Raw genomic sequence first — 228,665 nt, forward strand, 5'->3', positions numbered from 1 at the left:
GGTGCATACCAAAGAATTCTTTACATTATAAATAACTATCCCGAGACTTATGCTTCAAAGGAAGCCCAAAAACTTGTATTAACTTATTATCAGAAAGCCCTTTTAGAAACTAAAGAATTTGCAGAGGGAACTAAAAAAGATTTTTGGGGGGATAAGGTTCCTTAATTATTCTTCGTAAGTAAATTCTATCTCTTCTTTTTTTTCTTTAGCTTCTTTCTCTGTTTCAAATGTTTCAAGGATAGATCTTTCCTTAAAATCATCTGCAGTTAAAAAGGGCTTAGAAGCTGAGGGAGGAAAATATCCTAATTTTTCAAGCACCATACCCATATCAGATCCGCATTTAGGACAAATTTTAATTTCTTCAGAAAAAATATAATTACATTTTAGACATTTCATCTCTTATCTCTCCTTGTTCTAAATTTTTACCACAACATTTTTTATATTTTTTACCACTTCCACAAGGACATGGATCATTTCTTCCTATTTTTTGAACTCTTATAGGTTGAGAAGCCGCTTCTTCACCTTCTTTAAAAGGATCTTCTCTTTTATATTGAAGCTTCTTACTATCAATTTCCTCCTTTTCTAATTCTTCTATTATTTCTTCGGAAGACTCCCTTGTTTCTTTAATTTCTATTCTAAAAAGATAGGAAAGAGTTATCTCTTTTATTCTTTTCATTAAGTCTACAAACAAATAAAAAGCTTCTTTTTTATATTCTTGTAAAGGATTCTTTTGCCCATATCCTCTTAATCCTGTACTTTCTTTCAAATGATCAAGCATTAATAAATGTTCTTTCCATAAGGTATCTATAGTAGTTAAAAGAAAATATTTTTCAAGACCTCTTAGAGTTTCAGAACCTATTATTTTTTCTTTTTCCTCATATCTTTTTAAAGCGGAATTTTTTAATTCTTTTACTAAATCTTCTTTTTTTGAAAAATTCACATCTATTTCTGGACTAAAAGCGAAGATTTCTTTAAATCTTTGTAAAAGTGTCTCTAAATTTTCCTTTTCAAAATGTTTATTTTCAATAAATGCCTCTTCTACAATTTCTTCACACTTTTCCTCTATCATAGAAATAATCCAGTCTTTTATAGAATCACTTTTTAATATCTCTTTTCTTTGAGAATATATTGTTTCTCTTTGTTTGTTCATTACATCATCATATTCTAAAAGATATTTTCTTATTTCGAAATGATAGGCTTCCACTTTTTTTTGAGCTTGTTCTATAGCTTTTGATAACCAAGGATGTTCTAAAGGCTCCCCTTCTGGTAATCCAAGTTTTTCCATAAAGGTTTTAAGTTTTTCAGATCCAAAAAGTCTCAAAAGATCATCCTCTAAAGATAAAAAGAAACGAGATGCTCCTGGATCACCCTGTCTCCCTGCTCTTCCTCTTAATTGATTATCTATCCTTCTTGATTCATGTCTCTCAGTTCCAATAATATATAAACCCCCAAGAGCCTTTACTTTTTCAGCATCTTTTTGGCATTCTAAATATTTTTCATAAAGAACCTTCGCCCAGTAATCTTTATATTTAGTAGTAGGATCAAGTCCTTGTCTTGCCATAGCAAGTACTTCATTCCAAGCTCTTTCATCAATTTCAGACAAATCATACCCCTCTGCTTCAAGCTGAGCTTTAGCAAGCCCCTCTGGATTACCTCCTAAAATAATGTCAACTCCTCTACCTGCCATATTAGTAGCTATGGTTACAGTATGAGATCTTCCAGCTTGTGCGATAATTTGGGCTTCTTTTTCGTGATGCTTTGCATTTAAAACTTGATGAGGAATTTTCCTCTTTTTTAGCATTTTTGAAAGGAGTTCATTTTTTTCAATACTTGTAGTTCCTACAAGTACAGGTCTTCCTTCTTTATAACATTTTTCTATTTCTTCAACCACCTTTTCAAATTTTTCTTTTTGGGTTCTGAAAACCACATCAGGATAGTCAATTCTTATCATGGGTTTATGAGTAGGAATAACTACTACATCAAGATTATAAATTTCTTTAAATTCAGCAGCCTCTGTTTCTGCAGTTCCTGTCATACCAGCAAGTTTTTCATACATTCTAAAATAATTCTGAATGGTTATCATAGCTAAGGTCTGATTTTCAGCCTCAATTCTTAATCTTTCTTTAGCTTCTATAGCTTGATGAAGACCGTCACTCCATCTTCTACCAGGCATTAACCTTCCAGTAAATTCATCTACAATTATTACTTTTCCATCCTTAACTACATAATCTACATCCCTTTTAAATAGATGATGTGCTCTTAAAGCTTGATTTATATGATGAATAAGTCTAACATATCTTGGATTATACAAATTTTTTATACCGAGAAGTCTTTCACATTCTGCAATTCCTTCTTCTGTTAAAAAAGCATTTTTAGTTTTTTCATCCACAGTAAAATGAATGTCTTTTTTAAGTTTTCTTACAATTTCATCTATGTAATAATAAAGATCTGTTGATTCTTCAGAAGGACCAGAAATAATCAGTGGAGTCCTTGCCTCATCTATTAAAATAGAATCTACTTCATCTATGATGGCATAATAATGCCCTCTCTGAACCATATCTTCTAAGGAATATTTCATGTTGTCACGGAGATAGTCAAAACCAAATTCGCTATTTGTTCCATAAGTTATATCGCAGGCATAAGCTTTTTTCCTTTCTGAATCACTCATTTGATTTTGAAGATATCCAACAGTTAAGCCCAAAAATCTATAAATAGGCCCCATCCATTCAGCATCTCTTTTAGCAAGGTAATCATTAACTGTGACTATGTGGACACCTTTACCTGTTAGGGCATTTAAATAAGCAGGAAGAGTTGCAACTAAAGTTTTCCCCTCTCCTGTTTTCATTTCAGCAATTTTACCTTCATGTAAGACAATTCCACCCATAATTTGAACATCAAAATGACGCATTCCAAGAACTCTTCTTGCAGCCTCTCTTACTACAGCAAAGGCTTCTGGCAAAATATCATCAAGAGTAGCTCCTCTTTCCAATCTCTCCTTAAATTCTACAGTTTTTCTTGAAAGTTCAGCATCAGAAAGTTTTTGCATTTCAGGTTCTAAAGAATTTATTTTTTCAACTATAGGTTTAAGCCTTTTTAATTCTCTTTCGTTTTTTGTTCCTACAATTTTTGCTAAAACTCGAGCAATCATAATAAAATTCTCACCTTTTTGGATTTTTAATAATTTAATACTTTTTCTTTATAAAACAACCTACCTTGTTTTTTAGATTCCTTTCTTTTAAAATAAGGCTTGATGAAAATAAAAGAAAAATTAGAAGATTTTGTTGTTTCAGAAATTGCAGACATTTATCCTGAAGGAAAGGGAGAATATTCCCTTTATATGCTTAAAAAATTAAATATTTCAACTTGGGACGCACTGGGGAAGATTGCAAAAAAATTGAGAATTTCCATGGATTCTATAAATTATGGAGGATTAAAAGATAAAAAGGCAATAGCTCATCAATTTATTACCATTAAAGGAGGACCTAAAAGAGATATAAAAGAAAAGGAATTTGAGCTTATATATTTAGGAAAAACAACTAAACCTATGTCGAAGGATCTCCTTATAGGAAATAAATTTGAGATTATTGTAAGAGATTTTCAAATAGAAGAAAAAAAGTTTGATAGAGAAGTAGAGTTGGTAAGAAAATTTGGACTTTCAAATTATTTTAACGAACAAAGATTTGGTTCCATTAAAAGTTCTAAGGAATTTGCTGCAAAAGAAATTATTTTAGGAAATTACGAAAGGGCTCTATATCTTATGATGGCTGAAGGAAGTGCTGTTGATATAGAAAAAACAAGAAAATTTAGAGATTGCTTAAAAAAACATTGGGGAAATTTTGAAAAATGTTTGGAATTTGCTAAAGTTAATTGGGAAAAAAATTTGCTAAATTTTTTAATAACTCATAAACCTTCTAAAAGGACTTTTAAACGAGCTTTAAATCTAGTAGATAAAGAATATCTCTTTTTCTTAGGAAATGCCTACCAAAGTTATTTGTGGAATGAAGTATTAAAAGAAGTCATTTTAAGGCTTGAAATACCATATTTTGAAATTTCTTATCTTTTAGGAAAACTATTTTTTTATAAAGAAGTACCAGCTGATAAATGGGAAATATTGAAAAATTTAAAATTACCTTTACCATCCCCTAAGCTAAAATTTAAAGAAAAGTTTGAAAACTTAAATTTAGAAGAAATTTATAATGAAATATGTAAAAGGGAAGGCTTAGACAATATTAAAAATTTGAGAAGCTTTATAAAAGGACTTATATTTAAAACCTATCCAAGACCAGCGGTTATTTTTCCAGAAAAATTAGAATGGGAAAAACTTGATAACACAACTATAAAAATAAAATTTACTTTAGAAAAAGGAGCTTATGCAACTTTAGTTGTAAAGAGGCTTTGTTATGGTTATCAGAATCCCTAACTGGCTTGGTGATGCCTTAATGGCAACCCCTGTATATTATAATCTTTGCCAAAAAGAAAAAATTTATTTATTTGGACCTTCTCCTATAGTAAATCTTTTCAAATTTTTTCCTAATACAGAAATTCTCTATTATGAAAAAGGTAATACCAAAAAAAATTTAGAAATTTTAAAACCTTTTAAAAAGGAGATTGGACTTCTTCTTACTAACTCTTTTTCTTCAGCTTGGCTTTTTTTTAGAGCTGGTATTCAAGAAAGATGGGGATATGCAAAAGACTTTAGAAGTTTTCTTTTAACAAGGGCTATCAAACCTCCTCGTCAAAAAATCCACCAAAGAGATTATTATTTATATCTCTTAAAAGCCTTAGGACTTCCTTATGAATATAAAGAGTTACTCTTACCTCTTGATGAAAAAATAGTAGAGATGGCTAAAGCTTTTTTAAAAGAACTTAAAGATAAACCCTTTGTTATTATAGCACCAGGTGCTGCTTATGGACCAGCTAAAATGTGGCCTAAGGAATATTACAAAGAACTTGCTTCCAATCTTGTGAAAAAAGGTTTTACCGTAATTGTTGTAGGAAGTTTAAAAGAAAAAGAGGTAGGAGCTTTTATAAAAGATGGAAAAAAGGAAATATATAATTTTTGCGGAAAAACAAATTTGAATGAGGTTGCAGGAATTTTCTCCTTAGCTAAAGCTGTTATTTCTAACGATTCGGGGCTTATGCATCTTGCAGCAGCTCTAAAGGTACCTCAAATTGCTATTTTTGGTTCCACTGACCCAGAAAAAACAGGACCTTTAAATAAAAAAGCTATAGTTTTAAAGGCTAATCTTTCTTGTAGTCCCTGTTTTAAAAGAACTTGCAAATACGAACACTATAATTGTCTAAAATCAATCTCTCCCAAGGAAGTTTTAGAAGCTTTAGAAAAATTAATTTCCTAATTTTTATAAATTCATCACTTCATCAATAGCTTTCTCAATTAACTCTTTTGGAGGTATTCCACTATATCCATTTTTAGTTTTATAAATACGACATACCATAGTTGGGAAATCATTTCTTCTTTCTCTTTCAATATCTAAGCCATTAATCTGAATTGTGGGAGAACCTAAGAATCTATACTTAATTGCGTCTTCCTCTGATTTAACTTCTATAATTTCAATCTCCTCTTCAATCCCTTTTTCTTTAAGTACTTCTTTTAATAAATTTAAAGCTGGTTTTACATTAGGACAACCTTTAAAATATAAAAATCTTATTTTCATAACCCACTCTTAATATTTTCTACCTTTAATTTTTAAATTTTTTATAATATTTCAGAATTTCTTGCCATTTTTCCCAGGCTTGACCTGATTGGATAAGCTCTCTGGCTTTTTTTATTCCTCCTTTAAAATCTATAGCTTTCTCACAGAGATAAATAGCTCCTCCAAGATTTAAAAGAAACATATCCATAATAGGACCTTCAAGTTTCCCTTTTAGTAAATTTTCTAAAATTTCCTTACTTTGAGAAGGATCTTTAATTGTTAATTCCTCTGGAATTGTACATCTTTCAAAACCAAAGTTTTCCGGATCTACATAATAGGTAGTAATTTTCCCATCTCTTAATTCTGAGATCTTTGTAGAGCCAGTAATAGTTATTTCATCATATCCTTCTTCACCAAAAACAACCAAAGCTCTTTTAACTCCTATACTATCAAGCACATAGGCTATTTTTTCTGTAAGCAAAAAATCATATACTCCTAATAATTGATAATTAGCCAAGGCTGGATTTAAAAGGGGTCCAAGAGTATTAAAAATAGTTCTACCGAGTTTTTTTCTTATTCCTGCAACCCTTTTAAAGGCTGGATGATAAAGAGGAGCAAAGAGAAAAGAAAATCCAATTTCTTCAAGAGCTAAAGCTCCTGCTTCAGGAGTTAAATCTAAAGGAATACCACAAGCTTCTAACAAATCTGCACTTCCACATTTACTTGAAACAGATCTATTTCCATGTTTAGCAACATAAATTCCCTCTAAAGCTGAAAGAGCTATAGCAACAGCTGTTGAAAAATTAAAAGTATGTTTGTTATCTCCTCCTGTTCCGCAGGTATCAACAATTATTGCAGATTCAGGTAAATTATGAGGTACTTTTATCATAATTTCTCTATAAGCCATTACTGCACCGGTTATTTCTTGCCAGGTTTCTCCCTTTTTTCTTAAAAGATCAAGAAATAACTCTACTTCTTCATCTTCGAAATTATTAGTAGCTATTTTTTTAAAAACTTCATAGGCTTCCTCCTTCTTTAAATTTTCTCTTTCTTTAAGTTTTGCGATAGCTTCTTTAATTTCCATTTAAACTAACCTCCTAAATCCATTTTTTCTACAAGCAAACTTGGAGAACCTATAGACCCATAAAAAGTGAGATCTGAACCAAGTTCTAAAACATTTTTAAATAATTCAAAAATATTCCCAGAAAGAGCCATTTCACAAAAATAATCTATAGGTTCTCCTTCTTTATAATAAATTCCTGAAACTCCAAAAGAAAAATCTCCAGAAATAGGATTAGCAGTATGACCCCCCAACAATTCTAAAACTTCAAAAACCTCTTTTTCTGCTTTAATAAGATCTTCTTTAGAAACTTCTCCATTCTTAAGGTAAAGATTAGTAGAAGAAATTTTAGGAAAAGATGAAAAATCGAGTCTTCTTGAATTTCCAGCTTTAAATTCTTTAAGTCCTCTTTTTTCTGCTTCTCTTTTCCAATAAGTATCAAATAAAAAGGTTTTTACTATGCCTTTTTCTATAAGTATTTTTTTATTTTGTGCTACCCCCTCATCATCAAAGGGTCTACTCTCAGGTAAAGAAGGATTAATTCCATCATCAAATAAAGTAATTTTTTCATTAAAAACATTTTTCTCCAGTTTATCTTTCAAAAAGGATCTCCCTTTTAATACTTCGTCTCCCAAGAAAGAAAATTCTAAGAGCTCTAAAAGATTAACTACTAAAAATGGAGGAAAAAGAATAGGAATTTTTAAATTTTTTCCTTTCTTGGTTTTAGAAAGAGCTATAGCCTTTTGGCAGGCAAGCTCAATCCTTTCTAAAAGAGTTTGGTAATTAAATTCAACCCCTTCATACCATTCATAAGCTTCGGCTTCTTTATTATTTTTAGCAACTACCGAGATAATAAAACTATAAAAGGGACTTTCCCAAAACAATTCAAGTTCATTTCTAATTAAAATATATTTAATTTTCCCAAAAGAAAGTTTAATTTTTTCAACTCTTGTTATTGAAGAATCAAAACCAAAGGCTTTTTCTTCTAATTCAGTAAGTTTTTCTTTAACTTCATTTACAGAGATATTGAGGTCTTTTGAAAAATAAATTTCTGGATATTTTTTTTCTTTTTCCGGAAAAATAGAAGGCACACCGTATTTTGAAAGAGCTTTAGCTTTTAAAACCGCTTCTTCTAAGTCTAAAAAGTTAAAGGACGTACTATAAGAGAGACCAGCTTTTCCATCTTCATTTAAATATCTTATGGAAATATTTTGATCTTTATATTTTTCTTCTAAAAAATCTTTTCTATCCCTTTTTTCTAATTCAAAACCCTCTTCAATTTCTATCCAAAATTCAACAGGTTCTTTTTGAGATATTTTTTTAATTTCTTTTAAAAATTCCATAAATATTATTTTAAAATGCTTTTTCCAGCAAAAATAGCTGCAGAACCAAGGTATTCTTCAATTCTTAAAAGTTGATTAAATTTAGCTACTCTTTCACTTCTTGCTGGTGCTCCAGTTTTTATTTGTCCTGTATTCAAAGCTACTGCAAAATCAGCAATAAAAGTATCTTCTGTTTCCCCTGAACGATGAGAAACCATGCATTTCCAATTATTTCTATAAGCTAATTCTACAGCAGAAATTGTCTCAGTTAGTGTACCTATTTGATTAAGTTTAATTAGAACTGCATTAGCAAGTTTTTCTTTAATTCCCCATTCAATTCTTTTAGGATTGGTTACAAATATATCATCTCCAACAATTTGGATTTTATTTCCTAAACTTTTAGTAATAAGTTTAAACCCTTCAGGATCATCTTCTGCGAAGGGATCCTCAATTGATATAATAGGATAATTTTTAACTAATTTTTCATAGTATTTAAGAAGTTCTTCTCTATCCATTTTTTTACCAAGACCAGAAAAATTATATATTCCGTTTCCCTCGTATAATTCTGAAGGTGCTACATCCATAGCAATAGCAATATCTTCTCCTGGTTTATAACCTGCTTTTTCAATAGCTTTAACTAAAAAATCTAAAGCCTCTTCAGGAGATTTTATTTGAGGAGCAAAACCTCCTTCATCTCCTATAGAAGTACTTAATCCTTTTTCTTTTAAAAGGCTTTTTAACGAATGGTATGTTTCTGCTCCCATTCTTAAAGCTGTAGAAAAGCTATCTCCTCCCCAGGGAACAATCATGAATTCTTGAAAATCTAAAGGATTATCTGCATGAGCACCACCGTTTATAACATTCATAAAAGGTACAGGCAAAACTCTTGCTCTTAATCCACCAATATAAGCAAAAAGAGGTACTCCTAATTCTTCAGCAGTGGCTTTAGCACAGGCAAGAGAAACTCCTAAAATAGCATTAGCTCCAAGTTTTGATTTGTTCTCGGTTCCATCAAGTTCACAAAGCATTTGGTCAATTTCTACCTGTTTAGAAGATTCAAAACCCTCTAATTGAGGAGCTATAATTTCATTTACATTAAAAACCGCCTTTTGAACCCCTTTCCCAAAATATCTTTTTGGATCTTTATCTCTTAATTCAAGAGCTTCGTGTTTACCAGTTGAAGCCCCTGAAGGAATTGATACTCTTCCATAAAAACCACTTTCTAACCAAACCTCTACTTCAATTGTAGGATTACCTCTTGAATCAAGTACTTCACGAGCCTTTATATGGGAAATTTTGCCCATTTCTTTCCCTCCTTTTCTTTGAAATTTTCTTTAATAAAATTTTTTATCTCTTCCCAATAAACAGGTTTAGTTCCTATCTTACCAACCACTATTCCTGCTGCAATATTTGCTAATTCAAGAATTTGTTTTAAAGGTAAACCTATAGCATAAAAAGCTCCTAAGGAGGCTATTACTGTATCTCCAGCTCCTGAAACATCATAAACTTCCTTTGCTTGAGAAGGAGAATAAATGGCTCCTTCCTTAGGATGATAGGAAAATATTCCATCTTTACCTAAGGTTATAACAAGAAAATCAAGATTGTATTTTTCAACCAAAATTTTTGCAGATTCTTTCAGATTATCTTGGGAAAGATTTTCTTTAAAAGCAGTTTCCTTAAATTCCTTATAATTGGGAGTAATTGAAGTTGCACCTTCATATTTTTTCCATTCTACACTTTTAGGATCAACCATAAGAAATTTATCTTTCCTTTTTGCTTCTTTAACTATCCATGCACAAAAACTTTCAGATAAAAACATACCTTTAGCATAATCAGAAAGAATTACCCCATCAACTTCCTGAAGAATTTCTTCATAAATTTCTTGAAATTTTTTTTCTAAATTTTTACTAATAGGTTTCCTCTCCTCTTTATCTATACGAAGAAGTTGTTGAGATTGAGCAATTACTCTTGTTTTAATAGTAGTAGGACGAGAATTCTCTTCTAAAATACCTTTTATTCCTATTCCCTCTTTTTTAGCAAGATCCTTTAAAATTTTACCGTGCTCATCCCTTCCCACAACTCCCATCAATTCAACTTTAACTTTAAGACCTCTTAAGTTTGCAGCAACATTGGCTGCTCCACCTAAACTAAAATAGATTTCTTTTAAATCAAACACCGGAACCGGGGCTTCTGGAGAAATTCTATTAACCTCTCCCACAAAGTATCTATCAAGAATACAATCCCCTATAACAAGAAGTTTTACATTCTTGAGTTTTTCTTCAATTTTTTCTAAAGAAAAAGACTGCATTTTTATTTTGCTTCTTTAAGAATCTTTTCTTGAAAAGGCATATTTTCTAATAATGGTAATCCTGCTAATTCTCTTATTCTTCTTTCTATTTCTTGAGCTAAATCTTTCCTCTCTTTAAGAAGTTTTCTCACACTTTCTCTTCCTTGTCCTAACCTTTCTTCTTTTCCATCAAATTTATAAGTATACCAAGCCCCACTTCTTTCAATAATCCCCATAGCTAATCCAAGATCAATTAATTCTGCTTCTTTAGAAATTCCTTCTCCAAAGTAAATATCAAATTCAACTTCTTTAAAAGGTGGAGCAAGTTTATTCTTAACAATTTTTACTTTTACTCTATGACCTAAGGTTTCTGATCCTTCTTTTATAGTAGAAATTTTCTTTATTTCTAATCTTAAGGAAGCAAAAAATTTAAGTGCCATGCCTCCAGGTGTAGTCTCAGGAGGTCCCCCAAAGGTATTTATTCCTATTTTCATACGAGTTTGATTTATAAAAACTACAGCAGTATTACTTTTAGAAATAGCAGATGTCAACTTTCTCATAGCTTTTGACATAAGACGAGCCTGAGATCCTACTTGTTGATCTTCCATTTCCCCTTCTAATTCTGCTTTTGGAACAAGAGCAGCTACAGAATCTACGACTACAATATCAACTGCTCCACTTCTTATTAAGATTTCTGCAATATCTAAAGCTTCTTCTCCTGTAGTTGGTTGAGAGATAAGTAAATCTTCAACCTTTACACCCAATTTTTTAGCATAATTCACATCGAGAGCATGTTCTGCATCGATAAAAGCTGCAACTCCTCCCAATTTTTGAGCGGAAGCTACCATATGAAGAGCTAAGGTAGTTTTTCCAGAAGCCTCTGCTCCGTAAATTTCAGTAATCCTACCTCTTGGTATTCCACCAATTCCTGTTGCAATATCAAGACTTAATGAACCTGTTGGAATGGTGCTTACTTCAATCTTTTTTTCACTCTCCCCTAAACGCATTATTGAACCTTTCCCAAATTGCTTTTCAATCTGGGAAATAGCTGCTTCTATAGCTTTTTTCTTATCAAACTCTTTTTCTACCATTTTCATAAATTTCCCCTCCTAAAAATTTAAGTTATTTTAAATCATACCATAAAAATTCTTCATTAAAAAGTCAAGTTTGGTTTTATTAAATGTAAATAGTAAAATAAAAAATTATGGAAAAAAATCCTTGGTTTGATAAATGGGCTAAAAAGGCTAAAGAAAAGGGATATCCTGCTCGCTCTGTATTTAAACTTATGGAAATACAAGAAAAATACAAAATCATTCAAAAGGGAGATATAGTTTTAGATTTAGGAGCATCTCCTGGATCATGGTCTAAATATGCTTTAAGTATTGTGGGAGAAAAAGGAAAAGTGATTGGGATTGATATCTTACCTATAAAAATAAGCCATCCTAATTTTTATTTTCTTCAAAAAGATGTTTTTGAATTAGAAGAAAATGATTTTAAAAACTTGGGAATAGAAAAGGTTGATGTCCTCTTAAGCGATATGGCACCAAAAACAACAGGAGATAAATTCGGAGATCATGTGAGATCTGTGAGACTTGCTGAAAAAGCTTTAGAAATAGCAAAAAATTATTTAAAAGAAGGTGGTTCTTTTGTAGTAAAGGTTTTTGAAGGAGAAAAAATACCTATTTTAAAAAGGCAAATTGAAAAATACTTCAAAAGTGTTAAATTTTTTAAACCTAAAAGCTCAAGAAAAGAAAGTAAAGAAATTTTTATTATAGCTCAAGGATTTAAAAAATACCTTTTAAAAAGGGGATAGATTGAAAATTCTTCATTCCTCAGATTGGCATTTAGGGAAAAGTTTATTTGGAAAAAAATTAATAGATGAACAGGCACTCTTTTTTGAAAAAACTTTTTTCCCTTTGGTAAAGGATGTAAAACCTGATATTTTGATAATTACAGGAGATATAATCGATAAACCAAATCCTGATCTGGAAACTTTAAAACTTCTTTCTGAAATTCTTTTCTGGTTATTTAAAGAAAAAATCCCCTCTCTGTTTATTCTCGGAAATCATGATTCCAAAAGAATTACTTTATTTAAGGAATTTTTAAAACAAAATTATTTATATATGATTGATAATCTTTATCATTTTAAAGCTCCCTTTATTTGGGAAGATGAAAAGGGTGAAAAAATTTATTTTTACATTTTACCCTATCTTCCTCTTTATGAATTTAAGGAAAATATTGAAATATTTTGGGGAAAGGAAAATAAAATTGTTGTAGATTTTTTTGTTAAAAAATCTCAACTTCTTTTAAAAGACTTAGTAGAGCTCCTTTTAAATTTAACTAAAGATAATTTTTATAGACCTGCTATAGCTCTTGGACATTTTGCAATAGAAAAAGGGATCTTTACTGGAGAAGAAATATCTCTTAAATTTATGGGTTTAGAAGAGGTATTTCCTTTGGAACTTTTTAAAAATTTTGATTTTCTTCTTTTAGGACATCTTCATAGACTTCAAAAGGTATCTTCAAAGGTTTTTTATTCTGGATCTATCCTTCCTTATAGTTTTGAAGAATCGGTTCACAAAAAGGGAGTTTGGTTTTTTGAAATAAAAAATAGTGTATTAGTAAAGGAAGAACCTATTTATCTTTCCCCATCCTTTGAAATGAAAATTGTAAAAGGTTATTTTAAGGATTTAATAAACTCTCCTAAGGATGAAGCTTATATAAAGATAATCCTAAAAGACGAAGAACCTGTTTTACATCCCTTTGAAAGATTAAAAACCGTTTTTCCTAATCTTTTATTATTAGAATATGAAGATAAAAAAACAGAAATTTCTTCTTTTAGTAAGGATTTTATAATGGAAGAATTTTTAGAAAGCAAAAAAATGGAACTGAATGAGGAAGAGCTTTTTAAAAAATTTTACAAATATATAGAAGAAAAGGAGATCGAAGATAAATTATTTGAAGCTTTCAAAAAGTATTTAAAAGAATTTAAAGAAAACCAAAAGGAGGTGAAATCATGGCCATAAAAGCTATAGTAGCAGGTGCTGCAGGAAGAATGGGTAAAACTATTATTAATTTAATATTTCAAAATCCGCAAATAGATCTGATTGCTGCTTTTGAACATCCTGAAAATCCTGCAGTAGGAAGGGATGTAGGAGAAGTAGTAGGACTTCCTAAAACAGGAATAATAGTTGAAGATTCCTTAGAGAAAGTTATAGAAAAAGGTGATGTAATTATTGATTTTACTTTTCACAAAGCCTCTTTAGAACATGCAAGAATAAATGCTAAATATGGAAAAGCTATGGTAATTGGAACAACCGGTTTTTCTAAAGAGGAGCTTGCTGAGGTTCACGAGCTTGCTAAAAAACATTTTCCTTTGGTTCAAGACTATAATATGAGTATGGGAGTTAATCTTTTAGTAAAATTGGTTGAATTAACTGCTAAAGTGCTTTCTGAAGGTTATGACATAGAAATAATTGAAGCTCATCATAGAATGAAAAAGGATGCTCCAAGTGGAACAGCTTTAAAACTTGCTAATGCCATAGCTACTGTTCTTGGGAGATCTGATAAAGATTTCAGATTCTGCAGAGAAGGTATCATAGGAGAAAGAAAAGAAACAGAGATCGGAATACAAACTATAAGAGGAGGAGATATAGTAGGAGAACATACAGTTCTTTTTGCAGGAATTGGAGAAAGAATAGAACTTACCCATAGAGCTAGTAGTCGTGAAACCTTTGCTCGTGGAGCACTTAAGGCTGCTTTATGGGTTGTAGGAAAACCTCCCGGAGTTTATAATATGCATGATGTTTTAGGTTTAAAAAACTTATAAATTTTGGGAATCTATGGAAGAAAAAACTTGCCCTTCAGCTGAATTATTTTTTAAAAGAGAATTTAAAAAACATACAGGAATAAAGGATATTCGTTTTGTCTTAGCTATCGGGAGTGGTAAAGGTGGTGTAGGAAAAACAACAGTTTCTGCTATTTTATCCCTTGCTCTAAAAAAAGCTGGCTATTTAGTAGGAGTTTTTGATCTTGATTTTTATGGACCAAATTTACATCTTGTATTAGGTGTCAATAAAAAACCTATGGTAGAATTTGGAAAAATTAAACCTGTAAGTTCTGATAATATAAAAATTTTAAGTTTAGCTTTAATGATTGCAGAGAAAGAGCCTATCTTTATGAGAGGTCTTATGGCTTCTAAATTGCTTCAGGAACTTCTTCAAAAGGTAGAATGGGGTCCCCTTGATTTTCTAATTCTTGATTTACCTCCTGGCACAGGGGATATATTTCTTACCATGCTTGATTTTTTTAATCCTGAAGGATTTATATTAATAACCACTCCACATAAATTAGCTCTTTCAGATGCAAAAAGAACCCTTTCTATCCTAAAAGAAAAAATGGTTCCTATTTTGGGAGTAGTTAAAAATATGGCTGATTTTTTTGAAGATGAAACCTCCTTTCAAGATTTTTTGAATGAGCAAAAATTAAATGTTTTATTTGAAATCCCTGTATTAAAAGAGCTTTCAAAAACAGAAAATTTAACAGAAGTTTTTGAATCTTCTGAAAAACAAAAATTTTTAGAAACCATTGCTGAAAAGGTGCTTGATAAAGTTTTTAGAATTAAGTAATATTGATGGCTTATACAGATATTTATAAAAATTTAGTAGAAGCTGGTCTTTCTTTAGCAAGAGCAAAAAGACTAAAAAGGGTTTGTGTGGGAATTCATTATACTATGGTTGAAATTGAAAGAGGAGGTGTAGGTTTAGCCTATACCTTCTTGCAAGAAGTAAAAAAATGTTGTGAATTGAGAAACGAAATTACTTTTTGGAAAAGCTCTGCAGATATGGTAGTAAAAGGTTATTTATCAGGCAATCCTATAGAAGAAGTGATCGGTCTTGCTACTATAAATGCTGTTTTTAACCATAAAAAAGACTTTTTAAAAGATGCTATTCCTGGAGATGTATTTTCAGAAATTAAGTTAAACAGTAAAGATGAGATTTTAATGATTGGATATTTTGAACCTCTTTTCAAAAAACTTGAAGGAAAAGTAGAAAAAATTTGGGTAATAGATAAACCCCTTGAAGAAACAAGTTTAAAGATTTCTGATATAAGTGATAAAATAAAATTAGCTATAATAACATCTTCAACCTTAGTAAATAAAACGCTCCACTCAGTTTTAGAAAATTTGGAAAGTGTTCCTGAAATCCTTTTAATAGGTCCTACAACTCCTTTAAATCCTGAAGTATTTAGATTTACACCTATAACATGGCTTTGTGGAAGTATAGTAAGAGATCCTGAACTTTTATTTAGAATGGTTTGCGAAGGAAAGGGAGCAACTTCTTTCTTTAAAAGTGGTGTTCTTGAAAAGATCAATATAAGGGTTAAAAAATGAATAAATTAAAATACCTTAGTTCTCAATATCTTTTACCTTTTTTCTTATGGATACTTTTAAGTTTTAGATTCTATCCTTCAGATATCTCAAAAACCCTTCTTCATTCAGGAAAAATTTTTATAGGTTGTGGTCTTTATGGATTAGGAATGACTATAATAATTAATGGACTTTTAACAAAATTTGCTAAAAAAACTTTGACCAGAGATAGCTTTATCAAAATTGCCCTTTGGTTAGCTGTAATTACTGCTTTGGCTGCAAGTCTTGAATTTTATTTTGGATTGAGAAAGTGATTGGTATATTTGATTCTGGTCTTGGTGGTTTAACAGTTGTAAAGGAAATATTAAATAAGTTACCTCAATATAAAATCATTTATTTTGGTGATACTGCAAGAACTCCCTATGGAACTAAAAGCGCAGAAACGGTAAAACGTTATGCCATAGAAAATACTAAATTTTTATTGGAAAGGGGTGCCAAAATTATTGTAGTTGCTTGTCACACTGTATCAAGTACAGCTATACCTGTTCTTAAAGAAAAATTCCCAAATATACCCTTTTTTGAAGTAGTAACTCCTTCATTTAAAAAGGCTTTAAAACTTACTAAAAATAAAAAAATTGGTCTTATAGGAACAAGAACTACTGTTGAAAGTGGAATCTATGATCAATTGTTTTCTCAAGCTGATTCTGAAATAAAATTATATTCAAATCCAGCCCCTCTTCTTGTTCCACTTATTGAAGAAGGTTGGCTAAAAAAACCAGAAACAAGAAAAATTGTTAAAAAATACTTAATTCCTCTTAAAATGAAAGGAATTGACACCCTTATTTTAGGGTGTACCCATTATCCATTAATAAAGAAAGTTATTCAAGAAAAAGCAGGAAAAAGGATTAAACTTGTTGATCCTTCGGAAGAGATAGCTTTAGAAGTGAAAAATTTCATTGAAAATACTCCAGAATTAGCTAAGGAACTTCAAGAAAATGGTGAACCAGAAATTTATGTTTCAGATATTACTCCCAATTTTGAAAAAATTGCTAAATTATTTTTAGGAAGACCTATAAAATTAAAAAAAGTAAATTTAGAATGAGGCAGAATATGGGATACATTGTTGAAATGGGAGAAATTTATTTAGCTGGAAATTATAAAAGAGAAAAACTTGCATTTGTAAAAGGCTCTGGAACAAGATTATTTACTGAAGACGGTGAAGAATATTTAGATTTTACTTCAGGAATAGCAGTTTGCAATCTTGGGCATGCAAATCAAGAACTAATAAAAGAATTAAATACTCAAGCAGAGCTTCTTTGGCATACTTCAAATCTTTATTATGTTTCACCTCAAGCTAAACTTGCTAAAAAACTCGTAGAACTTTCCTTTGCAGAGAAGGTATTCTTTGCTAATAGTGGTGCTGAGGCAATAGAAGCTGGGCTTAAACTTGCAAGAAGATGGGCTTATGAAAATTTTGGAAAAGAAAAAAATCAATTTATAGCTCTTGAAAATTCCTTTCACGGAAGAACTTATGGAGCCTTATCTGTAACGGGTCAACCTAAGTATTGGGAAGGCTTTGAGCCTTTACTTCCTGGAATTATCTTTATTCCACCAAATGATAAAAAGGCATTATCTGCCTCCTTCAATGAAAAAGTCTGTGCTATTATTTTAGAGCCTATTCAAGGAGAAGGAGGGGTCTACCCTTTAGATAAAGAATTTGTAGAGCTTGCAAAGGAACTCTGTCAAAAATATAATGCCCTTCTTATCTTTGATGAAGTTCAGACAGGAATAGGAAGGACTGGCAAACTTTTTGCATATGAACATTTTGGGGTTGAACCAGATATTATGTGCCTTGCTAAAGCTCTTGCTAATGGCCTTCCTCTTTCAGCTATGCTTGCTAAGGAAAAAGTAATGAGTGCTTTTAAACCAGGAACTCATGCCTCAACCTTTGGAGGAAATCCCTTAGCTTGCGCAGTTGCTTTAAAAGTGCTTGAAATAGTAAGTAATCCCTCTTTTTTAAAAGAAGTTGATTTAAAAGGAAGAATTTTAAAAGAAAAATTAGAAAAAATTAGAAAAGAAAGACCTGACCTCATAAAAGAAGTGAGGGGATTGGGACTCCTTATAGGAATAGAATTTAACATTTCTGCTGAAAAAATATATCAAAAACTTCTTGAAAAAAAGATTTTAGTTACTCAACCTAAACCAAATGTTATAAGACTTTCTCCTCCTTTAATCATTACTTACAGGGAGATAGACTTTTTTATGGAAACTTTTAAAGAAATTATTACAGTTCTTTAATGAATTTTTGTTTAACCATATTTGATCTTAAAGAAAATCGCTATAGCATAAATGCACTCCTTTCTGCCTTGGAAAAAGAAATTCTTATTGAAGAAATACCCATTTATTTTTTTAAAAATAAATCAGCTCTTTTAAAAGGAGTTGAAGAACTTTTAGAAAAATTTGAAAAAATAATAATTGCCTTTTCTTTTTTTACAACCCAACTCTGGGATATAAATGATGTTATAAAAACTCTTCAAAAAACTTTTGCATCTAAAAGAAAAAAACTAATTTTAATTGCAGGAGGACCTCATCCTACAGGAGATATAAAGGGTGTTTTAAATTGGGGATTTGATTTTGTTTTTACTGGTGAAGCAGAAAAAAGTTTCTCAGAATTTATAAGAACTTTAAAATTTAGGGAAAATTTTTCACAAGTAAAAGGCTTAGCCTATTTAAATGAAAATAAAGAATTTATTTATACAGGTAAATCGGAAAAAATAAATTTAAATTCTTATCCACCCTTTTCTCTAAAACTAAACCGGTTAAATCCTATTGAAATTACAAGAGGCTGTCCTTTTGGATGCTATTTCTGTCAAACACCAAGAATTTTTGGAAAAAAAGTAAGACATAGGAGCATAGAAAATATATTAAAATATGTAGAACTTTTATTAGAAAGAGGCATTAAAGATTTTAGATTTATTACTCCTAATGCTTTTAGTTACGGATCTATTGATGGAAAAACTTTAAATTTAGAAGCTTTAGAAACTCTTTTAAAAGAACTTCATCAACTTGTTAACCCAATGGGAGGGAGAATATTTTTTGGCTCCTTTCCTTCTGAAGTAAGACCAGAACATGTTACTGAAGAGACTGTAAATCTTGTAAAGAAGTATGCAAATAACGATAATTTAGTTATAGGAGCTCAATCAGGAAGTGATAGAATCTTAAAACTTTGTAAAAGAGGACATACTGTAGAAGATATATATAGAGCTGTAAAATTAACTATTAAAGCTGGTCTTAAAGCTAAGGTTGATTTTATTTTCGGATTGCCTGAAGAGAAAAAAGAAGATATAAAAGAAACTATAAAAGTAATGGAAGATCTTGCCAAAATGGGAGCCATTATTCATGCCCATACCTTTATGCCCCTTCCTCAAACTCCCTTTGTTAAAAAAAAGCCAGGTAAAATTGATTTAGACCTTTTAAAGACTATAAATAAACTTCTTGGAAAAGGACTTCTTTTTGGAGATTGGAAAATTCAAGAAGAACTTGCAGAAAAAATTTATAGATATTTTCAAACAGGTAAAATTGAAGAATGTATTAAGAATAGCATTTAATCCTTTTCCTTTTCTAAGTTCTTAATTTCTTCTTCCACTCTTTCTAACTCTTTTCTCAATTCATCACGATATTTTTTAAGCATTTCTAAATATTCAGATTTTGAAATAAATGGTTCAAATCTCCAACAAAAGGGCGGAAGGAAAGGAAACCCAAAAGACCAAAAAAAACCAAATCCTTGTCCAAATCTACGTCTCCAAAACATATCGATTTTATTTTAATAGGTTTTTAAAAATTTTCAAATTTAAAAATAACTCTACGGATTGCCTAAAATTGTAAAAATAAACTCTATTGAAAAATTTTGTTAGATGAAATATAAAATTATTAAAAATAAAACAAATTCCCATTATGGAGGTGATAGGAATTGAAGGAACTTAGATTATTGGAAAAGATTTTTATTGTATGGGTAATGTCTTTTCCTTTACTTGTCATGCTTGCAATTTGGTTAAAAGGTTGGATAGGAGATCTTCTTTTTGGTATTTCTGTTGCAGGTCTTATTTTACCAATCTTTGCTAGGATTATGGGCTTAGAAAGGGAAGTATAAAATTTTTGCTCCTCCGGAAACTTACTGTAAAAATAAATTTTTTTCTTGCCTTAAATAAAAAGCCGATTTAAAATTTTTATTAAACCAATTTTAAGCAAGAGGTGAATCATGGGAAAAGGACCTTTTTATAGAATTCACCCTATTGTAGTCGGAACTAAGGTTTTTGATAAGGGGATGATGACCTATCAACATGACTACGGAAAAGAGTATGTCATTCCCATTTATTGTTGGCTGATAGAAGGTTCAGATAAAGTTATTCTTATTGATACAGGTCTTTTAGAGGTTATTCAATCTGAATTTAGAGAACAGGCTATTGGAGGGAAAATATATAAATTTGAAGAAGGACTTGCTAAATGGGGACTTTCTCCCAAGGACATAGATATTGTAATTCATACCCATCTTCATAACGATCACTGTGAAAACGATTTTAAATGTGTAAACGCAGTATTTTATGCCCATGAACTTGAGTTTCAATCTGCTTACAATCCTCATCCCTTAGATTTTAGATACAATGCTGAGTTTATAGAAGAAGTAGATCAGGCAGGGCAAATGATTCATATAAAAGATGAGATTTTTGAAGTTGTTCCAGGAATTACCATGGTCCATACTCCTGCCCATACCAAAGGAGGAATGAGTGTTCTTATTAATACAGAAAAGGGACTTGCAGGGATAACTGGATTTTGTGTAATTATGGAAAACTTTAATCCTCCAAACAAAATAAAAGCTATGGGAATGGAAGTTATTCCACCAGGAACAAACATAGACCCTTACTTAGCTTATGATCAGATGGTAAAATTTAGAGAAACAGTTAATATCTTAATACCTTTGCATGAACCAAGTTTTTCCTCAGTAGAAACTATTCCTTAAAACTAAAAACGATTCCTTTCCTAATCTTAGGGATGCCTCTATAGAAAAGTATCCGTCACCGCATCCTGCATCAAGAAAAACAATGCCTTGAGGAAGATTTAATAGGTCAAATACTTTTGATACTGAAATTATAGATCTACTTGATTTTCCTGCGTGATGATGTTTATGTTTTTTTGAATTCATTTTAAAATATTATATCATGGATTTAACTAAACTTGAAGAAATACAATTAGATTGTGCTAAAAGGGTTATAAAAATAGAGGTTTTAAAAGAAATTAAAACTGTAGGTGGAATTGATGTAACCTTTGAAAGTTCAAAAGAAAATCCAACTAAAGCATGGGCTTGCATAGTAATTATTAGTTTAGATACTCTAAAGCCTATTTATCAAAAAATCATAGAAGATATAGTAGATTTTCCTTATATTCCTACTTTTCTTGCTTTTAGAGAACTTCCTCTTATGAAAAGGGTTTATACTGAAGCAAAATCTAAGCCAGATGTTATTTTTATAGATGGGCAAGGGATTTCCCATCCAAGAGGTTGTGGGATTGCCTCCCATTTTGGGGTTGAGGTAGGTGCTGTAACTGTAGGGGTTGCCAAGAAAAAACTTTTAGGAAATTATGAACCCCCTAAGGAAACTCGCGGAAGTTATTCTTATTTAATTTATAATGGTGAAGTTATTGGGGTAGTGCTTCGAACAAAAGACAAAGTGAAGCCTCTTTTTGTATCCATAGGGCATAAAATAAGCTTAGAGAAAGCTATAGAGCTTGTTTTAAGAACCTCTATCTACCGTATCCCCGAACCCTTAAGACTCGCCCACAATCTTTTACAAAGGTTAAGAAAACAGGTTTTAGGTAAATAAAAAATGAGCAAGGTAATATTTGTTGAAGATAAAAAAAGATAAAGTAAGATTTATTTTAAAATTTTTGAAAATTGTAAAGGTAGGAGATGAAGGAAAAGGACTTGATTTTTGAGGATAAGTTATGGAAAGCTGCTGATAAGTTGCGAAAAAAAGTGGAGGTTCACGAATATAAGTATATAGTTTTAGGATTAATATTTTTAAGATATCTTTCCTTTGCTTTTGAAGAAAAAAGAAAAGAGATAGAAGAAAAAGAGGCTAAGCATTTTCCCGAAGATTTAAGATTTAAAGTTTGTGAAGATAGAGATTTTTACATGGCTAACGGAACTCTTTACGTTCCGGAGAAGGCTCGTTGGGATTACATTCGAAAGAACGCTAATCAGCCAAACATAGGTGAAATAATCGACCAAGCTATAGAAATCTTGGAAAATGAATATCCTAAGCAATTAAAAGATGTGATACCTAAGATCTACTCTCGCGTCAATCTTGATAGCCACGATTTTGCCTATTTAATCAACCTCTTTTCCCAAATTCATTTTGGTAAAGATCATCAGGCAAAAGACATTTTTGGTAGGATTTATGAATATTTTCTTGGGAAATTTACTGAAGCAGAGGGTAAAAAGGGTGGAGAATTTTATACCCCAAGGTCTTTAACCAGGCTTATCGTTGAGATTTTAGATGTAAAGGAGGGGCGTATTTTTGACCCTGCTTGTGGTTCAGGTGGCTTTTTTATTTCAGCCTTAGAGAAATTACAAAGAGAGGGGATAGGAAATGAGCGGTTGTCCATCTACGCACAAGAGTCCAAGGAGTTTGTTTGGAAGGTTTGTAAAATGAATTTAGCCATAAGAGGAGTTGAAGGAGATATACGATGGGGAGATTCTTACCATGATGATAAATTCTTTGACCTAAGGGCTGACTATATCGTTTCCAATCCTCCCTTTAATGACAGCGAATGGGGAAGGGATAGAGTTAAACCAAACGACCCGAGGTTTAAGTATGGGCTTCCTCCTGAAAACAACGCAAATTATGTTTGGATCCAGCATTATATCTATCATCTTGCCCCAAACGGCAAGGCTGGCTTTGTTATGGCAAATGGAGCCTTGTCCGTAGGAGGAGTAGAAGGTGAAATCAGAAGAAAGATCATTCAGGATGATTTAATATATGGAATAATAGCTACACCACCCAAGATGTTCTATACCGTCTCTTTACCCGCTTCTTTATGGTTTATTAGAAAAACGAAGCCTGAACATATGAAGGGTAAGATCTTGTTTATCTATGCTAAAAAGATGTATAAGTCTATTTCAAGGAAGCAAAACATCTTTACCGAAGAGCACATAGCCAAAATTGTAGAAAAGTTTAGGAAGTTTGAACGGGGAGAGCCTGAGGAAATGATAAACGAGGTCGGCTTTGCAAAGGTTGCCACTTTAGAAGAGGTTGCTAAAAATGGCTATGTTTTAACTCCGGGAAGGTATGTAGGAATAAAGCTTGACGAAGAGGATATATCTTTTGAAGAGAAAATGAGCCAATATTCAAAAGAGCTTTCAGAATTGCTAAGAAAAGAGGCAGAACTAACTGAAAAAATACGAGAGGTGTTTAAAAGCTTAGGATGGGAGGTATAGGGGGGTGATGGAATGTCTTTTACAAAAGAAGAGCTTAAAGAGTTTATGGTTGAGGAATTAAAAATCGTTCAAGATATCATCAAAAGGATGGCGCTTAATTCGTTTTTAATAAAAGGCTGGACAATAACTTTGGTAGTTGCGACTTTGCTTTTAAAAGGCGAAAAATTTCAAGCATTTATAGCTTTTATTCCCATATTAGTTTTTTGGTATCTTGACACTTATTTTTTATGGCTTGAAAGGCTATATAGAAGGCTTTATGATTGGATAAGAACTAATAGACTAAATACTGATGAGTATTTATTTGATATGAACTATAGGAGATTTATAAAAGATGAACAATCAAGACTCAGAATTATGTTTTCTTTAACCCTTGGTTGGTTTTACGGTTCAATTTTTGTTTTAACTTTGATATATGTAGCTTGCTTAATAATTAAAGGAGGTTAAATATGGCAAGAAAAGTATTTTTTAGTTTTCATTATGAAAGAGATGTTTGGCGAGTTAATGTAGTAAGAAACAGTTGGGTTACAAAAGGTAATTTTACTACGGCTGGTTTTATTGATGCTGCTGAGTTTGAGAAAGTAAAAAGGCAAGGAGATCAAGCAATAAAGCGATGGATTGATGATCAATTAGCAGGAACTTCAGTTACAGTTGTTTTAATAGGTGCTGAAACATATTCAAGAAAATGGGTAAGGTATGAAATTATTAAAAGTTTTGATAGAGGTAATGGTTTATTAGGAGTTTATATTCATAATATAAAAGATAAAAATGGAATGATAGATTCAATAGGTCTTAATCCTTTTGAGTATGTAGGGGTATTCATCGATAAAGATGGCAACGGTTTTTATTGTGAAAGGAATGAGACCGGATGGGATCTCTTTTCCCCTTATTTTAAATGTTCATTAAGATTTGATAAAAAGTATTGGACCGACCAAATTTACTTTTTCTCAGCCAAGACTTATGATTGGATTAATGACAATGGATACGAAAAATTTGCGGACTGGATTGAAGAAGCAGCAAGAGAAGCAGGGAAATAATATATGAAGTTTCGCTGGGAGACAGAGTTTAAGGAAACGGAGATTGGGGAGATACCAAAGGATTGGGAAATTAGAAAATTAGGTGAGTTATTGAAAAGTTTAGAAAGTGGTAAAAGACCGAAGGGTGGGGCTTTAGCTCATAATCCGAACGGAATCTTAAGCATTGGTGGCGAAAATATCAATTGGGATGGAAGTTTAGACCTTTCTGAATGTTTACGATTTGATGAAAATTTTTATAAAAAATTAAAGAAAGGTAGAATAGAACAAGGCGATATTTTATTAGTAAAAGATGGGGCAACCATAGGGAAATTGGCTTATATTAAAGAAGCACCAGAAGGCAAGGCAATGGTTAATGAACATGTCTTTCTACTTAAATCAAATAATTCTAAGACTTACTCAAGATTTTTGTTTTACTTTTTATTTTCAGAAATAGGTCAACAACAAATTGAAAGTTCAATATCTGGAAGTGCACAAGGTGGTATCAATAAATCAATCAAAGATAATATATTAGTTTTTTATCCTCCCCTTCCTGAACAATCACGCATTGCTACTGTCCTATCTTATTTTGATGATTTGATAGAAGTTAAGAAAAGGCAGAATGAGATTTTGGAAAAGACGGCGATGGCAATTTTCAAAAGTTGGTTCATTGATTTTGAGCCGTTTAAGGATGGGGAGTTTGTGTATAATGAAGAATTGGGAAAAGAAATACCGAAGGGGTGGGCGGTTAAGAGATTGGGGGAAGTGGTAAAAATTGAAAGTGGAGGCAGTGCTCCTCAAAAGGAAGAATATTTTATTGGAGGTAAAAATCCTTTTGTGAGAGTAAAACATCTGACTAATTATCCATGTGTGGAAGAAGCCGATTTTATTAATGATGAAGCAGTAGAACAATACAATTTAAAACTTTATAATGAAGGAAGCATTATATTCCAGCGAAGCGGAGAATCTTTATCGTTTGGTCGAGTTAATATATTACCATTTAATGCTTACATTGTGAATCATTTAGCTGTAATTCCCAATTTACCCTCTAATAAGCTATTGATGGAATTTTTGTTTTTCACTCTTAAAAATATCCTTATTGAGTTGATTGAGGAAAGAAGTGGGACTGCTTTACCATATATCAGGATTTCGGATATTGAAAAAAAAGAAATCCTTCTTCCCCCTCCCCACATCCTCCAATCCTTCCACTCTCTCGTTGAGCCACTATTTCAAAAAATCATCCTCAATCAAAAGCAAATAATGACCCTTCGGAAAATCAGAGACACTCTTTTACCTTTGCTTGTATTTGGTAAATTAAGAATAGAGAAGGTGTAAGCTAACAGAATGCCTTAGTAAAATAGTAGAAGACGCATTAAAAAAGCAATAAAAAGAAAAGAAAATGAGAAGAGATAAATACTTTATTGAATCTTTAGAAAGGATTAAAACCCTTTTATCAAGATTAAATTTTAAAGGAACAGTCTATCTTTTCGGCTCATCGGTGAGAGATGACTTTAAAAAAACTTCCGATATTGACCTTGCGGTATCTACAAGCGATAAGAAATTAGTCACTCTATTAAAATATAAATTAGAAGAGTTGCCAATTCCTTATAAAATAGATTTACTTGACCTTGAAGAAGTTGGAGAAGAATTAAAAAAGGAAATTCTTAATCACGGGATATTGATTTGGAAAAACTAAAGAGAAAATTAGAAGATGCCAAGAAAGCTATCGTAACTTTAGAAGAAATTCTAATGGAAAAATACTCTAAGATTGTCCGAGATGCTACTATTCAGCGTTTTGAATATACTTTTGAAGTTGCTTGGAAGCTTTTAAAAGAATATCTCTATCATAAAGAAGGAATAGTTTGCAATTCACCTAAGTCTTGTTTTAGAGAAGCTTTTTCTGTAGGACTATTAAACGAAGAAGAAACAGTGTTATTCATTCAAATGACCGATGATAGAAATTTGACAAGCCATACTTATGATGAAGAAATAGCGGAAAATCTATATAAAAAGGTCAAAAATTACTATACATTGCTTAAAAGCTTAATTGAGCGGATTAATAATAACTTAAAGAAACTTTAAAGAAACTTTAAATGCCTTACCTTACTGAAAACTATCTTGTTGAGAAGCCAGCAATTAATTGGTTTCAAGACATCGGATACTCTTATGTTCATGGCTCGTATTTAATTCCTGATGCAGGCGAAAGAGAATCTTATAGACACTGTATTCTTAAAAGGAGATTTCTAAATGCTATCCAAAGGCTAAATCCTTGGCTTACAAATACATTGGCAGAAGAGGTTTATAAACGAGTTATAGAGCTTGACCACCCAGATTTTATTATCAAAGGAAAGCTATTTTATGACCTTTTAACAAACGGAGTAAAGCTTACCTTTAAGGAAGGAAAAGAAGAAAGAACTAAAATTGTTAAACTGATAGATTTTGAAAGCATAGAAAATAACGATTTTCTTATTGCAAATCAGTTTAAAGTGGAATATCAGTATGAAAGAGAGCAATATAAAATACCCGACCTTGTAGTGTTTATAAACGGCATACCTATAGCAGTTTTTGAGCTAAAAAGTTTAAATGCCGAAGAAACCGCAAAGGATGCCTTTTTAGACCATCAGAGAAAGATAAAAGATATCCCTCAACTTTATGTTTATTCGCAAATTATCGTTGCTTCAGATGGATACGAAACTAAATACGGTTCACCTACGAGCGATTGGGAAAGGTTCTTTGTTTGGGAAGGTATGTTAAGCGACGATGATGTAGAGGTTGAAGAGATTGCAGATGGCTATTATAAATACATCTATAATGGCAAAGAAATAACTTCTCTTGAACTATTGATTAAAGGATTGTTTAGAAAGGAGCATATCCTTGAATTCATTAATGATTTTGTCTTTTATGAAAAAGACGGAGAAACATATAAGAAAAAGATAGCAGGATATCATCAGTTCTATACTGTTAAGAAAGCTATTCAGAGAACGATTGATTGCGTTTTATACGGTAAAACTCCAGAAGAAAAAAGAATAGGTGTAGTGTGGCATACTCAAGGATCTGGTAAATCTTTAACCATGCTTTTTTATGCTAAAAAAGCTTTAAAGGTAAAAGAACTTGAAAATCCACTACTAATTTTTATTACCGATAGAAGGGAACTTGACGAACAACTTTATAAGCTTTTCTCGCAGTTTTCCAATGCTAAACAAGCAGAAAGTATAAAAGATTTACAAGAAACTATTAGAACTATTGAGGGAAGTATAATATTTACTACCATTCAAAAATTTGGTAAAAGAAAGGCTGAAGAATATCCCTTCCTTACGGAAAGGAAAAACATTATCGTTATTGCTGATGAAGCTCATAGAAGCCAATATAGGGAGCTTGCTCAAAATTTAAGAAAAGCCATTCCAAATGCTTCATTTATGGGATTTACCGCAACTCCTATAGAACTTCAAGATCGTGATACCTACCTTGTATTTGGAGAACCAATAAGTGTTTATCCGATGGATAAAGCACTCAGGCACAAAATAATAGTGCCTATCTATTATGAACCAAGGCTTGCAGAACTTCATTTAACAAATGAGTTTATAGATGAAGAGTTTGAAGAACTCTCCGAAGGTCTTGAACCGGAATTGAAAGAACATTTAAAGAAAAAATATGCAAGACTTGAAGAATTGATCTTAAATCAAGAGCGGTTAGAAAAGATAGCCAAAGACATCGTTGAGCATTTCAATAAAAGAGTTGAAACACTGGAAGGGAAAGGCATGATAGTTGTTATTTCAAGAAAGGTTGCGGTTGAGCTATATAAAGCTATTAAAAAAATTCCAAATGCTCCATCAATAGAAGTAGTCATATCAGGGAACAAACAAAGGGACCCTGAGGATTATCATCCGTTTATTAGAAAAGAGAAAGATTTAGAGGATTTGCTAAATAATTTTAAAAATCCAGAAAAAGACCCAAAGATAGTAATCGTAGTAGACATGCTTTTAACTGGCTTTGATGTCCCTTGTCTTCATACTATGTATTTTGATAAACCTATGAAAAATCATAGTCTTATTCAAGCCATAGCCAGGGTAAATAGAGTGTTTAAGGATAAACCTGCTGGTTTAATCGTTGATTATATAGGAATTGCTGATGATTTGAGAAAATCTTTGAGCCAATATACCCTTTCAGCTATAAATCAAGTTTTAACCAATATAAATGAAGTGATAGATGTTTTAAAAGAAAAATATGATATTGTTTCTTCTATGTTTTATGGTTTAAATTATCAAAACTGGAAAAGATTAAAGCCCGAAGAATTAGCTCAATTAACAGTTACAGCATACAATTTATTACACTCAGAAGATTTGAAGAAAAAATTTATTAAAAACTATCTTGCTCTTAAGAAAGCTTATGCTTTAGCAAGCCCTCATCTTGAAACAATTAAAATAAAAGATGATATAATGTTTTTTGAGATGATTAAAAAGATGATCGTAAAGTATTCAAGCACTTCAAGAAAAGAAATATCAAGAGAATTAGAATACGAAATTTCTCAACTTATCTCGAGAAGTATATCAGCAGAGGAACCGGTTGATATTTTTTCATTAATTAAAAAAGACAAACCAGATATATCTATTTTAAATGAGGAACTACTTTCTAAGATAGCAAATTTAGCTCAAAAAAATTATGCAGTTGACCTTTTAATGAAGCTTATTAAAGATGAAATTAAAACAAGAATAAGAATAAATCCATATAGATATAAAAGCTTGTATGAAAGATTGCAAAAGTTGATCGAAATGTATAATATAAAACTTATAAGCACCGTTGATGTAATAAACGAGTTAATAGAAATAGCTAAGGAAATAAAGAAGAAATTAAATGAAGGTAAAGAATTAGATTTAACAGAAGAAGAGTTAGCTTTTTATGATATGTTATTGAAAGAAGGTGTATTTAGAAACAAAGAAGAAATAATTTATGTAGTAAAAGAAATCAAAAAAACAATTGGTACATTTGTTAAAATTGTAGATTGGAATAAAAAAGAAACTTTAAGAGCAAGAATTAAAGTAGCTATAAAGGAGATATTAGCTAAGGTATTAGAAATGAGAGTAGGATACGAAAAGATAAATAAAATCACTTCTGAAATTTATGAACAAATAGAAATGTTACATGCTGCATAAACTACTCTAAACTTTGACTTAAGACTCGCCCACAATCTTTTACAAAGATTAAGAAGACAAATTTTAGGTAAATAGAAATAGCTTAAGCTTTCTTTTTTAGTTCTGCAAGAATCTCACGAAGAAGTTTAACTTCTTCTGAAGGCTCAACAGGCGTTTCTTTAGTTTCTTCTTTCTTTCTTTTTGCCAATTCATTCATAGGAACTATTACAAGAAAATAGATTGCTGTTGAAACAAAAAGAAAGTTTATTATAGCATTTAAAAACCTGCCCAAAACAATAGGTCCAATCTTTAATCCTGAAAAATCAGGAACACCTATCAAAGTTCCTATTACAGGAGTAATAACATCTGCAACTAAAGAATTTACCACTTGACCAAAAGCAGTACCAATAACAACAGCTACTGCAATATCAATTACATTGCCTCTCATTATAAATTCCTTATAACCTTTGAGCATAAAACACCTCCTACAATTTTTACATAATCAACAAGATTTTTTAGAATTTAAATGCCTTTTTATAAACTTTTCTATTTCTACGGCTATAAAGACGATGGAAGAAAAACAAAAGGTAAGGGCTAATTCTTTTAAAGAAAGGGGTTGGGTATGAAATAATTTATTAAAAATGGGACAATAAATGATAGCAAGTTGTAAAAAAAATGCTAAATACTACTGAAAAAAGTAATACTTTGTTAGAAAAAATTCCTATTTTAAAAAGGGATTCCTTTTCAGACCTTATGGCAAGAACATGTCCTAATTGGCTTAAACATAAAACAGAAAATACCATGGTCTGCCAATGCATATGGTATTTAAGAGCTAAAGCCAGAGTAAAAAGAGAGACTGCCCCCATTAGTAATCCTACCCAAATGATATGAGTCCAAAGCCCATGGGCAAAAATGCTTTCTTTTGGATGCCTCGGAGGTCTCTGCATTATATCTTTTTCTGCTATCTCTCCTGATAAAGCTATCCCTAGAAGCCCATCAGTAATAAGATTGATCCAAAGAATGTGGACCGGTAAACTTCTGTTCCACTTCCCATAGCAACACCTATGTCAGCCTTTTTCAAAGCTGGTGCATCATTTACCCCATCTCCTGTCATAGAAACAAATTGCCCTTTATCTTGTAAAGCTTTTACGATTTTTAATTTTTGCTCAGGAGAAGTCCTTGCATAAACCTTTATTTTTTCTACTCTTTTCTCAAACTCCTCTAAATCCATTTCTTCTAATTCCTTTCCTGTGATTAAAACCTCTTCTATAGGATCATTTTTTTCAACGATTTCAAGTTCCTTAGCAATAGCATAGGCAGTTACAGGATGGTCTCCTGTTATCATAACTACTTTTATTCCTGCAGATTTACAAAGGGCTATAGATTCTTTGACCTCCTCTCTTGGAGGATCAATCATTCCACAAAAACCAAGAAAGATTAAATGACTTTCAAGAGCGGAAGTCTCTGAAATATCGGTTGTTTCTTTATAGGAAAAAGCTAAAAGCCCCATCCCTCTTTTAGCGAACTTTAAAGCCCTATCAAAAATTTCTCTTTTTATGGCTTCAGTAATAGAAATTACCTTTCCTTCAATTAAGATAAAACCTGATTTTTCAAGAATGGTTTCTAAGGCTCCTTTAGTAAAAATAAGATAACCATTTTCCTTTTTATGGACTGTGGTCATAGCTTTTCTTTTTGGATCAAAGGGAATTTCAAAAACCCGTGGGAATTTCTTTTGAAGCTCTATTTTAGAAGCACTTTTTTGAAAATATTCCATTTAGATGCCCATTTTAATAAAAAATTTATAAGATTGCAATTATATATTTCTATGTTAGAATGGTTTTAAATTGGCAACGCAAGGAGGAAAGAAATGGGATTACAAAAAATTATAACTACTTATATACCACAGGGGGTTTTTATAGTAACTTCAAAAATGAATGATAAAATTAATGGAATGACAGCTGCTTGGGTTTCTCAAGTTTCTTTTAGACCAAGGCTTCTTGCAGTGGCTATTGCTCCCCAAAGATATACTTATGAGTTCATCAAAAGTTCAGGATTATTTTGTATAAATACTTTAAGTAGAGACCAAATTGATCTTGCCAAACATTTTGGATTTAAAAGCGGAAGAAGTGTTAATAAATTTGAGAATATTCCTTATACTTATTCTTTAAATGGATGTCCTGTTTTAAAAGATGCTATAGCCTATTTTGAATGTCATGTAGTAGGTGAATGTCAAGCAGGAGATCATATGATTGTCATTGGTGAAGTAACTGATCATCAAGTTTTAAAAGAAGGTGTTGAACCTTTAATTTTCAAATGGGACGATTTCTTTGGAGGAGTAGAAGGTTAGAGGTTTTTAAATGGATTTATCTGAAAAATTACTTTCTTTTCATGAAAAATTAGCTCGTTTTTTTGAAAAATATCTTAGAGCAATCTTAGCATTAATAATTATTCTTTTATTAATCACATTTTTGTGGATAGGTTTCAGCTATTATAAATCTAAAAAAGAAAAAGAAGCAAGTTTAAAACTTATGGAGGTTGTAAAAGCAGAAAATATAATTTCTGCTTTACAAGAAGTAAAAGAAAAATACAAAGGAACCCAAGCTTCCCTTCAAGCATCCCTTCTTTTATTAGACTACTATTATACCCAAAAAAATTATCAGGAAATGCAAAAACTTATAGAGGAATTACAAAAAGAATACCCCAAAAAAATGAGAGGAGTAATCTTATATGGAAAAGCTAAAACTTTAGAAATCAACGGAGATTTTAATAGGGCTTTAGAAATTTATAAAGAGGTTTCAAAGGTGCAACCAGAATTAAATTTCTTGACCTATTTAGATATAGCAAGAATTGCAGAAAATTTAGGAAAGTTTGATTTGGCAAAAGAATATTATCAAAAATATTTGAAAGAATCTAAAATCAAAAATAGTGGGTTTGTGGAATATAAACTTTATGAATTAAGTAAAAAATGACCCTCTCTATTTTTAAAAAAATTGCCGAAGAAAGAATAAGAAGAGCTATGGAAGAAGGATTATTTAATAATTTAGAATATAAAGGAAAACCCATAGAATTAAAAGAAGATCCTTTTGTTCCAGAAGATTTAAGAGTAGTTTATAGAATTCTTAAAAATGCAGGATTTTTACCTAAGGAAGTAGAATTAAGAAAGGAAATTTCTAAAATGGAAGAGCTTTTAGATGAAGAGGTAGGAGAAGCCTATTTAAAAGTAAGAAAATTAACTGCTCTCATTTTCCAATTAAGTCAAATAAGAAAGGGACCTGTTAATTTGGAAGAAAGTGAATATTATTATAAAATAGCAGAAAAAGTGAAACTTGCTAAACATCAAATACCCTCTGACAAATCTAAAGAAATTGATTGGGCTAAATTACAAAATCAACTTTATATCTCAGCTCTTAAAAGAAGAAAAAAATAGATAAAAAACTTCATACATGGATCTTAAGTCTAAGAATCTTTCTGATGAATTTTTCATGAAAATTGCTGTTAAAGAAGGTTATAAAGGGTTAGGCTGGACTTCACCTAATCCTCCTGTTGGAGCTGTTCTTATAGATCCTTTAAATAAAAAAATTATAGCTAAAGGATATCATAAAAAATTTGGTTATCCCCATGCAGAAGTAGAAGCTATAAATAGAGCTAAGGAGAAAGCAAAAGGAAGTATTCTTTATGTCACTTTAGAACCTTGCTCTCATTATGGGAAAACCCCTCCCTGTACAGAAAAAATTATAGAAGCTGGTATTTCAAAAGTTGTATGTGGAATAAGAGACCCTAATCCAATAGCTAAAGGAGGTTTAGAATATTTAAAATCAAAAGGTATAGAAGTAAAGGTTGGAGTTTTAGAAAGGGAAGTGAAAATTCTCACCAGATTTTTTTTAAGTCATATTTTAAGAAAAAGACCCTGGGTAATAATGAAAGTAGCGTCAAGCCTTGATGGGAGGATAGCAGTTTCTACAGGAGAATCAAAATGGATTACAGGAGAAAAAGCAAGAAAATATGCTCACAAATTAAGACATATTTGTGATGCCATATTAGTGGGAAAAAATACTATTTTAAAAGATAATCCAGATTTAACCTGTAGATTAGTAAAAGGGAAAAATCCTATAAGAATCGTCCTTGATACTTACTTGAGTTTAGATCCTAATTTTAAGATTTTTGAGGTTAATAAAAATAAAAAAACAATTATAGTTTGCGGAGAAAAAGCAGATCTTCAAAAGGAAAAAATTTTAAAAGCCAGAGGAATTGAGGTATGGAGACTTCCTTTAGAAAGAGAAAAAATTGATTTAAATGCCCTTTTAGAAAAATGTAATGAAAATAATATATGCTCTATTCTTGTAGAGGGTGGCGGAAAAGTTCATGGAAGTTTTCTTGAAAAAAACTTAGTAGATGAAATCTTCTATATAATAGGTCCTGTTATTATAGGAGATAGAGAAGGAATTTTAGCAATAGAAAGAGAGCCTATTAAAAGTCTTAAAGAAGCTTTATTTTTAAAAAACTTAAAAGTAAAAAAAATGGGAGATTCTTTCTTATTTCACTGTTTTACCAATGAAGGATTTAAGCTTTTAAATACTCCTTTATAATTTCTTTAAGTTCCTTTTCTAAGTCTTCTATGCTTTTTTCTGAAAAAATAATTCTATGAGCCCTTTTTTCTTTCTCAGAAAGAGGAAGCTGTAATTTAAGAATCCCTTCTCCCATTTTTTCATCTAATCCTTTTTTTAATATCCTTTCCTTTTGAACTTTTTCTGAACAACTTACAACCCATATTTCATCAAAAAAACTTTCCCATCCAGCTTCAAAAAGAAGGGGAACCTCAAAAAAAAGAATTTTTTCTTCTTTATTAGCATTAATAAATTCTATACATTTTTTCTTTACTAAAGGATGAAATAAGGCTTCCAGTTCTTTCTTAAATTCTTGATTTTCTAAAATTTTTTCTAAAATTTTCTTTTTATTTAATTTTCCATCAGGCTCAAGAATTTCTTCTCCAAAAATTCCTATAACTCTTTTTTTTATTTCCGGATCTTCATATAAATTTCTAACTACTTCATCACAAGAAAAGGTAGCAAAACCTAAATTTTGTAGAATTTTAAGAACTGTAGATTTCCCAGTAGCTAAACTTCCTGTAATAGCTATTTTTTTCATCTTGAGTCTTTTAATTTTTCTATGTAACTTTGGAACTCCTCTGGAATAGGGACTCTAAATTTCATTTCTTCATTAGTTCTTGGATGTTTAAAGACAATTTCGTAGGCATGTAGCATAAGCCTTGGAGGCTTAGGAAGATTATGTTTTAAACCTCCATAAATTGGATCTCCTAAAATGGGATGACCTATATAAGAGAATTGAACCCTTATTTGATGAGTCCTTCCTGTAACTGGTTTAGCTAAAACTAAGGAAGCTTTATTAAAAATTTCTAAAACTTCATAAAAAGTAATAGCTAATTTTCCTTCTTTTAAAACTGCCATTTTTTTGCGAGCAATTGGGTGCCTTCCTATAAAGGTTTCAATTTTTCCTTTTTTCTGAGTTAATCTGCCATAGACAAGAGCTATATAGTTTTTTTCAATTAATCTTTCTTTAAAAGCTTCTACAAGCTTTTTGTGGGCAAAATCATTTTTGGCAACAAGCATAATACCTGATGTATCCTTATCAAGTCTATGTACAATACCTGGTCTTATTTTACCACCAATTCCTGAAAGATTTTTTAGCTTTAAAATGAGTCCATGAACTAAAGTATCATCATAATGTCCAGGTGCTGGATGAACCACTATTCCTGAAGGCTTATTTATAACTGCTATGTCTTCATCTTCATAAATAATTTCAAAAGGAATATCTCTTGGTTGAATCTCAATTTCTCTATCAGGAGGAATGAAAACTTTTATTTTTTCCCCTCTTTTGATTTTATAACTTGCCTTAGAAGGTTTAAAATTTACTAATACATAATTCTCTTTAATAAGAGTCTGAATTCTACTTCTACTTAATTGGGGGAGTTTTTCTTTTATAAAAATATCAAGCCTTTTAGCCTCATCCTCAGGGGAAACTTCAAAGAGATATTCTTGATTCATTTAAAATTTTAAGAAGTAGAAGGGCTTTCTGTTTCACAAAATCCGTTTATAGAGGCTCCCTTTTCTATATAAATAGACTTAGTTTTAATATTACCTTTTACCACACTTCCAGAATAAAGTTCTACTTCTTCAGCTTTAATATTTCCAAAAATTTGTCCATATAATAAAAGTCTTTTCACTTCAACATCTCCTTTAATAATTCCATTTTCCCCAACCAATAAACCACCTTTTCCTTTCACATTACCTTGAATTTCTCCGTCAATTCTTGTTATGCCTTCTCCTATAGAAATATTTCCTTCAAAAAAGCACCCTGAACATATAAATGTCCTAATTTCTTCAAAATCCTCTTTTTCTCTTTTTTTATTAAATTTATTCAATATTTTTTCGAAATACTTTATCATTTCCAAACTATAAATTTAAGAGGATCTAAAAATTTCGAACCGAGACGTACTTCATAATGAAGATGTGGCCCAAGGCTTCTTCCAGTTGAACCTACATATCCTATTATTTCTCCTGCCCCTACCTTTTCTCCACTTCTTACCTTTATTTTAGATAAATGTCCATAGAGAGTTTCATAACCTGATGGATGTTTTATAATTACAGTTTTTCCATAGTCTGAAAGCCAACCTGCGTATTTAACAATACCCTCAGCAGTAGCATAAACAGGATCTCCATAAGGAGCTTTAATATCAACACCTGTATGGTATTCATATCCACTTCCAAAGGGATTTTCTCTCCAACCTAAGGTTGATGTTATTTCTCCACTTACTGGAAAGCCTGTTGGAGTAATCCTTAGTTGATTAAAAAGTTTTTCACTTTGAGAAATCAAAAAACTTAAATACTCCTCATCTGACAATTCCTCAGCTTTTAATCTACTTAAACCTCCAAGAGCATCTTTATCTTTTTTAATCACTCCCCTCTCTATGAGATAATTTTCCAATTTGATTAAATTGTTTCTAAGTTTAGTTAATTCTTCTTTATACTTATTATTAAGTTTGGTAACAGTTTTTATTTTCTTTTCTTTTTCTTTTAACCAAAAATATTTTTGTACAAAAAAGACATTTAATAAATAAGAAAAAAAAGATAAAAAAAAGAAAACAAGCACTAAAACTGAAAAATATTTTATATACTTTATTTTAAAGCTTATAATTTTTGGTTCTTTACCAGTGGGTGTATGTATTATTATACTTATTTTATCCTTCATTGATCACCCCTCTCTTTTTAGAGTTTGAATTTGATTTGAAGAATTTGTTCAAACAATTATATATGATTTTATTTTAAAAGTCAAATCTTAAAAGAAATTTGTTATTTTTTAATTATAATTTCAATTTAATTTATTAGCTATTGATTAAATCAGCTTTTGTAATATAATTAACTTTGCTTGGGAAATGGGTAATCCTTTCCCAGGCTTTAAAATAAATTTTAGGAGGAAAAAATGCCTTTGGATCCAGAAATTAAGAAAGAAATTATTGAAAAATTTAGACGCCATCCAAATGATACTGGTTCACCTGAAGTCCAAATTGCTCTTTTGAGTGCAAGAATTAAACAATTAGAGGAACATCTTAAAATACATCGTAAAGATTTTCATTCAAGAAGGGGTCTTATGAAACTCATAGGTCAAAGAAGAGCCCTTTTGAATTATTTAAAAAGGACTGATTTTGAAAGATACCAAAATCTTATCCAAAATTTAGGTCTTAAAAAATAAAGGGGGAAAGACCCCCTTTTAACTCTTATACCCAGCCTTTTTCTTCATAAACTATTCTTCCTGTTCCAGCAGGAATAAGTCTACCTATAATAACATTCTCTTTTAAACCTTTCAGATAATCAACCTTTCCAGCAATAGAAGCTTCTGTCAAAACTCTTGTAGTTTCTTGGAATGAAGCAGCAGAAAGCCAAGAATCAGTAAGTAGAGCTGCTCTAGTAATACCAAGTATAACTGGCTCAGCAACAGCTGGTTTACCTCCCATAGCTAAGACTTTTTCATTTTCTTCTTCAAACTTTACCTTATCTACAATTTCACCTATCATAAAATCAGTATCACCAGCTTCTTTAATTTTAACTTTTTTAAGCATTTGTCTTACAATAACTTCGAAATGTTTATCATTTATTTTAACTCCCTGTAATCTATAAACTTCCTGAATTTCTTCAACTAAGAATCTAGCGACTCCCTTAACACCTTTTACTCTTAAAATATCATGAGGATTGGGAGATCCTTCTATTAAGGGATCTCCTGCTTTTACTATATCTCCTTCTCTTACTACTATATGTTTTCCTTTAGAAATATAATATTCTTGAGATTCTCCTACTTCGGGTTGAACTACAATTTTCTTTTTACCTCTAACTTCCTTTTCAAAAACAACTTTACCATCTATCTCGGTTATAATAGCATATTCTTTTGGTTTACGAGCCTCAAAAAGATCAGTAACCTTTGGTAAACCTCCTGTAATATCCTTAGCTTTTAAAGTTTCTCTTGGGATTCTTGCTATAACATCTCCAGCATAAATGTAATCTCCTTCTTGAACACTTATTATAGCACCTACAGGAAGTTCATAACGAGCCTTCCCTCTGCCTTCGGGTAAATCTTTAGTTCTTCCCTTTTCATCTTTAATAGAAATACGGGGACGATAATCTGTCAATTTATAATCTCTTACCACTATACTTACTCTTCCTGTAGTGGGATCTATTTTTTCATCAACTGTAACTCCTGCAATAATATCTCCAAATTTAACTCTTCCATCTATCTCAGCAATAATTGGAGAGGTATAGGGATCCCATTCCACTAACAAATCTCCGGGTTTAACTTCTTGTCCTTCTTCTACTTTTATTTTTGCTCCATAAATAACAGGATATTTTTCTAAAATCCTTCCATCAGGACCCTCAATAGCTATTTCTCCTTGCCTATTAAGAGCAACTAAATTCCCATCTTTTCCTCTTACTAATCTAAGATTTATAAACTTAACTTTTCCTTGAGATTGTGCTCTATGTTCACTTTGTTCTAAAGCCTTTCCTACTGCACCTCCTATATGGAAAGTTCTCATAGTAAGTTGGGTACCAGGTTCTCCAATGGATTGAGCTGCAATTATACCCACAGCTTCCCCAATTTCTACAAGTCTTCCTGTAGCTAAATCTCTTCCATAACATTTTCTGCAAACTCCAAATTTAGCCTCACAAGTAAGAACGGAACGAATACTAACCTTTTCAATTCCTGCCTCTCTTAATTTTTTAACTGCTTCTTCATCTATCTCTTCATTTGCTCTTACTAAAACTTCTCCAGTTATTGGGTCAACAATATCTTCCAAAGCAACTCTACCAAGAACTCTATCCCATACAGGATCTATAATTTCTCCAGCTTCAATTAAATGCCCAATTTCTATACCATCAATAGTTCCACAATCTTCTTCAGTAACCATACAATCTTGAGCTACATCTATTAGTTTACGAGTTAAATATCCTGCATTTGCTGTTTTTAAAGCTGTATCAGCAAGTCCTTTACGGGCTCCATGTGTGGAAACGAAATATTCAAGAACTGAAAGTCCTTCTCTAAAATTACTTTTAATTGGTGTTTCAATAATTTCTCCAGAAGGTTTAGCCATTAAACCTCTCATTCCTGCAAGCTGTCTAATTTGGTCTTTAGAACCACGGGCACCAGAAAAAGCCATCATATAAACTGGATTAAAACTGGGACCTATTACCTTTCTTCCATCAGGACCAATATATTCTTTTGTTTCCATTTCTTTTATCATTTCTTCTGTAACTCTTTCAGTTGCGTTAGCCCAAATATCTACAGCTTTGTTATATCTTTCACTTTCAGTAATTAATCCATCTCTATATTGTTGCCAAATTTCTGCAACCTTTTTCTCAGCTTCAGCTATTATTTCTGCTTTTTTCTTAGGAATGGTTAAATAATCTACACAAATAGAAAGGGCAGCAGATGTTGCTTGAGCAAATCCCATATCTTTTAATTTATCAGCAAAAATTACAGTTTTCTTCATTCCTGCCTTATGATAGGAAAGATTTATCAATCTCTGCAATTCTTTTTTAGTTAAAGGTTTATTATATTCTTCAAATTCTATCTCTTCTGGAACAATGGTAGAAAAAATTACTCTTCCTACTGTAGTATCTACCAATTTTCCATTCATTCTAACTTTTATTTTTGCTTGTAACTCAACAGCTCCTGTTTGATAAGCTAAAATGACCTCATCTTTGTCTTTAAAAATTTTGCCCTCTCCTTTAGCAAAGGGTTTTTCTAAAGTCATATAAAACAAACCAAGAACCATATCTTGAGTAGGATATACAATAGGTATACCATTTGCTGGAAGAAGAATATTATTTGTAGAAAGAATTAATACTCTATTTTCGGTTTGAGCTTCAACAGAAAGAGGAACATGGACAGCCATTTGGTCTCCATCAAAGTCAGCATTATAGGCCACACACACTAAAGGATGAAGTTGAATAGCTTTAGTATCTATCAATACTGGTTCGAAAGCTTGTATGCCAAGTCTATGAAGTGTTGGTGCACGATTAAGCATTATAGGATATTCTTTTACAATTTCTTCTAAAGCATCCCATACAGCTGGATGTTCCTCTTCTACAAGTCTTTTGGCTGTTTTTATATTTGTAGCATATCCTTGTCTTTCAAGCCAGCCATATATGTAAGGCTTAAAAAGTTCTAATGCCATCTTTTTAGGAAGACCACATTGATGCATTCTTAATTCTGGACCAGCAACTATTACCGATCTTCCTGAAAAATCAACTCTTTTACCAAGTAGATTTTGTCTAAATCTTCCCTGTTTTCCCTTTAAAACATCAGATAAACTCTTTAAAGGTCTTCTATTAGGACCAGTTACAGGACGACCTCTTCTTCCATTATCAAAAAGTGCATCCACCGCTTCTTGAAGCATTCTTTTTTCATTTTTTAAAATTATCTCTGGAGCATCAAGGTCTATAAGTTTTTTAAGTCTAACATTACGATTAATAACTCTTCTGTAAAGATCATTTAGATCTGAGGTAGCAAATCTACCTCCTTCTAAAGGAACAAGGGGTCTTAATTCAGGAGGAATAACAGGAATAACTTGTAAAATCATCCATTCAGGTCTATTCCCAGAATTTTTAAATGCTTTTACTAATTGTAAACGTTTCCCTAATTTCTTTCTTCTTGCTTCACTTTGTGTAGTTTGCATTTCTATAGTTATTTCCTGAATTAATTTATCTAAATCAAGAGATTTTAATAATTCATATATAGCTTTCGCTCCTGTATCAATAACAATCTTGTCTCCATACATTTCGCTTAAAGCATAATATTTATCTTCAGTTAAAATAGTTCCTTTAGGATATTCATCTATTTCACTTTCAATTACTACATATTTTTCCAAATAAAGTATAGATTCTACTTCTTTTAGCGTCATATTAAGTAAAAGTCCGATTTTACTTGGGATACTTCTTAAATACCAAATATGAGCAACAGGTGCTGCAAGTTCTATATGTCCCATTCTTTCTCTTCTAACTTTACTCTGAATAACCTCGACTCCACATTTTTCACAAATTACTCCTCTATGCTTCATTCCTCTATATTTTCCACAGAGACATTCAAAATCTCTTACAGGACCGAAAATTTTTGCACAAAATAATCCATCCTTTTCAGGTTTTAAAGTTCGATAATTTATAGTTTCTGGCTTCTTTACCTCTCCATAACTCCATTCTCTTATTTTTTCTGGAGAGGCTATACCTATTTTAATAGCTCTAATCTTCATTAGATCTTTTGGTTTTTCTAAAATAGCTAAAAGTTCCTTCATTATTTAAAACACCCCCTTTTTTATTCTTCTATTAATTCAATATCAAGGCAAAGCCCTTGTAATTCCTTAGTTAAAACTCTAAAACTTTCAGGCATACCTCCCTCTAAAAAGTTTTTCCCTCTAACCAATTTTTCATACATTTTTGCTCTACCTTCTACATCATCACTTTTGACAGTAAGAAATTCATGAAGAGTATAAGCTGCTCCATAAGCTTCTATTGCCCAAACTTCCATTTCTCCTAATCTTTGACCACCAAATTGAGACTTTCCACCAAGAGGCTGTTGAGTAATCAAAGAATAAGGACCAGTGGAACGGGCATGAATTTTATCATCTACTAAGTGGTGAAGTTTGAGCATATGCATATACCCTACTGTGACAGGCTCTTTAAAAGGCTCTCCTGTCATACCATCATAAAGTATAGTCGTTCCACTTGGATCTAAACCAGCAAGCTTTAACCATTTTTTAATTTCCTCTTCTTTAGCACCTGCAAAAACAGGAGTTGCAACAGGAATACCATCTATAAATCCTTTAGCTAACTCTATTATCTCTTCATCACTTTTACCCTCAACTAATCTTTCATATTCCTCTTCACTAAAAATTTCTTTTAAAAGACTTTTTACACTTTCTACTTGATAATCTTGTGCAAGCTTTGCAAGTTTCTTCCCAAGTTCTTTACAAGCCCATCCCAAATGGGTTTCTAAAAGTTGTCCTATATTCATACGAGAAGGGACTCCTAAAGGAGAAAGTATCATATCTACAGGAGTTCCATCTGGAAGATAAGGCATATCCTCTATAGGAACAACCTTAGAAATAACACCTTTATTCCCATGTCTTCCTGCCATTTTATCTCCTGGCTGAAGCTTTCTTTTCATAGCTACATATACTTTTACAATTTTTAGAACACCAGGAGGAAGTTCATCTCCCTTTTTAATTTTGTTTATTTTAGCCTCATACTCCTCAATGATTTCTTTTCTTCTTTTTTCATACACTTCTAATAATTCAGAAACTATTTCTTTTTTAGATGGAGGAACAACATCTTTTAATTTTGAAAGTATAGGTGCTGGAATTGAATCAAGGAGTTTAAAAGAAAAGGGTTCTTTCTTTCTAATGTAAATATCTCCTTCCTTTTCTAAATCTTTTACCGCCTTCTCACCCTCTAAAATCTGAGAAAGTTTTGTAACCAGACCTCTTTTTAAAATCTCTAAAATATCTGCTTGATTTCTCAATAATTTAGCTATTGCTTCGTCTTCTTTTTGTTTAGCTCTTATATCCTTTTCTAAACCCTTTCTGGTTAAAACTTTAGTATCTATTACAATTCCCTCAATTCCAGCGGGAACTCTTAAAGAAGTATCTTTTACATCCTTTGCTTTTTCTCCAAAAATAGCTCTTAAAAGTTTTTCTTCAGGAGTAAGAGTAGTTTCCCCTTTAGGTGTTACTTTTCCTACAAGAATATCTCCCGGTTTTACAAAACTTCCAATTTTTATAATGCCACTTTCATCTAAATTAGATATAAGTTCTTCTCCTACATTGGGAAGATCTCTTGTTATTTCTTCTCTACCTAATTTGGTTTCCCTTGCTATACATTCAAATTCTTCAATATGTATAGAAGTGAATACATCATCTCTTACCAATCTTTCTGAAATAATAATAGAATCCTCAAAATTATATCCTTTCCAAGGCATAAAAGCTACAAGTACATCTTTACCTAAAGCAAGCTCTCCGTGATCCATAGATGGTCCATCTGCTAAGATATCCCCTTTTTTTATCCTTTGTCCTGGTTTTACAATAGGTCTTTGATTGAAAGTAGTATTTTGATTTGATTTTCTCCATTTAATAAGTTCGTAAATTTTTATTTCTGGTAAGAGGCCATCCTCTTTATCATATCTTACTACAATTCTTGTACTATCCACATCTTCTACAACTCCATCTTTTTCAGCCACTAAAAGGAATCCAGAATTTAAAGCAATTGATTTTTCCATTCCAGAACCAATAAGAGGCGCTTTGGGAATAAGCAATGGTACAGCCTGTCTTTGCATGTTAGAACCCATAAGTGCTCTATTTGCATCATCATGTTCTAAAAACGGAATAAGCGAAGTTGAAACACTTACTATTTGAGCAGGAAATAAATCAACTAAATCAACTTCATCTCTATGAGCAATAATAAATTCTCCGTTTTTCCTTGCTGGAACATATTCATCTAAAATATTCCCTTCTTTATCAATTCTAATAGTTGATTGAGCAATTATAAGGTTTTTTTCTTCAGCAGCATTCAAATATATAACCTGTTTTGTAACCTTTCCGTTTCTTACTAATCTATAAGGAGTTTCTAAAAAACCATAAGGATTTACCTGAGCATAAGTAGTTGGAGAAACAATTAATCCAATATTTGGACCTTCTGGAGTCTCAATAGGACAGATTCTCCCATAATGACTGGGGTGAACATCTCTAACTTCAAAACCGGCTCTTTCTCTTGTTAAACCACCTGGTCCAAGTGCAGAAAGTCTCCTTTTATGAGTAATCATAGAAAGTACATTAGTTTGATCCATAAATTGAGATAACTGCCCTTGAGCAAAAAATTCTTTTACTGCTGCCATAACAGGTTTGCTATTTATAAGTTCTGCAGGGGTTAAAGTTTCTATCTCTTGGAGTTGAAGCTTCTCTTTAATAATTCTTTCCATTCTCATTAAACCAATTAAAAACTGATTTTCCACTAATTCACCTACAGATCTAACCCTCCTATTAGCTAAACTATCTATATCATCTCCTTCTTCCTCATTCTCTTTCATGCGGATTAGCTCTTTCAAAATTGCAATCACATCTTCTAAGGTTAGGGTTCTTTGAGTAATAGGAAGATCTAAATTCAGTCTCAAGTTTATTTTATATCTTCCAATTTCAGAGAGATCATAAGTTGACGGATCAAAAAATAGAGATCTAAAATAGGCTTCTGCTATTTCTGGAGTTACAGGACTTGCGGGTTTCATTTTTCTAAAAATTTCTATTAAAGCTTCTTCTTTACTTTTTACCTTATCAGTTTTAAGAGCATCTCTTAAAGCTGAAGAATAACGGTAGGCATCTACAAAAAGAACTTCTACTTCTTTTATGTTTTTTTCTCTTAGTAATTTAAGTTTTTCTTCAGTAATTTCTTCATTTACCTCAAGTAATACTTCTCCTGTCTCTTTATCTACAATTTCTTTGGCACAAAATTTACCAATTAGCATTTCATCAGGGAGTTTCAAAACATTTATTCCTGACTGCTTCAATCTTTTAATTATTCCAGCACTTATTACTTTTCCTTTTTTTACTAAAACTTCCCCTGTTTCTGGATGAACAATATCTATAGGAGCTTTTTGCCCAGCTAAAAGTTCATAATTTAACTCCTTTTCTACCCCTTCTTCTAAAATTCTATATTTTTCTGTTGGGTAAAATAAAGAAAGGATCTCCTCTTCCGATAATCCCATAGCTTTTAAAAATACCGTTGCAGGAATATTTTTCCTTTTATCAATTCTTACCAAAAATCTCCCTCTATAATCATATATAAAATCTAACCAAGAACCTTTTACAGGAATTACTCTTCCAATATAAGTTAATCTACCAGCCTTAGCATGGGTTTTATCCTTTTCAAAAATTACTCCGGGAGACCTTTGAAGTTGATTAACTACAGCTCTTTCGGTACCATTTATAATAAATCTTCCATCTTCTGTCATAAGAGGAATTGTACCAAAATAGATTTCCTGTTCTTTTATATCCTTTATACTTTTCACTCCAGTTTCTGGATCAAGATCATAAGTTACTAAACGTACTCTTAATTTCATTGGAGCTTCATAAGTTAATCCTTTCTCCTTAGCTTCATCTGGCGTATATTCTGGAGGTAAGATTTTATAATCTAAATATTCCAAAACAGCTATGTCTGAATAATCTTTTATAGGAAAAACTGTAGAAAAACATCTATGAATTCCTACATCCTGTCTTCTATCTGGAGGGGTATTTGCTTGTAAAAATTTCTGATAAGATTCCTTAGGAATTTTTAAAAGATCTGGTAAATCCTGAATTTGTTGGACCTTTACAAAACTTTTTCTTATTTTGGGTCTCTGATTAGTATTATGGGACATCTACAGATCACCCTCCTTTAAAAATTTGAATAGGGTTCCCCCATCTTCATAAGGGAACCCTATTATTGTATTTTTTCTTAAATTTTTAAAATATTTTTTATTAAACAAGTTATTTAATTTCTACCTTTGCCCCTACTTCTTCTAATTTTTTCTTAATAGTTTCTGCTTCTTCTTTAGAAACACCTGTCTTAAGTGGTTTAGGAACAGATTCTACTAACTCCTTAGCCTCTTTTAATCCCAATCCAGTAATCTCTCTCACCACCTTAATTACATTAATTTTATTAGATCCGATATCAGTAAGAATAACATCAAATTCTGTTTTTTCCTCAGCAGGAGCTGCCTCACTAGCAGCTGCCTGGGGAGCTACTGCTGCTACTGCTGCAACTGGTGCTGCTGCAGTAACCCCAAATTTTTCTTCAAGTTCTTTAATAAATTGAGATAGTTCCAAAACACTCATGTTAGCAATAAATTCAATTACCTCTTCTTTAGTTACTGGCATTTCCAATCCCTCCTTTTTAAGTTTTATTCTCCTTTAGCTTTCTTTTCTTCAATAGCTTTAAGCACATAAAGAAAATTTCTAATAATGGCTGAAAGAACACCTATAAAATTAGCAATTGGTGCTTGAAGAGTACCAAGAAATTGAGCAAGTAAAACCTCCTTTGGAGGAAGTTTAACAAGCTCTTCAATAGCAGCTGCTTCAAATCCCTTACCCTGTATTACAAAACCTTTTAATTGTAAGGATGGATGCTCTTTTATAAATTTATTTAAAACCTTTGCTATCTCAACCGGATCTTTGTAAGCAATAACAAGTGCTGTTGGACCTTCTACATAATCATTTATTGGTTGAGCAGGTGTTTCTTGTGAAGCTAATCTGATCAAGGTATTTTTAACAACTCTAAATTCCCCTCCCTTTTCTCTTATTAATTTTCTAATTTCGTTACTTTCTGCAACTGTAAATCCTCTAAATGAAGTAACAAAAACCCCCTCAGAATTTAAAAACTTTTCCTTTAAATTTTTAACAATTTCCTGTTTCCTCATTCGAGTAAGCAAGGCTAACCTCCTTAAGTATCATCTAATTTTTTTGAAAGGGTACCCTTTCGCCTCTAAGTAGGCTGGGAAAAACTTTTCCCCATTTAAGCCTCACCTGGCACCTACTTGTCTTAGGCCCCAAGAGTAACCCTTACTTTTGAAGGATTCTCATGGGGCTTTTATTTTTAACAAATTTAATCTCCTGAATACTTATGTATTAAATTTCTAACATCATTTGGGTCTACTTTTATACCAGGTCCCATAGTAGTAGAGATAGTTACTCCTCTTATATATTGTCCTTTAGCTGCTGAGGGTTTTGCTTTTAAAAGGGCTTCAAAAAAAGCAGCTAAATTTTCTAATATTTTCTTTTCACCAAAAGACACTTTACCAACGGGTGCATGAACTACTCCTGCCCTATCCACTTTAAAATCAACTTTACCTGCCTTTATTTCTTTAACTGCTTTAGCTATATCAAAAGTCACTGTTCCTGTTTTTGTGCTTGGCATAAGCCCACGAGGTCCCAATATCTTACCAATCTTACCTAATTGAGGCATCATATCAGGAGTTGCTACCACTTTATCAAATTCTAACCATCCCTCTTGAATTTTTTTAATCAAATCCTCATCTCCTACATAATCTGCTCCTGCTTCCATAGCTTCTTTTGCCTTTTCTCCTTTTGCAAAAACTAAAACTTTAACAGGTTTACCAGTTCCATGAGGTAAAACCACAGAACCTCTTACCATCTGATCTGCATGACGAGGATCTACACCCAAATTAACTGCTACCTCTACAGTTTCATCAAAATTAGCATAAGAAGTATCTAATGCTAATTTAACAGCTTCCTCAAAAGTATATCTTTTAGTTCTGTCAACCTTTGCTAAAGCCTCTCTATATTTTTTACCTCTCCTAGCCATTTTCTCCTCTCCTAATCCACAATTTCTATTCCCATACTTTTAGCAGTCCCTTCAATAGTTTTCATAGCTGCTTCTAAGGAAGAAGCAGTAAGATCTTGCATTTTAAGTTTTGCTATCTCCTCTAATTGTTTTCTGGTAATTTTTCCTACTACCTCTTTTTTTGGATTATGAGCACCTACCTCAATTCCAGCTGCCTTTTTTAAAAGTACCGATGCCGGAGGTGTTTTTAGTTCAAAAGTGAAAGATCTATCAGCATAAATAGTAATTACTACAGGTATAATCATACCTTCTTGATTACGGGTTTTTTCATTAAATGCTTTTACAAACTCCATTATATTAACTCCATGCTGACCCAAAGCAGGACCAACTGGTGGCGCAGGAGTTGCCTGACCTGCAGGGAGTTGTAATTTTACCTGTGCTATAACTTTTTTAGCCATATTCCTTTATCCCTCCTTAAATCTTCTGTAAATAGGCAAATTCTATTTCCACAGGAGTTTCTCTACCAAAAATACTCACTAAAACTTTTACTTTACCTTTTTCAGGCTTTACCTCATCAACTATACCTATAAAATTAGCAAAGGGTCCCTCTGTAATCCTAACTCTATCTCCTTGCATAAATTGATATCTTGGTTTCGGTTTAATTTCTTCAACCACAAGCTGAGAAATAAGTCTTTCTACTTCTTCACTTCTAAAAATATATAATTTATCTCCTCCTATTATATCAATAACTCCTTTTATCTTTTTTATTTCTTCTTTAAGAGCTTCATCAAGTTCTCCATAAATCAAAAAATATCCTGAATAAAATCTTTGAGTAACCTGTTTTTCTGGAGAAAAAACTATTTCTATTTCCTTTGGAGGCGGAACAAAAATCTTTTCTACTTTTTCCTTTGCTTTTTCTTCCAATAATTTTTCCACTTTTTGTTTAATATCTTCCTCTAAACCTGACCAAACTTGAACAGAATACCAAATTTTACTCATCTTATCTTACCAAAAATGAAATTAGCGCATTATAAATTATATCTAATAAACCTAAATAGGCTCCTATAATTATGCTAAAAAACATAATCATTAAAACACTAAGTATTACTTGTTTTTTAGGAGGCCAAGTAATTTTTTTGGCTTCTATTTTAACCTCTTCTAAAAATTTTACACCCTTTGATATTAAATTTCCTTCTTTTTCTTTAATTATTTTATCTTTTACTATTTCTTTAGCTTTCATATCTTCTCAATCTTAAATAATTAAAATGGCAGGCCAGGAGGGACTTGAACCCCCAACCTTCGGATTTGGAGTCCGATGCTCTGCCAACTTGAGCTACTGGCCTACCTTATTTTTTAACCTCTCTATGAACTGTATGCCTTTTTTCCCATGGACAATATTTTCTTAACTCCAATCTATCAGGAGTATTACGTCTATTTTTTGTAGTGGTATAATTAATTCTTTTACATTCAGTACATTGAAGATGAATAATTATTCTTGCTTCACCCTTTTTAGCCATAATCTAAAACCTCTTTTTATTCTAAAATTTTTGTAACAACTCCTGCTCCAACCGTCCTTCCACCCTCTCTTATAGCAAACCTCAACCCCTCCTCTAATGCAACCGGCTTTATTAACTCAACCTCTAACTCCACATTATCTCCAGGCATCACCATCTCAACCCCATCAGGTAACTTTATAACCCCTGTAACATCTGTCGTCCTAAAATAAAACTGCGGTCTATACCCACTAAAAAATGGCGTATGCCTACCTCCCTCCTCCTTCTTCAACACATATACCTCAGCCTTAAACTTAATATGCGGCTTTATACTACCAGGCTTCGCTACCACCTGACCCCTCTCTACATCATCCTTCCCTACTCCCCTCAAAAGTATCCCTATATTATCACCAGGTAATGCCTCATCAAGTATCTTCCTAAACATCTCAATACTTGTTGCAACCGTCTTAATCGTCGGCCTAAGCCCTACCACCTCAACCTCATCTCCAGGCCTAAGCACTCCCCTCTCTACCTTACCCGTCACAACCGTTCCCCTACCACTTATACTAAATACATCCTCTATAGGCATCAAAAACGGCTTGTCTACATCCCTTATTGGCTCAGGTATATACTCATCCATCGCCTTCACCAACTGCCATATAGCCCCACACCACTGACACTCCTCCTTACCACACCCACACTCAAGCGCTCTCAAAGCACTACCCCTTATAACCGGTACCTCATCACCAGGAAATCCATACTTCGTAAGTAATTCCCTAACCTCTAACTCAACTAAATCCAATAACTCAGGATCATCTACCATGTCAATCTTGTTCATAAATACCAATATGTACGGAACATTAACCTGCCTCGCAAGCAATACATGCTCCCTCGTCTGAGGCATAGGACCATCATCTGCTGCAACAACAAGTATTGCCCCATCCATCTGCGCTGCACCAGTTATCATGTTCTTTATATAATCAGCATGACCAGGACAATCTATATGCGCATAATGCCTCTTCTCACTCTCATACTCCACATGCGCAAGCTGTATCGTTATACCCCTTGCCTTCTCCTCAGGTGCCTTGTCTATCTCATCAAATGGAACCCACCTCGCTAATCCCTTCGTCGATAACACCCTCGTTATCGCACTCGTTAATGTGGTCTTCCCATGATCAATATGCCCAATAGTCCCTACATTTAAATGAGGCTTCTTCCTCTCAAATTTAGCCTTCGCCATCTCCTCTCCTCCCTAAAAATATAATTATAATCCAATTTTTATTTTTATTTAAGCCCACGACCGGACTCGAACCGGTGACCACTTCCTTACCAAGGAAGTGCTCTACCTCCTGAGCTACGTGGGCTTAATTATCAATTTTCAAAGCGGGCGACGGGACTCGAACCCGCAACCCTCAGCTTGGAAGGCTGATGCTCTACCATTGAGCTACGCCCGCATTACCAAATAATTTAAATGGAGGGGGGAGGATTTGAACCTCCGAAGGCGAAAGCCACCGGGTTTACAGCCCGGCCCCTTTGGCCGCTCGGGTACCCCTCCAATTTTTATTAAAATTAACTTATTTTAAAATTTTGTCAAGAGAAGCTAAAGTGATATCAAGACATTTTCTGATTTATATCCTTAAAATATAAATCAAATACAACTGCTGTTGTTCTAAAAGCAAGATGTGCAAATTTAGAATAAGCTACACCTAAAAATAAAATAAATACAAATACTAAATGGGCAATATAAATTAAAGAAGTAAGTGATCTTAGAGCAGAAATATTACGAAAGATTTCGATTCCAAATCCAGTTAAACCAACCAATAAAATTAAATACACTAAAAAACTATCAGGATAACTAGTCTTTACACTTTTTTCCCTTTCAGCTTGAGATCTTCCTAAAATTATACTAATAATCCCATAAAGAAGCATAAGCCCTCCGATATTCCCCAACCATTTTACAGGATGAAGAAGAGGATTCCAAGGTGTATGAAATCCTAAAATATCTGCCATAACAAAAACAATAGCTGTAGTTAAAGCTAAGAGAATAAAAGCCCAAAGGAGAACTTTATGAGGTAAAGCTCTCCATTTATTAGCTTCACATTTTTCAAATCTATTGTGATTTAAAATTTCTCCAATGGCTGAAAGTAAATAAGTTTTTAAAATAGTCCACATACCATATCTATAAGCTTGAGGAATCTTATAAGTTTCTACATAGGCATTCCACATTCTGTTAATAGCTGAAAATAAAATAATAATTACAAAAACTGCTAAAGGTAAAAATATTACATCTATCATCAAAACTCTTGCAGGAAGATGGATAAACCAAATTTCATAAGAAGGACCTCCGTAAGGGAAAGAATCCGCATCAAAGAAATTGGGAATTCCTCCAAAGGTAGCAATTGTAGCAATTAAAATAAAAAAGAGGGCAATTAATATAAGAATAGGAAATCCCCAAGCATTATTATAAAAGGTGTGTAAAAATTTAAAGGGTGTTGCTTCTTTAATAACAGAAAGTCTTAAGGCTGCCATTACTTCACCAGGATTAGCTCCTCTCGGACAATATTTACTACAATCTCCACATTGATGACATAACCAAATAGCTGGATCATTAAGTAATTTCTCTTTAAAACCCCATTGAGCTAAAATCATCTGTTTTCTTGGGAAGGGTGCTTCATCAGGTGATAAAGGACAAACTGTAGAACAAGTAGCACATTGATAACATTTTTTTAATGTATCTCCTCCTAAGCTCTGTATTTCCTTAATTGCTTCTAAATCTACATCAACTTTTATAATTTCATTAGCCATAGCAATCCTCCTTTACCAACCTTTAAATGGATTTTCTTCAAATCCTTTTATTTCTTCATTAAATTCATTCATCTTTTTAATTACCTCTTCTACTTCATCAATAGCTACAGTGTATAAAGTTACTCTTTCTGGCTCTAAAGCGAGTTGTTGTAAAGTTTCTGCAACATTTTCCATACGTCTATTAGCTAATTCACTTCCTTTAATAAAATGGCACTGATAATTTTCACCATATTTACATCCTAATAAAAGAATTCCATCATAACCTTTACTCATGGCATCTTTAACAAAAGAAACATTAACTGCTCCTAAACATCTAACAGGGATTATTCTAAAAGTAACAGGTATGCTTTTTCTTTGAAGAGCTGCCATATCTAAAGCTGGTAGAGCATCATTTTCACAGATAAAAGCCATAAGCCTATAAAGTCCATAACCTTGTTCTGGCATTTCAGTTGCCCTTATCATATTTCCAACCATCTCAATAGAGTAATCTTTAAAATTAATAATTCTCTGAGGACAAGCACCGAAACAGGTTCCACAACGTCTACATCTTGTAATATTTGGTAAAGGATTACCTTTTTCATCTTCATTTAAAGCACCAAAAGGACACTCTTCAGTACATCTTTTACACTGAGTGCACATTTTAAGGTCAAATTCTGGATAGGCAAAATCCCAAGTTCTTGGATGAACTGCATGACCCTCTTCAATAGCAACAAGGCACTGAATAGCCTTAAGAGCTGCTCCACGTGCATCTTCTATTGCTTGTGCTATAGTCATTGGTTGATGAATTGCACCTGCAGCATAAATACCAGTTCTTCTTGTTTCATAGGGGAAACAAATATAGTTAGAATCGGCATATCCATAAAAGAGTTCAAGTTCATCAGGAGGTAACCCTGGACCTTGTCTATATTCTAAATTAAGGACAGGTCCTTCAGCTGTTACAGGAACCATTCCTATAGCGAGGACCACCAAATCAACATTTATTTCTAATTTTTCTCCCAATAGCGTTTCTTCAACTATTACTTTTACTTTTCCATCTTCCCCCTCAGAAACTTCAACCACTTTACCCTTAGTTAAAAAGACACCTGGATCGTCTTGCAAAGTTTTATAAAAGTTTTCATAAATTCCCATTGTTCTCATATGGTCATAAATTATAAATGCCTTTGCATCAGGATCTGCTTCTCTAATATATTTAGCCTGTTTAAGAGAAGCTAAACAACAATATCCTGAACAATAGGGTAAATGATTTTCGTCTCTTTGTCCAGCACATAGAATAAAAAGAACACTTTTAATAGGTGCCCCATCTGAAGGTCTTATAAATTTACCTTCTTTTGCCATTTCCTCAAATTGAACATTAGTGACTACATTTTTAATATTTCCATATCCTAAGGAGTCAAGTTTACTTGCATCATAAGGTTTAAATCCAGCTGCTAAAACAATAGCCCCTATTTTGACCTCCTCTTCTTTTCCATCTACATTAATCTTTACCTTAAATAGTCCAGGCATTCCTGAAATACTTGCAACAGTTGCCTTTTTATAAACCTTAATTTTTTCATTACTTTCTACTTGAGAAATAAGTTCATCTACTATAGGAGGAACAATATTTTTAAAAGGATGTTTAACTTCGCAATGACCCTTCATTTTAGCAACAAATCCACCCAGTTCTTTTTCCTTTTCAACTAATACTACATCATAACCGGCATTAGCAGCTTCTAAAGCTGCTGTCAATCCTGCTACTCCCCCACCAATAACAAGTATAGTTTTAGAAATTTCCTCTTCTGGTTTAAATGGTTCAGGAAGTTTATAAACTTGAAGTTTAGCAACTCCCATTTTAACATAATCCTTTGCTAAAGCCATAAGCTCATTTTTAAAAGGAACTCCCTCGATATAGTCAGCAGTGTCTTCTAAAATCTCTCCTCCTTCTCCTAAAAGAAATCTACTCCAAACTATTCCTTCCCTTAAATTAACCCTTTCTACAGCCACATTTCCAAAATCAAAGACATCATAATTAACTCTTGGAGAACAGGCACAAATAGAAACAGCATCAAGTCCGTTCTCTTTAATTTTTTCTTCAATAAAAGCTTTGCCCTCCTTTGAACAGAGAAATTCCCTACTATATACTGCAACTGCTCCCTGATCACGAGCAGCATTTTCTAATTCTGCAATATCTAAACGATTACCAATATCACAAGAAGTGCATATAAATACACCTATCTTTTCCATTTTTTACCCCCTTAATATAGTTTGAACAGCTTTCAAAGCTGCGCCAGTTGCTGTTTCATTAGAAGTCATAACATCAAGAGGCATTTTAGCACATCCACAAGCAATTATCCCGTTTTCTGAAATTACAAAACCGTTTTCATCAACTTCAAGTCCTTTAATATTTATTCCTGCTATACTTGGTTGCATACCAAGTGCAAGAACAACCAAGTTGACTTTTTCATGTATTTTTTTACCTGAAAGTATATCTTCTGCTGTGACTATTAAATCTTTAGTTTCAGGATCTTCTTCAATTTTCGCTACCTTTCCTTTAATAAAATTAATGCGAGCCTCATTTTGAGCTCTTCTTAAAAATTTTTCATATCTTCCAGGTGTTCTTATATCTATGTAAAAAATTAAGGCTTCAGCCTCAGGATCTTGTTCAGCTAAATATAAACTTTGCTTAAGAGAGGCTAAACAACATATATAGGAACAATAGGGCAAATGATTTTCATCACGTGATCCAGCACACTGAACAAAGGCAACCCTTTTAGGAAAACTTTGATCCGAAGGTCTTAAAATTTTTCCTCCAGTTGGTCCCCAGGGCGAAGCAAGTCTTTCCATTTGCATATTGGTTATCACATTAGCATATTTACCATACCCTAAATTATCAAGTTTTGTAGCATCATAAGGTTTCCAACCAGTTGCCCATATAATAGCTCCTACTTCAAACTCTAAGGTTTCTTCTTTCATATCTGGATCTATAGCATTATATTTACAAGCAGACATTATTCTTTCTAAATCTCCGGGAGCTAAGGCGGATTTATCAAGAACATATTTCATAGGAAATGCCATAGGATGAGGCAAATAAATTGCTTTTGTTTTTCTTAATCCAAAATCAAATTCACTTACTCTTTCACCCTCACAAACTTTCTCACACTCTCCACAAGCTGTACAATTGTCATTCACATATCTTGGCTTAACAACTGCCTTTACTTTATAATTTCCTTTTTCGCCAGAAATTTCTGCAATTTCTGTCATAGTATAAACTTTGATTCTGGGATTAGTTTTAATTCTTCTATAATTAATCTCTAAACCACAACTAGGAGGACAAAGTTTTGGAAAATAATATCTCAGTTGAGCAACCCTTCCACCTAAGCTTGGTTCTTTTTCAATTAATATTACTTCAGCTCCAACCTCAGCAGCTTCTACTGCTGCTGTTATTCCACTAATTCCTCCTCCTACAACTAATATAGGTTTTTTCATAATTACCTCCTAAGAATTATTTTCAGGATAAATCCCCTCTCTCAAAGGGGATTTATCCTGAAAATAAAATAAAAAAAGAGGGGGCTTAAAGCCCCCTCTTTTTTTTATTCTAAATTTTACGGTCCAAGTGGATCAGGAATAATCTGGACATAAGGATAAGTTTCTAAAGTCCACTCCTTAGTTTCAGGATTATAAGAGGAAAGAGTGAAGCATCTCCAATTTGCATCATCAAGATTGGGAAAGTCAGTTCTGTAATAGTATCCAGGATAACGGGTTTCTTCACGGAAGAGAATATGTAAAAGATGAGCTTCTGCAGTCCATACACGATGTCTATTTTCATAAGCTCTCATAAGTTCATGAAGGTCTCTTGCAGCTGCAAGCTCCATATCTTCCTTAAGCATCTTAATAAGCTCAAGACCTCTTTCAAGCATAACTTTATTAGTTTTATAGAAGGTGGAGCATCCAGCAACGTATTCATCCATAAGTTTCATAAGTCTATCCTGAATATGACGAGGTATCAAGTAGTTTGGATTAACTTCATAAGCAGTAGTTGCAGTCTTAAATTGTTCAAATCTATACCAGGGACCATAAATTTCTTTCTTTAATTCTTCAGGATTTTCTTTTGGAGTAGGTTTGTAATCTTTATGATCTAAGCAGAATTTTACCATAGCTTTAGCTGCAATTCTACCTTCTACATGAGAACCAGAGGAGAATTTATGTCCAGATGCTCCTACAGTATCTCCTGCACAGAAAAGTCCCTTTACTGTGGTCATTCTGTTATAAAGCCCGATTTCTCTCCAAGGAGCTTTATATTCTTCAGGAACCCAATCTTCATCAGGACCGCATACCCAAGCACCGGCACATCCAGCATGAGATCCTAAAAGATAGGGTTCTGTAGGCATAATTTCAGAGGGGAGTTTTTCAGGTTCAATATTTAAACAAGCCCAAAGTCCAGCCTGAGTTACACACATGTCAAGGAAGTCTTCCCAAGCTTCAGCAACAAGATGTTTAAATTCTTTCTTATCCATTTTCTCAGCAGCTTCCTGAAGCGCCCATTCAGTATGCATATAGATAGGTCCACGTCCAGCTTCCATTTCAATAAGCATAGCATGGTTTCTCAAGCAGGTTCCAATATGAGATGCCTCACCATAAGGAGCAAATTTCTTTAACTCATCTTTATGCTTTGCTACATAATCTTCTCCAAATGCATTAGTTGCTCTTGCTTTAAAGAGTAAGAACCATGCTCCAACTGGACCATAACCATCTTTAAAACGTGCAGGTATAAATCTATTTTCCATAAGTACAAGCTTAGCACCAATTTGGGCACACATTGCATATCCTGTTCCAGGATTCCATACAGGATACCAAGCACGCCCTTTTCCTTCACCAATTGATCTTGGACGGAATACATTAACAGCTCCACCAGTAGCAAGTAATGTAGCATTTGCTTTAATAATATAAATTTTGTTTTCTCTTACAGAGAATCCCACTGCTCCAGCACAACGATTAGGCTCATTAGCATCAAGAAGAGGTCTTACAATAAAACATCTTTCAATAATTTCTGCCTTATCATAACCAGTAAGAGCATTTTTGGCTGCTTCAGCAACAATTACTTTATAAGATTCACCATTAATCATTATCTGCCAGCGACCAGAACGAACAGGTTGAGCACCAGCTTTAAGAGTTAGCCCTTTAGCCTTTGCTTCAGCACCATCTAAGGTTTTTCCAGTCTGGGGATCTTTTTTCCAAATAGGGAGACCCCATTCTTCAAAACAATGAACTGTATCGTCAACATGACGACCTACATCAAAAACAAGGTCTTCACGAACAATACCCATTAAGTCACAACGGACCATTCTAACATAGTCATCAGGTGTATTCTCCCCAATATAGGTATTTATAGCAGAAAGACCCATAGCTACTGCACCAGATCTTTCCATAGCAGCCTTATCACAAAGAATAATTCTTAATCCATGAGGTTTAGCCCACTGAACAGCTTCTACCGCAGCACCACAAGCTGCCATTCCACCACCAACTATCAAAATATCTGTTTCCTTTTCTACAATTTCAGGTTCTGCACATTCTAAACCAGGATTATAATGCCAAATCTTAGGCATAGTGCCACCTCCTTTCAAATTTTTTAAATTTTCTAAGCTGTTTTAATTTTCATAGTTTTACCAAGTGCACCAACTTCAAATTTTTTGTTTAATACTGCAGCAGGTTTAGCAGGCTCTTTTCCATCAGCAGCTTCAGTAAAAAGCTGATTGGTATTAATTAATGCAGGATCGGGTGTTGGTTTCCCTACTGTAGGATCAGCAGAACCTTCAGGAGTAGTTCTTGTAGGATACTTAAATCTTAAAACCACACCATTTCTAAATTTAATTGTCCACATAATATCAGTAGTTCCACGCATAGGTTGACAGGTTCCATGAAGAGGAGCGAAATCTGCATAATGTCTTACAGAAATTGCTCCTTGAGGACAGCTTTTTACACAGCTATAACATTCCCAGCACTGATCAGGTTCCTGATTGTAAGCTTTCATTGCTTCAGGATCAAGAATCATAAGGTCATTAGGACAAATGTACATGCATACTGTTTTGTCTCCACCTTTGCATCCGTCACATTTTTCAGGATTTACATAACTTGGCATATTAACACCCCCTTTATAGTTTTTTTATTGAACTGGTTTTTGTACTGGATTTTTTTGTAATTCTAAAATATCACTTATATCAATATCTGGAACAGGAAGCTCTCTATCTTCTTTTTCAATCTCTTCCTTAATAGAAGGAAGTTCTTCAAGGGCTTTCTCGATAACCTCTGGACCTAAGGATTTTAATTCTACAACCTTCTTAAATACGAGTCTTTTAAATGCAGCTGGAGTTTCTTCAATAAAACCTCTTGCGTCAAATCTTGCTCTTGAGAATTGATCAATAGTTTTTTGAGCAAGATCATCAGGAACCTCAATTACCAATCTTTTCAAAGCTCCTCCAAAAATAGGTTCAATTTTCTCTTCAAGAGGTGTTCCTTTTATAGCTGCAAGTCTTTTTTCATCTAATATGATTGCAAAATATTTAGCCATATTCACCTCCTTTACTTTTTAAGAAATTTTTTTCTTTAAATGTTCTGGTATATCCATATGAGGAAGATCTACTTCTAATCTTTCTTCTCTTTCTTTTAAATATTTCTCATTGTTGAAAGGATAACCAAATTCTTTCCACCATTTCACAACCACTTTATAAACCTCAGGTCTATAAATTTCTGGTGGTGGTGTTAGACCTTCATTTATAAGTCCTCTAATAAAGCTACCAGAGTATCTTGAATAAATTCCTTTATGATTACAATTTTCAGAATAGGCAAATTCTTTACATTTTGGACAATACCAAAATTCAGCAATATTTTGAGGTCTTATATAAAATCCACCAGGAACAGCAAAAGGAGGTGCATCAAATCCAAAACTTGGAATTCCTTTAGACCATAAAATCTGTGTTGCATAAATGTCATAATATTCACCTAATGCAGCATGGTCTCTTCCAAACATATGGAAAGAAATTCCCATGTTCTGTCTAATTACAGCGTGAAGTAAAGATTCTATTGGATTCCCATATCTCATATCCCAAAGGGTTATAGTAACCATGTGTCTTTCTGGCTTAATATAACCAGCAAGATGCAACATTTCATGAGCTTCTACAATTGCTTCATCTGGGAAGTCACCTATTCTTTTTGCTCCAATAATAGCATTAACTACTATTCCATCACAAGGTTTAATATCACCAATATAAGCTGCCATCTTCATTAATGCTTCATGTCCAGTATGGGGAACATTTCTTGTTTGATGAGCAATAACTGTTGTCCATCCTCTTCTCTTAAATTCTTCTCTTGCTTTCTTAGGTGGATACCAAAATCTATCAAAAGGAGGTCTAAGTTTTGGTTCATTAATAATAGTATATTTTCCTGCAAGAATAATCTTATTCAAAGAACGGTATATGTTATAGCCAGTATGTTTCTCATCAAAGGGAACTTTCACAACTTCAGGATTTTTCTCAGGTGTTCCAAAAGTTCTTACTGCTACATCACCTGGATTTATTTCATAGACTTCTTCAATCTCAAGAATAGCAAAAGGTTCACCCTTTAATCTTAAAAGTAACCAATCCCCTGGTCCAATTTCACCAAATTTTTCACGAAGTTGTTTAAAATCATCTTCAGAAATATCAAAAAGGATTGGATAAGGGAATACCCATCCGCTCAAAAGTCTTCTTCTTTCAAGAACACTTTCAAGTTCAGCTTTTGTCATCGAACCTTCAACAGGGCTAAAAAATCCATAACAAACTGACATAATTTCTCTATAAACATTTCTAACAGGATTACCTTTAAAAAGGGTTGGTTTAATGTCATAAACTGCTGAACATTTTTCCATAAGTTTCCAAGCTGCACGAGGATCTCTTACTACTCTTTCAACAAGCTTTCCACCATGAGGTGGGGGTAGATCTTTAATCCTTATATCCTGCATATTCACCTCCTATAAATTTAGAATTTGTTTGTTAAACCTAAAATTAAAAAAATAATTTCAAAAGTCAAACCTAATTTTAAGCTGTTATAAATAATTTTTTAAAATTATTTAAAATCTCAACTGAATTGAAAAATTGATTTTTATTTTTTTGAAAATTTTTTTGTTTTTTCATTTTCTTTTTAATCTTTTAAAAAAATTTTTTTGTACTATAATTACTAAAAAATTTAAGGACTTTACAGTGTCGGAAGTAGAAATTTTAGAAAAAATAAAATCTGAATTAAATATTATAGAAGAAACCCTCAAAACCTATTTAGACTCTCAACATCCCTTTATAAATCAAGTAAGTGAATACATCATTTTTTCTGGTGGAAAAAGAATTAGACCTTTATTAACAGTTCTTTGTGCCAAACTTTTTTTAAACGAAAATTTAAATAACAGATATTTAGAAACTATTTATAGAACTTCAATACTTTTTGAATATTTACACGCAGCAACCCTTCTTCATGACGATGTAGTTGATTCTGCAGAGTTTAGAAGAGGGAGAAAAGCTGCCAGAAATCTTTGGGGAAATCAAGCAACTATTCTTGTAGGAGATTATTTATATGCTAAGGCTTTAAGACTTGCAAGCCTATTAGAAAATCCAAGGGTAATGGATGTAATTACACAGACCACACTTCTTATGAGTGAAGGAGAAATTTTGCAACTTCTTAATCTTGATAATACCACTCTTACAGAAGCTGAGTATGAAGAGGTTATTTACAGAAAAACTGCTGTTTTAATATCTGCTTGTTGCGAGGTAGGGGCTATTTTGGGAGAAGCTAAACCAAATGAATGTTTGTTACTTAAAAATTTTGGTAAATATTTAGGACTTGCTTTTCAAATAATTGATGATCTTCTTGATTATTTAAGTGAAGAAACAGGGAAAGATTTAGGAAAAGACTTTAAAGAAGGAAAAATAACCTTGCCTGTCATTTATGCCTTACAGTTAGCAGATACTGAAGAAAAAAATACACTTCTTTATTTACTTAAAACTCCTGAAGTTGAAAAAAAGGATTTTGAAACTGCTAAAAAAATTATTGAAAAAAATCAAGGATTTATAAAAAGTAAAGAAAAGGCTGAGCAATATATAAATTTAGCTAAGGATTGTTTAAAAGAATTGCCCAATAATTTTTATAAAGATTTACTTCTTTTTATAAGTGATTATCTTTTAAAAAGAAAAAAATGAATTACCTTAAGCTTCTTGTTTTTGATTGTGATGGTGTTCTTTTTGATTCAAAATTAGCAAATATCAATTTTTATAATTATATTTTAAAAAAATTAGGTAGATCTCCTCTAACTCCTGAAGAAATAGAATTTATTCATATGCATTCAGTAGATGAGTGCCTTCAGTATCTTTTAAGAAATCATCCTGAAAAATTAGAATTAGCAAAAAAAATCCAAAAGGAAACTCCCTATCAACTCTTTTTAAAATATATGACTTTAGAAGATGGACTTATAGATTTTTTAAATTGGGCAAGAAAATATTTTTATTTAGCAATATGTACTAATAGAACTACCTCAACTTTTCCTCTTTTAAAACATTTTAATTTGAAAAACTACTTTGATTTTGTTATGACTGCTTCCATTGTTCCTAAAAATAATCCCTTAGCCCTTCTTACTATTTTAAAACATTTTAAAGTGGAAAAGGAAGCCACCCTTTATATAGGTGATTCAAAAGTAGATAAAGATTTATGCGAAAAATGTAAAGTTAAAATGGTTTCCTTTAAAAATCCCAATTTATTAGCTGATTTTTATATCAAAGATTATAAAGAACTAAAAAAACTTATAGAAGAAAATTTTCAGTTTTATCCCTTAAAAAAGAATAAACTTTATTAAAAACTCTTGTGACTTCAAATTTTGAAAAATCTCTCGTTTCTTCTATTTCGGGAATTAAAATATAAAGAGTTTTGATAGCTCTTGTAAATCCTACATATAGCAAATTAAACAATTCCATTTTGATTTTAGCCTTTTCTAAATACCACCCTATTTTTCCTTCACCAGGAAGCTCATTTTTTCTTCCTTTATAGATGTTTCCGTTATAAAATACTAACCCAAGATCTGAACTATATGGTTTTTCTTCCCAGAAAAGAGGTAATATTACATGATTAAATTCAAGCCCCTTTGCTAAATGAAAGGTAAGAACTTTGATAGCTGATTTATCTTTAGGCATCTCCAATTCATCTTCTGAATATTTCTCCCAATATTCCAAAAATTCTTCTAAATCCCCACCTTTAAAAGAAAAATCTAATATTATACTTAAAAATTTATAGAGATAAGCTAACTCTTTGTTCTTTTTTTCTTCTAATTTAAATTTTTTTACTATATATTGACAAAGCTCATAAAGAGAAAGATATTTTCTAACTGAAAGAATTTCTTCTATATAATTTTCCCAAAGGGAAGGGTATTCTTTTTTAAAAAATTCAACTAAACTTATATTACTACCTGTAAGTTTGAACTCACAATACTTTGATAAAATATCCAATGAGTTTTCAAAAAAATCACCACTTAAAAACCCAGCTAAGGCTATTTCATCTTCTAAATAATTTAAAAATTTAAGAAGAGAAAAAAAGGCATTTATAAGGGGAGACTCTTTTATTTTTAAAAATGAACTTCCTATTACTTTAAATCCCTCAGAAATAAGAAAAGAAGATAGCTCAGTGATATCTTCATTTTTCCTTACTAAAATAGCAACATCATCTAAATCTTTTTTTTGTTCAAGATCCCTTAAAATATTTAAAATTTCTTTTTTTATTAATTCTTTTACCTTTTCCTTAGGGGATTTTCCTTCTATATTTTCTTCCATTTTCAAAAACTTACATTCTACCTCACCTTTAAAATCATTTACAGCTTCTTGAATTACATTCTCAAAACTCCAGTCAAAATCTTTTAAAACATAAGTTAATATTTCTTCTTTTTCTTCTATTTTTTCTTTACCAAAAATAAGCTCCTCTAACAGTTCCTTTTTTAACTCTAAATTTTTATTTATGTAAGAAAAAAAGAGATTATTAAATTTAACGATCTCAACTGCACTTCTATAGTTTTTTCCTAAAACTTCAACTTTTATGGGATAGGAAGAAAATTTTTGCATAAACTCTGCCAAAATAAAAGGATCTCCTCCCTTCCATTGAAAAATTGACTGTTTTGGATCACAGGCACAAATGAAAAATTTATTTCTACTAAGTACATCTTCAACTATAGGTAAAATCGCTTCCCATTGAACACGATCGGTATCTTGAAATTCATCTATTATAATTCCTTCTAATTTGCCCAGTTTTACATAAATCCAGGGAATAAATTCCGGAAAAAAAGTAAGATGCTGGGATAATATTTCTTTCCAAATCCCGATAAATAATGTCTTTTCTCTACTAAAAACCTCCTCTAATTTTTTCTTCAAAAGTGTATATAAAACTAAGTAATAATCTTTTGGATCTTTAAAAGTTTCTATTTCATTAAAATCTAAAAAAATTTTTTCTATTTTATTCTCTTGATAAGTACCTAAGGTGTCCAGAAGTTCCTTTTTATAGGTAATTTTCTGAAAAATTTTTTCTGAATCCTTTATTAATTTGTTTTTTATGTCAATTTTTAATTTCTCTTCGTTAGTAAGAAGATAATCTACAAAATTTTCTAAAAATTTTAATAATCCTTCAGTTTTTTTTGCAGCTTCAAAAATTTCATTAAGTGCCTTCTCTATAAGATTTTTTTCTATATAAGTTTTTATCTGAAAATCTGCAGGCATATCTAATTCATAAGAAAGGGCTCTATAAAGATTTAAAAGAAAACTATCAATAGTTTTTATCTGAAAAGAATCATAATTTAAAAATATCTCTTCTAAAAAAAACTCAGCTCTTTCTGGAGAAATTCCTGTTTCGTAAGTCTTAATTTTCCCTTTTTCAGTTTGTTTATAAATCTCTTTTAAAAAAGATATAATTCTTTCTTTCATCTCAAAGGAAGCTTTATTTGTAAAAGTAATTGCAAGTAGACTTTTAAGATTAAATTCTCCCTCTTCATAAATTTTATTTAGGATTTTTAAATAATTGAGAGCTAATTGATAGGTTTTACCACTTCCGGCACTGGCGTTATAGATTATTATATTGTCAGTCATTTGAATAAATTGTATTATAATCCTATGGATATTCAAGGTGGCAATAGATTTTTCTTTACCTTTGAGAAGGAAGGCTTTCTTTCTGAAGAGGAATCTCATCATTTAATAAGGGTCTTAAGAAAAAAAGTAGGAGAAAGAATAAAGCTCATTGATGGAAAAGGAAATGAATATGAAGGAGAAATTGTAAAAATAATAAAAAAAGGAAAAAAAATAAAAGCAAAAGTAAGATTACTTGAACTTTTAAGAAAAGAAAAACCTTCATCAGTAAAAATTATAGCTCTCGTTCCTCTTTTAAAAGGGGACAAAACTGAATTTTTAATAGAAAAAGGAGTAGAGCTTGGAATAAATGAATTTATTCCCTTTCAAAGTGATCATTCTGTAGCTAAGATTTCTTCTAAATTAGATGAACGTTTAAAGATAAAAGCTATAAATGCTTTAAAACAATCAGGAAGACTTTATCTTCCAGAAATTAAGCCACCAATAATTTTGAGAAATTTTTTATCTGAAAACCCCTTCCCCTCATCTCTTAAAATAGTTGCTTTACCAGAAAAAGGTATTTTTTTAGAAAAACTTATAGAAAAACTGATTAATTCTAAGGAGATTGTTTTGATTTCAGGTCCTGAGGGAGGATTTAGCAAGGAAGAAGAAAAATTATTAAAAGAAAAAAACTTTATCCCCCTTTTTCTTTCCCCTTATATTTTAAGAGCTGAGACTGCTTCTTTATCTTTAATGAGTTTTGTCTCCATTTTTGTAAATTTCTATTTTGGATAAAAAGATTGAAAAAAGTTAAATATGTGGTTTTATTAAATTTATAGAAAAAAATAAAAGAGGTGTTTTTAAGATGGGAGGACGTTCTCGTAAATCTATTTTAAAACAAAAAATGGCAAAGTATTATAGAGAAAGAGAAAATCCTCTTGCTTTACTTGCTTTACAAGATGAAATTATACGTTTAAACAAAGACAAGCTGGATCTATTTCAAGAAAATTTAGAATATTTAAGAACTCTTGACTTATCTACTGATCACGAAAGACCTGCTTCTAAACTAAGTATAAGGCGTTTCCCTAATGAACCAGATAAAAAATTTACTACCAGAGCTTTTTATGAAACTTTATATCCTATTACTTTAGAATATAGATTTATGCCTCTTCAGGCGATCTTTGTGTGGTATCTAAGAGCTTTAGAAATGATTTATGGAGAAAAAATTCCTAAGATTCATTTAAATAGACTTCAAAAATGGATAAAATATTGGCTTTCAAGTCTTACTCCTGAACAGGAATTAAAACTTAAAAGTGCAGTAATATCTTGGATTTTAAATAGATTTACATAAAATGATTTTTATTCTTGTTTTCATCTTTATAAACCTTTTTGTCTCTCCTTCTTTAGCTTACAAACTCTTTATAATTTCTTTTCCTGATAATTATGGAAAAATGAAAAAAGAGAAAATATTTTATGTTGGAGCAGCAGAACCTGCTTTTGGTGCTATATATGATCTAAAACCACCTAAAAGGTTCTTCCTCCTTACTCCAGATAAAAAAACCATAAAAGTTACTCTTTTCAGAACAAAATACGAAGACAAGGCATTAAATTTAGAAAGAATTGGATATAAAATACAATTATCCTTAGAAACTAAAGGAGATCACTATATATGTATAGAAAGTGATTATTATCTTACAAGAGATTTAAAATTAACAAAATCCTTTGCTAAGGTTCCTCTTCATGTAGAAATAGAAAAGGGTTGGGATAATTTTTGTGGATTTGATTTAGAAATAAAACCTTATACCAGACCCTATGGATTTAGTGATAGAGGTATTTTCTGGGGACAGGTTTTATATAATAATAAACCTCTTTCAAATGTTATTGTAGAGTTTGAAAGATTTAGCCCAGTTTTTTTAAATTTAGAAGATTTACCAAAGGATTCTTATGGAGAAATAAATTATCCCTATTTAAAGAAAACTGTAAAAACTAATAAAGATGGGTTTTTTGTAGTATCTCTTGAAAAACCAGGATGGTGGGTTCTTACAGTTAAAAGGGGAGCAGGTATTAAAACCTTTGGGAATACTTCCTACCCAGTTGAAATAGCAAGCCATTTTTGGATATATGTTTTCCCTTCTAAAGAGGAAAATTTAAAATATAACTTTTTAGAAAAAACACCTTGACTTTAATTTAGATTTTTTTTATAAAGAATTTTTGATAAATTTAAAAATGTAAAGCGGAGGTTTCTTATGTATAGAAAAATTTTAGTTGGACTTGATGGTTCAGAAAGAAGTAGGTATGCCTTAGAAGAAGCTTTAAACTTTGCCAAAAATACTAAAGCTGAAGTTATAGCTATAAGTGTTATTCCTCCCCAAAGAGAATTAGTAAGCTCTTTTTCTTTATTTACTCATATAAAAGATTTTATCAGAAAAAATTATGAAAAAGCTCTTGAAGAAGCAAAAGATTTAGCTGAAGAAAAAGGTTTAACTATCAAAACTGTCCTTGAAGAGGGGAATCCTTATGAAAAAATTATTGAAGTTTCTCAAAAAGAGGGATGTGATCTTATCGTTACAGGAAGAAGGGGGCTTACCGCTTTTGAAAAAATTTTATTAGGAAGTACTGCACATAGAGTTATAAATAATAGTCCAGTTGATGTACTTATTGTCCCTATAAACACCAAAATAAGTTTTAAAAAGATTTTAGCAGCAACAGATACATCTGAATATGGAAATAAAGCAGTTAAAAAAGCAGGAATGTTAGCTAAAAGTTATAACGGAGACTTAGGTATTTTATCTGTAATTAAAATTCCTATAGAGCCTATAATTGATCTTCAAGAAATTTTAGAAACCCTTAAAAAAGAGTTAGAGTCTCATTTAGTTTTTCTTTCAGAAGATATAAGTAACGAAGGGGTTAGGGTGGAGATTTTTGTAAAATATGGAGAACCTCATAAAGTAGTAATTGAAACAGCAAAAGAAATAGATGCAACAGCTATCGTTATAGGTGCTTATAGTTCTGCAAGTAAGAAATCTTTAGGAAGTGTAGGAGAAAAAATAATTGCTCATTCTTTCTGCCCTGTATTGATAGTAAAAAGTTAGATAGGCAAAGAAGTATCTAAGTTTCCAAAAGAAGTATATTGAGGGAAATAATGTAGTTTAACTATTCCTATAGGACCATTTCTTTGCTTTCCAATTATTATTTCTGCAATACCTTTTTCTGGAGTTTCTTTATTATAAAATTCGTCTCTATAAATAAATAAAATTACATCTGCATCTTGTTCTAAAGCTCCTGATTCTCTGAGATCTGAAAGTTGAGGTCTTTTATCAGGTCTTTCTTCGACTTTTCTATTTAACTGGGATAAAGCTATAATGGGGATATTAAGCTCCTTAGCTAAGGATTTTAAACCTGCAGAGATTTCTGAAATTTCTTGCTCTCTTCTTTCTTTTCTTTCAAGTCCTTTCATAAGTTGAAGATAATCAATCACTAAAAGTCCTAAAGGTATTTCTTTTAAAAGTTTTCTTGCTTTAGCTTTTAGTTCTAAAATATTAATTCCTGGGGTTTCATCAATATAAATATGGAGTTGACTTAAGGTTGATGCTGCTTGAGTTATTTTTTGCCATTCTTGAGAATCAAGCTGTCCTGTTCTAAATTTTTGAAAACTCACTTTAGCTTCAGCACAAAGCATTCTTGCACAAAGTTGTTGCTTACCCATTTCTAAGGAAAAAATTGCTGCCCCAATATTAGTTTGTTTACAAGCATTTCTTACAATATCAAGTGCAAAGGCAGTTTTCCCCATTCCAGGACGTCCAGCAAGAATAATCAAATCTCCCTTTTGAAGTCCTGCTGTTAATCTATCAAGATCATAAAATCCAGTAGGAATTCCTGTTATAGATGTTCCTTTTTTGTAAATATTTTCCAAATGTTTTATAGTATCTTTTACTACTTCTTTTAAAGGAGAAAAACTTTCTCTTCTTCCATAATAGGAAAGATCAAAAAATGCCTTTTCTGCATAATTAAGTAATTCTTGGGAGTCCTCTACTGAGTAATAAGCTCTATATATTAAATCTTGACTTATCTTTATAATTTCTCTTAAAATACTTTTTTCTTTAACAATTTTAGCGTAATGAAGAATGTGAGCTGAAGTTGGAAGAAGACCAACAATTTCTGAAAGATAAACTGCTCCACCAGCTCTCTCTAATTCTCCCATTTTATCTAGCTCATTATGAACTGTAACAATATCAATAGGTTCATCTTTTTCAAAAAGAGAAAGACAAGCTGAGTAAATCACTCTATGAGCTGGAGAATAAAAGTCTTCTGGTTTTAAATAATCAATAATTTTAACCAATGAAGAGGGATCTACAAAAATGCTTGCTAAAAGATACTTTTCTGCTTGTAAATCTTGAGGAGGTAAAAATTCTGGGGAAAAGGCAACTTCAGATTGTATTTTTATTTCTTTTTTTGAACGTTTATTAGAAGGCATTTATTTTTCTTCTAATACTTCAACTTTTATATTAACTATTTTATCACTACTTAATTTTATAGGAACCTCAAAAGTACCTAACTTTTTAATAGGTTCCTCTAAAAGAACCTGGCTTTTTTCTATTTCTATTCCCTTTTCTTTTAGCATATTTACAATATCAATCAAAGAAACAGACCCAAAAATTCTATCATCTTCTACAGTTTTTCTATAAACTGTTAAACTTATTCCTTCAAGTTTTTCTGCAAGACTTTCAAGTTTTTTTCTTTCTCTCTCAGCTTTAGCTAATATAATTTTTCTTTGATTTTCTAAAGCTTTAATAGTTTTCTGATTAGCTAAAATAGCTAATCCCTTAGGAATAAGATAATTTCTTGCATATCCATCTTTAACTTTTACTACATCTCCTGCTTTACCAAGTTTAGGGACATCCTTAATTAGAATTACTTCCATATATTCCTCCACCAATGTTTATTTATTCCATTTCTATATCAGCAACAAAAGGTAAAAGAGCCATTATTCTTGCTCTTTTTATTGCAGTAGTTAATCTTCTTTGATGATAAGCACAAGTACCGGTCTGTTTTCTATGTATAATCATACCTTTTTCATTTAAAAAGGGTTTTAAAATTTCTGGATTCTTATAATCAATCTTTAAATTAGGATCTACACAAAATTTACAGACCTTTTTTCTAGTTAAAAATCTTCTCTTTATACTTAAAGTATCATTCATTTTTAACCTCCCTTTTAATTTTCTTTAACCTCGGTACTTTCTTCAGCAGGATCAAATCTTTCTTTTAATTTTACAATAATAAACCTTATTACCCTTTCGTCAATTCTAAAAAATTCCTCCAAATCTTTTGGCAAATCTGCAAGTCCATAAAATTCTATTAAAACATAATATCCTTGTTTTTTCTTTTGAATAGGGTAGGCAAGTTTTCTTAAACCCCACTCATCAATTTTTAAAATTTTACCTTCTTTTGATTCTACGATTTGTTTGATTTTTTCTAAAACCTGATCTTTCTCATCCAATCTTTCTGGATGAATAATAAAAAGGGATTCCCATTTACGGAATCTTTTGACAGGTTTTAACAGTTCAAACATAAGTCCCTCCTTCTGGCCCTTTGGCCCCCTTTAAAAATATAAAGGGGGCAAGGAGTTAATGGGCGGTGCTGGATTCGAACCAGCGACATCCACCGTGTGAGGATGGCGCTCTACCCCTGAGCTAACCGCCCTTTTGAATTATTATTAAATTAATCTATATTTTATTTTTTACAAGTCTCTCTTTATATTTTCTAAAAGTTTTTTATCCGCAGGACAAAGCTCAAGTTCTTTAACTTCTTCAAAGTTAACCCATCTCAATTCTAAAGCCTCTTTAAGAAAAGGTTCTTCTTCAGACTCTATCTCAAATAAAAAAAGTTCTATCTCACCTTCTGGATACTTATAATTTGTCTTACCAAGAAGTTTTTTAACTTTTGGTTTAATACCTAATTCCTCTTCTAATTCCCTTTTAATTGCAGACTCTAAGGTTTCTCCATTTTCTACCTTACCTCCTGGAAATTCCCAAAGTCCTCCTCTTTTTTTATTTACAGGTCTTTTAACAAGTAAAAACCGGTCTCCCTTTTTCAAAAACCCTGCAACTACTTTTAAAGCCATTTTACTCCCCAAAAACCCTTTCAAATATTTTATCCACATATCTTAAATAATAGGAAATATCAAAGACCTTTTCAATTTCCTCTTTACTTAAGAATTTTAAAATCCTCTCATCTTTTAATACTAGATCTTTAAAATTGAGTTCTTTATCCTGCCATACCTTCATAGCTAATTCTTGTACAATTCTATATGCTTCTTCTCTTGTCATTCCTTTTTCAGTTAAACAAAGCATAACCTGTTGAGAAAAAATAAGCCCTCTTAATAAATTAAAATTCTTTTTCATGTTTTCAGGATAAACCACTAAATTTTTTAGAAGCCCTTCTAATCTTGCAAGCATGAAATCAGCTACAGTTGTAGCATCTGGTACAATAACCCTTTCAACTGAAGAATGACTGATATCTCTTTCATGCCAAAGAGCTACATTTTCTAAAGCAGGAATTAAATAACCCCTTAAAAGTCTTGCGAGTCCACAAAGATTTTCTGAAAGGATGGGATTTCTCTTGTGAGGCATAGCTGAAGAACCCTTTTGCCCAGGAGAGAAATATTCTTCTGCCTCTAACACTTCAGTTCTTTGTAAATGTCTTATTTCTGTAGCAATTTTTTCTACCGTTGTCCCAAGAATTGCAAGAGAAGCCATATATTCTGCATATCTATCTCTTTGGACAATTTGATTAGAGATAGGATCTGGTTTAAGACCAAGTTTTTCACAAACATAGGCTTCTACCTCTGGTGGAACATGAGCAAAGGTTCCTACAGCTCCTGATATTTTTCCATAGGAAATATTTTCTAAAGCTCGATTGAGCCTTGCTTCATTTCTTTTCATTTCTTCATACCAAAGTGCAAGTTTTAATCCAAAAGTAATTGGTTCAGCATGAATTCCATGAGTTCTCCCTATCATTAACGTATCTTTAAATTCATAAGCTCTGTCTTTTAAAACATCTTTTATTTTTTTTAAATCCTCTATAATAATTTCCATAGCCTTTTTCATTAGCCATGCCATAGCAGTATCAAGCATGTCAGAAGAAGTCATACCAAGATGTAGATAACGTGCAGAAGGTCCTATAATTTCAGAAAGATGCGTTAAAAAAGCTATTACATCATGTTTAGTTTCTTTTTCAATTTCTTCTACTCTTCTTATATTTTCCTCAGTAAAACCTTTTTCTATATAGGGGATTAATTTTTCCTTTATAATTTGATAATCCCTCTCTGGAACTTTACCAAGCTTATGCCAAGCTTCACAGGCATAAAATTCTACTAAACACCAAACCCTTAATTTTTCTTCAGGACTCCAAAGTTTTGCCATTATAGGTCTTGTATATCTGGGTATCATTTTTCAAGTAACCTCCTTCTTAAAATTATCATATTCTTTTGTAAACAATTATTTGACTTTTTGCTTAATTTTATGTATATAAATATTTTTAAAATTTATCAAATCTGGAAAATTTTTATAGATGGGGAAAAAATTTTTTTACATATTCAGCTTTATTTTAATCATATCTTTTTTTCCTTTAAAAGCTTTTTGTAAATCTCAATCTTTTTATGAACATAATTTAAATTTAAAATTTATTCCTTATTTAGTAAAAAAGGGAGATACTTTATATAGCATTGCTAAAAGATATGAAGTTTCTATAGAAGAACTTAAAAAAATAAACAATCTTCAAGATGAAAGTATTTCTATAGGGCAAATTTTAAAAATTCCTACCAATAAAGAACTTTATTATTCCCAATTTTTAAAAACTTCAAAAAACTTTTCTTCCCAAGAAAACAAACCAATCTCCTATCATAAGGTAGCAAAAGGTGAGACCTTATATAGTATTTCAAAAAAATATGGAATACCTATTCAAGAACTAAAGAAAATTAACAATTTAAAATCTACAAAACTTAAAGTTGGACAAACAATAAAAATATATCAAAATTTGGAAAAAGTAGCAAAAAAACCTGAGGAAAAGGAATTTATATTTTACGAAGTTAAAGAAGGAGATACCCTCTATACTATTTCTCTAAGACACAATGTATCTATAGATTTAATCAAAGATCTGAATGGTATCAAAGATAATGTAATTTTTGTAGGGCAAAAATTAAAAATACCTTACAATCCTTTAGAAGAACCTTTTACTTTAGAAAATCCTGCTATTCGATTTAAAGAAAAACCAAAAGAATTAATATCTCAAAAATTTAGTGTAAACTTTTTATCTAAATCCTTTATTGATGAGAAAGATGAAAACTTACTTAAGAAAAAATTCTTAGAAATTTCCAAACAATTTAGTGATTATTTATATAAACTTGGTGGGAGTGGAAATGGATATTTAGATTGTTCTATGTTTGTAAAACTTGTATATGAAGAATTAGGAATTGACCTTCCTAGAACCTCACGGGAACAATTTTTGGTAGGTATAAATGTAAAAAAAGATGAGTTAATACCAGGAGATCTTGTTTTCTTCTCCAGATACAGAGACAAAGATAATATTTCCCACGTAGGAATTTATATAGGAGACAATAAATTTGTTCATTTTTCTTCAAGAAGAAGGGGGTTATCTATAGATTCTTTAGACGAACCCTATTTTAATGAGAGGTTTGTAGGTGCTAAAAGAATTATAAATGGGGAGATTTTGGAACAATTTTACAAGTTTAGTCGTAAATTAGAGGAAGGAAAATCTTAAATTTTTAAGAATAATGTATTAATTTGAGGGTTTCTCTATCTACTTCATAGGAATTTTCCCTTTCTTTTTTAGCTAACTCTAAAGCTTCTTTGGCTCGGTTTATAAGAAAGGAAACTGATCTTTCCAAGGATATTTCTGGCAAAATTTGGGAAATTCCAATAGAAAGGCTAATCTCTTTATTAACCTCTTCCCACTTTTTAATAATCCTTTCAGCTATTGCAAGGGATTTTCTCCAATTAATGTAGGGAATAATAATTACAAATTTGTCTTCATCATATCTACATACTTTATCAATTTTTTCTCTTGTTGATTTTTGAAGAACCTTAGCAAGTTCCCTTAAAATTTTTTCTCCGCTTTGATGTCCATAATGACGATTATACCATTTAAAATTATCTATGCTTATCATAAAAATTACAAGAGGATATTTTTGTCTTAAAGCTCTATAAGCCTCCTCCATTATAACTTCTTCAAAATATTTTCTATTAAAAACCCCTGTAACCAAATCTTCTCTTTCTATTTTTCTTATTTCCTTAAACATGAGATATTCTTTAAGAAGCTTAAAGATTTTTGCTTTGAATTCTTCTAAGGAAAAGGGTTTTATTATAAAATCATCTACTCCCCAGGAGAAAAAATCTAAAAAATCTACTTTTAAAAGATAAAGATATTCTAAAATCATAAAATCAAGAATTATTAAAATCTTACTTTCTGGAGCTAACGTTTTTATATTAAAAACAAAGCTGGAAAATCCCTCTTTAAGCTCCTTAGAAAGTATTATTAATATTTGAAATTTTTCTTGTTCAAGGTTCGTAAACATTTCCTCTTTTGAAAATGCTTCTACCACATCTATATTAAATTGGGTTAAAAATTTATTTAACAAGGCTCTAAAAGCTGGATCATTCTCTACATACATTAGCGCTTGAACTTTTTCCTTAAATCTTTCTTCTATTTGCTTACATAAATCTAGAAGTTTCAATTTTAAAACTCCCTTGTAAAATAGTTTTTAAATTAAATTAAAAACTATTTATTTCAATCTTTCGGTAAATTTTAGCTATACTTAACTTAAAAAACAAAAATATCTTGATTTTTTAATTTCTTGATTTACACTAAAACCATTATGGAACCTCCAAACAAAGTAGTTGACTTAAAAGATTGGATAAATGCTTTTTGGAATTTCCAAGAAGAGGATTTACAATATTTACAAAATTTAATCATAAAAAAAACACCTCTTGATCCTGAAGAAATAATAAATAATTTAAAAGAAAGGATTAAAACCAGAAAGGCTTTTTATCAAATCTATAAACACCTTCCTAAAAAAGATTTATCTCCCAAAGATTTAGAATGGGCAGAAAAAAAACTTGCAGAAATTATATATAGAGAAGATTTAATAACTGAACTTACTAACAAAATTTTAGATCTTCTTACTTTCTTTGTTGAATCTGAAAAAGCTGTTTTTCCAGAACTTCCGTCAAATCCCTTTTTAGTACACTAATTTTCTATGAAAGAAAAAGAAGTCCTTCTTGAAAGAGCTAAAGAAATTCTTCAAATAGAAAAATTAGGTCTTGAAGAGGTTTCTAAAAATTTAAATGATTCTTTTGTTCAAGCTTTAGAACTTATTTTAAACATTAAGGGAAGAGTAGTAGTTACAGGAGTAGGGAAAAGCGGAATTATAGGAAGAAAAATTTCAGCTACTCTTTCTTCTACAGGAACACCTTCTTTTTTCCTTCATCCAGTTGAAGCTCTTCATGGAGACTTAGGAATGGTCACCTCTGAGGATATTTTACTTGCTATCTCCTATTCTGGAAATACTCTCGAGGTTTGTGAACTTGCTTCTATTCTTAAAAAAAGAAATATCAAAATAATAAGTTTAACTGGAAATCCAGAAAGTAGATTAGCAAAACTTTCTGATATAATTATCAATACCAAAATTCCTAAAGAGGCTTGTCCTTTTAATCTTGCTCCTACTACAAGTACAACCGCCACTTTAGCTTTGGGGGACGCTTTAGCTATATGTCTTTTTGAATTAAAAGGCTTAGGTTCTGAAGATTTTAGAAAAAATCATCCAGGAGGCTCCTTAGGGGAAAGATTAAAAGTAAAAGTAAAAGAGATTATGCTTACAGATGAAAAAATACCTGTAGTTTCTGAAGGTACTCTCTTAGAAGACGCTATAGTAGAAATTGATAAAAAACGATTAGGTTGTGTGCTTATTACCAATTCTTTAGGAATTCTTACAGGAATTATTACAGATGGTGATCTAAGGAGGATTTTTTTGAAGTATAAAACTTACAGTAACTTGAAAGTTGAGGAAGTAATGACAAGAAACCCTAAGGTAATCGAAGAAAATCGTTTAGCTTCAGAAGCTCTTGAAATGATGGAAAAATATCTTATTACGGTTTTACCTGTTATAAATTATGATCAAAAATTAGTAGGAATCTTACATCTTCATGATATTTTAGGAAAGGGGACATTTAAATTTACTATCTAAAAATTTTAAAAGATACTCCAAATTTTCTTCTATAGGCTTTGTAGCATCAATTATTAGATAATTAAACAACTTTAGACATTTTTTATAAGTCTCCATTACTCTCTCTAAAAATTCCCTTTTTTCAAAAATAGTTAATTTTTTTTCACGATTTCCTATTCTTTTAAAAGCAATTTCAAGAGGAAGATCTAAATAAATAACTAAATCAGGAATAGGGGCTATGGTTTCATTTTCTATTAAAAGTTCTTTTAAAGATAAACCTTGAGAACTTTGATAGGCAAGAGTAGAAGGATAGTATCTATCAAGAATGATCCATTTTTGAGCTTCTAAGGCAGGGATAATTATATTTTCTACATGCCATTTTCTATCCTTTAAAAAGAGAAGTTTTAAATCTTGAGGATTACTTTCTTTTTTAATTTTTTTAATCAAAGCAGATTTAATTTTTTCTCCAAAGGGGCCAGAAGTAGGCTCACAAGAAAAAATACAATTTATTCCTCTTTTTTTTAAGGTTTCAAATAAAGCTTTAGCAAAAGTGGTCTTTCCAGCTCCATCTATACCTTCAATTGCAATAAGCTTTCCTTTTCTCAAAAATTCAAATTTAAGTCTATTTTTCAAAAAATCCCTATTTTCCTTCGTAACTTCGCATAAAAAGGCTGGTTCATAATCTCTTACCTTTTTTAAAAAGGGATCTTCTCCTTTTCCAACCGTAGCTAAAAGATATCTTGAAGAAAATAAAAGTTTTTCTATAAAATTACGAAATTTTAAAGATAAAATTTCCATTTTCCCTATTTCATCAATTAAAAAAAAGACATTTTCTTTTCCAAATTCTTTTTCTAAATCTTCTACTACCTTTTCTAAATTTTCTATATTTACTATATATTTTCCCACAAAGGGTTTATCTTTTATTTCTTTGGGATCTATTAAATCCTTTCTTATAGCAAGAATGGATTCTGTATCTGAATTTAAAACCTTTATTTTAAATCCCTTTCTTTCAAAACCTTCTCTTATTTCTGTAGTAATAAAACCTGAAAAATTAAATGAAGATAAATTATTTTTTAAAAATTCAAATAAATATTTTACTAAGGTAGTTTTACCAACCCCTGGAGCACCAAAAATAAAAAATTTTTTTCTGGGAGAATTAAGAAACATTATTTTTTGATAGGTTTAGACGATAAAAGAACGTAAGTTGCTCCCCAACCACCATCGCAAGGTCTTGCTGAACAGTAGGCTAATACATATTTTCTAAATGGTCCTTTTTCTAACCACTCTTTTACTTTATTTTTAAGAACCGGCTCTCTTTTAGAAGAAAGTCCTCTTCCATGAATAATCAAAACGCATCTATCTCCATTTAATATTGCAGATTTCATAAACTCTTCAAAAGCTTCTTTTGCTTTTTCTATGACCATGCCTCTCAAATTGAGAGTTCTTTTAATCGAAAATCTTCCTTCTCTTAAAGCTTTAACTATTCTTTTGCTTACTATTGATTTTTTACCTTCTATATATTCAGAGGTTAACCAGATTTTAATTTCTATTTTTTCTGGAGGCCATTCTTTTTTGAGATCCCAGAAGGCTTTTTTAGGTGAAAATTTCCAATAAAAATTTTTTTCCTTAAGAGGTTTGGAAGTATAAACTATTTCAGACCAATCTTTTTCTTCAACTTTAAAAGGTTTTTCTGAAGGATAATTTTTTTCTGATTTTGAAATATTTAGGGGAGTACCAAGGTACTCCCCTAATTTCAAAAAGGGTTTTTGCATCTTTATTTTTTCAATCCCTTTTCAAAAATTCTTTCACATTTCTGAGCTGCAGTTTCTGCCTTTTGAGCAGCTTCTTCTGCTTTATTAGCTGCTTCAATTGCTTTTTGAGAGGCAGCTATAGCCTTTTGAGAGGCTTCATTTGCGTTAGCTACATCAACTTTAAGTTGATTTATTTGAGTTTTTAAAGCTTCAACCTCTGCTTTTAAACCAGCAAGTTCATTTTTTACTTCTGTTACGCATTCAGGACATTCTGAAGCTTGAGCTACCTTTGGAGCTTCAGTTGCTTCTGGAGCTTTAACAGGGCAAGTACATCCAAAAGCTAATAGCCCAATCAAACCTAATCCAGCTAATTTTAACTTGATATCTCCCATGGCTACCTCCTTTTATTATTTTAATTAAAATTATTTTTAGTAATTTTTAACTTTTTGTCAATTTGAAATTTTTTATCCTTTTATACATCCCATAGGAATAAGTTTAGCAACTTTTTTAGTTAAACCAGCTTTACAAGTAGCATTAATAACTTCATTAACATCTTTATAAGCTTCTGGAGCTTCCTCTGCAAGTCCCTTTTTTGATTTTCCGATAACAATAATTCCTTTTTTTCTAAGTTTTTCTATTATATCATCTGCTCTAAAAGATTTTATAGCCTGATGTCTACTCATAGTTCTTCCTGCTCCATGGCAAGCAGAACCAAAAGCCTTTTCCTCTCCTTCAGAGGTTCCAACTAAAATATAAGATGCTGTTCCCATAGAACCGCCTATTATAATCGGTTGTCCTACTTCTCTATAAGCTTTAGGTAACTCCTCTCTTCCAGGTCCCCAAGCTCTTGTTGCTCCTTTTCTATGAACATAGAGTTTAAGTCTTTTACCATTTACTTCATGATACTCTACTTTACAGGTATTATGGCTTACATCATAAAGTACTTTTAAATGAATCCCGGGAAAAAATTTTCTAACAACCTCTCTAACTAAATGAGTTATTACTTGACGATTAGCAAGAGCACAATTTACTCCACATACCATAGCTTTAAAATATTGTTCTCCTTCTGGTGAATTTATAGGTGCACAGACTAATTCTTTTTCTTTTATAGGTATTCCATATTTTCTTGCTGCTTTTGCTAAAATTGGTAAATAATCGGTTGCTATTTGATGCCCAAGAGCTCTTGATCCACAATGGAAAGTAATAACTACCTGGTCTTTGAATAATCCAAAAGCAGAAGCAGTTTTTTCATCATAAATTTCTGCTACATATTGGATCTCAAGATAATGATTCCCTGAACCGAGGGTACCTATTTGTCTATGTTGTCTTTTTTTAGCTTCCATAGAAACGTAAGAAGGATCAGCACCAGGCATACATCCTTTTTCTTCAATATATTCAAGGTCTTCAAGCTCTCCATATCCTTTCTCAACAGCCCATTTAGCTCCCCCTACTAAAACCTCATCTAATTGAGAAGGAGATAGTTTTATTTCTCCTTCAGAACCAACACCAGAAGGAACTGTTTCAAAAAGTTCTCTAACAAGTTTTTCTAAATAAGGTTCTACTTCTTTTTTAGTTAATGGACTTAGAAGAGTTCTTACTCCACAAGAAATATCGTATCCTACACCACCAACTGAGATAATTCCTCCTGCATCTGGATCAAAGGCAGCTACCCCTCCTATAGGAAATCCATAACCCCAATGAGCATCAGGCATAGCAATAGAGGCTTTTACAATACCAGGTAAACTTGCCACATTGCAAACTTGTTCATAAACCTTTTCATCCATCTCTTCAATGAGTTTTTCATCAGCAAAAATCTTTCCGGGAACTTTCATATCCCCATAAGGAGGAATTTCCCATTCATAATCAGAAATCTTTTTTAGCTTTTTTAGCTCCATATCTTTTCCCTCACCCTAAAAAATTTTTAAACTCTTAATTATTATAAAATATTATTTAATTTTTCAAAAATCAAGGACTTTTTAATTTTTTGAATTATGGTATAACTTATAACATGTTTAAAGGAACTACGGTAATTGCTGTAAAAAGAGATGGAAAAGTTGCAATGGCAGGAGATGGACAAGTTACCTTGGGAAATACTATAATAAAACATAAAGCTAAGAAAATAAGAAAACTCTATAAGGGAAAGGTATTAGCTGGTTTTGCTGGTGCAACAGCTGATGCCCTTACTCTTTTTGAAAGATTAGAAAAAAAGCTTGAAGCCTATAGTGGACAACTTTTGAGAGCTGCTGTAGAACTTGCCAAAGATTGGAGAACTGATAAGGCTTTGAGAAGATTGGAAGCTTTCCTTATTGCATGTGATAGTGAACATATGCTTATTATTTCAGGTGCAGGAGATGTGGTGGAACCTGATGAAGATGTAGTTGCTATAGGATCTGGTGGACCAATGGCTCTTGCAGCTGCTAAAGCTTTATTAAGACATACAAATTTTTCTGCTAAAGAAATTGCTGAAATTTCAATAAAAATCGCAGGTGAAATCTGTATATATACTAATTCTGAGATCATAGTTGAGGAGTTATGAACTATAAAGAACTTACACCAAGAGAAATAGTAGAAGAGTTAAATCGTTATATAATAGGGCAAGAAAAAGCTAAAAAGGCTGTTGCTATCGCAATGAGAAATCGTTGGAGAAGGCAGCAAATTAAAGGTCCTTTAAAAGAGGAAATTTATCCTAAAAATATTCTTATGATTGGTCCAACAGGAGTTGGAAAAACTGAGATTGCAAGAAGGCTTGCCAAGCTTTCAAATTCACCCTTTTTAAAAGTTGAAGCAACTAAATTCACTGAAGTAGGATATGTGGGAAGAGATGTAGAATCTATGATAAGAGATTTAACTCATATTGCAGTACAAATGGTAAAAGCTGAGGAAGAAAAAAAAGTTTTTGAAAAGGCAAGAAAAAATGCTGAAGAACGTTTAGTAGAACTTCTTATTCCTACTTCTTCCTCTAAAGTGGAGTATGATCCCTTAACTAAAGAAAAATTTTTAAAAATGCTAAGAGATGGTGTCTTAGATGAAAGATATGTAGAAATTGAAATTGAACCTATCCAAAAAACACCTGCTATAGAAATTTTTGCAGCATCAGGTTTAGAAGAAATTGAAATGCAGTTAAGGGATATGCTTTCTACTTTTCTTCCTTTTAGAACCAAAAAAAGAAAAGTCAAAGTAAAAGAAGCTTTAGAAATTTTAACTAAAGAAGAGGCTAATAAATTAATAGATATGGATAAAGTAATAAGAGAAGCTATCTATAGAACCGAAACAAGTGGTATCATTTTTATTGATGAAATAGACAAAATTGCAAGTAGAGGAGAAACTCACGGTCCTGATGTATCAAGAGAAGGAGTTCAAAGGGATCTTTTACCTATTGTTGAGGGAACAACTGTAAATACACGCTACGGAATGGTTAGAACCGATTATATTTTATTTATAGGAAGTGGGGCATTCCATATGTCCAAACCATCTGATCTTATTCCTGAACTTCAAGGAAGGTTTCCTATAAGGGTTGAGCTTGACCCCTTAACCAAGGATGATTTTGTAAGAATATTAACTGAACCGGAAAATGCTATTATAAAACAATATCAAGCGCTTTTAGAAACAGAAGGAGTAGAATTAGAATTTACTAAGGAAGCTATAGAAGAAATGGCAAGAATTGCTTATGAAATAAATGAAAAAATGGAAAATATTGGTGCAAGAAGACTTTATACGGTAGTAGAAAAAGTATTAGAAGATATATCTTTTTCTGCACCAGATATTGCCCCAACAAAAGTAGTTATTACTCCTGAATATGTAAGAGAAAAATTAGAGAATATTGTTTCAGATGTAGAATTGATTAAATTTATTCTTTAAATAATTTCTCCCCAAAGATCGTAAAAATTAGCTTTTTTTATTCTAACTTTTACTAAATCGCCTGGGTAAATCAATTTTTTATTTAAATAAAGATAGGTTATTCCGTCTATTTCTGGAGCTTGAATTTTAGCTATCCCAAAAAACTTTCCTTTTAAATCTTCTCCCAAAACCAAAACTTCTTCCTCTTTACCAATTCTTGTTTCTAATCTTTTTTTAGAAATTTCTCTTTGAATTTTCATTATTTCTTTTTTTCTTTTTATTTTTTCTCTATAAGGAACTTTGGGCAAAAGTGTTTCAGCTACAGTTCCTTCTTCTTGATAAAAAATAAAAACTCCAAGGTGATCAAATTCTACTTCTTTTATGAAGTCACAAAGGGTTAGAAATTCCTTTTCTCCTTCTCCTGGAAAACCTACTATTATAGAAGTTCTTATAGCTGAAAAAGGATTAATTCCTCTTATATAAGTTATTATTTCCTTAATTTTTTCTATATTTACAGGTCTTCTCATCTTTCTTAAAATTTCAGGATGAACATGTTGAATAGGGATATCAAAATAGGGAACTACCTTAGGATTAAGAAGCATTTCTTTAACAAATTTTTTATTAATATTAGCTGGATGAAGATAAAGGAGTCTTATTCTAAAATTATAGGGAAGTTCTGATAAAATAGAGACAAGTTTCAATAAACCTTCTTTTTCTCCTCTATCTTTTCCATAAGAAGTAATATCTTGAGCAACTAAAATTATTTCTTTTACCCCTTTTTTTAAAAGGTTTTCAGCTTCTTTTAAAATTTCTTCTAAGGGTCTACTTCTTAAAGGACCTCTTATTTTGGGAATAGTACAATAGGAGCATTTATAATTACATCCCTCTGAAATTTTTAAATATGCATAAAAGGGACTTTCAGTAAGAATTCTTTCAAGAGGTTCTTTTTTGATAAATTTTTTAAAAGGCTCTATTCCAAGAAAATCATCTACTTCTGGCAAAAGTTTTTTTAATACCTCTTTTCCATACCTTGCAGTTAAGCATCCAGAAACAATTAATTTTTGGGTATCTCTTTTTTTCTCTCCTAATTCTAAAATATTTTCTATTGCCTCTTCAACTGCTGGTCTTATAAATGCACAGGTATTTATCCAAATAATATCTGCTTCTTCAGGAGAAAGGACTATTTGATACTTCTTTTTAGATAATACATATAAAAGTTTTTCAAAATCAGCTTTATTTTTAGGACAACCAAGACTTACAGGATAGACTTTTAACATTAAAAATTATGAGAACTTAATTTTATTTTTTTTATTTCATTTTTTTCTGTTAGATAAACTAAATAGGTTTTAAAATTTCTAATTTCTTCTTCTGTTACCCAAGCATAGGAAACAATAATTATTTTATCTCCTATCTCCCCAAGTCTTGCAGCTGCTCCATTTAAGACTACTTCACCTTTATTTCCTTCTAATAAATAGGTCTCAAATCTCTTTCCATTATTAAGATTATATATCCAAACAGCTTCAAAGGGCTTTAGATTAGCTTTTTCCATTATTTCTTTATCAAGAGTGAGGCTTCCTTCATAAAAAAGATTTTTCCCTGTAACAGTTGCTAAATGAATTTTACTTTTCAAAAGTTTTATAAACATTTTTATTCTGGATTTATAAGCATATTGTCTATTAATCTTGCCTTTCCCACAAAAACAGCTAAAGCGCAAACAACAGGTTTTTCTATTTTTTCAACAGGCTCAAGAGTTAAAGGATCAACAAATTCAATATACTGAACTTTAGTAAAAGGGAAGGAGTGAATAAAGTCTTCTAATTTCTTTTTAAGATTTTGAGAATTTCTTTCTCCATCTTTTATAAGTTCTTGAGCAAGAAGAAGAGCTTTATAAAGAGTGCTTGCAGATTCCCTTTCTTCTGAAGATAAATATATATTTCTTGAACTCATAGCAAGACCATCCTTTTCTCTTACAGTAGGATGGGCTATAATCTCTATATCCAAATTTAAATCCTTTACCATTTGTCTTACTACTTGAAGCTGTTGATAATCTTTTTCTCCAAAAATAGCTATATCAGGATTAATAATGTTAAAAAGTTTTAAAACTACTGTAGTTACTCCTTTAAAATGTCCTGGTCTAAAAGCACCACATAGTCCAGTAGTTAGTTTAGTAACCTCAACATAGGTTTGAAAATCGGAAGGATACATTTCTTCAGTTTTTGGAACAAAAACTACATCAACTTCTTCTTTTTCAAGAAGAGCTAAATCTCTTTCTAAATCCCTTGGATATTCTTTAAAATCTTCCTTAGGACCGAATTGTAAAGGATTGACAAATATACTTACTACAGTTTTATCCCCCAACTCTTTTGCTTTTCTTATCAAAGAAAGATGCGCTTCATGTAAAAAGCCCATAGTAGGGACAAAAGAAATTTTATACCCTTCTTTTTTCCAAATCTTACTAATTTTTTTCATTTTGGTAATTTCTTTTACAACTTCCATTTTTTATATTTCAAGTTGTTTATAAGGCTTTAAAAGATTTTCCAAATTTTCTATAAAAAGCTTTTTAAAATCTTCTTCTTCTGGGATATTACCGCTTTCATCACTTTCTATTTTTTCTTTCAGAGCACCTCTAACCCATTTTTTAATAACCAATTTTTTAGATCCCTGATAATTTTCTAAAAGATAAAAATTAATATAGGTATCTTCATTCAATTTTAAATATAACTCACCCTCAAAAATTTCAAAAGGTTTTATTTTTGTAGGATAGACAAATTTTTTAAGGATATCAAAAAACTTTTTTTGAGAATTTAAAATAAAAACTTTTTGCCCATTTTTAACATATTTCAAAAGTTCTAATAAATCTTTGTCATTTAAAGCTATACAACCTTTAGTCCAATGGTAATTCTTATAAAGTTTACCATCTCTTTTTTCCCACTTAAAGGCTCCTCCTCCATGAATACCAATTTTTCCTCCAAGTAAACTATCTTCCACAATTTCTTTATTTTCAAGCATATTTATCCATTTTATAAATTTTTCTTTTTCTATTATTCCCTTATAGTAAGCTAAAGCCAAATCATTAAGGTTGGGATAGTTAAGTTCAAGAAAATATTTGTATTCTGAAGGTTTTATGTTAATTATTTTGAAAACCCCTTCCGGAGTCAAAAAATCTCCCCTTTTTTCTTTAGGAAGCACGCTTTCTAAACCAAAGCCTATTTCATATTTTGCTATTATTTTTTCTTTTTCTCTAATTTCCAAAAATTTTTTGCTTTTATCAATAAAGATAATAGTTTCTGCTTTTAAATAGGAAAATGAAAAAATTATTAAGTAAAAAGAAAAAATGGCTAAAAATTTTTTCATTTTTAATCTTGACTTTAAGGATTTTTATAAATATTATTAAAATTTAATGGAGATAATTACAATTACAATAAAATCGAGTAAAAAGGAAGAATTGATAGATATTACTCAAGAAATTGAAAAGGTATTACCTTCTAAGGATGGAATTTGTATTGTATATGTTCCTCATACTACAGCAGGAATAATTGTAAATGAAGGAGCTGATCCTTCGGTAAAGGAGGATATTTTAAATATTTTTGATAAAATGGCTCCTCAAAATTTTAGCTATAAACATCTTGAAGGAAATTCTCCTGGGCATGTAAAATCAAGTCTTACAGGACCTTCTTTAATTTTAATTGTAGAAAAGGGAAAACTTATTCTTGGTACCTGGCAGAGGGTATTTTTTGCAGAATATGACGGTCCGAGAACAAGAAAAGTATATATAAAATTCATAGAGGGATGAGACCTATGAAACTAAAATTTTTAATCCCTTTTGTAATTTTAGTTTTAATTTTATTTTCTTGTAGAGCTCAAAAAGAATATTATTCAGAAAAAGCTGCTTCTCACAAGGAAATTGCCAAAGTTTACATTAAGGAAAATCGCTATACTGAAGCCCTAAATGAGCTTGAATTAGCTAAGAGTGCTGACAAATGTGATCCAGAGATATATAATCTTCTTGGACTTGTTTATATGGGAAAAAATGAATATTTAAAGGCTGAAGAGAATTTAAAGGAGGCTATTAGATTAGATCCTAATTTTTCTGAAGCTTATAATAATTTAGGTTCTCTTCAAATGTTACAAGGGAAATATAAAGAAGCAATAGAGTATTTTAATAAAGCTTTAGAAAACCCATATTATGTAAATTCTTTTATTGCTCGTACTAATCTTGGTTGGGCTTATTATCAACTTAAAGACAAGGATAAAGCTATATCTACTCTTCTTTCCGCTTTTAGAGAAAATCCTCGTTATCCTAAAACTTTGATTTATTTAGGATTAATATATTTAAATGAGGGAGATCTTAATTCAGCAGAATTTTATTTTCAACAAGCTTTAAAATTGGACAAAACCTCTGGGGAAGCAAGATATTATCTTGGAGAAATTTATTTTAAGAAAGGAGATAAAACCAAAGCAGAAGAATTATGGCAATCTATAATTTATTTAAGCCCTGACAGTGAATGGGCAAATAAAGCAACACAGAGGCTCTTTTTATTAAAAAGGACCTCTTAATTCTTAAAAGAAAGCACCTTCTTTTTTAATTCCTCCCCCTTTTCTTTTAAAACTTCTAAACGGTTTAAAGCTTTAAGAAAGGCTTTCAGACTTGCAATTACTATATCTCCGTCTTTTCCAAGACCTGCAGTTCTTAATCCTTTTTCATCTTCAATAATTAAACCACAAACACCCTCTGCTGATGTTCCTCCACTAAGCGCGCTTATATGGAAATCTATTAGATTTAAAAATTCTTTTCCTTCTTTTTTATCAAAAGAATAACCTAAGGCTTCTGCCACTGCTTTATAAGCTGCATCAATAGGACCGACTCCAAGTCCAATAGAGACTTTTTTTCCTTCTCTTTTGTCCTCTATCTCTACTTGAGCAATAGGTTTTAGAGAGCTACTATAAACACTTATAACTTGTGAAGAAACAAGATGGTATCTATATTCTTTTTCCCAGAATAGATCTATTAGAATGCCTTCTAAATATTCATCATCTATTTTTTTAAGTATATCCTTTAATTCTGTACGGAATTTCTCAAAAATTTGACTTAACACTTCGTCATCAAATTGCCAGCCCTTACTTCTCAATTTAAATCCTATAGCATGTCTTCCAGAGTGTTTCCCAAGAACTATTGCTGAACCTGTCCATCCTACATCTTCTGGATTAATAATCTCATACGTTGATCTTTCGCAAATTATTCCATGTTGATGAATACCAGATTCATGAGCAAAGGCATTTGTTCCAACAATAGCTTTATTAGGTTGAACAAACATCCCGGTATATTTAGAAACAAGCTGACTTGTAGGAACAATTTTTTTTGTATTTATATTAATTTGAAGAGGATATCCCAATTCTTTTTCAAAAAAATCCTTTCTTGTTTTAAGAGTCATAATAATTTCTTCTAAAGCTGCATTCCCTGCTCTTTCCCCAATTCCATTTATGGTTCCTTCCACTTGAGTCGCTCCAGCTAAAATAGCTGAAAGTGAATTAGCCACTGCTAAACCAAGATCATTATGACAATGAACTGAAATTCTTAAGCTACCATTTTTAAGTTCCTCTTCATAACCTGCCAAAATAAGTTTTTCTATTAAAAATTTGATAAGATTATAGTATTCGTGAGGAACTGTATATCCAACTGTATCAGGAATATTGATAGTTTTTGCTCCTACTTTAACTACTTCTAAAACCACCTTAGCTAAATATTCCCAATCACTGCGAGTAGCATCTTCTGCTGAAAATTCTACATCTGGACAAAAAGAAAGTGCATATTTAACTGCCTCTTTTGCTATTTCTAAAACTTCTTCCCTGCTTTTTTTGAGTTTATATTTTAGATGAATATCTGAAGTAGCAATAAAAGTATGTATTCTTGGAAATTCAGCTTCTTTTAAAGCCTCCCAAGCAACTTCTATATCTTTTTTATTTGCTCTTGCAAGTGCAGCAATAGTTACCCCTTTAATTTCTTTGGCAAGAGTTTTTACTGCCTCAAAATCTCCGGGTGAGGTGATAGGAAACCCTCCTTCAATAACATCTATGCCAAGTTCTGCAAGAGCTCTTCCTATTTCTATTTTTTGCTTTAAGTTTAAAGAAACACCAGGAGATTGCTCTCCATCTCTTAAAGTAGTATCAAAAAAGATTATTCTTGGATTCAAAAAGTTCCTCCTTTATTTATTATTTTTTTTAATTTTAACCTATTTTAAAACTTTTCCAATTAGAAGTAAAGACTTGCAAAAATTGAAATTTGATATTTATTGAATTTAATAATCAAAATAAAAAAGGGGGGTTAAGTAATGATTATTATTATGGAAGCTCATATTACCAAAGAAAGTCCCGAATTTCAATCTTTAATGACTTATTTGGAACGATTTCCCCATTTACAGGTAAAAGTTATGGAACATAAAGGGGTTACCCGAAATCTTCTCGAAATTCATCTTATAGGGGAAGACTATATGATTTCCCAAGAAGAAATAGAAAGTTTACCTGGTGTTGAAAAAGCTATAAGAGTCACAGCTAAATATAGGTTAATTGGAAGACATGGTTTACTAAGTGATTTGGGATTTGAGTATAAGGGAATCCAATTTAATCAAGATTCTTTTCATATCTTTGCTGGTCTTTGTGCAGTTGATACTTATGAGAATGCAGAAAAAGTTTTTAAAGCCTTAAAAGAAAATAATGTGTGCTGTGCTCGTATGGGAGCTTATAAACCAAGAACTTCTCCTTATGATTTCCAAGGACATGGTAAGGATTGCCTTCCTTGGCTTTTTGATTTAGCAGGAAAATATGGAATTAAAATAATTGTAATGGAGGTTCTTTCTCCTCATCATATAGATGAAATAAGAGAAGCTCTTGAATTAACCGGAAATCCTTGCGGAATAATTTTGCAAATAGGAACAAGAAACGCCCAGAATTTTGAATTATTAAAAGCAGTAGGTAAACAGAAAGAATTTCCTATTTTATATAAAAGGGGATATGGACTTGCTTTAGAAGAAAGCCTTATGGCAGCTGAATATATTGCCTCAGAAGGTAATACTAAAATTATTTTTTGTCTAAGAGGTGTAAGAACTCATTTAGGAGATCCTCACAGAAATTTAACTGATTTTGCTCATGTTCCGGTAGTTAAAAGACTTACAAGACTCCCTGTATGTATTGATCCATCTCATCCTATTGGTACGAGAATAAAATCTTCAGATGGGATAAGAGATATTTATCATGTTACTGCTCAAGGTGTAATAGCTGGTGCTAATGCAATATTAGTTGAATTTCATCCAGAACCTGATAAGGCACTCTGTGATGGACCACAAGCTATTCCACTTTCTGAACTTCCTATTTATTTAGATTATGTTTATAAAGTAAGAGAAACCTATTTAGAATTAAAAAAAATAGTAAATCGAAATTAAATTTCATTTTTTAGCTTTTAAAAGTTTTATTATAATTTTAGCAAATTCCTCTGCGGCTTGCGGACCAGAAGCTGTAACTATATTTCCGTCAACTTCAACTGGTTTTCCTGTATAATGTGCTCCTTTTCTTTCCAAATTCTTTCCCTCTTCTGCCCAACAAGTTGCTTTCTTCCCTTTCAAAACTCCAGCTTCAGCTAATATTCTTGGAGCAATGCAAATAGCTGCAAGGATTTTATTCTTGGAAACCGCTTCTTTTGCTATTTTATGGGCTATAGAATTATTAAAATATTCTTTAGCACCTACTCCTCCTACAAAAACTATAGCATCATATTCATCTACTTTAACCTGATCAATTAAAATTTGGGGTGTAACTACAGCACCAAGCATACCTTTAGCTGGTTTTAAAGAAGTTCCCGCTATAACCACACTATAACCCTCTTTTTCAAAAAGCTTCTTAGGAATTAACAATTCTTCATCCCTAAAATTTTGTGAAGCAATAATCATTAAAATTTTTTTATCACTTTTAGATAAACCTATAGAAAAACTAATTAAAATTATAAAAATTAAACCCAAAAAAATTTTTGAAATTCTCTCCATTTTAATTCCCCCTTTTTATTTATTATCTTTCTCTTTTTTCATCAAAGGTTTTAACCACTTAAAAAGAGGTTCTGAGACCTCGGAATATCCTTTTATTTTAATTAAATAATATTTCTCTGGCTCCCTCTGAATGGCATAAATTTCTTTTTTTGACACAAAATGAGAATCTTCAATTAAATTATAAAAATAGCTATCAATTCCCATAAAACCATCTAAAAGATGAGTAAAGGTATGTAATAAAAGTTTTATAACCCTCTTCTTCTAAATCATTTATAAAAAAAGAAAATAGGGTATCAAAAAATTTAATATCATCTCCTCTAAGAATTTCTGAGAATTCTATTTTGTCATAATAAAGTAATTCATATTTATCTAAAAAAGACTTTATATGAGTTTTAGCTTTTTCTTTTGAATCAGCTTTAACTAAAATCCAATGTTCAAAGACTTTCACAATTTTATTTTATATCCCTTTAACCCTTTTTCAACTTTTCGCACTTCGTAAGTGAGATAAATTAGAATTATTTTAATTTGTATGGGTTTTTATTTAGCAGGTTTAGTTTATAATTAAATAAATTTTAAGTAGGAGAGGATTACTATGAAAATAAGCCCTTATATTTTTAGGGAATATGATATTAGAGGAAAAGTTGGAGAAGATTTTACTGAGGAAGTAGTTAAAGAAATTGGAAAAGCCTACGGAACAATTATCAGAAGAAAGGGAGGAAGAAAAATTTGTTGCGGAAGAGATGGAAGACTCTCCTCTTCCTCTTTACAAGAAGCACTTATTGAGGGGATTTTATCAACTGGAATTGAAGTAATAAATATAGGAATTTGTCCTACACCTGTAATGTATTTCTCTCTTTTTGCTTTTGAAGATTCTGATGGGGGAATCCAAGTTACAGGTTCACATAATCCCCCAGAATTTAATGGTTTAAAAATCTGTGTAGGAAAGGATACCATCTTTGGACCCCAAATTCAAGAAATAAGAAAAATTATTGAAAAAAAGGATTATGAAAAAGGAAATGGAAAAATTGAAGAAAGAGAGATTTTAAACAAATATATAGATTATGTTTGCAATAATATAGAATTAAAAAGACCATTAAAAGTGGTTTTAGACCCAGGAAATGGAGTTTGTAGTTTAACAGCTCCTGAAATTTTTAAAAGGCTCGGTTGTGAGGTAGAATGCCTTTTTTGTGAAATAGACGGAACCTTCCCTAATCACTTTCCTGATCCTGTTGTTCCTGAAAATCTAAAATGGCTTAAAGATAAGGTTTTAAAAGGTGGATATGAAGTAGGTTTTGGATACGATGGAGATGGAGATAGGTTAGGAGTTATTGATGAAAAAGGAAATATTATTTGGGGAGACCAGCTTTTAATCATTCTTGCTAAGGATTTATTAAAAAAATATCCAGGAGCAAAAATAATAGGAGAAGTTAAATGCTCCAGAACCTTGTACGAAACAATAGCTAAACTTGGAGGAATACCAATAATGTGGAAAACAGGTCATTCTCTTATTAAAAATAAAATGAAAGAAGAAAAGGCACTTCTTGCAGGAGAAATGAGTGGACACATCTTTTTTGCAGATAAATGGTTCGGATTTGATGACGGAGTATATGCTTCTTTAAGACTTATTGAAATCTTATCTCAAAATAATATCCCTCTTTCTGAATATTTAAAAGATATTCCCAAGATGTATTCTACACCTGAAATAAGAAAGGAATGCCCAGATGAAGTAAAATTTAAAGTAGTTGAAAGATTAATAAAAAAATTTAAAAATGAAGGCTTAAATGTGATTGATGTTGATGGAGCAAGAATTGAATTTAAGGAAGGATGGGCTTTAGTAAGAGCCTCAAATACACAACCAGTTCTTGTTTTAAGATTTGAAGCAGAAACAGAAGAATTTTTAAAAAGATTGCAGGATATAGTTTATAAATCCTTAGAGGAAATTCTTAAAGAGGTATAGAATGTTTTCCTTTAAAGAAATTCTTAAAGAATTAAACCTTCCTCCAGAAGTTAAAAAAAGTATAATTGCTCTTGAATTAGCTCAAAAAAACTGGGAAAAAGTTATTCATCCAGACTTTTTCAAAAAAACAAAACCTTACTCCTTTAACCATGGAACTTTGGTTATTGAAGTACCAAATCATTACTATCTTCAAATTCTTTCTTCTCAAGCTTTAGAAATTCTTGAAAGACTTGAAAGTTTTGCTCCTTCAGATTTAAAACCTCTTTTTAAAAATTTGAAATTTATTATTAATCCATCCTTGGAAAAGGAAACTTAAAAATTAGATGGATCCTCTTGAAATTATTGAAAAATATTATTCTGATAAAGCAAGACTTAAGGAAGTTTTAATAAAGCACTCTTCTGCTGTAGCTAAAAAGGCATTAGAAATTGCCAAAAAATTTAAAGATGTAGATAAAGATTTTATTTATTCTGCAGCTATGCTTCATGATATAGGAATAATTTTTACCTATATCCCAAAACTTAATCCAGAAGGAAAATATCCTTATATTGCTCATGGATATTTAGGGAGAATGCTTCTTGAAAAAGAAGGTCTTCCAAAGCATGCTCTTGTATGTGAAAGACATATAGGAGTGGGAATAACTAAAGAAGAAATCGTAAAGAAAAAATTACCCCTTCCTGAAAGAGATATGGTGCCTATTACTTTAGAAGAAAAAATTATTGCCTTTGCAGATAAATTTTTTTCTAAACATCCTGATGGAAGTGTAAGAGAGAAATCTGTAGATGAAATTATTAATGATCTAAGAAATTATGGAGAAGAAAAAGTAGAAATTTTTAAAGCTTGGCTCAAATTATTTGAAGGGGGAGAAAATGGCTAAATTATCTATTATTGGTGCAGGAGCAGTAGGAACAAGCTGTGCAAATTGGGCTATGGTTAAAAACCTGGCAGAGGAAATAGTGTTAGTGGATATTGTGCCTGATCTTGCAAAAGGTAAAGCCTTAGATTTAGCTCAGAGTAATCCTCTTTTTGGAAGGTCTTGTAAAATCTGGGGAACTGAAGATTTTTCAAGTATTAAAGATTCTCAAGTGGTAGTTATTGCTGCTGGAAAACCAAGACAACCAGGCATGTCAAGAGAAGACCTTTTAAATATAAATAAAGAAATTGTTAAATCTTGTGCAGAAAAAATAAAAGAATTTGCCAAAGATAGCATTGTTATAGTTGTTTCTAATCCCCTTGATGCTATGGTTTATGTAGCTTATAAGATAACTAATTTCCCAAAAAATAGAGTTATAGGTATGGCTGGAGTACTTGATTCAGCAAGGTATCGCTATTTTATAGCTGAAGCATGTGGTGTTTCTCCAAAAGATGTTCAAGCCTTAGTAATGGGTGTTCATGGAGATTTAATGCTTCCCTTAGTAAGACTTGCCAATGTTTCTGGAATACCTATTACAGAACTTTTACCTCAAGAAAAAATAGAAGAAATAGTTAAAAGAACTAAAATTGGTGGAGCAGAAATAGTATCTTATTTAAAAACAGGAAGTGCTTTTATCACACCTGGGCTTTCTATTGTTGAAATGATAGAAAGTATTTTGAAAGATGAAAAAAGGGTTTTAACTTGCTCAGTTTATTTAGAAGGAGAATACGGAATAAAAGGAGTATTTTTAGGAGTCCCTGTTATTCTTGGAAAAAACGGAGTAGAAAAAATTATAGAAATAAAGCTTCTTCCAGAAGAAAAGGCTGTTTTAAAAGAATGTGAAAACTTTTGTAAAAAACTTATCAGCCTTTTAAATATTTAATTTTATGCCTAAAATTCAAATTCTTCCTGAAGAAATTAGATCAAAAATAGCTGCAGGAGAAATTGTAGAAAGACCTGCATCAGTGGTAAAGGAATTAATAGAAAATGCCTTTGATGCAAAAGCAAGTTTTATTAAGATAAATTTAAGAGAAGGCGGAATTAAGGAAGTTTCTGTTTATGATGACGGAGAAGGTATAGAGCCAGAGGATTTAAAAATTTGTTATAAACACTTTGCTACAAGTAAAATAAAAACCCTCTCAGATATATTTAAAATTGTCACCTTTGGCTTTAGAGGGGAGGCTTTAGCAAGTATTTCTCAAGTTTCTAAAATGACTATTTTAAGTAAACATGCAGATTATGATTCTGCCTATGAAATTAGAGTAGAATTTGGTAAAGAAATTTATTTTAAGCCAGCTCATTTAAGTAAAGGAACTTTAGTAAAAGTAGAGGATCTCTTTTTAAATTTGCCTGCAAGAAAAGCCTTTTTAAAAACTCCAAGGACTGAAACTTTTAAAATAATGGAAATTATAAGAGGATTAAGCCTTTGCTCTCCTGAAACTAAATACCAAGTAAAAAGTATAGAAGAAAATAAAGAAAATACTCTTTTTTTCTGGGAAGGAGGAAATGAAAGGGAGCTTCTTAGCTATATAATTGGATTAGAAAAATCTTTTTTTAAAGAATTACTTTTAGAACACCCTCCTTATTCAATTTTTTTACTTCTTACAGATACTTCCAAAACTTTTTCTCATACAAAATATCTCTATTTTCTGATTAATAAAAGATGGATAAAAGATGAGAAATTAACTAAAATGATTATAAATGCTCTAAAACCTTTTTATGGAAATCTGGGGTTTCCTGCAGGAATTATCTCTATAAAAGCTCCTTATCATCTTGTTGATGTTAATGTGCATCCTGCTAAATGGGAAATAAGATTTAAAGATGAAAAAACACTATTCCTTGCCTTAAATAAAGCTTTAGAAGAGTTTTTTAACAAAAAAACTTTTTACTATGAAAGAGAAAAACATTCCTTCTCTCAACAAATAAAAGAGGATATACCCTTAGATTATCCTCAAGAAGTTTCTCCCTTTCATTTAGAAAGAAAATCTTTATTTATTTCTTCAGATTTTAAAAAACCTTCCCATAAATATTTGGGAACTTTTTTAAATACTTATCTTTTAGTAGAAAAGGAAGAAAACCTTTACATAATTGATCAACACGCTCTTTCAGAAAGAATAATATATGAAGATTTAAAAAGAAATTTTTCTAAATGTCTTTCTCAAGAATTGTTAATTCCGATATTACTGAATATTTCATGCGATCCTTCAGAATTTGAGGAAAAAAGAAAAATTTTACATTCTATGGGATTTGAACTTGGATTTTTAGAAAATAACAAAATTATTTTAAAAAAAATCCCCTCTATTTTTAAGATAGATATAAAAGATATCTTGGAAAAAGTTTTAGAAGAACCTTTTTCCGATTTAGAAGAATTAAAACTTGAGGTTTTAAGAAGATATGCTTGTTTACTTGCAAGAAAGAAGGGAGATCTTCTTTCTGAAAGGGAAATAGATTTTTTGATTGAAAAGTTTTTTTCTGAAAATCTTCAAACCTGTCCTCACGGAAGACCTATCTACATAAAATTATCTTTAAAGGATATAGAAAAAGATTTAAGAAGGAGATAAAAAGTTAGAAGTGAAAAAGGTTATTGCTATAGTCGGACCAACAGGAGTTGGAAAATCAGAACTTGCTGTATTTTTAGGAGAAAAACTAAATGGAGAAATAGTAAATTTTGATTCCTTACAATTTTATAAAGAATTAAATATAGGAACTGCAAAACCCGGAGAAGAAGAAAGAAAAAGAGTTCCTCATCATTTATATGATTTACTTGAGCTTGATGAAGAATTTAATGCAGCTAAATTTGTAGAAATAGCTGATAATTTAATAAAGGAAATTTGGGAAAGAGGGAAAATTCCCATTCTTGTTGGAGGTACAGGTCTTTATTTAAGAGCCTTTGAATATGGACTATTTTCTATAGAGGTGCCAAAAGAAATAAGAGGAACTTTAAGAAAAAGGGCAGATCAAGATTTATCCTCTCTTTATGAAGAGTTAAAAAGGCTTGATCCAGAATATGCTCAAAAAATTTCACCCAAAGATAAAGTAAGAATTACAAGGGCTTTAGAAGTTATATATACCTCAGGTAAGCCCATATCTTACTTTCATAAAGAAAATCCCTTCTTTGGAAAAAAAAGATATAACCTTATAAAAATTGGCTTAATCCTTCCAAGAAAAGAACTTTATGAAAAAATTAATCTCCGTGTAATTAAAATGATTGAAAAAGGATGGATTGAAGAAGTTAAAAAACTTTTAGAAAAAGGATATTCTCCTAAACTAAAACCCTTTAAAGCCATAGGATATAAATACATTATTCAATATTTACAAGGAAAAATATCCTTAGAAAAGGCCATAGAACTTATTCAGAGAGATACGAGACGTTATGCTAAAAGACAGCTTACTTGGTTTAAAAAAGAGCCTGATATATATTGGTTTAATCCTGATGAAAAAGAAAGGATTCTAAATTTTTTAAAAGAAAAATTAGCTACAAATTGAGGGATTTTTATGGAAAGCATGACTGGATTTGGGAAAGGTGTTTTTCAATCTGATAATTATACTATAACTGTTTATGCAAAAAGCCTAAATTCAAAATACTTAGATATTTCCCTTAAACTTCCAAAAAGATATACTTTTTTGGAAGAGAGAATTAGAAAATTTGTTTCTCAAGAATTTAAAAGAGGAAAAATTGAAATCCAAGTCAAATGTGTAGGAACTGATCTTAGCCAAAAAGAAGTATTAATTGATATAGAACTTGCAAGAAACCTAAAAACATCTCTTACTCGTTTAAAATCTGAACTTGGTTTTGAAGATCCTTTAACTTTTTCTGATTTTTTAAAATTTAGAGAATATCTTCTTTTAGAAGAAAAAGAAGAAGAACTTGATAAACTTTGGGAAGAAATATATCCTCCTCTAAATGAAGCTTTGAAAGCTCTTAAAGCTTCTCGCTTAAAAGAGGGAGAAAATCTAAAAAATGTTTTAAAAATCTATTTAGAAAAATTAAAAGATGAGACATTACAAATTGAAAAATTGAAAGAAAAAGCTATAAAAGATAGCAAAGAAAAGTTAAAAGGTAGGATTGATAAACTTTTTAAAGAATTTAATCTTCGTGAAATAGATGAAAATAGATTTTATCAAGAATTGGTTTATCTTTTAGATAAAATTGATTTTACCGAAGAACTTGATAGACTTAAAGTACACATTTTCCATTTTGAAAACACTATGGAAGAAGAGGATTGCGGTAAAAAGCTTGATTTTATTTGCCAAGAGATGTTTAGAGAAATAAACACCCTATCTAATAAAGCACAATCTTCTGAAATTTCTATTATAGCAGTTAAAATTAAAGAACTTATAGAAAAATTAAGGGAACAAATACAGAACATTGCTTGAAATCTTATGGAAAAAATTATAAAAAAACTTAAACTTTACTCAGAACTTTTGAAATTTGAACATACTATTTTTGCTTTACCCTTTGGTTTAGCAAGTTTATTAATTCTTTATAAAGTCTTTCCTTCTTGGGGGAAAATTATATATATTTTAGGTGCTCTCGTTTCTGCAAGAACACTTGGAATGGCTTTTAATAGACTTATTGATAAACCTTTTGATGAAAAAAATCCAAGAACCTCTATCTGGCCCCATGCTAAAGGATTAGTAAAAGATTGGGAAATAAAACTGATTATCCTTTTTAGCTCACTTCTTTTTATATTTTTCTGCTATAAAATAAATTTTTTAGCCCTTTTGCTAAGCCCTATAGTTATATTTTTTCTTTTTATTTATCCCTTTGCCAAAAGATTTACCTATTTTCCTCATCTTTTTTTAGGATTAGTCTATTTTTTAATACCCATAGCTATTGATATAGCTCTAAATGAAAATGTTTCCTTAATAGCTATTTTCCTTGCAGGGGCTATGGCTTGTTGGGTGGCAAGTTTTGATATTCTCTATAGTTTGCAAGATATTGAATTTGATAAAAAAATGGGACTAAAATCTATCCCTGTAAAATTTGGAATAAAAAATGCTTTAAGAATAGCCAAATTTTTACACTTAATAACCTTTTTTCTCCTTCTTTTAACTGGATATTTTTATCCTAAAACAACTTGGATATATTTTGTAGGGCTTATTTTAATTGCTATTTTTTTAACTTATGAACATAGTCTTATTAAAGAAAATGACCTTTCCAAAATCAATAAAGCCTTTTTTACAGTCAATGGTTTTATTAGTATTATCTTCTTTTTAGTGATTTTAATAAACAATCTTTATTATCATTTTTTAAAATAATGATCTATGAAAATTTTTGCTTTTATTAATCAAAAAGGTGGGGTTGGAAAAACAACAGTTGCTATAAATCTTGCAAGGGCATTAAGTCTTAAGAATTATAAAATTCTTTTAATAGATTTTGATCCACAAGCAAATGCTGGAAGTGGATTAGGAATAAGGGTAAACAAAGAAGAAAGTATTTATCAGGCTTTAATAGAGGGAAATTGTGAGAGATTTTTTAAAAATCCCTATCCTAATTTTTATGTCTTACCTTCCTCTATTGATCTTGTTGGATTAGAGGTTGAATTGGTAGACTTACCAGAAAGAGAGTATCTACTTAAAAAATTAATTGAAAAAAGCACTTTTAATGGTTTTCCTTTAAAGAATTTTTTTGACTTTATATTTATAGATTCGCCACCTTCATTAAGTTTAATAACAGTAAATATACTTACTGCCTGTGAAGGGGTAATTATCCCTTTACAATGTGAATATTACGCTCTTGAAGGATTGTCCCTTCTTGTAAGAACAATAAGGGGAATTAAAAAAAGTTTTAATCCAGATTTAGTTCTCTTTGGTCTTGTTTTAACCATGTATGATAAGAGAAACAGACTTTCCTATGAAGTAGCTGAGGAAGCTAAAAATCATTTTAAATGGATTGTTTTTAATACTCTTATCCCGAGAAGTGTAAGGGTTAGTGAAGCTCCAAGCTTTGGAAAGCCTGTAATTGACTATGAACCTCAAAATAAGGCAAGTCTTTCTTTTATAGAATTAGCTGAAGAATTTTTAGAAAGGGTTAAAAATTACTCTAAATAAAAGACGAAAAATTTTCTTTTCCAAGAGAAAAAAGTTCAGTTTGTCTATAAAAAAGTGTTTTTTCCTTTTTTGAATCAACTAAGGGTTTACCATTAATAGTAATAAAATATTTTGCCTTTTTTAGGGGAATTCTAAGCTTTTTTAAAACCTCTTCAGAAATAACTCCATATTTGCGAGCTTGTATAATCTTTTTTGCAGAACTTGGGCCTATTCCAGGAACTCTTATTAATTCCCAATAATCTGCTTTAGTTATCTCAACTGGAAAGAAATGAAGATTTCTTATAGCCCAAGATAATTTAGGATCAACTTTTAAATCCAGATTTTTTTCTTCTTGAAATAGTTCATCTACTTGAAATCCATAAAAACGAATAAGCCAATCTGCCTGATATAATCTGTGTTCTCTTAAAAAGGGAGGCTCTTCTATAGCTGGGAGATCAGAATCTTTATTAACAGGAATATAAGCTGAATAATAAACTCTTCTTACCATTTTTTGAGCATATAATTGTTGAGCTAAGGATAAAATAACTTTATCAGAATCAGGAGTTGCTCCAATTATAAGCTGAGTTGAAGCTGGAGCTTTTATTTCTTTATTTTCATAAAGTTCTCTTATTAATTTTAATGGATTTAAAAGTATAGGTAAACTTTTTTCTGGGGCGAGTTTTTTAAGACTTTCTTCAGTGGGAAGTTCAAGATTTGAACTTACACGATCAGCAAGTTTTAGAGCTTTAGCTATCAATTCAGGAGAAGCTCCTGGGATTAATTTTAAATGGATATATCCTTTAAACGAGTATTTTTTCCTTAAGAGACTTGCAGTCCTAATCATAAGTTCCATAGTATCATCTGGTGTACGATAAATTCCTGAACTTAAAAAGAGACCTTCAATATAATTTTTACGATATAACTCCACTGTGAGATAGGCAATTTCTTCAGGAGAAAAAATTGCTCGGGGAACATCATTTATACGACGATTTATACAATATTTACAATTGTTTATACAATAATTGGTTAAAAGGATTTTTAAAAGAGGAACACATCTTCCATCAGAACCCCAGGTATAATAAATTCCACTTAAATAACTGTTTTTCAAACCATAGGCTGGGGTTTCTCTTTTTCTTCCGGAACTGCTACAGGAATTATCATAACTTGCAGCAACAGAAAGGATATTTAGTTTATAAAGCAGATCTTTTTTCTTCTGTAAAATCTGAAAAGAGAGCCCCATAAAATTATTTTTCTCTATTTTTATTTTTAAAAAATTATGGACTAAAATTCCCCAACTGTCAATGAGATATGAGGCTGTTTCAAAAAAACATTTACTTTTGGTTCCCCTACAAATGATCTTTAGATAAACATTCTCACTACCCTAAAGCTTGAATCAAGCTTTAACTTTATAGACCCAAATAATGGCTCTATCCGGTACCTATATCTACCGTACCTTTTCCAGTTTTCCATCGATAACTTTCTAACTGGATGTCTTATTTTCATCCTAAAGGTTTCTTTCACTCTTATAGCAGGCTCACATCCAAGCTCTTAAACCCTCTGAATTATGTCTATCGCATCGTAGCATCTACCAATATAACAACTGTAAGCCTCACATGGGCTTGGACCATCCTTATCTTCGTTCCTCTTTGCCAGTTAAGACAATATTTATCTCCAAAGCCAAACCCTGTGGCACAAGCCAATATAATGCTTTACTCGAGCTTCTCCTCGAAAAAAGACCTTAGAAATCTCCTCTATGAAAACTTTTAAAAGCTTCTCCTCCAAATTTTTAACTCTGAAGTCGCCAATCCCGTAGAGAGGAGGTAGGAAAGTTTTGTTGAGAAGCCAAGGCAAGCGTTTCTCTGTGAGGGGCGTCCCATTAAAGTCTGATACAACCAAAGAGGCGATTATAACCTTGTCTGCATATTTTTGAGGTCTTCCACGCTTTTTTGTTTTAGGTTCTGATTTAACGTTTGAGAGAAAATAAGTCACAAAGGTATATAATTTTTCTAAAGAAAATGAACTTCTCCTCATACCTCCCATCTAAAATTAGTATCATTACAGAAAATATCATATAAACTAAAATTTTGAAACAGCCTCTTAAAGGGGTTGACAAAGAAACAAAAATTTTTAAAGTAAGTACTAACTTACTAAATAAAAAAACATTTTTTTTTTTTTTTTTTTTTTTTTTTTTTTTTTCATAAAAATGACAAAGCTAAAGGCTAAAAAAGAGAAGACGCGGGAAAAGATTTTAGGGACCGCTTTGAAGCTTTTTTCGGAAAAGGGATACCTTGGCACGACTACAAAGGAGATAGCCTCCTTAGCCGGCATAACCGAGACTACCCTCTTTAGGCACTTCCCGAGTAAAGAGGTCATCTTTGAAGAGGTCTTAAAACGCTATTCCTTTCTGCAAAAGCTTAAGGAGCTTATGCCTCAGGTTGAAGATCTGTCTGCTGACAAGGCATTTACACTTCTTGGTAAAGCCTTTTTGGAACGTTTAAGGGAAAGAAAGCCCCTCATCACCATCCTCCACAGTGAACTAAACCTCTACCCAGAACAGGTTAGGAATGCCTTTCAAGCCATCATAAGCTCAATAAAATCCGAATTTTCAAAGTATCTTTTCAAGCTCAAAAGGAGAGGGGAGCTAAGGGAGGATGTTCATCCTGAGATAGCGGGGCAAGCCCTCTTAGGGATGATTTTTTCCTATTTTTTACTCAAGGATATTAAAGGGGTACCGGTTTGCGAAAACTTTAGCGAAGAAGATATTCTCAAGGAATATATCCAAATCTTCTTAAAAGGAGTGAAGAAATGAGCTTGAAAAGGACTTTTTTTATTCTTATGCTTTTGGTCCTACTTGTCTCCTGTGAAAGGGGAGCAAAAGAGGGGGAAAAGCCTTCATCAGCTCAGCCCTCCAACATGACCGTGCCTGTATCCATCCATAAGCTTGAGGAGAAAGATTACGACTTTAGGGTTGAGCTTCCGGGGAAGACAAGAAGCAGAGAGAGCATTGTCGTTGTAGCAAGGGTAACAGGCATTTTACAGAGGATGCTTGTTAAGGAGGGAACCTTTGTTAAAAAAGGACAAACCCTCTTTATCATCGAGCGCGACCCATACGAAGCGGAGTATCAGGCAGCAAAGGCAGAAGTTGAGAACGCAAAAGCTGAGCTTGAGAAAGCTTCAGCGGATTGGAAGCGCGTTTCCTCTTCCTATAAGGCTAAGCTTGTAAGCGAGGCAGAAAGGGACCAAGCCTATGCCAACTACCAAAAGGCTTTGGCAAACCTCTCCTTAGCTCAGGCAAGGCTTCGTCAGGCTGAGATCAACCTAAACTACACCGTGGTCAAAGCTGAGATAAGCGGGTATGTAGGAAAAAGACTCGTTGACCCAGGCAACCTGGTTCAGCCTGGGAAGGAGCTCATCTCCCTCTATTCTGTCTCGCCTCTTGAGGTTGAATTTTCTATACCGGAGAGGGATTTGGAAAGGCTTGGTCTTCTTGGGAACTACGGGAAGCTCAAAGGCAGGACGGTTGAGGTAAAAAGAGATGAGATGAAGCATCAAGAAATGGGTAAGATTTTCTTCGTTGATGCAAGGCTTGATGAGACGGCAAGCCTTAAAGCCAAGGCTCTGATCTCCAACTCACAGAAGAAGTTTTTGCCTAACCAGTTTGTCAAGGTGGTTATCTCTGAAAAAAGAAGGGGGCTTCTCCTTCCACAGAAGGCAGTCCTCTTTACCCCGAGGGGACCGATTGTTTATGTAATTGAGAACGGAACTGCAAACCCCAGAGGAATTACCATCGAAGAGGTTGATAAGGATTACTTCCTTGTTAAAAGTGGGCTAAGAGAAGGCGAGGTTGTGGCTCTTGACAATCTAATGAGGCTAAAGCCCGGAGCCAAGGTTAAGGTTATTCAAGGAGAAGGAAGATGATATCCCAGTTTTTTATTCGCAGACCAAGGGTAGCTTTAGTTTCAGCCATTGCAGTCGTGCTTTTAGGGTTGATTTCACTTTCTGTCTTACCAGTTAAGGAGTATCCAGCCCTTACTCCACCCCAGATAGTGGTTACTGCAAGGTATCCGGGAGCTGATTCTGAAACGATTGCCAAAACGGTTGCTGCCCCTCTTGAAGAAGCGATAAACGGCGTTGATGGTATGCTCTACATGGTTTCTTCTTCAACCTCAGCGGGAGTTTACACCTTGAATGTTTACTTTGAGGTTGGCTGGGACCCTAATGTAGCGAAAATGGATGTAAACAACCGCGTTCAGATTGCGCTGCCGAGGCTTCCTGAGGAGGTAAGAAGGCTTGGCGTTGAAGTTCGGGAAAGAAGCCCGGATATACTTAAAGTTGTAGCCTTCTACTCTGAGGGAGGGCAGAGGGATGTAGTCGAACTTGCTAACTTCCTTCTCATCAACGTAATAGACGAGTTAAAAAGAGTTCCCGGTGTAGCCGATGCCATTCTCGTTGACCCTAAGGTATATTCTATCAGGGTGTGGCTTTTGCCTGATAAACTTTCTATGTATGGGTTAACGCCCCTTGAAATCTATCAGGCAATTTCTCAACAGAACCAGCAGTTTACCGCTGGTGCCTTGGCGGATGAGCCAACCACAGAGAGACCTTTCTTTACCTATGTTCTTAGAGGTAGCGATAGGTTCTCCTCGGCTAAACAGTTTGAAGAGATACTGGTTAAAGTTTTGCCTGATGGTTCGACCTTAAAGCTTAAAGATGTGGCAAGGGTTGAGCTAACCTCTGAGCAGTTTAACCGCAATTCCTTCTTTAAGAAGCAAAAGGTTTTACCTGTTCCCATCTTTCTTACAAGCAGAGCAAACGCCCTTGAGGTTTCAAAGCTTATTGACGAAAAGCTAAAGGAGTTAAGCAAAACCTGGCCCCCAGACATAAAGTACTATTTTCCCTACAACCCTACGGTTTTTGTTAAAGAATCGATCAAGGAAGTGTGGATAACCTTTGGACTTGCCATCCTTTTTGTAGTCATTGTGACCTACTTTTTCCTTGGGGGGCTTGCTCCAACAATCGTTCCAACCTTAGCCATTCCAGTCTCCATCTTTGGTGCCTTTATCGTTATGTATGTTCTTGGCTTCTCAGTAAACCTTCTTACCCTGTTTGGGTTGATCTTAGCCATTGGGCTTGTGGTTGACGATGCCATCATCGTCGTTGAAAACGTGGAAAGACATATGGAAGAGGGGCTACCGGTAAAAGAAGCAACTCTAAAAGCCATGGAAGAGCTTACCTCACCGCTTATCGCCATCGTTCTTGTGCTTTCTGCCGTCTTTATACCGGCAAGCCTTGTTGGCGGTTTTATCGGAAGGTTCTATCAACAGTTTGCCGTAGCTATAGCAAGCTCGGTGCTTATTTCAGGTATGACTGCCTTGGTTTTTAGCCCAGTCCTCTGTACCCTTCTCCTTAGGGAAAGGGAGCTACACAAACGCCCCATCTATCCGGTTTATCTTTTTCAGCTTATCTTTAACCGAGCAAGGGAAAGCTATGTAGAGCGGATAAAGTTTCTCTTAAAGAGACCCGCAATCTTTGTCTTGCTATTCCTTTTAATTCTACCTCTAACCTATGTTTTAATAAAAAGGCTACCTACTGCTCTTGTCCCTACTGAGGATAAAGGGGCTCTTTTTTTGATCGGGAACCTTCCACCAGGTAGTTCCCTTAAGCGGACGGAGGAGGTTCTATCCAAGATTGAGGACATCTTTATGAAGAACCCTTACATTGACCGCTACGTTGCCATCTCGGGCTTTGACCTTCAGGGCTTTACCTATTCTACAGATTCTTTAGGTGGCTTTATAGGATTGATAGATTGGAGCAAAAGGACTAAGAAGGAAGAGACCTCTTTTGCCCTTACCCAAAGGATAAACAAAGAGCTTTCTCAGATTAGGGAAGCCGTGCTTTTTGTGGTAAGTCCTCCGGCTATTATGGGGTTTGGAAGAGTAGGAGGGTTTGACCTTTATCTTGAGGATAGAACCGGTGGTGATATAAGGCAGATGTTTGAGGTTGCTCAAGGTTTTATCAACAAGCTTAGAGAAAGAAAGGAGCTAACCTTAGTTAGAACAACCTTCAACCCCTCAAACCCTTACTTTGAGGTAATAGTCGACCGAACGAAGGCTGAAGCCTACGGGGTCTCGGTTAACGATGTATATAAGACTTTGAGCATGACCTTAGGGGCAAGCTATGTGAACGATTTTAACCTCTTTGACAGGGTTTACCGAGTATACCTTCAAGCAGAATTCGATTATCGTAAAGCATTTGATGACCTTAGCAAGGTCTATGTTAAAAATAAAAATGGCGTTCCCATCCCCGTTGCTAACCTTGTAGAGATTAAGCCCCTTAGCAGACCGCAGCTCCTTGAGAGGCATAATCAGTTTAAAGCGGTGCGCATCCTTGGTGAGCCTGCTTCTGGCTACACAACCGGCGATGCCATAAGGGTGGTTGAGAAAGTAGCTAAGGCTACCCTTCCCCCTGGGTATACCATCGGTTGGGTGGGGCAAAGCTTGCAGGAGGTTTTATCCCAGCAGAAGGGTTACGTCGTCCTTGCCATGGCTGTCCTCTTTGTCTATCTTATCCTTGTAGCTCTTTATGAAAGCTGGCTTGCTCCGATTGCGGTTATCCTCTCCATTCCCTTCGCCCTTCTCGGGGCAAGCTTAACCTTAAACCTTTTGAAGCTTCCCAATGATGTGTATTTTCAGGTTGGGCTTGTGACCTTGGTAGGTCTTTCCGCAAAGAACGCTATCCTTGTTGTGGAGTTTGCCGAAGAGCGTATCAGACGAGGTATGGACATCATCTCAGCCATTCTTGAAGCTTCCTATCTTAGGTTTAGACCAATAGTTATGACCTCTTTTGCCTTTATCGCTGGAGCCATACCCTTAGCGCTAAGCACAGGAGCTGGCGCCATGAGTAGACATGTTATCGGTTGGACTGTTGTCGGAGGTATGCTCTTTGCAACCCTTTTGGGAACCCTCTTTATCCCGCTTCTCTACTATGTGATAAAGGCTTTGAGCTTAAAGAGCTTAAAAATCCTTAAAAGAGGCAAAGAAAATGCGTAAGTTGCTTATACTATTTGCAAGCTCTTTTATCCTTTTTGGATGCAGTCAAGGGGTAAAGCTTGATGCACCAGAGCTTGACCTGCCAAAGGAGATTGCTTCTAAAAGTCTAAAGGGGGAGGCAGAAAAAAAGAAGGAGCTATTGCCGGACAAGTTCTGGGAGGCTTACAATGACCCTATCTTAAACGAGCTTGTGGAAAAAGCTCTACGGCAGAATGAAGATATCCTTATCGCTGAGGCAAGGATAGAGCAAACTTTAGCCATGGTCCGCTATGTGGGAGCAGATAGGTTCCCCTATCTTGGTTATGGGGCAAGTGTAACCCGGCAGAGAACCTCTGAGGAAACTATAGGTCCAAAACCTGGCTCTACCTACACCACCTATCAGCTCAACCTAAATGTTCAGTATGAGCTTGACCTTTTTGGCAGAATCAGCTCTCAGGAAAAGGCAAGCCTTTATCGTTATCTTTCTACCCTTCATGGTCGGGACGCCGTTAAGCTTTCGGTGATAAGCCTTGTCATGAACGCATACTTTGACCTTTTGGCAAAGGAAAGGATGGTGGAAGTAGCTGAGAGACAGCTTCAAACTCTGAAAGAAATATACAACCTTAGGGAAAAGGAATTTGAGCTTGGTTTGGCAAACATTCAAGTTGTTCTTCAGGCAAGGTCTGAGGTAGAAGCCATAGAACAAACGCTAAAATCCTTAAAGCAGGAAAGGGAGCTTCTAAGAAACCTCTTAGCTCTCCTTGTTGGTGAGAGCCCAGCTAAGATGTTTGAAAGGAGCGCCAAAACTTCCCTTGATTACCCTCAGGCTTTAAGGCTCCCTCCTCTTTTGCTTTCTGAGGTCTTAGAAAGAAGACCGGACATTCAATCGGCTTTAGAAGAACTAAAGGCTTCTGCCTATGATGTAGCTTCAGCCAAAGCCGAATACTTCCCAAGGATCACCCTTACTTCAGCCCTTGGTTATCAGAGCATAGAGCTTGCTAATCTTTTCAAAGGAGGTGCAACCTTCTGGAATATAGCGGGTTTAATTACCGGTCCCATCCTTGATTTTGGGAAGAGAGAAAGCAAGGTTAAGCTTGCTCAAGCAAAGCAGAGGGAAGCTCTCTTAAACTATGTTAAAACTGTTAGAACTGCCTTTAAAGAGGTGCAGGATTCTCTAATTCAGCTTGAGATGCTTGAAGGAAGGATAAAGGACTTAGAACAAAGGGTAAAGACGCTTGAGGAGCTATACAAAGTTTCTGAGCTTCGTTACAAAGAGGGCTTATCGAGATATTTAGAAGTTTTAGACAGTGAAAGGGCTTTGCTTTCCGCAAAGCTTGATTTAGAAAGACTAAAGGCAGACTACTACAAATCCCAGGTCTACTTTATAAAAGCTATAGGGGGCGGTTTTTAAAAATGAAGACTTCCTTTAAATCCGACTCAAAACCTTCTAAAACTAAAGATTTTAAGACCTTGTCAACCTTGTATTCCTGATAGAGCTTAAAACCTTCGTCTATCAAAGTATAGACCTCTAAGGTTTTTTTTGTCTTGGTTAACAATCCAGTATTCTTTAACTCCGTAAATAAGATAAATATTTGTTTCTCTCTAATTGCCCTCATGTATGAAGGGTATCTATCTTTAAATCAAATAAAGCTTTTCCTTCATCAAAATTATTACTCGAAACATCTTCCCCACTTCGTAAGTGAGATAAATTAGAATTATTTTAATTTCCTGCAATTTTATTGCAAAAGCCAAGCACCTAAGAAAGTGCAGTTAGAATTTTTATAATAGGAAATTTTTGAAACAGCCCCATCCACATATTGACATTTAAAAAAAATTTTTTATTATAGAAAATGTTAAGAAAGGATTTTTTGTCTTTTAGATCGGGACGTAGCGCAGCTTGGAAGCGCACCCGCTTGGGGTGTGGGGGGTCGGCGGTTCAAATCCGCCCGTCCCGATTTTTTTATTGGTAAAATTTTTTATTTTCTAAAATCCAATAAAGCCAGGCACCTTGCCTGGGGGAGGTGAGCTATGAGAGCACTTGAACCCATTCGTCAAGTGGAAAGATTTGAAATTACTCCTACCCAGCAAGGTGCACTTAAACGAAATATATGGAGCTATCACCTAATTGTAGAGTTTTGGGATTCTCCCTTTGAGCTTTTAGCAAAAGCTAAAATTGTAGAAAGGGCTCTTAAATCTGCACTTACTAACTCTAATCTTAATAACAATATAAGAACCATAAGCTACCAATTCCAACCCTTTGGAGTTTCAGCACAAGCAAGTTCTGGGAGAGCTAATGTCTATATTCATACCTGGCCCGAAAATGGATACTCTGCAGTTGATATAATAGCTGATACAAAAGAAGAAGCTTATAAAATCCTTGAAAATTTACAAAAAGCCCTTAAACCTAAAAATGTGTATGTAGCTGAAATATCCAGAGGGATTTCTGAAGACTGGGGTGAAACTTGACTGGAAACTTTTGGTGGAAAGAAAAGATTCACCGAGATTTTGGGCACGCTTATAAAGTTGAATTAGTATTTGAAGAAAAAAATTTACAAAAAATACAGATTTTTAAAAACCCCTTTTGGGGTTATTTTCTTGTTTTAGATGGTATTGTCCAATTTACAGAAAAAGACGAATTTATTTATCACGAAACTATAACTTATCTTCCTGCTAGTTTGCTTGAAAATCCTCCAGAAAAGGTTCTTATTATAGGTGGAGGAGACGGAGGAGCTTTAAGGGAATTACAAAAAATTCCCTCTATAAAAAAAATCATTCAATTTGAAATAGATACCCTTGTTTTTGAAGTCTGCCAAAAATATTTTTTTAAACTTTCAGGTAATTATCATGATCCCCGCGTTTCCTTTATTATAAAGGATGGTTTAGAGGGGCTCAAAGAATCTCCAGAAAAAGAGTTTGATCTCCTTATTGTAGATTGTACTGATCCTGTAGGACCAGCTAAATCTTTATATACCTATGAATTTTATAAAGAAGCTTATAGGGTTTTAAATGAAAAAGGAGTTTTTATCCAGCAAGCAAGTCTTCCTGTTTATTTTCCTCAAATTTTAAAATCTTCTTATCCTTTAATAACCTCTGTCTTTCCTATAGTAAAGATTGTAAGAACTTTTGTCCCTTCCTATGGAGAAGAGATAGCTTTTTTACTTGCTACTAAAGAACCAAAGGATTGGTTTAATCCCAAACAAGTTTTTAAAGGTAAATACTATCATCCCAGTCTTAACCCCTATTATTTTTCTATACCTAATACTTGGATTGATATCCTTTCTAAATAAAGGAAGATAAACTTGCAAATCACTGGAGGTTTTTTAAAAGGTAGAAAGCTTGTTTGTCCATCTAAGGATTTAGATTTTATTCGTCCTCTTAGAACAAGAATAAGAAAAGCTCTTTTTGATATACTTGGTCAAAACTTATCTGATTTAAAGGTACTTGATCTTTTTGCAGGAACAGGAGCACTTGGAATAGAGGCTATTTCAAGAGGGGCAAGTTTTGCAGTTTTTGTAGATAATAGCCCTATAAGTATATCCATTATCAAAAAAAACCTTGAAAGATTTAATCTTCTTGATAAGGCTCAAGTTTTTAAATTAGACCTTCCTAAGGGACTTAAAATTCTTTCCAAAAAGTTTCAAAATTTTTTTGATTTAGTTTTTATAACCCCTCCCTATGAAAAAGGATTAGCTTTGAAAACAATCAAAAATTTCCCAGAAAATTTATTAAAAAAGCAAGCCTTAATTATTGTAGAAGAAAGAACAGGGGTTTTTCTTCCTGAAAAAATAAACAATTTTAATCTTCTTCAAAAAAGAAGTTATGGAGAAACTACTCTACACATTTATCAGGGGTCTTAGGTCCTGGAATTAAAGTTCCTCTAAAATTTAAAATTGCCCTTATATTATAACAAACTCTCTCTCCGGGCTTGATTTTATCAAAATATTCTTCTTTATTCCTAATTTCTATAAGTTCTGTCTTTCCTTTAGAAATTTTCTCTATTTGGTAAAAAATTTCTCCTTCTAAATAAAGTCCATAAATATCTTCTTTTGGTCTTTCCCAAGTTATTAACACTGCATCTTCTCCTAAGGCTTTAATCTGAAATTTCTGAGGAAAAGAAGGGGGATTATGCCAGAAAATAGTAACAGGTTCTGAAAAAGGAGTTTCCACAAGAAAATCCTTAACTACTTTTATTCTGTAAGAATATTCATGACGATGTTTAAGTTCATAATCATAATAAATGAATAAATTTCCTGCTGAATGAAGCTTAGGGGAAAGTTTAATAATTTTTTCTTTTTTCTTAGCTTTAGGAATATCAAGAGGAAGCTCAGTTTTTTCAATAATTAGGCTTTTAATTTTACTTAGAGGATAGCCTCCTTCTGTTTTTGTAGGAAGTGAAATTAAAAGCTCTACTCCTTGGGGAGTTAAATTAACTTCAAAGGAAAGTCCCTTAGGAATACTTTCCTTTATAGGAAGAGGCTCTGTTTTTTTCCCACAAGAAAAAATAAAAAAGACTAAAAGAAAAATAATTAAAAATCTTTTCATTTTTAAAATCTTCTACAAGATTTTAATTCTTTCTATTCTTGCTGAATGACATTGAATATTTACAGCAACTGGCAAGCTTGCAATATGACAAGGATAAGTCTCAATATGAACCCCTAAACAAGTTGTCTCACCACCAAATCCAAGAGGACCAATTCCTAAATTATTTATCTCTTCCAAAATTTCTTTTTCAAGTCTTGCTATTTCTTTATCAGGATGAGGTTCTCCTAAGGGTCTAAAAAGTGCTTTTTTAGAAAGAAGAGCTACCTTTTCAAAATTACCTCCTATACCAATTCCTACAATAATTGGTGGACAAGGATTTGGTCCTGCCCTTTTAACAGTTTCAATTACAAATTTTTTAATTCCTTCTATTCCAGCTGAGGGAGAAAGCATACAAAGGGCACTCATATTTTCACTTCCGCATCCCTTTGGCATAAGATAAATCTCTAAAACATCTTCAGAAACAATTTCATAATGCACGATAGCTGGGGTATTTGTATTAGTATTTTTTCTACTGAGGGGTTCACAAACCGATGCTCTTAAAAAACCCTCTTTATAAGCAAGGTATAATCCCTCATTAATAGCAGATTCTAAATCTTTAGTGACAATTCTTTCACCTTTTTTTATCCAGACAACAGCAATACCTGTATCCTGACAAAGAGGTAATCTTTCTCTTTTAGCTATCTGAGCATTCTCAAGAAGAATTTCTAAAACTATTTTGGCTAAAGGATTTTTTTCTTTCTCTAAAGCTTTTTCTAAAGCATAAATTTGTTCCTTGGGGAGCTCAATACAAGCTTTAATGTACCCTTCTTTAACTAAAGAAATTATATTTTCGCAAGAAACCTCTTTTTTCATTTTAGTTCCATCTAATATTTTCAAAAATAAAAAAACTTTCTTTAATTTTTTCTTTTAATACTAAACTCTTTTCCAATTCACTTTTTATATCTTCTAAAGCATAGACTAAATTATCAAAATTGCCACAATAAATTAAAAGATTATGTCCACTTGCTAAACTTAAAATAATCCTTTCTTGAAGCTCCCAATTTTTTAATGCCCCCATATTTAAGTCATCAGTAAGAATTGCACCTCTATAATTTAAATTATTTCTTAAGATTTTTATTATATTGGAAGAAAAGGTTGCTGGCTTAGTATCAATTTCCTTTATAATTAGATGGGCAGTCATAATAAAATTTATTTTTTCTTTTTCAAGAAGCTTTTCATAGGGAGAAAGACTTTCTCTATCTATTCTTTCTTTAAAAGGAAGATCTTTATGAGGATCTATTTTAACATCTTTTAAGCCTGGAAAATGTTTTAAACAAGTAAATATTTTCTCTTTTTTATGTTCTTTTATAAAAATATAGGCGAGCTTTTTTACTAAAACTGGATCTTTACCAAAGGTTCTCTCTTTTAAAAATTCTTCAGCATCTTCATCAGCAAGATCAACACAAGGAGAGAGATTAAGGTTAAGTCCGTATTTTTTTACAGAATTAGCTATTTTTTTAGCCCAATTTTCAACTACCTTCTCTCCTTCTTTTTTATACTTTTTAGCTATTTCAAGGGGTGAATCATGATCTCCCTCAATTCTACAAACTCTTCCCCCTTCCTGATCCACAGCTAAAAATTTTAGCTCAAGTTTTTCTCTTAAATTAGAGAGAAAATAATCAAAATCTTCTTCAAAATGTTCTTTAAAAAAGAGAAAATTTACAAAACTAAGCTCTTTGTAAAGGGTAATATTTTCCTTAATGTTTTCTGGCTTAATTAAAAAGAGTTTCCCAATTTTTTTAAACATTATTTTTGAAATATTTGGAAAAGATCTGCAAAGTCTTTTCTATATCCTCTAAAGAAGTATATCTTCCTAAGGAAAATCTTACAGTTCCTTCAGCTAATTCTTGTGGCACTTTTAAAGCTAAAAGTGTGTGAGAACCTTTTCTGTCATGACATGCAGATCCAGTTGAGGCACATATTTCTTTAAGCTCAGAAAGTATTTTTGCACCATTTTTTCCAACAAAAGAAACTGTTAAAGTATTAGGTAAAGTTTTTTCAGGGATTCCGTAGCGATAAAGTTTAGGATAAATTTCTTTAAGCCCTTGGAAAAGTTTTTCTCTTAAAAAAATTAGTCTTTCCCCTTCTGCATTTAAATCCCTTAGAGCTATTTCAGAAGCTTTGGCTAAAGCTGAAATTAAAGCAACTGCTTCTGTTCCTGCCCTTAAACCTCTTTCTTGCCCACCTCCTAAAAATAAAGGTTCTATTTTTACTCCATTTTTAATATATAGAGCCCCTATCCCTTTAGGTGCATACATTTTATGTCCTGCTATACTTAATAGACTACATCCTATTTCTTTAACATCTACAGCTATTTTCCCTACTGCTTGACATGCATCTGTATGAAAATAAATTTCCCTTTCCTTACAAATTTCTGCTATTTCTTTAACAGGTTGAATAGTTCCTATTTCATTGTTAGCCATCATTACAGAAACAAGTATAGTATTAGATTTTAAACGCCTTTTGACCTCATCTGGTTCTACATATCCATAAGAATTAACAGGGATAAAATCTACTTGAAAACCCATTTCTAAAAGTTTTACTGCTGGATTTAAAACTGAGGGATGTTCAAAGGCACTAACTAAAATGTGCCCTTTTCCTTTAGAAAAGGCAACTCCATATAAGGCAAGGTGGTTAGATTCTGTTCCTCCAGAGGTAAAAATTATTTCTTCTGGCTCTGCATTAATTAAATCTGCTACTTTTTTACGAAATTCTTCTAATTTTTCTCTTACAAATTTTCCAAAAATATGAGCAGAACTTGGATTAGCAAAATATTCAACTGAATATAGTTTAAATTCCTCTATAACTTCTGGTAAGACAGGTGTTGTAGCATTGTAGTCTAAATAAATTATATTTTTCATTTTGTTTCTATTTTAAAACTTTTTATAAAATTCTAAAGTATGATTTCTCGCCCTATACAACTAAAATTGATTAAAGGCTCTTGTTTTATTCTTTAAAACCTTTTAACATAATTTAAATTATAATTTTATAAGGTCTTGCTTTTTTATTTTTTTCTTTTATGGTTTAATTTTCAATTAATCTTAAACTTTAATAAAGGGGATTTTAGTTATATGCTTTTTTATGTAGCTAAGGGCTGTCCCAATTGTAAAGGTATAATTTCTGATGAAAGATTAACTAAGGAATTGCCCTGCGAAAAATGTTTACCAGAGAAAGAAAAACCCTCTCTTTCTAATTTTTCAGATATTTGTAAAATACTTTATTCGCAAAATTCTTTAAAGGATTTAAAACCCTTTTGTGAAGTAGAAAAGAAAATTGAACTATTTAAAAAAGTTTTTAAAAATCTTTTAAATACTTTTCCTTCATCTCTACAAATAGGTTGGGCTAAAAGATTCTTTCTAGGGGAATCCTTTGCCATTGTTGCACCCACTGGAACAGGAAAAACAACTTTTGGTCTTATAAGCTCTCTTTTTACTCCTAAAAAGGCTTTAATTATTGTACCCACAAAGGTTTTAGTAAAACAAACAGAAGAAAAACTTAACCAGTATTTAGCAAAAATTAAAGAACCCCTTTTAAAAAATAAAATAATTTTAGCTTATACAGGATCAAATAAAGAAAAGGAACTATTAGAAAAAGGGAAATTTGATATTTTCATATGTACTTCAGCTTTTTTGCATAGAAATTTCGAGCTTCTTAAAAATATAGATTTTTCTTTAATATTTGTAGATGACGTAGACTCCTTTCTAAAAAATAGCAAAAATGTAGACAATCTTTTTTTACTTCTTGGTTTTTCAAAAAAAGAAATAGAGCTTGCTTTAAAAAGAGATAAGGAGGAAAAGGATTATGAAGATCTTTTAAAAATTAAGGAAAAACATAAAAAATCAATTAAACAGCTTATTATTTCTTCTGCAACCTTAAAACCTAAAACAAATAGAGTACTTTTATTCCAAAATTTACTTGGTTTTGAAATAACTCGCTTTGTCTCAACCTTAAGAAAAGTTATAGATACTTATATTCCTGTAGATTTAAATGATAAAAAAAATAAAGATGAAGTCTTTTATCAGCTTCTTAAAGTAGCAGAAAACCTAATTGCTAATTTAAAAGAGGGAGGACTTATTTTTGTTGAAGAATCTTTCGGAAAATCTTATGTAGAAGTTACTACAGATTATTTAAGAAATAAGGGATTTAAGGTTATCTCTTATTTAGAGGCTGATGAAGAGGAACTTCTTAATGCTTTAAAAAATAAAAAAGTAGATGTAGCTATAGGACTTTGCCATATCGGTAATCCTTTGGTGAGAGGGATTGATATTCCTGAAGTTTTAAGATATGCTTTATTTTTAGGGGTCCCGAAACATATTTTCCCCCTCTCAAAAAGTAAAGAAGGCTTTTCTCTTTCTATTTCTCCTCAATTTTTACAAAGTATACTTATTTCTCTTATGCCTCTATTTGATGAAGAAGAAAAAATAATAGCTTTATCTCACATCAATTACCTTCGTAGATATCTTACCTTAAAAGAAGAACAAGTAATGCAATATGAAGGACTCTACAAGAAAATTCTTAACATAAAAGAGTTTATAGAAAAAAAACTTAATGATCCAGATTTTTTAGAAAATCTCAAAAAAAGTGAGGAGGTTTTTTTAGAAGTTGATGATGAAGGTAATTATTATGTTATAGTAGGGAATGCTTCTTCCTATTTACAAGCAAGTGGAAGAGTTTCAAGACTTACAACTCGTGGACTTCTTCCTGGGCTTTCTATTATTTTAGTTGATAATTTTAAGGCCTTAAATAGTTTAAAAAAGAGATTGCGTTTTTATTTAGGAGAGGAAGTTGAATTAAAAGAAGTGGATTTAGAAAAAGTATTAATTCTTGATAAAGAAATAAGAGAGGAGCGCCAAAAACTAACAAAAGAAAAAATAGATTTTAAAAATTATTTATTAATAGTAGAATCTCCTCATAAAGCAAAAACTATTGCTAACTTTTTTGGTAAACCCTCTGTAAGAAGAATTAAAAGTGTTTTTATTTATGAAATTCCTATGGAAAATAATCTTCTTTCTGTGTGTGCTTCCTTAGGGCATGTTTTTGATCTTTCAAGAAAAATAGGTATTTTTGGGATTATTAAGGATAATAATCATTTTTATCCAGTATTTAATACTATCAAAATTGATAAAATAAATAAAGAGCAATTTGTAGATGAAGAAGAGATTAGAAATAGAGATGAAATTTTTGATAAAGCTGAAATTATTGAAGTTTTAAGAACTTTATCTTTTTGTGCAGATCAAGTTTTCATAGCTTCAGATCCTGATGCAGAAGGAGAAAAAATAGCTTATGATCTTTATATCAACTTAAAACCTTTCCAACCTAATATAAAAAGACTTGAATTTCATGAAGTTACAGCAAAAGCTTTAAGATCTGCTTTAGAAAATCCACAAGAAATAAATATAGCAAGAGTAAAGGCACAACTTGCAAGAAGAGTAGCAGATAGATGGGTTGGTTTTTCTTTATCTCAACAATTATGGAAAGTTTTTAAAAAATCAAGACTATCTGCAGGAAGGGTTCAAACCCCTGTTTTAGGTTGGATTATAGAAAGGGCAGAACTTGCTAAACAATATAAATATAGGATCTCTTTTAGCTTAAATGGATATAAATTAAGCCTTGAAATAGAAGATGAAGCTCTTGCTAAGAAAATTCTTGAAGAACTCCCTAAAAATTTAGAAATAAAAGTTTTAAGATATTTTGAGGATGAACTTTCTCCACCTCCTCCTTATACTACTGATACAGTTTTAGAGGATGCTTTTCATTTCTTTAGATTTTCTTCCTCCTATACTATGCAACTCTTACAGGAACTATTTGAGTTAGGACTTATTACTTATCATAGAACCGACTCTACAAGAATCTCAGAGACAGGACGCTATCAAGTAGCAAAGCCTTATATTATCCAAACCTTAGGAGAAGAATATTTTTATCCCAGAGAATGGTTTAGTGAAGGAGCTCATGAAGGTATAAGACCAACAAGACCTTGGGATCTTGCTGAAATTAAATTAAGAGTTGCTCATGGACTTTTAACTTTCAAAAATCCTAAGGATAGTTTTAAACTTTATGATATTATTTTTAGAAGATTTATGGCAAGTCAAACAAGAAAAACCAAAGTCTTAAAAGGAACTTTTGAATTTAAACTTCCCTCTTATTCTTGGGAAGAAGACTTAATTCTTGATATTAAAGAGCCTGGATATGAATATTTCTGGACAAAACCCCAAATTTTTAAATTAAAAGAATCTCTTTATCCAGAAAATATTCAGTATAGTAAAGTTCCTAAGGTTTTTCTTTACAATCAAGGAACCCTTATTCAAGAAATGAAAAAAAGAGGTCTTGGTAGACCATCAACTTATGCAGAGATAGTATCAACTCTTCTTCAGAGATATTATGTATATGAACTTAAAAACGGAAGTTTAGTACCTACTCCCTTAGGAAAAGAAGTTTATAATTATTTAAAAAGTAATTATAGTGAGTATGTTTCTGAAGAATTTACAAGAGAATTAGAAAAATTTATGGATGAAGTAGAAGAAGGAAAAAGGGATTGGGAAGAAATTTGCTTTAAACTTCTACCTTTACTAAATTTCTTAAATATTAGTTTTTCCAACTAAAAGTTGCCTTTTTAATCTTTTCATATTATATTTATTTCAAATTTTTTCAGGGGGAAAGAAATGAAATATAAAAATCTTCTTTATGGTTTTTCTTTAACTCTCCTAATTTATCTTTTGGCTTCTTTAAAGGAAAAAACTCTCTTTCCAGAAAATAGTTTACTTTTTGGCTTAACTACTTTTATTTATTTGGGAGCAGGACTTTTATATTTAATTTATTGGATATTTAAATGGGAAAAAGGAACTTTTTTAGGATCAATTGTAGGTTGGGCAGGATTTTTCTTAAATCTTTTAGCCTTTTTTGTAAGATGGGTACAAACTCATCAAGCTGGATTTGGATATGTTCCTTTATCAAATCTATATGAATCTTTAGTATTTTTTAGTCTCTGTACTGCTGGAATATACCTATTTTTAGAACCTAAATTACCTACTAAAATTTTTGGAAGTTTAGTCTTTTTATTAGCCAGTTTTATATTAGCTTATGCATCTTTAAAAACAAGCTCCTCTATTAAACCTCTTATTCCTGCTTTGAAAAGTAACTGGCTTGTTGCTCATGTAATAACTTGTTTTTTAGGATACGGTGCTTTTGCTGTAGCTTTTGTTTTTGGGATTTTTTATTTAATAAGTGATAAAGGTAATCTTAAAAATTATCTTCCTTCAAAAACAATTCTTGACACTCTTATTTTTAAAATCATACTTTTTGGCTTTTTTTGGCTTACCTTAGGGATAATTACTGGTGCTGTTTGGGCTGACCAAGCTTGGGGAAGTTATTGGAGCTGGGATCCAAAGGAAACTTGGTCACTTATAACTTGGCTAATTTATGGGGGAACTATTCATGCTCGTTTAACTCGCGGATGGAGTGGTAAAAAACTTGCTTGGTTAAGTATAATTGGTTTTTCTTCTGTTATGTTTACCTATTTTGGAGTTAATTTTTTACTTTCTGGATTACACAGTTATGCTACACCTTAATTTAGAATGTTTCGTTAGAAGTAGGTTCTTCTTGCTTTTCAATAGGCATGTAAGTGGGAAATTCCTGATATACGTGAGCTGTACCTTGCATAACACTTAACCAGACAGGACAGGCAATTCTTCCACCTGTTTCTCCTTTGGCTAAGGTTTTACCTTTATCATATCCCACCCAAACTCCACAGGTATAGCGAGGAGTATATCCTATAAACCAAGCATCTTTATAATCCTGAGTAGTCCCAGTTTTGCCAGCAACAGGAACTCCTAATGCCTTTGCACAGGTACCTGTTCCATATTGTACTACTGCCTGCATAAATTCATTCATTACATAAGCAGTATAAGCTGAAATTACAGCTTTATTTTCTAAGGAATGCTGATATATAATTTTAGAGGCGTCATAAATTTTATCATATATTTTTTCAATAAAATATGGTTTTACAAGAACTCCCATGTTAGGGAAAATAGAATAAATCCTTGTTAATTCTAAAGGAGATACCTCATAAGTTCCTAAAGCTATACTATAATTTAAAGGTTGATTATATTTAACTTCCAATTTTTCTAACATTTTCTGGATTCTTCCTAATCCAGTTAATAAAGCTATTCTTACAGAAACAGTATTTCTTGAATAAGCTAATCCATCTTTTAGACTAACAGGCCCCATATATTTATTGTCATAATTTCCTGGACTCCAATCTTCACCTTTATTAGCTCCGGGAAGAGTTATAGGTTGATCTGGAATAATTGCAGTCGGAAGAAGGACTCCATCTTCTATCGCAGTTGCCCAAATAAATGGTTTAAAAGCTGATCCAGGTTGTCTTTTAGCTAAGAGTGCTCTATTATAAGATGATTGAGAGTAATTTCTACCTCCAATTAAAACCCTTACTCCCCCATCTTCATTGTTTAAACAAACTATAGCTATTTCTGGAGGCTCTCTATTAGCAAATATATGGTTTACAGTTCTTATGGCATTTTCATAAGCTCTTTTAGCCCACTCTAAATCTAAAGTAGTTTGAATTTTTAATCCTCCTTGTTCTATAATTTTTGAAGGAAGAATCTGATAAAGTTCATCTTTTACTGCATCTATAAAATAAGCTGCATAGACAGGAATATTTACATTTTTAGGATTTAATATAATGGGTTGAGAAGAAACTTGTTGAGCAATCTCCCAAGAAATATAACCAACTTCCGCCATTCTTTTTAAAACATAATTTCTACGAGCTACAGCAAGTTGCGGATTACTTAAAGGACTATATTTTGATGGTGCAGCAGGAAGACCGGCAAGAGTAGCTGCTTCATTTAAATTAAGTTCCCAAACATGTTTATTAAAATAGGTTAAAGCTGCTGCTTCAACTCCGTAGGCTCCTTCACCTAAGTATATATGATTTAAATAAATAGTAAGAATTTCGTCTTTGGTGAGATGTTTTTCTATTTGCCAGGCAAGAATAATCTCTTTTATTTTTCTCTGAATGGTTCTTTCTGGAGAAAGTAAAAGTGCTCTTACTACTTGTTGAGTAATGGTGCTTCCACCTTGGACAATTTTTCCGTGGATAATGTTTTTATAAATAGCTCTTAATACTCCCCAAAAATCTATTCCCTTATGCTTATAAAAATTAGCATCTTCAGCAGCAACAAAAGCTTTTACTACATGAGAGGGTATCTTTTCTAAAGGAACAAAAATTCTTCTTTCTTCTCCAATATAACCTATAACATCTCCTCTTATATCTACTACTACATTAGTTTGTTTAGGTCTGTAATTTTTAAGTTGTGAAATACTTGGAAGAGTTATTTTTAAGTAAAGAAAAAAGATGAGAAAAAGAATTCCTAAAAAGAGGGTAAAAGTTAAGAATAAAAGACCTATAATCTTTACAAAGGATTTCATAATTGATTACTTAAGATAATCGATTTTAGGAATTTTACAATGGATTTTTAGAAGATTTAAAAATAAAAAAATCCCGGGCACCGACCTACTCTCCCAGGGCGGTAACGCCCCAGTACCATCGGCCCTGGAGGGCTTAACGACCGTGTTCGGAATGGGAACGGGTGTGGCCCCTCCGGTATAGGCACCCGGGAACTTAATATTTTTAACAAGTGAATAGGGTATCCTTTGGAACTTTTAAGCTGGTACTGCAGCCAAGCCGCACGGGTGATTAGTACCGGTCGGCTCCACCCATTGCTGGGCTTCCACCTCCGGCCTATCAACCGGGTGTTCTCCCCGGACCCTTCAGGGGGTGGGTTGCCCCACCCTCGGGAGGCCTAATCTTGGGGTGGGCTTCCCGCTTAGATGCTTTCAGCGGTTATCCCTTCCGCACATGGCTACCCGGCTGTGCTCCTGGTGGAACAACCGGGCCACCAGAGGTGCGTCCACCCCGGTCCTCTCGTACTAGGGGCAGCTCCCCTCAAGCCTCCTGCGCCCGCGGTGGATAGGGACCGAACTGTCTCACGACGTTCTGAACCCAGCTCACGTACCCCTTTAACGGGCGAACAGCCCGACCCTTGGGACCTTCTCCAGCCCCAGGATGGGATGAGCCGACATCGAGGTGCCAAACCGCTCCGTCGATGTGAACTCTTGGGAGCGATCAGCCTGTTATCCCCGGGGTAACTTTTATCCGTTGATCGACGGCCCTTCCACTCAGGACCGCCGGGTCACTAGGCCCGGGTTTCCCCCCTGCTCGGCCTGTCGGCCTCGCAGTCAAGCCCCCTTATGCCCTTACACTCAACGGTGGATTTCCATACCACCTGAGGGGACCTTTGGGCGCCTCCGTTACTCTTTAGGAGGCGACCGCCCCAGTCAAACTGCCCGCCAGGCACTGTCCCTCGGGAGGCTAACTCCCGCAGGTTAGAACCTTGAGGCAGGAAGGGTGGTATCTCACCGGTGGCTCCACGGGAGCTGGCGCCCCCGCTTCACAGCCTCCCACCTATCCTGCACATCCTGCCCCAAGATTCAATGCCAAGCTGCAGTAAAGCTCCACGGGGTCTTTCCGTCCCACCGCGGGTACCCGGCATCTTCGCCGAGACTACAGTTTCGCTGGGCCCCTGGCTGAGACAGCGCGGCAGTCGTTACGCCATTCATGCAGGTCGGAACTTACCCGACAAGGAATTTCGCTACCTTAGGACCGTTATAGTTACGGCCGCCGTTTACTGGGGCTTAAGGGCGGAGCTTCGCGGAAAGAATAATCCTTCCGCTAACCCCACCCCTTCACCTTCCAGCACCGGGCAGGCGTCAGGCCCTATACGTCCTCTTACGAGTTAGCAGAGCCCTGTGTTTTTGGTAAACAGTCGCCACCGCCGCTTCCCTGCAACCCGCTTCGGCTTCGGTCGCGAGGACCTACACCTAATGCGGGCACCCCTTCTCCCGAAGTTACGGGGCCAATTTGCCGAGTTCCTTAGCCAGGGTTGCCCCACGCGCCTGAGCATATTCTGCCCGCCCACCTGTGTCGGTTTGCGGTACGGTCACCAGGGCTTCAACGACCACGAGGTTATTTCTTGGCAGTGTGGTCCGAGCTCCTTCCCGAGAGCCGTAGCTCTCGGTTACTTACTCCCCCTCACCCTCCGGGCAGGGATTTGCCTCTGCCCATCATCGGGCTAGAGGTTTGGAGGGCCAACCATATAGCCCCGGAGCCCTTCCCTCCTGCGTCACCCCTTGGTCTCCACCCTGGTGGCGGGGGAATATTAACCCCACTTCCCATCCCCTACGCCTTTCGGCCTCGGGTTAGGGGCCGGCTAACCCTGGGCGGACGACCCTTCCCCAGGAAACCTTGGGCTTACGGCGGGAGGGATTCTCACCCTCCTTATCGCTACTCGTGCCCGGATTCTCTCCTCCGGTACCTCCAGTAGACCTTGTCGGTCTACCTTCATCGGCAGCCGGAGTGCTCCCCTACCGTCTGCACGCTCAATGCGTGCAGACCCGCAGCTTCGGTGCCTGGCTTAAGCCCCGTGTAATTTTCGGCGCACCCCCGCTCGCCCAGTGAGCTGTTACGCACTCTTTAAATGATGGCTGCTTCTAAGCCAACATCCTGGGTGTCTTAGCAGGGGCACCTCCTTTACCACTTAGCCAGGACTTGGGGACCTTAGCTGGCGGTCTGGGTTCTTGCCCTCTCGTCCTAGGACGTTATCGCCCTAAGACTCACTCCCGGGCTGCGCTTGCCGGTATTCGGAGTTTGCCTGGGTTTGGTAGGCCGTTAAGCCCCCTAGCCCAAACAGTGCTCTACCCCCGGCAGCGACCGCCCGAGGCTGCACCTCAATGCATTTCGGGGAGAACCAGCTATCACGGGACTCGATTAGCTTTTCACTCCTACCCACAGCTCATCCGAGGAGTTTTCACCCTCCACCGGTTCGGGCCTCCAGTGGGGTTTAACCCACCTTCACCCTGGCCATGGGTAGATCGTCCCGCTTCGGGTCTACCGCCGGCGACTAAACGCCCTTTTCGGACTCGCTTTCGCTACGGCTCCGCCTCAACGGCTTAGCCTCGCCACCGACGGTAACTCCCGGGCTCATTATGCAAAAGGCACGCCGTCAGGAAGGGTTACCCCTTCCCTCCGACTGCTTGTAGGCTGGCGGTTTCAGGTTCTATTTCACTCCCCTCCCGGGGTTCTTTTCACCTTTCCCTCACGGTACTAGTGCACTATCGGTGTGCGGGTAGTATTTAGCCTTGGAGGGTGGTCCCCCCTGATTCACACGGGATTCCACGTGTCCCGTGCTACTCGGGATCTGTGCCCAGGGAGACCATCTCCCTTTCGCCTACGGGGCTTTCACCCTCTCTGGCGGGCCATTCCAGGCGCCTTCGGCTAGAGAGATGGTTTTGTAACTCCCCGAGAGGTCCGTGGCCCTCTCCGGCACAGTCCCACGACCCCAAGCAGGCAACGCCCACGGGCTTTTACACCTGCTTGGTTTAGGCTCCTCCCCTTTCGCTCGCCGCTACTCGGGGAATCTCGGTTGATTTCTTTTCCTCGGGGTACTGAGATGTTTCACTTCCCCCGGTGTCGCCTCCATGGGCTCTTAACCCATGGATGACTGGGTATTACCCCAGCCGGGTTTCCCCATTCGGGCATCCCCGGATCAACGCCTGTGTGCGGCTCCCCGGGGCTTATCGCAGCTTACCACGCCCTTCATCGCCTCCCGCACCCGAGGCATCCACCGCCAGCCCTTAGTAGCTTGGCTACAGGAACCAGCTTAAAGATGCCAAAGGATACCCTTATTCACTTGTCAAAGATCAATCCTTTTTCCACCACTTATCAAAAAGTGGTGGAGGTGAACGGATTCGAACCGTCGACCTCCGGCTTGCAAAGCCGGCGCTCTCCCAGCTGAGCTACACCCCCACACAAAAATGGGCCTAGGAGGATTCGAACCTCCGACCTCACGCTTATCAGGCGTGCGCTCTAACCTAAGCTGAGCTATAGGCCCACAATCCGTTCACCTAAAAATTTTATATGAATAGCGTCCGTTGGGACTCCTTAAATTTCTCCTTAGAAAGGAGGTGATCCACCCCCACCTTCCGGTAGGGGTACCTTGTTACGACTTCACCCCAGTCACCGGCCCCACCGTAGGCACCCCCCTCCCAGCTGAAGCCAGGTTAGGGTAGTGACTTCGGGTGGGACCAGCTTCCGTGGTGTGACGGGCGGTGTGTACAAGGCCCGGGAACGTATTCACGGCGGCATGCTGATCCGCCATTACTAGCGATTCCGGCTTCACGGGGTCGAGTTGCAGACCCCGATCCGAACTGAGGAGGGCTTTCTGGGATTAGCTCCCCCTTGCGGGTTCGCATCCCTCTGTACCCCCCATTGTAGCACGTGTGTAGCCCTGGGCATAAGGGCCATGAGGACTTGACGTCATCCCCTCCTTCCTCCGGGTTATCCCCGGCAGTCCCCCTAGAGTGCCCGGCATTACCCGCTGGCAACTAGGGGCAGGGGTTGCGCTCGTTGCGGGACTTAACCCAACATCTCACGACACGAGCTGACGACAGCCATGCAGCACCTGTGCCAGAGCGCGTAGAGTAAACCCCTACGCTCCCCCAGTGTTTCCACCGGGGTACAACCCTGGCATGTCAAGCCCAGGTAAGGTTCTTCGCTTTGCATCGAATTAAACCACGTGCTCCACCGCTTGTGCGGGCCCCCGTCAATTCCTTTGAGTTTCAGCCTTGCGGCCGTACTCCCCAGGCGGGGTGCTTAACGCGTTAGCTTCGGCCCAGAGAGTTTACCTCCCCAGACCTAGCACCCATCGTTTACGGCGTGGACTACCCGGGTATCTAATCCGGTTTGCTCCCCACGCTTTCGTGCCTCAGCGTCAGGGACCGTCCAGCTGGCCGGCTTCCCCACCGGTGTTCCTCCCGATATCTACGGATTTCACCCCTACACCGGGAATTCCGCCAGCCTCTCCGGCCCTCAAGCCAGGCAGTATCGCAGGCCTTTCCGAGGTTAAGCCCCGGGCTTTAACCTGCGACTTACCCAGCCGCCTACGCACCCTTTACGCCCAGTGATTCCGGGCAACGCTCGCCACCTGCGTATTACCGCGGCTGCTGGCACGCAGTTAGCCGTGGCTTTCTCCTGGGGTACCGTCAGCCTGACTAGGCTCTTAACCCAGTCAGGGTTCTTCCCCCAGAACAGGGGTTTACGACCCGAAGGCCTTCTTCCCCCACGCGGCGTCGCTGGGTCAGGCTTGCGCCCATTGCCCAAGATTCCCCCCTGCTGCCTCCCGTAGGAGTCGGGCCCGTGTCTCAGTGCCCGTGTGGCCGACCACCCTCTCAGGCCGGCTACCCGTCTTAGCCTTGGTGGGCCGTTACCCCACCAACTAGCTGATGGGCCGCGAGCCCCTCCTCAGGCGGGAGCTTGCTATGCAGAGGCCCCCTTTCATCACTGAGCTTGCGCCCAGTGACTTTATCCGGTATTAGCCACCCTTTCGGGTGGTTATCCCAGACCCGAGGACAGGTTACTCACGTGTTACTCACCCGTTTGCCGCGGTACTTGGGGAAAAACCCCCCTTTCCCGCACGACTTGCATGGGTTAGGCGCGCCGCTAGCGTTCGCCCTGAGCCAGGATCAAACCCTCAGGAAAAATTTGTCCCGGCTCAATTTACCTACCCTTAAGGTAGGTAAAGAGGCCGCAAGCTTAATTTGCGGAGCCCCAAACGGACGCTATTCAATTTTCAAAGATCAAAAACACACTATTAAAAATATAAATTAGCTTTTAAACTTTGTCAAGAGGTTAAAAAATTCAAAGATCTAAATGACGCAATAAAAAATTATAATATTTTAAAATTTTTTGTCAAGAGCTTTTTTAAAAATAAAATGTGGAGCCGGTGGGACTTGAACCCACGACCTCGTGAATGCCATTCACGCGCTCTCCCTCTGAGCTACGGCCCCTTAATTTTTACTAAATATAGTCTTTTTAATCTTTTTTGTCAAGAGATAAGTTTTTTAAAATCTTCTATCGATATAGGTTTGCAAAAATAAAAACTTTGAAATAAATCTACATTTAAATTTTTTAATGCCTCAGCAATTTCCCTATTTTCTACAAACTCCGCTACAGTTTTTATACCTAAATCCTTAGCTATAGAAACAATCCCCTTAACAATATTATAACATTTTTTAGATTTATTGATTTGACGAATTAAATTTCCATCAATTTTTAAAAACTTTGGATCTACTTTCAATAAAGAAGTAAAAGAAGCATATCCAGACCCAAAATCATCTATAGCAATACCTATTTTTTCGCTTTTAGTTTCAGAGGATATAACTTGAAAAACATCAAGAAAATTGATTATAGAAGATTCAGTAATTTCCAATACAACAAAAATTTCATGTGTTTTTGCTATATCTTTCCATAATTTTAATTCCTCTGACAAAAAGAGGGCTTTATTATAAGAGTTTACACTTTTATTAATAAAAATATACCTATTTTTAAAAAGTTCTAAAACTTCATCCTTAATAATTTCTTCAGTAAGAACCGCTTCCAAATCCTCTATATATCCAAGTTCATAGGCATATTTTATAAAAGTACCAGCACTGATTACGTTTTTCTTTTCATCTAAAATTCTTATTAAAACTTCACCTCCCATAATTTTTAGAGTATAAGCATCAAATATGGGTTGAATATAGGGAATTACAAGGCGTTCTCTAATAGCTCTTTCTAACAAACTTCTAATTTTATTTAACTTCTCCAATTCTTTTAAAAATTTAGAATCAAAAAATACCCACTTATTTCTTCCTTCCCTCTTAGCTATTTGAAGAGCAATCTCAGCAGAATTTAACAATTTAAAAGCTTCATCTCCATCATGAGGATAAAGAGCTACACCTATAGAAACGCTTAAATGTATAGTCTGATTATTGGCTTTAAATCTAAAATTTTTAACTTTATCTACTAACTCTTCTAAAAATCCTATGAGCTCTAAAAAGGTATAATTTAGTAAACCTATTAAAATTTGATTTTCTTTATATTTTCCGAAAATAACATTTGGTGTATGAAAATGCTCCTTTAAAAATAAAGAAAAATCTTTTAAAAGGAAATCAGTAATTTCTGCTCCTAAGGTTAAGGAAAGAAAAGAATAATCTTCTATTTCTAAAACAATAAGAGCAATATCTTCTATAAATTTTTCTTTTGCCCTGTTTATAAAATCCTGTAATGTATCAAAAAAGGCTTCCTTAGACAAAAATTCAGTAAGTGAATCAATTCTAAGGTTTAAATATAAATTAAAGGTTTTGTCAAAAGTATTTAGATGATCTATTAGTAAATTTTCTAATAGTCCTACGAGTTCATAACTTAAATCTAATTTCTGGATATCACTTTTAAAGAATAAATATTCTATCTTTTTCCTAATTAATTGATGCTCTCTTTTGTGGAATTCTAAATCTGGATACTTATATTCTTTCATTAAATTTTCTTCTTTATTAAAATAATCTTCTAAAAAGAAAACAAACTGATTTAAAAAATCAGAAACTTTTTCAGCCCTATTCTCTTTTAGAGCACCTTTTATACTTTCTAAAGCTTGAAATAAATTTTCATACTCCCTTTTAAGTTTTGAATTTTTCAAAAAAATGAAATTATCCATGCTTTTTATTGATTTTCTATTATACCATATCGGTTGATTCCAAAAAAACTGTTAAAGATTTTTTTCTAAATAAAAGTAGATTTTAGAGAATAAGAAATGGGATCCTCAAGAAATATTAAAGCTTTGTTTAATTGTTCTTCAGATCCTATAAGTATTAAAATATCTTTTTCTTTAAAGGAGAGATTAGCAGGAGGATTAACTATAAATTCTTCTCCTCTTTTTATAGCTATAATTGTAGCTCCTGTTTTGGATCTAAGATCAAGAGCTCTAATTGTTAATCCAATTAAAGGGCTTTCTTTTTTAATTAAATAAGTTTCAGTAGCTACATCTTTTAAAAATTCTAAATTCTCAATACTTTCTAAAAGCGGTTTTTCTAATGTCCTAAAAGCTTTATAATAATTTTTCCTTAAAGCTTCTAAAAGTTCAAAAATTACATTTCTTGGAACTTTGTAATAGTGAAGAACCTTAGCAAATATTTCTATAGAGGCTTCAAATTCTTCGGGTATTACTTCATTAGCACCAAGTTTTATTAAATCTTCAATCTCTGCTACAAATCTTGTTCTTACTATAATATAAAGATTTGGATTTTCTTTACGAGCAAGAAAGGTAATTTTCCTAGCAGAAATATTGTCCCCAATAACGATAACCAAAGTTTTTGCTGTTTTAATCCCTAATTTTCTTAAAACTTCAATATTGGTAGCATCTCCAAAAAAGATAGGTTCTCCCCTACTTTTGTAAGTTTTTACTGTATTAGGATTAAGATCAACAATTACATAGGGAATTTTTAAAGTTTTTAAACCATAAACAATATTTTGCCCTCCCACTCCATATCCTACAACAATGGTATGATCTTTTAAATAGGCTTTTTCTTCTTCCCTTTTTTCTTCTCTTATTTTTTTCAGTCTTAAATAGCTTTTATAGGATATTTTTTCAAGAAGAAGATCAGTTAATTTATGAGACCTATCAATTGAGAATGGAGTTAAAAATAAGGTAATCATAGAGGATCCTATAAAAAGTTGGTACCAATTCTCTTCAAGTAATCCGTATTTTTTACCTTCTAAAGCAAGAACTAAAGAAAATTCTCCTATTTGAGAAAGTATAAAACCTGTTAATAAGGAAATTCTTAAGCTTTTACTTATAAAGAGTGTAGAGAAAAAGATTCCTACAAATTTAATTAAAAAAATTAGAAGAACAATTAAAATAGTCAATTTTAGATTAGCAAAAAGAAAATACGGTTTTAAAAGAAGTCCTATAGAAATAAAAAATATAGCCATTAACAAATCTTTAAAAGGTTTAATTTCAGCTACAGTTTGAAGTGCATACTCTGATTCGGAAATCACAATTCCTGCTAAAAAAGCTCCTAAGGCTAAAGAAAGTCCTAATTTATAAGAGAAAAGGGCAGTTCCCAAAGATAAAACCAAAATAGTCATAAGAAATAACTCTCTACTACGAGTTTTTACGATCTGATGTAAAATTAAAGGGAAAAAATAAAGAGAAACTATAAAGGTGCAACCAAGTATAGCTAAAGATTTACTAAAAACAAATAAAATATCTTTTATGGAACCCTCTTCTTTACTTAAAATTGGAATAAGAAGCATTATAAGTATTACACATAAATCTTGAAAAATTAAAATACCAAAACAGACTCTACCATAAGAGGTAGTAAGCTCCCCTTTATCCATCAAAATTTTTAATACTAAAGCAGTGCTACTCATAGCTATAAGAGATCCAAAGAAAATGCCAATTTTTAGGGATTTATTAAGAAAAAGTAAAGTGATAGTAGAAACGATAAAAATAGTTAATCCTACTTGAATAAAGCCTGCAAATAAGATTTCTCTTCTGTAGGCTATTAACTTTTTTATTGAAAATTCAACTCCAATAAGAAACATTAAAAAAATAATCCCAAACTCTGCAAAGGTTTCAATTAGATGGGCATCGTGAATTAAGCCTAATACAGAAGGTCCTACTATGATTCCTGTGAGTAAAAAACCAATAATAGGAGATATTTTAAATCTTATAAAGATTGTACTTATTATAATGGCAAATAAAGATATAATGAGAAAACTTCTAAGTAATTCAAAAAGCATATATTAAATGAATAATAATTCAGAAATTTACAAAAATAAATAGAGGGGGGAGAACCCCCAAAAGAAAATTCTTAAAGAATTAAATCTTCTTCATCCAGATTATAAATCTTCAAAAGTTTAATATGGAAGTAAAGGTCTTCACCTGCTAAAGGTGGGTTAAGGTCAAGAACAAGTTCGGTATCAGTTACTTTTACGATGGTAGCTGGGAAATTCATTTCTCCTCGAGGCGTATCCACTATAAGATTTAACATTAATCCTTCCTCTGGTTCTACATCAATATTTAGAGCATCTCTGGGTATAGTTCTAACTAAATTTTCATCTCTTGGACCAAAGGCCTTATCATAAGGAATTAAAACTTCCTTTTCCTCTCCCTCTTCCATTCCAATAAGAGCTTCAGAAAGTCCAGGGATTATTTCAGGGGAGCCAACTTGAAAAATAAAGGGTTCTCCATTATAAGTATTCTCAAAAATCTCCCCATTCTTTAATTTTCCAATACAATGAATACTTACTACATCACCAATTTGAACCTTACGCATCTTAAACTCCTTTAAATTTTAATTTGATAGAAGTTGAGATTTTAGAGAATAGGACTCTAAAAACTCAACCTTCTATCTTAAGAAGAAGAGTAACATATAATAAAAAAAATACAAGCTTAAGAATTTTAGCTTTAATTTTTTATTTAGTTAAAACAACCAAACAAAAGCAAGCTATAGCTTCAATTTGGAGAGATTCCATTAGTCCTTCTGTAGTTTTTGCTTTTATTCCTATATTTGAAGGATCTATTTTTAGTTTTTCAGAAAGTAAATTTTTCATTTTTTCATAAAAAGGAGAAAGTTTTGGTTTATCACATATAAAGGTTAGATCTATTTGAGAAATCTTAAATCCTTTTTTTTCTACAAGTTCTAAAGTTTTTTCCAAAAGTTTTATACTATCTATGTCTTTATATTGAGGATCTTTATCAGAAAAGATAGTTCCTATATCAGGAAGACCAGAAGCTGATAGCATAGCATCTATAAGAGCATGTAATCCTACATCCCCATCTGAATGCCCTAAAAGACCCTTTTCAAAAGGAATTTCTATTCCACAAAGCTTTAATTTTCTGCCTGGAACTAATTTGTGAAGATCAAATCCTATGGAAACTTTAAAATTCATTCTATTATTTTTAAAACTTTTGCTCCTTTAATTTTTTTATTTTTAATATCTATTAAAGCCTGATTAGCTTTCTCAAAAGGGTAAATTTCTATTTCTGGTTTAATATTGAAAACTTCTACAAGTTGCAAAAATTCTTTAATATCCTTTCTGGTTACATTAGCTACACTTTTAATTTCCTTTTCTAACCAAAGATCACGAGCATAATCTAAATTTAAAAGAGCTTCCTTATCCTTATCTTCCTTTCTTATGGCATTTATTACAAGTCTTCCTCCGGGAACAAGATATTTTAGAATAGTAAGAGGAGGTTTCCAAACAGGAGTTGTATCTATAGCACAATGAAGTTTTTGGGGAGGCTCTTCTTCTATATCTCCTACCCAGAAAGCTCCAAGACTTAAAGCTAATTCTCTTTGTTTGGGATTTCTTGCAAATACAAAAACTTTAGAAAATGGGAAAAGAGCTTTAATAGTTTTTAAAACAAGGTGTCCAGAAGCACCAAAACCCACAAGTCCTATATTTTGTTCATCTCTTGGATTAGCTAATTTTATAGACCTATAACCTATAGCTCCAGCACAAAAAAGGGGAGCGCATTCTTCATAGGAAAAAGTTTTAGGTAGAGGAAAAGCAAAATTTTCTTTTATTTTAAAATATTCTGCATAACCCCCTTGAGCATCTTTACCTGTAGCTTTAAATTGGGAACAAAGATTTTCTAATCCCCTTTTACAATATTCGCATTTTTCACAAGAAAAATAAATCCACCCAGCTCCTACTCTATCACCTATTTTAAATTTGGTTACTTCTTCACCTATTTTAACTACCTCTCCTACTATTTGATGCCCAGGAATGATAGGAAAAAAAGATGGTTGGGCTCTGCCTTCAATTTCGTCTATTTCAGTATGGCAAATCCCACAAGCATAAACTTTTATAACAATCTCATCTTTTTTTGGTTCAGGATCATCTATTTCTACCAATTTTAAAGGATTAGTATTTTCAGATATATGAGTAATCTCCTCTATTACCCAAGCTTTCATAATTTTTAAATTTTAATACAAGAAATTAAATTTTGAATTGCAAAAAATCTAATTGAAAAAATTGAAAAGTAGAATATCATTAAAATTAAAATGAGCATAAACAAAGTTATTCTAATTGGTAGACTTGGAGCAGATCCAGAAATTAGATATACTCTTGATGGAAAACCGGTAGCTACATTCAGAATAGCGACCAATGAAGTAATAATAAAAAACGGAGAAAAGGAGATTCTTACTGAATGGCATAGAATTGTTGCTTTTGGAAGACTTGCTGAAATTTGTGGAGAATATTTATCTAAAGGAACTCAGGTTTACATAGAAGGGAAATTAAGAACAAGGAAATTTGAAGATAGACAGGGGAATCAAAGATATATCACTGAAATAGTAGCTAATACCCTTCAAATTCTTGAAAGAAAATCTGCATCCAATTCCGAACCTAAGGAAATTCCTTCAATTCAAGGATTCAAAAATACTTTAGAAGAAGAACCTTTAGAAGATTTAGAAGAAAACCTATTAGACGAAGAAGATATCCCCTTTTAAGGTTTATTGAACTAAAATCTTTTTAGTATTTGTGTCTTTGGTAATATTTTCTTCAGATTGGGATTTTTCTTCAACTTTAGGATATAAGTTTTCTATTTCGGCATCAGAGATTTCTTTAAATGGTTCATCAAGCTCAAAGATCTGCCTTATTAAACTTATAGCATACCTCCCTTCTTCATGATAACTTTTTTTAATGAAGTTAATAGGATAGTAGATAAGTTTTTGAACTAAAGATTTAGTCAATATTTCTATAGCTTCTTTTTCTTCTTCTGAGAGATTTTTAAGTTTTTTTAAAGTTTTAGCAAGTTCATTTTGTCTAAGGATTTCTACTTTTTCACTTAAAGCTCTAAAAGTAGGATAAAAATCAAGTTCTTTAAGCCATTTTTGAAATTTAAAAACCTCAGTTTCTATTATTACTTGTGCTCTAAGTGCTTCTTTTTTTCTTTCTTTTAAATTTTCTTCTACTACAGATTTTAGATCATCTATATCATAGAGATAAACATTTTCGAGCTTATTTACTTCAGGCTCTACATCTCTTGGAACAGCTATATCAATTATAAAGAGAGGTTTATATTTTCTTGGTTTCAAAATAGAACTTACCATATTTTTAGTAATAATATAGTTTGGTGCTCCGGTAGAAGAAATTACTATATCAGCTTTTATTAAAGCCTGAGGAAGTTCATCTAAAGAATAGGCTTCTCCTTTAAATTTTTCTGCTAACTCAATAGCTTTAGAGAGTGTTCTATTAGCAATGATTACTTTTTTAACTCCCTCTGAAACAAAATGCATACAAGCAAGTTCTGCCATCTCACCAGCACCAACTAAAAGAATAGTTTTATCCCTTAAAGACCCGAGGATCTTTTTTGCAAGACTAAAAGCTGCATAACTTATAGAAACAGCTCCTCCACCTATTCCAGTTTCAGTTCTTACCTTTTTAGCTACAAAAAAACATTTATGAAGTAATCTATTTAAAACTATTCCTGATGTGCGATAATTTAATGCATCTTTATATGCAGATTTAACCTGTCCAAGAATTTGAGGTTCTCCAATTACCATAGAATCAAGCCCACAGGCTACTTCAAAAAGATGTTTCACTGCTTTTTCATTCTCAAAAAAATAAAGATAGGGTTCTAAATCTTTCCATTTGAAAGTGGATTCTTTTTCTATAAAAGATGAAAAATCTTTCAAAAATTGATTTTTTTTATCAGGATCCAAAACAAAATAAAATTCAACTCTATTGCAGGTAGATAAAAATAAGCCCTCTTTAAAAGAATAAATCTCTTTTTTAATTTTTTCCAAAGGATGTAAGGAAGAATTTTTAAATGTAAGCTTTTCTCTTATTTCAATAGGAGCTGTTTTATGATTCAATCCAATTAATAATATAACAACATCAAGATCCATAGGTATGAAATCCCTTGGAAAATAAATTTATCACAAAAAAACTAATAAGCCATATACTAAATCCTAATAAAAACATGTAAGAAGCCTTTTTCCCTCTCCAGCCGATTAAAACCCTCTGGTGTATCAAAACCGCATAAATTAACCATAGTATTAGAGTTATAACTTCCTTAGGTGACCATCTCCAGTAATTTCCGAAAGCAATCTCACTCCAAATAGCTCCACTTATCATAGCTAAGGATAAAAAAATAAACCCCAAGTAAAGACATTTTTCAGTAACTTTGTCTAAATATTCAAGAGGCGGAAGCTTTCTAAAAAATAATCCTAAATGTTTTTTCTTAATTTCTCTTTCCTGTAAGATATACATCAAAGAGGTAACTGTTCCAAAAAGTAAAAACCCATGAGAAAAAAGTCCTGTAAAGGCATGTAAAGGAAACCATAAACTTTTAAAATGGGGACTAAAGGGAGAAAAAATTTCTTGAGGGAAAAAGTAAGAAAGAAGTAATAATATTAAAACAATAGGTAAAAGAAAAAAACCTGTAGCATAAATCTTTATAGGAAGGATAGTAAAAAGAAAATAGATTAAAACCAATTCCCAAGAAAGAAAGTTAAAAAGATATTTAAAAGAAAGAAGAGAGGTAGTAAAAATTTGAAAAATTTTAAATACCCAAAAAAGAGTATGAAAAATAAAACCTACTAATAAAACCAATTGAGCATATTTTAGAGCTTCTTTTTTAAGACTTTTAAAATAAAAACCAAACCCTATAAAAGAAATCAAATATACAAAAAAACTTAAAAAGAAAAATAAATCAGTCATTTAGTAAATAATTTTTATTTCTTTTTAGCAATATATACAGAACAAGGAGCAAAACTTACTACTTTTGCAGTAGTACTACCAAGGGTATATCTTATAATATCGGGTCTCACACCTCTTGCCCCCATAATTAACATGTCCGCTTCTTCACTTTCAACAAAATTAAGAATTGCTTCAGCTATAGAATAATCAGCTATTATTGCTTCTCTAATAACAAATTCGTCTTTAATCTCAGCTTTAGCTTCTTCTAATAACTTTTTAGCTTTTTCAATTTCTTTTTCTTCCTCTTCTTTACTCATACCTTCTCTTTTACGAACTACATAAAGTAGTATCAATTCATCAATCACCTCTTTTAAAAATTTCTTAGCTACATTAAGACCCTCTTTTGCATCTTGAGAACCATCATAAGCTATCACTACCTTCATTCCTGCCTCCTCTAATTTTTGAAATTTTTTTGTAATAAAAATATTATATCAAAGATTAAATTTTTGATAAGGTTCTCAGAAATTCTTTTCTTTCTTTTCTTGCCTTTTTGGTTAATTTTGTTCCTAAGAAATGAATAGTTGCATGTATCCAGTCCAGTTTTAACAAATATTTTATAGCACCCTTGTAAGAATAAAAACCTTCAAAAAGCTTAAAAGCTAATTCTTGAAGTTCAAAGGGACTCATATTTTTTGGATAAAAGACTACATGATGTCCATCATAATAATCCCAATTAGTAGTAAAAATCCTACCTTCTTTTAAAAATTCCTCAAAAATTTTACTTCCTGGAGCAGGGGTTAAAATTAAAAACTGAACAGAGTCAATTTTCATTTTTTTAGAAAAATCTAAGGTAGCTAAAATACTTTCTCTTGTATCAGTATCAGCACCAATTACAAACATTCCATGAACTTTAATATTATATTTATGAAGAATTTTAATTCCTTCCTCTATTTGAGCTGGTGTAATACCTTTTTTGTAAAGTTTTAAGGTTTCAGGGTTTATAGATTCAAAACCTATATAAAGGGTACTACAATTACTTTTTTGCATAAGTTTTAATAATTCTTCATCTTTGTAAATATCAATTCTTACCTGAGTAGACCAAGTTCCCTTAAAATTTATTTTTATCATCTTTTCAAGAAGAATTTTGGCTCTTTCTTTATCTGCTGCAAAATTATCATCATAAAAAAATATATGCTCTACCTTTTTAAGGTTTTTTATTTCCTCTATAACAAGATCTTCATTTCTAAATCTGTATTTTCTACCAAACATAGGAACTACAGCACAAAAGGTACAGTTATAAGGACAACCTCTTGAAGTAGAAATAGGATAAATTTTAAGTTTATTAAGGTTATAACCCTCAACTAAAGTGAAATCAGGTATAGGTAAAGAGTTAAGATCCACAAAATTTTCATCTAAGGGATTATGATAAAATTCGCCATCTTTTTTATATGAAAGATTTGGTATAGAAGAAAAGTCATTACTTCCCCTTTCTATATTTTCTATTAGCTTTAATAAGGCTTTTTCTCCTTCTCCCCTTATAATGAAATCTGCATGCAAAAGGGCTTCATCTGCTAAAAAACTTACATGAGGTCCTCCCATAATAATAATTTTTTTATACTTCTTTTTATAATAATCAGCTAATTCATAAGCCCTGTTTGCTGTGGGAGTAATGGTAGAAATCATAATTACATCAGCTTCTTTGATAATATTTTCATTTATAGGTGCCCATTCTTCCAAAAAAATTTTAACTTTGTATCCTTTATTTTTTAAAATTGTGCCAAGAAGAGGCATAGCTAAGCGAGGAAGTTTAAAAGCAGAAAAGACGTGAGTTTTAAAATTTTTGGGTTCAATTCCTACAATCTTCATTAAACTAATTATAACTCTAAAATTTTTTTTAAAAATTATAATTGTATTCAAAAAATTTTTTGACAAAATTTTAAAATGGTTTATCTTAAAAATAGTAATTATAAAACAAGGAAAAAACTATGAAAAAAATATTAGTTTTTATTTTTGTTTTTGTTTTTTTGTTTTGTTTTAAAGTATTTGGACAAGAAAATACTTCTGAAACTAAAAAAGTTTTAATACTTCCTTTTGATATCTATTCACCTCCTGAATATTCTTATTTAAAAGAAGCTATCCCAGAAATGCTTATAAGCCGTCTTTTTTCTCCTTCTAAAATAGAAATAGTAGAAATGGAGAAAGTTAAGGAAGAAATTAAAAATTTTGAAAAAATAAATAGAAAAATAGCTGAAGATTTGGGTAATAAATTTAAGGCAAATTACGTTATATGGGGAAGTATTACTGTTTTAGGAGAAGGAGTAAGTATTGATGCACAAATAATAGATTTATCTGGTGAAAAAAAGCCTGCTCAATTTTTCCAAGAAATAAAAAATATTTCTGATATAATTCCCCAAATTTCAAAATTTGCACAAAAAGCAAGGATGTATATAGAAGGAAAGGAGGAAGATTTTTATAGGGAACCTTATTATGCTTTAGCACCGTATGGATTAGGGAAAGAACATCCGGAGAGAGGATACTATTATTATGCACCTTATCTTTTTCCTTCTACACCTATTGAAAGAAAACCAAAAGTAACCAGAGCCAAAAGTCCTTATGGAGATTATGAGCCAGAGGGACTGAGTAGTAAATTAGTAATAGATCTTTCTACAGGAACAATTGGATGGGCAGAAGAAGAAAAAGAAAAAAATAATAATGCTACTGCAGTTACTCCTAATTATCCACCCATGTATCCTCCTCAGCCTTACTATCCCTATTCTCCACCACCTTATACTTATTATTACTATTCAGAAGATGAGGGTATCCTTTCTAAGCTATGGTCTCGTATATGGCCTTTTGGAGAAAAAGAAAAAACTCCCAAATATTATTCTCCTCAAGTAATTCCTGCTCCTTCTCCTCAACCACCAGCTGAAACTTATCAACCAAGTCAGCCCCAACCTCAAACTTCTCAATCTCAAACTTATATAGAAGAATCCTCAAAAAAACAAATACCATCTCAAAAAACTTCTTCAGTAAAAAAAGAAAATCCTTGGAGTTGGGAATAGATAAATTAACAGGTTAAATGAAAAGCACCAGCTAAGGAAACTCCTGAAGAATAGAGTTCATTAAACCTTTTAACAGCTAAATCAGTTTTATAAATTTCAATTTTAATGCCTAAACTTTTTGCCTTCTTTTCTACTTCAGAATCAACTTTCATTACCCCATGAGCTCCAGTTCCTACTATTAAATATTCTAAAGAATATTTCCATACCTCTTCTAAATCTTCAACTTGTAATCTATGACCTTCCTTTCTCCACCAATCAGGAAAAATTTTTTCTTCTTTTGGGGTTTTTATAATAATAAGGTCTTTGTGATATGTTTTATCTTTAAAACTAAGACTACCAAAACTATAGTAAGTTATCATTAGTTAAAAAGTTGAATTTAAGCAGCTAAGCTAAGTTTTTCTTCCTCTTCTTTTAAGGCCTTAACCCTATAATGAGCAATTAGTGCATCTATGAATTCATCAAGTTCTCCATCTAAAACCTCGGGAAGATTGTAAACGGTTAATCCAATACGATGATCAGTCACACGATTTTGTGGGAAATTATAGGTTCTTATTTTTTCACATCTTTCTCCTGTTCCAACTTGGGATTTTCTTTCTGTTTGAATTTTTTCATTTTGTTCTCTTAAAGCCAATTCATAAAGTTTAGCTCTTAAAATTTTTAAAGCAGTTGCTTTATTTTGATGTTGGCTTCTTTCATTTTGGCAAGTTACAGTAATTCCTGTAGGAATATGAGTAATTCTTACTGCACTTTCGGTTTTATTAACATGTTGTCCACCATGCCCACTTGCTCTCATAGTTTCAATTTTTAAATCTTCAGGTCTTATTTCCACTGTAACTTCATCTACTTCAGGTAGAACTGCTACTGTAGCGGTTGAAGTATGTATTCTTCCAGAAGATTCAGTAATAGGAACTCTTTGAACTCTGTGAACTCCGCTTTCGTATTTTAGTCTACTATAAGCACCCTTACCTTCAATTTTAGCTATAACTTCTTTAAAACCTCCGAGACCAGTTTCATTAGCATCAAGAATATCAAATTTCCATCCCTTTTTTTCAGCATATCTTTGATACATTCTTAAAAGATCAGCAGCAAATAAAGCAGCCTCTTCTCCACCAGCTCCTGCTCTTATTTCTAAAATTACATTTTTTTCATCATTAGGATCCTTAGGTAAAAGAAGGATAGGTAATTTTTTTTCTAATTCTTCCAAACGATTCTCTAATTCCTTTAATTCTTCTTTAGCCAATTCTATTAATTCTTCATCTGATTCCACTTCTATAAGCTGTTTGTTTTCTTTTATTTGGTTTAATATTTTTTTATATTCTCTATAGGTTTCCACAATCTCTAAAAGTTCAGCATGTTCCTTAGCTAATTTGGCATAGAGTTCTGGGTTAGAAATTATAGAAGGATCAGATAATTTTGAAGAAATCTCTTCAAAATTTTTTTCTAAAACATCTAATTTTTTTAAATAAAAACTTGCTAAACTCATATTTTTTCAATTTTTAAATTTTAATTTTTTTCTTTTTCTTCATAAAAACTTGCATATTTTTTCATAAACTTCTCAATTCTTCCTTCTGTATCAACAAATTTCATTTCTCCTGTGAAAAAGGGATGGCATTTAGAACAAATTTCTACCCTTATTTCCTTCTTTGTAGAACCAACTTTAAATTCATTACCACAAGCACATTTCACTATCGCATCTTCAAAATACTGAGGATGGATTCCTTTTTTCATTTTTTATCACCTCTTTTAAATTGAAAATAATATAACTTAGAACTAAAAATTTTCAAAAAAAGCGCCCCTGGAGGGACTCGAACCCCCAACCTACGGCTTAGAAGGCCGCTGCTCTGTCCTATTGAGCTACAGGGGCAATTTTTTATAGAATTTTAATCAATTTTTTCTTTTTGACAAGTGCCTTTTAAAGGTTTATAATGTTGCCAATATGAATATATCATTAGATTTATTTTTTGAAAACTTAGAAAATGAGAAAATAGCAGAATTATTTAAAAATGCTCTTCCCTGGGAGCCTTTAAAATTTTTAAAAACCTATCTTTTAGATATAGTCCCTGAATTACCTAAGGAAATACCTATAGGAATCCCTATACCTGAAAGTTTATTTTTAACTTCAGAAGGAGAAGTTATACCTTTAAAAGATTTAGAGATTTATAATGATGAGTATTATTTAAAAGGGGAAAAAATAAAAGGGGCTATTTTAAAAGCAGGAGCTTTTTTAACTGGAAAAAAGATATTTTTTGAAGAGGAAGTTATAGTAGAGCCCTTTTCTCTAATTTTCCCACCTGCTTATTTTTCTAAAGGAACACAAATAAGGCATGGTTCTTATATTAGAGGGAGTGTTTATACAGGAGAAAAAGTAGTAATAGGGCATACTACTGAAGTTAAAAATAGTATATTTTTTAGTTCAGCCAAGGCTTCTCACTTTGCTTATATAGGGGATAGTATACTTGGAAATAGTGTAAACTTAGGGGCAGGAACAAAACTTGCAAATTTAAAATTTAGTAAAACAATTATAACCTTAGTAATTAATAACGAAATTGTAAATACAGGGCTCAAAAAAATGGGAGCTATTTTGGGAGATTTATGTCAAACTGGTTGTAATTCTGTTTTGCAACCGGGAACACTTTTAGGAAAAAAATCCTATGTCTATCCCGGCAAGGTTTGCGGTCCTGGTTATTTTTTGCCAGGAACAAAAATAAAATAAAGGGGGTTTTATGAAAAAATTTACTTTTATCTTTGCAATTTTTGCACTAATTTTTTGCCTTTATTTAAAGGCTTACTCAGAAGAGGGGAAACTTTTAGCTGAAGTTGGACCTTATAAACTTTATGAAGAAGATGTAAATAAAATGATGAAAGAAGATACCCAAATTCAACAAATTTTAAAATCAAAACCTGAATTAAAAGATGAAATAGTTTCAGCCATAGTAAATAGATGGGTTAATTTATCTTTACTTTCTCTTGCAGGTAAAAAAGAAGGAATTGATAAAGAAGAATCTGTTAAAAGAGAATTAGCAGAAATTGAAAAAAATTTTATTGCCCAAAAATATTTTGAGAAAAAGACAGCTAATCTGAAAATATCTGAAAAGGAAGTAAAAGAATATTATGAGAAAAATAAAGAAAAATATAAAGAACCAGAAGCAAGACATATTAAACATATTTTGATTTATTTTTCTAAGGATGCAGATAATGCTACCCAAGAAAGTGCCTTTAAAAAAGCAAATGAAATAAGGAAAAAACTCTTAAAAGGTGCTAATTTTGAAGAGCTTGCTAAAATGTACTCTGATGATACAGGTTCTAAAGAAAAGGGAGGAGATTTAGGTATAATCAGAAAAGGACAAACTATACCTGAATTTGAAAAGGAAATTTTTAAGCTTAAAGTAGGTGAAATAAGTACTCCTATTAAATCTCCTTATGGATATCATATTGTAAAAGTAGAAAAAATAATTCCAGAAAGGGTTCTTTCTTTTGATGAAGTTAAAAATGTAGTGGAAGAAGATTATAGACAAGAAAAAGAAGAAGAATTGATAGCACAAATTTTACAAAATCTTTATAAAACCTATCAACCCAAGATTTATTTAAAGATGAAAGATGTACAAAATAGAAGTAAGTAATTTATTAGAAGAGTTTGAAGAAAAATTTAAGCGCCTTAAACTTTCTGAAAAAGAAAAATGGGTGTTATATCTTTATTTTCCCTCGCATTTATTGTTTTTAGATATAGAAACTGAAGGTCTTTCTAAAGAAAAAAACGATATTACTTTAATAGGTATATATAAAGATAATAAGTATTATCCTTTTATAAAGAATTTTAATTTAGAAAAAGCTATAAAATTTCTTGCTTCTACACCTATTTGGATAACCTTTGGAGGAGAAAATTTTGATATTCCCTTTATAAAAAAGGCTTTCCCTTACTTAAAAACCCCTTTAGTTCATATTGATTTATTCTATTTAACTAAGGAAGTAGGATTAAAAGGGGGTCTAAAAAAAATAGAAAAGATGTTAGGAATTATTCGAAAAACTGAAGGTTTAAATGGTTATGATGCAGTAAAGTTATGGAGAAAATGGGTAGAAGAAAGAGATAAAAATTCCTTGAAAAAACTTATTCTTTATAATAAAGAAGATGTAGTTAATATAAAAAAAATAATGGATTATGTAATAACTAATTTGCTAAATAAGGAGGGAAGAAGGTATGAGGAAGTTTTCTTGGAGTTCTTATAAATTAACTATTTTACTTATTATTTTGGCTTTTGTTTTTGGGCTTTTAGCAAAAACTTTTATAGATAAAACGGGATTTTTTAAGTCAAAGGAATTAATTGCAGAAGATGGAACAACTATTTCAAAAAGTTTGGAAGTAGCTAATGAACTTTCAAAAGCTTTTTCTTATGTAGCAGAGAAGGCTGCTCCAGCTGTTGTCTACATTGAAACAGAAAAGGTAGTTTCAATTCCTAAGGAGATGTTTCCTTTTGACTTTTTTGGTGATGAATTCTTTAAAAGATTTTTTTCTACCCCTCGGTATAGACAAAGGGGAGCAGGTTCGGGGTTTATAATTTCTTCAGACGGATATGTAGTTACTAATAATCATGTAATTCAGGGAGCTCAAAAAATTACTGTAAAATTAGTAGATGGAAGAATTTTTGAAGGTAAAATTATAGGTACTGACCCATTTTCAGATATAGCCTTACTTAAAATCGAAGCAAGTAATCTTCCCACTCTGATTCTCGGTGATTCTGATTCAATAAAAGTAGGAGAATGGGTTATTGCAATTGGTAATCCCTTTGGACTTTCCCATACTGTAACCGTAGGTGTAATAAGTGCTAAAGGAAGAAGTGGAATAGGAATATCGGATGTAGAAGATTTTATTCAGACAGATGCAGCTATTAATCCGGGAAATTCAGGAGGTCCTCTTTTAAATTTAAAGGGAGAAGTTATAGGAATGAATACAGCTATATTTACAAGATCTGGTGGTTATATGGGAATAGGATTTGCCATTCCAAGTAATATTGTAAAAACAGTGGTGGAACAACTAAAAACTAAAGGAAAAATTGAAAGGGGATATTTGGGGGTAGGTATCCAAGATTTAACACCAGCCTTAGCTAAAGAATTAGGTTTAAACACTACCGATGGAGCACTTATTACAGAGGTAAAACCTGGTTCTCCTGCTGAAAAAGCAGGATTAAAAGAAAAAGATGTAGTTATAAGTTATAATGGTAAATCTGTCAAAAATGCTTCAGAATTAAAAAATTATGTTCTTTTAACTAAACCGGGAACAGAAGTAGAATTGAGGATTATAAGAAATGGAAAAGAAATGCCTATAAAAGTTAAAATTGGAGCTCAAAAAGAAGGACTAATTCTTTCTAAGACTGAAATGGAAAATATAGAAGAATTGTTAGAAAATTTAGGACTAATAGTTGAAGATATTACTCCTGAAATAGCAAAAAAATTAAGATTGCCTTCTCTTCAAGGTGTTATTATTACTGAGGTTATTCCTGAAACACCGGCTGATTATGCTGGACTTTCTCCTGGCTTAATAATTGATGAAGTTAATCGTAAAAAAATTAAAAATTTAAATGAATTCTTCCAAGCTCTTAAACCTTCCTTAGAAACAAAAAAGGTGTTATTAGGAATTAGAACACCAAAAGGAAGATATTATGTTACTCTAAAATTAGAAAGTGAATAAAAATGGAAATTAAAAAATTTATTCTTTCTTTATTCTTTTTTTTAATTTTTACTACCCATTCTTTTGCTTCTCAAATTATTAATAAAATCGTAGCAGTGGTAGGAGATGAGTTTTTAACCCTTTATGATTTAGATGAAATGTGTAAGCCCTATTTTGAAAGATTTATAAAACCAGATTTACCTTTAGAGGAAAAAGAAAAAATAAAAAATCAAATAAGAAGAAATATTTTAAAAGGATGGATAGAGGAAAGTGTTTTAAAAATAGAAGCTCAGAGGTATGGCTTAACTGTAAGTGATGAAGAACTTAAAAGACTCTTAAATGAAGAAATTAATTCAATAGGTGGAGAGGAGGTATTTAAAGAATATTTAAAAAAACAAGGAATAAGTTATGAAGAATATAAAGAAAAAGTTAGAGATAAAATATTAAAATATAAATTTGTTCAAATTCAGTTAAAAGGAAAAGTAGTTATTACTGAAGAAGAACTTAAAAAAGCCTATGAAGAAACAATAAAAAATTATGACCCTTCTCCAAAATATTGGTTGTCAATTTTAATTATAAATGGAGATGAAAAATTAGCCTCCTCTATATACGAAGAAATCCTTAAGGGAAAAAGTTTTGAAGAAGTTTATAAGACCTATCCTACTAATGTACAACTTATAAAAGATGAACCTTTTAAAAAGGATGAATTAGTTTCAGAAATATTAGAAAAGCTTAAAAATATTTCTCCTGGTGAAGTGACCCCCGTAATAAAAAAAGATGAAAAATATTATATTATAAGGCTTCTTAAAATTGAAGAAGGTACGCCTCCTTCCTTTGAAGAAATGAAAGAAAAATTATATCAAAAATTATTTGAATTGAAAGCCCAAACAGTCTTAGAGAAATGGATTAATGAACTTGAAGAAAAAAGATATATTAAAATTTATTTATAAATGATTTTCTCTTTAGAAGCTTTAATTCTTTCTAAGGAAAAATTAGGCGAAATAGATCTTTTAATAGAGCTTTTTACTCCTAAAGGAAAAATTTGGAGTGTTGCTAAAGGGGCTCAAAAGAGTCGTAAAAGGTTTGTCAATCTTTTAGAGGAATTCAATTTAATAAAAGCCCATTTAAGAAAAACTGCAAAGGGGAAATTACCTATTTTAGAAAAAGCGGATCTTCTTTTTTTACCAGAAAGCATCAGAAAGGACTATAAAAAGTATTTAATGATTTCTTATATGGGAGAAATCCTTTCAAAAATAAGTTTTTCCGGGCTTTATATAGAATATTTTTCTTTTATAAAAAAATTATTTATGGAAATAGAAAAGGGAAATTTATTTTTTTTATTAAAACCTTTTTTTGAATTAAAAATTTTAAAATTTTCAGGATGGTCCCCAGAATTTTTTCAATGTGTGAAGTGTGGCTATAAACCTAAAAAAATTTTTTTCCTTTCTATTCCTGAAGGAGGAATACTTTGTTTTAGGTGCAAGGATGGAAATAGTGAGAAACTTGATTTAGAAATAGTTGATATTTTAAGATCTTTAATTAAAATGCCTGTTGAACTTGAAAGTTTAAAAAAATTAGAAAAAGATTTAGAAAAAGCAATTTATATTAAAGAAAAAATTTTGAAAATTAGCGAAAAGTTCTTAAAATATTTTTTGCCTTTTGAATTGAATTCTTTAAAATTTTTAAAAGATTTTAACTGGGGGGTAAATGAAGCAAAGGACTCTTGAAGGAAGATTTTTTGAAGAAAAACAATATGTACTTGAAGGACTTGCAGCTAAGGAATCATGGAGATTATTTAAAATTTTAGCTGAATTTGTAGAGGGTTTTGAACTTCTTCCCAGAGTTTATCCAGCAGTTACTATTTTTGGTTCCTCAAGAACATCTCCTGATCATCCAGATTATAAAAAAGCAGAAGAATTAGGAAAACTATTGGTAAAAGCTGGTTTTTCTGTTATTACAGGTGGAGGACCAGGGATTATGGAAGCAGCTAATAAAGGCGCTGCCGAAGCTGGAGGATATTCGGTAGGATTAAACATTAGATTGCCTTTAGAGCAGGAACCTAATCCTTATGCTAATATTAAATTAGAATTTAAATACTTTTTTGTAAGAAAGGTAATGATGGCAAAATACTCAGTTGCTTTTGTATTTTTTCCAGGAGGATTTGGCACCTTAGATGAGATGTTTGAAGTTTTAACTTTAGTACAAACAAAAAAAATAAAGCCTATTCCTATAGTACTTATAGATAGAAATTTTTGGGACCCTCTCTATAAATGGATGGTTGATTTTCTTATTCCTAATAACAAAATTTCTCCTAAGGATATTGATCTTTTTAAAATAGTTGATACCCCTGAAGAGACAGTAGATTATATTAAGGAATATTTATGGATTTAAAAATTAAGCATCTTCTTGATATTGCTTCTCTTTCTAAGGAGGAAATAGAAGATTTTTTAAATTTAGCAGAAAATTTAAAAGAAATTCTCTATAGACCAATTCCCAAAGTTCCTACTTTAAGAGGAAAATTGATAATTAATTTATTTTATGAACCATCAACTCGGACTCGCTTTTCTTTTGAAAAGGCTGCTAAAACCTTATCTGCAGATAGTTTAACTTTTACAGGTAAAGGTACAAGTATAGAAAAGGGAGAAACTCTTTTAGATACTATTAAAAATTTAGAAGCTATAGGAGCAGATCTTTTTATTATTAGACATCCTGTTGCTGGGGCACCTCATTTTGTAGCTAAATATAGTAAAGTTCCCATTATTAATGCTGGGGATGGAACTCATGAGCATCCCACTCAAGCACTTTTAGACCTTTTAACTGTTAAAGAAAAACTTGGAACTCTTTCAGATTTAAAGGTTGCAATTATAGGAGATATAAAGCATAGTAGAGTTGCTCATTCAGATATATTAGCCTTTCAGAAAATGGGATCCACTGTTTGGGTTTCTGGCCCAGTTCATCTTTTACCAGATATTAAAGAGGAAAATTATTTTAAGCTTTCTGAGAGGAGTTTTAAAATTTGTTATAAAATAGAAGACGCTATTAAAGATGCAGATATAATAATAGCTCTAAGAATACAGAGAGAAAGACATGGAGAAGCTCTTATCCCAAGTTTTTTAGAATATCATGAGTTCTTTGGTTTAAAACCAGAACATTTGGAATTAATGAAAGAAAAAACAATCCTTATGCATCCTGGACCTATAAATTGGGGAGTAGAACTTGCTTATGAAATGGAAAAATATCCCTTTCAAGTAATTTTAGACCAAGTAGAAAATGGAGTAGCTATAAGAATGGCAATTCTGTTAAGGTTTTTAACAGGTGAAAGAGGTTATGAAGATTTTAATTAAAAAAGGAAGAATAATAGATCCTTCACAAAATTTAGATTTTTTAGGAGATTTATTAATAGAAAATGGAAAGATTTTAGAGGTTGAAAAAAATATAGAAATTCATGAAAGGGTAGAAATAATAGAAGCTAACAATTTATGGGTTTTACCAGGACTTGTAGATATCCATGTTCATTTAAGAGAACCAGGGGAGGAATGGAAAGAAGATATAGAAACAGGAACAAAATCAGCTTTATATGGAGGGGTTTTGAGATTAGCTTGTATGCCGAATACAAAACCTCCTAATGATTCCCCAGAGGTTACTAAATATATTCTTGAAAGGGCATCTCAAAAAGCTTATGTTACTGTTTATCCTATTGCCTGTATTACTAAAAAACAGGAAGGAAAGGAAATTACTGAATTTGGAAGATTAAAAAAAGCAGGAGCTATTGCAGTTTCCGATGATGGAAAGTGGGTTCAAGATTCAGGAGTTATGAAAAGAGCAATGTTATATGCTAAAAACTTTGATCTACCTATAATTTCACATTGTGAAGACATAAGTCTATCAAGGGGTGGACAAATTAATGAGGGATATTTCTCAGCAAAATTAGGATTAAAAGGAATTCCTACTTCTGCAGAAACTATAGCAGTATTAAGAGATCTTATTTTGGCTAAAGAAACTCAAAAATCTGTTCATTTAGCTCATCTTTCAACTAAGGAAGTTATACCTTTTTTAAAATGGGCTAAAGAAGAGAATATCCCCTTTACAGCAGAAACATGTCCTCATTATTTTACCTTAACAGAAAGGGAAGTAGAAAATTACAATACCTTAGCAAAAGTAAATCCACCTTTAAGAACTGAAGAAGATGTTTTAGCTATAAAACTTGCTTTAAAAGAGGGGTTAATAGAAGTAATAGCAAGCGATCATGCACCTCATAGCCCTCTTGAAAAAGAAATAGAATTTGAGCATGCCTCATTTGGTATGATAGGGCTTCAAACTTTACTTCCTTTAAGTCTTAATTTAATAAGAGAAGGCTATTTAACACCTTTAGCCCTCTTTGAAAAACTTATTGTAAATCCCTCTAAAGTATTAGGTATTGACCCTCCTTCTTTTAAAAAGGGAAACTCAGCTGAAGTTATAATTGTTGATCCTGAAGAAGAATACGTTTTAACTGAAGAAATAATTCAATCCAAAAGCAAGAATACTCCATTTTTAAATAAAAAACTCAAAGGAAGAGTTAAAAAAGTTATTTTAAAAGAAAAGATTTTTGATTTATCTCTTATATAATTGTGTATTTTATAACACACCTGTTTACAAATTTACACATTTAAAATTCCAAATTTTTTAAAAAAATTTAGAAAAATTTAATAGTTCAAATTAGGCACAAAAATTGCTAATTTTTAATTAAAATTAAAAAAGGAGATAAGCTCAAAATGGAATATCAAAGAACCTTAGCTGGAAAAGTAGTTTTAGAAGGTGAAGGCATTTTTTCTGGTAAAAATATAAGGGTAGAAATTGAACCAGCTGAGGAAAATGGAGGTATTAATTTTATAAGAGCAGATTTACCGGGAAAGCCTGTTATTCCATTAAAAATAGAAAATATAATTGGGCTTGAGGGTGCAACTGCAATAACTGATGGAGAACATTTTATTTATTTAGTGGAACATCTCCTTTCTGCTCTTCATGGACTTCAAATAGATAATGCGAATATTTATGTTTATGGAGAAGAAATACCCTTATTTGATGGTTCAGCATATCCTTGGGTAAGAAAAATTCAAGAAGTGGGATATCGATTTTTATTAATCCCTAAAAGGAAATTTTATCTTCGTAAAAGTTTTCAGTATCAAAATGGAGTTTCTAAAATAAATTTCAAACCCTCTAATACTTTAAAAATTAAAGCCTTCATATCTTTTGAACATCCCCTTATAAGAGAACAAAGCTTAGAAATTGAGATAAATCCAAGGTCTTATATTAATGAAATTGCTTTTGCAAGAACCTTTGGTTTTAAAGATATACTTTTTGAAAGGAAAAATAAGGGCATAATAAAAGGAGGTAGTCTTTCTAATGCTATAATTTTAGATAAAGATAAAGTTCTTAATCCTGAAGGTTTGAGAACTGAAGATGAATTTGTAAGACACAAAATCCTTGATATCGTAGGAGATTTATTTGCTTTAGGATATCCTTTAGTAGCAGAAATTGAGGCAATCTATTCCAATCATAGATCTCATATAGAGGCTTTAAAAAGCCTTTATAAAGCTGGATTATTAGAAGAAATTGAAAGTAGAGCCCTTACTTTTTTGCTAATTTATAAAAAATTAAAAAAATACGAACAAACTTAATCTTTAATTTCCCCTATTTTATGAATTAAACCGTCAGGATTTTTAAGAACCCTTTCTAAAATTTTTAAATTAATTTTATAACTTAAATTTTTTCTTTCTGTAAGTTTATCTAATTTTTGTATAATATAAGGTAGAGGATTTTTTATAAAATTTTCTATATCAGGATAAGCTTGCAAATATATACTTTTTCCTTCTATAGCAATTTTGTAAGGTTCATAAATGATTTTTACTAAAGTTCCTACAGGAACATTTTCAAACAAAAATTTTATATCCTCTGGATAGAGACGAATACATCCATGGGTAGTTCTTCTACCAATGCTATATACTTTATTTGTGCCATGTATAGCATAAAGACCTTTTGATAAGTAAAGTGCATAATCACCCATAGGATTTTCTGGTCCTGGAGGAACTACGTCAGGTAAAGTAGGGTCTTCAGCTTTTATAGAAGGAGGAGGATACCAAGTGGGTTTTTCTTTTTTATTAATTATAGTATATAATCCTAAAGGAGGTAAACTACCTTTAACACCAATTCCTATAGGAGCTACTAAAAACTCATTATTTTTGAAATAATATAGTCTCATTTCTGGAAGATTAATAAGAATAAAATTATTAGATAGATTTAAAAATTCCTCAGGAATTAAAACCTTTTTGGGTATAATAATTTTTTTTCCTTTGGGTGGTATCCAAGGATCTACCTTAGGATTAGCAAGGGTTATATGATAATATCCCACTTTAAATTGGACAGCTAAATCTACAAGTGTATCATTTTCTTGAAGGGTATAAAATATATCTTCAAAATAGATAAATTTATTGGGGATTAATTTATTTACTTGGCAACTCCCTAAAGTAATATAAAATAAGACGAATAAAAAGCTTATAAAAACCTTATGAGATTTCATAATATCTTACAAAAAATTGGTAACACTCCCATAATTAAACTAAGAAATATAAAAGTCAAGCCATCTATAGAAATTTGGGGGAAGTTAGAAAGTCAAAATCCTGGAGGCTCTATAAAGGATAGACCAGCACTTTTTATGATAGAAGAAGCAGAAAAAAAGGGGCTTCTAACTAAAGATAAGATTGTAATTGAAGCTTCAAGCGGGAATACAGGAATAGGGCTTTCTTTAGTATGTGCAGTAAAAGGATATAAATGCATAATTGCTATGCCAGAATCAGCTTCTATAGAAAGAAGGAAAATAATGCAAGCTTACGGGGCAGAAATTCTTTTAACTCCAGCAGAAAAAGGAACTGATGGAGCTATAGAGACTGTTTATGAAATTTGGAGAAATAATCCTGATAAATATTATTGTACTGATCAGTTTAATAATGATGCAAACTGGCTTAGTCATTATAAAACTACTGCTCCAGAAATTTTAAGAGACACAGAGGGTAAAGTTACTCATGTAGTTTGTGGTCTTGGGACAACAGGAACTGCTATGGGAATTGCAAGGTTTGTAAAAGACAATAATCTACCTGTTAAAGTAATAGGGGTAGAGCCTAATCCCGGACATAAAATCCAAGGTTTAAAAAATATGAAAGAATCTTATCCACCAAGTATTTATAAAAAGAGCCTTCTTGAAAAGGTAATAAATATAGATGATGAAGAAGCATTTTATTGGGCAAGAAAATTAGCTAAGGAGGAAGGTATTTTTGTAGGTATGAGTTCAGGTGCAGCCCTAGCAGGTGCATTAAAATTAGCAGAAACCTTGGATGAGGGGTTAATTGTAGTTATTTTCCCTGATGGAGGAGAAAGATATCTTTCAACACCACTTTGGAGCTTTGAAACAATAAGAAAAGAACTACCTAAGGAAGTAGATTTATTTCTTACCAATACCTTTTCAGGCAAAAGAGAAGCCTTCTACCCTTTAATTGATAAAGAAGTAAAAATCTATACTTGTGGTCCTACGCTAAATACAAGACCACATATAGGTCTTTATAGAAGACTTATTACTGTAGATATATTAAAAAGTTTCCTAAAACTGATGGGTTACAAAGTTATCCATGTAGTCAATTTAACAGACTTTGATGACAAAACCATTAATACTGCCTTAGAAAAAGATGTAGATTTAAGAGAACTTACCTCAAAGGTGGAACAAGAATTTTACGAAGATTTAGATTGGTTAAAAATTGAAAAAGCTGATTTTTATCCTAAGGTTAGCGAGCATTTAGAAGATATGAAAAAACTTGCTATAAGTATTTTGGAAAAAGATAAAGCCTATGTGAAATATTCAAGTCTTTATTTTGATATTTCAAGATTTTCTGAATATGGTAAACTTTCTAAAATTGATTTAAGTTTTCTTAAACCCGGTGCTACAATTGATCTTGAGGAATATGATAAAGAAGAACCCTTTGATTTTGCCCTTTTAAAAAGAGTCCAAATTTTAGAATTAAAAAGAGGATATTTTGTTGAAACCCCTTTTGGAAAAGTAAGACCCACTTGGCATATTCATTGTGCAAGCCTTGTTTTAAAATATCTTGGAGAAGAAATTGATATTTTTACTAGTGGAAACGATCTTATTTTCCCTCATCATGAAAATACAAGAGCTATTGCTAAGGCATTAACTGGAAAAGAACTTGCAAAATATTGGGTTCATTCTGGTTTAGTTTTTTATAACGGAAAAAAAATTTCTTCTGAAAATAGAATTACTATAGAGGATATTAAAAATAAAGGATTTTCAGGGAGAGTTTTAAGATTTTACTTCTTAAGAACTCATTATAGGAATCGATTTAATTTTAGTTGGAAAGGATTAGAAGAAAGCTCTAAAATTTTAGAAAAAATTGATAGGTATATAGCCTATTTAGGGGCAACCCCTGAAAATGAAAAGATAGAAGATAAAGATAAGCTTTGGCAAATTTTAAAAGATTTTGAAAATAATTGGAAAGAGGCATTAAAAGAAGATTTAAATACCCCTATAGTTATTTCTGAAATAATTTCCTTTTTTAAAAAAATTTATCCCTATTTAAAGCAAGGTCTACCTTTAGATTATAAAAAGGAAGTTCTAAAATCCCTTAAAAATCTCAATAAAATTTTAAAAATATTTAAGTTCCCCCAAGTAGTAGAAAAAAGGGATATATTGGAAAAAATTGAAATAAGAGAGAAGGCAAAAAAAGAAAAAAATTATGAATTAGCAGACAGAATTAGAGAAGAACTTGAAAAAGAAGGCTTTTTTATTTTTGATTTTTCTTTTGGTACAAGAGTTGTTTCTCTAAAAGAAGAATTATGAAAAATATTTCTCAGATTTTGTACGAAATTTACGAAAGCCTTTTTGCCCATTTTGGACCTCAAAATTGGTGGCCTGCAGATACACCTTTTGAAATATGTGTAGGAGCAATTCTTACCCAAAATGCAAGCTGGAAAAATGTGAAAATAGCTATAGATAATCTTAAAAAGAAAGATCTTTTAGACCCTTTTAAACTTTATAATATCCCCTTAGAATCCCTTTCTCAAATTATAAAACCTTCTGGATTTTATAATACTAAGGCAAAAAGGCTTAAAAATTTCGTTAAATTTTTAATAGAAAATTATCAAGGAGATCTAAATATTTTATTTTCAAAGGGGCTCAAAAAAGCAAGAGAAGAACTTTTAAATATAAAAGGATTAGGTAAAGAGACCGTAGATAGTATTCTTTTATATGCAGGAAATTTACCAATTTTTGTAGTTGATGCCTATACCTATAGAATTTTACATCGTCATTCTCTTGTTCCTGAAGAAGCAACTTATGAAGAAATGCAGGCTTTATTTATGGAAAATCTTCCTCAAGATCCTCAGCTTTTTAATGAATTTCATGCCCTTTTAGTTGCTTGTGGTAAAAATTTTTGTAAGAAAAAAGAACCTCTTTGCGAAACTTGCCCTTTAAAAACCATTAAAATTCCTTAAAGTAAATTTTACTGAGAGAAAAAAACATTGATTTGGTGTATCTTTGCAATTTTAGCAGGTTTTTTTGTTTCTTTAAGTGATGCCTTAAATAAAAAATATCTTTCTTCTCTTGATTATCCCTATATGGTTATTGCAAGAACCTTAGGAAGTTTCCCCTTCCTCTTCCCTGTTTTTTTATTTTTAACCTATAAATACAACGGATTAAATTACTTCTCATTCCCATTTATTACCGACGTTTCTTTGCTTTTACTCTTAGAAATATTAGCTACTATCCTCTATATGAAAGGAATTAAGCTTTCTCCTCTTTCTTTAACTATTCCTTTTTTATCTTTCACTCCTGTTTTTATAATACTTACAGGCTATCTTATTTTAGGAGAAAAGGTTTCTACGGAAGGAACTTTGGGAATAATTTTGGTTGTAATAGGAAGTTATTGTATTAACCTTCCTTCTATAAAAGAAGGTTTTTTAGCTCCTATTAAAGCTATCAAGAGAGAAAAAGGAAGTTTTTTACTTCTTCAAGTTGCTTTTATTTATTCTATAACTTCAGTTCTTGGGAAAAAAGGAATAATATTAAGTAATCCCATATGGTTTGCTTCTTTTTATTTTTCTATCTTAGGGATTACCTCAACTTTAATAATTAAAATTTTTTATCCTGTAAAACTTTGGGAATTTATAAAAAAACATTATAGTTCAATTTTGTTAGTAGGATTAACTCAAGGACTTATGTGTTATTCTCATATGATAGCTTTGAGTCAAATCGAAACAGCTTATATGATAACCCTTAAAAGAACAAGTATCCTTTTTGCAGTTATATTGGGATATTTTATGTTTAAAGAAAAATATATTTTAATAAGGCTTTTTGCAGTAATTCTTATGCTTACTGGGATTTTCATAATTACCTTTTTGAGATAAAATTTTAAAATGAGACAATTTAAAGGGTATATTCAAGTTTATACTGGAGAAGGAAAAGGAAAAACTACAGCAGCTATTGGATTAACTATTAGAGCTCTTGGAGCAAACTTAAAAGTTGCCTTTTTTCAGTTTTTTAAACCTGGAACCTCAAGCGAGGTAAAAATATTAAAAAAATTTTCTCCTCAGCTTTATTATAAAAATTTTGGTAAAAGGGGTTTTGTAGAAAATAAAGTTGATTTAAAAACACAAAAACTCACCCTTAAGGGCTGGAAAGAAACAAAAGAATTAGTAAAATCAAAAAGCTATAATATATTGATTTTAGATGAAATTTCTTATGCTTTAAATTGGGAAATAATTGATTTAAAGGAATTTTTAGAATTTCTTAAAAATAAACCTAAAAATCTTGAAATCGTCATAACTGGAAGAAATGTTCCTGAAGAAATTTTAGAAATAGCAGATCTTGTAACCGAGATGAAAAAAATTAAGCACTATTACGATAAAGGGGTAAAATCAAGAAAAGGTATAGAGAAATGAAAGAAAAAATCATTAAGAAAATTTTAGAAGGGGAAAGAATTAACGAAAAGGAGGCTTTGAAACTTTTTGATTTTAATTTATCTGAACTTGGATATTTAGCAAGATTGGTTAGATTTAGAATAAATCCTGAAAGAATAGTAACTTATGTTGTAGATAGAAATATTAATTATACCAACATTTGTATTTCTGGTTGTAAATTTTGCGCCTACTATAAACCTCCGGGATCTTTAGAAGGTTATGTTTTAAGTTTTGAAGAGCTTGGTAAAAAAATAGAGGAAACTATAAATCTTGGAGGTTATCAAATTTTACTTCAAGGTGGTCTTCATCCAGAACTTCCTTTTTCTTTCTATGAAGAGATGTTAAGGTTTATTAAAAGTAATTTTCCTCAGATTCATTTGCATGCCTTTTCACCTCCAGAAATAATCCATTTTAGTAAAATTTCAGGTTTAACAGTAAAGGAGGTTTTAGAAAGATTAATAAAGGCGGGGCTTGATTCCATCCCAGGAGGAGGAGCTGAAATTCTTTCAGATAGAGTAAGAAAATTAATTTCTCCTAATAAGTGTTCTTCAGAAGAATGGTTAATGGTTATGGAAACTGCTCACAAACTTGGACTTAAAACTACAGCAACCATGATGTTTGGGCATATAGAAACCAAAGAAGAAATAATAGAACATCTATCTAAAATCAGAAATTTACAAGATAAAACTAAAGGTTTTACAGCTTTTATACCTTGGACTTTTCAACCAAAAAATACCCGTTTAAGTTATCTCATGAAAGTAGGATCTGCAGAATATTTGAGGGTGCTTGCTATTTCAAGGATCTTTCTTGATAATATAAGAAATATTCAAGTTTCATGGGTAACCCAAGGACCTCACATAGCTCAATTAGCTTTAGAGTTTGGCGGAAATGATTTTGGAAGTACTATGATAGAAGAAAATGTAGTTGCAGCAGCTGGAGTGTCTCACAGACTAAGCGAAGAACAAATCAGAAATTATATAGAAAGCGCAGGTTATATTCCTAAGAGAAGGAAAATGGACTATACCCTTTTAGAATAAATTTTTATGGGAGAACTAAAACTTCAATCTTATCATCATTATCTTATTAGAGCAAAATGGGTTTTCCCAATACTTTCTCAACCAATCTTAGATGGAGCAGTAGAGATCAAAAATAAAAAGATAGTAAATGTAGGAAAATTTAAAGAAATCTCTAAGGAAGCAGTATTAGCAAAAATTATTGACTTTGGAGAAATGATTATTCTTCCTGCTTTAGTTAATGCTCATACCCATTTAGAATTATCAGCTCTAAGATCTAAAATTCCACCTCCCTCAGGAGACTTTATTGCTTGGGTAAGAAATGTAGTTAAATTAAGAGAAAATCTAAATTTAGTTGAGATTAAAGAATCTGCTAAAGCAGTTCTTTATCATTTTTGGAAAGAAGGGATTAGTATAATTGGTGATGTTGGAAATACAGCTCTAACACTTGATCTTCTTTGTAATTCAGCTTTTTATGGATATTTTTTTCATGAAGTCATTAGTTTTAAAGGGGGTTATAATCTTAGAGAAATTCAAGTAAAAGCACCTTCTTCAAATTTTAAAATTACCTATTCAGCCCATGCCCCTTACAGTGTATCTCCCCTTTTACTTCAGGCTATTAAGTCTTATAACAAAAAAAGAAAAAAACTTTTTTGCATTCACTGTGCAGAATCAATTGAGGAGATTAAATTTTTAAAAAACGGAGAAGGACCTCTTTTAGAATTTTTAAAAGAAAGAGGACAATGGGACGAAAGTTTTGTTCCTCCAGGAATTAGCCCTATAAAATACCTCAATAATTTAAAACTTTTAGATGAAGATACATTACTTGTCCATGTAATTCATATAGATGATGAGGACTTAAAAATACTTAAAAATACAAAGCCTAAAATCTGCATTTGTCTTAGAAGTAATTTATTTATTGGAGTGGGTATCCCAAAATTGAAGGAACTTCTTTCAGCTGGACTCGATGTTTGTATAGGAACAGATAGTTTAGCAAGTAATGATCAGATTTCTATTTGGGAAGAAATAAAAACCATCTACACTTATTATCCAAATATTTCTCCAGAAGAAATTTTGAAAATGGCTACTTTTACAGGAGCAAAAGTTTTGGGATATGATAAAATGGGAGCCATACTTGCTGGATATGATCCTAATATACTTGTTTTAGAAATAAAAGATCCTTTGAAGGAAAAATCAGAAGAAGTAATTAGAAGTTTAATAAATGCTGAAAGGGAGATAAAATTTAGGTTCTATGTATAAACTAAAATTGGGAAGTCCTCTTTATATAAATACACTCCCCTTATTATTTTATTTTCCTCAAAATAATCCTTATTTTGAGATAATACTTGAAGTTCCTAAAAAACTTAATCAAAGTTTAGCTAAAGGTGAGATTCATGGAAGTTTAAGTTCAAGTGTATTTTATGCCAAAAACTTTCGCAAATATTTAATACTTCCTGATATATCTATTAGTGCAGTAGGAAAAGTAAAAAGTGTAATACTTTATCATAAAGTTCCTTTAGAAAAACTTGATAATAAAAAAATAGGTATTACTCCCGAAACAGAAAGTTCTTTTAATTTACTAAGGATACTATTAGAGGAATTTATCGGTATAAAACCTAAATATATAGAACTTTATAAAAATTGGAGAACTTTGACAGAAGAAGAAAAAAAGGAACTTTCAGGATATTTGGCTATAGGAGATGAAGCTTTAATTCTTCAATTTAACAATAGAAATAAATCTGCACTAATTACTGATCTTGCTGAACTTTGGCTAAAATATACTCATCTACCTTTTGTATTTGCTCTTTTCATTGTAAGAAAAGATATAGCTAAAAAATATAAAAATGAATTAAAAGAATTTTGTAATAATCTTTATTATGCAAGGGCACAAGCCTTTTCTAATTTAAGGGAAATTGTAAAAAAAAGCCATTTAAATCTTCCAAAGGGATTTTTATTTAATTATCTAACTCACTTAGAATATGATTTTTCAGGGTTAAAACAAAGAGCCTTTATAACCTTTTGTGAGTATTTATTAAAAATGGGATTGATAAAAGAATTACCAAAACTTAGATTTTTGGAAATCTTATAAAGAATTTAATGGAAAGGGACAAAAAATTTATTAAAAAGCATTTTGAAAAAATTGTCAAAAAATATGATTTAGTAAATTTAATAGGAAGTTTAGGACAAGATAAATTATGGAGAAAAAAGGTTGCTGAAATTTTTAAAGATTTAAAATCACCTATACTTGATCTTTGTTGTGGTCCCTATACTTTAAGTTTGGAAATCTCTAAAAAAAATTCTCACCCTCTTTTTGCTCTTGATTTTAGTTTTTCTATGCTTTATTACGGAAAAAAAAGAATTTTAAATTATCTAATTTATCCAGTTTGCGGAGACGCAGAAATTTTACCTTTTAAAAAGGATACTTTTGGAGGAATAAGTATTGCCTTCGGTTTAAGAAATTTACCTAATAAAGTACAAGCTTTAAAAGAATTTTACAGAGTTTTAAAACCTGACGGACTACTCGTTATTTTAGAGTTTTCTTGGCCTAAAAACAAATTTTTTCAAAAAATTTATCAAATTTATTTAGATAAATATATACCTCTATTAGGAAGTATTTTAACAAAAGACAGATCTGCTTATCTTTATTTAGCAGATTCAATAAAAAAATTCCCAACCCCGGAGGAAATAAAAAAAATGCTTTTAGAAACCGGCTTTAAAAAAGTAAAATATGAATCTTTAACTATGGGTATTGTAACTCTTTACACTGCTTATAAGTTTTAATCCAAAAATACTAAAAATTAAAAGATGGACGAAAAAATAAAAGTTTTTTTCTTAGTTTTGGGTTTTTTTATACTTTCGATAGTTATCCTTTTAGTTATTTTTCATAAATTATATACATTAGAAAAAGAAACTTATTTGCAAACTATGACCCAAAGTTTGGAAGCTTTATATAAAAACAATGCCTATTTATTAAAAGAAAGAGCAAATATTGTCTTTGATATTTTTATAAATAAAGAGGATGTTCTTAAAATTATGGCTGAAGCATCAAAAATCAAAGATAAAAATAGTAAAGAATTTAAGAAATTACATGAAAAATTATATAAAAATTTGTATAAAGTAAACAATTATATGAAAAAATATAAATTACAGGATTTAAACTTTAATCTTCCAGATTATACAAATCTTATAAGATTTTATAGACCCGAGAAATATGGAGACTCACTTAAGGGAGTTAGAAAGTCTTTAGAAATTGTTCAAGAATTAAAATCTCCGGTTAGTTGTTTCGAAATAGGTAGAGCTGTTCATGCTTTTAGAAATGTTTTTCCTTTATATTATAAAGGAATTTTTGTTGGAACAGTTGATATAGCTTATCATGCCAACTCTATAATCTCAGGTATTGAAATGGCTTTACCTGTTTATATAGAATTTTTAATTGATTGCAACTCCATACAAAAAAATCTTTATAAAGAGGAACAAAAAAATTATATTAGAAGCTCAATTTTTGATGGCTATTTTATAGATAAAGAAGTTGAAATTTTTAATGAAAGTGCTGAAAAGATTAAAAGGGAAGTTCAAAATATAAATAAAAGGGATCTGGAAAATATAAAAATTAATCTTAAAAAAGGAAAAAGTTTTTCAACCAATCTAAAAATAAAGGATAAAAGTTATCTAATAACCTTTATTAATGTAAGAAATTGTGAAGGAGAAAATATTGCTTATTTTGTCATATATAAACCGGATAAATTTTTTGAATACCTTTATAAATCATTTCTCATTACTACGACAGTATCAACATTTTTACTTATGTTAATCTTTCTTTCTTTATATTTTTACCTTTCTAAACAAGTTGAACACAAGAAAAAACTTATAATAATTTCAGAAACTGACCCTTTAACAGGTATTGCAAATAGAAGAGCTTTTATGGAAAAAATGGAAGAAACAATAAAAATTAGCCAAAAATTTAATTATCCCTTAAGTGTTATACTTTTTGATATAGATAATTTTAAAAAAGTAAATGATACTTACGGACATGATGTAGGAGATTATGTCTTAAAAGAAATAACAAAAATTGTTTCTAACCAGCTTAGAAAAACAGATTTTTTTGCAAGATGGGGAGGAGAAGAATTTATGATAATTTTAGAAAATACTGAGTTAGAGGATGCTATTCAATTAGCTGAAAGATTAAGAAAAAGTATCGAAAATTATCAATTTGAAAAAGCGGGTCATATTACCATAAGTCTTAGTGTTGCAAAATTAAAAAGTGATGAAGATATAGATTCTCTTCTAAAAAGATTAGATGAACTTTTGTATAAAGCTAAAAGGAAAGGGAAAAACAGAGTTGAATTTGAAGAAAATTAAGGAATTAAAAAACTTCCGTCGCATTTTTCTGGATTTTTAAAATCTTTTAATCCCTCTCTACAAGTAGCAAAGGAAAGATTATATCTCCTTGCCTTTTGATAAACTGGATAAATTAATTTATATCTTATCTCATCTCTAAGGTAAATTGCATTTCCAAATCTTTTTCCCTCTTTCAAATAAAGTTTCTCAAAAAAGGATTTTTTTTCAGGAAAGGCATCTATCAATCTTTTTAAAGAATCAGGTTTTGCTTTATAGGTGCTTACAGTTATATGCTTTACATAAGGTGCTATTTCATCAAGGATTTCTAAAATTTCTCCTTCATTTAACACAGGAATAATTGGATCAAGTCTAACAGAAACAGGTATTTTAGCTTCAGAAAGGGCTTTAATAGTCTGCAAACGCTTTTCATAGCTTGGTGCAAAAGGTTCAAGCTTTGGATATAAAGTTTTGGAAGTAATTGTTAAACTGACTGCACACCTAAGTTTAGCTAAAAGCTCCAAATCTCTTAAAACAAGGTCCGATTTAGTAATAATTAAGATTCTATAATTTCTCTCTAAAAGAAGTTCTAAAAATTTTCTTGTCAATTTGTAAGTTTCTTCAAGGGGTTGATAAGGGTCTGAAGAATTGGAAAGAGAAATAAGACTTCCTTCTGGAATATTTTTAATTTCCCTTTCTATAATTCTTAAAAATTCTTTTTTAGGTCTTGGATGATAAAAATCTTTTATAAAGCTTGTAGCATAACAATATAGACAACGATGACCACATCCTGTATAGGGATTTAAACTATATTTAGTTGGGCAAGTACAAAGAGGAGATTTCCAAGGATCAAAAGGTTGAAGATAGGGCATTTACATTTTAAGTTGAAAAATTAAATAGTTATGATTTCACCAGTAGTTCCAAATCTAAATTTATTCCCAAAAATTTCTTTAAATTTTGAAGCTACTTTAAGTCCTGTACAGTGATTAGCAACAAGAATAGAAAAATCTAATTTTGCAAAATAAATAAGTGTTTCTTCAATTTGATCCCCCGAAGCAGAAGAAAGATGGGTTCCACCAATAATTCCATAAATTCTTTCTTCTTTAGTAACCTCTTTAGCATATTCTATAATATTTACTACACCAGAATGGGCGCATCCAAGAATTATAACCAGTCCTTTATCTGTTTTAATAAATAAGCTCATATCATCAAGTATAGGATCTGGGAGTTTTTGCCCATTCCTTTTTACATAAAGTCTCGGATCCATTTTTTCAAAGGTTGTTTTTCTTGGGATCTCCCCACTTACCCATATATTAGGAAATATCTCAAAGGGCTCTTTAATCCATTCAAAATTAGCTCCAAGCCCCTCTAAAGTTTCTCTTCTAAAGGGTATTCCTACATAATAATCCTCTAAAGCATAATGAAGACTATAAATATCTCTATGAGCATAAATATTGATAGGTTTTCTAATGAATTCTAAAACTTTTTTCAATCCACCAGTATGATCATAATGTCCATGGCTTAAAACTATAGCATCAGTTTTTTTTAAATCTATTCCTAAACGAAGCGCATTTTCTACAACTTTCCCAGTTTGCCCAGTATCAAATAAAAGGTTATATTCTTCGTGTTCAATCCATAAACTTAATCCATGCTCCCCTGTAAGCCCTGTAGGAATTAAAACACCTACTGAATTTTCTATTAAAACAACAATTTTCATTTTTATTTAATTAATTTTATTTTAAAATTGAGAAACATTTTCATTATTATCATAATATTATCCTTAATTTTGTCAACCGAAGATTTTAAATATTAATTGCAAAATCTATCTCTTCTCTTTTTTAAGGAAAGTTTATATAATTAAAAATTGACCATGCTTAAGTTTCTTTTTTTAAAAAAAGAAACGATAACCTTACCAGAAATTTTAGAAGATCTTAAGAAAGAAAAAAGGCTAAATTTAATCCCTATAGAAGAAGTACACAAGCTTTCCTTAGAAGAATTAAAAGAGGTACAAGCTATTTTAGTTCTTGGAGGAGATGGCACCTTTTTAAAAGCTGTGCCTTATGCTTATAAATATGATTTGCCCATTCTTGGGGTAAATATGGGAAAATTTGGATTTTTAACTGAAACTTACATAGAGGAGCTTCCCTATACAATTCTTGCTTTAGAAAAAGGTTTAAATTTTTTTGAAGAAAGAACGCTTTTAAAAGTAATTTATCAAAATAAAGAATATGTAGGTTTAAATGAAGGAGCTATAATGAAAGGCCCAACCGGAAAAATCATCTATTTAAATTTAAAAATAAACAACATAGAAGTAACTACTATTTATGGAGATGGCTTAATTATTTCAACCCCAACAGGTTCTACTGCTTATAACCTTTCTGCAGGGGGTCCGATTGTACATCCGAAAGCTAAGGTTTTTATCTGTACCCCTATTTGCTCATTCAAAATAAATATTAGACCTTTAATAATTCCTGATGATTGTATAATTGAAGTCTCTGTAAATAAAACTGATGAAGATATTCATCTATTAATTGATGGACAAATAAATTTATTCATTAAAAAGGAAGAAGAAATATTAATTAAAAAGGCAGAAAAAACCCTAAAACTAATTCCTTCTTTAAAAAGGAATTATTTTCAAATTTTAAAAGAGAAATTCCAGTGGTAAATTATATCTCTTCCTCTTCTTTTTTAAGAAGTTTAGAAGCGAGTTCTTCCTTTTTTTCTTTAATTGCTTCCTTCCCTTTTTCAATAGCTTCCTTTATTTCTTCTTTTTTAGTTTTAAGGATTTCTTTAGCTTTAGCTGAAAGTTCTTCAGCTTTTTCCTTTAAAGCCTCTGCCTCAGCTTTTAATTTTTCAGTAGTTTTTTCAACCTCATCTTTTATTTTTCTTCTTACCTCTTCTCCACTTGCAGGAGCGAGTAAAAGAGCTGTTATTCCTCCAGCCACAAAACCTACTAAAAAAGCTAAAAATATTGTTTTTTTCTCACCCATAGTAACACCTCCTTTATAAATTTTAACTTATCTTTTTTCTTTTAACGATAAAGAAAGAATCCTTCTTAAACTACTACTTAATTCCTTTGCACCTGTAATTAAAGAACTTAATTCAATATATAAATTTTTAATCTGATTATTAAGAGAATCAAGCAACATTTTAGTAGTGTTTCCAAAATCTATGATAGAATTTATAAGTGGATCTAAAGAATTCACTGTTACTTTTACTTTTTCTGTTACAAATCTAACATTTTTTATATTTTCCTTTGCATTTTCAGTTATATCTTTTATTTCATCTGTAACTATTTCTACTTTTCCTTTCACAAAAGCCTCAAAATCTTTTACAGTTTCACCTATTTCTCTTATTATATTAGGAACAATCTTTAAATTAGTAATTAATTCATTTAAATTATCAACAGCAGTTTTAATAGAGTCTATAGTACTATTAAGATTTTCTAAAAGGGGATTCAAATTTCCCAGATCCTGATTTAAACGAGTAACTATTTTATTAATTTTTAAGAATATAAAAATAGATATACTTATTAAAATAATAGATAAAATAACTAACAGGTATATTAAAATTTCCATAGATAACTCCTTTAAAAGATTTATTTTAAAAATATAAAACAGAATTTTAATTTTTCCACTTTATTAAATCTGGAGAAGTTCTTTTAATAAAAACATTTTTAGGAACAATTCTTATACTATACTGTTTTAAACCATGAGCATATAAAGGATAAACACCATAAAATATAGCTTTATTATCTTTATATTCCTTAAAAGGAATAGGATAAACTTCAAGTCGTCTTTCTATCTCTTCTTCTACCCCTGGAGCTACAACGCAATAAATTTCACTTATAAAAACTACTTGAACCTCTATCAAATCCGGAGAAAGACCAGCAAGATCAATTTCTACAGTTAATTCAAGTTTATCCTCTTCAAAAAGATTTCTTCCTACAAGATTATCATAAACATTAAGAATTTTTATATCTTTCCATTTTTCTAAAATAGTATTTTTCTTATTTATTAATTCACGTAAAAAGGCATAATTATTTTCTGTAAGGATTTTAAAATTTTCTAAGGCAGGAATATAAAATTTTTGGGTATATTCAAGAAGAACTCGATTTATAGAAAAATGTTTACAAGCTGTATAGATTGCCTGTTTCATCATTTTAATCCAATTTTTAGGAATACCCTCTTCATCTCTCTCAAAAAATAAAGGTATTATTTCATTTTCTAAAAGGTTATAAATTTGATTAGCTTCAAAGGCATTATAAGGTGGTAGTCCTTCCTTTGGATGAATAGCCCATCCGTTATTTCCTGTATAACCCTCTGGCCACCATCCATCAAGTACACTTAAATGCAAAACCCCGTTCATTGATGCCTTTATACCGGAAGTTCCTGAAGCTTCCATTGGTCTATAAGGAGTATTTAACCACACATCTGATCCCCAAACTAAATATCTTGCAAGATGTATGTCGTAATTTTCAAGAAAAATTACTTTATCATAAAAATTATATTGTTCTCTAAATTCTAAAATCTCTTTTATCATTTTTTTACCTTCTTCATCCTTAGGATGAGCCTTTCCAGCAAAAAGCAAAATTGTATCAGTATTTCTCAAAATTTCTGCTAATTTTTCTTTATTATATAAAATTAAAGTATTTCTTTTGTATCCAGTAACCCTTCTTGCACAGGTAATAATTAAATGATGTGCTGTAGGGAATTTAAAAACCCTTGTTTCTTTACCTAAATGTCTTATTTTAAAATATTCTTCTTCTAATACTTTTTTAAGATAAGCTATTAACCTATATTTGTTTCTTTTGTGAGCCTCCCAGATTTCTTCACCAGGTATTTTTAAAATTTCTTCCCATCCGGTATCTTCCTCAGACATGTAGATAAAGTGTGTACCTAAGTATTTTTTAAGTAAATTGTAGAAAGGTTCACTTAACCATCTCCAATGTACACCATTGGTGATATAATAAATGGGAACCTCTTCAGAAATAAATTTTTCAAAAAGAGGATTCCACATTTGTTTTGTAGTATTTTGATGAATTCTTGAAACAGCATTTACATAAGAAGAATTTCTAATAGCTAAAGCTGGAAGCCAAAAGATAGTTTTATCTTTTCCTATAAAACCTTCTTCAAAAAGTTTTTCCCTTGTTTCTAAATCAAGTACATCTTCAAGAAGATCAAAAAGGTATTTTTTAACCAGTTCATGAGGAAAATGCTCATTTCCAGAAATTACAGGAGTATGGGTAGTAAAGATGGTAGTTTCTTTGATAAGCATTTTAGCTTCTTCTAAAGACAATCCCTCTTCCTTTATTAAATCCTTTAACCTTGCAAATATTACAAAAGCAGAATGTCCTTCATTAAGATGATAAAGTTTTGGCTTTATCCCCATAGCTTTAAGAGCATAATATCCACCTAATCCTAATATAATTTCTTGTTGAATCCTTTTTTCCGGTTCCCCTGGATAAAGATATCTTAAAATATCTCTCATTTCTGGAGAATTTTCATAAATATCTGTATCTAAAAAATAACAAATATTTCTTCCCACTTCTAATTTCCAAACTTTTACTTTTACAGGTTTATCAAGAATTTCTAAATTTATAATAAGAGGTTCATCTTTTTCAGTTTTTACTTCTTGTAAAAAATTTAAAAATACTTCTACCTCATCAGCTTCTTCTATTTGAGTTTTGGCTAAGGGATCGATCTTTTGCCGGAAATAGCCATTTTTATAAAGAAGTCCAATTCCAATAAGAGGCAACCCAAGGTCTGAAGCTCCTATTATCATATCACCTGCTAATATACCTAACCCTCCAGCATAAACAGGAAGAACAGGATGAAAACCAAATTCAGTGCTAAAATAAGCTATTATTTCTTCAGATGTAAAATTTGCACTTTCTATAAGAGGGTGTTTATATTCTTTATATTCCTCAAAGGTTTCCCAAATATCTTCTAAATCCATTAAAAATCTTTCATCTTTCTCAAGTCTTTGAAATATTGGTTTAGGAAGATAATAAAGAAATTTTTTTGCATTGTATTTTAATCTTCTAAAAGTTTCTGCATCAATTTTATAGAAAATTGAGAGTGCATCATAATTCCAGGTAAACCAAAGATTGTTAGAAAGGTCTAAAAGCTTTTTCAATTTTTCAGGAATTCTTGGATAAACAAAAAATTTCTTAAATTCCATATCTTTACTCCTCTAATCTATTTTCTATATCACTTAATATACTCATATAATACCTATAAACTTCTTCAGGGGAAGAATAGGGAGAAAAATATTTATGCACATCCCCATCCTGAAAATATTTAATACACATATAATAGAAATGATCAGATGTAGTAAGTTTTTTAAGAATAGATATTAAATCTTTTTTCCTTTTTTCTTTAGCTATTTTTAACAATTCATAACAGGTTTTCATAGCATTCCATTGTAAAGAATTAGATAACCAAGCAGATAAATCCCTTTCTATATCTGCCCAAGAGGTTGGTTCAGGGACAGATATAGTTTTAGGTTTATAATTTAAAGTATGACTCACTTCTGATGGTAAAAGAAAAGCTATACCCCTTTCTTTTAACAACAATTCTACCACGCTTTTTATAAATTCAAAAATCCCACTTTCTTTCCACTGATGTTCTCCAAAGGTTTCATAATCCATAAATAGATTTAGATATAGATTTTTACCTCCTTTTTCAATAAGAGTTAAATCTTTTATCCAAGAGACATATTTTTCAGCTGTTAGAGGGTATTCTTCCCAAGATTTATCACTAAATCTAAAGGCAATATCATCTGAAAGCCTATAATGTTTTAAAAGAAGAAGATGAGCATGATTATAAGAAATTCTTGGATATAAAGGAGAATCTCCTTTTAATATTTTATCAGCTCCCTCAATCAAAATAGTTTTAATGTGAGGAAGACTTAAAAGAATATCGGAAAGTTTATCAAAATAAATTAGCTCGGTATTTCTAAAAACTGTAGGAATAAAACCAAATTCTTTTTTTATAAGCTCTTCATGTTCAGCTACTTGCTCCAAAAATTCATTTAAATCAAAAACAGAGGAAAGAGAATGATAATAGGTTTCATTTAATAATTCAACTCCTCCAGTTTTAACAAGATCTAAAAAGGATTCAAAAACATCGGGACGATATCTTTTAGCCTGTTCTACAAAAGTTCCTGTAATACTAAAGGAGATCTTAAACCGTCCATCTGAGCTTTCAATTAGGTTTTTAAAAAGTTTATTAGCAGGAAGATAACATCTTTCAGAAACCTTATTAAATATATATTTGTTTAAATCTTCATCAAAATAATCAACTTTTTCTTTTATATCAAAAACTTTGTATTTATTTATTCTAAAAGGTTGATGAACTTGAAAATAAAAAATTACATAAAGCATATATTATATACGAGCTCTCTATATATATTAATTACCTCTTCAGCACGATCTTCCCACTTAAATTTTTGAACTTCTATTTGGGCTTTTTCTTGAATTTCAGCCAGTTTTTCAGGATTTTCAAGCAAATCTATTACTATCTCTACCATTTTATTTATATCCCAAAAATCAACTTTATAAGCATTTTCTATAATTTCAGAAACTCCAGATTGTTTAGAAACAATTAAAGCACATCCATGAGACATAGCCTCAAGTGCAACAAGACCAAATGGTTCAGAAGGAGAAGGCATAACTACAACATCACTCATACTTAAAGCTGTTTCAACCTCCTGTCGAGTAAGAAAACCTGTAAACATAATTTGAGTTCCTATTCCAAGACTTGCAGCCTCTAACATTAAATGCCTTTCCATTTCCCCTGCACCAGCTATCAAAAATCTTACTTTTTTGCCATAAGTATTTATTATTTTTTTGGCAAATTCTAAGAAAATCCCAGGTCCCTTTTGAATGGTGAGTCTCCCCAAAAATAAAATAACCGGTTCTTTAAATTTTTTGATCTTTTCAGGTGGTTTGGAAGGAGGTGAAAAGGCATTATAGATAACCCTTATTTTTTCTTCAGGAACTTTATAATGCTCTTTTATAAGATTTGAGGTATATTTTGATACTGCTACCACCCTATCTGAAAAATTAAGACCTAAATATTCTATTTCATGAATAATGGGATGTCCAAATCCAAGTGCTCTATCAAATTCAGTGGCATGAATATGAGTTACTAAAGGGACATTATATAGTTTTTTTAAAAATAAGCCTGCAGGATAAGTAAGCCAATCATGGGCGTGTATTAAATTAAAATCAAGGGCTTTACTAATTTCTAATACATTTTCTGTATAAGTACCTACCTTTGAAATTAGAGAATTATCTTGAGATAAAAGAGTTTCTAATCTTTCCAACACTTCATTTGGAATTTCATAAAATATTTGGGTCTTTAATTGAGGAGGTTCCCATCTTTTAGTAATCGAAATTAAATGAGGAGATAAATAGGCTCCTTTTGGTTCTAAATAATGAAATTCATAAAAACTTAAAGGAATTGGTTCAAATTGTTTTTTATCCCATTTTTTTGCAGTTGGATAATCAGCTTCCCAGGAGGAAGAAATTTCAAAAAAAACTTTTTCTTGAGTTGGTAAGATCATATAAATTTTTATTCCCTTTTCAGCAAGGGCTTTAAAAAGTCCATAACATGCTATACCAAGTCCCCCTACTATAAAAGGAGGATATTCCCAAGTAAGCATTAATACCTTCATATTATAACTCCTTTTAAAGTTTGTAAGCCTTTTTCTATAAGATAAATAGAAGCCACTGACCAAAATTGAGCATGAGCTCCCTTTGGATAATAGGGATTTTCTCCATCATATAATTCAGGGATACTTGCTATTTTACCAGATATAATCATATCTCTAAAAGGTTTTACCAGCTTATTGAGTTCTTCTTTAAGAATTTTTTTATTTTTGTAAACTTTTTTCAAAACTTCAGCATAGGGATAAAGAAGCCATACCCAAACCGTTCCATTATGATAAGCAAGATCTCTTAAATATTGACTTCCAAAGTAGTTCTTTCTAAAATTAGGATGCCTTGGGGAAAGACTTCTTAATCCATAGGAAGTAAGAAGTTCTTTTTTAGCAAGCTCTAACCCTTTTGTCATAGAAGTTTTATCAGCTATATCATACGGCAAACTTAAAGCTATGATATAATTAGGACGGATCTCGAAAATAGGTTCCTTTTTGTAAATTCTATCAGCCCAAAGTTCTCCATTAAAATACTTAGCAAAGCTTTTCTTCTGTTTTCTTATTAAAGAGTTTATATTATATTTTTTTATAAAAGGTTCTTCCAAATATTTAGAAGAAAACTTAAGCAAATTATACCATAAAGCTGAAATCTCAATTGGTTTACCATATCTTGGAGTAATAGGAATCCCATCAATAACTACATCCATCCAAGTTAAAGCTAAATTGATATTATCTGGTATTTCAATAAATCCATCTTCAGGATCAATTCTAAAGGGTAAAAAAGAATTAGTTAAAAACTGAGTTATAATTTCTTTGATAGCTTGAAGTAATTCATTTTTCTGTTTTTCAGAAATTTTATCTTTAAAAAATTCTATAAATTGAAAAATACGTAGCCCAAACCATAAAGTTCCATCAATGGAATTATAGTTTATTTCTGAGAAATCAGTTACCACATTAGGGATAAGCCCATTTTTCATTAGATTTTTATATTTAATAAATATAGTATAGGCTTTTTCAAATCCCTTTTCTAAGTAAAAAATCGCAGGAAGTCCTATAAAGGTATCTCTTCCCCAACAATAAAACCAAGGAAATCCTGCAACAATATCATCCTCCAATAAAAAACTCTCAACCATAAGGTCTAAAATTTTAAAATATTCTTCCTGGGAAAAAGATTTTTTATTCAGATCAAGTTCAGGATAATTTCTATAATAGCTCTCTATAAGCTCAATTTCTTTATTTATATCTTTTACAGGGATATCACTAAAAATTAAATAAAATTTTTCTGCAGGATTAAGATCAACTTCTATTTTAAAAGGAGAAAAAAGATCTTCTGTTGCTTCATAACCTCTTATCTCCTCTATAGGATAATAAACATGATAATAAAAAATGGGATCTTTAAAAATTTTTCCTTTAGAAAGATAAATAAAAAGCGCGAATTCATTTTTTGAGACAAAAGCTTCCTTTTCAAAAATATTTATTTCCACATCAGCTTCTTTCCAGTCCTTTTCAAATTGGACAGTATGATGATTTCTAAAAGAAAATTTTGGTCTTATTTCAAGCTTAAAGGGATAGGTGCTTATATTTTGATAAGTTATAAGGACTAAATTTTTTTCTTTATGCATTTTTATAGATTTTTTAAGAAAAAAATCTTTACTTTGGGGACAAGCAAAATAAAAAGAGGGATAGGGAAGATAGAAAAATTCTTTTATTAGCTTATATCCCTCTGGATAAGTAATATCTCTATAAAAGTTTGTATCAAGAAAATAAGTTAATCCTGAAAGAAAGGTAACCTTTTCTTCTACAGAACTTACTAAATGAATTCTCTCACCTTTTTTTCTCCCAGCAATAAGTAATCCATGATACTTTCTTGAATTAGCTAAAAAAGCATTTCCTAAAGCATAACCTCCAAGCCTATTGGTAATGATCCATTCATAAGGAGTAAACAAATGAAAAAGTTCTTTTAACATGTAAAATTATCCAATAAGCTTTTTAAAGAATTATACAGTTTAAATAATAGAAATTCAAGACAATTTTTTTAATTTTTTAACATTTTTTTTAATTTTTATACGTTAAATCTAAAATAAACTATATCTCCATCCTTTATTTCGTAATCCTTTCCTTCTATTTTTATTAATCCCAATTCTTTTGCTTTGTGAAGAGAACCTATTTTAATATAATCTTCATAATTAATGACTTCGGCTGCAATAAAACCTCTTTCCATATCAGAATGTATTTTCCCTGCAGCTTTTAAAGCTTTTGTTCCCTTTTTTATTGTCCAAGCCCTTGTTTCTTTAGGATTTGTAGTAAAAAAAGTTATCAGATTTAGTATTTTGTAACCAACCTTAATTATTTTATCAAGACCAGACTCTCTTAAATTAAGCGCCTCCATAAAATCCTTTCTTTCTTCCTTAGGAAGTTCTATCAATTCCTGCTCGATTTTTCCGCAAAGAATTATAATAGGAATTTCCTTTTTTAAAGCGAATTCTTTAAGTTTAATTATTGAAGGATTATTTTCCCCTTCTGGAAGATCTTTCTCGGAAATATTAGCAATATACATCATGGGCTTTATAGTAAGTAAAAACAGTTCCTTTTCTAAAAAATTTATTTCAGAATTATCAAAGAGTTTTAGGTTTTCTCTTAAAGGTTTAAGTTCCTCAAGTATATTTTTTGCTTTTATTAAAGTTTCAAGCTCAGCTTTAGCAGTTTTTGTATCAGTTTTTATAAGTTTTTTGGTTTTTTCTAACCTTTTTTCTAAAGTTTTAAGATCTGCCATTATAAGTTCTATTTCCACTATTTCTACATCTCTTATAGGATTTATATAACCTTCCACATGAGAAATTTTTTCATCTTCAAAACATCTTATTACATGAGCAATAGCAGAAACTTGTCTTATATAAGAAAGAAATTGATTCCCCAACCCTTCACCTTTACTTGCACCTTTAACCAGTCCAGCTATATCAATAAATTTTATAGTTGCTGGAGTTACCATTTTACTTTTTTCAAGCTCATAAATCTTATATAATCTTTCATCAGGAACATTAACTATTCCCACATTTGGCTCAATGGTACAAAAAGGATAATTAGCAACCTCTGCTTTATTAGCTTGAATTAATGCATTAAAAATAGTTGACTTACCAACATTGGGGAGTCCAACAATTCCTATTTCCATAAAGTTCCTTTAAGGAATTACTTTTCTAAAAGAGAATATAATATTTGATAAATATCCTTAGGAAATTTTACGATTTTGCCTTCTTTGTTAATAGGCACATGAACAGTATATCCCTCAGTAATAAGATTTTCATTTTTAAAGATTTTGTATTCAAATACCACTTTATAGGTTTTCAATTCTTTTATAGCAGTTCTTATAATTAAAAGATCATCATATTTAGCTGGAGCCTTATATCTAATGAAACTTTCAACTACAGGTAAAATAATACCTTTTTTTTCTTCTATTTCCTTATAACTTATACCTGCTGAACGGATTAATTCAGCTCTTCCTATTTCAAAAAGACGAAGATAATTTCCATAATACATAACCTCTCCACAATCAGTGTCTCCATAAAGAACTCTATAAGTTACTTCCTTTATCATATTTTTACTCTTGCAATTTTTTTAAACTGTGGTTATATGCAAACATTATGGATAATCAAATTTTAACTCAAAAAATTAAAAAGGTAATAGCAGGTCCTAAAAGAATTAAAAAACTTATTGAAAAGGTTGCTGAACAAATATTAAAAAAACATCCTATTTTAGATAAGGTATCTTTAATTGGTATTCAAACAGGGGGTGCCCCTTTTGCTAATAGATTAAGAGAAATACTTTTTCAAAAAACAGGGGTTGAAATACCTATAGGATATCTTGATATAACTTTATATAGAGATGATTGGACGAGAATTACCAATTATCCTAAGGTTAAGAAAACTGAAATACCCTTTTCTATAGAGGATCTTAATATTATTTTAGTCGATGATGTTATATATACTGGAAGAACTGTTAGAGCAGCTATGGATGCTCTTATAGATATAGGTCGTCCTAAAAAAATAGAACTTGCAGTTTTAGTGGATAGAGGGGGTAGAGAATTTCCTATAGAACCAAATTATGTAGGACTTAGAATTAAAAATATTAATTTTAACGAATATGTTTCAGTTTATTTCAAGGAACTTCATCAAAAGGATCAAATCTGTTTAGAAGTTTATCAATAATTTTCCAAATAGTGAATTTTTTCTTTTTTATGGGGAAAATTTTTAATTTTAGGGTATAATTTTTAATTTAAATGATTAGTTTTTGTGAAAAATTTTGCAAAGGAGGTCAATTTTAAATTATGTGCACTCTAAAGAGACTTGCGGAAAAGGGTATAATTACAGAAGAAATGAAAGCTTGTGCAGAAGCTGAAGGAGTAGAGGCAGAATATATAAGAGAAGGAATAGCTAAGGGACATATAGTAATTTGTAAAAATAAAAAAAATAAAGTTACAAAACCTTGTGCTATTGGGAAAGGGCTAAGAACTAAAGTAAATGTTAATATAGGAACTTCTAAGGATAGGCTATCAGTAGAAGAAGAATTAAAAAAGCTTGAAATAGCAATAAAATATGGAACAGATACTGTAATGGATCTTTCTACAGGTGGAGAGCTTGACGAAATAAGAAAACTTATCAGAGAAAATTGTCCTGTTCCTCTTGGAACTGTTCCCATTTATCAGGCAGCTATTGAGGCAGTTGAAAAACATCATAAATCTATTGTGGAAATGACAGTTTCTGAAATTTTTAAAGTAATAGAAAAACAAGCTGAAGATGGCATAGATTTTATGACAGTCCATTGTGGAGTTACTAAACAAAGCTTAGAAAGACTTAAAAATAAAGAACGAATACTTGGGATAGTTTCAAGAGGAGGCTCTTTTATTGCAGAATGGATGATTTATAATAATAAAGAAAATCCCCTCTATGAATATTTTGATGAACTTCTTGAAATTGCATATAATTATGATATTACTCTTTCCTTAGGTGATGGTATAAGACCTGGTTGTATTGCTGATGCAACCGATGGAGGACAAATTCAGGAATTAATAATACTTGGAGAGTTAACTTTAAGAGCTTGGGATAAAGGTGTTCAAGTAATGATTGAAGGTCCAGGACATGTCCCTTTAGATCAAATCGAAGCTAATGTCAAATTAGAGAAAAAACTTTGTCACGGAGCTCCTTTTTATGTTTTGGGTCCGCTTCCAACAGATATTGCTCCAGGATATGATCATTTAGTAGGTGCTATAGGAGGAGCTATAGCAGGTGCTGCAGGAGCTGATTTTTTATGCTATCTTACCCCAGCAGAACACTTGAGACTTCCTACAATTGAAGATGTAAAAGAAGGCCTTATTGCTTCTAAAATAGCTGCTCATATAGCTGATCTTGTAAAAGGTATCAAGGGAGCTTGGGAATGGGATTTAGAAATGGCAAAAGCAAGAGCAAGGCTTGACTGGGAGGCTCAGATTGAACTTTCTATTGATCCAGAAAAGGCAAGAAGGTATAGAATTGAAGGCGGAATCTCTCAAAGTAAAGCCTGTACCATGTGCGGACCTTATTGCGCTATAAAAATTTTTGAATCAGCTTATAAATTTTTAAAAGGAAAAGATTTTTCATTAAATGACTCCAAAAGCTAAAGAATCAAAAAAGACAAAAATTCTGTTCTTTCTTTTTAGCATAACAGGAGTAATTTTAATAATTTCAGAAATTTACCTAAACCTTCAACAAAAAACTTTATGTCAAAGTGAAGGTTGTTTTTTAGTTCACATTTTTGATACCTACAATCTTTTAAATTATATAGGGGCTTTGCTCTTTTTTTGTTTAGTTATAATTTCTTTTCTTGATATTTTAGAAATAAAATTAACACAACTTTTAAATCTAAGAACTTATATACTTGCTTTAGCGGTAATAGTTGAAGGATATTTTATAGGTTTTCAAAAATGGATTTTAAATGAATATTGTTCCTATTGTTTGACTGTAGCTAGCCTTATTTTTTTATGTTTTCTTTTAGATTATAAACTTCCTTTAAAGGAAAAATCTTTATTTTTAAGTAATGAAATTTCTAAAAATACCTCTATTTATAAAATAGCTTTTTTAGGTTCTCTTTCTCTCTTTTTAGCTACTTTTTTGGTGAAAATTCCTTTAAAGCCTTTAGAATTTAATTCTCCAGTTCTTATTTATAAAAAGGATTGCCCTCATTGTGAAGAAGTAAAAAAATTTGCTAAGGAGCATAATATTTCTTTGAAACTTTATGATGTTAAGGGAGCTTTACCTTTAATAAGATTACTAAAGTATAATAATGTACCTATTCTCATTTATAAAGAAAAGGATAAAACTTTGATAATTGAGGGCGAAGAGAATATTAAAAATTGGCTTAAAGAAAAATATAGAATAGAGGAAAAAGAAAGCTTTGAAAAGGAGTATAAAAAGTCTGAAAGTACCGAAATAAAAAAAATAAAAAAAGAGGAATCTCCAATTAAAATTGAAAGCGAAAATCTTCCTATAGGAAACAACTCTTCTCAAGGAGCTTGTATTATAGATCAGCAGGAATCTTGTAAATAAAATTTTTGAAATAAGGTTTTAGATTAATTATTAAAAGGATAGTTAAAAAGATTCCTCCTATAATAACCCAAAATCCAACACTTCTAAAGGTTTCTTGGAAACTCCAACTTAAAGCTTGAAGGTATTGGACATGATATAAAAGGGCTTTTGACTTTTTAAGAGAAACTTCAAAAGGAAAAAATTTTTCTAAAATGAAAATTTTAGAGTAAACAAATTGCTTTACATAACCCCAATTTTGTAATTCATTTATTCTTAAAAAATATTCATTCGTGTGTCTTTCCAAATGATTAGTTGCAATAGCAGTTCCAAAGGAGCCTCCTAAAAATCTTATATAATGCATAAGTGCTACCCCAAGACCTGTTAATTCACCTAAATTTCTCATAGCAAAAGTTGTTAAAGGAGAAAAGAAAATCCCCACACTTATTCCTAAGGGTAAAGTTAAAATAACTGCTTTATAAGCCGGGGTATAATAATTGAGCTTAGGAAATATGAAAAAGGTACTTATTAAAAGGAAAAACCAGTCTATGACCAAAATAATTAAAGGTGAAATCTTATCAGAAAGTATACCAGCAGTGATGCTAAAAATACCTATTAACATTGCAGGAGGTAACATGTGAAGTCCTGTTTGAAAAGTGGTCAATCCTTTTAGGTTTTCATAATAAATAGGAAGGAGATAAAAAATTTGATATAACACAAACCCAAGAATAAAAAAGTAAAGCCCCATACTAAAACTATATTCGGGAATTTTAAATATCTTCCAGTTTATTAAAGTATTTTTAGAATGAATTTCCGCATAAAGTTCACTTGCAAAAAATAGAGAAAAAGAAATAAGAGTTATAAAAAGACACTTTATGATAAAAAGGGATTGAAACCACCCTTGTTGTTGCCCTTTAGATAACATTATAAGTAAAGAAATAGTAGCTATAGCAACAAAAAGATAACTAATAAAATTAAAGTGAAATACTTTTATTTTCCCAAGAAATTTTGGCAATACTATAAAAGATGAAAGGATGTTTAAAATACCAATAGGAACGTTTATATAAAAAATCCATCTCCAGTTAAGATGTTCTGTAATAAAGCCTCCTACTGTAGGACCTAAAGCTGGAGCAAAGCTTACTCCAAGTCCGTAAATTCCAAGAGCTGTACCTCTTTTTTCAGGAGGATAAACAAGCATAAGAATTGTTTGAGCACAAGCCATAATAAATGCTTCTCCTATTCCTTGAATACTTCTAAAAACAATCATTTGAGCTAAAGAGGTAGCACTTGCACAAAAAAAACTGGCAATAACAAAGATGGTCATTCCAGTTATAAAGGTATAGGAATAGCCAATATATTTAGAAAAATTCTCTACAAACAAAAGGGCAGTTGCTGCAGCTATCATATAACTTGTAATAACCCATTGGATTCCATAAAGATCTGTAGCAAGAGGTGCCATCATTTTAGGCAAAACTACATCTACAATAGTTGTATCAAGAATTGCCATAAAAGTACCTATCATTACAGAAATAGTAATAAAAATTCTATCCTTAGGAGAAACTATTTTGTAAGCGTAAGCTGTAAGCTGTTGCTCTATAGGAAGGGACATATTTTAAAAAGATCTTTATTTAAAGAGATCTCTTAATTTCTACTTCTCCACCAAGTCCTACTCTTAAAAGACTTCTATCTCCCTTAGTTATTTTTATTTTTACATAAATTCTTTGAGCAAGCTTGGTAAATTCTCCAGCAGAGATATCTCTGGGAACAAGAGCAAAGGTAGCAGCAGAGGCTGGCAATACCTCATCTACTATTCCTTCAAAATCTTTGTCTGGATAGGCATCAAGCTTTATTTTAGCTGGGCATCCCTTTTTAACTCCTTTAAGTTTTGTTTCCTCTAATAAAACAAGGACATAAAAAGAATTAGGATCAACTATAGCATAGACAGGTTCTCCAGGATTTAAAACATCTCCTTCTGAATGAAATTTTTTAGCAATTACTCCATCAACAGGACTATAAAGTTTTGTATAGGTATGATAAACTTCAGCTTCTTCTTTTTGTTTTTCCAAATTTTTCTTTTTAGCTTCTAAAGAAAGTAAAAAGGACTTATAGGCAAGAACAGTATTTTTCTCATTTAAAGTAAGTGCTATATTTTTATCAATCTCTTCCTGTTGTTTTTTAATAGCCAAAAGTTGGGCAGAAACTGATGAAATTTGATTTTCCAATTCCTTTTCTTGGGTTTGAATTTCCTCTAATTCATGAGCTGAGATTAATCCATCTTTATAAAGTTTTTCATATCTTACTTTATCTCTTCTTACTTGATTTAAACGAGCCTTTAATTTTTCTATATCATAAAACTTAGCTCTTTCCTCTTCTTTTAATCTATCCTTTTGTTTTGTAAGTTGATCTACTTTTAAAGGTATTTCTTTTTCAAGTTTAGCAATATTAAATCCAAGGGCGCTTTGTTGGTTTTCCACTTCTTTTAAAGCTTTTTCTAATTGAGCAACTTTAAGGGCATAATCTGTGCTTTCTATTTCTGCAAGAATTTCTCCTTTCTTTACTAAATCTCCTTCATTTTTGTAAAGTTTAATAAGTTTCCCATTAACCTTAGGAAAACTTACATATATAAGATTGTCAGCTTGAACAAATACTGCATCAGTTACCGCATAGTGATACCTATGCCAAAGAAAATAAATAAGCCAACTTAAGAAAAAAAGAGCTAAAGCAACAAGAATAAAAAAGCCTATTCTTTTCTTGTCTTTTATCATAAATCAATAATGTAAGTACTTACTTACTAAATTAATTCAAATATTAGCATAAAACTTTTTTGTGTCAATAAATTTTACATATCTTTTAAATTTAGACTACCTTTTCCTAAAATTTGTTTTAAAATTAAAAAGCCAAAAATATTAAGATTAAGAATATGCAAATTAATTTACAGCCTTTAGTAATCTGTGCTAAAACTATTTCTGATGCTTGGTTTCAGATAATTTATCATATCTTTGAAAGAGGTTATCTTCAACCTATTCAAAGGGGATCTTTTGAGAAAGAACAGATAAGATATCAGCTTCCTTCTCTTGTAGTATTTATAGAGAGACCCTGGGAAGATATGGTTCCTGAAATTCCTCCTCATCTTGGAATTCCCTCTCCTACAAATTTGGAATATATTCAAGATTATTTTGCTGAATATCTTATGAATCCAGAACTTGCTCCTAATGAGACCTATCGCTATTCTTCGAGAATTCATTATCCTATGCCCAAAGGAGGGACTCAACTTGAAAGAGTTATTCAAATGCTTAAAGAGACTCCTCTTACCAATCAAGCAGTTATTGAAGTAGGAACCCCTGAAGATCATGATATTTGTTATGGCAAGGATGGGAAACTTGATCCTCCTTGTTTAAGAATAATAGACTTTAAAGTTATACCTATTGAAGATAAGCTCATTTTAACAGTTTCAGTTTATTTTAGAAGCTGGGATTTATGGGCAGGATTCCCTACAAATCTTGGTGGAATAGAATTACTTAAACAATATGTAGCCATGGAAGCAGGATTAGAAAATGGACCTATGTATGCCTATTCAGCAGGAGCCCATATCTATGGCTATCAACTTGATCTGGTAAAAACAAGAATATTTAAAAAATAACTCAAATTAAACATAACTATTGACTTTTATTTTTTAGTAATTAGACTTAAATTATGATAGATAGAAGAAGATATTCAAGATATAAAATTAGACTAAAAGGTAGAGTAGCAACTTCAAGTGGATATTCTTTCCCTGTAGAAATTTTAGATATAAGTATAGATGGAGCAAAATTTAAAACTGATCGAGATTTTCCTATAAGAAAAAAAGAAAATATTTATTTAGTAATAAAATGGAATTATCCTATAAAAGCTGAAAGTGAAATAAAATGGGTAAAAAAAGAAAATTTTAATACCTATTTTGGAGTTCAATTTGTAAAAATGACAAATGAAGATAGAGAAGTTTTCGTATCTAATATCGCTGATTATGCATCCTCTAATATTTCAGATATCTATTTTCGTTAAAATTTGTTAATCTTTAAATTTATTTAAATGCGGGAGGAGGGATTTGAACCCTCACGGGGAAAATCCCCACCGGATCCTAAGTCCGGAGCGTCTACCATTCCGCCACTCCCGCTAAATTCAATTTAAAATTTAATATGGAGAAAGATTTTTTCAACTTTTAAATAAACATGTTTATATCTGCTTCTAAAGCAAGTTTCATATATCCTTCTGCATCAATTATTTCTACTCCCTCAATGAAATCTTCTTTTTTAAGCTTCATCATCTGTATAGTCATAAGGCAGGCATAAAATTTTACTCCCTCTATCTGACACATTTCCATAAGCAAATCAGGAGAAGGGATTCCTGCTCTTTCTTCAGCAAGTTTAATCATTAATTTAGTAAAAAGAGTAGGTATCCCTGGAATAGCTCCTAAAAATCCCTTGGGATAGTATTTTACTTTTTTAATTCCATTTTTTAAAACTACTTTAATTCCATCAAAAGTAAAAAATACCATAGATTCTGCACCTGCTCTTGCTGCCTGTAAGGATAAAATAAGAGCAGGATAAACAGTATCCAAAGTATTATCAGGACAAATCAAAAGAACCTTTTTCTTCCTTTCCTCCATCCCTTACACCCCCTTTTTATTTTAAAATTTCCAATTTAATCCTATAGAAATAGCATTTTGCTCATTTTGTCCTTCAACCATAAATCCCCTTCCCATATTATCTGTAGCTTTTACTTTTTTATTAAAAGCGTATTTATAAGCTATATCAATGCCAAAGTTTTTAGTAAACTGATATCCTAATCCTAAAGTAACATGATGTTCAGTAATAGCAGGAAAGCCAAGTAAATTAAACCAGGCTATATTAAAATCACTAAAGGGTGTTTCAAAATCAGGAATATTGTTAGAATTCACAATATTTTTTGCACCACCTCTAATAGGTGTTTTAGCATAATTATAACCTGCTCTTAAAGCTAATTTAGGTATTGGCTTATATTCTCCACCTATAGCAATAACCCACTGATCCTTCCATTGAAAATCCTCATATCCTTCTGCATCTTCCCAATTAATCCATCTTAGATCTAAACCAAGTTTTAATTTTTCATTAGGCTTAATCCCTATTCCCAAAGCAATTTCCTGGGGTTGGGTAAGTTTTAAATCTTCATAATTTCTATCTCCGTTAGTATCAAATACATCCTTATAAATCATTTTAACCGGAGTTTGATAGGTTAACCCTATAAAAAGGAGATCTTTAAAATTGTAGGCTAAACCTATTTGGGCACCAATTCCAAAATCTTGAGAAGCTCCTCCTCCAGCATTCCAGCAATTTGTGGGGGAACTACACATAGTTGCACCCATATCAAGACTACCATAAGCTATATGAATTGCACCTGAAATTGAGAAATTATCATTAATTTTATAAGTTATAGCTGGAATAAATCTCATAAAAGATAAATTAGTGTGCATATTAGCTAATCTTGGATCTTTATTTCTATAATCAACTCCCATACCAGAAACTCCGTAGGCTCCAAGACCAAAAAATAACTTAGAATTTATAGGATTTACCAACCCAATTTCTGGTACAATAAAGATATTAGCATCACTTGTTTCAGAAGCAGGTGGATTTAAGGGACCTGTTGGAGTAACATTTGTTTTTCCTTTAACATGGGGCATAAAAAGAATTCCACCAAAACTCAAATGAAAATTTGGATAATAACTTAGCCAAGCTGGATTTCTAAATACACTATCAACTGGTCCTACCGGCATCCCTACTCCTATTCCTCCCATACCTCTTGAAATTGGAGTAACACCTATCAGATTATCCCCATTAGTTGCCAAAGAAATTTTTACCATAAATAACATAAAAATGAATAACATGAAAATGAAGCCCTTCCTCATTTTGCACCTCCTTTTTAGTTTTTAAATTTTAAATTTTATAGTAAATTTTGAAAAATTTCAATTAGATTTTTAGAATAAATTAAAAATAAAATTAATCTTAAAAATAAATAATATCAGTTTAAGAATTAGCAAAACTTGACAAAAGCTTTCAATCCTTTAAAATGTCTTTTATTAATTAAATTAAATTTTTAAAAGGAGTTTTTAATGCAAGAAAAGCCTTTTATTATTAAGAAAACTTATAAAGACCTTGGAAGAATTAAAAGACCTAAAAATCTTTCTGAAGAAACTAAAAAAGAAATCTTAGAGAAACTTTTTAAGAAAAATCCAGAAATCTTTTCTTCTAATAAAGAAATTCAAAAACAAATAAGGGAAAGACTTGATTGGATAGAAGGACCTAACTACATTTTACCCAAAATAGATGAGCTTAAAGATTTTGCAGAAAGAATAAAGGAGGAGTTTTTAAATGTAGTTTGGTGCGGTATGGGAGGTTCTGCCCTTTTCCCCTTTGTTCTTTCACAAGTCTTTGGACCAAAAGAAGGGTATCCCAATTTTTATGTTCTTGACACCAATGATCCAGAAAATATTGCTCAAATAGAAAACCTTCCTCTTGAAAAAACTTTATTTATAATAGTTTCCAAATCTGGAACCACCATTGAAACTCTTTCTCAATTTAAATATTTCTGGGGAAAATTAGAAAATTTAAAATCAAATCCTGGAGAAAATTTTGTAGCTTTAACTGATCCAGGGTCTCCTTTAGAAAACCTTGCTAAGGAACTTAATTTTAGAAAAATTTTTCACCATCCTCCTTTTATAGGGGGTAGATATGCAGCACTTACTGAAATTGGTTTCTTACCAGCTTGTCTTCTTGGTTTAGATATTAATAAAGCTCTATATTATGCTAAAAATATGTACGAAGCCTGTTTGCCTGATATTCCTTGGGAATATAATCTCTCTGCAAGTTTGGCAGAATTTTTAATGGAAAGATACATTCAAGGGCAAGACAAACTTACTTTCATAAGTGATCCTATTCTTAGACCTTTTACCCTTTGGTTAGAACAGCTTGTTGCAGAAAGTTTAGGAAAGGAATATACAGGGATTGTTCCTATAGTAGGAGAGTCTCCTGGTTCTCCTACAGTTTACGGAACTGACAGAACTTTTATTTATTTAACCCTTAAAGGAAGAGAAAGAATCTATCAGAGACTTATAATGGAATTAAGAGAAGAAGGTTTTCCTGTAAAAACTATTTCCTTAGAAGATAGATACGAAATTTTTGCAGAAGTTTATAGATGGATGCTTGCTGTAGCTCTTTGTGGATATTTTATGAGTCTTAATCCTTTTGATGAACCTGATGTAGTCCTTACGAAACAGAAAACTAAAGAATTTTTAGAAAAATTTAAAAAAGAACGAGATTTTGGAATAGAATTTTATTTAGATGAAGAAACAAATTGGGGATTTTTTTACGAAAAGACTGTAACAATTGAATACCCCAAATTTACTGCTTTACTTAAAAAACTTTTTAAAGACCTTTCTCCATGGACTTACATAGGATTTTTAGCATATTTACCTATTGATTCAGAAATAGAAGAGATTTTTAGAGATTTTAGAACTTTGGTAAGGGAAAAGAAAAATTGTAGCACTGTTTTTGGTTTTGGTCCAAGATATTTACATTCTTCTGGTCAACTTTATAAAGGTGGTCCTATACTTGCAAGATTTATAATCTTTACAAGAAGAGGAAGAAAGGCTGAACAAATTATTCCTGGAGAGGGTTATACTTTTTGGGATCAACAATTTGCTCAAGCCTGCGGAGATTTTAAAGCTTTAGAAGAGAAGAGAAAACCAGTTATTATGATACATCTTACAGAAAATTATAGAGAAGATCTTAAAAAATTTTATAATTATTTAGAGAAAGCGTTAAGTTTTGAATAAAAGGAGGTAAAAAGATGCTTTTCCCTGAATATCGCCCCAGAAGACTTAGAAGAACAGAGAATATAAGATCTTTAGTTAGAGAAACTCATCTTACTATAGATGATTTAATTTATCCTCTTTTTATTTGTGAAGGAAAAAATATTAAGCAAGAAATAAGATCAATGCCAGAGGTTTATAGATTTTCTATTGATAAAGCTTTAGAAGAAATAAAAGAAGCTACTCAATTAGGAATAAAAGCAGTTTTACTTTTTGGAATACCTAATAAAAAGGATGAAGTAGGAACTTCTGCTTATATAGAAAACGGAATAATTCAAAAGGCAGTAAGAGCAATTAAAGATAAATTCCCAGAACTAATTGTAATTACTGATGTTTGTCTTTGTGAATATACTTCTCATGGACACTGTGGAATTATAAAAAATGGAGAAGTAGATAATGATTTAACCTTGGAAGTTCTTGCTAAAATCGCAGTTTCTCATGCTAAAGCTGGAGCAGATATAGTTGCTCCCTCTGATATGATGGATGGAAGAGTAGGAAGAATAAGAGAAGCTCTTGATGAAGCAGGCTTTTCTCATGTGGCTATTATGAGCTATGCAGTTAAGTATTGTTCAGCATTCTATGGTCCTTTTAGAGAAGCTGCAGAATCAGCCCCTAAATTTGGAGACAGACGCTCCTATCAGATGGATCCAGCAAATAGCAGGGAAGCTTTAAGAGAAGCATCTTTAGATATAGAAGAAGGTGCCGATATAATAATGGTAAAACCAGCTATGCCTTATTTAGACATCATAAAAATGTTAAGAAATGAATTTAATTATCCATTAGCAGCTTATCAAGTAAGTGGAGAATATGCTATGATAAAGGCAGCAGCTAAATTAGGATGGCTTGATGAAGAAAAAATTCTTTGGGAAAGTTTAATCTCTATCAAAAGGGCAGGAGCAGATTTGATTATTACTTATTTTGCAAAAAAAATAGCAAAAAAACTAAATGAAAAATAAAATGAAAAAATTTTTATATATTATTGGAGTTTTAATTGCTTTAACTTCTTGCGCAAGACCTCCAAAATTAGCTCCAGAATATAGCTATGAAGGCTATTCAAAAATAGTTCCTGCTTGGCTTAAACCCTATACTATAGATGGGAAGACCTATTTTCCTTTACCTTCAGCAGAGGGTTATGAAGAAGTATGTATAGCTTCTTGGTATGGGCCCGGTTTTCATCAAAATCAAAGTTCCAGTGGAGAAATTTATGATATGCATGATTTTACTGCAGCTCACAAAATTTTACCCTTGGGAACTTATGTGTTGGTTAAAAATTTAGAAAATAATAAAGAAGTAGTTGTAAGAATAAATGATAGAGGTCCCTTTGTAGAAGATAGATGTATAGATTTAAGTTATGCAGCAGCAAAAGAATTAGGAATAATAGGAAAAGGCCTTGCTAAAGTAAAGGTAATAGCTTTAAGTGAAGGAATACTTACAGATGGAGGAATAGCCTATAAAAATATTCCTAATATAAAATTTAGAGAATTTTATCTTCAAGTAGGAGCTTTTAAATGTTATCAAAACGCCTTAAAATTAAAATTAGAACTTGAAAAAGAATTTGAAAAAGTAAATATAGAAACTTTCCAGAAAGATAATACTATCTTTTATAGAGTCCAAGTTTATCTTTCCAATGATCTCAATTCCGCATTAAAATTAGCTGAAGAGCTTAAGAGAGGAAAATTTAAGTCAGCCTTTCTTGTTGCTAAATAATGGAAAAAAATCTGGAAGATTTAGAAAGGGCTCTCAATTTTAAATTTAAAAACAAAGATCTTTTAAAAAGTGCATTAACTCATAAATCCTACAAAATAAGCCATAAAGATATTAATTGGGAAGATAATGAAAGACTTGAATTTTTAGGGGATTCGGTTTTAAATTTATGCATTTCCCTTTTGCTTTTTCAAAAATTTAAAGAAGATAGAGAAGGGGCTCTTACTCAAAAAAGAGCCTATCTTGTCTGCAAAAATACTTTAATAAAGATTTCTAAAAAATTAAATCTTTGTGATTATATTTATCTTGGTAAAAGAGAAGAAAAACTTGATAAAAAAAGTAAAGAAAATATTTGTGCAAGAGCTATGGAAGCCCTTATAGGAGCCATATTTTTAGAAGGGGGTTTTTCTACTACCTTTGAAAAGATTAAAATTTGGTTTTCACCTTATTTTGTTAAATTTCGCCAAAAGAAAATAAAAGATTATAAAACTCAACTTCAGGAATTAGCTCAAAAATTTTATCATAAAACCCCAGAGTATGAAATTTTATCTGTCTCAGGGCCTTCTCATAATCCAAAATTTGAAATAGGAATTAAACTAAATGGAGAAATAATCACTAAAGCTAAAGGAGCTTCTAAAAAAGAAGCAGAACTTTTAGCAGCTAAAAAGGCTTTAAAATTACTGACAAAAAAGGTAGGGTATGATGGAAAAAAATAATTTAAAAACTACTAAATCTGGTTTTGTAGGAATTATTGGTCTTCCTAATGTTGGTAAATCAACTCTTTTAAATCAACTTTTAGGAACTAAGGTTTCCATAGTAAGCCCAAAACCTCAAACTACAAGATTTAATATAAAAGGTATTTTAACCAGAGACAATTTTCAGATTATTTTTGTTGATACCCCTGGTATTCATGAGGCAAAAGATCTTTTCAATCAAATGATGGTAAAAGAAGCTCTAAGTGTTTTGCAAGACATAGATATTATTCTCTGGGTGATGGATGTTACTCATCGCATTCCTGAAGAAGAAAAAATTTTAGATTTAATTAGAGAAGCTAATAAACCCACTATTTTAGCTTTAAATAAAATAGATCTTATCAAAAAGCAAGAACTTCTCCCTATTATAGACTATTTTTCAAAACTTTATGATTTTAAAGCTATTGTTCCTATTTCAGCTTTAAAAAATGATGGGCTTGATAGATTGCTTGATGAACTTGTAAAGCTTTTACCAGAAGGTCCCTTTTATTATGAACCAGAAAGAGTTACAGATTTACCATTAGATTTACTTATTGCAGAAATAATCCGTGAAAAAATTTTTTTACTTACCTATCAAGAAGTACCTTATTCATCTGCTGTTAAAGTGGAAGAAATAAGAGAAGAACCTGAAAAAAATCTTTTATATATCCAGGCAACTATATTTATTGAAAGAGATTCTCAAAAAGGGATTATCATTGGTAAGGGTGGAAAAATGCTTAAAAAAATAGGAACCTTAGCAAGAGAGGAGCTTGAATTTTTACTTGGAAAAAAGATTTATTTAGATCTTTGGGTTAAGGCACTTAAAGATTGGAGAGAAAGAGAAACCCATATTAGAAGACTTGCCATACCTCCTATTACCTCAAGATTTTAAGAAAAAAAACTAACTTGACAAAAATTTTAAAAAATATTAAAGTAAAATTAATTATTGTCGATATATAATATAAATTGAGGTGAACTTTATGAAAATTACTGGGTATCCTCCTAAAAATTTGGAAGATCTTAAAAATATAAAAGAAGCAATTAAAAAGGAAGAAAAATTAAAAGTAGGATCTACAAAAACTAAAGAAATATCTTCCTCTCATACTGAAGTAGTAGAGGTTTCTTCTCAAAAATTGATAGAAAGTGCAGTTCAGAAAATTCTTACCATGCCAGAAATTAGAGAAGAAAAGGTTGCTCAAATAAAAGCTCAAATTCAATCAGGTACTTATAATGTTTCCAATAAAGAAATTGCTCGTGCAATGATTTCTAATTTACTTGATGAGATTGCTTAATTTTTATAAATTTTTAAAATTTTTTCTATAATTTTAGTAGTTGAGATATCAAATTTAAAAGGTATTCTTTCCACTTTACCACCATAGCTTTTAACAAAAGTTGCTCCTACAATTTTTTCTTCCTCCCAATCAGCACCTTTAACAAGAATATCAGGTTTGAGTTCCTTTATTAATCTTTCTGGTGTTTCTTCATCAAAGAAAACAATATAATCTACACATTCTAAAGCTGAAAGCGCATAAGCTCTTTCTTTTTCAGAATTTATTGGTCTTAAGAAACCTTTTATTTTTTTAACAGATTTATCGCTATTTAACCCCACAACTAAAAAATCCCCCAAACTTCTTGCAGAACTTAAATAATGAATATGTCCTGCATGTAAAATATCAAAACATCCATTAGTAAAAACCATGATCTGACCTTTCTCTCTTCTTTTTTTAATAAGTTCCTTTAACTCTTCTATAGATTTTACTTTCTCAAAAAATTCTAAATAGGGAGTTCTAAGTGGATAGGGGATTTTATCTTTTTCTTTGGGTATAATGAATTCTATAATTTTTTCTTCTTCAGATACTTCTAAAAGAGGATTGCCTAAGGGAGAAAAGGCTAAAGATTTACCAAGTATTCTAATATTATCTATCTCTGAAATAGCATTCACACCTACCACAAATATCTGATTTTCAATAGCTCTTGCTTTAAGAAGACTTCCCCAGTGATTTGCTCTTACCTCTGGCCATTGAGCAGTAACAACCAATATATCCATTCCTTCTTTTATTAAATTTCTTATTATTTCAGGACTTCTTAACTCAAAGCATATAATAACACCAATCTTAAAGCCATTAATTTCAATAAGCTTTCTTTTTTTACCAGGGGTAAAATTTTTATCTATCTCTGGAAAAAGTAAAAATTTTTCAGCTACCACTTCTATTTTTTGGGAGGAGATAAAATAAGTAGCATTATAAATTTGGTTATTTTCATAAAAGGGAGCACCAATTAAAACGGATTTTTTATAAATATGAGTTAGTTTTTGAATTTCCTGTAAGGCTGAATTAATAATTTCTTGAGAAAAAGAAGAAAATCTAAATTTATAGCCTGTTAAAGCAAGTTCTGGGAAAATGACAAGATCTCCTTTAGAGATTTGTATAAAATCTTTAATTTTTTTTAGATTAATTTTTAAATCATCTTTCACTTCAATTTGGGAAAGACTTAATTTTAGCATAATTTCCTCTTTAAAGAGTGCTTCTTGCAAGTACCATTACATAAACTTTATTTGCACCTTTATTTTTTAAAGCTTTACTCGCTTCATTTAAAGTTGCTCCGGTTGTCATTACATCATCTATTATTAATACAGATTTTTCTTTAACCTCATCAGTTGCTAAAAAAGCATTTTTAACATTTTCCCATCTTTCCTTCTGAGAAAGTTCTGTTTGAACTTTAGTGTGTATGATGCGTTTTAAAAATTTATGAGAGGGTTTTTTTTCTAAAAACCCCCATGTTAGAAGAAAACTCTGATTAAATCCTCTTTCTCTAAGTCTTTTTAAAGATAAAGGTAAAGGTATTATTAAATCTACTTTAGGAATTTGATCTTTTAAAGTCTTTCTTAAAAAGATACCCAATTTATACCCCAAAGAAAAATCTTTTCCAAATTTTACCTCTTTTATCCATTCTGAGATAGGAGGTTTATAAGCAAAGGCAACAAAGGCTTCATCAAAATAGAGCTTTTTAGTTTCACAATAACTACAATAAGTAATAGGTCTATTAGGTAAATAATTGATTAAGGATTCTTCAAGAGGGTTTCCACATCTTTTGCAGTAAATTTTCATAAAAGGCAGTTTTTGAAAACATTCAGCACATACAAGGATATCATTATTTTCTAAAGGTTTTTGGCAGATTTTACAACTTTCAGGAAAGAAAAAATTAAGAAACTTTTTAACCCATTTCACCTTTTGTTTTTATAATTTCAAGAACAAAATTTGCTGCAATAATAAGATCTTTTAATCTAATAAATTCTTCTGTAGTGTGTACCTTTTGCATACCTGTTCCTAATATAAGACATTTTAATCCATATTCATTAAAAACATTGGCATCAGAACCACCTTCTCTTCTCTTAAAAGTAATATCTAAGCCAAGTTTTTCTCCAGCTTTTTGAACAAGTTTACATAAAGGATCATCTAAAGGAATATTAAAGGCTTTAAAAACCCTTTCAAATTTTACTTTTCCAGAGGGAATCCCTTCTTCTATTTTAGGATATAAAGCTATTACCTTATCAAGTTGATCTTGAATTGTCTTTTGCAGATTTGTAAGTTTTTCTTCTTTATGGCTTCTCATTTCCCCTTTTGCAAAAGCATAATCAGGAACAATATTTACATAATTTCCACCATTTATAATTCCTATATTCATAGTAGTTTCTTCATCAATTCTCCCTACAGGGAGATCAGCTATAACTTTAGAAATAATTTGTATAGCATTTATTCCTTTTTCTGGTTCCAATCCTGCATGAGCCGATTTACCTTTTATTTCAATTTGAAACTGATAAGAAGAAGGAGCTGCATTTATAATTTCTGTAGGATTTTCGCTATCAAGGACAAATCCCTCTTTAGCATCAACTAAACTAAGATCTAAATATTTTGCCCCAAAAAGCCCTATTTCCTCACAAGTGGTAAAAATAAATTCTATGGGAGGATGATTAAATACGTTTTCCTTTAAAACTTTTGCAATTTCAATAAGTATAGCAATTCCTGATTTATCATCTGCACCTAAAATAGTTTTACCATCACTTCTATAGACGCCTTTATCAAAGATTATTTTAGGATTTTCACAGGGTCCTACTGTATCAAGATGGGCACAGAAAAAAATTGGATTGGAAGGCAAAGTTCCTGGAATCTTTACTATGAGATTTCCTACCTCAGAACCTGTATTTTCAGAAGACTTATCAAAAAAACATCTATATCCAAGGGCTTCAAAAATATCAGCTATGTAATAAGCTAATTTTCCTTCCTTTTTAGAAGGACTTTCTATTTGGAGAAGGGTTTGAAACTCTAAGGCTAATCTATCAGGATTTATCATTTTAAAATTTAGTAACGTATTCTAAAATCAGTAAATTCACCTTTGTATGGTTCTTCTATAACTTCTACATCTGTTACTTTTGAATAGGGAGATCCTTTATAACACCAGGCAACCATTTTATCTACTGCTTCATCTTCTCCTTCAAAGACAGCCTCTACCCTTCCATCTGGAAGATTTCTTACCCAACCTTTTACTCCTAATTTTTTAGCCTCTGCTTCTGTATAAGACCTAAACCAAACTCCCTGAACTTTCCCAGAAATAAACACATGAACCCTTTTCATAGATATTTTATATAATTTAAATTTTTTCTAAAGTCAAGTATAAATTTTTGTAAATTGTCTAACCTTTAATCCTTCATCAATATGCTTTATAAAATCTTTAGGTAATTGCTCAATATATTCCACCATGCTATGATAAAGCATGGGGTATGAAGATGAATTTAGTAGACCTCCTCAAAGTTACCTCTTCCGAAGAGGAAGCAGAAAAGTTTTTAAGAGCAAAGGGCATTTTAAAAACCTTTGACCGCTGTCCCTTTTGTGGATACCAAAAAAGATAGAAAGTAAAAAAAAGAAGTTTCTTTAAATGCTACGGATGTAGGAAGGAATGGAGCATAAGAAAAGATAGTATACTTGAAGACTTAAAAGTCCCCTTCACTAAATTTATTCTGGCTGTTAAACTCTTTATCTTGGAAGTACCTGTTAATAAGGCTTATAAAGAACTTAATTTAGCTTACAATACTACTCACAAGATTTACAACAGGATTAGGCAGTGCATATTTAAGTTTGTTTCAGAGGATGACGAATTTTTAAGTGGAGAAGTAGAGATGGACAAGAGCTATTTTGGAGGTAGAAGGAAGGGTAATAGGGGGAGAGGAGCAAAGGGTAAGATACCAGTGTTTGGGATACTTGAGAGGGAAGGTAAGGTAAAGGTAGAGATAGTGAAGGATGTGACGGCGGAGACATTGCTGAGGGAAGCGATAAAGAAGGTTAAGAGGGGGAGCATTATATACACGGATAAGTTTAAGGCTTATGATGGTTTGGTAATATATGGATTTAAGCATGAGAGGATAGACAAGAGTATTAAGTTTTCGAACGGGAAGGTCTATATTAATGGGATAGAAGGGTTTTGGAGTTATGCCAAGGAAAGGCTTCTTAAATTTCACGGGGTAAGCAGAGAGTATTTTGTGTATTATTTGAAGGAGCTTGAATTCAGGTATAATTTTAGGGCTAACTTAGATGAAATGTTGTATAATGTGCTTGGTGGAATAAAATGAGCAATTACCAAATTTTTTTTAGCACACAAATAAAATTTTTCAAGGTGTAAAAATTAAAGATGAGAAAATATACTCTTAAACTGGGGGTGTGTCCCATTAATTGTGTAAAGACTTAAAAAATAAAATGGGTATGATAGCTTTCCCAATGCTTGATAACTTTAAACTACCATGTCCTTTCTAAAGTAATTTTTTACAAATTAAAAAACCTACTTTTTTATTTCCTAATTGGGAAATTTTTCCTCAAATGGAGAAGTTTTTAAAGGAATTTATGCATAATAAAAGTCACTATGAACTTTAAACTTATAGTTTCATATTGTGCAAAAATGCAAATTTTTTTTGCAAAATCTTTTTTTATTCTTACTTAAAAATTTATTGAAAAATTAAGCTTTTCGATGAGATTAATACTTCAAAAATTGGGCATATTTTTTGAAAAAAAATTAATAAATAAAAAACCAAACAGGGGGGGTGTAGATATGAAAAGATTGGTAGCTCTTTTAGCAGGTATTTCTTTATTAGGATTTTCTGCAGTTTATGCAAAGGGTCCTCAAGGAGGGCCTGCTGGTCCTAAACCTTATCAAGGTGCTGGGATAGGTAAAGAAGTTAGCGAAGAAGCAAAAAGTGAAGCTAAAAATGAAAAACAGAAATTTGGACAGGTTGTTAAAGAAGAAGCTCAAAATAAGACGAGAATTATAAAACATAAAGAACTAAAACAACAGCAAAAAGAACAAAAAAAGGAGCAAAAACAAATTCGTAAAAAGGCTGGATCAGAAAACGCAACCTCTCAGTAAGTCTGTTAAATTGTTTTAGCAAAAGTGGGGACAGAGGGAAAGGCACTTTCTTTCCTTCTGTCCCTTTTTGTTTTTTTTATTTATATTTTAAATTTTATCAAATGATGATAGGTTTGCCCAAAATTTTAGTGTGGCTGTTTCAAACACTACCTAAAGGTTTTTTTCGACTTTTAACTTTATTGAGCCAAATAAACCCTCTATTCTAAATCTATTCCCTCCCTACCTCTCCCCGGTTCTCCTTTGCTACCTTCCTTAAAGAATGCTTTATTTTCATTCTAAATGTCTCTTTAACTCTTATAACAGCTCACATCCAAGCTCTAAAACCCTCTGAATTATGTCTATCGCATCCATGAGAACTTTTAAAAGCTTCTCATCCAAATTTTTAACTCTGAAGTCGCTAATCCCGTAGAGAGGTGTAGGGAAGTTTTGAGTGTCACCTTGACAAAAATGAATGTGATGATTTAATGAACTTATTAGAAAAGTTAGTAAAAATGCAAAATTGTAGCTGTGTTTACAAAAACTCTACCTCAACAAATATGGTTTTGTCTAATCTACTTATGTCGTCACTTTCGTCAGTTATTTTTCTTTTTTTCTTCACTTTTACTTTGTTTTTGTTGGCCTGTTCTGCTTCGTAATCAGCAGGCCATAGGTTCGAATCCCATCTCCGGCTACTATTTAAAAGGAGGTGGAAAATAAAATGAAATATAAATGGATGGAACATTTAGCCCAAGCTTGGGATGCTTTTATAGAAGAAATGTTTTCCTTTGTTCCTGAGGAAACAAAAACTCACGTTAGAAATGCAAGAAAAGAGATGTTACTTGCTTTAAAAAGTATTATAGAAAAAAGGATTGAAGAATTAGAAAAACCGAAAAAGGAAATTAAAAAAGTAAAAGTTGAAAAAGCTGAGGCTTAAGAATTGAATGAGGATTATTCTTTTTACAGGAAAAGGAGGGGTAGGCAAAACTACTCTCTCAGCATCAACAGGGGCTTATCTTTCAGAACTTGGTAAAAAGGTTCTTGTAGTTTCAGTTGATCCAGCTCATTCACTTTCAGATGTTTTAGAAATAGATGTAGGTCCTGAGCCTAAAGAAATATTTAAAAATTTTTATGCTCAAGAAATAGATGTCTATTACTCCATTGAAAAGTTCTGGGGCGTTTTAAAGGAGTATTTAAAAAGTCTTCTTAAATGGCAAGGAATTGAAGAGGTTTTAGCAGAAGAAATGTCAGTTTTACCTGGAATGGAGGAAGTTTCCTCCTTTTTATGGATAAATAAACATGTAGAAGAAGGGAAATATGAAGTAATAATTGTTGATTCAGCACCTACTGGAGAAACTTTAAGATTTTTAAGTCTTCCTGATGCAGCAAGCTGGTGGGTAACTAAAATTTTACCTTTACAAAGGAAACTTATGAGATTTATAAGACCAGCAGCTAAAATAGTAACTGATATGCCTCTTCCTGAGGAAAAAACTTACGATGCATTGGAAGAACTTTTTAGGCAAGTTTATAATCTTTACTACCTTTTACAAAATCAGGAAATTTCCTCAGTAAGATTGGTAGTTAATCCTGAGAAAATGGTAATAAAAGAAACAGAAAAAGCCTTTACTTATCTTCATCTTTTTGGTTTTCCAGTTGATGCAATTTTCATTAATCGAGTGGTTGAGAAAGAAAGTCCCTTTTATGAGATTCAAAAAAAGTATATTGAGAGGATAGTAAAAAGCTTTGAGCCGACTCCAATTTTTATGATTCCTCAAGTTTATGAAGAAGTTTTAGGATATGAAAAATTAAAAGAATTTGGAAAGAAAATTTATCAAGATAAAAATCCAGCAGAGGTCTTTTTTAAAGACAAACCCTTTGAAATTTTTGAGAAAAACGGAAATTATATTTTAAAATTAATATTAAAAGAGCCTTCAGAAGAGAAATTAGAAGTTTATCAAAAAGAAGAAGATTTAATTATTAAAATTGGGAATTTTAAAAAACATTTTTTCCTTCCCAGAGTTTTATTAAATAAAGAAATAAAAAGTGCCTGCATAAAAAATAATTACTTAGAAATAAAATTTAGTTAGGAAACTTTTCTCAATCTTACAGCGAAAAAGCCATCCATATTGTGTTTATGGGGATAGGTTTTTAAATAGAGATTATTTTCTATAAGATCTCTTACTGAAGGTCCACAAGTTTTTTCAAGTACATTTAAAGGATTTTCTATTTCAAATTCTGGATGCTTCTTTAAAAATTTTTCTATAACTTTTTCATTTTCTTCTGGTTCAAGGCTACAAGTTGCATAAACCATAATACCTTTAGGTTTGAGAAAGGGAGAAAGACCTTCAAGAAGTCTTAACTGTTTTTCTGGAATATTTATAAAATCTTCTTCTTTTCTTGCCCATTTTATATCAGGGTGTTTTCTGATAACACCTGTTCCTGTACAAGGAGCATCAATAAGAATACGATCAAAAAGAGGAGCATTTAATTTAGGAAGTTCTTCAACTACATCTCCTTGAAAAACTTTAGGTTCTTTAAGTCCAAGTCTTTGAAAATTTTCTTTAAGTTTTTCAAGTCTCCAAGGATAAAGGTCAAAAGCCCATATAATTCCTCTATTTTGCATGAGTTCAGCTATATGGGTTGTTTTTCCTCCAACTCCTGCACAGGCATCAAGAATTTTTTCTCCAGGTTTAGGGTTTAAGAGAAAAGTAACTAATTGACTTGCTGAATCTTGAACGCTTATCCAACCAAAATGATAGGCTTTTAATTCTGTGACTTTACCTCTGAAACCGTCTAAGATAATTCCTGCCGGACTATAAGGGCAAGCTTTAGCGGAAGGTACTTCCTCTTTTTGAAGAAAAGTTAAAAAATTATCTCTACTTACTTTTAAAATATTAACTCTTATAACTAAAGGGGGACGTTCATTGCTTGCTAAAAGTAGTTTTTCTGTTTCTTCAAAACCAAATCTATCAAGCCATCTTTTTACCATCCATTCAGGAAAGGAATATTTTATAGATAAATAAAAAACAGGGTTAAAATCTGGGGGTTGAGGTAGATTATCTTTATTTTCCGCAATTTTATGTAAAATTGCATTAACAAGTCCTTTTATCCAATCTCCCCTCTTTCTATGAGAAAGAATCTTTAAAGCCTCCGCAATAGCAACCCTTTCTGGTATTCTGGTATAAATTATTTGATAAGTAGAAAGACGTAAAATGTTTCTTACTTCTACATCCATTTTTTCTAAGGGATGTAAAGATACACGAGAAATAACAAAATCTATATAATAAAGATGCCTTACTACTCCATTAACAAGTTCACCCACAAGCGCTCTATCTCTTTCATCAGGAAGTACACTTTTAGTTAAAACTTGAGAAAGTATTTCATCTAAAAGAGGTTTCCCTTTTTCCCAGCGAATAAGAATTTTTAGAGCTACAGCTCTTGGATTGGTTTTAGGAAGTTTTGGCATAGATTAAAAATTAACTCCATTGTAAAGCAAGTTGTTTTAAGGAAAAGAGTCTGTCTCTTAAAATAGCAGCTTTTTCAAATTCATAATTTTTAGCTGCTTCTTTCATTTCTTTTTCAACCCTTTCAATCTCAGCTCTCAAAGTTTCTAAACTTTCGAAAGTTTCAATAGGTTCTACAATTTTTTCCAGATCTACAAAATCAGCTTCAACCATTCTCATGAGAGGATCATCTAAAGATTTTACTACACTTTTAGGAATTATTCCATGTTTTTTATTATATTCCTCTTGAATTCTTCTTCTCCTTTGTGTTTCTTCGATAGCCTTTTTAATGGCTGGGGTAATAGTTTGAGCATATAGAATAGCCTTTCCATTAACATTTCTTGAGGCTCTTCCTATCATTTGTATAAGACTTCTTTCAGATCTTAAAAAACCTTCTTTATCAGCATCAAGTATAGCAATCAATGAAACTTCAGGAAGATCAAGTCCTTCTCTCAAAAGATTTATTCCTATAAGGACGTCATAAACTCCCTTTCTTAAATCCCTTATAATTCTTGCTCTCTCTAAGGTTTTTAAATCTGAGTGCATATAGCATGCCTTTATCCCGAGTTCTTTATAATAATCTGTCAATTCTTCTGCAAGTCTTTTAGTAAGAGTACAAACTAAAACTCTTTCTTTGGCTGATATTCTTTTTTTAATTTCAAAAAATAGATCTTCAACTTGATTTTCAGAGGGTCTTACTTCTACTTCAGGATCAAGAAGACCTGTTGGTCTTATAATCTGTTCTATAACTCTTCCTTCTGCTTTTTCTATTTCATATTCTCCTGGAGTTGCTGAAACATAAATTACTTGGTTTACCCTTTCTTCAAATTCTTCGAAAGTAAGTGGTCTATTATCTAAAGCAGATGGAAGTCTAAAACCATATTCTACCAAAGTTTCTTTCCTACTTCTATCACCTCTATACATTCCTCTTAATTGAGGAATAGTTATATGACTTTCATCTATAAAAAGGAGAAAATCATCCGGAAAGTAATCCAAAAGTGTATAAGGGGGCTCTCCGGGTTTTCTTCCATCTAAATATCTACTATAGTTTTCAATTCCCTTACAATAACCTATTTCACTTAAAAGTTCTAAATCATAAAGAGTTCTTTTTTCAAGTCTTTCAGCAAAAAGATAAAGCCCTTTGCTTTTAAAATATTCTACTCTTTCTTTCAGTTCTTTTTTAATTTCTTCTATTGCCCATCTGAGTCTATCTTCTGAGGTAACATAATGACTTGCAGGAAAAATTATTACACTATCAACTTTTCCTAAAACCTTTCCTCTAAAAGGATCAATGATTTTAATCTCTTCTATTTCATTTCCCCAAAGACTTACTCTTACAGCTCTTTTTTCTTCGTTGGATGGAAAGATTTCAATTACATCTCCTCTTACTCTAAAAGTGGCACGTGTAAAATCCATCTCAGTTCTTTCATAATGCATAGTTACAAGAGCTCTTAAAAGTTCATCTCTTCTTATTTTTGCTCCTACTCTCAAATAAAGATGTTTTTGGAAATACTCATCAGGGGAACCAAGACCATAGATACAAGAAACACTTGCTACGACAATTACATCCCTTCTCGAAAGAACTGCTGCAGTTGCGGAATGTCTAAGTCTATCTATAAAGTCATTAATAGATGCATCCTTTTCTATATAAGTATCAGTTATAGGAACATAAGCTTCTGGTTGATAATAATCATAATAGGAGACAAAATATTCTACTGCATTTTCTGGAAAAAGTTTTTTAAATTCATTATAGAGCTGTGCAGCTAAAGTTTTATTGGGAGCAATAACCAGAGTAGGCTTCCCAACCTTAGCAATTACATTTGCCATAGTAAAGGTTTTTCCAGATCCAGTGACTCCAAGTAAGACTTGATGTTTTATTCCTGCTTTAACACCCTTTACTAATTCTTCTATAGCCTTTGGCTGATCTCCCTTTGGTTCAATATCTGCTTTTAATTTAAAATTTGCTTCAGTCTTTATGTAATGCATATTTTAAAATTTAGTTTTTGATTTTTATAATTCAATATACTTTAAATTTTCTAAAATCTGGGGAAAGAAATTTAACAGGATAAATTTTTAGATTTTGTGAAAAAAATCTCTTAAACCACACATAGATAATTTTTTGATCTTTAAATTTAATTACATTGCAATACAAAAATTTTTAAAAATCTTTGAAAGGAAAATAAAATTAATTGTGAAAAAATTCCTTAATTATTTGGAGAGCTTCAATTTGATGTAAAGCTAAAATGCATAATTTTAAAAACCTTTAAAAGGAGGTGATAGGATGAAGGGAAAATTAATTTCAAAGGTTTTATTGTCAAGTTTAATAATGGGTGGTGTTTTTGTAAAAACCTCTTTAGCTGGAGAAACTCCTGAGGAGCTTAAAGCTCAGATAGAAGCCTTAAAGCAACAAATAGCGGTTATGCAACAACAAATGGCTTCTATGCAGGCTTTAATAGAAAATTTGCAAGGAAAAGTTAATCAAGTGGAAACAAAAACTGAAAAGCTAACTCCCCAATTTGTGGCTAAGGATTCAAAACCTATTTTTGGGAAACCTGGTCTTGAATGGCAACTTTATGGAAGAGTAAAAATGGATTATCATTACGATACTGCTCAAATTGTATATTATAACGACTTTGTAGGAACAGTAAAAAATAGATGGAGTTATGATTCAAAAAACGACCAATATAAATATGATCCTACCTATCAAAATGATTCTACTAATTTTAATCCAAGAGATACAAGACTTGGAACACTTGTTTATCAAAAAAGAGGTGACTGGATTGTAAAAGGACAAACTGAAATAGATTTTTATGGATACAATTCTGGGAACAATATTATTCCCAGAATGAGGCTTGCTTATGTAGATATTTACAATAGCAAAACAAAAACAAGCTTACTTTTTGGACAGGACTGGATTCCTGTATCTCAGTTAAATCCATCAACCATAGAATTCGGAATTTTAACAGCTGCAGGTAACCTCTGGTGGAGAGTTCCTCAATTAACTATTAGACAAAAGGTATTTGAAAATTGGGAACTCCTTGGTTCACTTATGATGCATAGAAGAATTTCTACTTCATCTGAAGAGCGTATGCCTTGGGCTCTTGCAAGAATTCAATATAAAGATGGGGTTTTAAATAAAATTTTTGATAAGGGAAGTATGATTGCTATAGGTGGGGGTTTTAAACATGATGCAGTTAAACGTGAAGATGTTTCTTTCCCAAAAAAATATTTTTCTACTGAAAGTGATGTTGATCGTTGGCTAATTTGTGGAGAATGGCTATTTAATTTTAAGCTCTTTGATCAAAAATTTCAATTTAAAGGAGAAGCTTGGACTGGAAGAGGAATTGATAAAGAATGGTTAAGATATGATCTTGGAGTAAATGCTTATGGTGAGCCTATTGAAGCTTATGGAATGTGGGCAGATCTTGTATGGAATATAAATCCTCGCTTAAGCTTTACTATTGGAGCAGGTTTTGATGACCCCAATGATAAAGAAATACTTAAAGGACAAATCGGACCACAAGCTTTAAATGATCGTCAGTTTACCAAAAATACCCAATATTTTGCCAATTTTTGGTATAAATTAAGTGATAATATGAGCATAGGTGTAGAAGTTATGCGTATTGAAACAGAACGCGATAAATGGGTAGATACTGCTAATAGATTTACTTTATCAGCTTTTTATAACTTCTAAAATCTAATTCTTTAGCCCCCTCTAAGTTTCATTTTTAGAGGGGGCTAAAATTTACTTGTTTTTTCAAAAAATTCGTCAATAATATCAAAATTAATGGAAAAAGAAATTTTAGCACTTATTGAAAATTTTCAAAAAAATGAAATTACAGAGGAATATGTATATAGAAAACTTGCCAAATTTGTGAAAGATAAAAATAGAGAAACCCTTTTAAGGATTGCTGAAGAAGAAGGGAAACATGCAAGCATCTGGGGTAAATATACTGGGAAAAAATTCAAGCCTAATTTTATAAAAGCTTTCTTTTATCTTTTTATTGCCTGGATTTTTAGTTTCACCTTTGCAATAAAGCTTATGGAAAGAAATGAAAAGCGTGCAGAAAAAGCTTATGCAAACTTAATTAAGAAAATTCCAGAAGCTCAAAGTATTTTATATGAAGAAGAAAATCATGAAAAAGAATTAGCTTTAATGCTTGATGAAGAAAGATTAAATTATATAGGCTCTATGGTTCTTGGACTTAATGATGCTTTAGTTGAGCTTACAGGAGCTCTTGCAGGTCTTACCTTTGCTTTACAAAATACTACACTTATAGGGATTACAGCTTTTATTATTGGGATATCTGCAGCTCTCTCTATGTCTGCCTCTGAGTATCTTTCTACCAGATCAGAAGAGGGAGAAAGATCACCTTTAAAGGCTTCAATTTATACAGGGATAGCTTATATTTTAACAGTAATTGTTCTTGTTTTTCCTTATTTTATATTTTCTCATTTTCTTCTTGCTTTAGGGATTGCCTTTTTTGGTGCCTTAATGATTATTCTTATTTTTACCTTTTTTGTAAGTGTTGTTCAAGAAAGATCTTTTATTAAATTTTTCTTAGAGATGTTTTTGGTAAGCTCTGGAGTTGCAATTCTTTCCTTTTTTATAGGGATTCTTGCACGCACCATATTTAAAGTAGAGGTTTAACTAAAATTTGAAAGTTTTAGGTTTTGAAAGATGATAAAAGGATTTCGTGGAACAAGCTTAATAGATTATCCGGGGAAAATAGCTTCAGTAATTTATACTTATCTTTGCAATTTTCGTTGCCCTTATTGTTATAATATAGAACTTGTTGTTCCTGAAGAATATAATAAATTAAAAGATCTTTCTGAAGATTTTATTTTACAAGAACTTTCAAGAAGAAAGGGATTTATAAAAGGAGTTGTTATTACAGGAGGAGAACCCACTCTTTGGGGAGAAAGGCTAATCTATCTTATAGAAAGAATTTATTATGAAATTGGACTTCCAATAAAACTTGATACTAATGGGTCTAATCCTGAACTTATAAAAACACTTTTTAACAGAGGAATTCTTGATTTTTTAGCTATTGATTTTAAAACCTCGCCTAAAAGGTATCATGAAATAGGAGGAGATTTTAAAAAAGTAGAAAAAACATTAAATATAGCAAAAGCTAAGCCTGAAAAAGTAGAAATAAGAATTACCTTTTACCCTCCCTTAGTTTCGGAAAAAGATCTAAAGGAGATGATACCTTATTTAAAGAATTTTAAATACATTGCCTTTCAAAAATATGTGCCTGGTAAGACCTTAGAGAAAAATGAAATTCCTCCTTATTCCCAAGATTTTTATGAAAAAGCAAAAAACCTATTTAGAGAGTTTTTGCCAGAAGTAGAAATTATTGAAAGATTCTAAAATGAAACTTTCAGGTCTTTATGTAATAACTGATGAAAAGCTTACACCCTACGAAAATGATGAAATTTTAGAAAAAGTTGAAAAGGCTTTAAAAGGAGGAGCTAAAATTGTTCAATTAAGAGATAAAAGCCATTCTGATGAATTTTTGCTTCCCTATGCTAAGGCTTTAAAAAAGCTTTGTGAGAAATATGGAGCAATTTTTATAGTTAATGATAGAGTTTCTCTTACTTTATCCGCTAACGCAGACGGAGTCCATCTTGGGAAAGAAGATCCTTTTATTGGAGAAGTTAGAAAAATTTTAAAAGATAAAATAATAGGAGTTTCCTGCTATGGAGACATTAGAAGGGCAAAAGAGATGGAATTTCTTGGAGCAAGTTATGTAGCCTTTGGGAGTTTTTTCCCATCTCCTACTAAACCAGAATCTGAAATAATTGATAAAGAAATTCTTTTATCAGCAAAAAAAGTTTTAAAAATTCCTATTTGTGCTATTGGTGGTATAACCTTAGATAAAGCTGAAGAATTAATTAAGCTTTCTGCAGATATGGTTGCAATTGTAAGTGATATATGGAAAGCCGAGGATATTGAAAAGAGGGCAAAAAAATATAGAGAAATCTTTAAAAAATATGGGAAAGATTAAGGAGCTGGGCTTGTATTAAGGTTTAGTTTTTCAGGAGATTCTATTATTTCTTTCTCTGAAAGAGTAGAAAGTTTAAAGCCTACATTTTTAGCAAGTTCTAAATAATCTTTATGATTTAAAATCTCTCCCTTTTTATCTATTCCTCTAAAAAACAGACCACCAAGGTAGATTCCATAAATAGTATCAAGAACATATTTGAAACTTCTTACCACTCCTTCAAAAAGTTTTTTTCCTTTTGTCCCTCCAAGGCTAAGAAGTATACCCTTTGGTTTTTTGTTAAAAGGGTGAGGGAGTTTTAAGAGATATTTTCTTGCCCAAAAGGCTTGAAATCTTTCAAAAAAAGCTTGTACATAAGATGTATGACTATAGAAAAATATAGGAGTTGAAACCACTAAAAAATCAGCATTCCAGATTTTTTTATAAAGTTCTTTAAAATCATCATCTAAAATGCATTCTCCAGTAGTTTCACATTCACCACATTCTATACAGGGTTGATAATTTAATTCAAAAAGTCTTATTTTTTCAAAAGAAATAAATTTTTGGTTAATACCTTTTAAAAAATAATCTAAGAGAATTTCAGAATTTCCGTTTTTTCTGGGACTACCATGGATAGCAAGAAGATACATTAATCTTCATCTATAGTTTTTTTAACTACAGAGAAGACTTGAGTAAAAACTTCTTCAAAAGTAGCAGGAGAACATCTACCCATTTCTATAAATTTAATAACAATTTCTTTGGTGGTTTTAAGGGCAAGTTCATTAATAGGAGATATGGAAGTTTTAGGAGTAGCTTTAATTTTTTGATCTAAATTTACTATTTTTTCTTGAGACATACCTTTAACCAAATTTTTTTAATTTAAAATACTCAACTTTTTTAAAATGTCAATAAAAAACAAAGACCATTACAATTTTTCTCTTGTCTTTTATTTAAAATTTATTTAAAATTTAGTAAAAATTTAAAAATAAGGAGAATCAAAAATTTTAAATTGGGAGGAGATAATGAAAAAAAACATTTTAATAGGGTTACTTTTTATAGTAATAGGTATTTTTTTAGCAGGATGTGCAGGGGAAAGTACAAAACTTTATATGAAAGATGTATCTAATACTACAAAAACTATTGATTTTCCTTCTGGAACTATAACAGGTGCAGCATCCAAAGATCAAGCAAAGGTGCTTGCTCAAATCTTTGTAGACTCACATAATATGGCTATGAGTGAATTTTCTGAACTTAAACAAAAAACTTCAAATATTGAATCTGCTACTAAAAATTTGGAAGAACTTAATAAAAAATTAGAAGAAGAAATACAAAAACTTGATGCTAATACTCAAAACATACTAAGGGCAAGTCAGTCTAATTTAGAGTTAGCTAAAAAAACTTTAGAATTAATTGAAGAATTGTCAAAAAAACAAGGAACTGGTGAAATTACCATATTTTTCCCTGTAGGTTCAAGTAAAATTAAAGAAAATTCTTTTGAATATCAAAGATTAGTTAATTTTCTTGATTATCTTGCCAGAGAAAGTAAGGGTAGAAAAATTTTATTTATTTCTATAGGTAGTGCTTCAGCCTTAGGAAATAAAAAGATTAATGAAAAACTTGCTAAGGAAAGAGCATCTGCACCTATTGAAATTATTAAAAAATACTTAATTAACGTTCCTCATGAAATTTTTAGTGTTTATGGAGTTGGTGATTTTTATAGTCCAAAGAATGTATCTATGAAAGAGCATGAAAGATATCAACATACAAGACTTATAGCAGTATATGAAACTGAGCAAATACCTAATCTACCTGCAGAACCAATGAAATAAAAATAAGGGGGGATAAAAAATGGTTAAAGATTTGATTAAAAAAATTCAGTGGTTAGGGCATGATTGTTTTCTTATTAAAAGTGATTTAATTATTTATTTTGATCCCTTTCAAATAAAAACAGGCCCTAAAGCAGATATTATCTTTGTTACTCATCCTCATTATGATCATTGTTCTCCAGAAGATATAAAAAAAATTGCTAAAGAAGATACAATTATTGTGACAGAAAAAGATTCAGCCAAAATGCTTACTGGTAAAATAGAAATAATGAAAGTAGGAGAAGAAAAGACAGTTAAAGGAATAAAAGTAAAGGCTGTCCCAGCTTATAATATAGGAAAAACATTTCATACTAAGGATAAAGGATGGCTTGGTTTTGTAGTAGAAATAGAGGGAGTAAAAATTTATCATGCAGGAGACACAGATTTTATTCCAGAAATGAAAGATATAAAAACAGATATAGCACTTTTGCCTGTTTCAGGAACATATGTTATGACTGCTGATGAAGCAGTATCCGCTACCCTTACTATTAAACCTCAAATAGCTATTCCTATGCACTATGGAAGTATTGTTGGTTCAGAAAAGGATGCAGAAAAATTTGCTAAGGCTTTAGAAGGAAAAATTGAGGTAATCATTCTACCTAAGAGCTAATATTTCCTAAATATTCTCCTACAATCGGAATTTCCTTTTTACAGTTTGGGCATCTTTTATCTTTAGAAATATTATATTCTAAAACACTAAGTGCATATCTTTTAATTAAAATAGTTCCACAATCAGGGCAATAGTATTTTCAAATTTATGCCCAGGAACATTTCCACAATAAACATATTTAAGTCTTATATCTTTACCAATTTCTATGCCTGCTTCAAGAGTTTTTATACCTTTTTCTTTTGCTATTTTTGCATTTCTCCAAATTTTTTCCGCATCAGCATTACAATAAAGCTTTACTACTTTTTTATCACCTTTTATATCAATATTTATTCCGTCAAGTCCAGCGGAAATAAGAAGTTGTAAGGCCTTTTCACTCATATATCCATTTGTTACATAAGTATTGTAATATCCGTAAGATTTGGCTAATTTAAAAACATCTACAGCGTATTCTAAAAGAAAAGTAGGCTCATTAAAAGAGAGGCTTGTTTCTTGGCAATTTAGTTTTTTGTTCCTAAAATTAGACTTGCTATGATTAAAAAAATCCCAAATATTTTCCCAAAAACAGAAAAATAAAGATAAAAATTCCAAAATTATCAAGCTTTTTACATAAAAAGGGAATAAGAATAAAAAGAAAAATTAGGTAAATAAACCAAATTATGAGAGCTAAAATTTTAAAATGAGTCACAACAGGTTAAAAACATCTTGATAAATTTAAAAAGTTATACTATTTTTTCCTTTTTCTTTTGATTTATAAAGTTTACGGTCTGCCAAAATTATCATTTCTTTTAAGGAGTTAGTGAGTTCTAACTCAACCCCCATAGAGATAGTATATCTTATTTCCAACTCTTTTGAATTTTCCTTAAGTTTCAGAATATTTTCTTCTATATGTTTTCTAAATTTTTCCAAATATTCCAAAAGTTTTTCTTTTTCTTCATAACCTACAAGTAAAGTAAATTCTTCTCCTCCTGTACGGGCAATTAAATCACTTTTTCTTCTAAAAAAATTCTTTAGATGTTTGGCAAAATCCTTTAAAACTTCATCTCCTACGCTGTGTCCATAAATATCATTAATCTTTTTAAAATCGTCTATATCTATAACTATGCAAGCTAATTTAGAATTCTGCCTTTTTGCAAGAGTCCACAATTTTGGAGCCTCCTCAAAGAAATATCTTCTATTATGAAGTCCTGTGAGTGGATCTCTATAGGCATAAAATTCTAACTCCTTTATCATATCTAACATTTCAATGGTATTGTTTATTCTTACCATAAATTCTTCTTTACTAAAGGGTTTACTGAGAAAATCATTTGCTCCAGCTTTTAAAAGAATAGGTATCATATTACTTTTGATAATTCCTGAAACTACAATAATTCCCACTTCATTTTTCTTAAATTTTTCTCTAATAGAATATATTAATTCTACAGTATCTTCTTCTGGCAAATAGTAGTCCAAAACTATTAGCTTTATATCTGGATTAGCTGATAATATTTCTAAAGTTTCTAAACCACTTTTAGCTTCAAATACTTGAAAAAGCATATTTTTTAAAATTTTTTTCATTAAAGCCCTGTCGGTCTGGGAATCATCAACAATAAGAATTTTAGTATTTCTATTTTTTAAGGCTCTTGTAATAGCATAAATAACATGTTCAAGTATATTAGGGGTTCCTTTAACTAAATAATCTACCACACCTTTTTCAAGAATTTCTTCCCTTATCTTTTCATCATAGGATGCAGTTAAGACAATAGTAGGAATTTTATTTTTTATAAGAAAATCAATAGCTTCTCCATGCTCAGCATCTGGAAGATGATAATCACAAACACAAAGTAAATAAGAATTTTCTGATACCACCCTTTCTAATTCTTTAAAATTCATTACTTGATCAGTAGGCAATTTAATTTTTTCTCCGATTATCTTAGAAAGAACTCTTAAAACTATTTTATCATCATCAACTAAAAGTATTTTAGACATTTCTAATTACTTCTTTATTTAAATTAAGTTCTACTTTTTATCGCCTCTTTAATAAGTGCTACAAAAATTCCAAGAAAAAATGCCTGTTATAAAGCCAATTGCTGTATAAAGTAAAGGTTTTGGTCTTACAGGTTCTGAAGAAACAATTATATCTAAAGGGCTTATAATTTGAGGATTTTGGAGCCATTTCTGAATCCGTCTTCAACGCTTTTTAAAATTCTTATCTCGAATTAGTCGCACAAATTTTTATTACCACAAATTTTTATTACTTTGCTTAAATTTTGAAACATGTCCTTTATACTTATTATTATTAAGTTACATAAAATTATAACATAAAATTTTTTATGGGCTAATTTTACAAACTCATTTATGGATGTTGATTAAATTAGGGTATTAAAAATTTCTTGAAAAATAAATTTTATAGTTAAACTGTGAAGAACTTAAAGGAAGTTTTGGGATGGCTTGATCAAGCTTTGGCTGACATAAAAACAGCTAAAGATTGTCAGGTTATACTCCTGACGTACTCTCTTCTTCTCTTGACAAATCTAACTCTTCTCTTGACAAATCTAACAGGTATTTTATTCTTTCCTTATGCAGGAATTTTCTGAGGAACAATTAAAGCAGATTATACTTTCTCTTCTTCCTGAGGTTTTATCTCAATATCTTCAAGAGAAGGAAAAAGAATTAAAGGCTATTTCTTTGCTTGAGAGGCTTATTAGGGTGGAAGAGGAGCTTAAGGCTCTGAGAGAAGAGATGAAAGTAAGATTTGAGGCAAATGACAAGAGGTTCGAATCTTTGCTTAGGGAGATGAATGCAAGGTTTGAGGCTGTATTAGCTGAGCAGAGGGCTTTAAGAGAGGAGATGAATGCAAGGTTTGAAGCTATTGATAATAGATTTGAAGCTTTGCAAAGGGAGATGAATGCAAGGTTTGAGGCAATGGATAAAAGATTTGAGGCTATGGATAAGAGATTTGAGGCTTTAGAAAGGCGTTTTAATTTTATGCAGTGGTTAATAGTAGTAGGGTTTTCTTTTCTTGCTATTCTTATAACTTTATTTGGGTTTTTAAAAGGGTAGATGAAAGTTTTAATTCTTGCTGGTGGTTCAGGAACAAGGCTTTGGCCTGCATCAAGAGAAACTTACCCTAAGCAATTTTTGAAACTTAATGGCAAAAAATCCCTCCTTCAGCAAACAATTGAAAGGATTTTAAAAATTTCATCTCCTGAAGACATTATCTTACTTACTAATGAGCAGTATAAATTTCATGTGCTTGCAGAGTTAAACGAGATTTCTGAAAACCTTACCGATAAAATTCTTCTTGAGCCAGCAAGAAGAAACACCGCCCCTGCTATAGCCCTTGGAATAAAATATTGTTTAGAAAGGCTTAGTGTTGAGCCTTCTGAAGTTTTATTCGTTTGCCCCTCGGACCACATTATAAAGCCGGTAGAAAAATTTATTGAATATGTGAGGTTAGCTGAAAAGGTAGCAAAACAAGGTTATCTTATAACTTTTGGGATTAAGCCCCTATATCCAGAAACAGGTTATGGCTACATTAAAATCACTGGTGAAGATCGGGGAGGCTATTATCCAGTTGAGAGATTTACCGAAAAACCAAACCTTGAAACCGTAAAAAGATTCTTAAGCGAAGGAAACTACTTTTGGAATTCAGGAATGTTTGCCTTTACTATCGAAACCATGATAGAAGAGCTAAAGCTTTATGCTCCAGAAATTTATCAACTTTTTAATCATCCTTTAGAGGCTATGATAGCAAACTTTCATAAGATGCCGGATATTTCAATTGATTATGCTGTTATGGAAAAATCAAAAAAGGTTGTTGCCATTCCGATGGACATTTATTGGAGTGACATAGGCTCTTGGGATAGTCTTTATGACGTGTTAGAAAAGGATGAGAAAGGAAATGTCATCTTGGGTAATGTTTTAACTAAGGAGACAGAGGGTTCATTGATAATAGGGAATAAAAGGCTTATAGCAACGATTGATTTAAAAGATCTTATCATAGTAGAAACCGATGATGCTATTCTTATTGCTAAAAAGGGGTCGGCTCAAAAAGTTAAGCATATAGTAGAGGAGCTTAAAGCCTGGAATCGTGTTGAGGCTTTAGAGCATAAGACGGTTTATCGTCCTTGGGGTGAGTATACTGTTCTTGAGGAAGGTCCAAGGTATAAAATAAAAAGGATAGTTGTTAAACCAGGGGCAAAGTTAAGTCTTCAGATGCATTACCATCGGAGTGAGCATTGGGTGGTGGTGAAAGGAACTGCCAAGGTAACGATTGGGGATAAAGTAATGTATGTTCATGAGAACGAATCAGCCTATGTGCCAAAGTCAACCCCACATAGACTTGAAAACCCAGGAAAAGTCCCACTTGAAATCATAGAGGTTCAAAACGGAGAATATTTAGGAGAGGACGACATCGTGAGATTTGATGATGAATATGGGAGAGGATCATAAGAAAGTATTGTAAACATTGTGGATTAAAATGAGTTTATCAAAAGTAAGACTATCTACTGAAGAAATAGAAGCTATAAAAAGAATTATAAGGCAATACGACGAAGATGCTCAAGTTTTTTTGTTTGGTAGTCGTACCGACCCTGAAAAAAAGGGCGGTGATATTGACCTAATTGTAATTTCCCAAAAGATAGATGATGTTTTAAGAAGAAAGATTAAAGTAGATTTATTTTTGGCTTTAGGTGATCGGAAGATAGATCTTATTGTGACAGATAATCCATATAAAGATTTATTTACTAAAATAATGATAGAATCTGGAATTAAGCTATAATGAAGTCTTTGCGAAGAGAAGAATTAATAACTTTATTTTGTGAAGATTTAAAAAGGCTGATAAAAAATAAAGAATGGTTAGAAAAATCTTATTATAAAGCATTGAATATAGATTTAAATAATCTAAAAGAGGAAGACTATGAGAAATTGGAAACTTTATGCAATAGATTTGGTAGAACGATTGATATGCTAATAAATAAAATTCTAAGAGGCTTAGATTTAATTGAACTCGAAGATATTTCAAGAAAACTTGATATTGTAATTAGAGCGGAAAAAAAGAGGACCTTCTCTGCTTAATTTATTCTTTTTTTAAGCTATTTAGTATTATATTTTGCTCAAAAAAATAGTCAGTTCTTTTAATTTCTCAAAATAATAAATAAAAAAATTCTCGGGTATATTTAAAACTTGACTTTCAAAATTCTCGGGCTAAAATAAAAATATGCTCATCATTAAAAGGGACCTATTTGAAGAAATTAAAAACCATCTTTCTGCAAAGGAGATTTCTTTGATTATTGGTCCGAGGCAGGTTGGTAAAACAACCTAAACTTGCCTTACAAATTTATTGTTTCTGGCTCAGGCAGTTTAGATTTAAAAGAGAAAATCCATGAGTCTTTAGTTGGCAGAAAAAGAGTGTTTGAATTATACCCGGTCTCTTTCAAGGAATTTGTTAATTTTAAAACTAATTATCGCTACGAAGAGAGCCTTGAAGAATTTTTTGAGGTTGAAAAAGTAAAAACTGAGAGTTTGCTTAATGAATATTTAAATTTTGGAGGCTATCCAAGGGTCGTTCTTGAAGAAAAGCTTAGTGAAAAAGTAAGAATAATTGATGAAATTTATCGTAGCTATTTGGATAAGGATGTATCTTATTTGATTAAATCAGAAAAGGTTGATGTTTATAGTTCATTAATAAAACTTTTAGCTGGTCAAATTGGTAGACTAATTAATTATTCAGAATTGTCTTCAACCTTAGGAATATCCCTTCAGACTCTTAAAAACTATTTATGGTATGCAGAAAAAACTTTTATTATTCATAGATTGACTCCTTATTTTAGAAATGTTAGAAAAGAAATTACTAAATCACCTGTCATATATTTCTATGATTTAGGTTTAAGGAATTATGCTTTAGGTTTTTTTGGTAAAGTAGAGTTTTCACCTGATATAGGGTTTCTTTTCAAAAATTTTGTTTTTAATATAATAAAAGAAAAATTTAGATTTACAGGAGCAAGTGTTCATTTCTGGAGAACAAAAGATAAAGCAGAGGTTGATTTTGTAATTAATTTTGGCAAAGAGGTTATACCAATAGAAGCAAAATATAAAAAACTAAAGGAGCCAACGGTCGAAAGGTCGTTAAGGAGCTTTATTGAGAAATATCACCCTAAGGAAGCATGGGTAATTAACTTAGCTTTAGAATATGAAGTGAAAATAGATAAAACTATCGTAAAATTTTTACCCTTTTATAGACTTTTGATGTGAGCAAGAACTAAATATGTCACCCGTCCCTGTCACTTTGACCAATTTTAGTTGTGATGCTAAAATCGTTATTAGATAAAGAAAAGAAAATATAAATTTTAGGGTATATAGAGATGCAAGAGAGAAAAAGGCTTGAGGATATTATAAAAGAATTGCCTGAAGACTTGAGAAAAGAGCTTGAGGACTTTGCCCAATTTTTATGGGAGAAGAAATTTAAGCAAGGTCCCAAACAAAAAAGTTACATTTAACATGGGCAGGTGGGCTTAAGGAGTATCGTGATAGATTTACATCTTTAGAGTTACAAAAGCAAGCATTTCCAAGCTTTAGTTTTTGTGTTAAAATTAGTTCAAATCCAAGACATACTTAATAAATAGGAGATAAAGCTATGAATAGATTCGAAACAAAGTTAGAGAAAGAGTTGCAAGAAATAAAAACTTTACTTTTAGAATTATTGGAACGTGATGAACGGTCTAAATCTGAAAACGAAATAAGAGGTATAATGAAATTATTTGAAATTTCAATGAAAGATTTCTTTGAAGATGAAGTTTTATATTCAATTTCTGATATGAAAAAGCTTTACAAATGAAAGGCAAAATAATACTTGTACCATTTCCATTCACAGATTTAACCTTAACTAAATTGAGACAGCTTTAGTGATTCATGAAAGTGAGAATGATGTAATTCTGGCATTTATCACGTCAAAAATACCAACAAAGATTTCTGACACAGATGTTTTATTAACAAAAGAACACCCTTCTTTTGAGAAGACAGGATTAAAAACGGATTCTTTGATTAAGCTTGATAAAGTTGTTACAGTATTAAAAGATTTAATAGTTGGAGAAATAGGCGAAATCGATGATACTCTTAAAGATGAAATAAATGCAAAACTTCAGAAAATTTTCAAATTGTAAAACCATTAGAAATCTCTAAATGAACAAAATTGATACAAACATTTTGGCACCTCTGAAAAATCTGTTAAACCTTAGTAGCAAGCCTGAAGCTATAAGGCATGCCCTTATAAGGTCTTCTTTTCTCAATCTTCTTGCAAGAGGAGCTGGATATCTAAAACATTTAGCTATTGCTATTCTTCTTGGCTTTAGCTATAAGACTGATGCAGTATTTATGGCTTTATCTTTGCTTGGAATTTTTCTTCTTTTTGCCGATGTATTTGATTCAATAGGAGTTCCAAACTTAGTTTCTGCAAGATTAAACGGAGAAGAAGATTTTAAAAGTTTATCTGCACTTTTACTTACTTTTACTCTAATTTTGTCTTTTTCAATTTTAGTTTTTTCAATTATACTTTATCCAATTTTAAAACACATCCCTATAGGTTTTAGCAAAGAAGCAAAGGATTACTTAAGTATATCCTATTTTCTTCTTCTTCCATATTTATTTTTAAACTTTATCTTTCATCATTTTGGAGCAGTTTTAAGAAGCCTTCGCAGATTTACAGAGTATTTTGTGGGGGAATTAATTTTTTCTGTTTCAAGTTTTATCTTTACAGCTTTAGGTCTTTATTTTTTTCGCGATTTTAGGGTAATTCCTATTTCTTTTTCTATTTCTCAAGTTTTGGCAACTTTATTTTTACTTTTGAGAGCAAAGGAATTTATTCATTTAAAATTTTATCTTGATGAAAGAGCTCATTTAATTTTGAAGCATTTTTTCTATCTTTCAGCTTTGTATGGAGTTTTTCATTTATACATTTTTGTTGATAGAGCTTTTGCATCTTTGACAGGTGAGAAAGGAATTTCAGCCTTAACCTATGGTTTAATGGTTGTAACAGTGCCTAAAAATATAGTTAAGCTTGAGCACATGGCTATAACTGCTTTATCTGAAGTAAAGGCGTCTATGGGGAAAATTAATCTTTATATAAAATATTCATTTTTGATAAGTCTTCCTTTCATGATAGGTTTTTTTATTTTAGCAAACTTTTTAATTTCTTTCTTTTTTGGTTATGGGAAATTTAGTTTAGTAGATGTTGAATTAACAGCAGAAGCAACAAAATATTATGCTCTAAGCCTTGCCTTTATGTTTATCTGGCCTATTCTTTACCGAGCTTCTCAAGTGCTAAACTTACTAAAACCTGTTTTTTTCATTGCCATCCTTGGCATCCTTGCCAATGCACTTTTTAATTATCTTTTCGTAGTAGTCTATAATCTTGGGATTAAAGGGATCTGTCTTGCAACCTTTTTCGCTTATTTTATACTTTGTTTTTTAGGCTATTTAGTATTATATTTTGCTCAAAAAAATAGTTAATTCCCTTAAATTTTCAAATAATAAATAAAAATTTCTCGGATAGATTTTAAACTTGACTTTTAAAATTCTCGGTCTAAAATGAAAGCATGCATATCATTAAAAGGGAGCTATTTGAAGAAATTAAAAATCATCTTTCTGCAAAGGAGATTTCTTTGATTATTGGTCCGAGGCAGGTTGGTAAAACAACCTAAACTTGCCTTACAAATTCATTGTTTCTGGCTCGGGTAGTTTAGATTTGAAAGAAAAAATTCATGAGTCTTTAGTTGGCAGAAAAAGAGTGTTTGAACTATACCCAATTTCTTTTAAGGAATTTGTTAATTTTAAAACTAATTATCGCTACGAAGAGAGTCTTGAAGAATTTTTTGAGGTTGAAAAGGTAAAAACTGAGAGTTTGCTCAATGAATATTTAAATTTTGGAGGCTATCCAAGGGTCGTTCTTGAAGAAAAGCTTAGTGAAAAAGTAAGAATAATTGATGAAATTTATCGTAGCTATTTGGATAAGGATGTATCTTATTTGATTAAATCAGAAAAGGTTGATGTTTATAGTTCATTAATAAAACTTTTAGCTGGTCAAATTGGTAGACTAATTAATTATTCAGAATTGTCTTCAACCTTAGGAATATCCCTTCAGACTCTTAAAAACTATTTATGGTATGCAGAAAAAACTTTTATTATTCATAGATTGACTCCTTATTTTAGAAATGTTAGAAAAGAAATTACTAAATCACCTGTCATATATTTCTATGATTTAGGTTTAAGGAATTATGCTTTAGGTTTTTTTGGTAAAGTAGAGTTTTCACCTGATATAGGGTTTCTTTTCAAAAATTTTGTTTTTAATATAATAAAAGAAAAATTTAGATTTACAGGAGCAAGTGTTCATTTCTGGAGAACAAAAGATAAAGCAGAGGTTGATTTTGTAATTAATTTTGGCAAAGAGGTTATACCAATAGAAGCAAAATATAAAAAACTAAAGGAGCCAACGGTCGAAAGGTCGTTAAGGAGCTTTATTGAGAAATATCACCCTAAGGAAGCATGGGTAATTAACTTAGCTTTAGAATATGAAGTGAAAATAGATAAAACTATCGTAAAATTTTTACCCTTTTATAGACTTTTGATGTGAGCAAGAACTAAATATGTCACCCGTCCCTGTCACTTTGACCAATTTTAGTTGTGATGCTAAAATCGTTATTAGATAAAGAAAAGAAAATATAAATTTTAGGGTATATAGAGATGCAAGAGAGAAAAAGGCTTGAGGATATTATAAAAGAATTGCCTGAAGACTTAAGAAAAGAGCTTGAGGACTTTGCCCGTTTTTTATGTGTTTTTTCTAATTTTACTGATAAGTTTACCTCTGTTGAATTACAGCATAAAATATTTCAATAGGATTTTTTTCTAAACAATGAAAATTAAGTTTGTCGAACATGCTAAGGAAAGAATGAAGGAAAGGGGACTTCTGAGGAAGAAGTGAAAACAGTTTTATTATTGGGGATTGAGATTTCTGCAAAGAAAGGTAGAAAAGCAAAAGAGATGGTTTTTGAATATGAGAAGAAATGGCTTGGGAGAATATATCCTTAAAAGAAAGTAGTGGTAATATATATTGAAGAAGATGATGAAATCGTTGTTATTACAGTAAAAGTTTTTTATGGAAAGTGGAGGTAAATAATGAGAATTACTTATGACCCAAAATATGATCTCCTTTATATTAAATTGGGAAAAGCTAAAAAGTTTTTTGTAAAGAGGTAGATGAGGATATAACCTTTGATGTTGATGAGTCTGGGAAATTGATAGGGATAGAAATCCTTTCCGCATCTGAACATATAGATTTTAAATTTTTATTTCCTGTTGAAATTACTAAAGAAACTTTAAAAAAGAGAAGACAAATTGATAAAAAGAAATAATCTTACCTTAGATTTTAAAAAGTTAAGTTGTAGAGGAGGCAATAAAGATGCAGGAGAGAAAAAGGCTTGAGGATATTATAAAAGAATTACCAGAAGACTTGAGAAAAGAGCTGAGGACTTTGCTGATAAGTTCAACAATTATTTAAAGAAGGAGGAAGACAATGTCAATATTAATTATTAAGAAAGAGATGAAGATAGATGATAAAATTTTAACCATTGAACTCCCTGAAGAATTCAAAGGTCAAGAAGTTGAAATAACAATTAGATTAAAAGAAAGTATAGAAAAGGAAATTTTAGCAGATCAAATTAAAGTTGATACAACTAAATGGAAGTTTAATAGAGAAGAAATGTATGCCAGATAAAGTATTTATAGATACAAATATTTTAATTTATGCATATTCAACAATGAGCTTAACAAAAGAAATATAACTTTTACTATTTTAGAATCTTACAGTATTGTAATTAGTGTTCAAGTTATAAATGAATTTATTTGGATAATGAATAGAAAATTTAATATTAACTACGATAAATTAGAAGTTTTAGTAGATAGATTTTGGGAAAAGTTTGAAGTTTCTTTGATAAACAAATTTTCCATTGAGAAAGCTTTAAAAATAGCTCAGGATTATAAGTATTCCTACTGGGATAGTCTTATAATTGCTTCTGCATTAGAAAATGAATGCTCGATACTTTTTACCGAGGATATGCAAGATGGTCAAGTAATAGAAGGCAGATTAAGAATAAAGAATCCTTATGTATCTCCTTTGCCCAGGCCTTAGCAACTATTCTAAGCTTTGGTTTTTGTGGTAAAATTAGTTCAAATCCAAGACATACTTGATAAAAAGGAGATAAAGTTATGAAGAGATTTGAAACAAAGTTTGAGAAGGAGTTAAAAGAAAAAAACTTTGCTTTTAGAATTGTTGGAACGTGATGAACGATCTAAAGCTGAAAATGAAATAAGAGGTATAATGAAGTTATTTGAAATTTCAATGAAAGATTTTTTTTGAGGATGAAGTTTTATATTAAATTTCCTTGCCCATTTCCATTTACAGATTTAACTTTAACTAAATTAAGACTAGCCTTAGTTATTTAAATAATCTTGCCTTAGATTTTAAAAAGTTAAGTTCTAAAGGAGGATATAGAGATGCAAGAGAGAAAAAGGCTTGAAGATATTATAAAAGAATTGCCAGAAGACTTAAGAAAAGAGCTTGAAGACTTCGCCCGTTTTTTATGGGAGAAGAGAAGAAAAAAAATTAAAGAAAAACCTAAATTTGATTGGGCTGGTGCTCTTTCTGATTTTGCTGATAAGTTTACCTCTGTTGAATTACAGCATAAAATATCAGACTGGCGGATTGATGAAAAATGAAAGTTTTAATAGATACAAACATTATTCTGGAAATTCTTTTGAATCAAGAAAGAGCTAATGAAGCAAGAAAGTTACTAGAAAATTCAGATAATTTTGCTTTTTTTCTATCTGATTTTTCGCTCCATTCAATAGGAATTTTATTATTTCGAACAAAGAGGCATTATAGTTTTTATCAGTTTTTAAAAGATATGATTTTTAGTGAAATATTGTCTATACTTTCGCTATCCTGTGAAGATATGAACAGAGTTATTGAAGTATCTACACGTTTTGACCTTAATTTTGATGATGCCTATCAATATGTAGTAGCAGAGAAATATGGTTTAACTATTATTAGTTTTGATTCAGATTTCAATAAAACAGAGCTTGGCAGAAAAACCCCAAATGAGGTTTTAGAGGAATTGAACTTATTAAGACAAAAATGAACAAAATTGATACAAACATTTTGGCACCTTTGAAAAATCTTTTAGCTACTGAAACAAGAAGAAGGCTTTTTGAGAATTTCCTATCCTTATCCTTTTTACAGGTTGCAAACTATATTTTCCCGCTTATAACCCTTCCTTATCTTGTAAGGGTTTTAGGACCCGAGAAATTTGGGCTTATCTCCTTTGCCCAGGCTTTTATCGGATATTTTGTGATTTTAACCGATTATGGCTTTAACCTTTCCGCAACAAGGGAAATAGCTATTTATAGGGAAGATAAAGAGAAGGTTTCAGAAATTTTTAGCTCCGTGATGGTTATAAAATTCTTCCTTTTCTTTCTTTCCTTAGGTATAATGTCTGCCATAATATTTACATTTGAAAAATTTCGGCAAGATTGGGAGATATATTACTTGACTTTTGGCATGGTTTTAGGACAAGTCCTTTTTCCTGTTTGGTTCTTTCAGGGAATGGAAAGGATGAAGTATATTACTTTTTTAAACATCTTAGCCAAGCTTATTTTTACAATTGCTATTTTTGCATTCGTAAGAAAAGTGGAAGATTATTTATACGTTCCGCTTTTAAATTCCTTAGGATTTATAGTTGCGGGTGTTTTAGGTTTATGGATTGTGTTTAAGGATTTTGGGATAGGGTTTAGAATGCCAAGTTGGGAGGGAATAAAACATCAACTAAAAGAAGGATGGTATATATTTATCTCAACTGTGGCTATAAGTTTGTATACAATATCTAACACATTCATTTTAGGATTATTTACAAATAATACTATCGTTGGATATTATTCTGCTGCTGAAAAAATTATAAAAGCTATTCAAGGATTATTAGGTCCTATTTCGCAAACTATTTATCCACATGTAAGTAAGCTAATGTATGAATCAAAAGAATGTGGTATAAAATTCTTAAGAAAGGTTACGCTTTTAATAGGTAGTTTTAGCTTTGTTTTATCTTTAATTATATTCATATTTGCTGATTTAATTGTGAGAATAGTTTTAGGATCTCAATATACAGAATCTGTAATTGTTTTAAGAATTTTAGCGTTTTTACCCTTTATTATTGGATTGAGCAATATTTTTGCAGTACAAGGGCTAATAGCATATGGAAAATTAGAAATTATCCCTAAAATAACATTAGCTGGAGCCATTTCAAACATATTTATTGCTTTATTATTAGTAAATTTACTGCAAGCTGTTGGAGTAGCTATATCAGTTTTAATTGCAGAAGCAGTAGTTACTTTTATATCCTTTTATTATTTTAAAAGAGTTATAATAGACCGGAGGGTTATATCATGAAATATTTCAAAAATTTTATAAAGAACAAAATTTATCAATTATTTAATCACATTCTAGATTCAGATGCTAAAAATGTAGACCGAGAACTTCAAAGAAGGGCTTTAAAATCAACTGTTGATTTTATTTTAACTGAAAAAAGATTGTTAAAAACTAAGATCTTTACAAATAGATTTGAACTTTTAAAATATGCAATTGCTGAAATTACTATAGATGGCTTTATAATTGAATTCGGTGTATATAAAGGAGAAACAATAAATTATATAGCTAGTTTATTACCAAATAAACAAATTTATGGATTTGATAGTTTTGAAGGCTTACCAGAAACATGGAGATATAATTTTTATAAAGGTACATTTAAAATTGATACTTTACCAAAAACAAGGAATAATGTAATTTTAATCAAGGGGTGGTTTGAAGATACCTTACCGATTTTTATTGAAAAGATTGGTAATTCTCCTATTAGTTTTATACATGTTGACTGCGATTTGTATTCGTCTACAAAAACAATTTTTCATTATTTAAAAAATAATATAGTACCAGGTACTGTAATTGTTTTTGATGAGTTTTTTAATTATCCTGGGTGGGAAGAGGGGGAATTCAAAGCTTTTTACGAATTTGTTGAGGAATGTGATGTTGCTTTTGAATGGCTTGGATTTGTAATTAACAATGAGCAGGTTGCTTTAAAAATTACTAGAATTGGAGGGAATAAAATTGTTTAACCATATCGTTGTTGGTTCAGGTTTTGCAGGAAGCGTGATTGCCGAACGGATAGCAAATGTATTAAATCAAAAAGTTTTAATTATTGAAAAAAGAAACCATATCGGTGGAAACTGCTATGATTATAGAGATGAAAACAATATAATAGTGCATAAATATGGACCTCATCTTTTTCATACAGATTATAAAGAGGTATTTGATTATCTATCAAACTTTACAGATTGGCATATATATCATCATAAAGTCTTAGCGTTTGTGGATGGAAAAAAGGTACCGCTACCATTTAACCTTAACAGCATTTATGAGGTTTTCCCACAAGAATTGGCTAAAAGGTTAGAAGTAAGACTCATTGAAAAATATGGCTATGGAACTAAAATTCCTATTCTTGAACTTCTAAAAGAAGAAGATCAAGATTTAAAGTTTTTGGCAAACTATGTATATGAAAAAATTTATAAAAATTACACCATGAAACAATGGGGGCTAAAGCCCGAAGAAATTAGCCCTCAGGTAACAGCAAGAGTTCCCATTTACGTTAGCAGGGATAATAGATATTTCACTGATAGATATCAGGTGATCCCTAAGGACGGATATACTAAAATTTTTGAGCGAATGCTAAATCATCCAAACATAAAAATAATGCTAAATACGGATTTCAAAGAGGTAATTTCTATAGATTTTGAAAGAAAGAAAATTTATTTCTTAGGACAAGAGTTTAAGGGTAAATTGATCTTTACAGGTATGATAGATGAGCTATTTAATTTTAAATATGGGATCCTTCCTTATAGAAGTTTAGATTTCAAGTTTGAAGCGATAGAGCAAGAATATTATCAGGAGGCACCAGTAATTAACTATCCAAACGATTATGAATTTACAAGGATAACCGAGTTCAAGCATATTCATCCTGTAAAGTCAGAAAAAACTACTATTTTAAAAGAGTACCCAAAAGCCTATAGTTCTAATACAGATATTCCATGCTATCCTTTATTGACAAAAGAATCAGAAGAGCTTTACTATCGATATAAAGAGGAAGCAGAGAAGTTTAAAAATTTAATTCTTGTAGGTAGACTTGCGGAATATAGATATTATGACATGGACGATGTTGTAAAAAGAGCATTAGAGGTGTTTGAGGAAAGGATAAGATGAGTGATAAAGTTTGTGCAGTAGTAGTAACCTATAACAGAAAAAATTTATTACTTGAATGTTTAAAAGCGCTTAGAAAACAGACAAGACCTATACAGGGGCTTTATTTGATAGATAATGCTTCAACCGATGGGACTCCAGAGTTATTATTGGAGAAAGGTTATATTACTGAGTTGCCCCCTCAAAATATAGAAGAACCATGGGAAAAAGAGTTTATTATACAAAATTTAACAGATGGGGAAGAAATAAAATTATATTATGTTAGAATGCATGAAAATACAGGTGGTGCAGGCGGATTTTATGAAGGAGTTAAGAGAGGGTATGAGAAAGGATACGATTGGTTGTGGTTGATGGATGATGATGCAGAACCAAAAGAGGATGCATTGGAGAGTTTGAGCATCTACTTTAAGAATAGTAATATTGTAGGCTTAGCTGGTTCAGTTTTGTTACCAAATAGGACTATAGCAATCTATCATAGAGGGAAGATAAATTTTAAAAAAGTTTTTCCTTTAATTCAAATTCCATTACAATTACAAGAATACCAAAAACAAACGGTCGAAATCGACATGGCATCATTTGTAGGTTTATTAGTAAGAAGAAATGCAATTGAAAAAATAGGTTTTCCTAAAAAAGATTTTTACATTCATCATGATGACATAGAGTACTGTATACGTCTAAGAAGTATAGGAAAAATCTTGCTTGTTCCTAAGAGTATAATATTTCATAAAAAAGCTTCCAAAACAGAAGTAGAAAAATTTTTTTTAGGAAGAAGAAAACTAAGAAAAAACTTTAGCGAATATTGGCTTACCTATTATGGTATTAGAAATCTTGTGTGGTTAGGTAAAAGATATTCTAAAAGTAAAACTTTATTTTATTATCAAATGTTTAAATTTTTGTTAAGACAAATATTAGGAATAATTTTACTTGATGATAATAAATTAAAAAGAATTAAATTTATCATAAATGCTTATATAGATGGATTACAAGGAAAATTTGACAACAAAAAACCAAAAAGATTGCTATACGAAAAATGAACCTCAAAAATTTATAGAAGATTTAAAGAAAATTTTTATAAAAGTTGAAAAATGACTTATCCAAAAGTTTATATAATACTTTTAAATTACAATAACTGGACAGATACGATAGAGTGCTTAAATTTTTATTTTATTTGCTATAAAAATCAACAGGCTTGTTAGATTTGTCAATTTGATAAACCTATATAAGGTTAAATTAAATGAGTAAAGTATTTGGTATTATTGTAACTTATAAGCCTAATATGGAAATTTTAGAAAAATGTATCGAAAGTTTAGCAAATCAGTTAAACAAATTAATTATTGTAGATAATACTCCTGGTAGATGTGAAATGCTTGAGAGTTTCAAAAAAATCTCAAATATTGAAATTATATATTTGAATGATAACTATGGAATAGCTTATGCGCAAAATGTAGGGATAAAAAGGGCATTAGAAGAAGGGGCAGATTATGTATTGCTTTCTGACCAGGATACGATTTATCCTTTAGATTATGTTGAAAAAATGCTTGAATGTTTTAAAGAAGATAAAGTGGCGGCAGCAGGACCTCTTTTTTATTCAATAAATGAAAGAAAAATTCATCCATTTATCAAGAAAGGTTTTTTAGGTTTTAAAAAGATATACCCCAAAAATGGGAAACATGAGGTATTCCAAATAATATCTTCGGGTATGATAATAAAAACAGAGTTTTTGCCTAATGTTGGTTCAATGTGTGAACAATTATTTATAGATTGGATTGATTTAGAATGGTGTTGGAGAGCTATAAAAAAGGGTTATAAAATAATAGGAAATGCTGATGTTATAATTAATCATAGATTAGGAAATACTTCTAAGTCTATATTGTATAGATCAATAACTTTAAGAAATCCATTGCGCCATTATTATATTACAAGAAATGCTTTTTATCTTGCACTTAAATCCAATAGTTTAGATTTTTTGCATAAACTTACTTTATTTTTTAAATCTTTTAAATATATTATAGGTTTTACTTTGTTTTCCAAACCTCATTTTTTAAATTTCATATATACCCTCAAAGGCTTCTATCACGGAATTATTGGTAAATTAGGAAAACTTGATGAAAAACATTAATGTATCAATCGTTCTTTTTAAAAATGATAAGAATTTAGTTGAAAAAGCAATTTATTCTTGTATAAATTCAACTTTAATTAACAAGCTTTATCTAATTGATAATTCGTCAACAGACGCATTGAGTTGTTTAGCAAATCTTGATAGCAGAATAATATACATTTTTAATAATGCTAACCTTGGTTATGGGAAGGCTCACAATATAGCACTTAGAAAATCAATTGAAGAAAATATTCCATACCATCTTGTCTTAAATCCTGATGTCTACTTTGAAAGCGGGGTTTTAGAAGAGCTTTACAATTTTATGGAGGCAAATAAAGATGTTGGAATAGTTATGCCGAAGGTTTTGTATCCTGATGGAAATATTCAGTACTTATGCAAACTTTTACCTACGCCCTTAGATTTATTTGGAAGAAGATTTTTAAATTTTGGTCCTTTCAAAAAAATTATAGATAAAAGAAATGAAATATATGAGCTTAGATTTACTGGGTATGATAAAATTATGGAAGTTCCTTATTTATCTGGATGTTTTATGTTCATAAGGACTGAAGTCCTTAAAAAAGTAGGACTTTTTGATGAAAGATTTTTTATGTATCTTGAAGATACTGATTTATCTCGTAGAATACATAGGGTTGCTAAAACAGTTTATTATCCCTATGTTCATGTTTATCATGAATATGGTAAAGGATCTTACAAAAACTTAAAACTTCTCTATTATCATATCAAAAGTGCCATTAAATATTTTAATAAATACGGCTGGTTTTTCGATAAGGAAAGGAAAGAGATAAATAAGAGAATTTTAAAAAAGTTAGGTTGGTACAACCCTTAGATATTTGGAGAAATCATAATAGTTTGATATAATAAAGAAAATTTTTATAAAGGAAATTTTAAGGAGTGAGGACATGAACTCTCAAATTAAAGCGGTTATACTTGCTGGTGGCTCTGGAACAAGGCTTTATCCGGTTACTCAGGTGGTAAATAAGCATCTTCTTCCTATCTACAATAAACCTATGATCTATTATCCCCTCTCTTTAGCTATGCTTTTAAAAATTAGAGACATAGCCTTAGTTGTTAATCCTCAGGATAGGGAGAGCTTTGAAAAGCTCTTGAAGGATGGTTCGCATTTGATATGAATAATATCTTATATTTTTCAGTAGGAGCCAAGGAGGTCGTCGGCTGAAGGTTAATCCTAAAGGTTTAAGCCACGGGTTGGGCTTTTTTCTTTGCCTATGCAGTGCCATACTCAGAGTGCTCCAGAGAGGAAGCTTGGAAAATTTTTAGGCAACTGCTTAATAGGTTTCTCCCGGTGTTATAAAACAAAAAAACATGTAGGGGCGAGTGGCTGCTCGCCCTTTAAAAACAAAACATTGGGCGCCCAACCGGGCGCCCCTACGATTGGTTTTTAAGGCAAACGCCGTTTGCCCTGCTTTCCACCCTGCGCCCCGAGCCGTCAGGTGAGGGGTCTCGCCTTTTCCGTGTTGCAAACTTTATTTTTCCCGTTTATAATTCTTAAACTGAATGTTGCCTTTTAAGGGGAAAACCTATGCCACCCATGCTCACTTGCCCAATTTGCGGAACTGGGGTAGAAGCAGGCTCTTTCAAAGAGGTTTATGTCTCCCCTTACAACAAAAAGGAATACAAACGCTATGAGTGTCCAAACTGCGATGTCCATTGGTGGGAGCTACTAAAGATAATCTCGGAATTTTATGAAAGTGAGGTTTTTGAATCCTATATTGCATTCCATGAAGGCGTAGGAACAAGGCTTAATGAAAACCACAAAGCTTTTTTTAAATACTTTTCTTCCAATGTAAGAAGTAAGCTTTTAGATGTAGGCTGTGGAGACGGAAGATTTTAAAGACATGTTAAAGAACAAGGCTTTAAAGTATGGGGAATAGATTTTGATAAAAAATCTGTAGAGAATGTAAAAAGAAACCTTGGTATTGACACCGTTTTTGCTATGGGCTTGGAAGAGTTTTATGAATATGCTAAGGAGAAAAACTTAAAGTTTGATGTAATCATCTTTTTTGAGGTTTTAGAATATCAGGACAAACCAAGGGAATTTCTGGAAATGGTAAAAGGGCTTTTGAGGGAAGGAGGATACATAGCGGGAAGCGTGCTAAATAGGGAGCGTTTATTCGTAGAGATAGATTGGAAATATTATATAGATAATCCCCCTCATCACTTTTTAAGATTTTCAAAGTCCTCCCTTGAAAAAGCTTTGAATTTTGCTGGGTTTAAAGATATTGAAGTTTATAAATTAGACATTCCTTTCATAGAACTTTTTCCCTATCTTGAAAAAAAGCTTTTTGGAAACTTGGACAAGCTTAAAATAAAGCTAAAAGGTATGGTGCTTGGGGATGAAAGAAAGGCAAGAGTTTATGTGGTAGAGGATCTTATGGAAGTTAGACCGAGTAAAGGTAAAGTCTACATACTTATGATGCTTAAGTTAATCAGGAATGCTATACTTTTGCCCTTTGCTTTGAGGTATGTTGGAAGGTTGAAAGAGAATGAACTTTATTTATATTTTCAAGCTAAATATAACTTAGGGAAAGTTAGTTATATTTCCTTCTTATAATAGCTTTAAATAAAAAATGACTTATCGAAAAGTTTATATAATACTTTTAAACTACAACAAGTGAACTGATACAATAGAGTGTTTGGAAAATAAATATGCAAAGTAGGGTATTTGTTGTAACGGTAACATACGGGAATAGGTTTCACTTACTAAAACAAGTTATAGACGCAGCTTTAAAGGAAGGTGTATATAAAATAATAGTTGTTGACAACAATTCAGCCCCAGAAAGTAGAGAAAAGCTAAGGGAATACGAAAAAGAACTTGGTAGTCAAAAAATTAAAGTTCTTTATCTTGATGATAATTATGGTTCTGCTGGTGGATTTAAAAGAGGATTGGAAGAAGCATATAACGATCCGGAGTGTGAATTTATATGGCTTTTAGATGATGATAATAAACCTCTGGAAGGGGCATTGAAAATACTATTGGATTTTTGGAATTCTTTTAAAATAGAGAATAAAGAAGAGAAAATTGCACTTTTATCGTATCGTTTTAAAAAAGAACAGGTTGCCAAAAAATCAATAATTTATAATAAGCCAGAGATGGTAATTGGATTAAAAAATAGCTTCTTAGGATTTCATATAAAAGAATTTCCAAAAAAAATTCTTAGATATTTAAAAAGAAGATTTTTAGAAAAAAATAATACCTCAAAAGAAGAAGATTATGGATTTGGAAGTGTACCTGTTGCACCCTATGGAGGTTTATTTATACACAAAAATATCATAAATAAAATCGGTTATCCAAATGAAAATTTTTATTTATATGCTGATGACCATGAATGGACATATAGGATAACTAAAAATGGAGGGAAAATTTACTTAATACTGAATAGCAAAGTTGATGATATAGAATTATCATGGCATGTTCCAAAGGAAATCAAAGAAACATCATTTTCAATAATTTCAAAAGGCAATCCTTTTAGAGTGTATTATAGTATTAGAAATAGAGTTTATTTTGAAATAAATAATTTAGTAAACAGCAAAATAATATATGAGATTAATGTTTTTACGTATTTGCTTTTAATTAGTCTTTCAAGCACTAAAAATTTAAAAATAATTATAAAAGCAATAAAAGACGGATTTAAAGGAAACCTTGGAAAGAGAGAGATTTAAAATGAGAATACTATTTATAAATGTTTTATATGAACCTTACATAGGTGGTGGAGCAGAAATTACTTTAAAGCAGCTTGTCAAAGGAAATCAAATTTTAGGTCATGAAGTAAAAGTTTTAACTTTTTGGGATAAAGATGATAAGGAAGAAGTTATAGACGGGATTCCCGTTTATAGAGCTAAGATACCTAATCTCTATTTACCATATGGGAAGATGAGGCAACCTTTTTTTAAAAGAGTGTTGTGGCATATTTTTGATATTTATAACCCTTTAGCAAAAAAAATTGTTTTAAAGCAAATTAAAGAATTTAAACCAGACTTAGTTAGTATACACAATACCCAAGGGTGGTCTTGTTCTATATGGGATGCTGTAATAGAAACAAGCATACCAACTATACAAGTTCTTCATGACTTATATCTTTTATGTCCAAGAAATATGTTTAAAGATAATGTTGTTTGTAAAAAGCGATGTTTAGTATGTAAATTAATGAGATTCCCATACAAACAAAAATCAAATAAATTAAAAGCTGTTGCCGGGATAAGTAATTTTATCTTAAATCATTATTTAAGTTATGGATATTTTCAAGAGGTCCCTATAAAAAAAGTAATACATAATTCACGAAATTTAGACACTAAAATAAATAAGAAAATAGATCGAAATTACATAAACTTTGGGTTTATTGGAACTTTAGCACCAAATAAAGGAATAGAAGTTTTACTAAAAGCTTACCATAAAATTAAAAAACCAAATTATAGGTTGTTTGTAGCTGGATCAGGTAAGGAAGATTATGAAAAATATTTAAAATCTAAATATAAAGATAATTCAATTATTTTTATGGGAAAGGTTAATCCTAAGGATTTTTTTGAAAGAGTTGATGTTACTATTGTTCCAAGTATTTGGTATGAAAATTTTCCTGGAGTGATAGTAGAATCTTTTGCGTTTGGTGTTCCAGTTATAGGAAGTAATATTGGTGGTATTCCAGAGATGATTTTAGAAGGGGTAAATGGTATGCTTTTTAATCCGTACAATGAAAATGAATTAATCGATAAAATGTTAAGATTTGAAACTGAAATTGAGCATTGGAGAAGTAAATCTGATACTATTAAACAAAGTGCTTTGAAATTTTTAGATTACAATGGATGGGTAAGAAAATGGGAAGAGTTGTATTTAAATGTTTTAAAAGATTAGGATTTAAAAATAAAGATAACGGTTTTTGGTATATATTCATACCCATTTTATTCATGCTTTTTATTTTTCACCCTCCAAAAAACGGTTAAAGAAAACAGACTTTGAAGAAATGTATCAAGTTATTGTAGTAGATAATAACTCACCAAATAATTTTATAGGATACTTAAAAGCTTGGGCAAAGGGGAAGCTTGATGTTTGGGTTAATTCCAATAATCCTTTAAGAAATTTGTCCTTTCCTCCAGTTCCAAAACCAATACCTTATATTTACTACACAAGAGAAGAGGCTAAAAAAGGTGGGAGTCCTGAGCTAGAGGAAGAATTAAAAAATAAAATGCCTAAAGATATAACTTCAAAGTATCCTATGGTGTTTATACAAAGTGGTGGTAACTTAGGCTTTGCAGGTGGTAATAATGTTGGAATTAGGTATGCCTTGGCAAAAAATGACTTTGATGGTGTTATTCTTTTAAATAATGATACAGTGATAAAGAGGGATACTATTTCAAATTTGGTTAATGCACGATTGGAATTTGGAGAGCAGGCAATATATGGTGGAAGAATTTATTATTATTCTGATCCAGACAGAATATGGTATGATGGAGGGAGATTTAATGAGTGGATAGGAAGGACAACGCATTTAAATATGAGAAAACTAAAAACTGAGGTGAAAAATAATCAGGCTATAAAAGAAGTAAATTTTATTACTTTTTGCTATGTTTTAATTCCAAAATTCATTTTAGACAAAATTGGTTTACTCGATAAGTCTTATTTTATGTATGCAGAAGATTTAGATTATTCTTATAAGGTATGGAAGTCTGGATACAAATTATATCATGTAGTTAATTCAGAAATTTGGCATAAAGTTGGTGCAAGCTCAGGAGAGGAGGAAATAAGCGAGTTTTCAGCGTATCGGATGATGCGTAGTAGGGTCAGATTTATAATATCAAGACTTCCGTATGCCCAAAAAATAGCTTCAATATATTTTTTAATAATAACCAGACCTATCCGCTTTTTATTTTTTTATATAAGGAGAGCTAAATATATAATAAATGCTCAAATAAAAGGACTTATGGATGGTTTTAAAAAATTAAAATGAAAAATCAACCTTTATACTCATTCATATTTTTTTTGTTATGTATCGCAATGATATTCACTGACTTACCTATTTATGAAAAAACAGTAACTCATAGTTTAATGATATTTTTTGCTCCTTTAATTTTTGTGTCCATTTTAGTTGCAAAAAATTTTAAAGCGCTGCTAACAAAAAATTTAAAGCTTTTTATCCTATATATAATCATTTCGTTTGTGATTTCATTATTTTTGCTTTATTTTTCAATCTTAATAAAAGGGGAATTTTACGCATATAACAAAAATCTACTTATAAAACATTTTGAAGCTTTTATTTCTCTTTCTCTGCTCCATTTTATGGTGTACTTCTTATTAATATTAGTTTTCAATAATTTAACTCCTAAATTACTAAAAAATTTTGTTTTTCTATTTTTCCTATTTTTAACGCTTGTTGGACTTATCGAATATTTAGATTCAGGGAAATTAAATATGTTTCATTCCAAACCGAAAGATTATGAAAGATTGAGATTATTTACAGCTGAACCATCGCATTGCGTTTTATTATATCTAACATTTAGTTTGCTAAGTTTGTTTTTTGCTGAAAATATTTCTTTGAAAATTTTTATATCAATTTTATCGGGAATAATTTTTATTCTAATAAACTCTAAAGGAGGTTTCATTACTCTTTTTTTAGTATCCATTATTTTATTTTTAAAGAAGATTAAGAATATAAAATATGCTATTCTTCTTTTATTGATATTACTAATAGCATCTTATCTTTTAGTGAAGTTTTCTCTTCCTTCTCTTTACATAGATATAAATAATTTCTCGTCTTTCTCAACAAGATTTTCTTCTTTAATTTCCGTAATCATAATTTTATTCAAGTATCCTTTAGGCTTAGGCTATGGAAGTTACCTTTTATATTATCCTAAAATTCTTGATCAAAGCTATGAAATTGCAAATACTCTATTTACAAATTTATTTGGTATTCCTCTTTCGTATGCTGAAATTTCAGATATGATATCCACAGGGGAAAACATAGGAGCAAAAGCTGGAATACCACAAGCTGTAATGCTTAGTGGATGGGTTGGAGTAATATTTTGGTTAATAATTTTTAGGAATAGTTTGAAGTATATAAAAAAACTTGACATAAATACTTCAAAGAAAATTATACTTGAAATTTTAATTTTATACATATTTATTCAACTTTTAATAGGTTCAGATTACACATTACTTTATGTTATTTGGCTTCCCATCGCTTTTATTGAGGTAATGTATTACAAACAACAGAAGGCTATACGTAATGAAACCTAAACTTTTATTTTTAGCTCCTCAAAATCCATATCCACCAATAGATGGTGGTAAGATAAGTATTTATTATCCAGTAAAATATTTAAGTAAATTTTTTGAAATTTTCTTTATAACACCCGTTAAACAAATAGACAAGAAAGTAAACAGAGCGATAAAACATTTTGAGAATATGGGGGTTAAATATTTTCCTGTTGTAAAAAATACAGATGATAAAATTATAGATTTATTAAAGAATGTATTTAATAAAATTCCATTCAAATGGTATAAGTATTATTCTGATGAGATCTATAAATTATGCGTAAAGCTTATGATCAAGGAAAATATAAACTACAATTTTACGAGTGCTCCCCATATGGCTTTGTATGCTGTAAAATTAAAAAAATTTAATCCTAATTTAAAAATATACCTGCGCGAACATAATATTGAATTTTCTTTGGTAGAGCAATTTGTTAATTTAACAAAAAATCCAGTATATAAATTAATAGGTATATGGCAATTAAAGAAGTCAAGATTTTTAGAACAGAAATATTGGGAGTTGTTTGATAAAATTTTTTTTATTTCTGACCATGATTACGAAACAGCAAAAAGATTAAGACCAGACTTAGTAAGTAAATTTTATGTGCTATATGATGGATTTGAGATTAATAAGACTTGTGAAGGTAATGAGTATAGTAAAGCATTTATTATACCTACTAATATTACAACTATACAAAATCAAATAAGTGTAAAATGGTTTATAGAAAAAATTTGGATACCATCTTTTGATTATATTAAACAAAATAATCTTGTTCTTTCAATAACTAGCGGTTCAGAACGTAAATGGAAGAAAATTTTAGGTATTCATAATTTAGAACAATTTAATATAAGATTTTTGGGATTTATAGAAAATATTGATGAAGAATTATGTAAGCATAAATATGTAATATCTCCTACCATTATGGGAAGCGGATTAAGGTTGAAAATACTTCACGGTATGGCTTTAGGGAAAGTTGTTTTTGCTACAGGATATGATGTTAAAACTGTAAAAGTATTTAAAGATATGGATAATATCGTAGAATTTAATAATTCAATTGAATTTATAAAAAAAATAAAAATAATTGAAGAAAATCCCACTTTATTTAATACTTTGAGCAAAAATGCTGTTAAAACAATTCAAAAGTATTTTAATTGGAATTATTACGCAAAAATTATATTTAAAATTTCGTTGGAAGAAAACTATGAAAGTGCTCCATCTTGGCAAACTTTGTCCACCTAATGAAGGGGGTATAGAGGTTTTTTCTTTTGACCTACTTGAAGCTTTAAATAAAAAAGGCATAAAAGTGGATTTACTTTGTTTTGGTGAGGACACAAGAGAGGATAACTATAATAACTTTAAATATTTTGCTTGCAAGATGAATCTTAAGTTGAATTCTGCCCCTTTATCTTATGATTATATCAAAACTTATAGAAAAATAATTGAGCACTACGATATTATTCATGTGCATAGCCCGAATCCATTGGCTGAAATATTGACATTAATAACGGATAAAAAAATTATAATTCATTGGCACTCAGATATAGTAAGACAGAAAATTTCTTATTTTTTTTATAAACCTATTCAGCAAAAGGTTTTAAAAAAGGCAGATAAAATAATAGCAACTTCTCTTCAATATCTCGAAACATCCAAACAAATAAAAAGCTACAAAAATAAAGCAATAGTGATTCCTTTAGGGCTAAACCCAAAAAGGCTTAAGATTAACGAACAGGACTTAAGGGAATTTGATGGAATAAAAGAAAAGATAAACAATAAGAAGGTCGTTTTAGCTGTTGGGAGGCTTATAGAATACAAAGGTTTTGAATACCTCGTCGAGGCGAGCCAATTTTTAAAAGATGATACAGTTGTTCTTATAGCTGGTGGAGGTCCTTTGTATGGAACTTTAAAAGACAAAATTGAAAAATTAAACCTGAAGGATAAGGTCTTATTGCTTGGCAGAGTCAATAATGTATCGGTGTATATGAAAAATTGTGATCTATTTTGTCTACCCTCTATTAGTAGAAATGAAGCTTTCGGTTTGGTTTTAGTAGAAGCTTTATATTTTGGGAAACCTCTCGTTACAACAAATGTAGAAGGATCTGGAATGAATTATATAAATAAACATAACGAAACTGGATTGATTGTTCCTCCTAAAAATCCAAAAGCATTGGCAGAGGCTATAAATACAATTTTATCTGATGAAAAACTTTACGAAAAATTTTCAAAAAACGCTTTTGAAAGATTTAAAGAATTTGAAATTGATTCGGTAGCTGATAGAATAATAGAAGTTTATGAAATAGTTTTGAAAAAATAAAAACTTTAAATGGACTCATGAACTCTCAAATTAAAGCGGTGATTCTTGCAGGTGGCTCAGGAACAAGGCTTTATCCGGTTACTCAGGTGGTAAATAAGCATCTTCTTCCTATCTACAATAAACCTATGATCTAT

The 228,665-nt window shown here is 31.5% G+C and carries 230 protein-coding genes, 11 tRNA genes, 3 rRNA genes and 3 pseudogenes (2 of these 247 cut by a window edge); 134 read left to right on the forward strand and 113 right to left on the reverse strand.

The window, feature by feature from the left end; translation table 11 throughout:
• Nucleotides 1-165, forward strand: partial view of an outer membrane protein assembly factor BamD gene (locus TOPB45_RS00610; RefSeq protein ID WP_013908936.1) — the 3' portion only. It extends 618 nt beyond the left edge of the window; the window shows 165 of its 783 coding nt (coding positions 619-783); its start codon lies beyond the left edge, outside the window; it ends in the stop codon at nucleotides 163-165.
• Here TOPB45_RS00610 and TOPB45_RS00615 read toward each other — a convergent pair whose 3' ends face one another.
• Nucleotides 166-396 (reverse strand): hypothetical protein, encoded by a 231-nt coding sequence (locus tag TOPB45_RS00615; RefSeq protein WP_013908937.1) that lies wholly within the window; start codon nucleotides 394-396, stop codon nucleotides 166-168. It abuts the gene before it with no gap.
• A complete protein-coding gene (gene secA / locus TOPB45_RS00620; protein ID WP_013908938.1) occupies nucleotides 377-3,148 on the reverse strand; it encodes a preprotein translocase subunit SecA in 2,772 nt (923 codons plus the stop codon). The genes TOPB45_RS00615 and secA overlap by 20 nt, the downstream gene beginning before the upstream one ends.
• A gap of 102 nt (nucleotides 3,149-3,250) precedes the next feature.
• Here secA and truD point away from each other — a divergent pair, with 102 nt between their 5' ends.
• A complete protein-coding gene (gene truD, locus TOPB45_RS00625; RefSeq protein WP_013908939.1) occupies nucleotides 3,251-4,420 on the forward strand; it encodes a tRNA pseudouridine(13) synthase TruD in 1,170 nt (389 codons plus the stop codon).
• Complete coding sequence (waaF, locus tag TOPB45_RS00630) at nucleotides 4,401-5,357, forward strand: lipopolysaccharide heptosyltransferase II (protein WP_013908940.1); 957 nt, start codon at nucleotides 4,401-4,403, stop codon at nucleotides 5,355-5,357. The genes truD and waaF overlap by 20 nt, the downstream gene beginning before the upstream one ends.
• 3 nt (nucleotides 5,358-5,360) lie before the next feature.
• On the opposite strand, the gene TOPB45_RS00635 is transcribed toward waaF, so the two are convergent.
• The 6 genes from TOPB45_RS00635 to recA are packed head-to-tail and all read right to left on the reverse strand — an operon-like array spanning nucleotide 5,361 to nucleotide 11,420.
• Nucleotides 5,361-5,675: a DF family (seleno)protein gene (locus tag TOPB45_RS00635; protein ID WP_013908941.1), complete on the reverse strand. Its 315-nt coding sequence runs from the start codon at nucleotides 5,673-5,675 to the stop codon at nucleotides 5,361-5,363.
• Nucleotides 5,676-5,700: 25 nt separating this feature from the next.
• Nucleotides 5,701-6,738 (reverse strand): anthranilate phosphoribosyltransferase, encoded by a 1,038-nt coding sequence (gene trpD, locus TOPB45_RS00640; protein WP_013908942.1) that lies wholly within the window; start codon nucleotides 6,736-6,738, stop codon nucleotides 5,701-5,703.
• Between the two features lie 5 nt (nucleotides 6,739-6,743).
• A complete protein-coding gene (locus tag TOPB45_RS00645; RefSeq protein WP_013908943.1) occupies nucleotides 6,744-8,057 on the reverse strand; it encodes a TldD/PmbA family protein in 1,314 nt (437 codons plus the stop codon).
• Between the two features lie 5 nt (nucleotides 8,058-8,062).
• A complete protein-coding gene (gene eno / locus TOPB45_RS00650) occupies nucleotides 8,063-9,340 on the reverse strand; it encodes a phosphopyruvate hydratase (RefSeq protein WP_013908944.1) in 1,278 nt (425 codons plus the stop codon).
• Complete coding sequence (gene rfaE1, locus TOPB45_RS00655) at nucleotides 9,319-10,344, reverse strand: D-glycero-beta-D-manno-heptose-7-phosphate kinase (protein ID WP_013908945.1); 1,026 nt, start codon at nucleotides 10,342-10,344, stop codon at nucleotides 9,319-9,321. Before rfaE1 ends, eno begins: the two co-directional genes overlap by 22 nt.
• A 2-nt stretch (nucleotides 10,345-10,346) precedes the next feature.
• Nucleotides 10,347-11,420 (reverse strand): recombinase RecA, encoded by a 1,074-nt coding sequence (gene recA, locus TOPB45_RS00660; RefSeq protein ID WP_013908946.1) that lies wholly within the window; start codon nucleotides 11,418-11,420, stop codon nucleotides 10,347-10,349.
• Nucleotides 11,421-11,527: 107 nt separating this feature from the next.
• On the opposite strand from recA, the gene TOPB45_RS00665 reads away from it, so the two are divergent.
• From TOPB45_RS00665 to TOPB45_RS00705, 9 genes are read left to right on the forward strand one after another with little or no spacing between them, the layout of a single operon-like run.
• Nucleotides 11,528-12,136, forward strand: a complete 609-nt coding sequence (locus tag TOPB45_RS00665; RefSeq protein WP_013908947.1) for an RlmE family RNA methyltransferase — start codon at nucleotides 11,528-11,530, stop codon at nucleotides 12,134-12,136.
• Nucleotide 12,137: 1 nt separating this feature from the next.
• Complete coding sequence (locus TOPB45_RS00670; RefSeq protein WP_013908948.1) at nucleotides 12,138-13,349, forward strand: exonuclease SbcCD subunit D; 1,212 nt, start codon at nucleotides 12,138-12,140, stop codon at nucleotides 13,347-13,349.
• A complete protein-coding gene (gene dapB, locus TOPB45_RS00675) occupies nucleotides 13,340-14,152 on the forward strand; it encodes a 4-hydroxy-tetrahydrodipicolinate reductase (RefSeq protein ID WP_013908949.1) in 813 nt (270 codons plus the stop codon). The genes TOPB45_RS00670 and dapB overlap by 10 nt, the downstream gene beginning before the upstream one ends.
• A gap of 13 nt (nucleotides 14,153-14,165) precedes the next feature.
• On the forward strand, nucleotides 14,166-14,951 hold the full coding sequence (locus TOPB45_RS00680) for a P-loop NTPase (RefSeq protein WP_013908950.1): 786 nt from the start codon (nucleotides 14,166-14,168) through the stop codon (nucleotides 14,949-14,951).
• 5 nt (nucleotides 14,952-14,956) lie between these two features.
• Nucleotides 14,957-15,715, forward strand: coding sequence for a Rossmann-like domain-containing protein (locus TOPB45_RS00685; protein ID WP_013908951.1), 759 nt, complete (start codon nucleotides 14,957-14,959; stop codon nucleotides 15,713-15,715).
• Nucleotides 15,712-16,005 carry a hypothetical protein gene (locus tag TOPB45_RS00690; RefSeq protein WP_013908952.1) on the forward strand — a complete coding sequence of 98 codons (294 nt, stop codon included), beginning with the start codon at nucleotides 15,712-15,714 and terminating at the stop codon, nucleotides 16,003-16,005. Before TOPB45_RS00685 ends, TOPB45_RS00690 begins: the two co-directional genes overlap by 4 nt.
• Nucleotides 16,002-16,793 (forward strand): glutamate racemase, encoded by a 792-nt coding sequence (gene murI / locus TOPB45_RS00695; RefSeq protein WP_013908953.1) that lies wholly within the window; start codon nucleotides 16,002-16,004, stop codon nucleotides 16,791-16,793. The genes TOPB45_RS00690 and murI overlap by 4 nt, the downstream gene beginning before the upstream one ends.
• Nucleotides 16,794-16,801: 8 nt before the next feature.
• Nucleotides 16,802-17,989, forward strand: coding sequence for an aspartate aminotransferase family protein (locus TOPB45_RS00700; protein ID WP_013908954.1), 1,188 nt, complete (start codon nucleotides 16,802-16,804; stop codon nucleotides 17,987-17,989).
• Nucleotides 17,989-19,299, forward strand: a complete 1,311-nt coding sequence (locus TOPB45_RS00705) for a TIGR04013 family B12-binding domain/radical SAM domain-containing protein (RefSeq protein WP_013908955.1) — start codon at nucleotides 17,989-17,991, stop codon at nucleotides 19,297-19,299. Before TOPB45_RS00700 ends, TOPB45_RS00705 begins: the two co-directional genes overlap by 1 nt.
• Here the strand turns inward: TOPB45_RS00705 and TOPB45_RS00710 are convergent.
• On the reverse strand, nucleotides 19,296-19,502 hold the full coding sequence (locus TOPB45_RS00710) for a DUF5320 domain-containing protein (protein WP_013908956.1): 207 nt from the start codon (nucleotides 19,500-19,502) through the stop codon (nucleotides 19,296-19,298). The two genes, TOPB45_RS00705 and TOPB45_RS00710, sit on opposite strands and share 4 nt — an antisense overlap.
• A gap of 159 nt (nucleotides 19,503-19,661) precedes the next feature.
• Here TOPB45_RS00710 and TOPB45_RS00715 point away from each other — a divergent pair, with 159 nt between their 5' ends.
• Together TOPB45_RS00715 and TOPB45_RS00720 are read left to right on the forward strand one after the other, a co-directional pair.
• On the forward strand, nucleotides 19,662-19,841 hold the full coding sequence (locus TOPB45_RS00715; protein ID WP_013908957.1) for a hypothetical protein: 180 nt from the start codon (nucleotides 19,662-19,664) through the stop codon (nucleotides 19,839-19,841).
• Nucleotides 19,842-19,949: 108 nt separating this feature from the next.
• A complete protein-coding gene (locus tag TOPB45_RS00720; RefSeq protein WP_013908958.1) occupies nucleotides 19,950-20,708 on the forward strand; it encodes an N-acyl homoserine lactonase family protein in 759 nt (252 codons plus the stop codon).
• Here the strand turns inward: TOPB45_RS00720 and TOPB45_RS08845 are convergent.
• Nucleotides 20,688-20,891, reverse strand: coding sequence for a class I SAM-dependent methyltransferase (locus TOPB45_RS08845; protein ID WP_013908959.1), 204 nt, complete (start codon nucleotides 20,889-20,891; stop codon nucleotides 20,688-20,690). The genes TOPB45_RS00720 and TOPB45_RS08845 overlap by 21 nt on opposite strands.
• 16 nt (nucleotides 20,892-20,907) lie before the next feature.
• Between TOPB45_RS08845 and TOPB45_RS00725 the strand changes: the two genes are divergently transcribed.
• From TOPB45_RS00725 to TOPB45_RS00760, 8 genes are all read left to right on the forward strand, one after another.
• Nucleotides 20,908-21,567, forward strand: a complete 660-nt coding sequence (locus tag TOPB45_RS00725) for an endonuclease V (protein ID WP_013908960.1) — start codon at nucleotides 20,908-20,910, stop codon at nucleotides 21,565-21,567.
• 86 nt (nucleotides 21,568-21,653) lie between these two features.
• Nucleotides 21,654-23,183, forward strand: a complete 1,530-nt coding sequence (locus TOPB45_RS00730; RefSeq protein ID WP_013908961.1) for a class I SAM-dependent DNA methyltransferase — start codon at nucleotides 21,654-21,656, stop codon at nucleotides 23,181-23,183.
• 12 nt (nucleotides 23,184-23,195) lie between these two features.
• On the forward strand, nucleotides 23,196-23,627 hold the full coding sequence (locus TOPB45_RS00735; protein ID WP_013908962.1) for a hypothetical protein: 432 nt from the start codon (nucleotides 23,196-23,198) through the stop codon (nucleotides 23,625-23,627).
• Between the two features lie 2 nt (nucleotides 23,628-23,629).
• Nucleotides 23,630-24,217, forward strand: coding sequence for a TIR domain-containing protein (locus TOPB45_RS00740; RefSeq protein ID WP_013908963.1), 588 nt, complete (start codon nucleotides 23,630-23,632; stop codon nucleotides 24,215-24,217).
• Nucleotides 24,218-24,220: 3 nt separating this feature from the next.
• Nucleotides 24,221-25,528 carry a restriction endonuclease subunit S gene (locus TOPB45_RS00745; protein WP_013908964.1) on the forward strand — a complete coding sequence of 436 codons (1,308 nt, stop codon included), beginning with the start codon at nucleotides 24,221-24,223 and terminating at the stop codon, nucleotides 25,526-25,528.
• 64 nt (nucleotides 25,529-25,592) lie between these two features.
• Complete coding sequence (locus TOPB45_RS00750) at nucleotides 25,593-25,889, forward strand: nucleotidyltransferase domain-containing protein (RefSeq protein ID WP_013908965.1); 297 nt, start codon at nucleotides 25,593-25,595, stop codon at nucleotides 25,887-25,889.
• Nucleotides 25,877-26,275: an HI0074 family nucleotidyltransferase substrate-binding subunit gene (locus TOPB45_RS00755; protein ID WP_013908966.1), complete on the forward strand. Its 399-nt coding sequence runs from the start codon at nucleotides 25,877-25,879 to the stop codon at nucleotides 26,273-26,275. Before TOPB45_RS00750 ends, TOPB45_RS00755 begins: the two co-directional genes overlap by 13 nt.
• Nucleotides 26,276-26,286: 11 nt before the next feature.
• A complete protein-coding gene (locus TOPB45_RS00760; protein ID WP_013908967.1) occupies nucleotides 26,287-29,343 on the forward strand; it encodes a type I restriction endonuclease subunit R in 3,057 nt (1,018 codons plus the stop codon).
• 82 nt (nucleotides 29,344-29,425) lie between these two features.
• Here the strand turns inward: TOPB45_RS00760 and mscL are convergent, their stop codons facing one another.
• The 4 genes from mscL to TOPB45_RS08455 are packed head-to-tail and all read right to left on the reverse strand — an operon-like array spanning nucleotide 29,426 to nucleotide 31,096.
• On the reverse strand, nucleotides 29,426-29,797 hold the full coding sequence (gene mscL, locus TOPB45_RS00765; protein WP_013908968.1) for a large conductance mechanosensitive channel protein MscL: 372 nt from the start codon (nucleotides 29,795-29,797) through the stop codon (nucleotides 29,426-29,428).
• Nucleotides 29,798-29,824: 27 nt separating this feature from the next.
• Entirely contained in the window at nucleotides 29,825-29,980 is a 156-nt protein-coding gene (locus TOPB45_RS09215; RefSeq protein WP_081460692.1) for a cation transporting ATPase C-terminal domain-containing protein, read from the reverse strand.
• The gene (locus TOPB45_RS09220) at nucleotides 29,958-30,344 is read right to left on the reverse strand and encodes a cation transporting ATPase C-terminal domain-containing protein (protein WP_081460655.1); all 387 of its coding nucleotides are present in this window, start codon (nucleotides 30,342-30,344) and stop codon (nucleotides 29,958-29,960) included. The genes TOPB45_RS09215 and TOPB45_RS09220 overlap by 23 nt, the downstream gene beginning before the upstream one ends.
• Nucleotides 30,308-31,096, reverse strand: coding sequence for an HAD-IC family P-type ATPase (locus TOPB45_RS08455; protein WP_049774803.1), 789 nt, complete (start codon nucleotides 31,094-31,096; stop codon nucleotides 30,308-30,310). The genes TOPB45_RS09220 and TOPB45_RS08455 overlap by 37 nt, the downstream gene beginning before the upstream one ends.
• 93 nt (nucleotides 31,097-31,189) lie before the next feature.
• Here TOPB45_RS08455 and TOPB45_RS00775 point away from each other — a divergent pair, with 93 nt between their 5' ends.
• From TOPB45_RS00775 to ribD, 4 genes are read left to right on the forward strand one after another with little or no spacing between them, the layout of a single operon-like run.
• Nucleotides 31,190-31,669: a flavin reductase family protein gene (locus tag TOPB45_RS00775; protein WP_013908969.1), complete on the forward strand. Its 480-nt coding sequence runs from the start codon at nucleotides 31,190-31,192 to the stop codon at nucleotides 31,667-31,669.
• 10 nt (nucleotides 31,670-31,679) lie between these two features.
• Nucleotides 31,680-32,291 carry a tetratricopeptide repeat protein gene (locus TOPB45_RS00780; protein WP_013908970.1) on the forward strand — a complete coding sequence of 204 codons (612 nt, stop codon included), beginning with the start codon at nucleotides 31,680-31,682 and terminating at the stop codon, nucleotides 32,289-32,291.
• A complete protein-coding gene (locus TOPB45_RS00785; protein ID WP_013908971.1) occupies nucleotides 32,288-32,749 on the forward strand; it encodes a DnaJ family domain-containing protein in 462 nt (153 codons plus the stop codon). The genes TOPB45_RS00780 and TOPB45_RS00785 overlap by 4 nt, the downstream gene beginning before the upstream one ends.
• Before the next feature lie 16 nt (nucleotides 32,750-32,765).
• Nucleotides 32,766-33,908 carry a bifunctional diaminohydroxyphosphoribosylaminopyrimidine deaminase/5-amino-6-(5-phosphoribosylamino)uracil reductase RibD gene (ribD, locus tag TOPB45_RS00790; RefSeq protein WP_013908972.1) on the forward strand — a complete coding sequence of 381 codons (1,143 nt, stop codon included), beginning with the start codon at nucleotides 32,766-32,768 and terminating at the stop codon, nucleotides 33,906-33,908.
• On the opposite strand, the gene coaE is transcribed toward ribD, so the two are convergent.
• The 4 genes from coaE to TOPB45_RS00810 are packed head-to-tail and all read right to left on the reverse strand — an operon-like array spanning nucleotide 33,883 to nucleotide 36,588.
• Nucleotides 33,883-34,467: a dephospho-CoA kinase gene (gene coaE / locus TOPB45_RS00795; RefSeq protein ID WP_013908973.1), complete on the reverse strand. Its 585-nt coding sequence runs from the start codon at nucleotides 34,465-34,467 to the stop codon at nucleotides 33,883-33,885. The genes ribD and coaE overlap by 26 nt on opposite strands.
• Nucleotides 34,464-35,384 carry an RluA family pseudouridine synthase gene (locus tag TOPB45_RS00800; RefSeq protein ID WP_013908974.1) on the reverse strand — a complete coding sequence of 307 codons (921 nt, stop codon included), beginning with the start codon at nucleotides 35,382-35,384 and terminating at the stop codon, nucleotides 34,464-34,466. The genes coaE and TOPB45_RS00800 overlap by 4 nt, the downstream gene beginning before the upstream one ends.
• Before the next feature lie 8 nt (nucleotides 35,385-35,392).
• Nucleotides 35,393-35,785: a bactofilin family protein gene (locus TOPB45_RS00805; protein ID WP_013908975.1), complete on the reverse strand. Its 393-nt coding sequence runs from the start codon at nucleotides 35,783-35,785 to the stop codon at nucleotides 35,393-35,395.
• The gene (locus tag TOPB45_RS00810; protein ID WP_013908976.1) at nucleotides 35,782-36,588 is read right to left on the reverse strand and encodes a M23 family metallopeptidase; all 807 of its coding nucleotides are present in this window, start codon (nucleotides 36,586-36,588) and stop codon (nucleotides 35,782-35,784) included. Before TOPB45_RS00810 ends, TOPB45_RS00805 begins: the two co-directional genes overlap by 4 nt.
• Nucleotides 36,589-36,819: 231 nt before the next feature.
• Here TOPB45_RS00810 and rpsO point away from each other — a divergent pair, with 231 nt between their 5' ends.
• Nucleotides 36,820-37,089 (forward strand): 30S ribosomal protein S15, encoded by a 270-nt coding sequence (rpsO, locus tag TOPB45_RS00815; RefSeq protein WP_013908977.1) that lies wholly within the window; start codon nucleotides 36,820-36,822, stop codon nucleotides 37,087-37,089.
• A 25-nt stretch (nucleotides 37,090-37,114) separates the two neighbouring features.
• Here rpsO and rpoC read toward each other — a convergent pair whose 3' ends face one another.
• The 21 genes from rpoC to sat form a co-directional block, all read right to left on the reverse strand.
• Nucleotides 37,115-41,176 carry a DNA-directed RNA polymerase subunit beta' gene (gene rpoC, locus TOPB45_RS00820; protein ID WP_013908978.1) on the reverse strand — a complete coding sequence of 1,354 codons (4,062 nt, stop codon included), beginning with the start codon at nucleotides 41,174-41,176 and terminating at the stop codon, nucleotides 37,115-37,117.
• 20 nt (nucleotides 41,177-41,196) lie between these two features.
• Complete coding sequence (gene rpoB, locus TOPB45_RS00825; protein WP_013908979.1) at nucleotides 41,197-45,285, reverse strand: DNA-directed RNA polymerase subunit beta; 4,089 nt, start codon at nucleotides 45,283-45,285, stop codon at nucleotides 41,197-41,199.
• Nucleotides 45,286-45,394: 109 nt separating this feature from the next.
• Nucleotides 45,395-45,784 (reverse strand): 50S ribosomal protein L7/L12, encoded by a 390-nt coding sequence (gene rplL / locus TOPB45_RS00830; protein ID WP_013908980.1) that lies wholly within the window; start codon nucleotides 45,782-45,784, stop codon nucleotides 45,395-45,397.
• Nucleotides 45,785-45,807: 23 nt separating this feature from the next.
• Entirely contained in the window at nucleotides 45,808-46,335 is a 528-nt protein-coding gene (gene rplJ, locus TOPB45_RS00835) for a 50S ribosomal protein L10 (RefSeq protein ID WP_144011474.1), read from the reverse strand.
• 173 nt (nucleotides 46,336-46,508) lie between these two features.
• Nucleotides 46,509-47,228: a 50S ribosomal protein L1 gene (gene rplA, locus TOPB45_RS00840; protein WP_013908982.1), complete on the reverse strand. Its 720-nt coding sequence runs from the start codon at nucleotides 47,226-47,228 to the stop codon at nucleotides 46,509-46,511.
• 11 nt (nucleotides 47,229-47,239) lie between these two features.
• Nucleotides 47,240-47,665: a 50S ribosomal protein L11 gene (gene rplK / locus TOPB45_RS00845; RefSeq protein ID WP_013908983.1), complete on the reverse strand. Its 426-nt coding sequence runs from the start codon at nucleotides 47,663-47,665 to the stop codon at nucleotides 47,240-47,242.
• Between the two features lie 16 nt (nucleotides 47,666-47,681).
• A complete protein-coding gene (gene nusG / locus TOPB45_RS00850) occupies nucleotides 47,682-48,206 on the reverse strand; it encodes a transcription termination/antitermination protein NusG (RefSeq protein WP_013908984.1) in 525 nt (174 codons plus the stop codon).
• A gap of 1 nt (nucleotide 48,207) precedes the next feature.
• A complete protein-coding gene (gene secE / locus TOPB45_RS00855) occupies nucleotides 48,208-48,447 on the reverse strand; it encodes a preprotein translocase subunit SecE (protein ID WP_013908985.1) in 240 nt (79 codons plus the stop codon).
• A gap of 26 nt (nucleotides 48,448-48,473) precedes the next feature.
• Nucleotides 48,474-48,550, reverse strand: a tRNA-Trp gene (locus tag TOPB45_RS00860).
• 3 nt (nucleotides 48,551-48,553) lie between these two features.
• On the reverse strand, nucleotides 48,554-48,724 hold the full coding sequence (gene rpmG / locus TOPB45_RS00865; RefSeq protein ID WP_013908986.1) for a 50S ribosomal protein L33: 171 nt from the start codon (nucleotides 48,722-48,724) through the stop codon (nucleotides 48,554-48,556).
• Between the two features lie 16 nt (nucleotides 48,725-48,740).
• Nucleotides 48,741-49,940, reverse strand: a complete 1,200-nt coding sequence (gene tuf, locus TOPB45_RS00870; protein WP_013908987.1) for an elongation factor Tu — start codon at nucleotides 49,938-49,940, stop codon at nucleotides 48,741-48,743.
• Nucleotides 49,941-49,991: 51 nt separating this feature from the next.
• A tRNA-Thr gene (locus tag TOPB45_RS00875) sits at nucleotides 49,992-50,064 on the reverse strand.
• 18 nt (nucleotides 50,065-50,082) lie between these two features.
• Nucleotides 50,083-50,154, reverse strand: a tRNA-Gly gene (locus TOPB45_RS00880).
• 18 nt (nucleotides 50,155-50,172) lie between these two features.
• Nucleotides 50,173-50,255, reverse strand: a tRNA-Tyr gene (locus TOPB45_RS00885).
• Between the two features lie 56 nt (nucleotides 50,256-50,311).
• Complete coding sequence (gene qmoC / locus TOPB45_RS00890) at nucleotides 50,312-51,505, reverse strand: quinone-interacting membrane-bound oxidoreductase complex subunit QmoC (RefSeq protein ID WP_013908988.1); 1,194 nt, start codon at nucleotides 51,503-51,505, stop codon at nucleotides 50,312-50,314.
• 12 nt (nucleotides 51,506-51,517) lie between these two features.
• The gene (locus tag TOPB45_RS00895) at nucleotides 51,518-53,725 is read right to left on the reverse strand and encodes an FAD-dependent oxidoreductase (protein ID WP_013908989.1); all 2,208 of its coding nucleotides are present in this window, start codon (nucleotides 53,723-53,725) and stop codon (nucleotides 51,518-51,520) included.
• A 3-nt stretch (nucleotides 53,726-53,728) separates the two neighbouring features.
• A complete protein-coding gene (locus tag TOPB45_RS00900) occupies nucleotides 53,729-54,967 on the reverse strand; it encodes a CoB--CoM heterodisulfide reductase iron-sulfur subunit A family protein (protein WP_013908990.1) in 1,239 nt (412 codons plus the stop codon).
• 116 nt (nucleotides 54,968-55,083) lie between these two features.
• Nucleotides 55,084-57,084 carry an adenylyl-sulfate reductase subunit alpha gene (gene aprA / locus TOPB45_RS00905; RefSeq protein ID WP_013908991.1) on the reverse strand — a complete coding sequence of 667 codons (2,001 nt, stop codon included), beginning with the start codon at nucleotides 57,082-57,084 and terminating at the stop codon, nucleotides 55,084-55,086.
• 32 nt (nucleotides 57,085-57,116) lie between these two features.
• Nucleotides 57,117-57,617, reverse strand: a complete 501-nt coding sequence (gene aprB / locus TOPB45_RS00910) for an adenylyl-sulfate reductase subunit beta (RefSeq protein ID WP_013908992.1) — start codon at nucleotides 57,615-57,617, stop codon at nucleotides 57,117-57,119.
• A 24-nt stretch (nucleotides 57,618-57,641) separates the two neighbouring features.
• Nucleotides 57,642-58,046, reverse strand: coding sequence for a DUF6955 family protein (locus TOPB45_RS00915; protein ID WP_013908993.1), 405 nt, complete (start codon nucleotides 58,044-58,046; stop codon nucleotides 57,642-57,644).
• Nucleotides 58,047-58,064: 18 nt separating this feature from the next.
• The gene (sat, locus tag TOPB45_RS00920) at nucleotides 58,065-59,474 is read right to left on the reverse strand and encodes a sulfate adenylyltransferase (RefSeq protein ID WP_013908994.1); all 1,410 of its coding nucleotides are present in this window, start codon (nucleotides 59,472-59,474) and stop codon (nucleotides 58,065-58,067) included.
• Between the two features lie 238 nt (nucleotides 59,475-59,712).
• On the opposite strand from sat, the gene TOPB45_RS00925 reads away from it, so the two are divergent.
• Nucleotides 59,713-60,699 (forward strand): polyprenyl synthetase family protein, encoded by a 987-nt coding sequence (locus TOPB45_RS00925; protein ID WP_013908995.1) that lies wholly within the window; start codon nucleotides 59,713-59,715, stop codon nucleotides 60,697-60,699.
• Nucleotides 60,696-61,349: an HAD family hydrolase gene (locus tag TOPB45_RS00930; protein WP_013908996.1), complete on the forward strand. Its 654-nt coding sequence runs from the start codon at nucleotides 60,696-60,698 to the stop codon at nucleotides 61,347-61,349. Before TOPB45_RS00925 ends, TOPB45_RS00930 begins: the two co-directional genes overlap by 4 nt.
• Here the strand turns inward: TOPB45_RS00930 and TOPB45_RS00935 are convergent.
• Nucleotides 61,297-63,615: a UvrD-helicase domain-containing protein gene (locus TOPB45_RS00935; RefSeq protein WP_013908997.1), complete on the reverse strand. Its 2,319-nt coding sequence runs from the start codon at nucleotides 63,613-63,615 to the stop codon at nucleotides 61,297-61,299. The two genes, TOPB45_RS00930 and TOPB45_RS00935, sit on opposite strands and share 53 nt — an antisense overlap.
• Before the next feature lie 24 nt (nucleotides 63,616-63,639).
• Here TOPB45_RS00935 and TOPB45_RS00940 point away from each other — a divergent pair, with 24 nt between their 5' ends.
• From TOPB45_RS00940 to TOPB45_RS00955, 4 genes are all read left to right on the forward strand, one after another.
• Entirely contained in the window at nucleotides 63,640-64,386 is a 747-nt protein-coding gene (locus TOPB45_RS00940; RefSeq protein ID WP_013908998.1) for an RsmE family RNA methyltransferase, read from the forward strand.
• 70 nt (nucleotides 64,387-64,456) lie between these two features.
• Nucleotides 64,457-64,942 carry a hypothetical protein gene (locus TOPB45_RS00945; protein ID WP_013908999.1) on the forward strand — a complete coding sequence of 162 codons (486 nt, stop codon included), beginning with the start codon at nucleotides 64,457-64,459 and terminating at the stop codon, nucleotides 64,940-64,942.
• A 1-nt stretch (nucleotide 64,943) separates the two neighbouring features.
• A complete protein-coding gene (locus TOPB45_RS00950; protein WP_013909000.1) occupies nucleotides 64,944-65,771 on the forward strand; it encodes a DUF4198 domain-containing protein in 828 nt (275 codons plus the stop codon).
• Nucleotides 65,772-65,837: 66 nt separating this feature from the next.
• Nucleotides 65,838-66,683 (forward strand): universal stress protein, encoded by an 846-nt coding sequence (locus TOPB45_RS00955; RefSeq protein ID WP_013909001.1) that lies wholly within the window; start codon nucleotides 65,838-65,840, stop codon nucleotides 66,681-66,683.
• Here TOPB45_RS00955 and dnaB read toward each other — a convergent pair.
• The 7 genes from dnaB to purB all read right to left on the reverse strand — a co-directional run bounded on the left by dnaB (nucleotide 66,680) and on the right by purB (nucleotide 71,039).
• Nucleotides 66,680-68,065, reverse strand: coding sequence for a replicative DNA helicase (gene dnaB / locus TOPB45_RS00960; RefSeq protein ID WP_013909002.1), 1,386 nt, complete (start codon nucleotides 68,063-68,065; stop codon nucleotides 66,680-66,682). The genes TOPB45_RS00955 and dnaB overlap by 4 nt on opposite strands.
• Entirely contained in the window at nucleotides 68,066-68,512 is a 447-nt protein-coding gene (gene rplI, locus TOPB45_RS00965) for a 50S ribosomal protein L9 (protein ID WP_013909003.1), read from the reverse strand. It abuts the gene before it with no gap.
• Between the two features lie 22 nt (nucleotides 68,513-68,534).
• Nucleotides 68,535-68,789: a 30S ribosomal protein S18 gene (gene rpsR, locus TOPB45_RS00970; protein WP_013909004.1), complete on the reverse strand. Its 255-nt coding sequence runs from the start codon at nucleotides 68,787-68,789 to the stop codon at nucleotides 68,535-68,537.
• 14 nt (nucleotides 68,790-68,803) lie between these two features.
• Entirely contained in the window at nucleotides 68,804-69,160 is a 357-nt protein-coding gene (gene rpsF, locus TOPB45_RS00975) for a 30S ribosomal protein S6 (protein WP_013909005.1), read from the reverse strand.
• Nucleotides 69,161-69,219: 59 nt separating this feature from the next.
• Nucleotides 69,220-69,291: transfer RNA gene (locus TOPB45_RS00980), tRNA-Val, on the reverse strand.
• A 37-nt stretch (nucleotides 69,292-69,328) separates the two neighbouring features.
• Nucleotides 69,329-69,712 (reverse strand): (deoxy)nucleoside triphosphate pyrophosphohydrolase, encoded by a 384-nt coding sequence (locus TOPB45_RS00985; protein ID WP_013909006.1) that lies wholly within the window; start codon nucleotides 69,710-69,712, stop codon nucleotides 69,329-69,331.
• A gap of 1 nt (nucleotide 69,713) precedes the next feature.
• On the reverse strand, nucleotides 69,714-71,039 hold the full coding sequence (gene purB / locus TOPB45_RS00990) for an adenylosuccinate lyase (protein ID WP_013909007.1): 1,326 nt from the start codon (nucleotides 71,037-71,039) through the stop codon (nucleotides 69,714-69,716).
• Nucleotides 71,040-71,160: 121 nt separating this feature from the next.
• On the opposite strand from purB, the gene TOPB45_RS00995 reads away from it, so the two are divergent.
• On the forward strand, nucleotides 71,161-72,369 hold the full coding sequence (locus TOPB45_RS00995) for a C40 family peptidase (RefSeq protein WP_013909008.1): 1,209 nt from the start codon (nucleotides 71,161-71,163) through the stop codon (nucleotides 72,367-72,369).
• Between the two features lie 4 nt (nucleotides 72,370-72,373).
• Here the strand turns inward: TOPB45_RS00995 and TOPB45_RS01000 are convergent, their stop codons facing one another.
• Entirely contained in the window at nucleotides 72,374-73,342 is a 969-nt protein-coding gene (locus TOPB45_RS01000) for a GGDEF domain-containing protein (protein ID WP_013909009.1), read from the reverse strand.
• A gap of 141 nt (nucleotides 73,343-73,483) precedes the next feature.
• Here TOPB45_RS01000 and TOPB45_RS01005 point away from each other — a divergent pair, with 141 nt between their 5' ends.
• Both TOPB45_RS01005 and TOPB45_RS01010 read left to right on the forward strand, forming a co-directional pair.
• The gene (locus TOPB45_RS01005) at nucleotides 73,484-73,858 is read left to right on the forward strand and encodes a hypothetical protein (RefSeq protein ID WP_013909010.1); all 375 of its coding nucleotides are present in this window, start codon (nucleotides 73,484-73,486) and stop codon (nucleotides 73,856-73,858) included.
• Nucleotides 73,859-73,864: 6 nt separating this feature from the next.
• Nucleotides 73,865-74,851 carry a KpsF/GutQ family sugar-phosphate isomerase gene (locus TOPB45_RS01010; RefSeq protein WP_013909011.1) on the forward strand — a complete coding sequence of 329 codons (987 nt, stop codon included), beginning with the start codon at nucleotides 73,865-73,867 and terminating at the stop codon, nucleotides 74,849-74,851.
• On the opposite strand, the gene tmk is transcribed toward TOPB45_RS01010, so the two are convergent.
• The 4 genes from tmk to TOPB45_RS01030 form a co-directional block, all read right to left on the reverse strand.
• Complete coding sequence (tmk, locus tag TOPB45_RS08460) at nucleotides 74,819-75,997, reverse strand: dTMP kinase (protein ID WP_013909012.1); 1,179 nt, start codon at nucleotides 75,995-75,997, stop codon at nucleotides 74,819-74,821. The two genes, TOPB45_RS01010 and tmk, sit on opposite strands and share 33 nt — an antisense overlap.
• The gene (locus TOPB45_RS08465; protein ID WP_013909013.1) at nucleotides 75,997-76,602 is read right to left on the reverse strand and encodes a Smr/MutS family protein; all 606 of its coding nucleotides are present in this window, start codon (nucleotides 76,600-76,602) and stop codon (nucleotides 75,997-75,999) included. Before TOPB45_RS08465 ends, tmk begins: the two co-directional genes overlap by 1 nt.
• A gap of 2 nt (nucleotides 76,603-76,604) precedes the next feature.
• Nucleotides 76,605-76,973 (reverse strand): alanine-zipper protein, encoded by a 369-nt coding sequence (locus TOPB45_RS08470; protein WP_013909014.1) that lies wholly within the window; start codon nucleotides 76,971-76,973, stop codon nucleotides 76,605-76,607.
• A gap of 72 nt (nucleotides 76,974-77,045) precedes the next feature.
• The gene (locus TOPB45_RS01030; protein WP_013909015.1) at nucleotides 77,046-78,476 is read right to left on the reverse strand and encodes an RtcB family protein; all 1,431 of its coding nucleotides are present in this window, start codon (nucleotides 78,474-78,476) and stop codon (nucleotides 77,046-77,048) included.
• Between the two features lie 113 nt (nucleotides 78,477-78,589).
• Between TOPB45_RS01030 and hslV the strand changes: the two genes are divergently transcribed.
• On the forward strand, nucleotides 78,590-79,117 hold the full coding sequence (gene hslV / locus TOPB45_RS01035; RefSeq protein WP_041430274.1) for an ATP-dependent protease subunit HslV: 528 nt from the start codon (nucleotides 78,590-78,592) through the stop codon (nucleotides 79,115-79,117).
• Nucleotides 79,114-80,439, forward strand: coding sequence for an ATP-dependent protease ATPase subunit HslU (hslU, locus tag TOPB45_RS01040; RefSeq protein ID WP_013909017.1), 1,326 nt, complete (start codon nucleotides 79,114-79,116; stop codon nucleotides 80,437-80,439). The genes hslV and hslU overlap by 4 nt, the downstream gene beginning before the upstream one ends.
• Here hslU and rimO read toward each other — a convergent pair.
• From rimO to TOPB45_RS01060, 4 genes are read right to left on the reverse strand one after another with little or no spacing between them, the layout of a single operon-like run.
• Nucleotides 80,436-81,695 carry a 30S ribosomal protein S12 methylthiotransferase RimO gene (gene rimO / locus TOPB45_RS01045; protein WP_013909018.1) on the reverse strand — a complete coding sequence of 420 codons (1,260 nt, stop codon included), beginning with the start codon at nucleotides 81,693-81,695 and terminating at the stop codon, nucleotides 80,436-80,438. The genes hslU and rimO overlap by 4 nt on opposite strands.
• On the reverse strand, nucleotides 81,695-82,063 hold the full coding sequence (gene panD / locus TOPB45_RS01050; protein WP_013909019.1) for an aspartate 1-decarboxylase: 369 nt from the start codon (nucleotides 82,061-82,063) through the stop codon (nucleotides 81,695-81,697). The genes rimO and panD overlap by 1 nt, the downstream gene beginning before the upstream one ends.
• A gap of 2 nt (nucleotides 82,064-82,065) precedes the next feature.
• On the reverse strand, nucleotides 82,066-82,914 hold the full coding sequence (gene panC / locus TOPB45_RS01055) for a pantoate--beta-alanine ligase (protein ID WP_013909020.1): 849 nt from the start codon (nucleotides 82,912-82,914) through the stop codon (nucleotides 82,066-82,068).
• 3 nt (nucleotides 82,915-82,917) lie between these two features.
• A complete protein-coding gene (locus TOPB45_RS01060) occupies nucleotides 82,918-83,772 on the reverse strand; it encodes a L,D-transpeptidase family protein (protein ID WP_013909021.1) in 855 nt (284 codons plus the stop codon).
• Between the two features lie 46 nt (nucleotides 83,773-83,818).
• On the opposite strand from TOPB45_RS01060, the gene TOPB45_RS01065 reads away from it, so the two are divergent.
• Nucleotides 83,819-84,211, forward strand: a complete 393-nt coding sequence (locus tag TOPB45_RS01065; RefSeq protein WP_013909022.1) for a secondary thiamine-phosphate synthase enzyme YjbQ — start codon at nucleotides 83,819-83,821, stop codon at nucleotides 84,209-84,211.
• 5 nt (nucleotides 84,212-84,216) lie between these two features.
• Entirely contained in the window at nucleotides 84,217-84,975 is a 759-nt protein-coding gene (locus TOPB45_RS08475) for a tetratricopeptide repeat protein (protein WP_013909023.1), read from the forward strand.
• Here TOPB45_RS08475 and TOPB45_RS01075 read toward each other — a convergent pair.
• Nucleotides 84,972-86,609, reverse strand: a complete 1,638-nt coding sequence (locus TOPB45_RS01075; protein WP_013909024.1) for a 2-isopropylmalate synthase — start codon at nucleotides 86,607-86,609, stop codon at nucleotides 84,972-84,974. The two genes, TOPB45_RS08475 and TOPB45_RS01075, sit on opposite strands and share 4 nt — an antisense overlap.
• A 138-nt stretch (nucleotides 86,610-86,747) precedes the next feature.
• Here TOPB45_RS01075 and TOPB45_RS01080 point away from each other — a divergent pair, with 138 nt between their 5' ends.
• On the forward strand, nucleotides 86,748-87,854 hold the full coding sequence (locus TOPB45_RS01080) for a 3-deoxy-7-phosphoheptulonate synthase (protein ID WP_013909025.1): 1,107 nt from the start codon (nucleotides 86,748-86,750) through the stop codon (nucleotides 87,852-87,854).
• 3 nt (nucleotides 87,855-87,857) lie between these two features.
• Here the strand turns inward: TOPB45_RS01080 and TOPB45_RS01085 are convergent, their stop codons facing one another.
• Genes TOPB45_RS01085 through TOPB45_RS01095 form a run of 3 tightly spaced genes read right to left on the reverse strand, consistent with a single transcriptional unit; the run spans nucleotide 87,858 to nucleotide 88,899 of the window.
• Nucleotides 87,858-88,451, reverse strand: a complete 594-nt coding sequence (locus tag TOPB45_RS01085) for a DJ-1/PfpI family protein (protein WP_013909026.1) — start codon at nucleotides 88,449-88,451, stop codon at nucleotides 87,858-87,860.
• Between the two features lie 15 nt (nucleotides 88,452-88,466).
• Nucleotides 88,467-88,655: a hypothetical protein gene (locus TOPB45_RS01090; RefSeq protein ID WP_013909027.1), complete on the reverse strand. Its 189-nt coding sequence runs from the start codon at nucleotides 88,653-88,655 to the stop codon at nucleotides 88,467-88,469.
• Nucleotides 88,645-88,899 (reverse strand): hypothetical protein, encoded by a 255-nt coding sequence (locus tag TOPB45_RS01095; RefSeq protein ID WP_013909028.1) that lies wholly within the window; start codon nucleotides 88,897-88,899, stop codon nucleotides 88,645-88,647. The genes TOPB45_RS01090 and TOPB45_RS01095 overlap by 11 nt, the downstream gene beginning before the upstream one ends.
• A 144-nt stretch (nucleotides 88,900-89,043) precedes the next feature.
• Here TOPB45_RS01095 and TOPB45_RS01100 point away from each other — a divergent pair, with 144 nt between their 5' ends.
• From TOPB45_RS01100 to TOPB45_RS01140, 9 genes are read left to right on the forward strand one after another with little or no spacing between them, the layout of a single operon-like run.
• Nucleotides 89,044-90,408 (forward strand): phosphomannomutase/phosphoglucomutase, encoded by a 1,365-nt coding sequence (locus TOPB45_RS01100; RefSeq protein WP_013909029.1) that lies wholly within the window; start codon nucleotides 89,044-89,046, stop codon nucleotides 90,406-90,408.
• A 1-nt stretch (nucleotide 90,409) separates the two neighbouring features.
• Entirely contained in the window at nucleotides 90,410-90,724 is a 315-nt protein-coding gene (locus TOPB45_RS01105) for a DUF721 domain-containing protein (RefSeq protein WP_013909030.1), read from the forward strand.
• Between the two features lie 7 nt (nucleotides 90,725-90,731).
• Complete coding sequence (locus TOPB45_RS01110; protein WP_013909031.1) at nucleotides 90,732-91,283, forward strand: HD domain-containing protein; 552 nt, start codon at nucleotides 90,732-90,734, stop codon at nucleotides 91,281-91,283.
• The gene (gene mdh, locus TOPB45_RS01115) at nucleotides 91,276-92,202 is read left to right on the forward strand and encodes a malate dehydrogenase (RefSeq protein ID WP_013909032.1); all 927 of its coding nucleotides are present in this window, start codon (nucleotides 91,276-91,278) and stop codon (nucleotides 92,200-92,202) included. Before TOPB45_RS01110 ends, mdh begins: the two co-directional genes overlap by 8 nt.
• A gap of 4 nt (nucleotides 92,203-92,206) precedes the next feature.
• Nucleotides 92,207-93,880, forward strand: coding sequence for a DNA mismatch repair endonuclease MutL (gene mutL / locus TOPB45_RS01120; RefSeq protein WP_013909033.1), 1,674 nt, complete (start codon nucleotides 92,207-92,209; stop codon nucleotides 93,878-93,880).
• Nucleotides 93,881-93,890: 10 nt separating this feature from the next.
• Nucleotides 93,891-94,805 (forward strand): tRNA (adenosine(37)-N6)-dimethylallyltransferase MiaA, encoded by a 915-nt coding sequence (gene miaA, locus TOPB45_RS01125; protein ID WP_013909034.1) that lies wholly within the window; start codon nucleotides 93,891-93,893, stop codon nucleotides 94,803-94,805.
• A gap of 9 nt (nucleotides 94,806-94,814) precedes the next feature.
• Nucleotides 94,815-95,696, forward strand: coding sequence for a YicC/YloC family endoribonuclease (locus TOPB45_RS01130; RefSeq protein ID WP_013909035.1), 882 nt, complete (start codon nucleotides 94,815-94,817; stop codon nucleotides 95,694-95,696).
• A 6-nt stretch (nucleotides 95,697-95,702) separates the two neighbouring features.
• Nucleotides 95,703-96,581: a UbiA-like polyprenyltransferase gene (locus TOPB45_RS01135; protein ID WP_013909036.1), complete on the forward strand. Its 879-nt coding sequence runs from the start codon at nucleotides 95,703-95,705 to the stop codon at nucleotides 96,579-96,581.
• Nucleotides 96,582-96,587: 6 nt separating this feature from the next.
• On the forward strand, nucleotides 96,588-97,373 hold the full coding sequence (locus TOPB45_RS01140) for a ParA family protein (RefSeq protein ID WP_013909037.1): 786 nt from the start codon (nucleotides 96,588-96,590) through the stop codon (nucleotides 97,371-97,373).
• Here the strand turns inward: TOPB45_RS01140 and TOPB45_RS01145 are convergent.
• Both TOPB45_RS01145 and TOPB45_RS01150 read right to left on the reverse strand, forming a co-directional pair.
• Nucleotides 97,366-98,592, reverse strand: a complete 1,227-nt coding sequence (locus TOPB45_RS01145; protein ID WP_013909038.1) for a putative DNA modification/repair radical SAM protein — start codon at nucleotides 98,590-98,592, stop codon at nucleotides 97,366-97,368. The two genes, TOPB45_RS01140 and TOPB45_RS01145, sit on opposite strands and share 8 nt — an antisense overlap.
• A 425-nt stretch (nucleotides 98,593-99,017) precedes the next feature.
• A complete protein-coding gene (locus TOPB45_RS01150; protein ID WP_041430280.1) occupies nucleotides 99,018-99,383 on the reverse strand; it encodes a hypothetical protein in 366 nt (121 codons plus the stop codon).
• A gap of 172 nt (nucleotides 99,384-99,555) precedes the next feature.
• Here TOPB45_RS01150 and TOPB45_RS01155 point away from each other — a divergent pair, with 172 nt between their 5' ends.
• The 8 genes from TOPB45_RS01155 to rsmD all read left to right on the forward strand — a co-directional run bounded on the left by TOPB45_RS01155 (nucleotide 99,556) and on the right by rsmD (nucleotide 108,237).
• On the forward strand, nucleotides 99,556-100,161 hold the full coding sequence (locus TOPB45_RS01155) for a TetR/AcrR family transcriptional regulator (RefSeq protein ID WP_013909040.1): 606 nt from the start codon (nucleotides 99,556-99,558) through the stop codon (nucleotides 100,159-100,161).
• Nucleotides 100,158-101,270, forward strand: a complete 1,113-nt coding sequence (locus TOPB45_RS01160) for an efflux RND transporter periplasmic adaptor subunit (protein WP_013909041.1) — start codon at nucleotides 100,158-100,160, stop codon at nucleotides 101,268-101,270. Before TOPB45_RS01155 ends, TOPB45_RS01160 begins: the two co-directional genes overlap by 4 nt.
• A complete protein-coding gene (locus TOPB45_RS01165; protein ID WP_013909042.1) occupies nucleotides 101,267-104,401 on the forward strand; it encodes an efflux RND transporter permease subunit in 3,135 nt (1,044 codons plus the stop codon). The genes TOPB45_RS01160 and TOPB45_RS01165 overlap by 4 nt, the downstream gene beginning before the upstream one ends.
• Complete coding sequence (locus TOPB45_RS01170; protein WP_013909043.1) at nucleotides 104,394-105,791, forward strand: efflux transporter outer membrane subunit; 1,398 nt, start codon at nucleotides 104,394-104,396, stop codon at nucleotides 105,789-105,791. Before TOPB45_RS01165 ends, TOPB45_RS01170 begins: the two co-directional genes overlap by 8 nt.
• Nucleotides 105,792-106,261: 470 nt before the next feature.
• Nucleotides 106,262-106,335 (forward strand) — tRNA-Pro (locus tag TOPB45_RS01175).
• A gap of 73 nt (nucleotides 106,336-106,408) precedes the next feature.
• Nucleotides 106,409-106,846 (forward strand): S-adenosylmethionine decarboxylase, encoded by a 438-nt coding sequence (gene speD, locus TOPB45_RS01180; RefSeq protein WP_013909044.1) that lies wholly within the window; start codon nucleotides 106,409-106,411, stop codon nucleotides 106,844-106,846.
• Nucleotides 106,843-107,667: a spermine/spermidine synthase domain-containing protein gene (locus TOPB45_RS01185; RefSeq protein WP_013909045.1), complete on the forward strand. Its 825-nt coding sequence runs from the start codon at nucleotides 106,843-106,845 to the stop codon at nucleotides 107,665-107,667. Before speD ends, TOPB45_RS01185 begins: the two co-directional genes overlap by 4 nt.
• A 12-nt stretch (nucleotides 107,668-107,679) precedes the next feature.
• Nucleotides 107,680-108,237, forward strand: a complete 558-nt coding sequence (gene rsmD / locus TOPB45_RS01190; RefSeq protein ID WP_013909046.1) for a 16S rRNA (guanine(966)-N(2))-methyltransferase RsmD — start codon at nucleotides 107,680-107,682, stop codon at nucleotides 108,235-108,237.
• On the opposite strand, the gene TOPB45_RS01195 is transcribed toward rsmD, so the two are convergent.
• Genes TOPB45_RS01195 through TOPB45_RS01210 form a run of 4 tightly spaced genes read right to left on the reverse strand, consistent with a single transcriptional unit; the run spans nucleotide 108,209 to nucleotide 111,822 of the window.
• Nucleotides 108,209-108,922 (reverse strand): fibronectin type III domain-containing protein, encoded by a 714-nt coding sequence (locus tag TOPB45_RS01195; RefSeq protein WP_013909047.1) that lies wholly within the window; start codon nucleotides 108,920-108,922, stop codon nucleotides 108,209-108,211. The genes rsmD and TOPB45_RS01195 overlap by 29 nt on opposite strands.
• A gap of 12 nt (nucleotides 108,923-108,934) precedes the next feature.
• A complete protein-coding gene (locus TOPB45_RS01200; RefSeq protein ID WP_013909048.1) occupies nucleotides 108,935-109,774 on the reverse strand; it encodes a fumarate hydratase in 840 nt (279 codons plus the stop codon).
• A gap of 1 nt (nucleotide 109,775) precedes the next feature.
• On the reverse strand, nucleotides 109,776-110,708 hold the full coding sequence (locus TOPB45_RS01205) for a glycoside hydrolase family 3 N-terminal domain-containing protein (RefSeq protein ID WP_013909049.1): 933 nt from the start codon (nucleotides 110,706-110,708) through the stop codon (nucleotides 109,776-109,778).
• Entirely contained in the window at nucleotides 110,701-111,822 is a 1,122-nt protein-coding gene (locus TOPB45_RS01210) for a cysteine desulfurase family protein (RefSeq protein ID WP_013909050.1), read from the reverse strand. The genes TOPB45_RS01205 and TOPB45_RS01210 overlap by 8 nt, the downstream gene beginning before the upstream one ends.
• A 210-nt stretch (nucleotides 111,823-112,032) precedes the next feature.
• On the opposite strand from TOPB45_RS01210, the gene rgy reads away from it, so the two are divergent.
• Entirely contained in the window at nucleotides 112,033-115,560 is a 3,528-nt protein-coding gene (gene rgy, locus TOPB45_RS01215; RefSeq protein ID WP_013909051.1) for a reverse gyrase, read from the forward strand.
• Between the two features lie 60 nt (nucleotides 115,561-115,620).
• A complete protein-coding gene (gene ccsB / locus TOPB45_RS01220; RefSeq protein WP_013909052.1) occupies nucleotides 115,621-116,526 on the forward strand; it encodes a c-type cytochrome biogenesis protein CcsB in 906 nt (301 codons plus the stop codon).
• A gap of 1 nt (nucleotide 116,527) precedes the next feature.
• Here ccsB and TOPB45_RS01225 read toward each other — a convergent pair whose 3' ends face one another.
• From TOPB45_RS01225 to TOPB45_RS01280, 12 genes are all read right to left on the reverse strand, one after another.
• Entirely contained in the window at nucleotides 116,528-118,402 is a 1,875-nt protein-coding gene (locus TOPB45_RS01225; protein ID WP_013909053.1) for a penicillin-binding protein 1A, read from the reverse strand.
• A 72-nt stretch (nucleotides 118,403-118,474) separates the two neighbouring features.
• A 5S ribosomal RNA gene (rrf, locus tag TOPB45_RS01230) occupies nucleotides 118,475-118,591 on the reverse strand.
• A 58-nt stretch (nucleotides 118,592-118,649) separates the two neighbouring features.
• Nucleotides 118,650-121,680, reverse strand: a 23S ribosomal RNA gene (locus TOPB45_RS01235).
• Nucleotides 121,681-121,762: 82 nt separating this feature from the next.
• Nucleotides 121,763-121,838 (reverse strand) — tRNA-Ala (locus TOPB45_RS01240).
• 9 nt (nucleotides 121,839-121,847) lie between these two features.
• Nucleotides 121,848-121,923 (reverse strand) — tRNA-Ile (locus TOPB45_RS01245).
• 66 nt (nucleotides 121,924-121,989) lie between these two features.
• Nucleotides 121,990-123,569 (reverse strand): 16S ribosomal RNA (locus TOPB45_RS01250).
• Together the 16S, 23S and 5S rRNA genes with 3 tRNA genes alongside form the textbook arrangement of a ribosomal RNA operon.
• A gap of 236 nt (nucleotides 123,570-123,805) precedes the next feature.
• Nucleotides 123,806-123,877 (reverse strand) — tRNA-Ala (locus TOPB45_RS01255).
• A 38-nt stretch (nucleotides 123,878-123,915) separates the two neighbouring features.
• Entirely contained in the window at nucleotides 123,916-125,562 is a 1,647-nt protein-coding gene (locus TOPB45_RS01260; RefSeq protein WP_013909054.1) for an EAL domain-containing protein, read from the reverse strand.
• 65 nt (nucleotides 125,563-125,627) lie between these two features.
• Entirely contained in the window at nucleotides 125,628-127,649 is a 2,022-nt protein-coding gene (locus tag TOPB45_RS01265) for a cation:proton antiporter domain-containing protein (RefSeq protein WP_013909055.1), read from the reverse strand.
• 71 nt (nucleotides 127,650-127,720) lie between these two features.
• Nucleotides 127,721-128,185, reverse strand: a complete 465-nt coding sequence (locus TOPB45_RS01270; RefSeq protein WP_013909056.1) for an FKBP-type peptidyl-prolyl cis-trans isomerase — start codon at nucleotides 128,183-128,185, stop codon at nucleotides 127,721-127,723.
• A 139-nt stretch (nucleotides 128,186-128,324) separates the two neighbouring features.
• Nucleotides 128,325-128,801, reverse strand: a complete 477-nt coding sequence (ispF, locus tag TOPB45_RS01275) for a 2-C-methyl-D-erythritol 2,4-cyclodiphosphate synthase (RefSeq protein WP_013909057.1) — start codon at nucleotides 128,799-128,801, stop codon at nucleotides 128,325-128,327.
• Complete coding sequence (locus tag TOPB45_RS01280) at nucleotides 128,798-129,829, reverse strand: zinc-dependent alcohol dehydrogenase family protein (protein ID WP_013909058.1); 1,032 nt, start codon at nucleotides 129,827-129,829, stop codon at nucleotides 128,798-128,800. Before TOPB45_RS01280 ends, ispF begins: the two co-directional genes overlap by 4 nt.
• A gap of 90 nt (nucleotides 129,830-129,919) precedes the next feature.
• On the opposite strand from TOPB45_RS01280, the gene TOPB45_RS01285 reads away from it, so the two are divergent.
• On the forward strand, nucleotides 129,920-130,366 hold the full coding sequence (locus TOPB45_RS01285; RefSeq protein ID WP_013909059.1) for a single-stranded DNA-binding protein: 447 nt from the start codon (nucleotides 129,920-129,922) through the stop codon (nucleotides 130,364-130,366).
• A gap of 3 nt (nucleotides 130,367-130,369) precedes the next feature.
• Here the strand turns inward: TOPB45_RS01285 and hemA are convergent, their stop codons facing one another.
• Genes hemA through TOPB45_RS01305 form a run of 4 tightly spaced genes read right to left on the reverse strand, consistent with a single transcriptional unit; the run spans nucleotide 130,370 to nucleotide 134,426 of the window.
• On the reverse strand, nucleotides 130,370-131,767 hold the full coding sequence (gene hemA, locus TOPB45_RS01290; protein ID WP_013909060.1) for a glutamyl-tRNA reductase: 1,398 nt from the start codon (nucleotides 131,765-131,767) through the stop codon (nucleotides 130,370-130,372).
• Nucleotides 131,757-132,581: a cytochrome C assembly family protein gene (locus TOPB45_RS01295; RefSeq protein ID WP_013909061.1), complete on the reverse strand. Its 825-nt coding sequence runs from the start codon at nucleotides 132,579-132,581 to the stop codon at nucleotides 131,757-131,759. Before TOPB45_RS01295 ends, hemA begins: the two co-directional genes overlap by 11 nt.
• Nucleotides 132,582-132,595: 14 nt before the next feature.
• On the reverse strand, nucleotides 132,596-133,003 hold the full coding sequence (locus tag TOPB45_RS01300; protein ID WP_013909062.1) for a universal stress protein: 408 nt from the start codon (nucleotides 133,001-133,003) through the stop codon (nucleotides 132,596-132,598).
• Nucleotides 133,004-133,058: 55 nt separating this feature from the next.
• Entirely contained in the window at nucleotides 133,059-134,426 is a 1,368-nt protein-coding gene (locus TOPB45_RS01305; RefSeq protein WP_013909063.1) for a B12-binding domain-containing radical SAM protein, read from the reverse strand.
• A gap of 119 nt (nucleotides 134,427-134,545) precedes the next feature.
• Here TOPB45_RS01305 and TOPB45_RS01315 point away from each other — a divergent pair, with 119 nt between their 5' ends.
• Complete coding sequence (locus tag TOPB45_RS01315) at nucleotides 134,546-135,622, forward strand: hypothetical protein (RefSeq protein ID WP_013909064.1); 1,077 nt, start codon at nucleotides 134,546-134,548, stop codon at nucleotides 135,620-135,622.
• Between the two features lie 5 nt (nucleotides 135,623-135,627).
• Here TOPB45_RS01315 and TOPB45_RS01320 read toward each other — a convergent pair whose 3' ends face one another.
• The 4 genes from TOPB45_RS01320 to TOPB45_RS01335 all read right to left on the reverse strand — a co-directional run bounded on the left by TOPB45_RS01320 (nucleotide 135,628) and on the right by TOPB45_RS01335 (nucleotide 137,486).
• On the reverse strand, nucleotides 135,628-135,981 hold the full coding sequence (locus tag TOPB45_RS01320; protein WP_013909065.1) for an Mth938-like domain-containing protein: 354 nt from the start codon (nucleotides 135,979-135,981) through the stop codon (nucleotides 135,628-135,630).
• Nucleotides 135,982-135,998: 17 nt separating this feature from the next.
• Complete coding sequence (gene prfA / locus TOPB45_RS01325) at nucleotides 135,999-137,105, reverse strand: peptide chain release factor 1 (protein WP_013909066.1); 1,107 nt, start codon at nucleotides 137,103-137,105, stop codon at nucleotides 135,999-136,001.
• A 20-nt stretch (nucleotides 137,106-137,125) separates the two neighbouring features.
• Complete coding sequence (gene rpmE / locus TOPB45_RS01330) at nucleotides 137,126-137,350, reverse strand: 50S ribosomal protein L31 (RefSeq protein WP_013909067.1); 225 nt, start codon at nucleotides 137,348-137,350, stop codon at nucleotides 137,126-137,128.
• A 62-nt stretch (nucleotides 137,351-137,412) separates the two neighbouring features.
• A tRNA-Arg gene (locus TOPB45_RS01335) sits at nucleotides 137,413-137,486 on the reverse strand.
• Between the two features lie 72 nt (nucleotides 137,487-137,558).
• Between TOPB45_RS01335 and TOPB45_RS01340 the strand changes: the two genes are divergently transcribed.
• The 10 genes from TOPB45_RS01340 (at nucleotide 137,559) to lpxC (ending at nucleotide 146,944) form a co-directional block, all read left to right on the forward strand.
• Nucleotides 137,559-138,335, forward strand: coding sequence for an LbetaH domain-containing protein (locus TOPB45_RS01340; RefSeq protein WP_013909068.1), 777 nt, complete (start codon nucleotides 137,559-137,561; stop codon nucleotides 138,333-138,335).
• A gap of 10 nt (nucleotides 138,336-138,345) precedes the next feature.
• Nucleotides 138,346-139,242: a peptidylprolyl isomerase gene (locus tag TOPB45_RS01345; protein ID WP_013909069.1), complete on the forward strand. Its 897-nt coding sequence runs from the start codon at nucleotides 138,346-138,348 to the stop codon at nucleotides 139,240-139,242.
• Nucleotides 139,220-139,846 carry a ribonuclease H-like domain-containing protein gene (locus TOPB45_RS01350; protein WP_013909070.1) on the forward strand — a complete coding sequence of 209 codons (627 nt, stop codon included), beginning with the start codon at nucleotides 139,220-139,222 and terminating at the stop codon, nucleotides 139,844-139,846. Before TOPB45_RS01345 ends, TOPB45_RS01350 begins: the two co-directional genes overlap by 23 nt.
• The gene (locus tag TOPB45_RS01355) at nucleotides 139,818-141,305 is read left to right on the forward strand and encodes a DegQ family serine endoprotease (RefSeq protein WP_013909071.1); all 1,488 of its coding nucleotides are present in this window, start codon (nucleotides 139,818-139,820) and stop codon (nucleotides 141,303-141,305) included. Before TOPB45_RS01350 ends, TOPB45_RS01355 begins: the two co-directional genes overlap by 29 nt.
• Before the next feature lie 2 nt (nucleotides 141,306-141,307).
• Complete coding sequence (locus TOPB45_RS01360) at nucleotides 141,308-142,234, forward strand: peptidyl-prolyl cis-trans isomerase (protein WP_013909072.1); 927 nt, start codon at nucleotides 141,308-141,310, stop codon at nucleotides 142,232-142,234.
• Entirely contained in the window at nucleotides 142,235-143,011 is a 777-nt protein-coding gene (recO, locus tag TOPB45_RS01365; protein ID WP_013909073.1) for a DNA repair protein RecO, read from the forward strand.
• Nucleotides 142,992-143,675 carry an LOG family protein gene (locus TOPB45_RS01370; protein WP_013909074.1) on the forward strand — a complete coding sequence of 228 codons (684 nt, stop codon included), beginning with the start codon at nucleotides 142,992-142,994 and terminating at the stop codon, nucleotides 143,673-143,675. The genes recO and TOPB45_RS01370 overlap by 20 nt, the downstream gene beginning before the upstream one ends.
• Nucleotides 143,666-144,628, forward strand: coding sequence for an aspartate carbamoyltransferase catalytic subunit (locus TOPB45_RS01375; protein WP_013909075.1), 963 nt, complete (start codon nucleotides 143,666-143,668; stop codon nucleotides 144,626-144,628). Before TOPB45_RS01370 ends, TOPB45_RS01375 begins: the two co-directional genes overlap by 10 nt.
• Nucleotides 144,612-145,892 (forward strand): dihydroorotase, encoded by a 1,281-nt coding sequence (locus TOPB45_RS01380; RefSeq protein WP_013909076.1) that lies wholly within the window; start codon nucleotides 144,612-144,614, stop codon nucleotides 145,890-145,892. Before TOPB45_RS01375 ends, TOPB45_RS01380 begins: the two co-directional genes overlap by 17 nt.
• Nucleotides 145,893-146,038: 146 nt before the next feature.
• On the forward strand, nucleotides 146,039-146,944 hold the full coding sequence (lpxC, locus tag TOPB45_RS01385; RefSeq protein ID WP_013909077.1) for a UDP-3-O-acyl-N-acetylglucosamine deacetylase: 906 nt from the start codon (nucleotides 146,039-146,041) through the stop codon (nucleotides 146,942-146,944).
• On the opposite strand, the gene TOPB45_RS01390 is transcribed toward lpxC, so the two are convergent.
• On the reverse strand, nucleotides 146,941-147,843 hold the full coding sequence (locus TOPB45_RS01390; protein ID WP_049774807.1) for a L,D-transpeptidase: 903 nt from the start codon (nucleotides 147,841-147,843) through the stop codon (nucleotides 146,941-146,943). The two genes, lpxC and TOPB45_RS01390, sit on opposite strands and share 4 nt — an antisense overlap.
• On the opposite strand from TOPB45_RS01390, the gene cysS reads away from it, so the two are divergent.
• From cysS to TOPB45_RS08485, 9 genes are read left to right on the forward strand one after another with little or no spacing between them, the layout of a single operon-like run.
• On the forward strand, nucleotides 147,832-150,168 hold the full coding sequence (gene cysS / locus TOPB45_RS01395) for a cysteine--tRNA ligase (RefSeq protein ID WP_013909079.1): 2,337 nt from the start codon (nucleotides 147,832-147,834) through the stop codon (nucleotides 150,166-150,168). The genes TOPB45_RS01390 and cysS overlap by 12 nt on opposite strands.
• Nucleotides 150,165-150,821: an endonuclease III domain-containing protein gene (locus TOPB45_RS01400; protein WP_013909080.1), complete on the forward strand. Its 657-nt coding sequence runs from the start codon at nucleotides 150,165-150,167 to the stop codon at nucleotides 150,819-150,821. Before cysS ends, TOPB45_RS01400 begins: the two co-directional genes overlap by 4 nt.
• A 27-nt stretch (nucleotides 150,822-150,848) precedes the next feature.
• Nucleotides 150,849-151,733 carry a DMT family transporter gene (locus tag TOPB45_RS01405; RefSeq protein ID WP_013909081.1) on the forward strand — a complete coding sequence of 295 codons (885 nt, stop codon included), beginning with the start codon at nucleotides 150,849-150,851 and terminating at the stop codon, nucleotides 151,731-151,733.
• Nucleotides 151,734-151,742: 9 nt separating this feature from the next.
• Nucleotides 151,743-152,267, forward strand: a complete 525-nt coding sequence (gene cobO / locus TOPB45_RS01410; RefSeq protein ID WP_013909082.1) for a cob(I)yrinic acid a,c-diamide adenosyltransferase — start codon at nucleotides 151,743-151,745, stop codon at nucleotides 152,265-152,267.
• Entirely contained in the window at nucleotides 152,264-153,322 is a 1,059-nt protein-coding gene (gene mqnC, locus TOPB45_RS01415) for a cyclic dehypoxanthinyl futalosine synthase (RefSeq protein ID WP_013909083.1), read from the forward strand. Before cobO ends, mqnC begins: the two co-directional genes overlap by 4 nt.
• A gap of 6 nt (nucleotides 153,323-153,328) precedes the next feature.
• Nucleotides 153,329-154,558 (forward strand): amidohydrolase family protein, encoded by a 1,230-nt coding sequence (locus TOPB45_RS01420; protein ID WP_013909084.1) that lies wholly within the window; start codon nucleotides 153,329-153,331, stop codon nucleotides 154,556-154,558.
• Nucleotides 154,551-155,387, forward strand: coding sequence for a menaquinone biosynthetic enzyme MqnA/MqnD family protein (locus TOPB45_RS08480; protein WP_013909085.1), 837 nt, complete (start codon nucleotides 154,551-154,553; stop codon nucleotides 155,385-155,387). Before TOPB45_RS01420 ends, TOPB45_RS08480 begins: the two co-directional genes overlap by 8 nt.
• Nucleotides 155,388-155,395: 8 nt before the next feature.
• Entirely contained in the window at nucleotides 155,396-156,079 is a 684-nt protein-coding gene (locus TOPB45_RS01430; RefSeq protein ID WP_013909086.1) for a ubiquinone/menaquinone biosynthesis methyltransferase, read from the forward strand.
• Nucleotides 156,080-156,103: 24 nt separating this feature from the next.
• Complete coding sequence (locus TOPB45_RS08485) at nucleotides 156,104-157,657, forward strand: GGDEF domain-containing protein (protein WP_013909087.1); 1,554 nt, start codon at nucleotides 156,104-156,106, stop codon at nucleotides 157,655-157,657.
• On the opposite strand, the gene TOPB45_RS01440 is transcribed toward TOPB45_RS08485, so the two are convergent.
• Nucleotides 157,654-158,505 (reverse strand): SPL family radical SAM protein, encoded by an 852-nt coding sequence (locus TOPB45_RS01440; protein ID WP_013909088.1) that lies wholly within the window; start codon nucleotides 158,503-158,505, stop codon nucleotides 157,654-157,656. The two genes, TOPB45_RS08485 and TOPB45_RS01440, sit on opposite strands and share 4 nt — an antisense overlap.
• Nucleotides 158,506-158,525: 20 nt before the next feature.
• Nucleotides 158,526-159,350 (reverse strand): MBL fold metallo-hydrolase, encoded by an 825-nt coding sequence (locus tag TOPB45_RS01445; protein WP_013909089.1) that lies wholly within the window; start codon nucleotides 159,348-159,350, stop codon nucleotides 158,526-158,528.
• A 153-nt stretch (nucleotides 159,351-159,503) separates the two neighbouring features.
• On the opposite strand from TOPB45_RS01445, the gene TOPB45_RS01450 reads away from it, so the two are divergent.
• Nucleotides 159,504-160,298, forward strand: coding sequence for an NAD(+)/NADH kinase (locus TOPB45_RS01450; protein WP_013909090.1), 795 nt, complete (start codon nucleotides 159,504-159,506; stop codon nucleotides 160,296-160,298).
• A 1-nt stretch (nucleotide 160,299) separates the two neighbouring features.
• Here TOPB45_RS01450 and TOPB45_RS01455 read toward each other — a convergent pair whose 3' ends face one another.
• From TOPB45_RS01455 to TOPB45_RS01490, 8 genes are all read right to left on the reverse strand, one after another.
• A complete protein-coding gene (locus TOPB45_RS01455; RefSeq protein WP_013909091.1) occupies nucleotides 160,300-160,623 on the reverse strand; it encodes a YtxH domain-containing protein in 324 nt (107 codons plus the stop codon).
• A 27-nt stretch (nucleotides 160,624-160,650) separates the two neighbouring features.
• The gene (locus TOPB45_RS01460; protein ID WP_013909092.1) at nucleotides 160,651-161,211 is read right to left on the reverse strand and encodes a hypothetical protein; all 561 of its coding nucleotides are present in this window, start codon (nucleotides 161,209-161,211) and stop codon (nucleotides 160,651-160,653) included.
• A gap of 46 nt (nucleotides 161,212-161,257) precedes the next feature.
• Nucleotides 161,258-163,816, reverse strand: a complete 2,559-nt coding sequence (gene glgP, locus TOPB45_RS01465) for an alpha-glucan family phosphorylase (RefSeq protein ID WP_013909093.1) — start codon at nucleotides 163,814-163,816, stop codon at nucleotides 161,258-161,260.
• Between the two features lie 4 nt (nucleotides 163,817-163,820).
• Complete coding sequence (locus TOPB45_RS01470) at nucleotides 163,821-165,020, reverse strand: glycoside hydrolase family 57 protein (protein ID WP_013909094.1); 1,200 nt, start codon at nucleotides 165,018-165,020, stop codon at nucleotides 163,821-163,823.
• Nucleotides 165,008-166,315 carry a glycosyltransferase family 4 protein gene (locus TOPB45_RS01475; RefSeq protein ID WP_013909095.1) on the reverse strand — a complete coding sequence of 436 codons (1,308 nt, stop codon included), beginning with the start codon at nucleotides 166,313-166,315 and terminating at the stop codon, nucleotides 165,008-165,010. The genes TOPB45_RS01470 and TOPB45_RS01475 overlap by 13 nt, the downstream gene beginning before the upstream one ends.
• Entirely contained in the window at nucleotides 166,312-168,264 is a 1,953-nt protein-coding gene (locus TOPB45_RS01480; protein ID WP_013909096.1) for an amylo-alpha-1,6-glucosidase, read from the reverse strand. The genes TOPB45_RS01475 and TOPB45_RS01480 overlap by 4 nt, the downstream gene beginning before the upstream one ends.
• Before the next feature lie 95 nt (nucleotides 168,265-168,359).
• Entirely contained in the window at nucleotides 168,360-169,466 is a 1,107-nt protein-coding gene (gene ychF / locus TOPB45_RS01485) for a redox-regulated ATPase YchF (RefSeq protein ID WP_013909097.1), read from the reverse strand.
• 17 nt (nucleotides 169,467-169,483) lie between these two features.
• On the reverse strand, nucleotides 169,484-169,888 hold the full coding sequence (locus tag TOPB45_RS01490; RefSeq protein WP_013909098.1) for an acyl-CoA thioesterase: 405 nt from the start codon (nucleotides 169,886-169,888) through the stop codon (nucleotides 169,484-169,486).
• Between the two features lie 47 nt (nucleotides 169,889-169,935).
• Between TOPB45_RS01490 and pyrR the strand changes: the two genes are divergently transcribed.
• The 3 genes from pyrR (at nucleotide 169,936) to TOPB45_RS01505 (ending at nucleotide 172,872) form a co-directional block, all read left to right on the forward strand.
• Nucleotides 169,936-170,499: a bifunctional pyr operon transcriptional regulator/uracil phosphoribosyltransferase PyrR gene (gene pyrR / locus TOPB45_RS01495; RefSeq protein WP_013909099.1), complete on the forward strand. Its 564-nt coding sequence runs from the start codon at nucleotides 169,936-169,938 to the stop codon at nucleotides 170,497-170,499.
• Between the two features lie 116 nt (nucleotides 170,500-170,615).
• Nucleotides 170,616-171,947 (forward strand): phosphomethylpyrimidine synthase ThiC, encoded by a 1,332-nt coding sequence (gene thiC / locus TOPB45_RS01500; protein ID WP_408033203.1) that lies wholly within the window; start codon nucleotides 170,616-170,618, stop codon nucleotides 171,945-171,947.
• A complete protein-coding gene (locus TOPB45_RS01505; protein ID WP_013909101.1) occupies nucleotides 171,931-172,872 on the forward strand; it encodes a vitamin K epoxide reductase family protein in 942 nt (313 codons plus the stop codon). Before thiC ends, TOPB45_RS01505 begins: the two co-directional genes overlap by 17 nt.
• Here the strand turns inward: TOPB45_RS01505 and TOPB45_RS01510 are convergent.
• Nucleotides 172,844-174,457 (reverse strand): DHA2 family efflux MFS transporter permease subunit, encoded by a 1,614-nt coding sequence (locus TOPB45_RS01510; protein WP_013909102.1) that lies wholly within the window; start codon nucleotides 174,455-174,457, stop codon nucleotides 172,844-172,846. The two genes, TOPB45_RS01505 and TOPB45_RS01510, sit on opposite strands and share 29 nt — an antisense overlap.
• Nucleotides 174,458-174,476: 19 nt before the next feature.
• Nucleotides 174,477-175,613 carry an HlyD family secretion protein gene (locus TOPB45_RS01515; protein WP_013909103.1) on the reverse strand — a complete coding sequence of 379 codons (1,137 nt, stop codon included), beginning with the start codon at nucleotides 175,611-175,613 and terminating at the stop codon, nucleotides 174,477-174,479.
• 155 nt (nucleotides 175,614-175,768) lie between these two features.
• Here TOPB45_RS01515 and TOPB45_RS01520 point away from each other — a divergent pair, with 155 nt between their 5' ends.
• Complete coding sequence (locus TOPB45_RS01520) at nucleotides 175,769-176,488, forward strand: thymidylate synthase (protein ID WP_013909104.1); 720 nt, start codon at nucleotides 175,769-175,771, stop codon at nucleotides 176,486-176,488.
• 53 nt (nucleotides 176,489-176,541) lie between these two features.
• Nucleotides 176,542-176,889 carry a PilZ domain-containing protein gene (locus TOPB45_RS01525; protein WP_013909105.1) on the forward strand — a complete coding sequence of 116 codons (348 nt, stop codon included), beginning with the start codon at nucleotides 176,542-176,544 and terminating at the stop codon, nucleotides 176,887-176,889.
• 28 nt (nucleotides 176,890-176,917) lie between these two features.
• On the opposite strand, the gene TOPB45_RS01530 is transcribed toward TOPB45_RS01525, so the two are convergent.
• From TOPB45_RS01530 to TOPB45_RS01540, 3 genes are all read right to left on the reverse strand, one after another.
• Nucleotides 176,918-177,001: transfer RNA gene (locus TOPB45_RS01530), tRNA-Leu, on the reverse strand.
• A gap of 45 nt (nucleotides 177,002-177,046) precedes the next feature.
• Nucleotides 177,047-177,493, reverse strand: coding sequence for a DsrE/DsrF/DrsH-like family protein (locus TOPB45_RS01535; RefSeq protein ID WP_013909106.1), 447 nt, complete (start codon nucleotides 177,491-177,493; stop codon nucleotides 177,047-177,049).
• 21 nt (nucleotides 177,494-177,514) lie between these two features.
• Complete coding sequence (locus TOPB45_RS01540) at nucleotides 177,515-178,768, reverse strand: OmpP1/FadL family transporter (RefSeq protein ID WP_013909107.1); 1,254 nt, start codon at nucleotides 178,766-178,768, stop codon at nucleotides 177,515-177,517.
• A gap of 204 nt (nucleotides 178,769-178,972) precedes the next feature.
• Here TOPB45_RS01540 and TOPB45_RS01545 point away from each other — a divergent pair, with 204 nt between their 5' ends.
• The 6 genes from TOPB45_RS01545 (at nucleotide 178,973) to flgM (ending at nucleotide 184,457) form a co-directional block, all read left to right on the forward strand.
• The gene (locus TOPB45_RS01545; RefSeq protein ID WP_013909108.1) at nucleotides 178,973-180,694 is read left to right on the forward strand and encodes a phosphoglucose isomerase; all 1,722 of its coding nucleotides are present in this window, start codon (nucleotides 178,973-178,975) and stop codon (nucleotides 180,692-180,694) included.
• Between the two features lie 14 nt (nucleotides 180,695-180,708).
• On the forward strand, nucleotides 180,709-181,686 hold the full coding sequence (gene hemB / locus TOPB45_RS01550) for a porphobilinogen synthase (protein WP_013909109.1): 978 nt from the start codon (nucleotides 180,709-180,711) through the stop codon (nucleotides 181,684-181,686).
• 1 nt (nucleotide 181,687) lies between these two features.
• Nucleotides 181,688-182,437 (forward strand): septal ring lytic transglycosylase RlpA family protein, encoded by a 750-nt coding sequence (locus TOPB45_RS08945; protein WP_041430442.1) that lies wholly within the window; start codon nucleotides 181,688-181,690, stop codon nucleotides 182,435-182,437.
• Complete coding sequence (gene rnc, locus TOPB45_RS01560; protein WP_013909111.1) at nucleotides 182,437-183,150, forward strand: ribonuclease III; 714 nt, start codon at nucleotides 182,437-182,439, stop codon at nucleotides 183,148-183,150. The genes TOPB45_RS08945 and rnc overlap by 1 nt, the downstream gene beginning before the upstream one ends.
• Nucleotides 183,137-184,057 carry a GTPase Era gene (era, locus tag TOPB45_RS01565; protein WP_013909112.1) on the forward strand — a complete coding sequence of 307 codons (921 nt, stop codon included), beginning with the start codon at nucleotides 183,137-183,139 and terminating at the stop codon, nucleotides 184,055-184,057. Before rnc ends, era begins: the two co-directional genes overlap by 14 nt.
• A gap of 88 nt (nucleotides 184,058-184,145) precedes the next feature.
• Nucleotides 184,146-184,457 (forward strand): flagellar biosynthesis anti-sigma factor FlgM, encoded by a 312-nt coding sequence (flgM, locus tag TOPB45_RS01570; RefSeq protein WP_013909113.1) that lies wholly within the window; start codon nucleotides 184,146-184,148, stop codon nucleotides 184,455-184,457.
• Here flgM and rfaE2 read toward each other — a convergent pair.
• From rfaE2 to TOPB45_RS01590, 4 genes are read right to left on the reverse strand one after another with little or no spacing between them, the layout of a single operon-like run.
• Entirely contained in the window at nucleotides 184,454-185,668 is a 1,215-nt protein-coding gene (rfaE2, locus tag TOPB45_RS08720) for a D-glycero-beta-D-manno-heptose 1-phosphate adenylyltransferase (RefSeq protein WP_013909114.1), read from the reverse strand. The genes flgM and rfaE2 overlap by 4 nt on opposite strands.
• 10 nt (nucleotides 185,669-185,678) lie before the next feature.
• The gene (locus tag TOPB45_RS01580) at nucleotides 185,679-186,392 is read right to left on the reverse strand and encodes a ComF family protein (RefSeq protein WP_013909115.1); all 714 of its coding nucleotides are present in this window, start codon (nucleotides 186,390-186,392) and stop codon (nucleotides 185,679-185,681) included.
• Nucleotides 186,379-187,515 carry a M20/M25/M40 family metallo-hydrolase gene (locus TOPB45_RS01585; RefSeq protein ID WP_013909116.1) on the reverse strand — a complete coding sequence of 379 codons (1,137 nt, stop codon included), beginning with the start codon at nucleotides 187,513-187,515 and terminating at the stop codon, nucleotides 186,379-186,381. The genes TOPB45_RS01580 and TOPB45_RS01585 overlap by 14 nt, the downstream gene beginning before the upstream one ends.
• Nucleotides 187,516-187,523: 8 nt before the next feature.
• A complete protein-coding gene (locus TOPB45_RS01590; RefSeq protein ID WP_013909117.1) occupies nucleotides 187,524-187,796 on the reverse strand; it encodes an acylphosphatase in 273 nt (90 codons plus the stop codon).
• A gap of 152 nt (nucleotides 187,797-187,948) precedes the next feature.
• Here TOPB45_RS01590 and TOPB45_RS01595 point away from each other — a divergent pair.
• From TOPB45_RS01595 to TOPB45_RS01615, 4 genes and pseudogenes are all read left to right on the forward strand, one after another.
• Nucleotides 187,949-188,788 (forward strand): annotated as a pseudogene (locus TOPB45_RS01595) (IS1595 family transposase).
• Between the two features lie 473 nt (nucleotides 188,789-189,261).
• Nucleotides 189,262-189,576, forward strand: a complete 315-nt coding sequence (locus tag TOPB45_RS01600) for a hypothetical protein (protein ID WP_013909118.1) — start codon at nucleotides 189,262-189,264, stop codon at nucleotides 189,574-189,576.
• Nucleotides 189,577-190,273: 697 nt separating this feature from the next.
• Nucleotides 190,274-190,489 carry a hypothetical protein gene (locus TOPB45_RS01610; protein ID WP_013909119.1) on the forward strand — a complete coding sequence of 72 codons (216 nt, stop codon included), beginning with the start codon at nucleotides 190,274-190,276 and terminating at the stop codon, nucleotides 190,487-190,489.
• A 7-nt stretch (nucleotides 190,490-190,496) separates the two neighbouring features.
• Nucleotides 190,497-191,639: an ArsA family ATPase gene (locus TOPB45_RS01615; protein WP_013909120.1), complete on the forward strand. Its 1,143-nt coding sequence runs from the start codon at nucleotides 190,497-190,499 to the stop codon at nucleotides 191,637-191,639.
• Here the strand turns inward: TOPB45_RS01615 and rsmB are convergent.
• Nucleotides 191,636-193,018, reverse strand: coding sequence for a 16S rRNA (cytosine(967)-C(5))-methyltransferase RsmB (gene rsmB, locus TOPB45_RS01620; RefSeq protein WP_013909121.1), 1,383 nt, complete (start codon nucleotides 193,016-193,018; stop codon nucleotides 191,636-191,638). The two genes, TOPB45_RS01615 and rsmB, sit on opposite strands and share 4 nt — an antisense overlap.
• Before the next feature lie 10 nt (nucleotides 193,019-193,028).
• Nucleotides 193,029-195,041: an excinuclease ABC subunit UvrB gene (uvrB, locus tag TOPB45_RS01625; protein ID WP_013909122.1), complete on the reverse strand. Its 2,013-nt coding sequence runs from the start codon at nucleotides 195,039-195,041 to the stop codon at nucleotides 193,029-193,031.
• 295 nt (nucleotides 195,042-195,336) lie between these two features.
• Between uvrB and TOPB45_RS01630 the strand changes: the two genes are divergently transcribed.
• From TOPB45_RS01630 to thiE, 4 genes are all read left to right on the forward strand, one after another.
• Nucleotides 195,337-196,749 (forward strand): hypothetical protein, encoded by a 1,413-nt coding sequence (locus TOPB45_RS01630; RefSeq protein WP_013909123.1) that lies wholly within the window; start codon nucleotides 195,337-195,339, stop codon nucleotides 196,747-196,749.
• A gap of 93 nt (nucleotides 196,750-196,842) precedes the next feature.
• Nucleotides 196,843-197,706 carry a VIT1/CCC1 transporter family protein gene (locus tag TOPB45_RS01635; RefSeq protein ID WP_013909124.1) on the forward strand — a complete coding sequence of 288 codons (864 nt, stop codon included), beginning with the start codon at nucleotides 196,843-196,845 and terminating at the stop codon, nucleotides 197,704-197,706.
• Nucleotides 197,707-197,736: 30 nt separating this feature from the next.
• Nucleotides 197,737-198,429: an anaerobic ribonucleoside-triphosphate reductase activating protein gene (locus TOPB45_RS01640; RefSeq protein ID WP_013909125.1), complete on the forward strand. Its 693-nt coding sequence runs from the start codon at nucleotides 197,737-197,739 to the stop codon at nucleotides 198,427-198,429.
• Entirely contained in the window at nucleotides 198,416-199,066 is a 651-nt protein-coding gene (gene thiE, locus TOPB45_RS01645; RefSeq protein WP_201763798.1) for a thiamine phosphate synthase, read from the forward strand. The genes TOPB45_RS01640 and thiE overlap by 14 nt, the downstream gene beginning before the upstream one ends.
• On the opposite strand, the gene TOPB45_RS01650 is transcribed toward thiE, so the two are convergent.
• Nucleotides 199,063-199,692 (reverse strand): flavodoxin family protein, encoded by a 630-nt coding sequence (locus tag TOPB45_RS01650; RefSeq protein ID WP_013909127.1) that lies wholly within the window; start codon nucleotides 199,690-199,692, stop codon nucleotides 199,063-199,065. The two genes, thiE and TOPB45_RS01650, sit on opposite strands and share 4 nt — an antisense overlap.
• Nucleotides 199,692-199,898 carry a hypothetical protein gene (locus tag TOPB45_RS01655; RefSeq protein WP_013909128.1) on the reverse strand — a complete coding sequence of 69 codons (207 nt, stop codon included), beginning with the start codon at nucleotides 199,896-199,898 and terminating at the stop codon, nucleotides 199,692-199,694. Before TOPB45_RS01655 ends, TOPB45_RS01650 begins: the two co-directional genes overlap by 1 nt.
• Before the next feature lie 166 nt (nucleotides 199,899-200,064).
• Between TOPB45_RS01655 and TOPB45_RS01660 the strand changes: the two genes are divergently transcribed.
• Complete coding sequence (locus tag TOPB45_RS01660) at nucleotides 200,065-200,871, forward strand: OmpA family protein (protein WP_013909129.1); 807 nt, start codon at nucleotides 200,065-200,067, stop codon at nucleotides 200,869-200,871.
• A gap of 19 nt (nucleotides 200,872-200,890) precedes the next feature.
• Nucleotides 200,891-201,517, forward strand: a complete 627-nt coding sequence (locus TOPB45_RS01665) for an MBL fold metallo-hydrolase (RefSeq protein ID WP_013909130.1) — start codon at nucleotides 200,891-200,893, stop codon at nucleotides 201,515-201,517.
• 105 nt (nucleotides 201,518-201,622) lie between these two features.
• Here TOPB45_RS01665 and TOPB45_RS01670 read toward each other — a convergent pair whose 3' ends face one another.
• Together TOPB45_RS01670 and TOPB45_RS01675 are read right to left on the reverse strand one after the other, a co-directional pair.
• Entirely contained in the window at nucleotides 201,623-202,105 is a 483-nt protein-coding gene (locus tag TOPB45_RS01670) for a radical SAM protein (RefSeq protein WP_049774808.1), read from the reverse strand.
• Nucleotides 202,106-202,228: 123 nt separating this feature from the next.
• Nucleotides 202,229-203,482 carry a GGDEF domain-containing response regulator gene (locus TOPB45_RS01675; RefSeq protein WP_013909131.1) on the reverse strand — a complete coding sequence of 418 codons (1,254 nt, stop codon included), beginning with the start codon at nucleotides 203,480-203,482 and terminating at the stop codon, nucleotides 202,229-202,231.
• Nucleotides 203,483-204,073: 591 nt separating this feature from the next.
• On the opposite strand from TOPB45_RS01675, the gene TOPB45_RS01680 reads away from it, so the two are divergent.
• The 27 genes and pseudogenes from TOPB45_RS01680 to TOPB45_RS01805 all read left to right on the forward strand — a co-directional run bounded on the left by TOPB45_RS01680 (nucleotide 204,074) and on the right by TOPB45_RS01805 (nucleotide 224,921).
• Complete coding sequence (locus TOPB45_RS01680) at nucleotides 204,074-204,556, forward strand: hypothetical protein (protein ID WP_013909132.1); 483 nt, start codon at nucleotides 204,074-204,076, stop codon at nucleotides 204,554-204,556.
• On the forward strand, nucleotides 204,557-205,948 hold the full coding sequence (locus tag TOPB45_RS01685; protein WP_013909133.1) for a mannose-1-phosphate guanylyltransferase/mannose-6-phosphate isomerase: 1,392 nt from the start codon (nucleotides 204,557-204,559) through the stop codon (nucleotides 205,946-205,948). It begins immediately after the preceding gene.
• Nucleotides 205,949-205,976: 28 nt separating this feature from the next.
• Nucleotides 205,977-206,276, forward strand: coding sequence for a nucleotidyltransferase domain-containing protein (locus TOPB45_RS01690; protein ID WP_013909134.1), 300 nt, complete (start codon nucleotides 205,977-205,979; stop codon nucleotides 206,274-206,276).
• Nucleotides 206,276-206,572, forward strand: a complete 297-nt coding sequence (locus TOPB45_RS08970) for a hypothetical protein (RefSeq protein ID WP_013909135.1) — start codon at nucleotides 206,276-206,278, stop codon at nucleotides 206,570-206,572. Before TOPB45_RS01690 ends, TOPB45_RS08970 begins: the two co-directional genes overlap by 1 nt.
• 249 nt (nucleotides 206,573-206,821) lie before the next feature.
• Entirely contained in the window at nucleotides 206,822-207,748 is a 927-nt protein-coding gene (locus TOPB45_RS01700) for an ATP-binding protein (protein ID WP_013909136.1), read from the forward strand.
• 110 nt (nucleotides 207,749-207,858) lie between these two features.
• On the forward strand, nucleotides 207,859-207,993 hold the full coding sequence (locus TOPB45_RS08975; RefSeq protein ID WP_201763799.1) for a DUF2281 domain-containing protein: 135 nt from the start codon (nucleotides 207,859-207,861) through the stop codon (nucleotides 207,991-207,993).
• 137 nt (nucleotides 207,994-208,130) lie between these two features.
• Nucleotides 208,131-208,331 (forward strand): hypothetical protein, encoded by a 201-nt coding sequence (locus tag TOPB45_RS01710; protein ID WP_013909137.1) that lies wholly within the window; start codon nucleotides 208,131-208,133, stop codon nucleotides 208,329-208,331.
• Nucleotides 208,332-208,398: 67 nt separating this feature from the next.
• Nucleotides 208,399-208,656 carry a type II toxin-antitoxin system PemK/MazF family toxin gene (locus tag TOPB45_RS01715; RefSeq protein WP_049774809.1) on the forward strand — a complete coding sequence of 86 codons (258 nt, stop codon included), beginning with the start codon at nucleotides 208,399-208,401 and terminating at the stop codon, nucleotides 208,654-208,656.
• A 19-nt stretch (nucleotides 208,657-208,675) separates the two neighbouring features.
• Nucleotides 208,676-210,001: a lipid II flippase MurJ gene (locus TOPB45_RS01720; protein ID WP_013909138.1), complete on the forward strand. Its 1,326-nt coding sequence runs from the start codon at nucleotides 208,676-208,678 to the stop codon at nucleotides 209,999-210,001.
• Nucleotides 210,002-210,236: 235 nt separating this feature from the next.
• Nucleotides 210,237-211,121, forward strand: a complete 885-nt coding sequence (locus TOPB45_RS01725; RefSeq protein WP_236608019.1) for an ATP-binding protein — start codon at nucleotides 210,237-210,239, stop codon at nucleotides 211,119-211,121.
• Between the two features lie 110 nt (nucleotides 211,122-211,231).
• Nucleotides 211,232-211,384: a DUF2281 domain-containing protein gene (locus tag TOPB45_RS08725; RefSeq protein ID WP_013909140.1), complete on the forward strand. Its 153-nt coding sequence runs from the start codon at nucleotides 211,232-211,234 to the stop codon at nucleotides 211,382-211,384.
• Between the two features lie 676 nt (nucleotides 211,385-212,060).
• Nucleotides 212,061-212,261, forward strand: coding sequence for a hypothetical protein (locus TOPB45_RS01730; RefSeq protein WP_013909141.1), 201 nt, complete (start codon nucleotides 212,061-212,063; stop codon nucleotides 212,259-212,261).
• A gap of 132 nt (nucleotides 212,262-212,393) precedes the next feature.
• Complete coding sequence (locus TOPB45_RS01735; RefSeq protein ID WP_408033204.1) at nucleotides 212,394-212,675, forward strand: PIN domain-containing protein; 282 nt, start codon at nucleotides 212,394-212,396, stop codon at nucleotides 212,673-212,675.
• Between the two features lie 365 nt (nucleotides 212,676-213,040).
• Nucleotides 213,041-213,262 (forward strand): DUF2281 domain-containing protein, encoded by a 222-nt coding sequence (locus TOPB45_RS01740; protein WP_013909142.1) that lies wholly within the window; start codon nucleotides 213,041-213,043, stop codon nucleotides 213,260-213,262.
• The gene (locus TOPB45_RS01745; protein ID WP_013909143.1) at nucleotides 213,259-213,684 is read left to right on the forward strand and encodes a PIN domain-containing protein; all 426 of its coding nucleotides are present in this window, start codon (nucleotides 213,259-213,261) and stop codon (nucleotides 213,682-213,684) included. Before TOPB45_RS01740 ends, TOPB45_RS01745 begins: the two co-directional genes overlap by 4 nt.
• Complete coding sequence (locus TOPB45_RS01750; RefSeq protein ID WP_013909144.1) at nucleotides 213,681-214,985, forward strand: flippase; 1,305 nt, start codon at nucleotides 213,681-213,683, stop codon at nucleotides 214,983-214,985. The genes TOPB45_RS01745 and TOPB45_RS01750 overlap by 4 nt, the downstream gene beginning before the upstream one ends.
• The gene (locus TOPB45_RS01755) at nucleotides 214,982-215,704 is read left to right on the forward strand and encodes a class I SAM-dependent methyltransferase (protein WP_013909145.1); all 723 of its coding nucleotides are present in this window, start codon (nucleotides 214,982-214,984) and stop codon (nucleotides 215,702-215,704) included. The genes TOPB45_RS01750 and TOPB45_RS01755 overlap by 4 nt, the downstream gene beginning before the upstream one ends.
• A complete protein-coding gene (glf, locus tag TOPB45_RS01760) occupies nucleotides 215,697-216,845 on the forward strand; it encodes a UDP-galactopyranose mutase (protein WP_013909146.1) in 1,149 nt (382 codons plus the stop codon). Before TOPB45_RS01755 ends, glf begins: the two co-directional genes overlap by 8 nt.
• Nucleotides 216,842-217,876, forward strand: coding sequence for a glycosyltransferase family 2 protein (locus tag TOPB45_RS01765; RefSeq protein ID WP_013909147.1), 1,035 nt, complete (start codon nucleotides 216,842-216,844; stop codon nucleotides 217,874-217,876). The genes glf and TOPB45_RS01765 overlap by 4 nt, the downstream gene beginning before the upstream one ends.
• Nucleotides 217,877-218,076: 200 nt before the next feature.
• The gene (locus TOPB45_RS01770) at nucleotides 218,077-218,961 is read left to right on the forward strand and encodes a glycosyltransferase family 2 protein (protein WP_013909148.1); all 885 of its coding nucleotides are present in this window, start codon (nucleotides 218,077-218,079) and stop codon (nucleotides 218,959-218,961) included.
• Nucleotides 218,948-219,787 carry a glycosyltransferase family 2 protein gene (locus TOPB45_RS01775; protein ID WP_013909149.1) on the forward strand — a complete coding sequence of 280 codons (840 nt, stop codon included), beginning with the start codon at nucleotides 218,948-218,950 and terminating at the stop codon, nucleotides 219,785-219,787. Before TOPB45_RS01770 ends, TOPB45_RS01775 begins: the two co-directional genes overlap by 14 nt.
• Before the next feature lie 85 nt (nucleotides 219,788-219,872).
• A pseudogene (locus TOPB45_RS01780) lies at nucleotides 219,873-220,085 on the forward strand (sugar phosphate nucleotidyltransferase); the annotation flags it as partial.
• Between the two features lie 416 nt (nucleotides 220,086-220,501).
• Nucleotides 220,502-220,813: a hypothetical protein gene (locus TOPB45_RS08950; RefSeq protein WP_041430308.1), complete on the forward strand. Its 312-nt coding sequence runs from the start codon at nucleotides 220,502-220,504 to the stop codon at nucleotides 220,811-220,813.
• 15 nt (nucleotides 220,814-220,828) lie between these two features.
• Nucleotides 220,829-221,533 (forward strand): annotated as a pseudogene (locus TOPB45_RS01790) (class I SAM-dependent methyltransferase); the annotation flags it as partial.
• Nucleotides 221,534-221,628: 95 nt separating this feature from the next.
• Nucleotides 221,629-222,642 (forward strand): glycosyltransferase, encoded by a 1,014-nt coding sequence (locus tag TOPB45_RS01795; protein WP_013909151.1) that lies wholly within the window; start codon nucleotides 221,629-221,631, stop codon nucleotides 222,640-222,642.
• A gap of 1 nt (nucleotide 222,643) precedes the next feature.
• Nucleotides 222,644-223,828, forward strand: coding sequence for a glycosyltransferase family 4 protein (locus TOPB45_RS01800; RefSeq protein WP_013909152.1), 1,185 nt, complete (start codon nucleotides 222,644-222,646; stop codon nucleotides 223,826-223,828).
• Nucleotides 223,829-223,937: 109 nt separating this feature from the next.
• Nucleotides 223,938-224,921: a glycosyltransferase family 2 protein gene (locus TOPB45_RS01805; protein ID WP_013909153.1), complete on the forward strand. Its 984-nt coding sequence runs from the start codon at nucleotides 223,938-223,940 to the stop codon at nucleotides 224,919-224,921.
• Between the two features lie 484 nt (nucleotides 224,922-225,405).
• Here the strand turns inward: TOPB45_RS01805 and TOPB45_RS08860 are convergent, their stop codons facing one another.
• Nucleotides 225,406-225,594 carry a hypothetical protein gene (locus TOPB45_RS08860; RefSeq protein ID WP_144011475.1) on the reverse strand — a complete coding sequence of 63 codons (189 nt, stop codon included), beginning with the start codon at nucleotides 225,592-225,594 and terminating at the stop codon, nucleotides 225,406-225,408.
• Between the two features lie 52 nt (nucleotides 225,595-225,646).
• Between TOPB45_RS08860 and TOPB45_RS08865 the strand changes: the two genes are divergently transcribed.
• The 4 genes in view from TOPB45_RS08865 to rfbA are tightly spaced (at most 29 nt apart) and all read left to right on the forward strand, a layout consistent with a single transcriptional unit that may run on beyond the window.
• The gene (locus TOPB45_RS08865) at nucleotides 225,647-226,207 is read left to right on the forward strand and encodes a hypothetical protein (protein ID WP_144011476.1); all 561 of its coding nucleotides are present in this window, start codon (nucleotides 225,647-225,649) and stop codon (nucleotides 226,205-226,207) included.
• The gene (locus TOPB45_RS01815; RefSeq protein WP_013909155.1) at nucleotides 226,197-227,459 is read left to right on the forward strand and encodes a glycosyltransferase; all 1,263 of its coding nucleotides are present in this window, start codon (nucleotides 226,197-226,199) and stop codon (nucleotides 227,457-227,459) included. Before TOPB45_RS08865 ends, TOPB45_RS01815 begins: the two co-directional genes overlap by 11 nt.
• A complete protein-coding gene (locus tag TOPB45_RS01820; protein WP_013909156.1) occupies nucleotides 227,422-228,531 on the forward strand; it encodes a glycosyltransferase in 1,110 nt (369 codons plus the stop codon). Before TOPB45_RS01815 ends, TOPB45_RS01820 begins: the two co-directional genes overlap by 38 nt.
• A 29-nt stretch (nucleotides 228,532-228,560) precedes the next feature.
• A protein-coding gene (gene rfbA, locus TOPB45_RS01825; protein ID WP_041430452.1) for a glucose-1-phosphate thymidylyltransferase RfbA crosses the window boundary here: on the forward strand, nucleotides 228,561-228,665 show its start. Its footprint extends 771 nt past the window's final position; 105 of the gene's 876 nt are visible here — the first part of the coding sequence; the start codon lies at nucleotides 228,561-228,563; the stop codon falls past the right edge of the window.

This window comes from Thermodesulfobacterium geofontis OPF15, assembly GCF_000215975.1.
In the GTDB taxonomy this organism is placed as follows: domain Bacteria; phylum Desulfobacterota; class Thermodesulfobacteria; order Thermodesulfobacteriales; family Thermodesulfobacteriaceae; genus Thermodesulfobacterium; species Thermodesulfobacterium geofontis.

Excerpts from the sequence above, each read along its gene's own strand:
- TOPB45_RS00615 (WP_013908937.1), bottom strand. The coding sequence starts at position 396 with ATGAAATGTCTAAAATGTAATTATATTTTTTCTGAAGAAATTAAAATT.
- secA (WP_013908938.1), bottom strand. The coding sequence starts at position 3,148 with ATGATTGCTCGAGTTTTAGCAAAAATTGTAGGAACAAAAAACGAAAGA.
- truD (WP_013908939.1), top strand. The coding sequence starts at position 3,251 with ATGAAAATAAAAGAAAAATTAGAAGATTTTGTTGTTTCAGAAATTGCA.
- waaF (WP_013908940.1), top strand. The coding sequence starts at position 4,401 with ATGGTTATCAGAATCCCTAACTGGCTTGGTGATGCCTTAATGGCAACC.
- TOPB45_RS00635 (WP_013908941.1), bottom strand. The coding sequence starts at position 5,675 with ATGAAAATAAGATTTTTATATTTTAAAGGTTGTCCTAATGTAAAACCA.
- trpD (WP_013908942.1), bottom strand. The coding sequence starts at position 6,738 with ATGGAAATTAAAGAAGCTATCGCAAAACTTAAAGAAAGAGAAAATTTA.
- TOPB45_RS00645 (WP_013908943.1), bottom strand. The coding sequence starts at position 8,057 with ATGGAATTTTTAAAAGAAATTAAAAAAATATCTCAAAAAGAACCTGTT.
- eno (WP_013908944.1), bottom strand. The coding sequence starts at position 9,340 with ATGGGCAAAATTTCCCATATAAAGGCTCGTGAAGTACTTGATTCAAGA.
- rfaE1 (WP_013908945.1), bottom strand. The coding sequence starts at position 10,344 with ATGCAGTCTTTTTCTTTAGAAAAAATTGAAGAAAAACTCAAGAATGTA.
- recA (WP_013908946.1), bottom strand. The coding sequence starts at position 11,420 with ATGAAAATGGTAGAAAAAGAGTTTGATAAGAAAAAAGCTATAGAAGCA.
- TOPB45_RS00665 (WP_013908947.1), top strand. The coding sequence starts at position 11,528 with ATGGAAAAAAATCCTTGGTTTGATAAATGGGCTAAAAAGGCTAAAGAA.
- dapB (WP_013908949.1), top strand. The coding sequence starts at position 13,340 with ATGGCCATAAAAGCTATAGTAGCAGGTGCTGCAGGAAGAATGGGTAAA.
- TOPB45_RS00680 (WP_013908950.1), top strand. The coding sequence starts at position 14,166 with ATGGAAGAAAAAACTTGCCCTTCAGCTGAATTATTTTTTAAAAGAGAA.
- TOPB45_RS00685 (WP_013908951.1), top strand. The coding sequence starts at position 14,957 with ATGGCTTATACAGATATTTATAAAAATTTAGTAGAAGCTGGTCTTTCT.
- TOPB45_RS00690 (WP_013908952.1), top strand. The coding sequence starts at position 15,712 with ATGAATAAATTAAAATACCTTAGTTCTCAATATCTTTTACCTTTTTTC.
- TOPB45_RS00700 (WP_013908954.1), top strand. The coding sequence starts at position 16,802 with ATGGGATACATTGTTGAAATGGGAGAAATTTATTTAGCTGGAAATTAT.
- TOPB45_RS00705 (WP_013908955.1), top strand. The coding sequence starts at position 17,989 with ATGAATTTTTGTTTAACCATATTTGATCTTAAAGAAAATCGCTATAGC.
- TOPB45_RS00710 (WP_013908956.1), bottom strand. The coding sequence starts at position 19,502 with ATGTTTTGGAGACGTAGATTTGGACAAGGATTTGGTTTTTTTTGGTCT.
- TOPB45_RS00720 (WP_013908958.1), top strand. The coding sequence starts at position 19,950 with ATGGGAAAAGGACCTTTTTATAGAATTCACCCTATTGTAGTCGGAACT.
- TOPB45_RS08845 (WP_013908959.1), bottom strand. The coding sequence starts at position 20,891 with ATGAATTCAAAAAAACATAAACATCATCACGCAGGAAAATCAAGTAGA.
- TOPB45_RS00725 (WP_013908960.1), top strand. The coding sequence starts at position 20,908 with ATGGATTTAACTAAACTTGAAGAAATACAATTAGATTGTGCTAAAAGG.
- TOPB45_RS00730 (WP_013908961.1), top strand. The coding sequence starts at position 21,654 with ATGAAGGAAAAGGACTTGATTTTTGAGGATAAGTTATGGAAAGCTGCT.
- TOPB45_RS00735 (WP_013908962.1), top strand. The coding sequence starts at position 23,196 with ATGTCTTTTACAAAAGAAGAGCTTAAAGAGTTTATGGTTGAGGAATTA.
- TOPB45_RS00740 (WP_013908963.1), top strand. The coding sequence starts at position 23,630 with ATGGCAAGAAAAGTATTTTTTAGTTTTCATTATGAAAGAGATGTTTGG.
- TOPB45_RS00745 (WP_013908964.1), top strand. The coding sequence starts at position 24,221 with ATGAAGTTTCGCTGGGAGACAGAGTTTAAGGAAACGGAGATTGGGGAG.
- TOPB45_RS00750 (WP_013908965.1), top strand. The coding sequence starts at position 25,593 with ATGAGAAGAGATAAATACTTTATTGAATCTTTAGAAAGGATTAAAACC.
- TOPB45_RS00760 (WP_013908967.1), top strand. The coding sequence starts at position 26,287 with ATGCCTTACCTTACTGAAAACTATCTTGTTGAGAAGCCAGCAATTAAT.
- mscL (WP_013908968.1), bottom strand. The coding sequence starts at position 29,797 with ATGCTCAAAGGTTATAAGGAATTTATAATGAGAGGCAATGTAATTGAT.
- TOPB45_RS08455 (WP_049774803.1), bottom strand. The coding sequence starts at position 31,096 with ATGGAATATTTTCAAAAAAGTGCTTCTAAAATAGAGCTTCAAAAGAAA.
- TOPB45_RS00775 (WP_013908969.1), top strand. The coding sequence starts at position 31,190 with ATGGGATTACAAAAAATTATAACTACTTATATACCACAGGGGGTTTTT.
- TOPB45_RS00780 (WP_013908970.1), top strand. The coding sequence starts at position 31,680 with ATGGATTTATCTGAAAAATTACTTTCTTTTCATGAAAAATTAGCTCGT.
- TOPB45_RS00785 (WP_013908971.1), top strand. The coding sequence starts at position 32,288 with ATGACCCTCTCTATTTTTAAAAAAATTGCCGAAGAAAGAATAAGAAGA.
- ribD (WP_013908972.1), top strand. The coding sequence starts at position 32,766 with ATGGATCTTAAGTCTAAGAATCTTTCTGATGAATTTTTCATGAAAATT.
- coaE (WP_013908973.1), bottom strand. The coding sequence starts at position 34,467 with ATGAAAAAAATAGCTATTACAGGAAGTTTAGCTACTGGGAAATCTACA.
- TOPB45_RS00800 (WP_013908974.1), bottom strand. The coding sequence starts at position 35,384 with ATGAATCAAGAATATCTCTTTGAAGTTTCCCCTGAGGATGAGGCTAAA.
- TOPB45_RS00805 (WP_013908975.1), bottom strand. The coding sequence starts at position 35,785 with ATGATAAAGTATTTCGAAAAAATATTGAATAAATTTAATAAAAAAAGA.
- TOPB45_RS00810 (WP_013908976.1), bottom strand. The coding sequence starts at position 36,588 with ATGAAGGATAAAATAAGTATAATAATACATACACCCACTGGTAAAGAA.
- rpsO (WP_013908977.1), top strand. The coding sequence starts at position 36,820 with ATGCCTTTGGATCCAGAAATTAAGAAAGAAATTATTGAAAAATTTAGA.
- rpoC (WP_013908978.1), bottom strand. The coding sequence starts at position 41,176 with ATGAAGGAACTTTTAGCTATTTTAGAAAAACCAAAAGATCTAATGAAG.
- rpoB (WP_013908979.1), bottom strand. The coding sequence starts at position 45,285 with ATGTCCCATAATACTAATCAGAGACCCAAAATAAGAAAAAGTTTTGTA.
- rplL (WP_013908980.1), bottom strand. The coding sequence starts at position 45,784 with ATGCCAGTAACTAAAGAAGAGGTAATTGAATTTATTGCTAACATGAGT.
- rplA (WP_013908982.1), bottom strand. The coding sequence starts at position 47,228 with ATGGCTAGGAGAGGTAAAAAATATAGAGAGGCTTTAGCAAAGGTTGAC.
- rplK (WP_013908983.1), bottom strand. The coding sequence starts at position 47,665 with ATGGCTAAAAAAGTTATAGCACAGGTAAAATTACAACTCCCTGCAGGT.
- nusG (WP_013908984.1), bottom strand. The coding sequence starts at position 48,206 with ATGAGTAAAATTTGGTATTCTGTTCAAGTTTGGTCAGGTTTAGAGGAA.
- secE (WP_013908985.1), bottom strand. The coding sequence starts at position 48,447 with ATGAAAGCTAAAGAAATAGTAAAAGATAAAATAATTAAAGAAAAAGAA.
- rpmG (WP_013908986.1), bottom strand. The coding sequence starts at position 48,724 with ATGGCTAAAAAGGGTGAAGCAAGAATAATTATTCATCTTCAATGTACT.
- tuf (WP_013908987.1), bottom strand. The coding sequence starts at position 49,940 with ATGGCGAAGGCTAAATTTGAGAGGAAGAAGCCTCATTTAAATGTAGGG.
- qmoC (WP_013908988.1), bottom strand. The coding sequence starts at position 51,505 with ATGGCTAATGAAATTATAAAAGTTGATGTAGATTTAGAAGCAATTAAG.
- TOPB45_RS00895 (WP_013908989.1), bottom strand. The coding sequence starts at position 53,725 with ATGGAAAAGATAGGTGTATTTATATGCACTTCTTGTGATATTGGTAAT.
- TOPB45_RS00900 (WP_013908990.1), bottom strand. The coding sequence starts at position 54,967 with ATGAAAAAACCTATATTAGTTGTAGGAGGAGGAATTAGTGGAATAACA.
- aprA (WP_013908991.1), bottom strand. The coding sequence starts at position 57,084 with ATGCCTAAGATTTGGCATTATAATCCTGGTTTAGAATGTGCAGAACCT.
- aprB (WP_013908992.1), bottom strand. The coding sequence starts at position 57,617 with ATGCCAAGTTATGTAAATCCTGAAAAATGTGACGGATGCAAAGGTGGA.
- TOPB45_RS00915 (WP_013908993.1), bottom strand. The coding sequence starts at position 58,046 with ATGGCTAAATATTTTGCAATCATATTAGATGAAAAAAGACTTGCAGCT.
- sat (WP_013908994.1), bottom strand. The coding sequence starts at position 59,474 with ATGCAGGATATAAGGATTAAAGATCTACCCCCACCTCATGGTGGAAAG.
- TOPB45_RS00930 (WP_013908996.1), top strand. The coding sequence starts at position 60,696 with ATGAATTACCTTAAGCTTCTTGTTTTTGATTGTGATGGTGTTCTTTTT.
- TOPB45_RS00935 (WP_013908997.1), bottom strand. The coding sequence starts at position 63,615 with ATGACTGACAATATAATAATCTATAACGCCAGTGCCGGAAGTGGTAAA.
- TOPB45_RS00940 (WP_013908998.1), top strand. The coding sequence starts at position 63,640 with ATGGATATTCAAGGTGGCAATAGATTTTTCTTTACCTTTGAGAAGGAA.
- TOPB45_RS00945 (WP_013908999.1), top strand. The coding sequence starts at position 64,457 with ATGGGAGGACGTTCTCGTAAATCTATTTTAAAACAAAAAATGGCAAAG.
- TOPB45_RS00950 (WP_013909000.1), top strand. The coding sequence starts at position 64,944 with ATGATTTTTATTCTTGTTTTCATCTTTATAAACCTTTTTGTCTCTCCT.
- TOPB45_RS00955 (WP_013909001.1), top strand. The coding sequence starts at position 65,838 with ATGTATAGAAAAATTTTAGTTGGACTTGATGGTTCAGAAAGAAGTAGG.
- dnaB (WP_013909002.1), bottom strand. The coding sequence starts at position 68,065 with ATGCCTTCTAATAAACGTTCAAAAAAAGAAATAAAAATACAATCTGAA.
- rplI (WP_013909003.1), bottom strand. The coding sequence starts at position 68,512 with ATGGAAGTAATTCTAATTAAGGATGTCCCTAAACTTGGTAAAGCAGGA.
- rpsR (WP_013909004.1), bottom strand. The coding sequence starts at position 68,789 with ATGAATGATACTTTAAGTATAAAGAGAAGATTTTTAACTAGAAAAAAG.
- rpsF (WP_013909005.1), bottom strand. The coding sequence starts at position 69,160 with ATGTTTGAACTGTTAAAACCTGTCAAAAGATTCCGTAAATGGGAATCC.
- TOPB45_RS00985 (WP_013909006.1), bottom strand. The coding sequence starts at position 69,712 with ATGGCTTTAAAAGTAGTTGCAGGGTTTTTGAAAAAGGGAGACCGGTTT.
- purB (WP_013909007.1), bottom strand. The coding sequence starts at position 71,039 with ATGATACCCAGATATACAAGACCTATAATGGCAAAACTTTGGAGTCCT.
- TOPB45_RS00995 (WP_013909008.1), top strand. The coding sequence starts at position 71,161 with ATGGGGAAAAAATTTTTTTACATATTCAGCTTTATTTTAATCATATCT.
- TOPB45_RS01005 (WP_013909010.1), top strand. The coding sequence starts at position 73,484 with ATGGAACCTCCAAACAAAGTAGTTGACTTAAAAGATTGGATAAATGCT.
- TOPB45_RS01010 (WP_013909011.1), top strand. The coding sequence starts at position 73,865 with ATGAAAGAAAAAGAAGTCCTTCTTGAAAGAGCTAAAGAAATTCTTCAA.
- tmk (WP_013909012.1), bottom strand. The coding sequence starts at position 75,997 with ATGTTTCTTAATTCTCCCAGAAAAAAATTTTTTATTTTTGGTGCTCCA.
- TOPB45_RS08465 (WP_013909013.1), bottom strand. The coding sequence starts at position 76,602 with ATGCAAAAACCCTTTTTGAAATTAGGGGAGTACCTTGGTACTCCCCTA.
- TOPB45_RS08470 (WP_013909014.1), bottom strand. The coding sequence starts at position 76,973 with ATGGGAGATATCAAGTTAAAATTAGCTGGATTAGGTTTGATTGGGCTA.
- TOPB45_RS01030 (WP_013909015.1), bottom strand. The coding sequence starts at position 78,476 with ATGGAGCTAAAAAAGCTAAAAAAGATTTCTGATTATGAATGGGAAATT.
- hslV (WP_041430274.1), top strand. The coding sequence starts at position 78,590 with ATGTTTAAAGGAACTACGGTAATTGCTGTAAAAAGAGATGGAAAAGTT.
- hslU (WP_013909017.1), top strand. The coding sequence starts at position 79,114 with ATGAACTATAAAGAACTTACACCAAGAGAAATAGTAGAAGAGTTAAAT.
- rimO (WP_013909018.1), bottom strand. The coding sequence starts at position 81,695 with ATGTTAAAAGTCTATCCTGTAAGTCTTGGTTGTCCTAAAAATAAAGCT.
- panD (WP_013909019.1), bottom strand. The coding sequence starts at position 82,063 with ATGTTTATAAAACTTTTGAAAAGTAAAATTCATTTAGCAACTGTTACA.
- panC (WP_013909020.1), bottom strand. The coding sequence starts at position 82,914 with ATGGAAGTTGTAAAAGAAATTACCAAAATGAAAAAAATTAGTAAGATT.
- TOPB45_RS01060 (WP_013909021.1), bottom strand. The coding sequence starts at position 83,772 with ATGAAAAAATTTTTAGCCATTTTTTCTTTTTACTTAATAATTTTTTCA.
- TOPB45_RS01065 (WP_013909022.1), top strand. The coding sequence starts at position 83,819 with ATGGAGATAATTACAATTACAATAAAATCGAGTAAAAAGGAAGAATTG.
- TOPB45_RS08475 (WP_013909023.1), top strand. The coding sequence starts at position 84,217 with ATGAAACTAAAATTTTTAATCCCTTTTGTAATTTTAGTTTTAATTTTA.
- TOPB45_RS01080 (WP_013909025.1), top strand. The coding sequence starts at position 86,748 with ATGATTATTATTATGGAAGCTCATATTACCAAAGAAAGTCCCGAATTT.
- TOPB45_RS01085 (WP_013909026.1), bottom strand. The coding sequence starts at position 88,451 with ATGGAGAGAATTTCAAAAATTTTTTTGGGTTTAATTTTTATAATTTTA.
- TOPB45_RS01090 (WP_013909027.1), bottom strand. The coding sequence starts at position 88,655 with ATGGGAATTGATAGCTATTTTTATAATTTAATTGAAGATTCTCATTTT.
- TOPB45_RS01100 (WP_013909029.1), top strand. The coding sequence starts at position 89,044 with ATGAAAATAAGCCCTTATATTTTTAGGGAATATGATATTAGAGGAAAA.
- TOPB45_RS01105 (WP_013909030.1), top strand. The coding sequence starts at position 90,410 with ATGTTTTCCTTTAAAGAAATTCTTAAAGAATTAAACCTTCCTCCAGAA.
- TOPB45_RS01110 (WP_013909031.1), top strand. The coding sequence starts at position 90,732 with ATGGATCCTCTTGAAATTATTGAAAAATATTATTCTGATAAAGCAAGA.
- mdh (WP_013909032.1), top strand. The coding sequence starts at position 91,276 with ATGGCTAAATTATCTATTATTGGTGCAGGAGCAGTAGGAACAAGCTGT.
- mutL (WP_013909033.1), top strand. The coding sequence starts at position 92,207 with ATGCCTAAAATTCAAATTCTTCCTGAAGAAATTAGATCAAAAATAGCT.
- TOPB45_RS01130 (WP_013909035.1), top strand. The coding sequence starts at position 94,815 with ATGGAAAGCATGACTGGATTTGGGAAAGGTGTTTTTCAATCTGATAAT.
- TOPB45_RS01135 (WP_013909036.1), top strand. The coding sequence starts at position 95,703 with ATGGAAAAAATTATAAAAAAACTTAAACTTTACTCAGAACTTTTGAAA.
- TOPB45_RS01140 (WP_013909037.1), top strand. The coding sequence starts at position 96,588 with ATGAAAATTTTTGCTTTTATTAATCAAAAAGGTGGGGTTGGAAAAACA.
- TOPB45_RS01145 (WP_013909038.1), bottom strand. The coding sequence starts at position 98,592 with ATGGGGCTCTCTTTTCAGATTTTACAGAAGAAAAAAGATCTGCTTTAT.
- TOPB45_RS01150 (WP_041430280.1), bottom strand. The coding sequence starts at position 99,383 with ATGAGGAGAAGTTCATTTTCTTTAGAAAAATTATATACCTTTGTGACT.
- TOPB45_RS01155 (WP_013909040.1), top strand. The coding sequence starts at position 99,556 with ATGACAAAGCTAAAGGCTAAAAAAGAGAAGACGCGGGAAAAGATTTTA.
- TOPB45_RS01160 (WP_013909041.1), top strand. The coding sequence starts at position 100,158 with ATGAGCTTGAAAAGGACTTTTTTTATTCTTATGCTTTTGGTCCTACTT.
- TOPB45_RS01165 (WP_013909042.1), top strand. The coding sequence starts at position 101,267 with ATGATATCCCAGTTTTTTATTCGCAGACCAAGGGTAGCTTTAGTTTCA.
- TOPB45_RS01170 (WP_013909043.1), top strand. The coding sequence starts at position 104,394 with ATGCGTAAGTTGCTTATACTATTTGCAAGCTCTTTTATCCTTTTTGGA.
- speD (WP_013909044.1), top strand. The coding sequence starts at position 106,409 with ATGAGAGCACTTGAACCCATTCGTCAAGTGGAAAGATTTGAAATTACT.
- TOPB45_RS01195 (WP_013909047.1), bottom strand. The coding sequence starts at position 108,922 with ATGAAAAGATTTTTAATTATTTTTCTTTTAGTCTTTTTTATTTTTTCT.
- TOPB45_RS01200 (WP_013909048.1), bottom strand. The coding sequence starts at position 109,774 with ATGAAAAAAGAGGTTTCTTGCGAAAATATAATTTCTTTAGTTAAAGAA.
- TOPB45_RS01205 (WP_013909049.1), bottom strand. The coding sequence starts at position 110,708 with ATGTTTAAAAAAATTGGGAAACTCTTTTTAATTAAGCCAGAAAACATT.
- TOPB45_RS01210 (WP_013909050.1), bottom strand. The coding sequence starts at position 111,822 with ATGAAAAATATAATTTATTTAGACTACAATGCTACAACACCTGTCTTA.
- rgy (WP_013909051.1), top strand. The coding sequence starts at position 112,033 with ATGCTTTTTTATGTAGCTAAGGGCTGTCCCAATTGTAAAGGTATAATT.
- ccsB (WP_013909052.1), top strand. The coding sequence starts at position 115,621 with ATGAAATATAAAAATCTTCTTTATGGTTTTTCTTTAACTCTCCTAATT.
- TOPB45_RS01225 (WP_013909053.1), bottom strand. The coding sequence starts at position 118,402 with ATGAAATCCTTTGTAAAGATTATAGGTCTTTTATTCTTAACTTTTACC.
- TOPB45_RS01260 (WP_013909054.1), bottom strand. The coding sequence starts at position 125,562 with ATGGATAATTTCATTTTTTTGAAAAATTCAAAACTTAAAAGGGAGTAT.
- TOPB45_RS01265 (WP_013909055.1), bottom strand. The coding sequence starts at position 127,649 with ATGCTTTTTGAATTACTTAGAAGTTTTCTCATTATATCTTTATTTGCC.
- TOPB45_RS01270 (WP_013909056.1), bottom strand. The coding sequence starts at position 128,185 with ATGCGTAAGGTTCAAATTGGTGATGTAGTAAGTATTCATTGTATTGGA.
- ispF (WP_013909057.1), bottom strand. The coding sequence starts at position 128,801 with ATGAATTTTAAAGTTTCCATAGGATTTGATCTTCACAAATTAGTTCCA.
- TOPB45_RS01280 (WP_013909058.1), bottom strand. The coding sequence starts at position 129,829 with ATGAAAGCTTGGGTAATAGAGGAGATTACTCATATATCTGAAAATACT.
- TOPB45_RS01285 (WP_013909059.1), top strand. The coding sequence starts at position 129,920 with ATGAGCATAAACAAAGTTATTCTAATTGGTAGACTTGGAGCAGATCCA.
- hemA (WP_013909060.1), bottom strand. The coding sequence starts at position 131,767 with ATGGATCTTGATGTTGTTATATTATTAATTGGATTGAATCATAAAACA.
- TOPB45_RS01295 (WP_013909061.1), bottom strand. The coding sequence starts at position 132,581 with ATGACTGATTTATTTTTCTTTTTAAGTTTTTTTGTATATTTGATTTCT.
- TOPB45_RS01300 (WP_013909062.1), bottom strand. The coding sequence starts at position 133,003 with ATGAAGGTAGTGATAGCTTATGATGGTTCTCAAGATGCAAAAGAGGGT.
- TOPB45_RS01305 (WP_013909063.1), bottom strand. The coding sequence starts at position 134,426 with ATGAAGATTGTAGGAATTGAACCCAAAAATTTTAAAACTCACGTCTTT.
- TOPB45_RS01315 (WP_013909064.1), top strand. The coding sequence starts at position 134,546 with ATGAAAAAAATATTAGTTTTTATTTTTGTTTTTGTTTTTTTGTTTTGT.
- TOPB45_RS01320 (WP_013909065.1), bottom strand. The coding sequence starts at position 135,981 with ATGATAACTTACTATAGTTTTGGTAGTCTTAGTTTTAAAGATAAAACA.
- prfA (WP_013909066.1), bottom strand. The coding sequence starts at position 137,105 with ATGAGTTTAGCAAGTTTTTATTTAAAAAAATTAGATGTTTTAGAAAAA.
- rpmE (WP_013909067.1), bottom strand. The coding sequence starts at position 137,350 with ATGAAAAAAGGAATCCATCCTCAGTATTTTGAAGATGCGATAGTGAAA.
- TOPB45_RS01340 (WP_013909068.1), top strand. The coding sequence starts at position 137,559 with ATGAATATATCATTAGATTTATTTTTTGAAAACTTAGAAAATGAGAAA.
- TOPB45_RS01345 (WP_013909069.1), top strand. The coding sequence starts at position 138,346 with ATGAAAAAATTTACTTTTATCTTTGCAATTTTTGCACTAATTTTTTGC.
- TOPB45_RS01350 (WP_013909070.1), top strand. The coding sequence starts at position 139,220 with ATGTACAAAATAGAAGTAAGTAATTTATTAGAAGAGTTTGAAGAAAAA.
- TOPB45_RS01355 (WP_013909071.1), top strand. The coding sequence starts at position 139,818 with ATGAGGAAGTTTTCTTGGAGTTCTTATAAATTAACTATTTTACTTATT.
- TOPB45_RS01360 (WP_013909072.1), top strand. The coding sequence starts at position 141,308 with ATGGAAATTAAAAAATTTATTCTTTCTTTATTCTTTTTTTTAATTTTT.
- recO (WP_013909073.1), top strand. The coding sequence starts at position 142,235 with ATGATTTTCTCTTTAGAAGCTTTAATTCTTTCTAAGGAAAAATTAGGC.
- TOPB45_RS01370 (WP_013909074.1), top strand. The coding sequence starts at position 142,992 with ATGAAGCAAAGGACTCTTGAAGGAAGATTTTTTGAAGAAAAACAATAT.
- TOPB45_RS01375 (WP_013909075.1), top strand. The coding sequence starts at position 143,666 with ATGGATTTAAAAATTAAGCATCTTCTTGATATTGCTTCTCTTTCTAAG.
- TOPB45_RS01380 (WP_013909076.1), top strand. The coding sequence starts at position 144,612 with ATGAAGATTTTAATTAAAAAAGGAAGAATAATAGATCCTTCACAAAAT.
- lpxC (WP_013909077.1), top strand. The coding sequence starts at position 146,039 with ATGGAATATCAAAGAACCTTAGCTGGAAAAGTAGTTTTAGAAGGTGAA.
- cysS (WP_013909079.1), top strand. The coding sequence starts at position 147,832 with ATGAGATTTCATAATATCTTACAAAAAATTGGTAACACTCCCATAATT.
- TOPB45_RS01390 (WP_049774807.1), bottom strand. The coding sequence starts at position 147,843 with ATGAAATCTCATAAGGTTTTTATAAGCTTTTTATTCGTCTTATTTTAT.
- TOPB45_RS01400 (WP_013909080.1), top strand. The coding sequence starts at position 150,165 with ATGAAAAATATTTCTCAGATTTTGTACGAAATTTACGAAAGCCTTTTT.
- cobO (WP_013909082.1), top strand. The coding sequence starts at position 151,743 with ATGAGACAATTTAAAGGGTATATTCAAGTTTATACTGGAGAAGGAAAA.
- mqnC (WP_013909083.1), top strand. The coding sequence starts at position 152,264 with ATGAAAGAAAAAATCATTAAGAAAATTTTAGAAGGGGAAAGAATTAAC.
- TOPB45_RS01420 (WP_013909084.1), top strand. The coding sequence starts at position 153,329 with ATGGGAGAACTAAAACTTCAATCTTATCATCATTATCTTATTAGAGCA.
- TOPB45_RS08480 (WP_013909085.1), top strand. The coding sequence starts at position 154,551 with ATGTATAAACTAAAATTGGGAAGTCCTCTTTATATAAATACACTCCCC.
- TOPB45_RS01430 (WP_013909086.1), top strand. The coding sequence starts at position 155,396 with ATGGAAAGGGACAAAAAATTTATTAAAAAGCATTTTGAAAAAATTGTC.
- TOPB45_RS08485 (WP_013909087.1), top strand. The coding sequence starts at position 156,104 with ATGGACGAAAAAATAAAAGTTTTTTTCTTAGTTTTGGGTTTTTTTATA.
- TOPB45_RS01440 (WP_013909088.1), bottom strand. The coding sequence starts at position 158,505 with ATGCCCTATCTTCAACCTTTTGATCCTTGGAAATCTCCTCTTTGTACT.
- TOPB45_RS01445 (WP_013909089.1), bottom strand. The coding sequence starts at position 159,350 with ATGAAAATTGTTGTTTTAATAGAAAATTCAGTAGGTGTTTTAATTCCT.
- TOPB45_RS01450 (WP_013909090.1), top strand. The coding sequence starts at position 159,504 with ATGCTTAAGTTTCTTTTTTTAAAAAAAGAAACGATAACCTTACCAGAA.
- TOPB45_RS01455 (WP_013909091.1), bottom strand. The coding sequence starts at position 160,623 with ATGGGTGAGAAAAAAACAATATTTTTAGCTTTTTTAGTAGGTTTTGTG.
- TOPB45_RS01460 (WP_013909092.1), bottom strand. The coding sequence starts at position 161,211 with ATGGAAATTTTAATATACCTGTTAGTTATTTTATCTATTATTTTAATA.
- glgP (WP_013909093.1), bottom strand. The coding sequence starts at position 163,816 with ATGGAATTTAAGAAATTTTTTGTTTATCCAAGAATTCCTGAAAAATTG.
- TOPB45_RS01470 (WP_013909094.1), bottom strand. The coding sequence starts at position 165,020 with ATGCTTTATGTAATTTTTTATTTTCAAGTTCATCAACCTTTTAGAATA.
- TOPB45_RS01475 (WP_013909095.1), bottom strand. The coding sequence starts at position 166,315 with ATGAAGGTATTAATGCTTACTTGGGAATATCCTCCTTTTATAGTAGGG.
- TOPB45_RS01480 (WP_013909096.1), bottom strand. The coding sequence starts at position 168,264 with ATGTTAAAAGAACTTTTTCATTTGTTTACTCCTTATGAATGGATCATT.
- ychF (WP_013909097.1), bottom strand. The coding sequence starts at position 169,466 with ATGGAAATAGGAATTGTTGGACTCCCCAATGTTGGTAAGTCAACTATT.
- TOPB45_RS01490 (WP_013909098.1), bottom strand. The coding sequence starts at position 169,888 with ATGATAAAGGAAGTAACTTATAGAGTTCTTTATGGAGACACTGATTGT.
- pyrR (WP_013909099.1), top strand. The coding sequence starts at position 169,936 with ATGGATAATCAAATTTTAACTCAAAAAATTAAAAAGGTAATAGCAGGT.
- TOPB45_RS01505 (WP_013909101.1), top strand. The coding sequence starts at position 171,931 with ATGACTCCAAAAGCTAAAGAATCAAAAAAGACAAAAATTCTGTTCTTT.
- TOPB45_RS01510 (WP_013909102.1), bottom strand. The coding sequence starts at position 174,457 with ATGTCCCTTCCTATAGAGCAACAGCTTACAGCTTACGCTTACAAAATA.
- TOPB45_RS01515 (WP_013909103.1), bottom strand. The coding sequence starts at position 175,613 with ATGATAAAAGACAAGAAAAGAATAGGCTTTTTTATTCTTGTTGCTTTA.
- TOPB45_RS01520 (WP_013909104.1), top strand. The coding sequence starts at position 175,769 with ATGCAAATTAATTTACAGCCTTTAGTAATCTGTGCTAAAACTATTTCT.
- TOPB45_RS01525 (WP_013909105.1), top strand. The coding sequence starts at position 176,542 with ATGATAGATAGAAGAAGATATTCAAGATATAAAATTAGACTAAAAGGT.
- TOPB45_RS01535 (WP_013909106.1), bottom strand. The coding sequence starts at position 177,493 with ATGGAGGAAAGGAAGAAAAAGGTTCTTTTGATTTGTCCTGATAATACT.
- TOPB45_RS01540 (WP_013909107.1), bottom strand. The coding sequence starts at position 178,768 with ATGAGGAAGGGCTTCATTTTCATGTTATTCATTTTTATGTTATTTATG.
- TOPB45_RS01545 (WP_013909108.1), top strand. The coding sequence starts at position 178,973 with ATGCAAGAAAAGCCTTTTATTATTAAGAAAACTTATAAAGACCTTGGA.
- hemB (WP_013909109.1), top strand. The coding sequence starts at position 180,709 with ATGCTTTTCCCTGAATATCGCCCCAGAAGACTTAGAAGAACAGAGAAT.
- TOPB45_RS08945 (WP_041430442.1), top strand. The coding sequence starts at position 181,688 with ATGAAAAAATTTTTATATATTATTGGAGTTTTAATTGCTTTAACTTCT.
- rnc (WP_013909111.1), top strand. The coding sequence starts at position 182,437 with ATGGAAAAAAATCTGGAAGATTTAGAAAGGGCTCTCAATTTTAAATTT.
- era (WP_013909112.1), top strand. The coding sequence starts at position 183,137 with ATGGAAAAAAATAATTTAAAAACTACTAAATCTGGTTTTGTAGGAATT.
- flgM (WP_013909113.1), top strand. The coding sequence starts at position 184,146 with ATGAAAATTACTGGGTATCCTCCTAAAAATTTGGAAGATCTTAAAAAT.
- rfaE2 (WP_013909114.1), bottom strand. The coding sequence starts at position 185,668 with ATGCTAAAATTAAGTCTTTCCCAAATTGAAGTGAAAGATGATTTAAAA.
- TOPB45_RS01585 (WP_013909116.1), bottom strand. The coding sequence starts at position 187,515 with ATGATAAATCCTGATAGATTAGCCTTAGAGTTTCAAACCCTTCTCCAA.
- TOPB45_RS01590 (WP_013909117.1), bottom strand. The coding sequence starts at position 187,796 with ATGAAAAGGGTTCATGTGTTTATTTCTGGGAAAGTTCAGGGAGTTTGG.
- TOPB45_RS01600 (WP_013909118.1), top strand. The coding sequence starts at position 189,262 with ATGAAAAGATTGGTAGCTCTTTTAGCAGGTATTTCTTTATTAGGATTT.
- TOPB45_RS01610 (WP_013909119.1), top strand. The coding sequence starts at position 190,274 with ATGAAATATAAATGGATGGAACATTTAGCCCAAGCTTGGGATGCTTTT.
- TOPB45_RS01615 (WP_013909120.1), top strand. The coding sequence starts at position 190,497 with ATGAGGATTATTCTTTTTACAGGAAAAGGAGGGGTAGGCAAAACTACT.
- rsmB (WP_013909121.1), bottom strand. The coding sequence starts at position 193,018 with ATGCCAAAACTTCCTAAAACCAATCCAAGAGCTGTAGCTCTAAAAATT.
- uvrB (WP_013909122.1), bottom strand. The coding sequence starts at position 195,041 with ATGCATTACATAAAGACTGAAGCAAATTTTAAATTAAAAGCAGATATT.
- TOPB45_RS01630 (WP_013909123.1), top strand. The coding sequence starts at position 195,337 with ATGAAGGGAAAATTAATTTCAAAGGTTTTATTGTCAAGTTTAATAATG.
- TOPB45_RS01635 (WP_013909124.1), top strand. The coding sequence starts at position 196,843 with ATGGAAAAAGAAATTTTAGCACTTATTGAAAATTTTCAAAAAAATGAA.
- TOPB45_RS01640 (WP_013909125.1), top strand. The coding sequence starts at position 197,737 with ATGATAAAAGGATTTCGTGGAACAAGCTTAATAGATTATCCGGGGAAA.
- TOPB45_RS01650 (WP_013909127.1), bottom strand. The coding sequence starts at position 199,692 with ATGTATCTTCTTGCTATCCATGGTAGTCCCAGAAAAAACGGAAATTCT.
- TOPB45_RS01655 (WP_013909128.1), bottom strand. The coding sequence starts at position 199,898 with ATGTCTCAAGAAAAAATAGTAAATTTAGATCAAAAAATTAAAGCTACT.
- TOPB45_RS01660 (WP_013909129.1), top strand. The coding sequence starts at position 200,065 with ATGAAAAAAAACATTTTAATAGGGTTACTTTTTATAGTAATAGGTATT.
- TOPB45_RS01665 (WP_013909130.1), top strand. The coding sequence starts at position 200,891 with ATGGTTAAAGATTTGATTAAAAAAATTCAGTGGTTAGGGCATGATTGT.
- TOPB45_RS01675 (WP_013909131.1), bottom strand. The coding sequence starts at position 203,482 with ATGTCTAAAATACTTTTAGTTGATGATGATAAAATAGTTTTAAGAGTT.
- TOPB45_RS01680 (WP_013909132.1), top strand. The coding sequence starts at position 204,074 with ATGCAGGAATTTTCTGAGGAACAATTAAAGCAGATTATACTTTCTCTT.
- TOPB45_RS01685 (WP_013909133.1), top strand. The coding sequence starts at position 204,557 with ATGAAAGTTTTAATTCTTGCTGGTGGTTCAGGAACAAGGCTTTGGCCT.
- TOPB45_RS01690 (WP_013909134.1), top strand. The coding sequence starts at position 205,977 with ATGAGTTTATCAAAAGTAAGACTATCTACTGAAGAAATAGAAGCTATA.
- TOPB45_RS08970 (WP_013909135.1), top strand. The coding sequence starts at position 206,276 with ATGAAGTCTTTGCGAAGAGAAGAATTAATAACTTTATTTTGTGAAGAT.
- TOPB45_RS08975 (WP_201763799.1), top strand. The coding sequence starts at position 207,859 with ATGCAAGAGAGAAAAAGGCTTGAGGATATTATAAAAGAATTGCCTGAA.
- TOPB45_RS01710 (WP_013909137.1), top strand. The coding sequence starts at position 208,131 with ATGAATAGATTCGAAACAAAGTTAGAGAAAGAGTTGCAAGAAATAAAA.
- TOPB45_RS01720 (WP_013909138.1), top strand. The coding sequence starts at position 208,676 with ATGAACAAAATTGATACAAACATTTTGGCACCTCTGAAAAATCTGTTA.
- TOPB45_RS08725 (WP_013909140.1), top strand. The coding sequence starts at position 211,232 with ATGCAAGAGAGAAAAAGGCTTGAGGATATTATAAAAGAATTGCCTGAA.
- TOPB45_RS01730 (WP_013909141.1), top strand. The coding sequence starts at position 212,061 with ATGTCAATATTAATTATTAAGAAAGAGATGAAGATAGATGATAAAATT.
- TOPB45_RS01740 (WP_013909142.1), top strand. The coding sequence starts at position 213,041 with ATGCAAGAGAGAAAAAGGCTTGAAGATATTATAAAAGAATTGCCAGAA.
- TOPB45_RS01745 (WP_013909143.1), top strand. The coding sequence starts at position 213,259 with ATGAAAGTTTTAATAGATACAAACATTATTCTGGAAATTCTTTTGAAT.
- TOPB45_RS01750 (WP_013909144.1), top strand. The coding sequence starts at position 213,681 with ATGAACAAAATTGATACAAACATTTTGGCACCTTTGAAAAATCTTTTA.
- TOPB45_RS01755 (WP_013909145.1), top strand. The coding sequence starts at position 214,982 with ATGAAATATTTCAAAAATTTTATAAAGAACAAAATTTATCAATTATTT.
- TOPB45_RS01765 (WP_013909147.1), top strand. The coding sequence starts at position 216,842 with ATGAGTGATAAAGTTTGTGCAGTAGTAGTAACCTATAACAGAAAAAAT.
- TOPB45_RS01770 (WP_013909148.1), top strand. The coding sequence starts at position 218,077 with ATGAGTAAAGTATTTGGTATTATTGTAACTTATAAGCCTAATATGGAA.
- TOPB45_RS01775 (WP_013909149.1), top strand. The coding sequence starts at position 218,948 with ATGAAAAACATTAATGTATCAATCGTTCTTTTTAAAAATGATAAGAAT.
- TOPB45_RS08950 (WP_041430308.1), top strand. The coding sequence starts at position 220,502 with ATGCCACCCATGCTCACTTGCCCAATTTGCGGAACTGGGGTAGAAGCA.
- TOPB45_RS01795 (WP_013909151.1), top strand. The coding sequence starts at position 221,629 with ATGCAAAGTAGGGTATTTGTTGTAACGGTAACATACGGGAATAGGTTT.
- TOPB45_RS01800 (WP_013909152.1), top strand. The coding sequence starts at position 222,644 with ATGAGAATACTATTTATAAATGTTTTATATGAACCTTACATAGGTGGT.
- TOPB45_RS01805 (WP_013909153.1), top strand. The coding sequence starts at position 223,938 with ATGTATCAAGTTATTGTAGTAGATAATAACTCACCAAATAATTTTATA.
- TOPB45_RS08860 (WP_144011475.1), bottom strand. The coding sequence starts at position 225,594 with ATGGATACTAAAAAAAGAGTAATGAAACCTCCTTTAGAGTTTATTAGA.
- TOPB45_RS01815 (WP_013909155.1), top strand. The coding sequence starts at position 226,197 with ATGAAACCTAAACTTTTATTTTTAGCTCCTCAAAATCCATATCCACCA.
- TOPB45_RS01820 (WP_013909156.1), top strand. The coding sequence starts at position 227,422 with ATGAAAGTGCTCCATCTTGGCAAACTTTGTCCACCTAATGAAGGGGGT.